This is a genomic window from Flavobacterium sp. ALD4, from assembly GCF_002836475.1.
Taxonomy (GTDB): Bacteria; Bacteroidota; Bacteroidia; order Flavobacteriales; family Flavobacteriaceae; genus Flavobacterium.
Map to the genome: position 1 here is coordinate 403,699 of NZ_PJBJ01000030.1, position 230,686 is coordinate 634,384.

Annotated in this window: 197 protein-coding genes, 1 tRNA gene and 2 pseudogenes (2 of these 200 running past the window's edge); 88 read left to right on the forward strand and 112 right to left on the reverse strand. The window is 35.6% G+C overall.

Annotated features, from left to right (window positions below; genetic code table 11):
* The 12 genes from CXF59_RS10430 to CXF59_RS10485 form a co-directional block, all read right to left on the reverse strand.
* Positions 1–2,180, reverse strand: the 5' portion of a protein-coding gene (locus tag CXF59_RS10430; RefSeq protein WP_101137725.1) for a heavy metal translocating P-type ATPase. It extends 310 nt beyond the left edge of the window; only the first 2,180 of its 2,490 coding nucleotides appear in the window; its start codon is at positions 2,178–2,180; the stop codon falls past the left edge of the window.
* 86 nt (positions 2,181–2,266) lie between these two features.
* The gene (locus CXF59_RS10435; RefSeq protein WP_101137726.1) at positions 2,267–2,827 is read right to left on the reverse strand and encodes an AraC family transcriptional regulator; all 561 of its coding nucleotides are present in this window, start codon (positions 2,825–2,827) and stop codon (positions 2,267–2,269) included.
* Positions 2,828–2,942: 115 nt separating this feature from the next.
* A complete protein-coding gene (locus CXF59_RS10440; protein WP_101137727.1) occupies positions 2,943–4,157 on the reverse strand; it encodes an efflux RND transporter periplasmic adaptor subunit in 1,215 nt (404 codons plus the stop codon).
* Between the two features lie 2 nt (positions 4,158–4,159).
* The gene (locus CXF59_RS10445) at positions 4,160–5,404 is read right to left on the reverse strand and encodes an efflux RND transporter periplasmic adaptor subunit (RefSeq protein WP_101137728.1); all 1,245 of its coding nucleotides are present in this window, start codon (positions 5,402–5,404) and stop codon (positions 4,160–4,162) included.
* Between the two features lie 2 nt (positions 5,405–5,406).
* Complete coding sequence (locus tag CXF59_RS10450; protein WP_101137729.1) at positions 5,407–6,636, reverse strand: TolC family protein; 1,230 nt, start codon at positions 6,634–6,636, stop codon at positions 5,407–5,409.
* Positions 6,623–8,560, reverse strand: coding sequence for an efflux RND transporter permease subunit (locus tag CXF59_RS15575; protein WP_101137730.1), 1,938 nt, complete (start codon positions 8,558–8,560; stop codon positions 6,623–6,625). The genes CXF59_RS10450 and CXF59_RS15575 overlap by 14 nt, the downstream gene beginning before the upstream one ends.
* Before the next feature lie 7 nt (positions 8,561–8,567).
* The gene (locus CXF59_RS15580) at positions 8,568–9,848 is read right to left on the reverse strand and encodes an efflux RND transporter permease subunit (protein ID WP_101137731.1); all 1,281 of its coding nucleotides are present in this window, start codon (positions 9,846–9,848) and stop codon (positions 8,568–8,570) included.
* 162 nt (positions 9,849–10,010) lie between these two features.
* Positions 10,011–10,712: a DUF3347 domain-containing protein gene (locus tag CXF59_RS10465; protein WP_101137732.1), complete on the reverse strand. Its 702-nt coding sequence runs from the start codon at positions 10,710–10,712 to the stop codon at positions 10,011–10,013.
* 19 nt (positions 10,713–10,731) lie between these two features.
* A complete protein-coding gene (locus CXF59_RS10470) occupies positions 10,732–11,154 on the reverse strand; it encodes a heavy-metal-associated domain-containing protein (RefSeq protein ID WP_101137733.1) in 423 nt (140 codons plus the stop codon).
* 151 nt (positions 11,155–11,305) lie between these two features.
* Entirely contained in the window at positions 11,306–11,671 is a 366-nt protein-coding gene (locus CXF59_RS10475; protein WP_101137734.1) for a hypothetical protein, read from the reverse strand.
* A 100-nt stretch (positions 11,672–11,771) separates the two neighbouring features.
* The gene (locus CXF59_RS10480; protein WP_101137735.1) at positions 11,772–12,116 is read right to left on the reverse strand and encodes a phage holin family protein; all 345 of its coding nucleotides are present in this window, start codon (positions 12,114–12,116) and stop codon (positions 11,772–11,774) included.
* Between the two features lie 45 nt (positions 12,117–12,161).
* A complete protein-coding gene (locus CXF59_RS10485) occupies positions 12,162–12,923 on the reverse strand; it encodes an alpha/beta fold hydrolase (protein ID WP_101137736.1) in 762 nt (253 codons plus the stop codon).
* A 206-nt stretch (positions 12,924–13,129) separates the two neighbouring features.
* On the opposite strand from CXF59_RS10485, the gene CXF59_RS10490 reads away from it, so the two are divergent.
* On the forward strand, positions 13,130–14,485 hold the full coding sequence (locus tag CXF59_RS10490) for a hypothetical protein (RefSeq protein ID WP_101137737.1): 1,356 nt from the start codon (positions 13,130–13,132) through the stop codon (positions 14,483–14,485).
* Positions 14,486–14,534: 49 nt separating this feature from the next.
* Here CXF59_RS10490 and CXF59_RS10495 read toward each other — a convergent pair whose 3' ends face one another.
* The 3 genes from CXF59_RS10495 to CXF59_RS10505 form a co-directional block, all read right to left on the reverse strand.
* Entirely contained in the window at positions 14,535–15,389 is an 855-nt protein-coding gene (locus tag CXF59_RS10495) for a DUF4249 domain-containing protein (protein ID WP_101137738.1), read from the reverse strand.
* A gap of 6 nt (positions 15,390–15,395) precedes the next feature.
* A complete protein-coding gene (locus CXF59_RS10500; RefSeq protein WP_232758822.1) occupies positions 15,396–17,687 on the reverse strand; it encodes a TonB-dependent receptor in 2,292 nt (763 codons plus the stop codon).
* A 308-nt stretch (positions 17,688–17,995) separates the two neighbouring features.
* Positions 17,996–18,712 (reverse strand): pyridoxine 5'-phosphate synthase, encoded by a 717-nt coding sequence (locus CXF59_RS10505; protein WP_101137739.1) that lies wholly within the window; start codon positions 18,710–18,712, stop codon positions 17,996–17,998.
* A gap of 116 nt (positions 18,713–18,828) precedes the next feature.
* Here CXF59_RS10505 and CXF59_RS10510 point away from each other — a divergent pair, with 116 nt between their 5' ends.
* The 8 genes from CXF59_RS10510 to murI all read left to right on the forward strand — a co-directional run bounded on the left by CXF59_RS10510 (position 18,829) and on the right by murI (position 27,159).
* Complete coding sequence (locus CXF59_RS10510) at positions 18,829–19,485, forward strand: CBS domain-containing protein (protein WP_101137740.1); 657 nt, start codon at positions 18,829–18,831, stop codon at positions 19,483–19,485.
* Positions 19,486–19,557: 72 nt separating this feature from the next.
* Positions 19,558–20,442 (forward strand): NAD kinase, encoded by an 885-nt coding sequence (locus tag CXF59_RS10515; RefSeq protein WP_101137741.1) that lies wholly within the window; start codon positions 19,558–19,560, stop codon positions 20,440–20,442.
* A gap of 172 nt (positions 20,443–20,614) precedes the next feature.
* A complete protein-coding gene (locus CXF59_RS10520; RefSeq protein ID WP_101137742.1) occupies positions 20,615–21,298 on the forward strand; it encodes a DUF6089 family protein in 684 nt (227 codons plus the stop codon).
* A gap of 4 nt (positions 21,299–21,302) precedes the next feature.
* Positions 21,303–22,043 (forward strand): isoprenyl transferase, encoded by a 741-nt coding sequence (locus CXF59_RS10525; RefSeq protein WP_101137743.1) that lies wholly within the window; start codon positions 21,303–21,305, stop codon positions 22,041–22,043.
* Positions 21,976–24,705 carry an outer membrane protein assembly factor gene (locus CXF59_RS10530; RefSeq protein WP_101137744.1) on the forward strand — a complete coding sequence of 910 codons (2,730 nt, stop codon included), beginning with the start codon at positions 21,976–21,978 and terminating at the stop codon, positions 24,703–24,705. The genes CXF59_RS10525 and CXF59_RS10530 overlap by 68 nt, the downstream gene beginning before the upstream one ends.
* A 37-nt stretch (positions 24,706–24,742) precedes the next feature.
* Positions 24,743–25,744 carry an OmpH family outer membrane protein gene (locus tag CXF59_RS10535; protein WP_101137745.1) on the forward strand — a complete coding sequence of 334 codons (1,002 nt, stop codon included), beginning with the start codon at positions 24,743–24,745 and terminating at the stop codon, positions 25,742–25,744.
* Between the two features lie 25 nt (positions 25,745–25,769).
* Positions 25,770–26,270: an OmpH family outer membrane protein gene (locus CXF59_RS10540; RefSeq protein WP_101137746.1), complete on the forward strand. Its 501-nt coding sequence runs from the start codon at positions 25,770–25,772 to the stop codon at positions 26,268–26,270.
* A 112-nt stretch (positions 26,271–26,382) separates the two neighbouring features.
* The gene (gene murI / locus CXF59_RS10545; protein WP_101137747.1) at positions 26,383–27,159 is read left to right on the forward strand and encodes a glutamate racemase; all 777 of its coding nucleotides are present in this window, start codon (positions 26,383–26,385) and stop codon (positions 27,157–27,159) included.
* Between the two features lie 10 nt (positions 27,160–27,169).
* Here murI and CXF59_RS10550 read toward each other — a convergent pair whose 3' ends face one another.
* On the reverse strand, positions 27,170–27,685 hold the full coding sequence (locus CXF59_RS10550; protein WP_101137748.1) for a gamma carbonic anhydrase family protein: 516 nt from the start codon (positions 27,683–27,685) through the stop codon (positions 27,170–27,172).
* A 13-nt stretch (positions 27,686–27,698) separates the two neighbouring features.
* Complete coding sequence (locus CXF59_RS10555; RefSeq protein ID WP_101137749.1) at positions 27,699–28,697, reverse strand: type IX secretion system membrane protein PorP/SprF; 999 nt, start codon at positions 28,695–28,697, stop codon at positions 27,699–27,701.
* 157 nt (positions 28,698–28,854) lie between these two features.
* On the opposite strand from CXF59_RS10555, the gene CXF59_RS10560 reads away from it, so the two are divergent.
* From CXF59_RS10560 to CXF59_RS10570, 3 genes are all read left to right on the forward strand, one after another.
* Positions 28,855–29,754 (forward strand): NifU family protein, encoded by a 900-nt coding sequence (locus CXF59_RS10560; RefSeq protein WP_101137750.1) that lies wholly within the window; start codon positions 28,855–28,857, stop codon positions 29,752–29,754.
* Between the two features lie 128 nt (positions 29,755–29,882).
* On the forward strand, positions 29,883–30,083 hold the full coding sequence (locus CXF59_RS10565; RefSeq protein ID WP_101137751.1) for a dodecin family protein: 201 nt from the start codon (positions 29,883–29,885) through the stop codon (positions 30,081–30,083).
* Positions 30,084–30,807: 724 nt separating this feature from the next.
* Positions 30,808–31,635 carry a mechanosensitive ion channel family protein gene (locus CXF59_RS10570; RefSeq protein WP_101137752.1) on the forward strand — a complete coding sequence of 276 codons (828 nt, stop codon included), beginning with the start codon at positions 30,808–30,810 and terminating at the stop codon, positions 31,633–31,635.
* A 3-nt stretch (positions 31,636–31,638) separates the two neighbouring features.
* On the opposite strand, the gene tsaB is transcribed toward CXF59_RS10570, so the two are convergent.
* Genes tsaB through CXF59_RS10585 form a run of 3 tightly spaced genes read right to left on the reverse strand, consistent with a single transcriptional unit; the run spans position 31,639 to position 35,050 of the window.
* Entirely contained in the window at positions 31,639–32,313 is a 675-nt protein-coding gene (tsaB, locus tag CXF59_RS10575) for a tRNA (adenosine(37)-N6)-threonylcarbamoyltransferase complex dimerization subunit type 1 TsaB (protein WP_101137753.1), read from the reverse strand.
* Between the two features lie 58 nt (positions 32,314–32,371).
* Positions 32,372–33,673, reverse strand: a complete 1,302-nt coding sequence (locus tag CXF59_RS10580) for an efflux RND transporter periplasmic adaptor subunit (RefSeq protein ID WP_101137754.1) — start codon at positions 33,671–33,673, stop codon at positions 32,372–32,374.
* 6 nt (positions 33,674–33,679) lie between these two features.
* Positions 33,680–35,050 carry a TolC family protein gene (locus CXF59_RS10585; protein ID WP_101137755.1) on the reverse strand — a complete coding sequence of 457 codons (1,371 nt, stop codon included), beginning with the start codon at positions 35,048–35,050 and terminating at the stop codon, positions 33,680–33,682.
* Between the two features lie 197 nt (positions 35,051–35,247).
* Here CXF59_RS10585 and CXF59_RS10590 point away from each other — a divergent pair, with 197 nt between their 5' ends.
* Positions 35,248–36,657, forward strand: a complete 1,410-nt coding sequence (locus CXF59_RS10590) for a DUF4403 family protein (RefSeq protein ID WP_101137756.1) — start codon at positions 35,248–35,250, stop codon at positions 36,655–36,657.
* A gap of 12 nt (positions 36,658–36,669) precedes the next feature.
* Here the strand turns inward: CXF59_RS10590 and CXF59_RS10595 are convergent, their stop codons facing one another.
* The 29 genes from CXF59_RS10595 to CXF59_RS10730 form a co-directional block, all read right to left on the reverse strand.
* Entirely contained in the window at positions 36,670–36,897 is a 228-nt protein-coding gene (locus CXF59_RS10595) for a hypothetical protein (protein ID WP_369828556.1), read from the reverse strand.
* A 22-nt stretch (positions 36,898–36,919) separates the two neighbouring features.
* A complete protein-coding gene (locus CXF59_RS10600) occupies positions 36,920–37,462 on the reverse strand; it encodes a DUF420 domain-containing protein (protein WP_101137758.1) in 543 nt (180 codons plus the stop codon).
* A 5-nt stretch (positions 37,463–37,467) separates the two neighbouring features.
* A complete protein-coding gene (locus CXF59_RS10605; protein ID WP_101137759.1) occupies positions 37,468–38,154 on the reverse strand; it encodes an SCO family protein in 687 nt (228 codons plus the stop codon).
* A gap of 11 nt (positions 38,155–38,165) precedes the next feature.
* A complete protein-coding gene (locus CXF59_RS10610) occupies positions 38,166–38,807 on the reverse strand; it encodes a hypothetical protein (protein WP_101137760.1) in 642 nt (213 codons plus the stop codon).
* 77 nt (positions 38,808–38,884) lie between these two features.
* Positions 38,885–39,241 (reverse strand): cytochrome C oxidase subunit IV family protein, encoded by a 357-nt coding sequence (locus CXF59_RS10615; protein WP_101137761.1) that lies wholly within the window; start codon positions 39,239–39,241, stop codon positions 38,885–38,887.
* 18 nt (positions 39,242–39,259) lie between these two features.
* The gene (locus CXF59_RS10620) at positions 39,260–40,237 is read right to left on the reverse strand and encodes a cytochrome c oxidase subunit 3 (protein WP_101137762.1); all 978 of its coding nucleotides are present in this window, start codon (positions 40,235–40,237) and stop codon (positions 39,260–39,262) included.
* Positions 40,238–40,279: 42 nt separating this feature from the next.
* Positions 40,280–40,867, reverse strand: a complete 588-nt coding sequence (locus tag CXF59_RS10625) for a cytochrome c oxidase subunit 3 (RefSeq protein ID WP_101137763.1) — start codon at positions 40,865–40,867, stop codon at positions 40,280–40,282.
* 2 nt (positions 40,868–40,869) lie between these two features.
* Positions 40,870–41,772, reverse strand: a complete 903-nt coding sequence (cyoE, locus tag CXF59_RS10630; RefSeq protein WP_198554711.1) for a heme o synthase — start codon at positions 41,770–41,772, stop codon at positions 40,870–40,872.
* Between the two features lie 176 nt (positions 41,773–41,948).
* Positions 41,949–44,114 (reverse strand): gliding motility protein RemB, encoded by a 2,166-nt coding sequence (locus CXF59_RS10635; protein ID WP_232758824.1) that lies wholly within the window; start codon positions 44,112–44,114, stop codon positions 41,949–41,951.
* Positions 44,086–44,829: a deoxyribose-phosphate aldolase gene (gene deoC / locus CXF59_RS10640; protein ID WP_101137765.1), complete on the reverse strand. Its 744-nt coding sequence runs from the start codon at positions 44,827–44,829 to the stop codon at positions 44,086–44,088. Before deoC ends, CXF59_RS10635 begins: the two co-directional genes overlap by 29 nt.
* Positions 44,830–45,072: 243 nt before the next feature.
* Positions 45,073–45,456 (reverse strand): VanZ family protein, encoded by a 384-nt coding sequence (locus CXF59_RS10645; RefSeq protein ID WP_101137766.1) that lies wholly within the window; start codon positions 45,454–45,456, stop codon positions 45,073–45,075.
* Complete coding sequence (gcvH, locus tag CXF59_RS10650; protein ID WP_101138524.1) at positions 45,449–45,829, reverse strand: glycine cleavage system protein GcvH; 381 nt, start codon at positions 45,827–45,829, stop codon at positions 45,449–45,451. The genes CXF59_RS10645 and gcvH overlap by 8 nt, the downstream gene beginning before the upstream one ends.
* Before the next feature lie 88 nt (positions 45,830–45,917).
* Positions 45,918–53,063, reverse strand: coding sequence for a cell surface protein SprA (sprA, locus tag CXF59_RS10655; protein WP_101137767.1), 7,146 nt, complete (start codon positions 53,061–53,063; stop codon positions 45,918–45,920).
* A gap of 25 nt (positions 53,064–53,088) precedes the next feature.
* On the reverse strand, positions 53,089–53,670 hold the full coding sequence (gene ruvA, locus CXF59_RS10660; RefSeq protein ID WP_101137768.1) for a Holliday junction branch migration protein RuvA: 582 nt from the start codon (positions 53,668–53,670) through the stop codon (positions 53,089–53,091).
* Positions 53,671–53,764: 94 nt separating this feature from the next.
* The gene (locus tag CXF59_RS10665; protein ID WP_101137769.1) at positions 53,765–56,047 is read right to left on the reverse strand and encodes an NADP-dependent malic enzyme; all 2,283 of its coding nucleotides are present in this window, start codon (positions 56,045–56,047) and stop codon (positions 53,765–53,767) included.
* A 269-nt stretch (positions 56,048–56,316) separates the two neighbouring features.
* On the reverse strand, positions 56,317–56,415 hold the full coding sequence (locus CXF59_RS15415; RefSeq protein WP_232758916.1) for a CBS domain-containing protein: 99 nt from the start codon (positions 56,413–56,415) through the stop codon (positions 56,317–56,319).
* 81 nt (positions 56,416–56,496) lie between these two features.
* Complete coding sequence (locus CXF59_RS15420; protein WP_232758826.1) at positions 56,497–56,637, reverse strand: hypothetical protein; 141 nt, start codon at positions 56,635–56,637, stop codon at positions 56,497–56,499.
* A 678-nt stretch (positions 56,638–57,315) separates the two neighbouring features.
* Complete coding sequence (locus CXF59_RS10675; RefSeq protein ID WP_101137770.1) at positions 57,316–58,848, reverse strand: RagB/SusD family nutrient uptake outer membrane protein; 1,533 nt, start codon at positions 58,846–58,848, stop codon at positions 57,316–57,318.
* 23 nt (positions 58,849–58,871) lie between these two features.
* A complete protein-coding gene (locus CXF59_RS10680) occupies positions 58,872–61,880 on the reverse strand; it encodes a SusC/RagA family TonB-linked outer membrane protein (protein WP_232758828.1) in 3,009 nt (1,002 codons plus the stop codon).
* Between the two features lie 1,145 nt (positions 61,881–63,025).
* On the reverse strand, positions 63,026–63,946 hold the full coding sequence (gene queG, locus CXF59_RS10685) for a tRNA epoxyqueuosine(34) reductase QueG (protein ID WP_232758918.1): 921 nt from the start codon (positions 63,944–63,946) through the stop codon (positions 63,026–63,028).
* 36 nt (positions 63,947–63,982) lie between these two features.
* Positions 63,983–65,005, reverse strand: a complete 1,023-nt coding sequence (gene ruvB, locus CXF59_RS10690; RefSeq protein WP_101137773.1) for a Holliday junction branch migration DNA helicase RuvB — start codon at positions 65,003–65,005, stop codon at positions 63,983–63,985.
* Positions 65,006–65,159: 154 nt separating this feature from the next.
* The gene (locus CXF59_RS10695; protein WP_101137774.1) at positions 65,160–66,944 is read right to left on the reverse strand and encodes a cbb3-type cytochrome c oxidase subunit I; all 1,785 of its coding nucleotides are present in this window, start codon (positions 66,942–66,944) and stop codon (positions 65,160–65,162) included.
* A gap of 28 nt (positions 66,945–66,972) precedes the next feature.
* Positions 66,973–68,130, reverse strand: a complete 1,158-nt coding sequence (locus CXF59_RS10700) for a cytochrome c oxidase subunit II (protein WP_101137775.1) — start codon at positions 68,128–68,130, stop codon at positions 66,973–66,975.
* Between the two features lie 19 nt (positions 68,131–68,149).
* Positions 68,150–69,607 carry a quinol:cytochrome C oxidoreductase gene (locus CXF59_RS10705; protein WP_101138525.1) on the reverse strand — a complete coding sequence of 486 codons (1,458 nt, stop codon included), beginning with the start codon at positions 69,605–69,607 and terminating at the stop codon, positions 68,150–68,152.
* Between the two features lie 27 nt (positions 69,608–69,634).
* Complete coding sequence (locus tag CXF59_RS10710) at positions 69,635–70,180, reverse strand: cytochrome c (RefSeq protein WP_101137776.1); 546 nt, start codon at positions 70,178–70,180, stop codon at positions 69,635–69,637.
* Positions 70,181–70,187: 7 nt separating this feature from the next.
* The gene (locus CXF59_RS10715) at positions 70,188–70,712 is read right to left on the reverse strand and encodes a DUF3341 domain-containing protein (protein WP_101137777.1); all 525 of its coding nucleotides are present in this window, start codon (positions 70,710–70,712) and stop codon (positions 70,188–70,190) included.
* Positions 70,705–72,108, reverse strand: a complete 1,404-nt coding sequence (gene nrfD / locus CXF59_RS10720; RefSeq protein WP_101137778.1) for an NrfD/PsrC family molybdoenzyme membrane anchor subunit — start codon at positions 72,106–72,108, stop codon at positions 70,705–70,707. Before nrfD ends, CXF59_RS10715 begins: the two co-directional genes overlap by 8 nt.
* Before the next feature lie 39 nt (positions 72,109–72,147).
* Positions 72,148–75,198: a TAT-variant-translocated molybdopterin oxidoreductase gene (locus tag CXF59_RS10725; protein ID WP_101137779.1), complete on the reverse strand. Its 3,051-nt coding sequence runs from the start codon at positions 75,196–75,198 to the stop codon at positions 72,148–72,150.
* 32 nt (positions 75,199–75,230) lie between these two features.
* Positions 75,231–76,550, reverse strand: coding sequence for a c-type cytochrome (locus CXF59_RS10730; protein WP_101137780.1), 1,320 nt, complete (start codon positions 76,548–76,550; stop codon positions 75,231–75,233).
* Between the two features lie 217 nt (positions 76,551–76,767).
* On the opposite strand from CXF59_RS10730, the gene CXF59_RS10735 reads away from it, so the two are divergent.
* Positions 76,768–77,157, forward strand: a complete 390-nt coding sequence (locus CXF59_RS10735; protein ID WP_101137781.1) for a sporulation protein — start codon at positions 76,768–76,770, stop codon at positions 77,155–77,157.
* A 1,506-nt stretch (positions 77,158–78,663) separates the two neighbouring features.
* Here CXF59_RS10735 and infB read toward each other — a convergent pair.
* The 3 genes from infB to rimP form a co-directional block, all read right to left on the reverse strand.
* Entirely contained in the window at positions 78,664–81,573 is a 2,910-nt protein-coding gene (infB, locus tag CXF59_RS10745; RefSeq protein WP_101137783.1) for a translation initiation factor IF-2, read from the reverse strand.
* 112 nt (positions 81,574–81,685) lie between these two features.
* Entirely contained in the window at positions 81,686–82,933 is a 1,248-nt protein-coding gene (nusA, locus tag CXF59_RS10750) for a transcription termination factor NusA (RefSeq protein WP_101137784.1), read from the reverse strand.
* Between the two features lie 13 nt (positions 82,934–82,946).
* Positions 82,947–83,411, reverse strand: a complete 465-nt coding sequence (gene rimP / locus CXF59_RS10755; protein ID WP_101137785.1) for a ribosome assembly cofactor RimP — start codon at positions 83,409–83,411, stop codon at positions 82,947–82,949.
* A gap of 175 nt (positions 83,412–83,586) precedes the next feature.
* On the opposite strand from rimP, the gene CXF59_RS15425 reads away from it, so the two are divergent.
* Both CXF59_RS15425 and CXF59_RS15430 read left to right on the forward strand, forming a co-directional pair.
* Positions 83,587–83,757, forward strand: coding sequence for a universal stress protein (locus tag CXF59_RS15425; protein WP_232758830.1), 171 nt, complete (start codon positions 83,587–83,589; stop codon positions 83,755–83,757).
* A 429-nt stretch (positions 83,758–84,186) separates the two neighbouring features.
* Positions 84,187–84,333 (forward strand): hypothetical protein, encoded by a 147-nt coding sequence (locus CXF59_RS15430; protein ID WP_232758832.1) that lies wholly within the window; start codon positions 84,187–84,189, stop codon positions 84,331–84,333.
* A 196-nt stretch (positions 84,334–84,529) separates the two neighbouring features.
* Here the strand turns inward: CXF59_RS15430 and CXF59_RS10765 are convergent.
* Positions 84,530–84,600, reverse strand: a tRNA-Gln gene (locus CXF59_RS10765).
* A gap of 237 nt (positions 84,601–84,837) precedes the next feature.
* Between CXF59_RS10765 and CXF59_RS10770 the strand changes: the two genes are divergently transcribed.
* Both CXF59_RS10770 and CXF59_RS10775 read left to right on the forward strand, forming a co-directional pair.
* Positions 84,838–88,149: a DUF2723 domain-containing protein gene (locus tag CXF59_RS10770; protein WP_101137786.1), complete on the forward strand. Its 3,312-nt coding sequence runs from the start codon at positions 84,838–84,840 to the stop codon at positions 88,147–88,149.
* Positions 88,150–88,238: 89 nt separating this feature from the next.
* The gene (locus CXF59_RS10775) at positions 88,239–88,886 is read left to right on the forward strand and encodes a polysaccharide deacetylase family protein (RefSeq protein ID WP_101137787.1); all 648 of its coding nucleotides are present in this window, start codon (positions 88,239–88,241) and stop codon (positions 88,884–88,886) included.
* Positions 88,887–88,908: 22 nt separating this feature from the next.
* Here the strand turns inward: CXF59_RS10775 and CXF59_RS10780 are convergent, their stop codons facing one another.
* Both CXF59_RS10780 and CXF59_RS10785 read right to left on the reverse strand, forming a co-directional pair.
* Positions 88,909–89,205 carry a co-chaperone YbbN gene (locus tag CXF59_RS10780; RefSeq protein WP_101137788.1) on the reverse strand — a complete coding sequence of 99 codons (297 nt, stop codon included), beginning with the start codon at positions 89,203–89,205 and terminating at the stop codon, positions 88,909–88,911.
* Positions 89,206–89,280: 75 nt separating this feature from the next.
* A complete protein-coding gene (locus CXF59_RS10785) occupies positions 89,281–90,516 on the reverse strand; it encodes a metallophosphoesterase (protein ID WP_101137789.1) in 1,236 nt (411 codons plus the stop codon).
* A 455-nt stretch (positions 90,517–90,971) separates the two neighbouring features.
* On the opposite strand from CXF59_RS10785, the gene polA reads away from it, so the two are divergent.
* Positions 90,972–93,812 carry a DNA polymerase I gene (polA, locus tag CXF59_RS10795; protein WP_101137791.1) on the forward strand — a complete coding sequence of 947 codons (2,841 nt, stop codon included), beginning with the start codon at positions 90,972–90,974 and terminating at the stop codon, positions 93,810–93,812.
* A 245-nt stretch (positions 93,813–94,057) separates the two neighbouring features.
* On the opposite strand, the gene CXF59_RS10800 is transcribed toward polA, so the two are convergent.
* Positions 94,058–95,083: a LacI family DNA-binding transcriptional regulator gene (locus tag CXF59_RS10800; RefSeq protein WP_101137792.1), complete on the reverse strand. Its 1,026-nt coding sequence runs from the start codon at positions 95,081–95,083 to the stop codon at positions 94,058–94,060.
* Between the two features lie 347 nt (positions 95,084–95,430).
* Between CXF59_RS10800 and rplM the strand changes: the two genes are divergently transcribed.
* From rplM to tsf, 4 genes are all read left to right on the forward strand, one after another.
* The gene (rplM, locus tag CXF59_RS10805) at positions 95,431–95,886 is read left to right on the forward strand and encodes a 50S ribosomal protein L13 (RefSeq protein WP_016988568.1); all 456 of its coding nucleotides are present in this window, start codon (positions 95,431–95,433) and stop codon (positions 95,884–95,886) included.
* Positions 95,886–96,272 carry a 30S ribosomal protein S9 gene (gene rpsI / locus CXF59_RS10810; RefSeq protein WP_016988569.1) on the forward strand — a complete coding sequence of 129 codons (387 nt, stop codon included), beginning with the start codon at positions 95,886–95,888 and terminating at the stop codon, positions 96,270–96,272. Before rplM ends, rpsI begins: the two co-directional genes overlap by 1 nt.
* Positions 96,273–96,445: 173 nt before the next feature.
* Complete coding sequence (rpsB, locus tag CXF59_RS10815) at positions 96,446–97,282, forward strand: 30S ribosomal protein S2 (RefSeq protein ID WP_101137793.1); 837 nt, start codon at positions 96,446–96,448, stop codon at positions 97,280–97,282.
* 138 nt (positions 97,283–97,420) lie between these two features.
* Positions 97,421–98,245 carry a translation elongation factor Ts gene (gene tsf, locus CXF59_RS10820; RefSeq protein ID WP_101137794.1) on the forward strand — a complete coding sequence of 275 codons (825 nt, stop codon included), beginning with the start codon at positions 97,421–97,423 and terminating at the stop codon, positions 98,243–98,245.
* Between the two features lie 79 nt (positions 98,246–98,324).
* Here the strand turns inward: tsf and CXF59_RS10825 are convergent, their stop codons facing one another.
* Positions 98,325–100,454 (reverse strand): M3 family metallopeptidase, encoded by a 2,130-nt coding sequence (locus CXF59_RS10825; protein ID WP_101137795.1) that lies wholly within the window; start codon positions 100,452–100,454, stop codon positions 98,325–98,327.
* Positions 100,455–100,576: 122 nt separating this feature from the next.
* Between CXF59_RS10825 and CXF59_RS10830 the strand changes: the two genes are divergently transcribed.
* Positions 100,577–101,134 (forward strand): DNA-3-methyladenine glycosylase I, encoded by a 558-nt coding sequence (locus CXF59_RS10830; protein ID WP_101137796.1) that lies wholly within the window; start codon positions 100,577–100,579, stop codon positions 101,132–101,134.
* A 2-nt stretch (positions 101,135–101,136) separates the two neighbouring features.
* On the opposite strand, the gene aat is transcribed toward CXF59_RS10830, so the two are convergent.
* Positions 101,137–101,775, reverse strand: coding sequence for a leucyl/phenylalanyl-tRNA--protein transferase (gene aat, locus CXF59_RS10835; RefSeq protein WP_101137797.1), 639 nt, complete (start codon positions 101,773–101,775; stop codon positions 101,137–101,139).
* Positions 101,776–101,844: 69 nt separating this feature from the next.
* On the opposite strand from aat, the gene CXF59_RS10840 reads away from it, so the two are divergent.
* Entirely contained in the window at positions 101,845–102,576 is a 732-nt protein-coding gene (locus tag CXF59_RS10840) for a phosphatase PAP2 family protein (protein ID WP_198554682.1), read from the forward strand.
* A 60-nt stretch (positions 102,577–102,636) separates the two neighbouring features.
* Here the strand turns inward: CXF59_RS10840 and CXF59_RS10845 are convergent, their stop codons facing one another.
* Together CXF59_RS10845 and CXF59_RS10850 are read right to left on the reverse strand one after the other, a co-directional pair.
* Positions 102,637–103,008, reverse strand: a complete 372-nt coding sequence (locus CXF59_RS10845) for a DUF3127 domain-containing protein (protein ID WP_101137798.1) — start codon at positions 103,006–103,008, stop codon at positions 102,637–102,639.
* A gap of 27 nt (positions 103,009–103,035) precedes the next feature.
* The gene (locus tag CXF59_RS10850; protein WP_101137799.1) at positions 103,036–103,911 is read right to left on the reverse strand and encodes a flavin reductase family protein; all 876 of its coding nucleotides are present in this window, start codon (positions 103,909–103,911) and stop codon (positions 103,036–103,038) included.
* Positions 103,912–104,097: 186 nt separating this feature from the next.
* Here CXF59_RS10850 and CXF59_RS10855 point away from each other — a divergent pair, with 186 nt between their 5' ends.
* Positions 104,098–105,246 (forward strand): PAS domain-containing sensor histidine kinase, encoded by a 1,149-nt coding sequence (locus CXF59_RS10855; RefSeq protein ID WP_101137800.1) that lies wholly within the window; start codon positions 104,098–104,100, stop codon positions 105,244–105,246.
* A 12-nt stretch (positions 105,247–105,258) separates the two neighbouring features.
* Here the strand turns inward: CXF59_RS10855 and CXF59_RS10860 are convergent, their stop codons facing one another.
* The 3 genes from CXF59_RS10860 to greA form a co-directional block, all read right to left on the reverse strand.
* Positions 105,259–106,416 carry a transglutaminase domain-containing protein gene (locus CXF59_RS10860; protein ID WP_101137801.1) on the reverse strand — a complete coding sequence of 386 codons (1,158 nt, stop codon included), beginning with the start codon at positions 106,414–106,416 and terminating at the stop codon, positions 105,259–105,261.
* Between the two features lie 86 nt (positions 106,417–106,502).
* Positions 106,503–106,892: an HIT family protein gene (locus CXF59_RS10865; RefSeq protein WP_101137802.1), complete on the reverse strand. Its 390-nt coding sequence runs from the start codon at positions 106,890–106,892 to the stop codon at positions 106,503–106,505.
* Between the two features lie 61 nt (positions 106,893–106,953).
* Positions 106,954–107,439: a transcription elongation factor GreA gene (gene greA / locus CXF59_RS10870; RefSeq protein ID WP_101137803.1), complete on the reverse strand. Its 486-nt coding sequence runs from the start codon at positions 107,437–107,439 to the stop codon at positions 106,954–106,956.
* Positions 107,440–107,602: 163 nt separating this feature from the next.
* On the opposite strand from greA, the gene CXF59_RS10875 reads away from it, so the two are divergent.
* On the forward strand, positions 107,603–108,028 hold the full coding sequence (locus CXF59_RS10875) for a hypothetical protein (protein ID WP_101137804.1): 426 nt from the start codon (positions 107,603–107,605) through the stop codon (positions 108,026–108,028).
* A gap of 60 nt (positions 108,029–108,088) precedes the next feature.
* Here the strand turns inward: CXF59_RS10875 and CXF59_RS10880 are convergent, their stop codons facing one another.
* The 8 genes from CXF59_RS10880 to CXF59_RS10915 all read right to left on the reverse strand — a co-directional run bounded on the left by CXF59_RS10880 (position 108,089) and on the right by CXF59_RS10915 (position 117,532).
* Positions 108,089–110,284, reverse strand: a complete 2,196-nt coding sequence (locus CXF59_RS10880; protein ID WP_101137805.1) for a TonB-dependent receptor — start codon at positions 110,282–110,284, stop codon at positions 108,089–108,091.
* Positions 110,285–110,571: 287 nt separating this feature from the next.
* Positions 110,572–110,949, reverse strand: a complete 378-nt coding sequence (locus CXF59_RS10885; protein ID WP_101137806.1) for a response regulator — start codon at positions 110,947–110,949, stop codon at positions 110,572–110,574.
* Positions 110,950–110,951: 2 nt separating this feature from the next.
* The gene (locus CXF59_RS10890) at positions 110,952–112,802 is read right to left on the reverse strand and encodes an ATP-binding protein (protein WP_198554683.1); all 1,851 of its coding nucleotides are present in this window, start codon (positions 112,800–112,802) and stop codon (positions 110,952–110,954) included.
* 174 nt (positions 112,803–112,976) lie between these two features.
* The gene (arfB, locus tag CXF59_RS10895; protein ID WP_101137808.1) at positions 112,977–113,381 is read right to left on the reverse strand and encodes an alternative ribosome rescue aminoacyl-tRNA hydrolase ArfB; all 405 of its coding nucleotides are present in this window, start codon (positions 113,379–113,381) and stop codon (positions 112,977–112,979) included.
* 23 nt (positions 113,382–113,404) lie between these two features.
* Positions 113,405–115,519 (reverse strand): DUF4301 family protein, encoded by a 2,115-nt coding sequence (locus CXF59_RS10900; protein WP_101137809.1) that lies wholly within the window; start codon positions 115,517–115,519, stop codon positions 113,405–113,407.
* A complete protein-coding gene (pnuC, locus tag CXF59_RS10905; RefSeq protein ID WP_101137810.1) occupies positions 115,480–116,103 on the reverse strand; it encodes a nicotinamide riboside transporter PnuC in 624 nt (207 codons plus the stop codon). The genes CXF59_RS10900 and pnuC overlap by 40 nt, the downstream gene beginning before the upstream one ends.
* Before the next feature lie 29 nt (positions 116,104–116,132).
* Positions 116,133–116,846: a geranylgeranylglyceryl/heptaprenylglyceryl phosphate synthase gene (locus CXF59_RS10910; protein ID WP_101137811.1), complete on the reverse strand. Its 714-nt coding sequence runs from the start codon at positions 116,844–116,846 to the stop codon at positions 116,133–116,135.
* A 50-nt stretch (positions 116,847–116,896) separates the two neighbouring features.
* A complete protein-coding gene (locus CXF59_RS10915) occupies positions 116,897–117,532 on the reverse strand; it encodes a 4'-phosphopantetheinyl transferase superfamily protein (RefSeq protein WP_101137812.1) in 636 nt (211 codons plus the stop codon).
* A gap of 270 nt (positions 117,533–117,802) precedes the next feature.
* Here CXF59_RS10915 and ahcY point away from each other — a divergent pair, with 270 nt between their 5' ends.
* Positions 117,803–119,119 (forward strand): adenosylhomocysteinase, encoded by a 1,317-nt coding sequence (gene ahcY, locus CXF59_RS10920; protein WP_101137813.1) that lies wholly within the window; start codon positions 117,803–117,805, stop codon positions 119,117–119,119.
* A gap of 1,167 nt (positions 119,120–120,286) precedes the next feature.
* Here the strand turns inward: ahcY and CXF59_RS10925 are convergent.
* Positions 120,287–120,394, reverse strand: a pseudogene (locus CXF59_RS10925) (50S ribosomal protein L27); the annotation flags it as partial.
* A gap of 194 nt (positions 120,395–120,588) precedes the next feature.
* Between CXF59_RS10925 and CXF59_RS10930 the strand changes: the two are divergent.
* Positions 120,589–122,535 carry an aconitate hydratase gene (locus CXF59_RS10930; protein ID WP_101137814.1) on the forward strand — a complete coding sequence of 649 codons (1,947 nt, stop codon included), beginning with the start codon at positions 120,589–120,591 and terminating at the stop codon, positions 122,533–122,535.
* A gap of 131 nt (positions 122,536–122,666) precedes the next feature.
* Here the strand turns inward: CXF59_RS10930 and rpmA are convergent, their stop codons facing one another.
* Positions 122,667–122,933: a 50S ribosomal protein L27 gene (gene rpmA / locus CXF59_RS10935; RefSeq protein ID WP_091082981.1), complete on the reverse strand. Its 267-nt coding sequence runs from the start codon at positions 122,931–122,933 to the stop codon at positions 122,667–122,669.
* A gap of 23 nt (positions 122,934–122,956) precedes the next feature.
* Entirely contained in the window at positions 122,957–123,400 is a 444-nt protein-coding gene (gene rplU, locus CXF59_RS10940) for a 50S ribosomal protein L21 (RefSeq protein ID WP_101137815.1), read from the reverse strand.
* 243 nt (positions 123,401–123,643) lie between these two features.
* Between rplU and CXF59_RS10945 the strand changes: the two genes are divergently transcribed.
* The 4 genes from CXF59_RS10945 (at position 123,644) to CXF59_RS10960 (ending at position 130,000) form a co-directional block, all read left to right on the forward strand.
* Positions 123,644–124,969, forward strand: coding sequence for a pitrilysin family protein (locus CXF59_RS10945; protein WP_101137816.1), 1,326 nt, complete (start codon positions 123,644–123,646; stop codon positions 124,967–124,969).
* A gap of 60 nt (positions 124,970–125,029) precedes the next feature.
* Positions 125,030–126,397: a pitrilysin family protein gene (locus CXF59_RS10950; RefSeq protein ID WP_101137817.1), complete on the forward strand. Its 1,368-nt coding sequence runs from the start codon at positions 125,030–125,032 to the stop codon at positions 126,395–126,397.
* Positions 126,398–126,613: 216 nt separating this feature from the next.
* A complete protein-coding gene (locus CXF59_RS10955; protein ID WP_101137818.1) occupies positions 126,614–127,939 on the forward strand; it encodes a pitrilysin family protein in 1,326 nt (441 codons plus the stop codon).
* Between the two features lie 12 nt (positions 127,940–127,951).
* The gene (locus CXF59_RS10960) at positions 127,952–130,000 is read left to right on the forward strand and encodes a pitrilysin family protein (RefSeq protein WP_198554684.1); all 2,049 of its coding nucleotides are present in this window, start codon (positions 127,952–127,954) and stop codon (positions 129,998–130,000) included.
* Positions 130,001–130,086: 86 nt separating this feature from the next.
* Here CXF59_RS10960 and CXF59_RS10965 read toward each other — a convergent pair whose 3' ends face one another.
* Positions 130,087–130,971, reverse strand: a complete 885-nt coding sequence (locus CXF59_RS10965; protein WP_101137819.1) for a DMT family transporter — start codon at positions 130,969–130,971, stop codon at positions 130,087–130,089.
* Positions 130,972–131,270: 299 nt separating this feature from the next.
* Between CXF59_RS10965 and CXF59_RS15770 the strand changes: the two genes are divergently transcribed.
* Complete coding sequence (locus tag CXF59_RS15770) at positions 131,271–131,462, forward strand: cation transporter (protein WP_369828577.1); 192 nt, start codon at positions 131,271–131,273, stop codon at positions 131,460–131,462.
* A gap of 78 nt (positions 131,463–131,540) precedes the next feature.
* On the opposite strand, the gene gldD is transcribed toward CXF59_RS15770, so the two are convergent.
* The 4 genes from gldD to mutY are packed head-to-tail and all read right to left on the reverse strand — an operon-like array spanning position 131,541 to position 134,974.
* On the reverse strand, positions 131,541–132,077 hold the full coding sequence (gene gldD / locus CXF59_RS10970) for a gliding motility lipoprotein GldD (RefSeq protein ID WP_101138528.1): 537 nt from the start codon (positions 132,075–132,077) through the stop codon (positions 131,541–131,543).
* Between the two features lie 46 nt (positions 132,078–132,123).
* Positions 132,124–133,425 (reverse strand): gliding motility-associated protein GldE, encoded by a 1,302-nt coding sequence (locus CXF59_RS10975; RefSeq protein WP_101137820.1) that lies wholly within the window; start codon positions 133,423–133,425, stop codon positions 132,124–132,126.
* A 23-nt stretch (positions 133,426–133,448) separates the two neighbouring features.
* Positions 133,449–133,889, reverse strand: coding sequence for a single-stranded DNA-binding protein (locus tag CXF59_RS10980; RefSeq protein WP_101137821.1), 441 nt, complete (start codon positions 133,887–133,889; stop codon positions 133,449–133,451).
* Positions 133,890–133,939: 50 nt separating this feature from the next.
* Entirely contained in the window at positions 133,940–134,974 is a 1,035-nt protein-coding gene (gene mutY, locus CXF59_RS10985) for an A/G-specific adenine glycosylase (protein ID WP_101137822.1), read from the reverse strand.
* A 134-nt stretch (positions 134,975–135,108) separates the two neighbouring features.
* On the opposite strand from mutY, the gene CXF59_RS10990 reads away from it, so the two are divergent.
* From CXF59_RS10990 to CXF59_RS11005, 4 genes are all read left to right on the forward strand, one after another.
* Positions 135,109–135,399 carry an HU family DNA-binding protein gene (locus tag CXF59_RS10990; RefSeq protein WP_016989051.1) on the forward strand — a complete coding sequence of 97 codons (291 nt, stop codon included), beginning with the start codon at positions 135,109–135,111 and terminating at the stop codon, positions 135,397–135,399.
* Between the two features lie 457 nt (positions 135,400–135,856).
* Positions 135,857–137,401, forward strand: a complete 1,545-nt coding sequence (locus CXF59_RS10995) for a ribonuclease E/G (protein ID WP_016989050.1) — start codon at positions 135,857–135,859, stop codon at positions 137,399–137,401.
* 328 nt (positions 137,402–137,729) lie between these two features.
* Positions 137,730–137,852, forward strand: a complete 123-nt coding sequence (locus tag CXF59_RS15585) for a hypothetical protein (protein ID WP_255416310.1) — start codon at positions 137,730–137,732, stop codon at positions 137,850–137,852.
* A gap of 882 nt (positions 137,853–138,734) precedes the next feature.
* Entirely contained in the window at positions 138,735–139,775 is a 1,041-nt protein-coding gene (locus tag CXF59_RS11005) for a potassium channel family protein (protein WP_101137824.1), read from the forward strand.
* Positions 139,776–139,827: 52 nt separating this feature from the next.
* Here CXF59_RS11005 and CXF59_RS11010 read toward each other — a convergent pair whose 3' ends face one another.
* Positions 139,828–140,271: a nucleoside deaminase gene (locus CXF59_RS11010; RefSeq protein WP_101137825.1), complete on the reverse strand. Its 444-nt coding sequence runs from the start codon at positions 140,269–140,271 to the stop codon at positions 139,828–139,830.
* 103 nt (positions 140,272–140,374) lie between these two features.
* On the opposite strand from CXF59_RS11010, the gene CXF59_RS11015 reads away from it, so the two are divergent.
* Together CXF59_RS11015 and CXF59_RS11020 are read left to right on the forward strand one after the other, a co-directional pair.
* Positions 140,375–142,162: a 1-deoxy-D-xylulose-5-phosphate synthase gene (locus tag CXF59_RS11015; RefSeq protein WP_101137826.1), complete on the forward strand. Its 1,788-nt coding sequence runs from the start codon at positions 140,375–140,377 to the stop codon at positions 142,160–142,162.
* A gap of 34 nt (positions 142,163–142,196) precedes the next feature.
* Positions 142,197–143,165, forward strand: coding sequence for a DUF3078 domain-containing protein (locus CXF59_RS11020; RefSeq protein WP_101137827.1), 969 nt, complete (start codon positions 142,197–142,199; stop codon positions 143,163–143,165).
* Here CXF59_RS11020 and CXF59_RS11025 read toward each other — a convergent pair whose 3' ends face one another.
* On the reverse strand, positions 143,166–144,512 hold the full coding sequence (locus CXF59_RS11025; protein WP_101138529.1) for a deoxyguanosinetriphosphate triphosphohydrolase: 1,347 nt from the start codon (positions 144,510–144,512) through the stop codon (positions 143,166–143,168).
* Between the two features lie 214 nt (positions 144,513–144,726).
* On the opposite strand from CXF59_RS11025, the gene CXF59_RS11030 reads away from it, so the two are divergent.
* The 10 genes from CXF59_RS11030 (at position 144,727) to CXF59_RS11075 (ending at position 152,678) form a co-directional block, all read left to right on the forward strand.
* Positions 144,727–145,599, forward strand: coding sequence for an AraC family transcriptional regulator (locus CXF59_RS11030; protein WP_101137828.1), 873 nt, complete (start codon positions 144,727–144,729; stop codon positions 145,597–145,599).
* Between the two features lie 84 nt (positions 145,600–145,683).
* Positions 145,684–146,436: an SDR family oxidoreductase gene (locus tag CXF59_RS11035; RefSeq protein ID WP_198554686.1), complete on the forward strand. Its 753-nt coding sequence runs from the start codon at positions 145,684–145,686 to the stop codon at positions 146,434–146,436.
* Between the two features lie 523 nt (positions 146,437–146,959).
* Positions 146,960–147,781: an AraC family transcriptional regulator gene (locus CXF59_RS11040; protein ID WP_101137830.1), complete on the forward strand. Its 822-nt coding sequence runs from the start codon at positions 146,960–146,962 to the stop codon at positions 147,779–147,781.
* A 570-nt stretch (positions 147,782–148,351) separates the two neighbouring features.
* Positions 148,352–148,510 carry a hypothetical protein gene (locus CXF59_RS15120; protein WP_198554687.1) on the forward strand — a complete coding sequence of 53 codons (159 nt, stop codon included), beginning with the start codon at positions 148,352–148,354 and terminating at the stop codon, positions 148,508–148,510.
* A gap of 27 nt (positions 148,511–148,537) precedes the next feature.
* Positions 148,538–149,071, forward strand: coding sequence for a carboxymuconolactone decarboxylase family protein (locus CXF59_RS11050; protein WP_101137832.1), 534 nt, complete (start codon positions 148,538–148,540; stop codon positions 149,069–149,071).
* Between the two features lie 59 nt (positions 149,072–149,130).
* Positions 149,131–149,451, forward strand: coding sequence for a thioredoxin (gene trxA / locus CXF59_RS11055; RefSeq protein ID WP_101137833.1), 321 nt, complete (start codon positions 149,131–149,133; stop codon positions 149,449–149,451).
* Between the two features lie 434 nt (positions 149,452–149,885).
* Entirely contained in the window at positions 149,886–150,419 is a 534-nt protein-coding gene (locus CXF59_RS11060; protein WP_101137834.1) for a carboxymuconolactone decarboxylase family protein, read from the forward strand.
* 196 nt (positions 150,420–150,615) lie between these two features.
* A complete protein-coding gene (locus tag CXF59_RS11065; protein WP_101137835.1) occupies positions 150,616–151,347 on the forward strand; it encodes a cysteine hydrolase in 732 nt (243 codons plus the stop codon).
* Between the two features lie 3 nt (positions 151,348–151,350).
* A complete protein-coding gene (locus tag CXF59_RS11070) occupies positions 151,351–151,785 on the forward strand; it encodes an OsmC family protein (RefSeq protein ID WP_101137836.1) in 435 nt (144 codons plus the stop codon).
* Positions 151,786–151,943: 158 nt separating this feature from the next.
* Positions 151,944–152,678 carry a hypothetical protein gene (locus CXF59_RS11075; RefSeq protein ID WP_101138530.1) on the forward strand — a complete coding sequence of 245 codons (735 nt, stop codon included), beginning with the start codon at positions 151,944–151,946 and terminating at the stop codon, positions 152,676–152,678.
* Between the two features lie 139 nt (positions 152,679–152,817).
* On the opposite strand, the gene CXF59_RS11080 is transcribed toward CXF59_RS11075, so the two are convergent.
* The 4 genes from CXF59_RS11080 to CXF59_RS11095 form a co-directional block, all read right to left on the reverse strand.
* The gene (locus CXF59_RS11080) at positions 152,818–153,318 is read right to left on the reverse strand and encodes an RDD family protein (protein WP_101137837.1); all 501 of its coding nucleotides are present in this window, start codon (positions 153,316–153,318) and stop codon (positions 152,818–152,820) included.
* A gap of 358 nt (positions 153,319–153,676) precedes the next feature.
* Complete coding sequence (locus CXF59_RS11085) at positions 153,677–156,100, reverse strand: ribonucleoside-diphosphate reductase subunit alpha (protein WP_101137838.1); 2,424 nt, start codon at positions 156,098–156,100, stop codon at positions 153,677–153,679.
* 220 nt (positions 156,101–156,320) lie between these two features.
* On the reverse strand, positions 156,321–157,298 hold the full coding sequence (locus CXF59_RS11090; protein ID WP_101137839.1) for a ribonucleotide-diphosphate reductase subunit beta: 978 nt from the start codon (positions 157,296–157,298) through the stop codon (positions 156,321–156,323).
* 262 nt (positions 157,299–157,560) lie between these two features.
* Entirely contained in the window at positions 157,561–158,127 is a 567-nt protein-coding gene (locus CXF59_RS11095) for a DUF3109 family protein (protein WP_101137840.1), read from the reverse strand.
* A gap of 954 nt (positions 158,128–159,081) precedes the next feature.
* Between CXF59_RS11095 and CXF59_RS11105 the strand changes: the two genes are divergently transcribed.
* Genes CXF59_RS11105 through CXF59_RS11115 form a run of 3 tightly spaced genes read left to right on the forward strand, consistent with a single transcriptional unit; the run spans position 159,082 to position 160,699 of the window.
* A complete protein-coding gene (locus CXF59_RS11105) occupies positions 159,082–159,285 on the forward strand; it encodes a hypothetical protein (protein WP_101137841.1) in 204 nt (67 codons plus the stop codon).
* A gap of 2 nt (positions 159,286–159,287) precedes the next feature.
* Positions 159,288–159,893: an FAD-dependent oxidoreductase gene (locus CXF59_RS11110; protein ID WP_101137842.1), complete on the forward strand. Its 606-nt coding sequence runs from the start codon at positions 159,288–159,290 to the stop codon at positions 159,891–159,893.
* A gap of 56 nt (positions 159,894–159,949) precedes the next feature.
* Positions 159,950–160,699, forward strand: coding sequence for a 1-acyl-sn-glycerol-3-phosphate acyltransferase (locus CXF59_RS11115; protein WP_101137843.1), 750 nt, complete (start codon positions 159,950–159,952; stop codon positions 160,697–160,699).
* 110 nt (positions 160,700–160,809) lie between these two features.
* On the opposite strand, the gene CXF59_RS11120 is transcribed toward CXF59_RS11115, so the two are convergent.
* Genes CXF59_RS11120 through CXF59_RS11130 form a run of 3 tightly spaced genes read right to left on the reverse strand, consistent with a single transcriptional unit; the run spans position 160,810 to position 163,405 of the window.
* The gene (locus tag CXF59_RS11120) at positions 160,810–162,378 is read right to left on the reverse strand and encodes a S41 family peptidase (protein WP_101137844.1); all 1,569 of its coding nucleotides are present in this window, start codon (positions 162,376–162,378) and stop codon (positions 160,810–160,812) included.
* Positions 162,379–162,810: a dCMP deaminase family protein gene (locus CXF59_RS11125; RefSeq protein WP_101138531.1), complete on the reverse strand. Its 432-nt coding sequence runs from the start codon at positions 162,808–162,810 to the stop codon at positions 162,379–162,381.
* Position 162,811: 1 nt separating this feature from the next.
* Complete coding sequence (locus CXF59_RS11130) at positions 162,812–163,405, reverse strand: HupE/UreJ family protein (protein WP_101137845.1); 594 nt, start codon at positions 163,403–163,405, stop codon at positions 162,812–162,814.
* A gap of 195 nt (positions 163,406–163,600) precedes the next feature.
* Here CXF59_RS11130 and CXF59_RS11135 point away from each other — a divergent pair, with 195 nt between their 5' ends.
* Positions 163,601–164,029, forward strand: coding sequence for a fructose 1,6-bisphosphatase (locus CXF59_RS11135; protein ID WP_101137846.1), 429 nt, complete (start codon positions 163,601–163,603; stop codon positions 164,027–164,029).
* A 41-nt stretch (positions 164,030–164,070) separates the two neighbouring features.
* Here the strand turns inward: CXF59_RS11135 and fbp are convergent, their stop codons facing one another.
* A complete protein-coding gene (fbp, locus tag CXF59_RS11140; RefSeq protein WP_101137847.1) occupies positions 164,071–165,090 on the reverse strand; it encodes a class 1 fructose-bisphosphatase in 1,020 nt (339 codons plus the stop codon).
* Between the two features lie 168 nt (positions 165,091–165,258).
* Between fbp and CXF59_RS11145 the strand changes: the two genes are divergently transcribed.
* From CXF59_RS11145 to CXF59_RS11160, 4 genes and pseudogenes are all read left to right on the forward strand, one after another.
* Positions 165,259–165,741 carry a GNAT family N-acetyltransferase gene (locus CXF59_RS11145; RefSeq protein ID WP_101137848.1) on the forward strand — a complete coding sequence of 161 codons (483 nt, stop codon included), beginning with the start codon at positions 165,259–165,261 and terminating at the stop codon, positions 165,739–165,741.
* Positions 165,742–165,788: 47 nt separating this feature from the next.
* Complete coding sequence (locus tag CXF59_RS11150) at positions 165,789–167,045, forward strand: aspartate kinase (protein WP_101137849.1); 1,257 nt, start codon at positions 165,789–165,791, stop codon at positions 167,043–167,045.
* An 85-nt stretch (positions 167,046–167,130) separates the two neighbouring features.
* A pseudogene (locus tag CXF59_RS11155) lies at positions 167,131–170,433 on the forward strand (hypothetical protein).
* 92 nt (positions 170,434–170,525) lie between these two features.
* The gene (locus tag CXF59_RS11160; protein WP_101137850.1) at positions 170,526–171,605 is read left to right on the forward strand and encodes a glycosyltransferase; all 1,080 of its coding nucleotides are present in this window, start codon (positions 170,526–170,528) and stop codon (positions 171,603–171,605) included.
* A gap of 87 nt (positions 171,606–171,692) precedes the next feature.
* Here CXF59_RS11160 and phoU read toward each other — a convergent pair whose 3' ends face one another.
* The 8 genes from phoU to CXF59_RS11205 form a co-directional block, all read right to left on the reverse strand.
* Positions 171,693–172,361 carry a phosphate signaling complex protein PhoU gene (gene phoU, locus CXF59_RS11165; RefSeq protein ID WP_101137851.1) on the reverse strand — a complete coding sequence of 223 codons (669 nt, stop codon included), beginning with the start codon at positions 172,359–172,361 and terminating at the stop codon, positions 171,693–171,695.
* A 61-nt stretch (positions 172,362–172,422) separates the two neighbouring features.
* On the reverse strand, positions 172,423–173,175 hold the full coding sequence (gene pstB, locus CXF59_RS11170) for a phosphate ABC transporter ATP-binding protein PstB (RefSeq protein ID WP_101137852.1): 753 nt from the start codon (positions 173,173–173,175) through the stop codon (positions 172,423–172,425).
* A gap of 102 nt (positions 173,176–173,277) precedes the next feature.
* Positions 173,278–174,156 (reverse strand): phosphate ABC transporter permease PstA, encoded by an 879-nt coding sequence (pstA, locus tag CXF59_RS11175; RefSeq protein WP_101137853.1) that lies wholly within the window; start codon positions 174,154–174,156, stop codon positions 173,278–173,280.
* A gap of 1 nt (position 174,157) precedes the next feature.
* A complete protein-coding gene (gene pstC, locus CXF59_RS11180; RefSeq protein ID WP_232758835.1) occupies positions 174,158–175,366 on the reverse strand; it encodes a phosphate ABC transporter permease subunit PstC in 1,209 nt (402 codons plus the stop codon).
* Between the two features lie 183 nt (positions 175,367–175,549).
* Positions 175,550–176,413: a PstS family phosphate ABC transporter substrate-binding protein gene (locus CXF59_RS11185; RefSeq protein ID WP_101137854.1), complete on the reverse strand. Its 864-nt coding sequence runs from the start codon at positions 176,411–176,413 to the stop codon at positions 175,550–175,552.
* 99 nt (positions 176,414–176,512) lie between these two features.
* Positions 176,513–177,724, reverse strand: coding sequence for a porin (locus CXF59_RS11190; protein ID WP_101137855.1), 1,212 nt, complete (start codon positions 177,722–177,724; stop codon positions 176,513–176,515).
* Between the two features lie 606 nt (positions 177,725–178,330).
* Positions 178,331–178,477, reverse strand: a complete 147-nt coding sequence (locus CXF59_RS15775; protein ID WP_198554688.1) for a hypothetical protein — start codon at positions 178,475–178,477, stop codon at positions 178,331–178,333.
* Between the two features lie 495 nt (positions 178,478–178,972).
* Entirely contained in the window at positions 178,973–179,914 is a 942-nt protein-coding gene (locus tag CXF59_RS11205; RefSeq protein WP_101137856.1) for a LysR family transcriptional regulator, read from the reverse strand.
* An 81-nt stretch (positions 179,915–179,995) separates the two neighbouring features.
* On the opposite strand from CXF59_RS11205, the gene CXF59_RS11210 reads away from it, so the two are divergent.
* The 3 genes from CXF59_RS11210 to CXF59_RS11220 are packed head-to-tail and all read left to right on the forward strand — an operon-like array spanning position 179,996 to position 182,260.
* Positions 179,996–180,304, forward strand: coding sequence for a hypothetical protein (locus CXF59_RS11210; protein WP_101137857.1), 309 nt, complete (start codon positions 179,996–179,998; stop codon positions 180,302–180,304).
* 14 nt (positions 180,305–180,318) lie between these two features.
* On the forward strand, positions 180,319–181,278 hold the full coding sequence (locus CXF59_RS11215; RefSeq protein ID WP_101137858.1) for an L-threonylcarbamoyladenylate synthase: 960 nt from the start codon (positions 180,319–180,321) through the stop codon (positions 181,276–181,278).
* Between the two features lie 19 nt (positions 181,279–181,297).
* Positions 181,298–182,260 (forward strand): sodium-dependent bicarbonate transport family permease, encoded by a 963-nt coding sequence (locus CXF59_RS11220; RefSeq protein ID WP_101137859.1) that lies wholly within the window; start codon positions 181,298–181,300, stop codon positions 182,258–182,260.
* A 200-nt stretch (positions 182,261–182,460) separates the two neighbouring features.
* Here CXF59_RS11220 and CXF59_RS11225 read toward each other — a convergent pair whose 3' ends face one another.
* On the reverse strand, positions 182,461–183,516 hold the full coding sequence (locus tag CXF59_RS11225) for a cell wall metabolism sensor histidine kinase WalK (RefSeq protein WP_101137860.1): 1,056 nt from the start codon (positions 183,514–183,516) through the stop codon (positions 182,461–182,463).
* 86 nt (positions 183,517–183,602) lie between these two features.
* Complete coding sequence (locus tag CXF59_RS11230; protein WP_101137861.1) at positions 183,603–184,286, reverse strand: response regulator transcription factor; 684 nt, start codon at positions 184,284–184,286, stop codon at positions 183,603–183,605.
* 177 nt (positions 184,287–184,463) lie between these two features.
* Between CXF59_RS11230 and CXF59_RS11235 the strand changes: the two genes are divergently transcribed.
* The 4 genes from CXF59_RS11235 to CXF59_RS11250 all read left to right on the forward strand — a co-directional run bounded on the left by CXF59_RS11235 (position 184,464) and on the right by CXF59_RS11250 (position 190,099).
* The gene (locus CXF59_RS11235; protein WP_101137862.1) at positions 184,464–187,223 is read left to right on the forward strand and encodes a TonB-dependent receptor; all 2,760 of its coding nucleotides are present in this window, start codon (positions 184,464–184,466) and stop codon (positions 187,221–187,223) included.
* Positions 187,224–187,432: 209 nt separating this feature from the next.
* Positions 187,433–188,551 (forward strand): hypothetical protein, encoded by a 1,119-nt coding sequence (locus tag CXF59_RS11240; protein WP_101137863.1) that lies wholly within the window; start codon positions 187,433–187,435, stop codon positions 188,549–188,551.
* 104 nt (positions 188,552–188,655) lie between these two features.
* Positions 188,656–188,994, forward strand: a complete 339-nt coding sequence (locus CXF59_RS11245) for a T9SS type A sorting domain-containing protein (RefSeq protein ID WP_101137864.1) — start codon at positions 188,656–188,658, stop codon at positions 188,992–188,994.
* A gap of 124 nt (positions 188,995–189,118) precedes the next feature.
* Positions 189,119–190,099, forward strand: a complete 981-nt coding sequence (locus CXF59_RS11250) for an acyl transferase (RefSeq protein ID WP_101137865.1) — start codon at positions 189,119–189,121, stop codon at positions 190,097–190,099.
* Between the two features lie 44 nt (positions 190,100–190,143).
* On the opposite strand, the gene tyrS is transcribed toward CXF59_RS11250, so the two are convergent.
* Entirely contained in the window at positions 190,144–191,442 is a 1,299-nt protein-coding gene (tyrS, locus tag CXF59_RS11255; protein ID WP_101137866.1) for a tyrosine--tRNA ligase, read from the reverse strand.
* Between the two features lie 93 nt (positions 191,443–191,535).
* Between tyrS and CXF59_RS11260 the strand changes: the two genes are divergently transcribed.
* Positions 191,536–192,537 carry an NAD-dependent epimerase/dehydratase family protein gene (locus CXF59_RS11260; RefSeq protein ID WP_101137867.1) on the forward strand — a complete coding sequence of 334 codons (1,002 nt, stop codon included), beginning with the start codon at positions 191,536–191,538 and terminating at the stop codon, positions 192,535–192,537.
* Between the two features lie 10 nt (positions 192,538–192,547).
* On the opposite strand, the gene CXF59_RS11265 is transcribed toward CXF59_RS11260, so the two are convergent.
* Genes CXF59_RS11265 through CXF59_RS11275 form a run of 3 tightly spaced genes read right to left on the reverse strand, consistent with a single transcriptional unit; the run spans position 192,548 to position 195,117 of the window.
* Positions 192,548–193,027: a DUF4296 domain-containing protein gene (locus tag CXF59_RS11265; RefSeq protein WP_101137868.1), complete on the reverse strand. Its 480-nt coding sequence runs from the start codon at positions 193,025–193,027 to the stop codon at positions 192,548–192,550.
* Positions 193,028–193,036: 9 nt separating this feature from the next.
* Positions 193,037–194,380: a dihydroorotase gene (locus CXF59_RS11270; RefSeq protein WP_101137869.1), complete on the reverse strand. Its 1,344-nt coding sequence runs from the start codon at positions 194,378–194,380 to the stop codon at positions 193,037–193,039.
* Between the two features lie 11 nt (positions 194,381–194,391).
* Entirely contained in the window at positions 194,392–195,117 is a 726-nt protein-coding gene (locus tag CXF59_RS11275) for a polyprenol monophosphomannose synthase (protein ID WP_101137870.1), read from the reverse strand.
* Positions 195,118–195,221: 104 nt separating this feature from the next.
* On the opposite strand from CXF59_RS11275, the gene CXF59_RS11280 reads away from it, so the two are divergent.
* The 3 genes from CXF59_RS11280 to CXF59_RS11290 all read left to right on the forward strand — a co-directional run bounded on the left by CXF59_RS11280 (position 195,222) and on the right by CXF59_RS11290 (position 197,388).
* Positions 195,222–195,893, forward strand: coding sequence for a DUF4271 domain-containing protein (locus CXF59_RS11280; protein ID WP_101137871.1), 672 nt, complete (start codon positions 195,222–195,224; stop codon positions 195,891–195,893).
* Between the two features lie 13 nt (positions 195,894–195,906).
* A complete protein-coding gene (locus CXF59_RS11285) occupies positions 195,907–196,656 on the forward strand; it encodes a uroporphyrinogen-III synthase (RefSeq protein WP_101137872.1) in 750 nt (249 codons plus the stop codon).
* Positions 196,657–196,917: 261 nt separating this feature from the next.
* Positions 196,918–197,388 (forward strand): Lrp/AsnC family transcriptional regulator, encoded by a 471-nt coding sequence (locus CXF59_RS11290; protein WP_101137873.1) that lies wholly within the window; start codon positions 196,918–196,920, stop codon positions 197,386–197,388.
* 108 nt (positions 197,389–197,496) lie between these two features.
* On the opposite strand, the gene CXF59_RS11295 is transcribed toward CXF59_RS11290, so the two are convergent.
* Both CXF59_RS11295 and leuS read right to left on the reverse strand, forming a co-directional pair.
* Positions 197,497–198,189, reverse strand: a complete 693-nt coding sequence (locus CXF59_RS11295) for a zinc metallopeptidase (RefSeq protein ID WP_101137874.1) — start codon at positions 198,187–198,189, stop codon at positions 197,497–197,499.
* 208 nt (positions 198,190–198,397) lie between these two features.
* Positions 198,398–201,274 carry a leucine--tRNA ligase gene (gene leuS / locus CXF59_RS11300; protein WP_101137875.1) on the reverse strand — a complete coding sequence of 959 codons (2,877 nt, stop codon included), beginning with the start codon at positions 201,272–201,274 and terminating at the stop codon, positions 198,398–198,400.
* 255 nt (positions 201,275–201,529) lie between these two features.
* Here leuS and CXF59_RS11305 point away from each other — a divergent pair, with 255 nt between their 5' ends.
* The 4 genes from CXF59_RS11305 to truB are packed head-to-tail and all read left to right on the forward strand — an operon-like array spanning position 201,530 to position 204,165.
* Positions 201,530–202,405 carry an ABC transporter permease gene (locus CXF59_RS11305; RefSeq protein ID WP_101137876.1) on the forward strand — a complete coding sequence of 292 codons (876 nt, stop codon included), beginning with the start codon at positions 201,530–201,532 and terminating at the stop codon, positions 202,403–202,405.
* A gap of 36 nt (positions 202,406–202,441) precedes the next feature.
* Positions 202,442–202,684: a DUF3098 domain-containing protein gene (locus CXF59_RS11310; protein WP_101137877.1), complete on the forward strand. Its 243-nt coding sequence runs from the start codon at positions 202,442–202,444 to the stop codon at positions 202,682–202,684.
* Positions 202,685–203,470, forward strand: coding sequence for an undecaprenyl-diphosphate phosphatase (locus tag CXF59_RS11315; protein ID WP_101137878.1), 786 nt, complete (start codon positions 202,685–202,687; stop codon positions 203,468–203,470).
* Entirely contained in the window at positions 203,470–204,165 is a 696-nt protein-coding gene (gene truB, locus CXF59_RS11320; RefSeq protein WP_101137879.1) for a tRNA pseudouridine(55) synthase TruB, read from the forward strand. The genes CXF59_RS11315 and truB overlap by 1 nt, the downstream gene beginning before the upstream one ends.
* Positions 204,166–204,719: 554 nt before the next feature.
* Here the strand turns inward: truB and CXF59_RS11330 are convergent.
* Positions 204,720–205,337 (reverse strand): thioredoxin family protein, encoded by a 618-nt coding sequence (locus tag CXF59_RS11330; RefSeq protein WP_101137880.1) that lies wholly within the window; start codon positions 205,335–205,337, stop codon positions 204,720–204,722.
* A 108-nt stretch (positions 205,338–205,445) separates the two neighbouring features.
* Here CXF59_RS11330 and CXF59_RS11335 point away from each other — a divergent pair, with 108 nt between their 5' ends.
* The 4 genes from CXF59_RS11335 to CXF59_RS11350 all read left to right on the forward strand — a co-directional run bounded on the left by CXF59_RS11335 (position 205,446) and on the right by CXF59_RS11350 (position 210,217).
* Positions 205,446–206,225: a patatin-like phospholipase family protein gene (locus CXF59_RS11335; RefSeq protein ID WP_101137881.1), complete on the forward strand. Its 780-nt coding sequence runs from the start codon at positions 205,446–205,448 to the stop codon at positions 206,223–206,225.
* A gap of 67 nt (positions 206,226–206,292) precedes the next feature.
* Positions 206,293–207,000, forward strand: coding sequence for a UMP kinase (pyrH, locus tag CXF59_RS11340; RefSeq protein WP_101137882.1), 708 nt, complete (start codon positions 206,293–206,295; stop codon positions 206,998–207,000).
* Positions 207,001–207,039: 39 nt separating this feature from the next.
* Complete coding sequence (gene frr, locus CXF59_RS11345; RefSeq protein ID WP_101137883.1) at positions 207,040–207,603, forward strand: ribosome recycling factor; 564 nt, start codon at positions 207,040–207,042, stop codon at positions 207,601–207,603.
* A 115-nt stretch (positions 207,604–207,718) separates the two neighbouring features.
* On the forward strand, positions 207,719–210,217 hold the full coding sequence (locus CXF59_RS11350) for a DUF5686 family protein (RefSeq protein WP_101137884.1): 2,499 nt from the start codon (positions 207,719–207,721) through the stop codon (positions 210,215–210,217).
* Here the strand turns inward: CXF59_RS11350 and CXF59_RS11355 are convergent.
* Positions 210,214–210,543: a multidrug efflux SMR transporter gene (locus CXF59_RS11355; protein ID WP_101137885.1), complete on the reverse strand. Its 330-nt coding sequence runs from the start codon at positions 210,541–210,543 to the stop codon at positions 210,214–210,216. The genes CXF59_RS11350 and CXF59_RS11355 overlap by 4 nt on opposite strands.
* Positions 210,544–210,546: 3 nt before the next feature.
* Positions 210,547–212,823: a cation:proton antiporter gene (locus tag CXF59_RS11360; RefSeq protein ID WP_101137886.1), complete on the reverse strand. Its 2,277-nt coding sequence runs from the start codon at positions 212,821–212,823 to the stop codon at positions 210,547–210,549.
* Between the two features lie 203 nt (positions 212,824–213,026).
* On the opposite strand from CXF59_RS11360, the gene CXF59_RS11365 reads away from it, so the two are divergent.
* On the forward strand, positions 213,027–215,438 hold the full coding sequence (locus CXF59_RS11365) for an RND family transporter (RefSeq protein ID WP_101137887.1): 2,412 nt from the start codon (positions 213,027–213,029) through the stop codon (positions 215,436–215,438).
* A gap of 358 nt (positions 215,439–215,796) precedes the next feature.
* Positions 215,797–216,627 carry a mechanosensitive ion channel family protein gene (locus tag CXF59_RS11370; protein ID WP_101137888.1) on the forward strand — a complete coding sequence of 277 codons (831 nt, stop codon included), beginning with the start codon at positions 215,797–215,799 and terminating at the stop codon, positions 216,625–216,627.
* A 149-nt stretch (positions 216,628–216,776) separates the two neighbouring features.
* On the opposite strand, the gene CXF59_RS11375 is transcribed toward CXF59_RS11370, so the two are convergent.
* A complete protein-coding gene (locus tag CXF59_RS11375) occupies positions 216,777–217,553 on the reverse strand; it encodes a TlpA disulfide reductase family protein (protein WP_101137889.1) in 777 nt (258 codons plus the stop codon).
* Positions 217,554–218,375: 822 nt separating this feature from the next.
* Here CXF59_RS11375 and asnS point away from each other — a divergent pair.
* From asnS to rpoN, 3 genes are all read left to right on the forward strand, one after another.
* Positions 218,376–219,812: an asparagine--tRNA ligase gene (gene asnS / locus CXF59_RS11385; RefSeq protein WP_101137891.1), complete on the forward strand. Its 1,437-nt coding sequence runs from the start codon at positions 218,376–218,378 to the stop codon at positions 219,810–219,812.
* Positions 219,813–220,021: 209 nt separating this feature from the next.
* Positions 220,022–220,210 (forward strand): GxxExxY protein, encoded by a 189-nt coding sequence (locus CXF59_RS15780; RefSeq protein WP_369828578.1) that lies wholly within the window; start codon positions 220,022–220,024, stop codon positions 220,208–220,210.
* Between the two features lie 282 nt (positions 220,211–220,492).
* Positions 220,493–221,959 carry an RNA polymerase factor sigma-54 gene (rpoN, locus tag CXF59_RS11395; protein WP_101137892.1) on the forward strand — a complete coding sequence of 489 codons (1,467 nt, stop codon included), beginning with the start codon at positions 220,493–220,495 and terminating at the stop codon, positions 221,957–221,959.
* Between the two features lie 169 nt (positions 221,960–222,128).
* Here rpoN and CXF59_RS11400 read toward each other — a convergent pair whose 3' ends face one another.
* Positions 222,129–222,722, reverse strand: a complete 594-nt coding sequence (locus tag CXF59_RS11400) for a thymidine kinase (protein WP_101137893.1) — start codon at positions 222,720–222,722, stop codon at positions 222,129–222,131.
* Positions 222,723–222,962: 240 nt separating this feature from the next.
* Here CXF59_RS11400 and CXF59_RS11405 point away from each other — a divergent pair, with 240 nt between their 5' ends.
* The 6 genes from CXF59_RS11405 to CXF59_RS11430 all read left to right on the forward strand — a co-directional run bounded on the left by CXF59_RS11405 (position 222,963) and on the right by CXF59_RS11430 (position 229,415).
* The gene (locus CXF59_RS11405; protein ID WP_101137894.1) at positions 222,963–224,150 is read left to right on the forward strand and encodes a hypothetical protein; all 1,188 of its coding nucleotides are present in this window, start codon (positions 222,963–222,965) and stop codon (positions 224,148–224,150) included.
* A gap of 102 nt (positions 224,151–224,252) precedes the next feature.
* Complete coding sequence (gene rsmI, locus CXF59_RS11410; RefSeq protein WP_101137895.1) at positions 224,253–224,966, forward strand: 16S rRNA (cytidine(1402)-2'-O)-methyltransferase; 714 nt, start codon at positions 224,253–224,255, stop codon at positions 224,964–224,966.
* Between the two features lie 3 nt (positions 224,967–224,969).
* Positions 224,970–226,022, forward strand: coding sequence for an NAD(P)/FAD-dependent oxidoreductase (locus tag CXF59_RS11415; protein ID WP_101137896.1), 1,053 nt, complete (start codon positions 224,970–224,972; stop codon positions 226,020–226,022).
* 12 nt (positions 226,023–226,034) lie between these two features.
* Positions 226,035–226,388 carry a HopJ type III effector protein gene (locus CXF59_RS11420; protein WP_101137897.1) on the forward strand — a complete coding sequence of 118 codons (354 nt, stop codon included), beginning with the start codon at positions 226,035–226,037 and terminating at the stop codon, positions 226,386–226,388.
* A 57-nt stretch (positions 226,389–226,445) separates the two neighbouring features.
* On the forward strand, positions 226,446–228,134 hold the full coding sequence (recJ, locus tag CXF59_RS11425) for a single-stranded-DNA-specific exonuclease RecJ (RefSeq protein WP_101137898.1): 1,689 nt from the start codon (positions 226,446–226,448) through the stop codon (positions 228,132–228,134).
* Between the two features lie 12 nt (positions 228,135–228,146).
* Positions 228,147–229,415 (forward strand): MFS transporter, encoded by a 1,269-nt coding sequence (locus tag CXF59_RS11430; RefSeq protein ID WP_101137899.1) that lies wholly within the window; start codon positions 228,147–228,149, stop codon positions 229,413–229,415.
* Between the two features lie 176 nt (positions 229,416–229,591).
* Here CXF59_RS11430 and CXF59_RS11435 read toward each other — a convergent pair whose 3' ends face one another.
* Complete coding sequence (locus tag CXF59_RS11435) at positions 229,592–230,350, reverse strand: UDP-2,3-diacylglucosamine diphosphatase (RefSeq protein ID WP_101137900.1); 759 nt, start codon at positions 230,348–230,350, stop codon at positions 229,592–229,594.
* 23 nt (positions 230,351–230,373) lie between these two features.
* On the reverse strand, positions 230,374–230,686 hold the 3' portion of the coding sequence (locus CXF59_RS11440) for a 6-carboxytetrahydropterin synthase (RefSeq protein ID WP_016990127.1). 140 nt of this gene lie beyond the right edge of the window; the window shows 313 of its 453 coding nt (coding positions 141–453); its start codon lies beyond the right edge, outside the window; the stop codon is at positions 230,374–230,376.

Genomic DNA, 230,686 nt, shown 5'->3' on the forward strand with positions numbered 1-230,686 from the left:
TGCGCCAATGCCGGAGCATCATTAATTCCGTCTCCTGCCATAGCTACAATTTTACCTTGGTCTTGTAATCTTTTAATTTCCTTTAATTTATCCTCCGGCAGACAACCCGCTATAAACGAACTCAAATGCAATTCGTCAGCGACTGCTTTGGCGGTGTTCTCATTATCGCCCGTAAGCATAATCACTTCGATTCCTTGATTCATTAATTCCTTTATTGCAGCCACACTCGTACTTTTAATCGCATCTGTTATTGTTACATAACCCAAAACCTGAGTGTCTACAGAAATATAAGACACTGTTTTTCCTAGTTTCTGCTCAGCTACTATTTTAGCTGTTAAATCATCTGCAATTTTTGAATTATTTTGCTCCATCAATTTTGCATTTCCAAGTGCGACTTTTTTACCATTTACCGTTCCAACTACTCCTTTTCCTGTAATGGATTCAAAGTCTTTCGCTTCTAATAAGGTAACCTTTTTCGCTTTCGCAAAATTGACTACGGCTTCCGCCAAAGGATGCTCGCTATACTGATTCACCGAGGCAATCATTTGCAACAAATCTTCCTCTTCATTTTGAGTTGAAAATACTTTCTCTACAGATGGCTTACCTTCAGTAATTGTTCCCGTTTTATCAGTAATCAGAACATTTACCTTATTCATATTTTCTAAGGCTTCCGCATTTTTTATCAAAACCCCAGATTGCGCTCCTTTACCCACTCCCACCATCACTGACATGGGGGTTGCTAACCCTAAGGCACAAGGGCAAGCTATAATCAAAACAGCGATTGCATTTATAAATCCGTAAACGATTGCTGGCTCAGGGCCATATTTCACCCAAACAAAAAACGTTATAATGGAAACTAATACAACAATAGGCACAAAATACTTAGATATTCTGTCGGCCAGTTTTTGTATCGGTGCTCTGGAGCGACTGGCTGAATTAACCATTTGCACAATTTGCGAAAGCAAGGTTTCTGAACCAATTTTTTCGGCAATCATCACAAAGGATTTATTTCCGTTAATTGTACCTGCAATAACTGCATCGTCTGCTTTTTTATCCACAGGAATGGGTTCACCCGAAATCATAGATTCATCGATAGTAGTTTCCCCTTCGGAAATTTTTCCGTCAACAGGAATTTTTTCACCTGGTTTCACCCGAAGCAAATCGTCTTTTTTGATATCATGAACAGAAATAACTTTATCGCTTCCATCAATGACCAGAGTAGCCACCGTGGGCGCTAATTTCAATAATTCTTTTATGGCACCGCTGGTTCTGCTATGTGCTTTAGCCTCTAATAACTGACCTAACAAAACCAAGGTTAGTATCACCGTTGTTGCTTCAAAATATAAATGTACCGTTCCGCTTTCTGTTTTGAATTCATTTGGAAAAAGTTCTGGAAAGAACAAGCCAAACAAGCTAAATAGAAAAGCCACACCGGAACCAATTCCAATCAGGGTAAACATATTTAAGTTCCATGTAATAACCGACTTCCAGGCACGTAGAAAAAACATCCAGGTAGCATAAAAAACGACCGGAAGTGATAAGGCAAACTGCACCCAGTTCCAACTCGAGGTATCCATTATTTTTAGTAGCGGGTTATCGGGTATCATTTCTGACATCGCGATGATAAAAATAGGCAGCGTAAAGAGAATGGCTATTTTCATTTTACGCCATAAGTCAATATATGCTTTGTTATCTTCACTTTCAGTAGGCTCCATAGGTACTAAATCCATTCCGCAGGTGGGACAGGAGCCCGGCCCTTCCTGGATAATTTCAGGATGCATGGGGCAGGTGTACATTGTTTTCGCTGGTGTTAGGTCTGGTGCCTGTACTAGGTCCATACCACAAATGGGACAATCGCCCGCTTCATCATATACTTTATCGTCTTCGCAAAACATGGGGCAGTAGTATTTTCCTGCAGCATTCTTTGGAGGTGCTACAGCAACTTCGTCTGTTGGTAATAGAGCATCATTTGGATTGAAAACCTTTATCGAGTAATTACCCGCAGCTGAAAGCAATTCTTGAAAGTGAATAGTTTGGATGGGTTTCCCCATCGAGATAGTAGCTATTGGCGGATTTAAAGTCACGACAGCCTGAACGCCTTGCATAGCATTCAAGGTTTTTTCCACTTTGGTACGACACCCATCGCAGCTCATTCCGGTAATAGTATATTTATATGTCATTTTTTCAAAGCTTTAAATTAACAGTACAAATATCCGAATGATTCTAATTGATGTTGTTACATAATTGTGGGTAAACTTTGTAAGATTTATAATCCATCAATCTGTTTCCTCGTATTATCTTTTAATTGCTTGAATTGCGTAGGGGTATAACCCGTGATTTTTTTGAATTGACTACTTAAATGCGCGACGCTACTATAACTTAGTTGAATCGCAATCTCACTTAGCGTCATCTCATTATAAAGCAATAGTGCTTTTGCACGTTCAATTTTTTGAGCAATAAAATAATGGGCAATCGTTGCTCCTTCTTTTTCTGAAAACAGCTTGCTTAACATACTGTAATCCTGCCCCAAATCGTCTGCCAAATAGCTTGATAGATTTATTTTTAGTTGTTCCGTTTTATAATATACCAAGTCGATGACTCGGTTTTTAATCCTTTCAACAGTCTTGTTTTCCTTATCATCTAACAATTCGAAACCAATTGAAATCAGGTTTTTTGACAGCATTTGCTTTTGACTGTTGTCTAAATCAGTTGCAATTTCCACTTCCCCCAATTGAATAGAAAGAATAGAGAGCCCCATTTTTTCCAATTCAGACGTCACTACCATTTCACAACGACCACAAACCATATTTTTTATATAGAGCTTCATTTATATAATAATTTTATGAATTACAACACCTTTAAAGCTCCTCAAGGCAGAACTAAGTTAATCAATTTTTACACATTAAACAACTAATAAACAGAATGTTAAAAGTCCTATCCTATTACATTTTCATCCCTGCCATAGGATCACTTCCTTTACGGAATATGTATTCACTGTTAATGGCATAGGACCCCGTAACAACGACTTTTTTTGATCTATCCATTTCCGACGTGATTTCTACCATTCCATTGGATTCTACCCCAGTTTCAACCATCACGTTCTCAAATAGACCATGACTTTTTTCGACCCATACATACTTATGATTTTCTTCTCTAATGACAGCATCTATTGGAATAAATAAACCTTTCCTATTGGATTGAGTTAATTTTGCCACTGCCTGCATTCCTGGTTTTAACAACAAGTTTGGATTAGCGATTTCCATTCTAATCAACAGTAGTCTAGAATCTGGATTAATTTCCGGATTGATAAATGAAATTGTAGCCTCCACTTCTTTGGTAGGATAATCCGTGAAGGAAACCACAGCCTTTTGCCCAATTTTTAATGATTTTGCATTGCTCACGTTTACTTGAGACTCAAGCCAAAGGGTGCTTAAGGCAGCCAACTTAATTATTGCGGCCCCTTCCATCACATAACTGCCTTCGGTAGCTACTATCTCCGAAATATATCCGCTGTAGGTACTATAAAAAGTAGTGTATGGTGAGATTTGTGTTTTGCCTTTTATATTTTCAATTTGCACATTAGACAAACCATAGAAAAGTAACTTTTGCTTGGCAGCTTGAAGCATACTTTTGGCATTTTTGCCAAAATCGCCAGGCATCGCTAATTGCGTGTGTGCTAAAAAATAATCCTGTTTAGCAATGGCTATATCTTCACTATATAACTGATAAATAGCTTGATTTTTTGTAACATATTCACCCGTAGTTTTAAAATATAATTTCTCTATTCGCCCCATCGCTCTTGCTGAAACGGTTTGAATTTGTTCCTGATTAATTGTCAAAACACCTGTATAGTTTTCTTTCAAACTATTATTTGTTTCCTCTATATTTTGGGTAGTTATATTGCCCAATTTTATTTGCTGGTCGCTTAGGGCTATTTCATTAGAGGCCGAATTGTCTTTTTTAATTGGGGTCAAGTCCATATGACAAATAGGACACTTACCAGGATTGTCTTCCTTTATTTGGGGATCCATGGAACAGGTGTAAAAAATACTATCTCCATCCTGATGAGCGCTATGATCTTCCTTGTTTTTAGTATTGCATCCCATCACGAGAACAAATGCCAGGAACAGGAAACTGAATTTCTTTATCTTTTGCATAATTATTCTGTTTTAATAAAGCTTTCGCTATCCATTAAATATTGTGCATTATCAGCAATTGCCTCTTTTACATCCAGGCCTTCGAGGACCTGAATAAAATCATTGAGTTCAATTCCTGTTTTTATTTCTTTTGCTTTAAAACCATTTTCTTTTTTAATAAAAACTACTTTTTTACTACCGATGCTCACTAATGCTTGCCTATGAACCCAAATACCCTGAATAGGATTTGTTTCGATAACACCTTGCAGTCGCAATCCAATCGGAAATTTGAAATTACTATTATTCAAATACACTCTGATCCTGTTCGTCTTATCCGTTTCACTAAGTTGTGTTTCTATAAAATTCACTTTGGCATTTATAAAATCATTTTGATCAAATTCTGAAGAAAACCGAATCGGTTGGTTCATCTCTATCAAAGTGCTCTGCCCTTGCATCACATTAAAAACACCCCATACTTTATCCGTATTTACCAACTTAAAAACAACCTCATCTTTTTTAATATAATCTCCTTCCTTCAATGTTAAAGAGGTTGTTGTGGTAGAACTATTTTGCATGGATCCTGCTGCACTAGTCATACTTTCTGTTCCTTGAACAATTCCGTTAGTTGGACTATAAATAGTGATCACGGGATTTGTTCTTTTGGCTGCAGCCAATGAATTAATCTGATTTGTAGTCATTCCATAAAGCGCTAATTTTTGTTTTGAAGCTTTAATGATGGATGCATTCTCCGAATCATTGCTAACTAAATAAATAAAACTTTGCTGTTCTGTCAATAATTCCGGACTATACAAATCAAAGAGTCGTTGTCCTCGATTTACTTTCTGGTATTTATAATTCACATACATTTTTTCGATTCGGCCACTAATCCTCGCCGCAATATTCACTGATGAATTAGGATCATAAGCAACTATACCAGGCAGCTTTATTTCACTACTGATAGCCGTATCCTTTGCTGTTGTGGTTTGAAAGTCCCCCACCACAAACTTATCAGTGGGTCGTAAGAGATGGTCTATCGAATGGCTTTCCACCGATTGTCCTTCGGTCACTTTTTTTACCAAATTCATTCCACATATCGGACAATTTCCAGGTTCGTCCCGAATAATTTCAGGATGCATCGAACAGGTATATACTGCAGTCGCCTTTTCTACGCCAGGTTGTGTATAATAATTATTTATACCATAGTAGACCCCAAATCCAACTAGTAAAATGACAACTGCTACAAAGCTATATTTTATGTATTTGTTCATAATTATTTCGTTTCTAGTTGTTTTTCTATCGCTACTTGAGTGCTCAATATAGCCTGCAACTTATCTAACTTTTCTATTTGAGCCATATTCAAAGCTTCCCAAGCATCTAGTACTACAAACAGATCTCCATTATTATTTTGCCAGGCGATTATAGAAGTGTCATAATTTCTTCGCAAGGCTGGAATAATACTTTTATCGGCAATTTCATATTGCTTTTTTAAGTTGGTCAGCTCCGCTTGCATGCCAGAAATCATGCCTGTTGCTTCGTTCAAGATCATTTGTTTTTGCCAATCTAGACTTTCATTTTTTATTTTAAAACTACTGATATTGGCTTTGTTCATTTTTGATGACCAAGGCATGGGAATTGTAATCATTCCCATCAATGAGAATTGTTGTGGACCATTTCCAAAAGTCAACATGTGAACATAATTAACACCAAACTCAGGTAATAATTTAGCTTTTTCGATTTCAATCTTCAACTGATTTAAGACAATTGTTTTTTCAATCGCTTTAACGTCACTCCTATTTTCAGAAAGCGAAACCGCATCTGCATTCATGGGATCAAACTCCTTTAAAGCAAAATCAGATTCTATTTCAAAAACAGTGCTTTTGTCTCTTGCCATCAAAGTGTTAAGTGCAATTTTCTTTTGCGAAATCTCGTTTTGCAGCATTACTACCATACTTTCTAATGCACTATATTGTGATTTTGCCTTATAATAAGTGGGCAGTTTGTCCATATTATACTGATAGCGTATCTCCATGCTTTTGATCATATACTCTAAAAGCAATAGATTATCCTTAGCCACTTTTATTTTTTTATCGAGTACAATCCATTGGTAATAATTCGTTTTTACCAAAGCATTCAATTGATTAACAGTATAATTTTTATTTTCTACCTCTACCGAAGACATGGCATTCATGTAATCAGAATCAGCTTTTAGCCTTGAAGCATTCGGAACCATTTGTGTCACACCTATCATATAAGACCCCATATCTGGATTTATGTTATAAGGAGTCATAAACAAGCCTGTACTCACTTGAGGCGCCATCCAACTACGTGCTCCTTTGGCCGCTGCATCCATGCTCTGTATATCGGCATCGTACATTTTTAACTGCGGGTTATTCGTTTTGACGTTGGTCAAAATAGCATCCAACGAAAGTGTTTGCGCTACTGCAGCGTTTACGTTTAGCAGCAAACAACTGATAATGATATAATATTTAATGTGTCGCATCGATAAGATCTATTTTGCCTTTTGTTCTTAATTCATGTTGCTTTGTCATTTCAAAAACAATAGGGGTTACTAATAATACATATATAACAGAGGTAATTGTTCCTCCAATAAGCGGAACTGTAATGGGAATCATCACATCAGCTCCCGTCCCTGTCGACCAGAGAATGGGTATTAATCCAAATAGAGAAACCGAAACCGTCATTAATTTTGGTCTCAGCCTTTTTGCAGAGCCATCAATTATGTATTGTCGGAGGATGTCCGTGGTGATTGTTTTATTACTATTGCCATGTTTCTCAACCATCTTGTTCATGGCCTCGTTCAGGTAAATAGTCATTATCATAGCTGTTTCTATCGCCATCCCAAAAAGTGCGATAAACCCGACCGCAACGGCAACAGATAAATTAATCCCATAAAAATAAACCATAAAAATCCCTCCTATTAAGGCAAAAGGAACTGTTATCATCGTTATTAATGCTTCTTTCATGGATTTATATGTAAAATATAAAATCAGGAATATTATAAGTACGACGATAGGCAATATCAGAGATAGTGTTTTGTTGGCACGGATTTGATTCTCCCATTGACCGCTCCATTCCACATAATACCCTTTTGGAAGTTTAGTCATCATGGTATTGAGCTTATCCTGCGCTTCCTCTACCGTACTTCCTAAATCACGATCCCTAACATTAAACAAAACGCTCCCACGCAGCATGGCATTTTCGCTGTTTATCATCGGAGGTCCATCGCTTATTTTTATATCTGCGACGGCGTCTAAGGGTATTGGCCCGTATTCCATGGTTTGTACCTGCAGTTTTTTTAAGTCTTCAATACTATTTCTATACTCTTGTGCATATCTAGCATTTACAGAAAAACGCTGCCTCCCTTCAATAGTAGTCGTCAATGTCATTCCACCAATTGCCGCTTCTACCACATTATTCACATCGTCAATGCTGAGACCGTATCTTCCAATTGCCTCACGCTTTGCTTCAATATCGATGTACTTCCCACCAGTTATTGGCTCGGCATACAAATCTTTCACTCCTTCAGTTCCTTCCAGCGTCTTTTTAATTTTTTGTGCCAAAGCTTCGATGGTATCCAAACTTGCCCCATAAATTTTTACGCCCACGTCTGTTCTAATTCCCGTCGAAAGCATGTTTATTCGATTAATAATAGGTTGCGTAAAACCATTAGTAACACCCGGTATTTGCAGTTTATTATTTATTTCATCTATGATATCACTTTTGGTTTTACCGGCTCTCCATTCGTTATGGGGTTTAAGCAAAATAATTGTTTCAATCATACTTATAGGACTATTGTCCGTTGCCGTATTGGCTCTGCCCGCTTTTCCTAAAACATGGGTTACCTCAGGAATTGATTTTATTATCTTATCCTGAACCTGCAATATTCTTTTTACTTCAGAATTAGAAACATCTGGTAAAGTTACAGGCATAAACAAAATAGACCCCTCATCTAAAGGAGGCATAAACTCTGAACCGAGACGCGTATACATCAATCCCCCTATCAGTAAAGCAATACAGTTTACCAATAAAATGCTTTTTCTCCATTTTAAACAAAAAATTAGAATTGGCGTATACCAACTTTCCATTTTTCTGTTGATTGGATTCTTATTCTCTGGACGCAATTTTCCTTTCAGTAAGTAACTGATTAGAACTGGGGTCAATGTAATAGCTAAAAACGCATCCACTATCAGTATAAATGATTTTGTCCACGCTAATGGACTAAATAATTTTCCTTCCATCCCCGTTAGTAGAAAAACGGGCAAAAAAGAAGCAATTACAATAAGTGTTGAATAAAAAACTCCAGGGCCTACGAGCTTAGATGAAGATTCAATTAACTTCATTCTTTCATCAGCTGACAATGGATCATGTTCTTTTTTAAATATCTTTTTAAATAACTTTTTCATCGGTTGATTATTGATTGTTATCTATTTCTTCTTGTTTCTCAGAGATGGTCCTATAGGCATTTTCGACCATGACTATCCCATCATCAACCACAACACCAATCGCTAAAGCAATTCCGGTAAGCGACATAATATTGGATGAAATCCCAAAAGCCTCGAGCAAAATAAAACCTATAGCAACAGATATTGGCAACTGTATTAGAATGATTAAGGCACTTCTCCAATGGAAAAGAAAAAAAAGAATCACTATCGAGACCGCAATCATTTCTTCGATTAAAGTTCCTTTAACGGATTCAATTGCTTTTTTAATTAGCTCGCTTCTATCATAAGACGTTTTGAAGGTCACCCCTTCAGGCAATCCTTTTTCGACTTCTTTCATTTTCAGCTTCACTGCATCTATAACCTTATCAGCATTTTCACCGTAACGCATCACGACAATTCCGCCGACCACTTCGCCTTCTCCATTTGCATCAAAAATCCCCAGACGTAAATCCCCACCCATTTGAACAGAACCGATATCTTTAACTCTTACTGGAACCGAATTATAATTTTTGATGGCAATTTCTTCCACATCTTTGATGTTTTTTATATAGCCAAGCCCTCGCACGATATAGGCCATGTTGCTCATTTCAAATTTACGCCCACCAACATCGTTATTACTCGTCTTTACGGCTTTCATCACTTCCATCATACTAACATTATAGTACTGCATTTTCAAAGGATCTAAAACCAATTGATATTGTTTTTCAAAACCTCCAAAGGAAGCTACCTCAGCAACACCTGGAACTGTCTGCAAAGCAAATTTCACATACCAATCTTGCAGTGCTCTTTGCTCGCCTAAATCCATTCCATTCGTTTCCAAATGGTACCAAAATATATGCCCTACACCTGTACCATCCGGTCCTAAGGTGGGAACTACATTTTGAGGCAACAGTCGCTGTGCATAATTTAAACGTTCCAGTACTCGAGTTCTTGCCCAATAAGGATCTACATTATCTTCAAAAATGATGTAGATAAAACTCATCCCAAACATGGAAGAAGCCCGGATATTTTTGACTTTAGGAACGCCCTGTAAATTAGAAACTAAAGGGTAAGTTACCTGATCTTCTATCACCTGTGGGCTTCTACCCATCCACTCCGTAAAAACAATAACCTGATTTTCTGATAAATCAGGAATCGCATCAATGGGATTTTCTTGCACGCTATAGATTCCCCAACCAAACAAGCAGGCGGAAACGAGCAAAACAATAGCTCGATTTTTTAATGAGAACGATATTAATTTTTCTACCATAATAGGTCATTTTTGTACTAAAAGACTCGCCTGCTCTTTCTCAATTGAGTTAACAAATACTCGCTTTAGAATCATCATAATTACTGAAATCCCACTAGCTTGCATCGCTTAAAAGCAAACGCCTTCTTTTAGCTCTTAATCGTAACTTTAGGCTGTTTACTACTATAATTCTTTTACAATTCCTCCACAAGTCAACATTTCTGACCCGTAATACGGGTTTTGAATACCTTTGATTTCGCTTATCCAGAATCCACTTTTACCTTGGTCGTACATTGGACAATAGTCTTGATACAATTTCTTATCTGTTTTAAACATTTTAATCAAATTATGCATCTCCGCACTCAAGAGGGCAAAATCTTTCCTCTGGCTATCAATTTTACCTCCATTTTCACTAATTAGCGCTGCATGTTGCTTTGCTGCATCAGCAATACTTACATATTGTTTTTGTAATTCGACTTCAATTTTATCAGTTTTCACTTTTTGTAAAGTGGCTTGCAAGTCTTTCCCCGCTTCTGATGCTAACTTTGAATCATCATTTGTTAAAGCATTTTTTAATTTTAGATAATCATCTAAAATTAAGTCTATTGAGAACGATGACTCGCTTTTTATAATTTCTACTTCCATTATTTTCTCAACCTCTTTATTAGTTACTAGTTCGGTTAATTTCATACCGCACTTAGAACATTCCTCTCCTTGTTTCCCAGTAACTTCAGGGTGCATTGGACAGGAATACAATTGACCTTCAGCAGTATTATCACTATTTTCAATTGCGGTTGTCTCGCTAGTAGCTTCTGTTTTTGCATCCTTACAAGAAGCAAATACAAGCATTAAAACAAGGATACTTAATTTTGATATATTTTTCATTTCGATTTATTTTTATTGTTTAATTATTTTTCTTTTTCGTTTGTTGTAGTTGTGCTGCCTGACTTTTAGCAACACTATTTCCTTTTACTTCTTTTACATCAGCTGCTCTGTCATACTGGCAACAACCAGGAAGCGCGCTGTAAGCAGCCTCTTCCGCATGGAATTCTTCACTATCATACCCCACTAAAGCAATGCGCTTCAAGATTTCATCTTTGTTAGTTATTTTCGAATCATAAATAAGGGTAGCCATTTTAGTGTCTTTATCCCAATCTACTGCGGCGATGTTCTTTTGTGTTCCCGCTTTTTCTATTTTACTTTCGCACATGCCACAGTTTCCGAATATTTTTACGGTATCTGTTTTAGCATTTTTAATTTGCGCTGTAGAGACTACAGCCGATAACAACAGAGTTATTGCCATCAATCCTTTTGTAATTGAGTTCATTTTATAAATAATTTAAAAGTAAATATGCCAAACCAATATCTAAAATAATAGCATTACAGCTACGATTAACAATTAGTTTTAGCCGATAAATAAATGATTTAAAGCAAGATTTGCTTCGAATTTGACACACTAATGGCTGTCAATAAATAATTTAGCCTATTTTAGGAATAAGCCAAAGTGAAGAATATCCTGCAGAAGTAAAGGATATCGTTTGATAAAATTTTTGCTTTTCAGCTGAAAAATTAAAATTAGCACTCTGCATTTCAAATTGAAAAGCTGAGGGTATTGCTGTATTTACAGAAGGAGTACTACATAAAGCCTTTCCACATTTTCCATTGCAACCGTTATGCTTGTTGTTTTTAGATTGAGAATCCTTACTGCAACAATCTTTGGTCTTCTTCTTAGAAGACATTTCCATGGTACAAGAACCACTATCTGAATTTCCACACGCAAAAGTCGTATTTGGCATCATAACGAAGCCAAACAAAACGATTAGTAAAATGTGGAATTTTTTCATTTTTTTGTGTAATAGATTTCAAAATTACTAAAAATATAGTAGCGTCTCATTAAAAATTTGTTAAAACAAGTAAAGTACTACTATATTTTCAATATTATTATTACTTATCATCTCCTAATATTTTATACATAATGGATTGCAATATGGATAATATAATACTAAAAAAAAGTGCCGTCCAGAATGAATCCACACTAAATCCCCCTACAATATTATCACATAATATGATGATTAAGGCATTGATAACTAACAAAAACAACCCTAAAGTCACTAAAGTAAATGGCAATGTCAATATAACCAAGATGGGTTTAATAAAAATATTAAGTAGTCCAAGAACAACTGCTACAATCAAAGCCGTGGTAAAACCTGCTACATGAACGCCTGTCATAAAATTAGCAATAAGTAAAACCAAAGCCGATGTAAGAAGAATTCTGATGATTAGTTTCATATATGCTAAGTTTTAATAAAAGTACTACTATTTTTTTATTTGGATTTATTTTAAAAAAGAAATTGCCATTTCATGAAACATTTCTGGGTTTTCGGCATGGAGCCAATGACCCGCATTAGGGATAGTTTCAATTTTTAAATCGGGAAAATGTTTTTTCATATTTTCAGCGTCACTGTCTAAAATATAATTGGAGTTTCCTCCACGGATAAAAAGGGTGGGGTTATTGAAAATAGCGGCTTCTGGAAGCGCCACTCCTATTTCATCCATCTTTTCATTAAAAACGGACAGATTGAATCGAAAAGCCAATTGCCCCGGCTCCTGCCAATACAAACTTTTCATCAGGAACTGTCTGGTGCCAAAGTCAGTTATGTATGGCGACAGAATACCCTCCACTTCAGAGCGACTTGGTTTCTTGGAAAAATCAACCGCATTCAAACCCGCCAAAATGGATTGGTGGTGCTGCGGATAAAATTTGGGACCAATGTCAGCGATAATCAATTTATCTACCATTTCAGGATAAGTGGCAGCAAATAGCATCGCAGTCTTCCCCCCCATCGAATGCCCTATAAGGTCAATATTGTTTAAATTATTGTCCTGGCAATATTCATAAATATCTTTAGCCATTATTTCGTAAGTGAATTCTTCCGACTGCATGCTCCTACCGTGATTGCGCAGGTCCAGCATATGCACTCGAAAACCTTCAGTGGAAAATTGAGCCCCAAGTGTTTTCCAATTGTCTGACATCCCAAGAAATCCGTGAAGAATTAAAAGTGGTCTTCCTGTACCTTCTATTTTTGAATAAAGCATTATCTAATTTTAATGAAATTTAAAATACAAAGGTAAGCAATGAAACTTCATTTCACCACTGCCAATTTTAAAGTAAATAATACAAATATCACTAAAAGTGGGTATTGCGAACAATATTAAAATGTATAATTTTGCGCTACTATTCTGTTTTTTAAGGAAGTATCCTTTTTATAATGGAATAATGCTAAATCTTTAAACAAAAAATCATGATTAAAAAACTCCTTTTATTAGCGCTAGTTGCTGCTCAATTAACAACTTCATGTAGCAGCGACAATTCAGAAATTGATGAAGTCACATCAGAAAACCTAAACGAGCAAATTGCAAATTTGGTTAAACAGCCATACTCCAAACTGACTCCTGGAGAACAAAAAATAAAACTAGAAGCAGAGGCGAATGAAATGTTACTAGAAATGGACAAATCAAAAACATCAGGCGCAGTTGAAGCAATCCAAAATCTAGGTAACCTATTAGACATTAGCTCTGTCGATATATTTAACGGTAAAAATGATAACCAAATTGAAGATATTTTAAATGTTTCTGGTGTGTATGGTATTTACACTTGGAACAGTACAAAGAAAATTTGGATTAAAACAACTTCAACTACTGAGTTAAAATTTGTTTTCCCAGCCAAAACAACTACTACAAACAATAATGCCACCTTTTCGTCTAAGGCAACATCTTCAGACATAAAAGTAAAACTTGAAGACACTTACGGAAACTGGGTATACAACCCTAAAACTGATATGTATACTCAAACTCCATCTATAAATGATGAGTTTTTCTTACCTACTTCTGTTGACGCCAACCTTACAATTGATAATGCTCCAGCGGCTACATTTGCAATCAAAGCTAAATATTCAAACGGAAAAGAAACTCCTGATGACTTTAGCTATAAAATGATTTTAAATGATGGTTATGCATATGGAATTAGTAGTAAAAAAGGGGATGTAAACTCAGTTGAATCTACTTTTACTTACAAGGAAAAAAATATTGTGAAATTTACAGTAGGAAGCAGTGCTAAAATTGATGCGTTAATTGATGATAATGATGCACTTGTAAGCTACAGAGGAACAGCAAATGGACTTGTTGAATTAATGGACAATTTTGTTATTGTAGCTGATATTGATATTGCAGGTTTAGGGAATGACGAAGCTGCTTTAGAAAAAAGTTTGGCTTATCCTGATTACAACACTAGTGCATATTATTCAAAAATAAATCAATATAACAAAGCTTATTCTGAAGCACAAGTTCTTTCAAGCAATAAAAACATCAAATTGATTTTAGTTTCTAAAAAGGACGGAACAAAGATTGCTGATGTAATTACAAGATCTGAAAAAGAATATAGCTATAACTCCTATGCTATGTGGGTTACTAGCAACAATAATTACGGTGGATATTGGGGCTATAATAGTAATGGAGGACCCGTGGTTCAATATTATGAAGAAGTCCTCTACATGAAATTTGGTGACGGAACCGAAGTTGAAATGAGCGCTTACTTCTCTACTGGGTTTGATGATTTAGAAAAGAAATTTGAAGATTTTTTAAAATCTTTTGAAAGATAATAAACCAAGAAACTGACTTAAAGTCGAACTGATTAAATTCAGTTCGGCTTTATTTTTTTGGAGGGGTTCGAACCACTAATGTGCTTTGTCCATAGCCTGTCCAAAGCCCTAAACCGCTAGATATATTTGATTTCAAACTTGTGTTTGAAGGATAAATAGGATTCCTTCCGTTTACAATTTCATTCTGCCAACTATTCCAGAAATCAAAAGCCTCTTTGTTTAAAGTTCTTAATTTGACATAAATTAAATCACCATCAGTGAAATAAGGCTTGAATTTTGTTTTAGGAAAAATCAACACTCCTCTATTAATTTGCATAGAAACTGACCCCGAAGTAAAATTATCATCATTAAGATTTCCATAAAAAGCAGGTACAAAAACAGGCTCCTCTTTATCTATTCTAGTCGTGACTTGGTAGTAATTCTTCTCTAAAACAGGATCATCAAATTCTATAAAAACATAGCCCGTGGTATCTTGCGGATTCTCCTTGATATAGGTCGCTTTTTTTAAAATAACTGTATTTGGAATTGTTGTAGTGGCCTGAATTACCCTATCCAAATACTCAATTTTCAAAGAATAATTTTTCCCGGATTGGCCAAGAATTTCACTGCTGTAGTAAATAAATGGCGGGATCCTGTCACTATTTCTTTTCAACCTTAACACTTCTACCTTTTCCCCATCAGAAACTGTTACCTTAGCTGATCTAATCACATTATTCAATATGGTTGTGGAATCAATAACTGCTGTTGTAGGAATACTAGTAGACAAAATTACTTGAGCATAATCATCGTTTTCAATCCAACCCTCAACAACAATCTTAGAATCTGAATCACTGCTACTGCTGAAATCATCTTGATTGCAACTTAAAAAAAGCATACAAATAAACAATACTATAAACTGTTTCATATTTATTTAAAATTTAAACCTCCAGCTTATTGAAGGCAAGATAGAATACAATATTTTTCTCTCTGGCTTTACCTCTATTTTTTGCTTGTCTTCATCAATAGCAACATTCAAAACCGTATATATTGGATTTTCTACATTAAAAGCATTGAAGATAGAGAAATTAATAGCACTTTCTTTCTCTCTCATTTTAATGAAATAATAGTTTACTGACAAATCGGTGCGTATGTAATTTGGCATTTGTGCATTATTGTACTTCCCATACTCTTTAACTGGATTATTATTTATAAAATACCAAGAGCTAGGAGTCGTGAATCGATTTCCAGAACTAAAAATTTGGGTGACCCCGAAATCCCATTTTGAATTTAAATCATAAGTGCCGACCACGGCTAAATTATGGCGCCTATCATATTTAGCATAATAGCGCTCTCCATTATTTAATTTATCAAATTGACGGTCAGCCCAACTTAAAGTATAACTCAACCATCCTTTAAATTTCCCAAAATCTTTTTTAAGCATCCACTCTAGTCCGTAGCTCTCTCCTTTTCCTACTATAAAATCATTCTTGAAAGATGTGATTTCGTTAAACTGAGTCACACCGAATGGATATTCAATTAAATTATTCATACTTCGATAAAACGCATTCAGAGAAACATCAAATTGCCTTTTTATTTTTTGGTTGTAACCAATAGAAAACTCATTGGACAATTGTGCTGGAACACCCTCTGCACTCGCAACCCAAAAATCAGTGGGAATACCGACACTTGAGGTTGTAATCAGATTTAAATATTGATTTTTACGAGTATAAGAAGCAAAAAACGAACTGTTTTCTTTTAAATTATAATTCAATAAGATTCTTGGTTCTAAATGTAAATAAGTCGTTTTCCCCTTATCAGATTTGTAATAATTCAAGCGTAAACCTAGCTCAGCAATTAGCTTATCAAATAATTTGGGTTTAGCGCTAGTGTATATTGCTAGTGTATTAGCATTATTAATTACAACTTGCTGATTGACAGGGTTAGTACTTAAATTGCTAACTTCAATTTTTTGTGGTTGTAACTCATGAATTGCATACTGTAAACCTGTTTCAAATGGAATTTTGTTGACAGAATATTTAATTGCACTTGAAAAACCAAAGTCTTTTACATACGATGCAATATCCATTTGTACTGTTGCTTGTTCTAAATGAAGGTTATTTTCATACCGTGTAAAATAGATTGAATTTGTCAAAACTGTTTTTTCGGAAATATGGTACTGCCATGACGGAGAAATTGCTATGTTACTCCATTTTAAATTTGCATTGAGCGCTAAATTGGAGTCTGTTATTTTTAAAACGTCACCGCTTACAAAGGCATCAACTGTAAATAAATGCATGTTAGTAAGTGCCGCTACAAAAGTCAAATTACCATCTCCAAAATTATATTTTAAATCTTTTACATCACTATTTTTATTGTTTTTAGGAGAATCAAATAACGGCGCAACAATCTCGTCAATGTAAGTTTTTCTGCCTGAAAGATACAAACCCGTCGTATTTGAAATAGGTATTGCAACTGTAGCCTGAGAGGCTAGTAATCCTAAATTTCCTTTGACAGAAAATTTACTAGGCACCTTCTTATTAGGAATTACTAAAACCGTAGCACTTAATCGCCCACCGTTTCTAGCATCTGAATTTGATTTATCAAATTGAACTTCTTTTATATGATCGCCATTATAAAAAGGAAAAACACCTAGTAAATGTGCCATTCCATATATAGGAGTATCGGCATAAAGCATCAAATTATGCCCTGGATCGCTGCCTCTTACATATAAGTAACCATTTGCATCACCTGAGTTCTGTACTCCTGGGGTAAGCTGCAGGATTTTTATAATATCAGGAACACCCAATAAAGAAGGGATTGACTTTAGTTTTTCTGGATTGAAAGACAATCGATTTCCTGAGGAAACAGCTACAGCTTTATTGGAATTTGCAATTACAACAACTTCGTTCAATGAGCTGTCTTCTTTTTGCATAAAAACATCAAGCGACCGATAGTTTAAAATAGTATCGTTTAAATTCTTCGGAACAAATCCTAGGTAACGAACTTCAATATTGTAGAAATCAGCTGGAATAGCAATCGTATATTTACCTGATGAATTTGTGGTAGTTCTAAAAGTGTTGCTACGCGAAAAAAAAGTTAGGTTTGCACCTATAACAACTTGTTTGTCTTGATTTTTCACAAATCCTTCAACAGTAACATTTGTCTGTGCTATTGATTTTAAGCCAACAAAAAATAGAAATATAGAGAGTATAATTGCCTTCAATAGCTCATTTTTAATAAAGAGCTAAAGTAAACATTTCGAAGCTACATTAATCGAAATATTCATATAAAAATCAAAGGCTTTAAATCAATTTATACCTTTTGAAATGCGTTGCAAATGGAAGTTGTTCTTATGCAACAAAAACACTGGTTTTGCTTGAGGGATAGCAGCTAGAATCCTTTTATAGTATTCCGCTATCGCTACAAACTATAAAAAATCACTTCATTGAATATTTATTTTCATAGGTATTCAGTGAACTTCGATTGAAGCGCATAGCCCGACCTGCTTTTCAGCAGGTCACGCTCTTATTCTTATAATTTTAATTTTTGCAAATACATATTGACCACATTCTCCAGTCCAAGGTACAATGATTCCGCGATTAAAGCATGACCAATGGAGACCTCTAGTAAACCCGGAATATTTTGTTTAAAAAACTGAATGTTGTCTAAGCTTAAATCATGTCCTGCATTGATTCCCAATCCCAGTTCGTTAGCCATAATCGCCGCTTTTACATACGGATCAATTCCGCTTTTGTTCCCTAAACCATATTCATACGCGAAGGCTTCTGTATAAAGTTCGATGCGGTCTGTCCCAGTTTGCTTAGCCCCTTCTATCATATCGAGATGCGGATCTACAAAAATAGAGGTGCGAATACCGTTGCGCTGAAACTCTTGAATCATCTCCGTTAAATAGGCTTGGTTTTTTACCGTATCCCAACCTGCGGAAGAGGTTATGGCCCCAATAGCATCAGGAACTAAAGTTACTTGCTCGGGTTTGCATTCTAAAACCAAATCAATAAAATTATGTTGTGGGTTTCCTTCAATATTGAATTCGGTATAAACGATTGCTTTTAGATCCCGAGCATCTTGATAACGGATGTGGCGCTCATCTGGGCGTGGGTGTATGGTGATCCCTTGGGCACCAAATTTTTGAATGTCAGTGGCCACTTTTAGTAAGTCAGGTACATTTCCTCCACGTGCATTACGTAAAGTAGCTATTTTGTTGATATTTACACTTAACTTTGTCATTAGAATACTATTTGATTATGAAATAACTATATAATTGGCACAAAAATACAAAGTAAAAGGTAGGCGTTTTTGCCTTTTTTTGATTATTTTGCATAAAAATTGATGATTTATTTAAGATGGAAATTACAAACTACATAACCACTGATTTTAAAGCCATTGACAGCCAAGAGACTATTGCGACTGTTAAAGACTTTTTTGATGATTTGACTTTTTCACACTTCCCGGTTGTTGAAGAAGGTATTTACATTGGTAGTATATCATCCGAAGATATCGAAAATTTTGATAATGACAAAAAAGTAATTGATTACAAATATACTCTTGCTGGTTTTTTCACACGAACAGATTCCATCTGGCTCGAAGTATTAGAAGTTTTCGCAAAAAACCATACGAACTTGGTTCCTGTTTTGGACGAAAAAAACAGCTATATTGGCTATTATGAATTAGACGATATTATGAGCTTTTTTCACCAAACCCCCTTCTTGAAAGAACAGGGAAGAATTTTAAAGGTAAAAAAAGGAGTGTTAGATTATTCCATGAGCCAAATCACGCAAATCGTCGAGAGTAATAACGGGAAACTCTTAGGCTTATTTATTTCTGAATCCGATGTGGATAGCATCGAAGTGACAATGAAAATCAGCCTAGGTGCTATCAATGAAATAATCCAATCTTTCAGAAGATATAATTATGAAATAATATCAGAACACCAAGAAGATAATTATATCAATAGTTTAAAAGAACGCTCAGACTACTTAGACAAATACCTAAATATGTAATTATTCATCAAGTTACTAATCTAAGCTTTCCATTAACTCAACAATTTTACAAACAAACGATTCAACAAAATAATGAAAGTAGCCATATACGGTCAATATTATCAAAATAGTACAGAACCAATTATAAAAGATATCTTCATTTTTTTTAATAAAAACAATGTAGAATTAGTTATCGAAGCTGCTTTTTTGGAGTTGCTTTATGAAAAAGAAATTGTAAAAAAAGAATACACTACTTTTTCTTCCCATATAGAGTTAGATCAAAGTTTTGACATGCTAATAAGCATAGGTGGTGACGGAACCATACTAAGAGCAGCCACGCTGATCAGAGATTCCGGAATCCCTATTTTAGGCATTAACGCCGGTAGATTAGGTTTTTTGGCAACGGTTCAAAAAGAAAACATCGATGAATTTCTACAAATTGTCATTGAAAAAAAATACACACTGTCAAAAAGAACACTACTAAGTCTATCCTGTACCCCAACAAATGAGGCACTTCAAGACATTAATTTTGCCATGAATGAAATTTCGGTTAGCCGCAAGGACACTACCTCGATGATAACAATTGACACCTATCTTAATGGTGAATTTTTAAATTCCTATTGGGCTGACGGTTTAATCGTATCAACACCGACAGGATCAACAGGGTATTCGTTAAGTTGCGGAGGACCTATATTGACTCCAGACGTAAAAAGTCTGGTAATAACACCAATTGCCCCTCATAACCTAAATGCACGACCGCTGGTCATTCCCGATGAAACTGAAATCAGATTAAAAGTTTCAGGAAGGGAAGAGCATTATCTCGTTTCATTAGATTCTAGAATTACTTCGGTAAAAAACGAATCCATATTGAGTATTAAGAAAACTCCCTTTGAAATAAACATGGTAGAAATCCCTGAAGAAACATTTCTAAAAACATTACGTACCAAATTATTGTGGGGTGAGGACAAAAGAAATTAAATCTTTTTTATTCTCCAAGTATACTATTATATCTCATTTTTTCGTTTCGCTTTTAACAAATACCAATTTGGTATCGATTATAGCGCCTATTATTTAAATAAAGGGCAGATTTAACTTAATCGCTATTGATTAGAAACGATAATTATTATATTTGCAAGCAATTTTAATCAAAATGAATAGAATTTTTGTCTTATTTATATGCTTATTCCTAAGTATGACCATGTATTCACAGATACATGAAGTTGGGGTTTTTCTGGGTGGGAGTAACTATATAAGCGATACTGGACCGACCACTTATATAGCGCCAAATGAACCCGCTTTTGGAATACTATATAAATGGAACAAAAGCCCACGCCATGCCTACCGTTTTTCTTACACCCAATCAAAAATTACATCAAATGATCTTGATTCAAAAGAACCCAGCAGAAGTCAAAGAGGCTATCGTTTTGAAAATAGTATAAAAGAAGTATCTTTAGGCCTTGAATTTAACTTTTTTGATTTTAATCTTCATGAATTAGAGCGTAAAATCAGCCCTTATGTGTATTCTGGAATCAGTTATTTCAGATACGATGAGTTGTATGTATTATCGGGAGAAACAAGAAAAGATGAGAGTGCAAATTCATTTGCGATACCAATGATTTTAGGAATAAAATCAAACATTACACCTAGTTTAATACTGGCATTGGAAATGGGTGCGCGCTACACTCTAACTGACAATCTGGACGGAAGCAACCCAAAGAACGAAAGATTTAAGCCATTACAATTTGGAAATATAAATAATAATGATTGGTATGTTTTTTCAGGGTTAACATTAACCTATACCTTTGGAGAAAAACCATGTTACTGTGCAGAATAAGAAAATGGATTTACTAGAAAATATAGATACAAATAATTTGCCCAAGCATTTAGCAATCATAATGGACGGTAATGGACGATGGGCAAAACAGCAGGGCCTGCTCAGAGCTTTCGGGCATGAGAGCGGAACAAAATCTGTAAAAACCATAATAAAAACATGTGCTAAATTAGGAATAGACAACTTAACGCTCTACGCCTTTTCTACGGAGAATTGGAACCGACCGAAACTGGAAGTCGATACCTTAATGAAGATCTTGATAAAATCATTAAAAAAAGAACTCCCAACACTTCTGGAAAGCAACATCAAATTAAACACTATTGGTAATATCGAAAAATTACCTCAGTCTGCTCAAAAGGAGCTTCTTGAAGTAATAGATAAAACCAAGAATAACGACCACATGACATTGACATTGGCTTTGAGTTATGGTTCGAGAGAAGAAATCGTAAATGCCGTAAAAAACATCTGTAATAAAGTTAAAAATAATACAATTTCAATAGACTCTATTGACGATTCAATTATAAATGAGCATCTTTACACGCAAAATTTACCGGATGTAGATTTATTAATAAGAACAAGCGGAGAACATAGGATAAGTAATTTTCTGTTATGGCAAATTGCCTATGCAGAATTATATTTTACTGATGTATTGTGGCCAGACTTTAAAGAACAAGATTTATATGAGGCTATTATTAGTTATCAAAAAAGAGAACGTAGATTTGGAAAAACAAGTGAACAAATTAAATAATTTTTTAGTGTTAAATAAAAGTATAAAAGCAGTCCTTACCCTCTTAATTTTAGGGAGTTTTTCACAAGTTAAAGCGCAAGAAAGAGTTCCTTTCGATCAAGGTAAAAAATACATATTAGCCGATGTAGTCCTTACTAATAAAATCAGTTTCAACGACCAGACAGTTGTCACCTTTGCCGGTCTTGAAAAAGGTCAGGAAGTTACAATTCCTGGAGAAGAAATCAGCAGCGCAATCAAAAAGTTAGGAAAACTAGGCCTTTTTGATCAAATCTCATTTTACATCAATAGAGTCCAAAATGATAGTATCTATCTTGATTTAGAAATCAAGGAATTACCGAAATTAAACAACGTTAAGTTTGTTGGAATTAAGAAAAACAAAACTGAAGCTTTAATTAAAGATAACGGACTTACAAAAAGCAAAGTAGTAAACGAAAACTTAATCACCACTACAAAGAACTACATAGAAAGCAAATACAAGAAAGACGGATATTATAACACCAAAGTAAACATAAACGTTGTACCAGACACATCTACAGTGAACCAAGTAAATATGGTTGTAAACATTGATAAAGGTGACAAAATAAAAATTGCTGAAATTGATTTTATAGGTAACGAAAAGTTATCAGATAAAACCCTGCGCAAAGCGATGAAAGACACCAAGCAAAAAAACTTCTTTCGTGTACTAAAAGCTTCAAAATTCATAAAAGCAAAATACAAAACCGATTTAGATAAAGTAATCGCTTCCTATAAAGAAAGAGGATATCGAGATGCGAGAATACTTTCTGATTCGATTACTTATCTTAAAGATAAAAATGCATTGTCTATAAAAATCAATGTCGAAGAAGGAAACAAATATTATTTTGGAAATATTAAGTTTCTAGGAAACACAGTTTATTCAAATCAATTACTGAGTAGAGTAATTGGCGTAAAAAAAGGGGAGACTTATAATGGAGTCCTTCTTCAAAAAAGGATAGCTGACCAATCAAAACCCGACGGACAGGATATAACTAATCTTTATCAAGATAACGGGTATTTATTTTCAACCATAAATGCTGTGGAAGTAAAAACAGTTAATGATACAATCGATTTCGAAATAAGAGTTAACGAAGGTCCATTAGCCTACTTCAATAAAATTACGGTAGTAGGAAATGACAAAACGAATGACCGTGTCATCTATAGAGAATTAAGAACCAAACCAGGAGAAAAATACAGCAAAGCATTACTAGTTAGAACCATTCGTGAAATTGGACAATTAGGATTTTTTGACCCTGAAGCAATCGACCCTAAATTTAAAAATGTAGATGCAGGATCTGGAACTGTTGATATTGAATACAATCTTGTTGAAAAAGGATCTAGCCAGATTGAACTTCAAGGAGGTTATGGTGGCGGTGGATTTATCGGTACATTAGGACTGTCTTTCAATAATTTTTCTGCAAGAAACATGCTCAATAAAGACGCATACAAACCTTTACCTATGGGTGATGGTCAGAAGGTATCTTTAAGACTGCAGGCAAGTACGTTTTTCCAAACCTATAGCGTATCGTTTTCAGAGCCTTGGTTTGGACAAAAAAAACCAGTTCAATTTAGTTCTTCGATATCTTACAGTAAACAATTTCTAAACGACTTCCGTACTCAAAGAGTAGACAAAACTAAAAGTTTCAATATACTGACACTATCGGTTGGATTGGCAAAAAGATTAACTGTACCAGATGATTTCTTTGTATTATCACAATCTGTAAGTTACCAACACTATGATTTGAACAATTACAATACAGGACTATTTACTTTTGGTAATGGTGCCTCAAGAAATTTAGCCTATACCATTGGATTATCTAGAAGTAATAAAGGTGTAAATCCAATATTCCCAACTTACGGTTCAGAGTTCAGTATTTCAGCAAAATTTACAGCTCCTTATTCTCTTATAAACGGAATAGATTATGCGACATTAGGTGATAAAAAAGAATATAAATTAAAAAACACTGTCGATAGAACAAACCAAGTGGATGCAAATGGGAATACAGTTGCAATAGGAGATTATATAGATGCTGCCGGAAATAAAGTATTTAACTTTACAGATGCTGCTCCAGATCCCGCCTTAGTGGATCAAAAGAAATTTAATTGGTTAGAATATTATAAAATAAAGTTCAAAGCGGATTGGTACACAAAAATTTATGGTAAATTAGTCCTACGAACGTTAACTGAATTTGGATTCTTAGGCGCATACAATCAAGATCGTGGCGTTGTGCCATTTGAAAGATTTTATGTTGGTGGGGATGGACTAGCTAATTACTCGATGGATGGTAGAGAAACAATTCAATTGAGAGGTTACCCTAACAATTCCCTGACACCAATAAACAGCAGAGGGGAACAGCTTGGAGCTACCGTTTACAATAAATTCTCTATGGAGCTACGTTATCCTATAACTTTAAAATCATCTGCTTCTATATATGCTTTAGGATTTTTGGAAGCAGGTTCGTCTTATCCAGATTTTAAAACCTATAACCCATTTGACTTAAGCCGCTCTGCAGGAATTGGATTACGAGTATTTATGCCAGCATTTGGATTACTAGGCATCGATTTCGGACATGGTTTTGATGCTCTTCCGGGGCAAACTAAACCGAATGGATGGGAAACCCATTTCATTATTGGGCAACAATTTTAAAAAAAATTGAATCACGATTTTCTAATACTATAAAGTTATGAGAAAACATTTTTTAATACTATTTTTAGCCTTGATTGTAGCAAATACAATTCATTCGCAAACCAGAGGAACCAAAGTAGGTTACATCGATATGGAGTATATCCTACAGAATGTACCCAATTATGCAGAAGCAACTGTCCAACTGGAGCAAAAAGCACAAAAATGGAAACAAGAAATTGAGACCAAGAAAATCGAAATTAATAAGATAAAAGAAGCTCTCTCCGCGGAAAAACCTTTACTGACAAAAGGACTAATAGAAGAGAGAGAGTTAGAAATTAAGTTCCTTGAAAATGAGATGCTGGATTTTCAGCAAAAAAGATTTGGTGCTAATGGCGATTTGATAATGCAAAAATCTGTTTTGGTTAAACCAATACAAGACCAAGTATTCACGGCGGTTCAAGACATCGCAGAAGCAAAAAAATACGATTTTATTTTCGACAAATCTTCTGATTTAACAATGCTGTTTGCCGCAAAAAGGTTTGATATAAGTGACCAAGTGTTACGTGTACTGAACAGAGCCGAAAAAAGAGAACAGTTAACAAAAAAACAAGTTGCGGCTGGAGAAGCAAAAGAAAATAGAGAAGACGCTATTGAAGACAATCCTTTATTATCTGAAAGACAAAAGATACTAGACGAGAAAAAAGCCGCAAGAGATTCAATTATCGCGGATCGAAAGTTAGCTCAAGAAAAAAAGAAAGCAGATTTTGAGGAAAGACGTCAAAAAATGCTTTCCGATAGAAAAGAAAAGAAAAATGGCACGGTTTCTGCCTCTACTAAAAAAGAAGAAACAAAAGAAAGTACAAGTAATGTAGAAGCTGCAAAATCAGCAGCCGACGAAGCGAAACAAGAACAACTTGACGTAAGAGCAAAAGCACTGGAAGATCGCAAAAAAGTGATAGAAGACCGCAAGAAAGCTTTAGAAGAAAGAAGAACAAAAGCTCTTCAAGAACGAGATTCAATTAAAAAAGCAAGAGAAGAACAATTAAAACTAAAACAATAATTAATTACTTAATATTTTAAAAACGATGAAACAGATTAAAACTTTATTAATTGCTGCAATATTTATTTTCGGAGCAAATCAAACAATTAGTGCACAAGCAAAAACGGCTCACGTAGACGTTAGTGAAATCATGGCTAAAATGCCAGCTATGTTAGATGCTCAAAAACAATTAGAAAAATTAAGCGGCACTTATGATACCGATTACAAAAAAATGGTTGAAGAATACCAAGCAAAATTAAAAAGATACGAAGCTGAGTCTGCTACTGTTACTGACGCGATAAACGGAGAGCGTTCTAAAGAAGTTCAGGACATGCAAAAAAGAATTGTTGATTTTAGAGATAATGCTCAAAAAGAATTACAACAAAAAGAATCTGACATTGTAAATCCATTAATGGTAAAAGTAAGAGCTTCAATCCAAAAAGTAGCTAAAGCAAAAGGATTCCAATATGTATTAGACGGATCAACTCTTTTACTTGCTGACGGCCCAAACTTGACTGCTGACGTAAAAAAAGATTTAGGTTTCTAGGAAATCATAAACTTAATATCAAAAACTGCTCACCCTCTTTTGGGTAGAGCGGTTTTTTTTTGCTCCATTAATTCTTTAGGATTATTAATCGATACCGCTTAACTTTGTTTTGATGGACAACAACCAACCAATAGGCATTTTTGATTCAGGCATTGGAGGAACTTCAATATGGAAAGAAATTCACAATCTGCTTCCCAATGAAAAAACCATATATCTTGCAGATAGCAAGAACGCTCCTTATGGCCAAAAATCAAAAGAAGAGATCACAGCCTTGAGTATGAAAAACACCGACCTACTGCTTGAAATGAACTGCAAACTCATTGTAGTTGCCTGCAATACCGCTACAACAAATGCTATTCGAGAATTAAGGGCAAAATACGACATTCCTTTTATCGGAATAGAACCTGCCATAAAACCTGCTGCCACGAATTCAAAAACACAAAAGATTGGCATTCTAGCCACACAGGGAACCCTTGTAAGCGAACTTTTCAATAAAACCGCACAACAGTTTAAAAACACTAAAATTATAGACCAGGTAGGTCATGGATTAGTGCCGCTTATAGAAAGTGGAAAAATGTATTCGCAAGAAATGACCGAATTACTTCAATCATATTTGAACCCTATGATTGATGCGGATATCGATTATCTGGTATTGGGCTGTAGTCACTATCCCTATCTGATTCCGCAAATAAAGGAAATCCTTCCAAACCATATCCAAATTATTGATTCGGGCGAAGCTGTCGCGAAACAAACGCAAATTCTGCTAAAAGAAACAGTGGGATTTACGACAGGAAAAAATAGCACACCTACTTTTTATACCAATTCAAATCCAAAGGTATTAAAAGAGATTTTAGAAAATAAATATGATGTTATAGAGAAAGATTTTTAATCGGAAGGACCTACTCTTCTTTGAACCAACTAGAATACATTACATAATTATTGGAAATGCGTTCTATCTCGCCCGCAAAATCTGATTGATCAATATCTTTTACTTTTCTGGCAGGAACCCCAGCCCAAATTGATCCAGATTCGACAATTGTATTTTGGGTTATAACAGCACCGGCAGCTACAATGGAATTACTCTCAATTACGCAATTATCCATTACTATCGCGCCCATTCCAATCAATACATTGTCATTAACGATACAACCATGCACTATTGCATTATGTCCAATTGAGACGTTATTACCTATGATTGTAGGATGTTTTTTATACGTGCAATGAATCACCGCTCCATCCTGAATGTTAACCTTATTCCCTATTTTAATGAAATTTACGTCTCCCCTAATGACGGCATTAAACCACACACTACAGGATTCTCCAAAACTTACATCACCAACAATAGTGGCGTTTTCAGCTACATAACAATCCTCAGGTATAACAGGTGACTTTCCGTTGACAGATTTTATTAACATTAAGGATCTAAATTTAATTAATCGCTGGACAGTAGCATTCGTATTTTACGGGTTTACAAAATAAATTAACACCCAAAGTAATTTGGTGATACCCTCCTTCATCAAATTTAACATTTCCGGCCACATGTGAATACGTATATGCAAACATAAAATTATTGAAATTCACTCCTATAATCGGTGTAACGTATTGTAATTTTTGTTTAGATATACCATTCCCATCAGTATATTCAGCTCCATCAAAACTTCTTCGATAAGACAAGCCTCCCCAAAGCGTTCCGAAATTCATATTTTTGTAGGCCTTCATGTTTACATCAATCGATTTCTCTTGCGTTTTTTCAACAAGCTGAAACAGAAGGGAAGGTTCGAATAATATTCTATCCCTATCGCCAAAAACATAACCGGCACTCAATAAATACTTTCGTAAATTATCGCTTTCATACTCGGTATAAATATCTCGTCTAGTTTCAATAGCATTCTTTACGGTTCCGTGAGCATAAAAATCTAAATAATTATATGAAGCACCAATATCTAGATTGAAATAAGAGTCCTTTTGCACTACAGTTCCGTCAATAATGGGATCAAATCCTCCAGACTGTAAAAAACTGGTTTCATCTAACTGACTCTGAATCAAACCCCCACTGATACCAAACGACAACTGATTCAAATCAATTTCGTCCCTAGAAAACATAAGATGATAAGCATAAGTAAGCTTAACCCCTTTTTGAGAATGATATCCATTTTTATCATTAAAGAGAATAATTCCCGCTCCTGCTTTTTCGCTAACCCTTCCATTAAAACTAATTGTTTGAAGTTCTGGCGCATCCTCTTGCCCAAACCATTGTTTTCGAGCCGTTAATCTTATTTTTGCACAATTTGCCGCACCAGCCATAGACGGATGGATTAAATAATAATTATCCGATAAATAATCAGAATAAACAGCTATTCCTTCTTGCGAAAAAGCGTAAGGTGACACAAAGAAAAGAAAGAGTAATAATTTGATTTTTATATACATTGCAATACTATTAAATAGGAAATGAACATTAATGACCTTGAAAACTAAACGAAACTAACCTCAAAAACTAAAATTAAGTTAATTTAATCATTATTAAATCAAATATAGTTAATCGTAGAAAATAACTTTAGTAAATTTGTAGAAATTTATAAATATCATGACAAAAGTTACCATAAAAGAAACACAAAATCCAACTATACTTAAATTTGAATTTGAAGATTTTATTACTCAAAATGAAAGCTTTGAATTCAAAAACATAGACGAGGCAAAATCATCTCCTCTTGCTCAGCAACTATTTTACTTACCCTTTGTAAAAACGATTTATATCTCGGGAAATTTCATCGCTATAGAAAAATATAACATTGTAGAATGGGAAGATGTTAAAGACGCCGTAGCAGAACAAATAAATACTTTTGTTGACAATGGAGGGACAATCATAACAATTGAAGAAAACAAAACAAAAAAACAGCCTGTAACAGTCTACGGAGAAACAACTCCAAACCCGGCTGCACTAAAATTTGTTGTAAGCCGAATGTTGACTAAAAACGCAATAGAATTTAAGAACATCGATGACACTGCCGCCTCTCCTTTAGCAAAAGAATTGTTCAAGTTTTCTTATGTAAAAGAAGTTTTCATTGATGAAAACTATATTTCTGTTACCAAATACGAAGTCAACAACTGGGAAGAAATAACATTAGAAATAAGAAGTTTCATTAAACAATTCATTGAAAACGGAGGCATAGTCCTTGATGAAACCATGATTGTCGCTGCTGACAAACAAGAAAATAACAAAACACAAGAATTTGACAATCTAGATGTCACATCACAGCAAATCATCAATATATTGGAAGAATATGTAAAACCTGCTGTTGCAGCTGATGGCGGAAATATTGTTTTTGATTCCTATAACGAACAAGATAAAATTGTAAAAGTAATACTTCAAGGAGCTTGCAGTGGTTGTCCGTCTTCAACGTTTACGCTAAAATCCGGTATTGAAAATATGTTAAAAAGCATGTTGAACGATGAAAAAATACAAGTGGAAGCGGTAAACGCATAAATAACGAAAGTGTAACACAATAACACAACATACTGACAACGTTCAACTCACACGATATTAATGCGTTTTTTAATGTGTTATTTCGAAAATAATTGCTAAATTTAAGTTCAACTTAAAAAATAGAAATTATGTCAGTATTAAAAGTTATTGAATTACTCGCCAGTTCAACTATTAGTTGGGAAGATGCGGCACAAAAAGCGATTACTAAAGCCTCAAAATCATTGAAGAACGTGAAGTCGGTTTATATTAAAGATCAAAGTGCAGCTATATCTGAAGGTAAAATTTCCGAATACAGAACTACTGTAAAAGTGACATTTGAACTTGAATAGTTCAAATTGAAAAAGTAAATTAAGCGTTTCGTCAGAGACGCTTTTTTTATCTATCCTATTTTTTTTTTAGAACGCACTGCACACATGCGACACCCTCTGTATATTTATCAAACACTTAACTTAAGGCACTCTTTATCTGTAAATTGTTACTTATTTTTTATATTTTCGATTAAAAAGATGATTCCTGCTTTAGTCTAATCTAACAATAAGAGTTATTGAAGTAAATTGTTTTAAAAAAAAATTAATTGCCCCTGCCAAAGAAATCACAAATATATTGGCTGATAAAGCGGAATAAACATTGGAACACACCAAAGAAAACGCAGCGCCTATATACAGTAAGCGGATGCCTTTATAAATAAATTAATAGAAAAAACTACAGAAGCCGCGGCTCCAATTCTTGATTAAGTTAATGATGATACACACCATACAAAAGAAGTAGTTGGTGAATATTCCGACGACGCAGTTGAAACCCTACTAAACATAGTTAAAACGGCAAGGAAAAGTATAGCAGAAGCTTTAAAAAATACAGAAGCCGTAATTGAAGAAACTAAAGAATAGCGCATTAATACAACGGAAAATAAGCAGTCTTTAAACAACGAAAGCCCTTCTAAAGAATTCAGATATAGAATTGAAAAAAAGCTGATTAGTTTTTTAATAATAATCCGTATTTTTGAAACATAAACTTAAACCTTCTCTTCCGAGCGGGTTTTTTATTACCTTAAAAATGTATTTAGACCCAAAATATGTTACTGATTACGCCAGTAACTTCGTGAAAATTTTTGTTGAATACTCGCCAAAACTGATTTCTGCATTTCTAATATTATTTGTAGGCCTTTATGCTATACGAATCATAAATAGGCTAATCAAAAAAGTAATGATCAAGAGAGAATTAGACCCTACTCTGACTAACTTTTTAAGTGATATTCTACTTTGGGTTTTAAGAGTATTATTATTTGTGACATTCATATCAAAATTAGGAATAGAGACTTCCTCTTTTGTAGCACTACTTGGTGCAATGGGACTGGCAATAGGCTTGTCGCTTCAAGGTTCGCTTTCTAATTTTGCAGGCGGGATGCTAATCATTGTTTTTAAACCATTTAAAGTAGGACATACCATCGAAGCCCAGGGTGTTTTTGCTACAGTTAGTGAAATTCAAATTTTTGTAACCAAATTGATTACGCCGAATAACCAAACAGTATTTATTCCAAACGGAATTTTGTCTAACGGTAACATCACTAATTATTCTCTGGAAAAATTCAGAAGAGCCGATTTAACCTTTGCAATATCTTATGATTCGGATATTAAAAAAGCGAAAGATTTGATTCTGTCAATTTTAAACGACAACCCTAAGGTACTTAAAACACCACAACCAGAAGTTTTTGTAAAAAACCTGACCGATAGCGCTATTGAAATGGCAGTGCGCCCGTGGGCAACCAAGGAAGATTTTGGTTCTGTTTTCACTGAAACTTTAGAAAATTGCAAAACAGCTTTTGATGCGGCAGGAATAGTTATACAGCCTTATGTAAAAGAAATGTCCACAATTGCAAATTAACTGCTATACTTGCTTTTTTGAAGTGGTCACCATAAAATCTTTCAGGTAAAACGGTTCAAAATAAGCGACATCAACAGTGTCGCTTTTTTTATACTTTTCGAAACTAAGCGCGCTCATTTCGTTTGCGGAAGGGTATTTAATTTCTTCCAGGAAAGTGAAATTTTCTTTTGTTAAAACAGTTTGCCCCTTCTCAGCGCAATCCCCAACAAAATAAACGGCCCCCTCTAACTCCTCAAATGAATTTTCAGTAATAATTTCAGCACGAGTCTCCCTTTTGTTTTTTAATTCCGGTGTAAATATCGCGCTATACACTTCCATTCTTCTGGCATCAATCATCGGAATGATTAATCCGTCGAAAACAGACGCCTGAGCCGCCAATATTTGCAAAGTATCTACGGCTATTAAAGGGATGCCTAAAGCATAGCAAAGACCTTTAGCGGCCGAAACACCGATACGAAGACCAGTATAAGATCCAGGACCCTGGCTTACCGCAATAGCAGATAAATCCTTATATGCGATTCCCGCTTCTTTTAAAATTGCTTCAATAAACACATGCAATCGTTCTGCATGAGAGTATCCCTCTTCTGCGATTTCATTACAGATAACAGTTACTCCATTTTTAGCAATTGTTACCGAACAATTTTTAGTTGAAGTTTCGATGTTAAGAATATAGGTCAATACTTATCTATTTAAAATCCAAATTATTTAATCACAAAAGTACAACTCTAAAATAAAACTACTTGCTTTTTTCTTTATCGTTTTCTGATTTGACAAATACCATATCACCCGAATTCAATTCTTTAGAAACAGTTGTATACGGACCTGTAATTACAACATCTCCTTTTTTAAGACCACTCTTCACTTCGATATTTGTATCATCTTGAATTCCGGTTTTGATAACGCGTATTTTAGCTTTACCTCCCACTTTCACAAAAACACATTCGAATTTCTTGTCGCTTTTAGGCGCTTCCTTTTGATCATCCGAAGGCTCCTCCAGTACTTTTACATCACTAACCGCCGATGTATCCGATTTTATGACTACAGAACTTATTGGTACTGCCAATACATTCTTCTTTGTTTTAGTGATAATATCAACCGTCGCAGTCATCCCCGGTCTAAAAGGAGAATAAGCAGCAGGTTTCCCTTCCAATAAATCCAGATATGACTCTTTAACTATTCTTACTTTCACTTTAAAATTAGTTACTTGATCTGCTGTTAAAGAGGAACTGGCCGAATTAGAAATACTGGTCACTATACCTTTAAATTGTTTTTTCAAATAAGCATCGACTTCAACCTTAGCGGCATCTCCTACTTTTATTTTTACGATATCATTTTCATTTACATCTACTTCAACTTCCATGTTGTTCAAGTTCGCAACTCTCAAAATCTCAGTCCCTGTCATTTGCTGCGTCCCCAATACTCTTTCACCTAACTCTACATTAAGCATCGAAATAGTCCCATCTGCAGGAGCATAGATAACGGTTCTCCCTAAATTATCTCGCGCCTCATTTACAGACGCTGAAGCACTTTTTACACTAAAATAAGCGGACTCTTTCGTAGCTTTTGCCACTTCAAAAGAGGCAATTGATTTATCCCAGTCTGATTTAGAAATAATACCTTTTTGAAATAATGTTTTATTTCTTTCATAACTGGCTTTAGCTTCTCTAAACTGAGCTTCAGCTTGAGACAATCCTGCTTTTGAACCTGATAAACCTGCAATTGTTCTATTTAAACTTGAGGTATATAAATCTGGATTTATCTTAACCAACAAATCTCCTTTTTTAACCACTTGCCCCTCTACAACAGACAATGATATAATTTCCCCGGAAACCTCCGATGAAATCTTCACTTCAATTTCGGGTTGAATTTTACCGGTAGCAGATACAGTTTCAATTATAGTTGTAGCATTAACTACAGCTGTTTCAACTTCCTTACCTTCATCTTTATTTCCAATAACTCCTGTTTTTGAAAGTATAATTAATAAAGCAATAACAACAACGGCACCGCCTATTAAGAGATAAATTGATTTCTTTGACATAATGTATTAATTTTTAATGATAGGAATTCCAAAATAGAATTCTAATATTTTGATTTTGAAGATATAATCGTATTTAGTCCTAAGCACGTCAGATTGTGCATTGGACAGTAAGGTTTGAGACTGGTTTAAATCGAAAGAATTCATCAAGCCAACATCAAATTTTTCTTTTGCATAATTGTAAGCTTCCTGTCTAGATTTTAAAGCCGTTATAGATGATTCATGAGCATTTAACGCCCCTTTAGCATCAGTAAATGCTACATAAACATTTCTTTGCAAATCCAAGTCTTGTTGTTCTACTGCAATTTTAGATTTTTCCAAACTCACTTTTGAACGCTCTACATTATTTCTGACTGAGAACCCATTAAAAATAGGAATCGATAGTTGTGCCCCAAACGATTGTCCTTTATTATCACTGAATTGTGTGAAAAACGGAGGAGCCGAATAAGTTCCAATTACATTTCCGGTATTATCTCGCAAAGCAATATCAGCATAAGAAATCCTGGTATTGAAGTTGTAGAACCCCCGTAAGGTCGGTTGAAAAGCCCCTTTTGCGATTGCCACATTTTTTTCGGCTATTTCCAGATTAGTCTGAGCTATTTTCAACTCTGTTCTTTGCCCTTTCGCTTTATCGTAAATTGCTGTTGGAGTTTGCAACAAGATACTATTTTCATCTTTTGCCTCCGTATCATCCACAATGTCAAAATCCTGAAAACTATCCAATTGTAATAATTGCGCTAAACTTAGCTTAGAAATCAACAAAGAATTCTCAGCAGTAATCACTTTTTGATTATCGGAAGCCAAAGTAGCTTTAACATCTAACAAATCGCCCTTAGGTATTGTCCCAGCGTTAACTAATTCCTGAGAACGAACTAACTGCTTTTCATTAATACTCATTTGCACTGTTTGAACCTTTAAATTTTCCTTATTAAAAAGTACTTGCAAAAAAGCATTAGCAACATTAAGCGCAATATCCTCTTGCATTTTCAACAATTGATATTTAGCAGCCACTATAGAAAGATTTGCTCTTCTAAGTGTGTTTTGATTTTGCAAGCCTTTGTAAATATCAATTCCTACATTAGCTCCGGCTGAAGTAAACTGGTTCGTTTGATTTTGCAAAAGCCCCGTTGTTATATCTTGGTTTAAACCAATATTCCACGAATGAGATGCATTAGCATTTAATGACGGAAGAAAATTACCTACTGCTCCCCTTTTATCAATGGTAGAAGTTTTAATATCTAGCTCAGTTTGCTTAACCGATATATTATTTTCTATCGCATAATTTACACACTCTCTTAATGTCCACTTTTTAGATTGAGCATTGGAAGACAAACTATACAGTAATAATAGAAATAGACTAAAATAAATTTTATTTGACATAATTTTTTAAATAGATTGTAATGAAAGGGCTACACAAAACTAACTTTTCCTTTTCCATAATTTTGAATAAAAATACAAAATGCAAACGGATTTAGCCTATCATGTAAAATTAATTAGACATTTAAAATATGCTTTTGTTACAAAAAAACAAAAAAATATATTTGTTTCACTAATTTTGTAGCCTCAAATCAGAACAAATGTCAAAACCTGCTTCATTCCTACTTTTTGCGTTTACCTTCATGCTTTTTTCTAGCTGCTCTCCATCTCAAAAAATAACCTCCTTAAAACCAGAACCAGACGACGCCAGCCCCTTGGTTTACGAAAACACACCTTCCTTCATCACTTTACCAATTACCGTAAAACTAAAAGACATCGAGAACCAAACTAACGCACTTTTAAATGGATTAATCTACGAAGACGATAACATTGAGGATGACGATATCGAAATACGGGTATGGAAACTGGCTCCAATCGTTATCGAAAACACCAATGAAAAATTAGGGGATAGAATTAACACCACTTTACCCCTCAAAGTTTTAGTGAAATACAGAATAGGAACAAAAACATTAGGAACCGAATTCTACAGAAATCAGGAGTTTAACCTTAACGGAGTAGTGAAATTAACAAGTGATGTCAGTTTGACTAATTGGAAATTAAACAGCAAAACCGAACTGAGCTCTTTAGAATGGAATGAAAGTCCGACCGCAACTATTTTTGGAAAAAACATTCCAGTTACCTACCTAATAAATCCAGCGCTAAAACTATTCAAATTAAAAATAGAACGAAAAATTGATGAAGCTGTGGGGAAATCAATGGACTTTAAACCGAAGGTGTTGACCGCCTTAGAAAAAATCTGCGTGCCTTTAAAAATGAATGAGGATTATGAAAGTTGGTTAAGAATCGTTCCCTTAGAAATCTATACTACTACCTCGAAACTAAAGAAGGATCAATTTTCACTACAAATGGGCATGAAATGCAATATAGAAACACTGATAGGTCAACAACCCGAATCCAAATTTGACTTGAATAAAATCATTTTGAAACCTGTAACTAAGATTCCAAATCAGATTACAGCAAATATCGTTGCCGTTTCAACCTACAATGATGCTTCTAAGATAATTAAGAAAAATTTCGCCGGACAAGAGTTTGAGTCAGCGGGCAAAAAAGTAAAAGTACAGGATGTCGCGATTTGGCACAAAAACGGTAAAATGGTTATTGCTTTAGATTTATCGGGATCTGTAAACGGTAAAATATATTTATCTGGTTTTCCCCAATACAGTGCTAAGTCCAAAGAAATATATTTTGACGAATTAGATTATGTTTTAGACACTAAAAATAAATTAATGCGAACTGCCAACTGGCTCGCTCAAGGGTTAGTGCTCCGAAAAATCAAAGAGAATTGTCGTTATTCAATACAAACTAATTTAGATGAAGGCAAAAAGACAATGATGGGTTACCTAAAAAATTACTCCCCTATGAAGGGTGTTTTTGTAAATGGAAAGATGGAAGACATACAGTTCCAAAAAGTTCAATTAACAAACAATGCCATTATCGCTTTCATTAAAGTAAACGGAGAGATTGATATTTCTATTAATGGATTAAATTAAGATTGAGCTGCCTTAGTTTGTTTTATTGTTTTTTCTCATGCGATACACGGCATAACCGATTCCAGCGACTAACACGTAAGGAACTGCCATCAGGTAAACGATACCGTCGTTCACTGCCTGCGCTTGAACACTATTACTCTCACCTCCTAATGCTGCTCTACACATAGCACATTGCGCTCCCACATTTAGAGAGAAAAAGAAAGCCAGAATAAAAAATAAAATTGTAATTCTCTTTTGCATAACTCTTTTATCTAGCTTTATATTATCTAACATAATAAGGAGAAATCATTAAATAAACGACAACACCAGTAACAGCCACATACAACCAGATTGGAAAAGTAATGCGGGCTATTTTTTTATGCTTATCAAACACTTGAGCCCAGGCACGAACATAGGTTACAAGAACCAATGGAATAATTATTATCGATAAAACGATGTGCGTGAATAATATAAAATAATATACATACTTTATAACGCCTTCTCCACCAAACTTGGTCGAATCAGCAGTCATATGATAAGCAACATACATTACAAGAAAAGCAACAGACAGGGCAATAGCACTAGTCATCAACGTTTGGTGGAGTCTTCTCTTACCGTTCTTAATTGCAATAACAGCAGCAATTAATAAAACAGCTGTAATACCATTTGTAGTAGCATAAATAGCAGGTAAAAACGAAAGAGGTTCCACATTGTAACCAAAATCTTTTAGCTTTACTCCAAAAAGGAAAGCAACTGCAACCGGTATTATGATAGATACCGCTATAATCCATCTATTATATTTCTGCTCTAAACTTTGTTCATTCATCGTATTTACTCTTCTAATAAAACATTAATATCTTGTTGAATATCTCTAACTCCTTTTTTATCTAAACCGTCATAATACAAAATAGGGTTCCCAAAATCATCTTTTCTGCAGCGGATATTTCCCTTTTTATCAATCAAAGCGAATAAACCAGAATGTTCGAAACCTCCATTTACTTTGCTGTTCTCTCCTGCATAAAGATTAAAACCCTTATTAGCCAACTCGTAAATATAATCACGATCACCCGTCAAAAAGTTCCAATTTGATGACCTAACACCCAAAAATTCAACGTGTTCTTTCAAAACCTTGGAAGTGTCATGTTTGGGATCAATAGTTATCGATACAATTCCAAAGTTTGGATTCCCAAAAAATTTCTTCTCAATCAACAACATGCTTTGATTCATTTTTGGACAAATGGAAGGACAAGTAGTGAAGAAAAACTCTAAAACATATACTTTTCCAATATAAGTTTCATTTGTAATCTTCAAATTATCTTGATTTACCAATTCAAATTTTGGCGCCGGTCCTATTTTAGTCAGCTTATCATCCCCTATGTTAGTGTTTACTACGTTGTCCAAACGATCTCCCTTTACAACTTCATTGTTCTGTATTCGAGATATTATTTTTGGCAAAGCATATATTCCAAAAACCAAAATAATAAAAGAAATTCCAATGTATGATTTATTTTTAAACATATAACGTCAATTTATAGCTGCTTTGTAGCATTATGATTTTTCTTAAGTGCCGCTCGATATTCATAAAGAATAACTTTAAAATCATCTAACATCTCATTACTTAATTCGGCAGGACTAAAAGTACTATATCCCTCCTTATAATCTTTTACCTTCTTTCTCCCCCTGAGGTTTCTCTCTTTGTCAAGAATGTACACATCAGGAGTACCAGAATTAGTATCTAGTTTTCCAACTAATTTCAATTGAGCGTGGTAGGAATTAATCTGTTGCGGTGTAGCAAACACAAAACTCCATTGTGCCAAATCTGTAAATTCGTCTAGAGCGTCCATGATACTTTTAACATCATTTTCTGTACCCAAAGGACAAATCATCACAAATTGAACGTCCTTAAAAGTATGATAACGTTGGTAGATTTTTTGATTAAGGTTAAAAAGATTACCACGGTTTTCCAATATATCCGAACCACCAAAACCTAAAACAGTAATTTTATTATTTAAAGTGACTTTTTTCCCATCTAAAGACTTCCAATCTCCAAAGTCATTCACCTTAGGGGTAATTACAGGCAACTTTGTAAAACCATTTACTCCAGTAGCAAAAAAAAGATATGCTACTATTGGTAAAACAAAAAGCACGAAAAGAACTATATTTTTTTTCATTATACTTAAAATACTATTTAAAGTGCAAAAATAAAAAAAGGCACGCAAAGCGCACCTTTTTGTGAATTAATATATTGTTAAAAATTCCATTTAATCGTCGAATTTTTAAAAACCCCATAGATATAATTACCTTCAGTCAATAAAATGAATAATAAATATAAAACTAAAAATATAACCGGCAATACAACTGCATACCTAAGAGCCGTTTTTTCGCCCTCCATGTGCATAAATGAGTAAACAATGTAATATGCCTTATAAACTGTTAGAGCATAGAATATCCAATTAAGCAAATTCATCCCCATAAAATTAGTGAAGTGCAGTGATTCAGGTTTTAGAATACCTAAAATTACTTCTATGATAGTAACTAGAGATAATATTCCAAAAACTTTCCAGATTTTACTGGTATTTGATACATATTCGTGTTCGTGTGACATAATAAAAACTTTTGAAAATTAAACTAGATAGAAAACTGTAAAAACAAATACCCAAACTAAATCGACAAAGTGCCAATACAATCCCACTTTCTCGACCATTTCGTAACTTCCTCTTTTCTCATACGTGCCAACAAGAACGTTGAAGAAGATAATGATATTTATAATTACACCCGAAAGAACGTGAAATCCGTGAAACCCTGTGATAAAGAAAAAGAAATCCGCAAACAACTTACTACCGTATTCATTTCTTTTAAGATTAGCTCCTTCTACAACATAACGAGCATCACTCAATCGTAATTCAGATTCTTTTCTTGAAAGGACTGTTTTTTGCTTTTCAGCAGTTAAAACCTCAGTTCGGATTAATATATTTGGATGCGATTTAAACCCCGCTTGAACTTCGGCCACAGAAAAACTAGGTAAAGAACCTTCGCCCATAAACCACTTTGCTTTATCTGGAGTCAACTGTTCTCTTTCTTCATGCAAATTTGCAGCAAAATCTGCTAGAGCCACACGATGACCTTCCTTATCAACAAACTGAAGTAAACTACCTCCTTTTGTTTCAATAGCGCCATACTCGCCTTTAATGAAATTTTTCCATTCCCAAGCTTGTGAACCTACAAAGATCCCCCCACCAACGATAGTTAAAAACATATAAAGCACAACCTTATCTTTTTTCATTTGATGACCCGCATCAACGGCCAAGACCATTGTTACAGATGAAAAAATTAAAATAAAAGTCATTAATGCAACATAATACATCGGCGCAGATACACCATGCATAAATGGAAAGTGAGTAAACACCTCATCGGCAAGTGGCCACGTCTCAATAAATTTAAATCTAGAAAACCCATAAGCAGCTAAAAATCCACAGAACGTTAAGGCATCTGACACGATAAAAAACCACATCATTAATTTACCATAACTTGCTCCCATTGGCTCATTTCCGCCTCCCCAAGTTTTTTCTTCGCTATTCCCAGCAGTAACTGTCGATCCCATAAAAGTTATTCGTTAAAAAGTTCCCAAATTTACGTTTTTTTCTTATTTAAAGAAATATAAAAATACAAATAAATAAATCCACAAGAAATCGAGAAAGTGCCAATACATTGCACCTAGTTCTATTCCAAGAGTTTGACTCGAATTGTATTTTTGTTTAAAATGATTATAAATTATAATCAGCAATGAAATTACACCCCCAGCAAGGTGAATTAAGTGCACAACAGCTACGACGTAAAGAAACGTAGTTGTGATCGAACTCTCACTTCCTGTAAAATAGTAGCCCTGCTTCACTATCTGATCAAAGCCTACAAACTGTAAAATCACAAATAATATACCCAATGCTAAAGTAGCGAAAAGAAATGTAGTAGTCGCATTTTTATTGTCTTTTTGAATAGCCTTTTTAGCCAGATGAAATGTTACACTGCAACCCATTATCACGATGGTACTGAAATAAAAAGCAGCTGGCAGTTCAAAATCTTTCAACCAATCCACTCTTGATTTACTTACCACAAATGCACTAGTAAGCCCCGCAAACATCATAGTCATGCTGACCATGGAAAACAACAATATCAATTTATATGATCTTGCCGTTCTTGATTTATATTCGTCTCTTGTCATTGTAACTTCCATAACTATCTCAAAAATTTATCAATTATATACACTAACTGTAACAAAGTAATATACGCAACACTAACTAGCATCAACGTTTTAGCTGCTTTTGCGGTTCTTAACTTATAAAGTTTCACTGCGTAAAACAACATCCAAGCACCCAACAAAAAAATTATTACTGCAGCCATAGGGGATATAAACAATTTACCTGTAAACCCTAAAGAAGGCAACAATGACGCTATAACGAGCCATACCGTATATAGAATAACCTGCAAAGCAGTACCCTTATCCTTTTTACCTGTTGGCAACATAAAAAACCCTGCCTTTTCGTAATCTTCATACAATAACCAACCAATTGCCCAAAAATGAGGGAATTGCCAAAAAAACTGAATTAAGAATAACGTCCCTGCTTCTATCCCGAAGTCGCCTGTCGCTGCTACCCATCCTAACATAAACGGAATAGCTCCAGGAAAAGCCCCAACAAAAACAGATAAAGACGTCATCGTCTTTAACGGCGTATAAACACTTGTATATAAAAATATAGAAATCGCACCAAACATTGCTGTTTTAGGATTGATCATATATAGTAATGTAAGACCTATTATTGTAAGTGTGCTTGCAATAACTAAAGCTGAAAGAGTAGACATTCTTCCTGAAGGAACAGGACGATTTTTAGTTCTGTCCATCAAAGCATCTAAATCTTTTTCAATTACCTGATTAAATGCATTTGAAGCACCTACCATACAATATCCTCCGATGGCAAGCATTATCAATACAGTCCACTGAAAAGGCTGTTCACTACTAAAACCAAGAAAATACCCCGCAATAGAGGAAAACAGAACACTTAGAGCCAATCCCGCTTTCGTGATTTCTTTAAAATCCAAAAAAATGGATTTAATGGAAAATGTATTTGACGTACTATTCAATGCGGTTTTCATTAGGCTTCTTAAAACTGTCGCAAAGGTACAACTTACTGATAGAAATCGGAATGAAGAATTTAGATTTTTTTAAAGTAATCTTCACATAAAAAAGACACCGTCTATTATTCACGAAAAAAGCAATTATATTTTGAATTTAAAATACAGTTATCATAAAAACATTATTAGTAATCAAAATACCAATTAAAAACGTCTGCGCGCAGTCCCAATGCGAACCAACTGGTACTCTCATTGAATGTAGTTGCCGTACTCTTTGTAGGATCAAAACTCCGATAAATATAACTCCCGAAAATTTTCAAATTAGTGGTTGGATTTACTAAATATCCTCCTTGAATATCTGCTATAAAAAGAGATATTTTATTCCCCTGCCCCACTTTAACCCCACTGTCAAATGGTCGGTTTTCATCATAATCTTTATAAATATTCCCACCATAATTAAAGCGATCATCAGGAGTGTCAAAATCCAATCCACGGGTACCCGCGGTGATTTTTGCATCAGCAAAATACCTTCCTTTATGGTAACGGGCTATCGCAATAAACTCTTTGAAGTTCCCACCCCATTGGTGTCCGATGCTTTGATTATTGTGTCCGTAATTTGTGATGGGCATACTATGAGAATACATATAGGGGCGCACATGATTATATTCTAACTGTAACAATAAATTATCAACATGGAATGCGTTATAGTATTTGACACCTAACTGGTACCCATATTTATTTTTCCAACTATTATCTCCGCTTTTAATATCTCCCAGAGAAAATTCGTCTAAGAGAAATTGACCATACACATTAATTTGATCGCTCCATTTATACTTATAGGTCAGGCCCAATAGCGCATTACCTGTTCTTGCTGAAGATGCAAACTCAACTGATCTATAAAATATAATAGGATTGACGAAACTGGCATCAAAACCCCTGTCATTTGTATTTGTCCAAATAACCGACTCAAAGAAACCAAGATTAAGTCTGTTTGATATATTCCAACTCAAATAGTGGTTTGCCATAAACTTTGTCGCATAAGTTCTCTCCAGAGTAACTTCCGGACGAACGTCTTTTAGCCACATGTAAGTATTCGTATATTTTATTTTCCAAAAATTAGTGTTTATTTTAAAATAAGGATATGGGCTAGCACCATCGCTTTCCATCAACGAGCGATACCCATCACCAATAAAATTCCTTCCATACCCCAATTGTAAATCAATATGCTTGCTTGCTGAGAATGTTAGATTAGCTTCCGCCAAAGGAAAATCATAGGAACCAGTTTTAAAATCTTTAGCAATTCCTATTCCAGGAATAATTGCCGGATTACCACCTGCCGGTTTTATCGATTCGGCATACCTATTAAAATAATCTGCAAAACGTCCCTGACTTTCAAAGACAGTTGTCGTAAAATTAAGTTTATCTCCAAGACCACCTCTAAAATTAATTGCGCGGGTATTGACATACGTATAGGCTACGTCGCTGTGAGAAGCTTTACCAACTTGTAAATCTAATATTGGGTTTAATGACAACCAATAGCCGTCTCCCTGAATTTCAACTGTATTTTCATTCCATAATTTTCTGGCCCACCAACCAGAAACGTTTTTTTTAAGTTTTTCATTTGCCGCTTTAATATCATAATACTTTGACACTTCAGCGTAAGTGTACGGTTTTGAGGCCGTGTGATTATTGCTCCCTACACGATTTAACGCCCCATCAAATTGCGCATAATAACTATGAGAAAAAGGAATATTTAAATGGCTATCATACTCCGGGTTATTGTATTTCTTATAAATAATACTATCTAATTCCGTTAGCTGTCTTGTGTTGCTTTGTATTATTTCGGCACGAGCCAATGTCTCGAAGCCTCTTGCTTCAGCGCTTTTCAATGGAATTGAAATGGTGATATTATATTTCGAATAGACTGACCTACCGTTATACGTCGATGGAGTGATTTTAGGGAATTTGGCAAATACCCTTTTCGCTTCTTTTAATAACTCCTCATCAATTGCATTTACGTAGATTACTTTGAAAACACCATTTGCATCTACCTCAAAAAGGACTTTTACATTTCCTTTGAAATTGTTTTCAACTAGGTCTTCAGGCACGACGAAATTTTGAAAAACAAAATCTTGAACTTCATTATAAAAACAACTTTCCAACTCCTTATTCTCCATATTTTCACAACGCGAGAAAACAGGAAAACGCTCAGGAGAACGACTTAACTCCAATAAGTCTCGATCTTGCGAATACATAAAAAAAGAAAAAAATGATAAAAATAAAGCGAACGAAGCCTTTTTCATATTGATTTTGATTGTAAAATTAGTATCCAATGTTTGTATTTTCTCCATTCGCAATTGCTTTTGCCCCAGAAGTACCTATTCGCTTCACTCCTAAGTTAATCATTTCGACCGCCTCCTCATAAGTCCTAACACCTCCAGCAGCTTTCACGAGAAGTGGCGTAGCATTTTCTAACATCAAAATAATCGACGGAATTGTCGCTCCATTGGGTAAATTATTTTCAGTCTTATAAAACCCAGTTGAAGATTTCACAAATACAGAAGCAAAACTCTCTTCCTTGAAATTTGAAATCACAACATTTTTTATCAAAGACGTCAATTGTATAATTTGTTTGTCATTTAGAGCAGCAACCTCAATAATCCATTTTACAACTTTATTGTTTTCGATACCAATTTGAGTTCCTTTCAAAATCTCTTCTTTAACTAAATCTATATCACCCTTTTTAAAAGCCTCATAATTGCAAACAAAATCCAAGTCATCCGCTCCGTCGTGAATTGCTTTTTTAGCTTCGACTAATTTATCATCAATAGTTGACTTCCCTTCCGGAAAATCTACAACAGTGCCAATTTCCAAATCAGAACCCGCATCCGTAATCATTTGCCTGGCTAATGAAACCATATTAGGGCGAATCATAATCAGTTGAAAATGCTCATCGATGGCCTCTTGAACAAACCCTTTGACCACTTTAGCATTGCCCTCCTCATCAAGTCCTACCTGATTTGCAGTTTTCAAATACGTCGAATCTAAATATTTATTGATGTTCATTATTCTAGTAGTTTACCTATAAATGATAGCTTTATAAGTTACAAAAATACATATTAAATTAGCATTAATTTTACAGAAACAGTTCCTTTTGAAAGCAAAATCTGCAACTATGAATCTGAATTTTAGACCTCCAAAATAGAGATAGAATAAAACTAATCAAATCTGATGAAAATTAAATTATAAAACAAAAAGAATTACTGCTTTAAAACAAAAAATCCCACCGAGGTGGGATTACTATTTCTATTAAATTTTATTTAAGCGCTTATTTTTAAAATATAAAATAAATGAAAAGACCGCTAAAGTCGCTCCTACCAAATTTGCCAATACATCCAATGCATCCTCTTTTCTGGTTGTGGTATATTGCCCTTGCAACATTTCCACTGTAATTCCAAAAAGGACAGAAAACAAAAAAGAAATAACATAAGGCTTATAACTATCAGGATCTTTTATCTGTGTTTTAAAAAACAAAATCCAAAGCGATGTGAATACAAAATGAAAAAAAGCATGAACCACTTTATCTAGATTTTGAATATTTACTGCTGGAATCTTGTCCGCTTGAACTAAGCTCAGAAAAAGAACCACACCTGTCCAAAGTAGTGCAATCCAAAAGACTATTTGTTTAAGCACCTATAAGTTCTTTGTATGCATCACTTGAAAGCAAAGAATCGTAATCCGCAACATTAGAAACTTTAATTTTTATCATCCAACCAGCACCATAAGGATCAGCGTTTACAGCTTCAGGAGTACTTTCTAAAGCATCATTGAATTCTACAATTTCTCCAGCTAATGGCAAAAACAAATCAGATACTGTTTTAACAGCCTCCACAGTACCAAAAACCTCATCTTTTTCCAAAGTTTGGTCTAAAGTTTCCACTTCAACATAAACGATATCTCCTAATTCTTTTTGAGCAAAATGCGTGATTCCTACAGTTGCAACATCACCTTCTAAACTAACCCATTCGTGATCTTTAGTATACTTTAAATTTGCCGGTATATTCATAATAAATACGTATTGATAATTGATAATTGAATTATTGTTCCGCAAATGTAACAATCTTCTATTCAAATATAGTTTAGATTTCAATAAATTAATTCCCAAAATTATATCGAAGCGTAAATCCGGAACGAACGTTTGTAAGAGGAAACGAGGTCGATATTACTGCTTTTGAAAAAGAGTGGTCATAATAGAAAATAGCGGTCAGGTTTTTACTGAAGGCATAATCTGCCGTCAATTTCAAAGACCAAATATTTTGCCCCCCAGCTAATTGATTATTATCATAATCCAAATACCTGACTATAGTTTGGTTATTACGATAGGAGAAGTCCGCTTTCATATTGATATCCCCTTTAATTATACCTGAAGGATTATCTGCCAACCTAGAACTAAAAATCACATCCTTAAATCGATACCCTAAACCGACAACATATTCTATCCCTTTTACTTCTGTTAATAAATTATTGTCAAAACTCATTGACAAGGCTCTGTCTTTCTTGATTTCAGTAAGGATTTTTAATGAACTTTTTAGTTCAAAATCCATTCGTATAAGCGGACTAAACTGCTCTACTAAATTGACATTAGACATGATTGTTTTGTTAAAAAAGTTACCGCTCGCATCAACTCCGTCCGGTGTTTTATCATAATCAAAATTAGAACGATACTGATTAATCGTGTAGGACGCTCTGTAATTGTGTTGCAAAGAGAACCTTTTAAAATTCCTTTTGAACAAGTCATAACGCATCAGTCCACTATATTTTACCGCCCAGTTCGGAATAGGTATGCTTCTAAAAATCCCCGTAGAAACGCCTGACGCATCACTTCCTGAATAAGCGGCCATAAAAGCGGGCAACAATACGGCTTGATTGTTTTTACCAAGTCCTAATGGATATCCATCCGAATCAAGGTTACTCGGGTTATTAATATCTATACCCCGCTCAGAAGCCAATCGGTTTGCAATTACGAGTCTGTTAGTCCTGAAGTTATCAAATGCTGCAGAAGAATTTTCATCGCTTGTCGAAAACGATGTTTTTATCAGAACAGTAGATATAGAAAAAAGACCATAGGTATAAGGGGAAAGTGAATAATACTGACCGTCTAAAACATTATATTGTTCCGAAAAATTCTTAGAATAAGACCTGTCAGCAGCTAAATCAATTTTTAAATCTGGAAACAAATCTACATTTGCCGTTGCCTTAAACATCTTATTGGTTACCTGAGTAAAATTTTGGTTAAACTCTTGATAATTGGTAAGCCAACCATTTTTTGCAGCTTCATATCGAACATCATCTTGACTCCCAAAAGTAAACCCCAGTGATGGCCTTGACGAACCTAAGAACCCAACACTTGGCGTATAACCCGGTAAAACGGTACCACTATTCTCTGTATAGTTAACTTGAATGTTTTTTACACTTGTCAAAACTCCCATTAAACCATTAATAAATTCATTGTTCTGAGCTTGTGATTTTGTACTAGTATTCGACACTTTCTCTCCTGGTTTTGGAGCTGGAGCTTTCTGTCTATTTGTTGGCTTACCAGAATTTTTTGTCAGTCCTAAATACTTATAAAGCATTTCCATATTAAAACTCGTATTCAGGTTGTTAGAACGTGCGTTCTGAACCGTATTCCCTAAATCCGGGATCCCAATATCCTTTAGTTGAGAAAATGCATTTGACGATTTTCGCCAATTGTAGTCCCCCGTGTAGGAATAATTAGCCTTCACAAAGCTAAATAATGGAATTTTGTTAATTGGAATCTCATAATTTAAAACCAATTGTTGCATGTGCTGGTTTGGACTTCCAATATCCCAATAACTATCCCAAATCGTAAAACTATCGATAGGCTCATTGTCCTCATTCAAATAGTTTTTCACAATATTATTTGATGAGGCTGTATAGCTTAATTTCAAAGATTTTGTCAGGTTATAATTAAATCCATACTGATAGTTGAATGCAAAATTTCTTCTATACAAAGGATCAAGACCTATTCCCTGCACATCAACCTGTCTAAATTGCTGACGGTTGTATTGCCTGTTAATGTTCGTGTTAAATGATATGTTAGAAGGCAGATAATTAAAATTAAAATCACTGAGCAATTTCCAATAGCTACTTTTCTTCATGAATTCCGTCTTTTTAAACGGCTCAATTGGTTTTGGCTGAAAACTGAAGGCGTAGTCAACTGATGAATTAACTTGCTGGTCTACATAATCTTCAATCTCAAAATCATGTCGCTCCACTTTGTTATACGATTGAGAAAAAGTAAAGTTTTCCGGATCGTAAACGTGTTGCTTTTGTTCAGGGCTTCTTTGTTTTCTGACTCCAATAAAATTGATACTCATCCGTTTAGTATAATCAATGGCTCTACTTGAAATATTGTCTTTTTCAGCAGAATCGGTAGTGTTATCCAATAACTGTTTTAGTTTTATATCCTGATTAAAAGGATCGTATTCCGGAGTAATTGTTTCTTCGCCAATGGCATAATTAAAAGGTAAATTAACACCCCATTTTGGAGGTAGTAATTTCCCTAAATTAATATTTGTAACGATATTATATTGTTGAATATCTTCACGGCTTCTTTCATTTGGCCCTTGTTCCAATGCCCCGAAACCAATAGTGCTTTTCTTTCCTGTAGCAGAAATTGTGGCAAAATCAGCAAGATTAGAGTCAACGCTTAACACGGCAGCCATCCCTCCTTGATTATCCATATCCGCTAAGCGAAGTTCATTGAACCAAACCTCCCCTTTAAGATCCTGACGCGTTTCATTACTTTTCACACCCACCATCAAAGTTCGAACTAATCCAAAATTAGGATTTCCCTTGATCCCCAATCTTAGCTTATTTGGTTTATTTCCTAAAGCAGAATTTAGCTCATCCTCATTTTGATAATAAATCCCATCCAAAGGCAAAGTACTTAAATCGACACTCATCGCCATTATTTTCAATTGGGTCAATAATGCCAAAGACAAATCTATTTCGTTTTCTTCGGGCCATACTTCCTCGGCACTCAAAGGGGAACAATCTGAAGTCCCTGATGCCGGGGGCACAGTCACTTTCAAAGGAATTTCGATTTGGTAAAAATTCTGAGTAAAATCATTTCCAAAACGAATAAACCCTACCATTTGGTCATCTCTAAGCGTAGTTTCATTTGGTAATGACTCAGCATGCAAAAACATTTTAAGTTTTTTAAACTGACGCATGTCAATGCTTACATTTTTGAAAACTGCTCGGGAATCTCCAAGTTCCAATCCGTCACCAGAAACCCTTAACGACAATGATTGTTCGTTTTGATTGATAATTGTATTATTATTAAACAATTGTTCTCGCTGTACTCCCGGAGGCGTTATGTAATTAATAGGACATCTTTGATTGTTTTCCTGAACATTTACGGCTGCCACGTCTAACTCTGTTCTATCATCGGCTACATTTGTATCATTGAAGTCAAGCGTATTGGTATACCTTCTCCATTCCCCTCTCACTAAATCCAAAGCTCCAAAACGTACCGTTACTTCTTGATCAAAACCGGTCATAAACATCCTCATAAAACGAATCGACCTAAAATCTGAAATATTTCCTATCGTGTTCTCCGGTTGCGTAACAGGTATTTTAAACTGAATCCATCTTGAATCAGTAACTTCACCATTGGGCAATGTGACCTGAGTATCTCTAATATCCGTTATATAATTCTTCCCAATAGTAGGGTTCGGCTTGACATCGATGCTATATTCATAATAGGCATTGATAGTATTCATCGTATTATCTCTGTTGATATCCTCAACATCAGGAACCGTGGATGATCCTCTATTTGCATTGGTGATATCTACCACAGAATTCCCATCAACTCCATTGTAATTTTTATATCGTTCCAATATATTCCCGGAAGTATTCAAGTAAAAGGTGTAATCATCCGCCGCAGGATCCGCTTCGGAAGCAAAGTTAGTATACACAGCTCCTTCGTTAGCATCAGACAATCCGTCTAACCCTACATCCTGATTGGATCGATTATTAGCATTAGCATCAAATGCATAGATTAAAGATTGTGAAGCAGGAACATCTCCCCATATTGGTCTTGGATTCACCAGTATTTGATCTGGCCCAAGACCATTTTCATATTGTTTCCTTCCGTCTTTTAAAACATCTTCTGATATCTCTCCTAAATTAAAATATAGTTTTCCTGAATTATTTTGAGGAATAGCTCCTTTTCCAACATAAGGATCCATTACCCAAAATTGAATGTATTCCACATTCCCTTGCTCAAAATTAGTAGAATTTAAAGATCGCATGATTCCTCCAAAATTTTCTGTAGGATTTGCCGCAAAATTTAGGTTATTACTATACGCACCTCTTTCAGAAGGATAATAACTTAAATCCAACGTATTTATTACTTGTGATTGTCCTTGCGCAATGTCCGTTAAAGGATAAAGCTCTTCACTGTAGACTCTTCTCGTAGTGTTAAATGACAAGTCGTCATTTGAAATTCCAGAAGGTTTTTGAGTATAGAACACAGGGTCAATTGAATACCAAGCCAGTCTGGATCTTTTAAAACCATAACTCAAATCATTAGCACTTGCATTAAAATCGTAACTACTTCGCGTATTTCTGTCCGGAGTGGAAGACAAACTCCACGAATATGCAGAACGCATGTCGATGGTAGTTTGAGACCCTTCGAAATCATCGACATAGATAGTAGACTCCCCTTCAAACTGGTCTGCTTTTGGCGAATCCGGTTTTAAAAATGCTATTTCTCCCCTTACAGATAAGTTTGACGGCACATCTGTATCGACGTTTGGTAACTTATTCACTAATCTAGTCAAAAAAGGAACTTCTGTAGAAAAATTAGTATTGAATCCAAAAATAGTATTGTTGACCGATTCCTGACCAAAACTTGATTTCTGAGTGAACGGTCGTTCAGACATTTTTAAAAAAGTACCACCAACCAAAAAGTTATCTGAAATTTTATGCTCTACATTTACGCCCATAAAACGTCTGGTTTGCTGACCAAAAACCGAATTGTTTTCTAAAGAAACATTAATTGGCGTATTTGAAGCCTGTAGTGCGGGATCTAAAATTTGAACCCTCCCCAATTGATAATTCACGCTGTAATCGACTCCTTCCACTAAAATTCTTCCGCCTGCAGTAACAACAACAGAACCCCTTGGCACATTAAATGCCCCAATTGGTATTCCATCACCGCCCGTCGATTTATACTTCCCTCTTAAAAGAAATTTGTTTTTTTCACTGTCTTGCAGCGCGCCTGATTGTGTGTTGCGATACATGTTTCTAAAAACATATTTCTTTTGATTTGGATTATAAGTGCTGGCATCGTTATAATTTTCTCCTGAACCCGTATTAGATAGTTTAGAAAACAGTAATTCCCCAAATGGTTCTTTGGTTGTAAATATTAGTCGCCCATTTTGAGAATCAACCGTAATACCTTGCAAAAAGTCAAAAAAACCATCACCTCCGGTTTGCGGGTCATTATTATAATTCAATTTATCTAAATTGAACACTTTCAATAATGGTGTTTCTGCAACTCGATTACCAGGTGTTGGGCTAGGGGGAAAAGGGCTTCCAGGTACTTCAGTTATGTAATTTAACGGAGACGGGTCTGTATAAAGGATATTGAACCTGAAGTCTTCTTGCTTCACCTGATAGGCTCCGGGAATTTGATAGATGTTTTTCATCATCAAATTCCAAACCGGGTTTTTAACATTGGTTAAATTGCTTTTCAGCATTTTCAATATTAAGCTTTGCGTGATAATTGCCTGATTTGAGGGGGTGTTACCAGTAACAATGGTTGCATCTACACCGTCATTCCCAAACTCTCCCACCTGGTATGCTTTGTCACCAATAGTATATTGATAGGCTACTGCTAGAACCTCGTCATTAGCCAGTCTTTGTTGTAGCGAAATATAACCTAATTGGGCATTATACGTATATTCATTAGGGTTCAGTTTTCTGGCATTTTCTAATTTTGAATAATCTTGCCCTTCACTTACAGTGACATTAAACCCTGAACTTGAAGTTACGATTTCGCGAATGTTTTTGTTAAGCAAACCTGTTCCAGCTAAAATTTGCGCAGGATCATAATCGTTATTTGCGTTATTGGAAGGGGTGTCAAAAGGGCTATTGAACATCCCTGTTGAAGGATCCAAAACTACCACTTCATTGTCGGGAATCCCTGATAGTTGCCCTTCTCCTAAATCTTGAAGCGCAATGATATTCCTTAAATTATTAGAAGTGGTATTTACTCGAGTTTGTCTATTAGTGACCCAAATTTCTAATCTTGAAATTTGAACCCTGCTGTCAATAAACGGATAGTTTTTTAATGAAGCATCGTATTTGTTTCTAAAATACTGGGATAAGAAAAAGTGTCTGTCACTATCATAATCGAGTGCAAAAATATCAAAATCCTGTATTGTACCGCCACCCTGAGATACCACACTTTTTGTCTGTGATTTTTGTTCTGAAAAAACACCAGTAACGGTTGTTTTTCCAAACTGCAATTGGGTCTTCACCCCAAACAAACTTTGTGCCCCTCTAATTAATGAGCTATTCAAAGGCATACTTACATTTCCGACTTCAATTTTTTGAATAATATCATCTTCTGAAGGAGCATATTCTAATTTAAATAAATTTTGAAATGCAAAAGTGGATTGTGTATCATAGTTGGCGTTTACATTAAGTCTTGTACCTACTTTCCCCATTAAACTCATGCTTATCCTTTGGTTGAAGTCAAAAGACAAATTGGATCTGTTTCTTGGAGAAAAAGACGGATTGTCCTGCTTTGTGTAGCGCACCCCCAAGTCCATTTCTACGGAACCGGTAGGCTTAACATCGATCGTATTACTACCAAAAATTGATTCAAAAAGACTTGAATTTACATAATATTTTGGCAACAGATCTTTTTTGGCAGCTTCACTACCTTCTTTTTTACCGTCGATAGCATCAGTCTTTTGCTTGAAATAATCTCTCATTGATTCTTTCAGCACTAAACTCTCATACTCTTTTGGAGTTAATATGATTGGATAATTAATGGAAAAACCATCAACTGAATTGGTGTAAATATACCTATTGGTAGCCGGGTCGTACGTATAAGCAGACAGGACACTCTGAGGATCTTTTATTTGGACTTTTCCTAAAGCAAAACCAGTTTTTGTGGTATCTTGAGTTTGTTCATTTACCTGAGCCAGCGATACCGAACCACAAAATAAAACAATCAAAAAAGTACAAATTTTACGCATACAATTCGTGTTTTTAAGTTTGGTTTTATAAGTTTTTTAAAGCTTTCTTAATAATAGATTCCACAGAAGCATCTGGGTCTTCTTTCACTATTTTCTCGATAATTTTTTCTGATGTTTTTCTCACAAAACCTAAAACCTCCAAAGCTGATAACGCCTCATCTCGGTTTGTATTGCTTTGCGACATTGAAACTTCATCTAAATCATATAATTTCAATACTTTGTCTTTCAAATCAAGTATCACCCTTTGAGCGGTTTTACTGCCAATTCCTTTAATCGACTGTATCGTAACAACATCACCTGATGCAATTGCATTTGTAATCTGTTTTGGATCTAATGAAGACAACATTGTTCTGGCTATGCTGGCTCCAATACCTGAAACTGAAAGTAACATTTTAAAAATCTCTCTTTCTGACTTTTCAATAAATCCAAATAAAGTATGTGCATCTTCTTTTATTTGAAGATGAGTAAACAGTTTTATAAAATCAGCATCTGGGAGCAAAGAATAGGTATGTAGCGAGATGTTTACGTGATACCCTATACCAGCACAATCAATGATTACATGTGTTGGTGTTTTTTCTACTAATTTACCTTGTAAATGTGCTATCATTTAATTGTTTTGTATTTAATATAAATTAAGAATTTTTAGAATTAAAAAAAGCACTCCGTGATGCATACGGAGTGCTTTTTTTTAAAAAAAAATTCTACTTATTTTTTTTCTTCTGTTTTTCCTGAGCATCAATAACGGCAATGGCCGCCATATTAACCATTTCTTCTACGCTTGCTCCCAATTGAAAGATATGCACTGGTTTCCCCATACCTAACATAATTGGCCCAATCGAATCCACCTGGTTTAATTCTTTCAATAATTTATAAGTAATATTAGCAGAATCAAGGTTTGGAAAAATCAAAGTATTCACTTTTTTACCGGCCAGTTTAGAAAATGGAAACTTTTCTTTCAACATCTCAGGATTCAAAGCGAAATCCGCCTGAACCTCTCCGTCAATAACCATTTCTGGGTGATTTTTATGTAAATAAGCTACAGCCTCTCGTACTTTTGCTGCACTTGGATCTGTAGAAGACCCAAAGTTTGAAAATGAAACCATGGCAATAACTGGTTCAACACCAAACATTCTGGCGGTTTTCGCAGTCATAATAGCAATTTTGGCAAGATCATCGGCAGTGGGGTCAATATTTATGGCAGTATCTGACAAAAACATCGGCCCACGCTTTGTCATCATCATATTTGTAGTGGCAACAATAGATGCTCCCGGTGCTTTATCGATAAGTTGCAACATCGGTTTAACCACTGATGAATAACTTCGGGTATATCCTGTAACTAAACCATCTGCTTCACCTTCATTCACCATCATTGCTGCAAAATAGTTTCTTTCGCGCATTAATTTTTGAGCATCCAACAAAGAGATTCCTCTTCTTTTTCTGGCTTCCCAGTACTTAATTGCAAATCTATTTCTTCGCTCGTCTTCTTCAAAAATTTTAGTGTCTATAATCTCGACTTCGGTTTCAAAACCTAATTCTTTTTTCAACTCTATTATTATTTCCATATTACCCAATAAAATGGGCTGGCCTATGCCTTCGTCTAAAACAATTTGGGCTGCTTTTAGAACATCTAAATGATCGGCTTCTGCAAATACGATTTTTTTAGGATCGATTTTAGCTCTATTGGTAATTAATCGAACCATTTTATTATCATTACCCAATCGGTCTAAAAGCTCCTCCTCGTATTTATCCCAATCCGTAATAGGATTTAGGGCAACTCCAGAATCCATTGCTGCTTTTGCTACTGCTGGTGCAACAACACTAATCAGTCTTGGATCAAATGGAGAAGGTATAATATAATCACGTCCAAAAATCAATTTGGTCGCACCGTAAGCAATATTTACTTGTTCAGGAACATATTCTTTTGCTAAAGCGGCAAGCGCTCTGACAGCCGCCATTTTCATAGCTTCATTAATTTTTGTAGCACGAACATCTAATGCACCACGGAATATATAGGGAAACCCGAGGACATTATTAACCTGATTAGGATAATCTGATCTTCCCGTAGCCATAATAATATCTGTCCGAGTAGCTTTCGCTAAATGATAATCTATTTCAGGAACCGGATTTGCCATTGCAAAAACAATAGGATTGTCTGCCATTGATAGCAACATCTCAGCAGAAAGAACATTTCCTGCAGAAAGTCCTAAAAAAACATCTGCTCCTTTTATCGCCTCCGCTAATGTCAAGCCTTTTGTTTCAATTACGTACTGTTTTTGTATTAATGACAAATCTGTTCTGTCTTTAGACAAAACTCCGTCTTTATCAAACATGATAATATTTGCCGCACTAACTCCCAGCTGTACATATAAATTTGCACAAGCTAAAGCTGCAGAACCTGCGCCAGAAACTATTATTTTCGCATTCTCAATTTTCTTATCTGCTAATTCGAGTGCATTTAACAAGGCGGCAGATGAAATGATTGCCGTCCCATGCTGATCATCATGCATTACGGGTATGTCAAGTTCTTCGACCAATCGCCTTTCAATTTCGAATGACTCAGGAGCTTTAATGTCTTCTAAATTTATTCCTCCAAAAGTAGGGGCAATCGCTTTAACTGTCTCAATGAATTTGTCGATATCCTTAACATCTACTTCAATATCAAAAACATCGATATCAGCAAAGATTTTAAACAATAGCGCTTTGCCTTCCATCACCGGCTTTGAAGCTTCAGGACCAATATCTCCGAGCCCTAAAACTGCCGTTCCATTTGTAATAACTGCAACTAAATTACCTTTAGCTGTATATTTGTATACATTATTGACATCTTTTGCAATTTCTAAGCAAGGCTCTGCCACGCCTGGTGTGTAGGCTAAAGACAAATCTCTTTGTGTTGCGTATTTCTTTGTTGGAACTACCTGTATTTTACCGGGAGTTGGCTTCGCGTGATATAATAGTGCCTCTCTTCTCTTGCTGTTCTGATTCATTTTTTTAGATTTTATTCTAGCTCACAAAGATATAAGAGTAACTTTAATAAGTAGGCAATTCTCCTATTCTTTTATAAAAAAACAACCGTTCTCTGATATAAAAAAAAATAGCCAGACTAATTTTCAGCTATTTACGATACTATTTCTATTCTTAATTATGTTTTTTTTTCATTAATATAATAATCCAAATACTAAATTGTTTCTTTTTGAATTTCTATGATAGATTTCACTACATCTCCTATCGAAATCACACCCAAAACCGCATTGTTTTAAAGAACTGGTAAATGTCTGATTCTTTTTGTACTCATCAATTCCACACAATAATCAAGATTATCTGTTGATTTAACCGTAATAAAATCTCGCGCCATGATTTCATGTACAAGACTATCTTTGAAAGCTTTGTTTTTCAATACAATTTTTCTGGCGTAATCTCTTTCAGAAAGCACTCCTTAAAGTACATTATCCTCAATTACTAAAACAGCTCCTATTTTTTTCTCTCCCATTACTTTTAAGGCTTCATAAACCGTAATGCTTGAAACGATAGAGTAAACAACATTTCCCTTTGCGCTAAATATTTGACTTACAGTCACCTTAAAAATTTTAGTTGATTATAAAGTTAAAAAAAACAGGCCATAAATAGTTGCTTTTTTATAAAAAAATTAGTCAACAAAAAATCTTCCGATAAAGCACAGTATTCAATTTCGCATAAAATCCATTATTCAAAATTCGCAAACTATCTTACTAAGATGCATTTACTATCCAAGGCCTCCTTCCTGATATATTCGGATTAAGTACCAACCCAATCGAGAAGTATCGTACTTATCCAAAATAAAATGGCGAAAGAAATACAGAAAGAGTATTAGGCTGTAAACTAAAAGTTAAATTGGCTTATTGTCAAAAGAAGGTAATCAAAAAAGAGGAAAACCACATTGAGAAAAAATTCACAAAAGAAAAAGCAAAATACAAACTCCAATAATTCAAAGTAGAAATTGACAATACTCCCAGTCATAATTATGTATAATACTTCCTTGATGGATGTCTTACAATAATCTGATTCAGAATTTCTAATAGCAGTTCCGTTTTTCTGGAGAACTAGTCTATAAGGTATCAAATAACCAAATAATTATTCATTCTTGATATTCCTTAAAAGTGATACTATTAAACGCTTACTTGTGATTCTTAATAACGAATTTGAAAAACTCTTTTAACTGCAAAAAAAATCAACGCCTTACGACGTTGATTTTTTTTTATAGTATTTAATCTAATTATTAGTACCCTGGGTTCTGATCTGCGTTAGTTAGCGCATCATTCAAGTTAATTTCGTTAACCGGAATAGGAAACAGATTATTTTTTGCAGTATAACCAGTTCCTGCTAATTCAGTACTGGCCTTACCCCATCTTACTAGATCCCAAAAGCGTTGACCTTCAAAGGCAAGTTCTAAAAACTTTTCGTTAGCAATGGCATCAAATAAAGCTGTCCCACTAAGTGTTGGTGACACATCTGCCAGGCCAGCTCTTTTTCTAACTTTGTTTAATTCGATTCTTGCTTGGGCATCTAGATTTGGAGTCGCTTTGTTATAAGCCTCAGCAGCTAATAATAGCACTTCTGAATATCTTAACAACCTCCAGTTTGTTGTGTAATTCAACTCTTGAATTCCAGCTTCATTTGTGTCAGAAGTACGAGTAGCATATTTTGTTCTAATCGCACCTTGATAATCCCAAGGGGAACCGGCTCTACCTCCTCCTTTAGCAACAAGTTCAGCTTCAGTCATAACAGTGGCTGCTTTTCTGTTTACATCACCTGCCGCCTGAAAGGCATTAACAATTTTAGCTGTAGGTAGATTAAATCCCCATCCATTTATAAGTCCTGTCCCTGCAAGATTAAAAACTCCATCTCCTCGAGGTCCCATTAATTGAACGTGTAAATTACTTTCCATTCTACCACCCCAAACAACATTACCCCAGTCATATCCTTTAGTAGAAATATAACCTAACTCAAATAAAGACTCTTTACCAAACTCTGATTTTACTGACCATACATCTGCAGGAGTTGCCTCTAATCCGTACGCTGGATTTGAAATAACTGCAGCCAGGTAAGGAATAGCCTCAGAATATTTTCCTTCAAAAACTAATACTTTACCTAATAAGGCTTGAGCAGTAGCATTTGAAACTCTAAAATTCTGCTTAACGGCTCCTCTAGATGGTAAACCAGCGATAGCATCTATTAAATCTTTCTTTACTTGGACATAAATAGCAGCTCTTGGGCTTTTTGCTAATCCAAAGGCTTTAGCATTCAACTCTGTTGGGTTTGTTAAACGTAAAGGAACATCACCCCACATAGTGGTTAATTCGAAGTAGCAATATGCTCTAATAAATTTAGCCTCGGCTAAAACAAATTGTTTATTAGTTAGAGATCCTGCTTCAGCCTTATTAATAATTGCATTAGACAACGCAATTGTTCTATAATATAAATTCCAAACACTCAATATACTTGCGTTTGATACAGATACATTTGTGTAATCATCAATATCCTGTAGTTGTGGTTGATCGGTAGAACTACCTCCTCCTGCATTAGCCTCATCTCCTGGTAGTACCTTTAAAAAATAAGCACTTGACCAGTCTTTAGCATAATTGTATTGCATTAAGTCATACAAACCTATAAGGGCTTGTTCTGCATTTTCTTCCTTGTTAAGAAAGGTATCGCTTTCTAAAACACCCACGGGGGCGATTTCCACAAAATCATTACTACACCCTACACTTATAAAAAGCATAACTATAGTACCGTACATTAATTTTTTCATAATTTATTGTTGTTTTTTTAAAATTAAAACTCTAGTGATAAACCTAATAATGCTTTTGCAGGAATAGGATAAAATCCTCTATCAACTCCTATGCTATTGTCAGCAAAACTTCCGGATTCTGGATCTAAACCTCTATATTTAGTAAACGTAAAGTAGTCATCTAATGACAAGTAGAGTCTTAATTTTCTCAATTTCAATGTTTGAACTACATCTTTAGAGAAATTATATCCAACTTGAATTTGTTTGATTCTCAAGTAAGAACCGTCTTGCACCATTAAATCAGTATCATACGATTCTATTACATTTGCTGCACCTGGATATTTTGCATCAGTTTTTCCTGGCACCCATCTATCGTTGAAAAATTCGACAGATTTATTAGTAATAGGTCTTGATGGTTGGTGGTAAGCTGCAAAAATATCATTACCCTCTGTTCCTTGAAACATAAGATTGAAATCGAAACCTTTGTAAGACATATTAAAACTTCCGCCAAAAAGTAAGTTTGGTTGAGGAGAGCCAATTATTGTTTTATCATTAGAAGTAATTCCTGGAACGCCATCCGTGTCAACCTTTATAACTTTCCCTGTTGCAGGATCAATTCCATCAGTTTTATATCCGTAAAAATACCATAGAGGACGTCCTTGTTCAAAACGAGTAACACCGTCATTATTTTGTGGTGCACCAGCACCAACTAAAGCAGCAGGAACTATTATTTCTGTAACTTTATTTTTTAAAGTCGAAAGATTTAAGTTGATACCATATTGTAAACCACCTTGCGTTCTGTCAGAATAACCCACTTCAAATTCTAATCCTTTATTTTCAACTGTTCCGCCATTTATAGCTCCAACCGTTTGTCCTAAAGAAGGAGGAGCAATAATATTCCCATTAGGAATAATTAAGTCTCTTGTGGTTTTTTTGTAATAGTCTGCAGTGAAATTTAATCTACCGTTAAAAGCAGTTAAATCAACTCCTAAATCTATTTGTTCTGAACGTTCCCATGTTAATTTCGGATTAGCAAGATCACCAGGTGTTACTCCACTAACTCCTTCATAAACCACTGACGCAGCACCATCTACTGTTTTGTAAACTTGAATGTCTCCATTTCCTGCTAAATTGGCGTCACTACCATTTTGTCCCCAACTTCCTCTTAGCTTTAAGTAACTGATTTTTGAATCATTGTTCCAAAAGCCCTCTTTTGAAACAACCCATCCTGTAGATACAGCAGGAAAGTAACCCCCTTTTTGCGATTTTGGAAATACACTAGATTCGTCATATCTTAAAGACCCTTCTAGAAGGTACTTTCCATTATAATCATATGATAATCTTCCGAAAACAGAATTCATATTTTTTTGATATATATTTCCACCGATAACATCATTATCTCTGTTTGTGAAATCGAAATAAGCGAATTGTTCTGACTGCAATGGAACTTCTGAACCTTTTAAAGAATAATATGGATTCTTTCTTTTTTCAGCTGAGTATCCCACTAAACCTGTAAAGTTATGTTTTCCAATTTCTTTTGTATAACTAGCAAAATTTTCCCATAACCATCTTGAATTTCTAGAAATATTGTTTCGTAAAGTTACAGATGAGTTTTGAGCCTCAGATGTTATATAGTAAATTGGATTCCATCTACTATCAATTGAGTTTGATCTTTCGTATCCTAATCTTGAAGTCACTGACAATCCTTCAGCTAAAGTAAGTTTAGCATATACTGTTGATAACATCCTGTCAGTATCAATATTACCTCTAAACCTATAGTTTGTTTCTGCAACTGGATTCATCACTTCTCCATTTGAATAGGTAGGATATCCATAAACTTTTCCGTTAGAGTCTACCATTGCCGTTCCGGCAGCAACTCCATCTATTGCTCTTTGTGGCAAAGCGCCATCATAAAACACAGGAGTTAATGGGTCTATTATTAATAAGTGGTTCACAACACCTCCAGTTGAATCATCTTCAGAAATTGGAGAAGAACCTGTATTTGAGTAGGAAATATTTGCACCAACTTCTAACCAGTCCTTAACTTGACTTTTAATGTTGGTTCTCAATGTGTATCTTTTGTATGCAGAATCAGCGCCACCAATTATACCTTCTTGATTTAAAAAAGTTCCAGACAAATAATAATTTGTTCTTTCTGAAGCCCCAGAAATGCTAAGATCATGACGTTGAGCAAAAGCATTTTGAAAAGTTTCGTCGATCCAGTTAGTATTTATTCCATTGTCAACTATTGCAGTATTACCTGCTTCATTAAAATAAGTAACGAACTGCGACGCATCCATTAGCTCCATTTTGGTCCTAACTGATTGCGTAGTAAATTGAGAGTTGTAACTCACAACGATGTCACCCACTTTACCTTGTTTAGTGGTAATGATAACGACTCCATTTGCTCCTTCAGTACCGTAAATTGCTGCCGATGCAGCATCTTTTAATACTTCTACATTAGCAATGTCGCTAGGAGCAAGGTTTTCAATAGTACTCACTTTCATTCCATCAACTATATATAATGGATCTGAATTTCCGTTAGATCCAGCACCCCTAATTCTCACTTTTGCACCAGAACCCGGCGATCCTGAAGAGGATACTACAGTTACACCTGATGTTCTACCTTGAAGAACTTGTTCTACCCTTGCATTTGAGCTACTTTCAATTTGTTTTGAACTAATGCTAGAGATTGAACCTGTAACTAGACTTTTCTTTTTAACTCCGTAACCAACGACTACTACTTCTTGTAGCTCGGCAGAATCACTTTTCAATGTTACATTTATAACACTTTTTCCTGCGGCATTCACTTCTTGGGTTTCAAGGCCAATATAAGTGAAAATTAAAACGGCATTTGAACCCGTAATTTTGATAGTAAATTTACCATCTGGATCAGTTTGTGCTCCATTTGTTGTTCCCTTTACTAAAACAGATGCTCCTGGGAGCGGTCCGTTCGAATCTGATACCGTACCAGTCACCTGTTGAGAGTAGGTCAAACTTGTACAAAGTATTGTTAGAAACATCATCAAGCCTTTGGTTAGACTATTTTTCATACGTAATAAATAAGTTAATTAATAATTTAGTTTGGTTTTTAACAGGATCAAACTTAGTAAAAATTTTAACACAACTTTAAGAAGTTATTAACTACAACGTTTTCGTAGATTAAATATTTTTTTTAAATTAAAATCAATACCATAAAAAATTACTTTTTAATTTATACAAACTATAAAAAATATACTAAAATAGCACTATTATGCTATTTAATTAAGATTTACTTGAAACCCAATACTTACTCCAACAAGAGTGCTCACTACTGAATTTTTGTAGCTGTTTCGATAAAGATTTATAAACGAACTTCCAGCATTTAAATTTTATTTTTAAAATACTATTAAAAACAAAATGTCCTCAATTGCATTGACTACGAACGCAATTAAGGAGATGAATGAACAGCAATAAAGACCACTTCTATATGGCAAATGTGCTATTAAATACCGAAACTCACATTATGCTTTGTTACTTTTGCTTTTGTGGCGAAAGCGACCTACTATATTGCTAACCACTATCGGCATGCTTTAAAATTCAAAACCCATCAATAAACGTCTACATTATTCCCCTCCTTTTAAAAATGGGATTAGTACTGTTAGAAGAATATGATGTAAAAAGGAAAAACAAAATGAAGTTTGATAATCAAAATACAGGCTGTACATCAATCAAATAGACAAAATGCCATTGACGCTACATTCGTTATAAGAAGAAATAAAAGATCCCAATATACTCGTTGACCCTCGTATGGTGGATACTTTAGAACATATAACCTTTCAAGAAAAAATCGAGTTTACTCGACAAACTATTTAGAACGCCAAAACTAAAACATAAATTAGTTTAATATTATTCGTGAACAATCTAATGTAGATAGCATCTTTGTAATTACAGATCTTGTAGCTGTAGAAGTACTTTCGTATTTTAACGATATTGAAATTAACATTCCCAAACAAGTAGAGTAATTGGTTTATGCCTAAAGTACTCAAACCGATACTAAGTACGGTAGACCAACCCACTCATCAAATGGCTATAAAACCATCTAATCTATTATTGGTGCAAATGAATTTTCACAAGCTAAACGAACCACTTGTACCTATAACAATTTCAATAGAGACAATTGTTATTACAAGAGCATCATCTCTAAAAAAAATGCCAATCACTTCAGAAAATCCATATTTCGTTTCAGACCTAAAAATTTGGTTCTCTCAAGAGGAGAGTCTTTAAATACTACCTTAAAAGTTTCTTCGGTGATTTCGTCCCAATCTTTCCTAGTCATCGACAATAAATCCGGATTAGGGCTAAATAAAGGCTCATTATGTTGTTTCGAAAATTTATTCCAAGGACAAACGTCTTGACAAATGTCACAACCAAACGCCCAGTCCGCAAACTTACCTTTCATCTCTTGCGGAATATTTTCTTTTAATTCAATAGTAAAGTAAGAAATACATTTACTACCATCGACTATATAAGGATCCACGATTGCTTGAGTGGGACAAGCATCTATGCAAGCTGTACAAGTGCCACAGTGATCCGTCGCAGCGTAATCATAGTCTAATTCTAAATCAATGATGAGTTCTGCAATAAAATAAAATGAACCAACTTTTTGAGTTAGCAAATTACTATTTTTACCAATCCATCCCAAGCCACTTTTGGCTGCCCAAGCTTTATCTAACACCGGAGCAGAATCGACAAAAGCACGGCCAGAAACTTCACCAATCGTTTCCTGAATGGAAAACAACAACTCTTTGAGCTTATCTTTGATTACGTAATGATAGTCGGCACCATAAGCATATTTAGAAATCTTATACGCATCCTCATTTTGTTTTTGCCCCGGATAATAATTCAACAACAAAGAAACTACACTTTTAGCACCTTCAACCAATAAAGTGGGATTTAAACGCTTGTCAAAATGATTCTCCATATAAGACATTTGCCCATTCTGATTCTTCTTTAACCATTTCTCTAATCGGGGCGCTTCTTCCTCAAGAAATCCGGCTTTAGAAACACCACAAGACAAGAATCCAAGACGTATAGCTTCGGATTTAATAAATTGCGTGTATTTTGATTTTGACTGAATATTAATCTCTTTAGTAACGGAAAGTTTATTTTCACCTTAAAACAATCCTCCTTGAATATTTGAATTTACTTTACCTAAATGTTTGTATGCCTTCTCAGTAACTTCTCTACCTCGAGGTGTCCTCATAATAAATCCTTCCTGAATCAGAAAAGGTTCATATACCTCTTCAATTGTTTCACTACTTTCAGAAACAGCAGTAGCTAACGTAGACAAACCAACTGGACCTCCTTTGAATTTATCAATAATAGTGTTCAAAATCTTATTGTCCATTTCATCTAAACCATGAGCATCTACATTAAGTGCTTTTAATGCATATCTCGCTATTTCGATATCGATTGTTCCATTTCCTTTTATTTGCGCAAAATCGCGTACACGCCGTAGCAGCGCATTTGCTATACGCGGCGTTCCCCTACTTCTACCTGCAATTTCAATAGCAGCTTCCATCGAAATTGGCATTTTCAGTATCGATGCACTTCTTTCAACGATTGTAGTCAATAGTTCCGCAGTATAGTATTGTAGTCTAGACGAAATACCGAAACGCGCTCGCATAGGAGCTGTGAGAAGTCCGGAACGTGTGGTAGCACCGATCAAAGTGAATGGGTTAAGATTAAGCTGCACAGTTCTCGCATTTGGCCCCGACTCAATCATAATATCAATCTTAAAATCTTCCATTGCAGAGTACAAATACTCCTCAACAATAGGACTTAATCGATGTATCTCGTCAATAAACAAAACATCCCTTTCTTCTAGGTTGGTTAACAGCCCTGCTAAATCTCCTGGTTTATCTAAAACAGGACCTGAAGTAATTTTAATACCCACCTGCAGTTCATTAGCCAATATATTAGCCAACGTAGTCTTTCCCAAACCAGGAGGACCATGGAAGAGGGTATGATCTAAAGCTTCATTTCGTTGATTTGCAGCTTCGACAAAAACTTTTAGGTTCTCTAATATCTGATCTTGCCCAGCAAAATCATCGAACGATAATGGCCTCAATTTTTTTTCGAGATCAAATTCTTCCGAATTGTACCCACTTGTTGTTGGATCTAAATTTTCATTCATACAACAAAGATAAAATAAAGTAGCCAGTATAATACAGCGCAAATAAAAGAGTTCAAAAATAAACCCAATAATCTAAGCAGTGGATCAAGAGACCCTATGATTCTTAAACTAAAAATAAAAAAAGCCCTTACAAAGTAAAGGCCTTTTTATTTATTTAGTGATGTAAAACTTCTTCACCTTCTTTCATTGGAACATTTTGCGGAACAAAATCCTCCTCATAATTAGGATTGCTATAATCATATGGCCAACGATAAACCACAGGAAGGGCTCCAGGCCAGTTACCATGGATATGCTCTACAGGCGCAGTCCATTCGAGAGTATTAGAATTCCATGGATTTTGAACAGATTTCTTACCATAGAATATACTACTAAAAAAGTTATATAAAAATATTAATTGGAATGCCCCACCTATCAATGCAAATGTAGTTATCAGCACATTAACATTTTGTAAGTCATCAAATAATGGAAAATTTGTATTAGTGTAATAACGTCTAGGTAAACCAGCTAAACCGATAAAATGCATTGGAAAAAACACACCATAAGCACATATAGCAGTAATCCAGAAATGAATATAACCTAAATTCTTATTAAGCATTCTCCCAAACATACGTGGGAACCAGTGGTATATTCCTGCAAACATCCCGTACAACGCAGATATCCCCATAACCAAATGAAAATGCGCAACAACGAAATAAGTATCATGAACATTTATGTCAAGCGTACTATCACCTAAAATAATACCGGTCAAACCACCTGTGATAAAGGTAGAGACTAACCCAATAGCAAATAACATGGCGGGATTAAATTGCAAATTACCTTTCCATAGCGTAGTTATAAAATTAAAAGCTTTCACCGCGGAAGGAATAGCGATCAATAAAGTTGTAAAAGTAAATACTGAACCCAGAAATGGATTCATACCTGATACAAACATGTGATGCCCCCAAACAATAGTCGATAGAAAACCAATGGCAATAATCGACATGATCATCGCTCTATAACCAAAGATTGGCTTACGCGAATTAGTTGCAATCACTTCTGATGCGATACCTAAGGCCGGCAACAGTACAATGTAAACCTCTGGATGACCCAAAAACCAGAATAAGTGCTCAAACAAAACCGGTGAACCACCTTGGTAATGTAATACTTCACCAGCAATATAAATATCAGAAAGGAAAAAAGAAGTACCGAAGCTTCTATCAAAAATCAATAACAGCGCAGCAGACAACAATACAGGAAAGGAAACCACACCAATGATAGCTGTTACAAAGAAAGCCCAGATAGTCAAAGGCAACCTAGTCATGGACATACCCTCTGTCCTCAAATTGATAACGGTAACAATATAATTCAACGATCCCATTAAGGACGAAGCAATGAAGATAGCCATCGAAATCAACCATAACGTCATACCCAATCCAGACCCACCAATTGCCTGCGGTAAAGCACTTAAAGGAGGATAAATCGTCCAACCCGAATTTGCTGGACCAGATTCAGCAAATAATGACGAAATCATTATTAAACTGGATAAAAAGAACAACCAATAAGAGAGCATATTCATAAAACCGGAAGCCATATCACGTGCCCCAATTTGGAGGGGTATCAATAAATTACTAAAGGTACCGCTCAACGCTGCTGTTAATACAAAAAAGACCATTATGGTACCGTGTATAGTAACTAACGATAAATAAATATCATTGGTCATAACGCCGTTTGGCGCCCACTTATCACCAAGTAGTACGTTAAAAATCCTAAAAGATTCCTCTGGCCACGCCAATTGCATTCTAAAAAGCAATGACATTCCTACACCGATAATACCCATTATAATACCTGTGATCAAATATTGCTTAGCAATCATTTTATGATCAAGACTGAATATATACTTAGAAATAAAAGTTTGCTTGTGATGGTGTTCGTGTTCGTGATCGTGAACTTCTGCTGACATATATGTATACTTTAAATATTCTTAATAATTACTTCATCGCAATTTTAGCAACAGATGCTGTATCCTTTGCCTTTAAACTATCAACCCCCATAATAGCATCCTCAACTGGTGCCGGTGTTAATGAAGCCTTCACTTGCGCTGCTAAGACAGTTTGTTCTTTCAACCAAATTTTATAATCTTCTGGTGTATCTACAATGATTTTCATTTGCATGTTATAATGGGATGCCCCACATATTTTGTTACAAAGAAGCAAATAATCAAAACTATAACGATCCAATGCAACTTTGCCATCAGCAACTAACGCAATACTCTTCTTAGCTCGTATTGCATTAATATTAGCTACTTTCTCAACCATATACGGCAACTCTCTATATTCAGCAGTAGTATAAATTGGCTCAAAAGCAAATTCGGTAACCATTCCTGGAACACAATTCATTTGCGCTCTAAAATAGGGCATGTATGCAGAATGAAGAACATCTTGAGATCTCATCTTAAAATGTATTTTCTTTCCTTTTGGAATATGTAATTCCTTAACTACTATATCATCCTGAGCATAAGGGTCAGATAAATCGACACCCAAAATATTTACACCTTCGATATACCTCACATTCGCTTTTCCTAATACATTGTCGTCTCCTGAAACTCTAGCAGTCCAATTAAACTGTTGAGCATACAATTCAATTACAATAGCATCATCATCCTCATCGATAAACATAATGTTTGTCCAAGCATACAGACCATAAAGGATCAATCCTGCTAATACAACCGCCGGAATTATACTCCATAGGGCTTCCAACTTATTATTGTCAGCAAAATATAACGCCTTTCTATCTTTCTTCCCTCTATACTTAAAAGCAAAATAATATAACAGCACTTGCGTTATAGCCTGAACTATAAAAATTAAAACCCACGTTATATTCATAAGGTTATCAACTTCAGCACCATGAGCAGACGCAGGCGTATGAAGCACAAGCGGACCCCATGTATACAGACCGTAAATTGTAAAAATGTATATAAAGGCTAAAAAGCCAAACATTAAATAACCCTGAACATTATTATCATTATCAGAAGCTACTTGAGAGCTGTCTGTTTCCGAACCTACTTGAGTAAGGTCAAATATTTTAGTCAATTGCCATAAAGCAACAGCTAATAAAACTAAAACTATAATTACCAACAAACTTGTCATCTGTTTCTTTCTTTAAATATTAATAATGAAAATGTTTACTCTCTTCGATGTAAGGATTTCTTCTTGGTAATAAAGGAGATTTTGCCAATGCTGTAAAAACAACAAATATAAATAACCCCAAGAAGAAAAGAACAGAAGCAATTTCTGATATTCCAATAAACCATCTGTCTCCAACCGTACCTGGCATAATCATATTAAAGAAATCAATATAATGTCCAGCTAATATTACTACACCTGCCATAACGAGTATCCAAGTGATTCTTTTGAAATCTGTATTTATTAAAATCAATATAGGAAAAACAAAATTCATTACAACCGCACCAAAAAATGGGAGATTATACAATTCTATTCTCGTTATGAAATAAGTAATCTCTTCGGGTATATTTGCATACCATATCAACATAAATTGCGAAAACCAAAGGTAAGTCCAGAAAATACTAAAACCAAACATAAATTTTGCTAAATCATGAATATGACTTGTATTTACATGTTCTAAATACCCTCTTGATTTTAAGTATACAGTAACCATTGCTATCATAGTAATACCACTTACAAAGAAACTCGCCAATACATACCATCCAAACAATGTACTAAACCAGTGAGGATCTATAGACATAATCCAATCCCACGACATAATTGACTCTGTTACAATAAAGAATACCAAAAATCCTGCAGAAATATTAAAATTCTTCTTATAGAAACTATCATCATTAGATTCATCTTGCGCTAAACAGTTTTTAGCAGAATAATATCTATATAAGTTCCAACCAATCAAAAATATAGCTGCTCTGGCAATCCAAAAGGGAAAATTTAAATACCCTGATTTGGTCGCTATAAGCTCATCATGAGCCACAACTTCAGGATCTAACCAGATAAACAAATGATTAAAGTGAAGACCACATAAAATTAAAATTATGAAGAAAATTACAGAACCATATGGCAAATAAGCCGTAATCCCCTGCATCACTCTAAACAAAACAGGAGACCAACCTGCTTGTGCAACTTGTTGTATAGCGTAAAACGCTAAAACTCCCATAGTAATCAGCATAAAGAAAATACAAGCCACATATAAAGCCGCCCATGGTTTGTTTTGCAATTGATGCAGCACATGAGTCAAATGCTCTTCATGCTCAGCTGCTTCTTTAACTTGATCATGACTAACAACCCCTTCATGGGTTTCAGTAGCCGCAACAGCCCCTTTAACTTCATCATGACTCTCTTCTACCATATTAGGTTCAGTAGTCTCCGCAGACTCTTTCACACCTTTATGACTAGCTACTAATTCATGCGCCTCGGCACCATCAGTAGTAACTTCATGCTTAACCTCACCATGTTCTCCATGGCTTTCAGAAGCAAGAATTTTTTCAACTTCTTGAATATTTTTAGGTGCAGTAAAAAAGCCATACCCAATTCCTAAAAGACCCAAGGCCATTAAGATTATAGAGAAACTTTTTAATTTACTTGAAAATGTATACATATCTATTACGATCAGTTTGTTCAACAATTATAATTTGCTCTTCAGTTTAAGAACATAGTCAGCAATTAACCAGCGCTCGTGAGCATCAACTTGATTAGCATGAGATCCCATTGAGTTAATACCATAAGTAACAATATGAAAAATACTACCTTCAGTGATAATTCTGTCCTTATAACTTGGAACACCAAGAAACTTTTCTCTTTCTACTAATTTACCTTTACCGTTACCGGAGGCCCCATGACAACTTATACAATAAATTTCAAAAAGTGCCTGTCCTTCGCCAGAGTTTCTATCTAAAGAATCTAGTGGAGATTTGCTATTAGCTTTCGCCAACTCATACCCATCCGTTGAATTTTCATACTCATACGGTTCAAATCCCCTTTTTATAGTCCCAACTGCAGGAAGCTGACCTTCCTTACCATTTTTGAACGCTTTCGACTCTGAATAGGTTTCATAGCCAATTGATTCATACATATTAGGAAAGTACTGATAGTTCGGTGCTAAATTATTATGGCAAGATGCTACTAACATAGTAATGCCAAATAGTAGTGTTATTTTGTATACCCTTTTCATATCTAAATTAATGCTTTTCTATTACTTTAACTTCAACAGCTCCCGTACTTTTAAAGAAAGAAACTAATTCTTCTTCATTATTATGAACGGCTACTTCCATTAAGAAGTGATCATCTGTTGTTCTTACATCAGGATTCTCAGCTTGCTTAAACGGCCATAACCTACTTCTCATATAAAAAGTAATAACCATTAAATGCGCAGCAAAAAACACAGTCATCTCAAACATAATAGGCACAAATGCCGGCATGTTTTCAATATAACTAAAACTTGGTTTACCACCGATATCTTGTGGCCAATCTTGGATCATAATATAATTCATCATCCAAGTGGCAAATGAAATACCAATACACCCGTATATGAATGAACATATAGCTAGTCTAGTTGGCGCAAGCCCCATTGCCTTATCCAAACCGTGAACCGGAAATGGAGTAAAAACTTCTTCAATATGATGATGAGCTGCTCTGGTTTGTTTAACCGCATCCATCAATATATCATCGTCATTGTAAATGGCGTATATTACTTTGTTACTCATGGTGTAAATCTTTATTAGCTGCTCTTTCTCTTATGTAATTATCTCCCGTTCCTTTCAATATGGTTTTGATCTCTGCTTGTGCAATTACAGGAAAAGTTCTAGAGTACAATAAAAATAATACAAAGAAGAAACCAATTGTTCCTATAAAAATCCCTATGTCAACAAACGTTGGTGAAAACATTGTCCATGATGAAGGTAAATAATCTCTATGTAGAGAAGTAACAATAATTACAAATCTTTCGAACCACATCCCTATGTTTACTACAATAGACAAAACAAAAGAAAACATGATACTTGTTCTTAATTTTTTAAACCACATGAATTGTGGCGACAATACATTACAGGACATCATCATTAAATATGCCCACCAGTAAGGTCCGGTAGCTCTATTCAAGAAAGCATATTGCTCATATTCAACACCAGAATACCATGCGATAAAAAGTTCTGTTATGTAAGCTACCCCAACAATAGAACCCGTAATCATAATTACAATATTCATCAATTCAATATGCTGAATCGTAATATATGCCTCAAGTTTAGATACTTTTCTCATAATAATAAGTAGAGTGTTTACCATCGCAAATCCTGAGAATACCGCACCCGCCACAAAATAAGGAGGGAAAATAGTAGTATGCCATCCTGGAATTACAGAAGTAGCAAAATCCATAGATACGATAGTATGCACGGAAAGTACCAAAGGTGTAGCTAATCCGGCAAGCACTAAAGATACTTCTTCAAAACGTTGCCAATCTTTTGCTCTACCGCTCCATCCAAAACTTAGTATAGAATAAACTCTTTTATTAAAAGGAGTTATCGCTCTGTCTCTAAGCATTGCAAAATCAGGCAACAATCCAGTCCACCAGAATACTAATGAAACAGATAAGTATGTAGAAATTGCAAATACATCCCATAGTAATGGTGAATTAAAATTTACCCATAAGGACCCAAATTGATTCGGTATAGGTAAAACCCAATACGCCAACCACGGACGCCCCATATGTATAATTGGAAATAAACCCGCTTGGATAACGGAGAAAATAGTCATTGCTTCTGCAGAACGGTTAATCGCCATTCTCCATCGTTGACGGAATAATAATAATACCGCGGAAATTAATGTTCCTGCATGACCGATACCAACCCACCAAACGAAGTTTGTGATATCCCATGCCCAACCAACTGTTTTGTTTAATCCCCATGTTCCAATTCCTGTTGATACGGTGTAAATTATACAGGCTATTCCCCAAAGGAAAGCTGTTAATGCGATTGAAAATACAATCCACCAATGTTTGTTCGCTTTACCTTCAACAGGTGCAGCTACATCAACTGTTACGTCGTGATAAGATTTATCACCTATAACTAAAGGTTTTCTAATGGTTGCTTCGTAGTGAGACGACATAATCCTTTATCTTGTTTCTTAATTAATAATTTTTTTGTACTAAGTATTTCTAACTTTTACGTGATAAATCACATTTGGTTTTGTTCCAACGTGCTCTAGCAAATGATACATTCTTTCATCTTCTGCTAATTTCGTAATCTTACTTTCCTTATCATTAACATCCCCAAAAGACATTGCTCCGTTAGAACAAGCATTTGAACATGCAGTTTGAAATTCTCCATCAACTACTTCTCTTCCTTCTCTTTTAGCATTTAAAATAGTCGCCTGTGTCATTTGAATACACATAGAACATTTTTCCATAACTCCACGAGAACGAACATTCACATCAGGATTTAAAACCATACGACCTAAATCATCATTCATATGATAATCAAACTCACTGTTTTTGTTATACAAGAACCAGTTAAAACGACGTACTTTATACGGACAGTTGTTAGCGCAATAACGCGTACCAACACATCTGTTGTATGCCATATGATTTTGACCTTGACGGCTATGTGATGTTGCCGCTACCGGACAAACTGTCTCACATGGTGCATGATTACAATGTTGACACATTACAGGTTGGAATGAAACCTGAGGATTATCCCCTGCTTTCTCCATTTCGTTAAACGTAGACAATGAACTTGATAAACCAGAAATATTCTCTTTTCTTTCGTTATCACCTTCAAAAGTACTTTCAGAAGAATAATATCTGTCAATACGCAACCAGTGCATATCACGACTTCTTCTTATTTCAGATTTCCCTACTACAGGAACATTGTTTTCTGCATGACAAGCAATTACACAAGCCCCACAACCAGTACAAGCATTCAAGTCAATAGAAAGATTAAAGTGATGTCCGACAGAACGATCAAATGAAGTCCATAAATCCACTTTAGTAGCTTCTACTTCCTCATGGTTCAAAGATACCATCGGAACTTCATTCCAAAACTTAGCATCTTTAGTATTGAATATCTCCAAAGAAGTTTCTTTGATAATATCACCTCGACCCATTAATGTTTTTTGACCTTGAACACAAGCAAACTCATGATCTCCGTCCGCTTTAACTAATGTAACAGATTGTACATCATTAAAACCTTTATATAAAGAGTAAGCATTTATACCTACTTGCATTTCTTCTTTCAAAGCCGCTTTACGACCATAACCCAAAGCCAATCCAATCGTACCAACTGCCTGACCTGGTTGAACAATTACCGGAACATTATCTAGCTTTAAACCATCAGCCGTAGTAATTGTAGCATAACTTCCGTTTAGACCACCATTAGCAACGATTTCATTAGACATTGACAATGCTTTCGCATCTGCATTTGAAACAGTAACATAATTATCCCAAGATACTCTTGTGATAGGGTCAGGAAACTCTTGCAACCAAGGATTATTAGCCTGTTGACCATCACCCATCCCTGTTTTGGTATATAATACCAATTCAAAACCTGCAACAGCTTTCGATTTGCCTAATGCACTTGCAGCAGCATTAAAATCAGTAGAACTACTAGATAAAGACTGAGTAACCCCAACATAAACACCATCATGAACTATTTTATTCCAAGTAGCACCTGAAATAATAGAAGATGAATTTGCTTTTAAATAATCATAATAAGCACCAGACAAACCATTTAAAGACATTAAAACATCTTGAAATTGCTTTGTATCAAACAATGGACGAATGGTAGGCTGTGTTAAACTATAAGTTCCTTTAGTAAGACTCAAATCACCCCATGCTTCTAAGTAATGAGGCACCGGAGCAGCTATTGTACTAACCAAAGCCGTTTCATGTTCTTTTAAAGTTAAAGAAACAGAAGTAGTCACTTTTTTAAGTCCTTCAACGAAAGACGCTGTATCTGCTAATGTATAAACTGGATTAACGCCACTCATTATCAAAGTATGAACGCTTCCCGCTTTCATATCCTTAACCAACTGAGCTACTTTTTCGTCTGATCCTTTTCTTATTTGTCTTGTCCCAGAAGTACTAAAAGCTTCACTGGCCAAAACTTGATTAATAGCCAAAACTAATAACTGAGCATTTTTATCTTGAATACCCGAAACCAAAAGTCCTTTTGAACCAGCAGATCTTAATTGCTGCGCCGCTTTTGTTACTTCAGACTTAAACTTATCTTCTAAATTAACAGCAACAGAAGAACCAGTAACTATATTATATATGTGTACTAATGCTTGTTTTTGATTTGCAGTTGACATTGGCAAACGCTTATCAGCAGCAGCACCAGACAAAGTCATGTTTGCTTCTAACTGAAAATGACGCGACATCTTTCCATTTTTAGGAACTCTACCTTTAGTATAACCTGAATCATACCCCCCACCTTGCCAATCACCAAGAAAATCTGCACCTACAGAAACTATAAGTGATGCTTTTGAAAAATCATAATCCACTAAAGCTCTTTCACCGTAAACAGCTTCAAAAGCATCTAAAGTTTCAGATGAAGAAACTGCATCATAAATGACATGTTTCGAGTTTGGATTCGCAGCAATAAATTGCCCGATTAATTTTTCAGTAGATGGACTAGCCAAAGTATTAGTCAACAATACTACTTGTCCACCTTTAGCCTTAGCATCAAGTATACTTGATTTAATTTTTGAATCTACAGCAGACCAAGTTGAATCTTTCCCTCCAATTTTTGGCTCTTTCAAACGCATATTATCATACAAGGACAGTATCGACGCATGAATTCTTGCATTAGCTGTGAAATTAGCTCCTGAAATAGTGTTATTGTCTATTTTAATAGGACGCCCTTCACGAGTTTTAACAAGTAGGTTTGCAAAATCAAAACCATCAAAAACAGAAGTAGCATAGTAATCCGCTACTCCAGGTATGATTTGTTCCGGCTGCAATACATAAGGAATCGACTTGTTAACTGGACCCTCACAAGCAGCTAGCGTAGCCGCTGCAGTACTGAATCCAACGTACTTTAAAAAGTCACGACGTGATGTTGAAGAAGACATCGCCTCTTTACTTCCTAAAAATTCTTCTGTAGGAATTGCTTCAACAAATTCGTTATTTCTAAGCGCCTCAACAATAGAACCATTTTCTAGTTCTTCAACACTTTTCCAGTATTTTTTGTTTGATGACATTTTATATAAATATTAAAATCTTAATAATTTGATTAATAGTGACATTTACCACACTCTAATCCACCCATTTGTGCTGCCGTTAACTTGTCAACACCGTATTTTTTAGAAAGTTCATCATGAATTTTGGTATAATATTCATTCCCTTCCATTTTAACATTCGTCACTCTGTGACAATTAATACACCAACCCATTGTTAACGGAGCGAATTGTTTTTGAATCTCATACGTTTCAACAGGACCGTGACATGTCTGACATTCAATTCCAGCAACAGTTACGTGCTGCGAGTGATTGAAATAAACAAAATCAGGTAAATTGTGAATACGGACCCATTTCACAGGTTCCGTTTTACCAGTATAAGACTGAGATGTTTGATCCCATCCTACTGCCTTATATAGCTTCTGGATTTGTTCATCGTAGAATGCTTTGCTGTATTCCGGCGTAGCAGTACTTTCAGCAACTTCAGCAATATTTTTATGACAGTTCATACAAACATTCAAAGAAGGAATTCCTGAGTGCTTACTTACTCTGGCCGAAGAGTGACAATACTTACAATTAATCTCATTGTCACCAGCATGAATTCTGTGAGAATAATGAATCGGTTGAATTGGCTCATAGCCTTGATCAACACCTATTTGCATTAAAAAGCCGTATACAAAATACGCACTTGCCAACAGTAAAAATATCGCAGTTACCAATACCAAGAATTGATTTTTAGCAAACGCAACCCATATAGGAGTAGTAGGCGTTTTCGGCGCCACTTCTATACCGTTTACTTTCGCCACTTTTCGCAAAACATTGTTTACCAAAACCAACATAACAACTAAAATCGCCATAACAAGAGCTAGAGCACCTAAAATTATATTATTAGATATTCCACTTTGATCAGAAGACCCGGCGACAGCAGCGCCTGGAACAGGAGCCGGAGCAACAGCTTTCTCTTCAGAAGTATAAGCAATGATGTCATCAATATCACCTTCCGATAGCGTAGGAAAGGCAGTCATAGCGACCTTATTATTCTCCTCATAGACCTTTACAGCAGCTGCATCTCCTGATTTTATCAGTTCAGCGCTGTTATGAATCCACTTGTAAAGCCATGGCATATCATGTTTATTAGCAATACCTCTAAGCATTGGACCCGTCGCTTTAGCATCAAGCTTATGACATGCGGCACAATTTGCATTAAAAAGTTCTTTACCCTTAACCGGGTCACCACCTTGAGTAGCTGCTGGAGCCTCAGTTGCGGCTGCTGGAGTAGCATCTTGCGCAACAGAAGTTAAGGAAACAGCCAGCATTACAGCTAAGCTTAAAAATAGTTTCCTTGAGTTCGAATTATGGTTACCCACCTTTTTCATAAAATATAATGATTATCTACTAAAAATTGGCACAGTTTTCTCTATAAACATAGAGAGAGAAACTGATCCGTTATTTTAAACTTCGACAAAAATACGACTTAGAAACTATTCTAAAAACCTTAAAATAATCTTAATTCCAATTTATAACTATTCTAAATAATAATCATACTTCACATTCATTCATTAAACACTATTTTTGTCTAAAAACCACTACGTTATGAGAATTAAAACAATAAAACCCTTCGTTTACTACTCCTTCATACTGAGTATACTATCCACAAATTCACAAGCACAGGACCGTAATATTACAATTACTCAAGATGCGAAATTTGAACAATTATTAAATGAAAAACGAAAAACAAATGCCTCAATCTCCGTAAGTGAGCGCTACAAAATTCAAGTCTTTAGCGGTGACAGTGATAAAGCAAAAAAGATACTAAACGATTGCAAACAAGATTTTGAAGATCTTGACGGCACTATTGTATTTAACACTCCTAACTATAAAGTTTGGGTCGGTAATTTCAGAACAAGGATAGAGGCGGAACGTAATTTAATTGGAATCAGAACAAAGTACGAAAATGCTTATTTACTGAAACCGGCGAAATAAAAAACAAGGCAGGACGATTTCTTTAGCTATAATTCAGCTCTACTTTAAAACAAGAAAACCACTCTAAATAGCAAGGTTTTCTTGTTTTAAATATGTCTAGTTTACTCAACACCGTAAGCGTCTATTTAAAAACTACTGCAAAGCCTCTGGTCAATTAAGCAACAATTTGTTTAGCACGAATTTTATGTACTCTCTATCAATAATTCCGAAACCGACTTGCAAACAATCAATCAATAATTACAATTTTCCGTTAAAACCATCTTGTCCTTATTCCTACCAATTCCTCCACGTCCAAAAATCTATAGTATCCAACTACTAAACAGAACCAACTGCAAAATACTTTACAAAACTGGCTAGCTTAAAAAATCTCCTTAAGATCAAAATAATTTTTCTATCTAAACGTATTTTATCAACGACTATTCTTCCCCTTCCCTTATACCCCTTCCACAACTCGGTATCAAAAGAAAATATGTAATTCGTGCGTTTATTAGTCAAAAAAATTGGAACACCTAAAACCCTGTCAAGAAGTACCGTAACGAACAATTCGATCAATCGGCGTAAACAGCATTCCTAACAACACAAAGGAGCTCCTTATTGCGGAAAATCAATTGTATTACCAATTACATCATTAACGAAATAATAGCGCACCATTACCTCCGTTTTGAAACAATATCTCACCGTTGAATATCATGATGACTTTCTATGACTACTCAGCCGTCACTAAAACCAAAGAGTTTAGCTTCGACTTTTCTTATATGGCTATTCCAAAAACAATTCCACTCCTGAAATTTAGTTTTGGTATAATCATCAAAATCTAAAACCCTCAAATAACTAAGGTTCATCTAGTTTAAATAAACTCCTTTTCCACTCACAAACAAAACTGCTGTTACACCAAATGCTATATTTGAATTCCATAAAAAGGCTATACTCTCGATTTCATTAGACTTTTTCTATTAACGAATACAGTTTTCGACTTCTAAAATTAGTCGGTAATCATGTTTTGCAGTAACATCAACGCCTACGCCTAAAATTGTAGAAGTATAAGTCCAGACAATTTAATACTTACCTTCTTTTCCTTCAATTATATATCAAACCACAGTTGTGCATCCTGTCTATTTATCTTATGAAGCTCACTCAGCAACAAACAATTAATTAACTCGAATTGATATTAACTTCTTAACCTCTTTTTTTTCAACCTATCCTAAAAAAACTACCCAATTATTCCACAAAAGAGCCCTTAGAACTAGTAGTGGATTTTTGAACAATTCCAACATCATAATTGCATTGCCTGCCATCACAATTCTATTAATATAAAAATCACTTTCAATCTACCTGTCACCTTCATTATGAAGAGACATTAAATAGTACCTAACATTTTGCAAGTTTGCCCTACAAAAAATAGACAAAATGATATAACAAGTGCTTTCATAAGTAAAATAATTTATTTCTAAAATGCAAAAAATCCCGACGAATCGGGATTTTTAAATTTATATCTAAATTAAAATACTATTTCAATTTTTTCTTGATTGCTACTTCATGGTATGCTTCAATAACATCTCTTTCTTCAATGTCATTATAACCTTTAATTTGGATACCACAATCATATCCTTTGGCTACTTCTTTCACATCGTCTTTAAAACGTTTCAAAGCACTAAGCTCACCTGCATGAACCACAACACCGTCACGAATAATTCTGATTTTCGCATTTCTGGATATTTTACCGTCCATAACCATACAACCTGCAATAGATCCTACTTTAGAGATTTTAAATATCTCTCTAATTTCAGCAGTACCAAGAATCTCTTCTTTCATCTCAGGAGCTAACATTCCCTCCATTGCATCTTTCAAGTCATCGATTGCTGCATAGATAATAGAATAGTAACGGATGTCTATTTCTTCTTTATCAGCTAACTGTCTTGCATTACCTGCAGGACGTACGTTAAATCCAATAATGATTGCATCTGAAGCAGAAGCCAACATAACGTCAGTTTCAGTAATCGCTCCAACACCTTTGTGTATAATATTAATTTGAATTTCTTCAGTAGATAATTTAGAGAATGAATCAGATAGCGCTTCAACAGAACCATCAACATCTCCCTTAAGGATCACGTTTAATTCTTTAAACTGACCTAATGCTATTCTACGTCCAATTTCATCTAATGTAATATGACGTTGCGTACGAACAGATTGTTCACGCATCAATTGAGAACGTTTAGATGCAATTTGTTTAGCTTCTTTTTCGTCTTCGAACACATTAAACTTATCCCCAGCTGTTGCTGCACCGTCAAGACCTAACACCGATACCGGCGTAGAAGGACCTGCTACAGTAACCGTATTTCCTCTTTCATCATGCATGGCTTTAATTTTACCGTGATGCTTACCAGCCAACATATAATCTCCAACTTTAAGAGTACCATGTTGAACTAATATAGTAGAAACATATCCTTTACCTTTATCTAAAAAGGCTTCAACTACTGTTCCTTGTGCTTCTTTATTAGGATTCGATTTTAAATCTAAAACTTCCGCTTCTAATAAAACCTTTTCCAATAATTCTTTTACACCTGTACCTACTTTTGCAGATATATCATGAGATTGGAATTTACCACCCCAGTCTTCCACAAGTAAATTCATACCTGCTAATTTCTCTTTAATTTTTTCAGGATTTGAATTTGGCTTATCTATCTTGTTGATAGCAAATATAATCGGCACACCCGCTGCCTGAGCATGACTTATTGCTTCTTTAGTTTGTGGCATGATATCATCATCCGCAGCAATTACAATAATCGCAATATCTGTTACTTGAGCACCACGTGCACGCATGGCGGTAAACGCCTCGTGACCCGGTGTATCTAAGAAAGCAATTTTTTGACCATTATCTAAAGTTACTCCATATGCACCAATGTGCTGGGTAATACCTCCTGACTCACCAGCGATCACATTTTCCTTACGGACATAATCCAGTAACGATGTTTTACCGTGATCGACGTGCCCCATTACAGTAACAATAGGCGCTCTGAAAACTAAATCTTCTTCTCTGTCTTCAACAACAGCGATAGAATCCTCAATATCAACAGTGATAAATTCAACTTCATAGCCAAACTCATCCGCTACAATTGTTAATGTTTCTGCATCAAGACGTTGGTTCATGGTCACCATGATTCCAAGAGACATACAAGTACCGATAACCTTAGTAATTGGCACATCCATCATAATGGCAATTTCACCAACAGTTACGAACTCAGTAACCTTAATAGTTTTACTTCCTTCGTCTAAAGCTCTTTGTTCATCATCAGATTTCTGACGGTGTGTATCCCTTTTGTCTCTTCTGTACTTAGCCGCTTTAGATTTCCCTCCTTTTTTACCTTGAAGTTTCTCTAAAGTTTCACGAATTTGGTTTTTTACTTCTTCTTCCGTAGGCTCAACTTTTGCTACAATTGCAGGTCTGTTTCCTCTTACGAATCCAGGTCTTGAACTTCTATTCGCATTAAAACCACCACCGCCAACATTTGGCGTAATCTTATTAGGATTTGGTGCACCAGGAACTCCGGGAGGTCTAGGTGTGCCGGGTTTAGGGGCAATTCTTTTTCGTTTATTTTTATTAGCCGCTCCAGCAGCACCGGCAGCGCCTGGCTTATTTGGAGTGATTTTAGGCTCTTCTTTTTTCTTTTTCGGTTTATTAAACTGAGACAAGTCAATAGTTTGCCCTGTTAATTTTGTCCCCGATAATTTCTGATATTGAGTTGCGATAGCTTCCTCAGCTGCAGCTTCCTCCGTTTTTGCGGCCGGCTTTTCTTCCGACACAACCACTTTTTTATCTTCTCTTACTGGTTCCTTCGCAGGCTCCTTTACCGATTCCTTTACAGGTTCCTTTGTTTCGACAACGGCTTTCACCTCTTTTTTGTCAGCAACAACTTTTTCATGAACCTTTTCTTTAACACCTGGTTTTTCTGTCGAAGTTTTAGCTTTAGGTGCTTCAGTTTTTTCGGCTACAACAGGAGGGACCTCAGGAGCTGGCTCCACTGGCGCTGTAACAGCAGCAGTTTTTTTAGGATTAAGATCAATTTTTCCTACTTGAACAGGTCCCGCTATAACAGCTCTCGCTTTTACAACTTCTTGCTGTTTTTTAAGGATCTCTTCGTCGTGCTTACGTTTGTCTTCGATTTCTTTCTCTCTCTCAACACGTAAAGCCTCTTTCTCTTTCCTTTTCTCTTCCCCTACTTCTTTTGAAGCCTCTTTTTTACCTCTGTCACCCGCAAATTGACCGCACAAGACATCGTATACATCATTAGAAATTTTTGTGTTTGGATTTGCTTCAATAGCAATCCCTTTATCTTTTAGATAATCCACAGCTCTTTCCAAAGAAATATTCAATTCCCTTAAAACTTTGTTTATTCTAATAATTCTCTCTTCAGACATAAAACCTTTTTATTATTACCTTTTTTGTTATTCCTCGCTTTACTTCCAACTCGATATCTACCGAGTAAGAATCAATTGTAAAGCGGCATGTTTATCGTTGAAGATTTATTGACTAACTATCAAACTCTTCTTTCAATATTCTCATTACATCTAGAATTGTTTCCTCTTCTAGGTCAGTTCTTCTTACTAAATCGTCCACCTCTTGTTTTAAGATACTTTTTGCCGTATCCAAACCAATTTTCGCAAATTCTTCAATAACCCAGCTTTCGATTTCATCTGAAAATTCAGTCAATTCGACATCATCATCTTCACCGGTAGCAATATCACCTTCTCTAATAACATCAAGCTCATACCCTGTTAATAGACCAGCTAATTTAATATTGTGACCTCCTCTTCCAATTGCTTTCGAAACTTCTTCTAATTTTAAAAACACCTCTGCTCTTTTAGTCTCTTCATTAATCTTGATTGAAGATACTTTTGCAGGACTTAGTGCTCTTGTAATATATAATTGAATGTTACTTGTGTAATTTATAACATCTATATTTTCATTTCCTAATTCACGAACAATACCATGAATACGTGATCCTTTCATTCCCACACAGGCTCCTACAGGATCAATTCTATCGTCATAAGAATCTACCGCTACTTTCGCTTTTTCACCTGGTATTCTTACCACATTTTTAACCATTATCAATCCGTCAAATACTTCAGGAATTTCTTGTTCAAACAACTTTTCCAAAAACACATCTGCTGTTCTGGACATAATGATTTGAGGCTTGTTCCCCTTTAATTCAACGCTTTCAATAATTCCACGAACATTATCTCCTTTACGGAAAAAGTCAGTTGGTATTTGTTTCTCTTTTGGCAAAATAATTTCATTCCCCTCATCATCCACTAGAATAACAACTCTAGGTCTTACATGATGCACTTCAGCAGTGTAAATCTCACCGATTATATCTTTAAATTGTTTGTAAAGATTCGTGTTATCGTGTTCGTGGATTTTAGAAATTAGATTCTGACGCAAAGCCAAAATTGCTCTTCTACCCAAATCTATCAACTTTACCTCTTCAGAAACGTCTTCACCGATTTCAAAATCAGGTTCGATCTTTCTTGCCTCTGTTAAAGTAATTTCTTCGTTTTCAAAATCTAAATCTTCGTCCGCAACAATAACTCTTCGTCTCCAAATTTCCATATCTCCTTTATCAGGATTTATAATGATATCGAAATTATCATCTGAACCGTATTTTTTCTTCAATGCATTTCTAAATACATCTTCCAAAATTGCCATAAGCGTTACACGATCAATAAGTTTATCATCTTTAAACTCTGAGAATGAATCGATTAATGCTAAATTTTCCATGCGAATCCTTTAATTAAAATGTTACTGTAACAATTGCTTCTTTTATATCTGCGTAAAGGATCTGTAATGTCTTTTCAACGGTCTCTTTTCCTTTACCTATCTTTTTAGGTTCTCTTGCTTTCCACGACAAAATTACAAAATCATCATTAGCTTCCACTAATTCCGCTTCGATATTTTCTGTATTAGTTTTCACTATCAAGGTTCTACCTACATTTTTCTTGTACTGTCGGATCTTCTTCAATGGCGAAGAAACACCCGCTGAGGCTACTTCTAAAGAATAATCCTGCTCTTCCCTGTCTAAACTGGCATCTATTGAGCGACTGATATCGATACAGTCCTGCAACACCACACCATTATCGTCATCCAAAGTTACAATAACTTTAAAAGCATCAGTGATAACAAGGTCTATTAAGAAAAGCGACGGCTTTTCTACAAGAGCTTCAGTCAACAATAAATTTATTCTTTCTTTAAATGTCATATTTTTTATAAAAAGAGGCACGCAATGCGTGCCTCATTATCTAGATTTTAATAAATAACGGTGCAAATATAGTGTTTTTTTTATAAATCGAATTGATAGAATGATGTTAAAATATTTCTAATCTTTATAGAAACGACAAAAAAACGATTTTTCCCATAATTTAACCCCTCTAATTATGAAACGAATTCTAGCTTCAACCGACTTTTCGGCAGATGCAGAAAACGCTTTAAGCGTAGCCGAACAAATTGCAAAAAGAAACAATATCGAAATAGCACTGCTTCATATGATGAAAATCCCAACCCAAATGAACAACACCATAACTGAACCGCAGGTATTCTGGAAGTGATGCTATTTAGTAAGAAACCCACTTAAACACTTCTACAACTTAAAGGAAAAGACCACCTAAAAAGAACACAAGTTATTGAAATAGTGTATTTTATAATAGCCTTTGACGGAAACTTATCCTTCAACAACAAAAACAAGATCGACTCATTAGTTGTGGGCACTCATGGAGTCTCTGCCTCCAAAGAGATATTGGCTAGCTCTAATACCTAAAAAGTAGTTCGACTATCAGGAGTTGCGGTTTTGGTAATTAAAAAAGACACTAATGAACTGAAATCGACTAATTTTATTTTCGCATCAGGTTTTTAGAAAGAAATAAAAAAAACCGTTCAAAAAAGATAATTGAGTTTAGTAAAATATTTTACGCAAAATTGAACTTAGTGACGATTTTCGTCACTAACAGCTTTAGATCAACTGCCCTTCAGAAAAAATAATGACAGATTTTATAGTTGATTTTAAAATCACCAACTACTCCAGTCCTATTTACAAGGATATAAATATCGAAAAAGGAATTATTAACTTTTTCAATTCCATAAATACGGATTTCACAGGACTATGCACCCACGGAAAACGGGCTTAGCTCATTTCTTCACAGGAAGTATCGGTGAAGACTCGGCAAACAATTCGGCACGAATAGTTCTAAGCTTTAAAATATAAAAAGGCTATTCTATTAATCCCACTACTATGATAAAGCATATTTAAAACAGAACCTAATCAGGCTACTTGTGTTATAAAATTAGTCCAAAAAAAAAGCCTCTCAAATTGAGAGGCTTTAGTTGGTCTACAAGGACTCGAACCTTGAACGACTGCACCAAAAACAGTTGTGTTACCATTACACCATAGACCATCGTTGCTGCTAAGCGAGTGCAAATTTATAATAAAATTCAGTTTGCGCAAACTTTTTTTCACTTTTTATTGAAAAAATTTTTACTTAAAATCAATCCATGCCAAATAAATTTTGAAAATTACTAAAAACCAAGCTATTACCCCTGAAATTAGTTTGACAGAAAATTTCGCTAATGTTTCCTACCTTAAGTAAAAAAACATTTTCTTTGCAACTTAAAATATAACTAAATTTCAACACATGAATAAGGCGCCATTCAATTTCAATAAATGGAATACGATTATAGGTTGGTTTACATTCGTAATCGCATTAATAACATATACCCTTACAGTTGAACCCACAATGAGTTTTTGGGATTGTGGAGAATATATCGCCACCGCAGCAAAACTTCAAGTTGGCCACCCACCCGGAGCACCTTTATTTCAAATGATTGGCGCATTTTTCGCCATGTTTGCTTCAGATAACGAACATATTGCCTTAATGGTTAATATGACCTCTGTTGTTTCGAGTGCCTTTACTATACTATTCCTGTTTTGGTCTTCGTCGATGATTTTGAGAAAATTAATTTCGAGAATAGCTGAACCAAATCAAAAAGAGAATGAGGCTGTTCAATTGAGTACAAGCAACGCTATTGTAATTCTGGGCAGTTCCTTTGTTGGTGCTTTAGCTTTTACCTACTCTGATAGCTTTTGGTTCAATGCCGTAGAGGCAGAAGTTTATGCTATGGCCTCTTTATTTATTTCCTTGCTTTTTTGGCTGGGTTTACGCTGGGAACAAGACATGGACTCACCGAGGGGAAATCGATGGTTACTAATTATTTCACTGGTTATCGGACTGTCATTTGGAGTTCACTTTATGGCTCTTTTAACGATTCCTTCAATCGGGCTGTTGTACTTTTTTAAGCATTACAAAACAGTTACCGTCAAAAATTTCATCATTGCCAATGTCGTTGTTGTTTCGATATTATTGTTTATTTTCAAATTACTACTACCATTAACTATGTCTTTCTTTGCCGGAACAGAGGTTTTCACTGTTAATGACTTAGGAATGCCTTTTGACTCTGGAACCATTCTGGTTACTATACTTCTTTCTGCTGCCTTTTATTTTGGTTTAAAATATACTAACAACAAAGGTCTTGTAACGTTCAACACATTAATCCTTTGTGTTCTATTCGTTTTAATTGGGTTTTCGACCTGGACAATGTTGCCTGTTCGTGCCAATGCCAATGTAAATATCAACGAAAATAAACCTTCAGATGCACGCGAAGTTCTAGCTTACTATAATAGAGAACAATATGGCTCTAACCCTCTATTTTACGGCCCTCAGTATACTGAAGTTTTTGCCGGTTTAGACAAAGACAAACCGTATCTTGACAAAGCTCCCAACTACGAAAGAAACTATAAAACCGGAAAATATGAGATTGTAAATAATTTCAAAAATGCCGTGCAAAATAGCGATGACAATCATAAAACTATTTTACCCCGTATGTGGAGTACAGACCATATAGCCAATTACATGAACTTCACGAATGCTCCGGATTTTCAACTAAATCCTGCCTATCCTTATGAAGAGGATTTAGCCAAATACGGAATTGACGCCAGTAAATTATCCGAAGAAGACTATAGCAGGGCTATTGGACAGTTAAAGAGCGAAATTCGAAAAACGGTAGCTGAATTTAGAACTGCCTACGCTCAAAAACAAATCGACAATGATGGTTATGTAAAGTTCCTGAAAAGTTACGGTGATTATTTAATCATAGATAAACCAACGACGGTCGATAACTTAAGTTTTATGTTCGAATACCAGTTTGGCTACATGTACGTGAGGTACTTGATGTGGAACTTTGTCGGACGTCAAAATGACGTACAGGGAAGATACGACAGTCAAGACGGAAACTGGCTTAGCGGAATAAAATTCATGGATGAATTGCATTTGGGTTCGCAAGACAATTTACCAGAAGATGTACTAAAAAATAAGGGACGCAATACCTATTATTTCCTTCCATTCCTTCTGGGACTTATAGGATTGATGTATCATGCCAATAAAGACCGAAAAAGTTTTTATGTGCTGTCGACTTTGTTCTTATTCACCGGTATTGCGTTGAAAATTTATCTGAATGAAAGACCTTTTGAACCGAGAGAGCGAGATTATGCTTTAGTGGGTTCTTTTTATGTTTTTGCCATATGGATTGGGTTTGGAGTATATGCACTGTACGAAAGTGCTCAAAAATATTTAGCACCAAAAATAGCAGGACCCATAATTATTGCGACGAGCATATTAGTCGCTCCGGTACTTATGGCATCTCAAAACTGGGACGACCATGACCGTTCCGGGAAGTATACCGCAACAGCAATGGCAAAAGCATACCTTAACTCCTGTGCCCCTAATGCCATTCTATTCACAATAGGCGACAACGATACGTTCCCACTATGGTATGCACAAGAAATAGAACACGTAAGGACTGACGTTAAAATTGTAAATACGAGTCTTTTTATGACTGATTGGTATATCGACCAGATGAAAACAAAAACATATGAAGCGGATCCACTGCCGATCTCTTTTACCCACGATCAATATGTGGGAGACAAATTAGATTATGTAGTGCATATTCCCAAAACAGAAAGCAGATGGGAAATAAAAGATTTTATGGACTTCATTAAAAATCCAAAATCTACGGTTGGCATGCAGAACGGACAGACCATTCATTTTTATCCAACCAATAAAGTCAGAATCCCTGTTGACAAGAATGCCATTATAAAAAACAAAGTAGTTTCGCCTCAATACTATGATTCTATTGTACCCTATATAGATATCGACATCAAAGGAAACGCCTTGTATAAAAACAGGCTAATGATGCTGGACCTAGTAGCCAACAACAACTGGAAAAGACCCATATTCTTTAGCCCTGGTGCTTTTGATGACGAAGACTACCTTTGGATGAAAGACTACCTACAACTTGACGGAATGGTCTATAAATTAGTCCCCGTAAAAACTGCAATCCCTAAAGATGGTAGCCCACTAGACATGGGACAAATTGATTCTGAAAAAATGTACACCAATGTCATGAAATGGGACTGGGGCAATAGTGACAGCGACAAAATATACCATGACATTGAAACCAGACGTGAGAGCATAACGTACAGAACAAATCTTGCCCGATTAATGGATCAATTGATTGCCGAAAGAAAGTTTGAGAAGGCAAAAACGATTATTAATTTAGCTGTGACAAAAATGCCATTGGATAAATTTGGTTATTACTCTTTAGTGGAACCTTTTACAAAAGGATACTACCAAGTGGGAGAAAAAGCCAAAGCACAAAAACTCTTGGAGCAATTGATGGCAAAATACAAAGACAATCTTAATTACTACAGCCATTTAAAGTCTTCAGAACAATCGAGTTTAGCTGTTGATATTATCACAGACCTTGAACGCTACAGAAGCTTACTGCAAGTGATGAAAGAAAACGGGGATTTGAACTTCTATGCTAAGAACAGAACTGTATTTAATACCTATATTCAAATGTTCGAACGATTCGGAAGAGAAAAAGAATAAAGAAGCACCCTAAATATCTTTTAAAAAATGCAGCAAAATTTATATTTTTTGCTGCATTTTTTTTTAATTTTATAGAAACAACTAACAAAATGAGCTTTTACTGGATTAAAACACATTCACTAATAAAGAAGCTTTTCTCTCGATATGTATGGGACTTCCCAAATACGAAAAATAAAGTGTACCTGACATTTGACGATGGGCCTACTCCTGAAATTACAGAATGGGTTTTGGAACAGTTAGACCTGCACAACGCCAAAGCCACTTTTTTTTGCATTGGGAAAAATATAGAAGCATATCCTTCCATTTTTGAAAAATTAATACAGAAGAAGCATTCGATAGGAAATCACACTTTCAATCACTTAAACGGCTGGGAAACCACAACCGATGACTACAACGCTAATGTTTCGCTTTGCGAGAATTCGATTAAAAAGCATAAAAATGAAGGCGGTAATTCAGACTCTAGAATCTTCCGTCCTCCTTATGGGAAAATTAAACCCACGCAAGCAAAAAATTTAAAGAATCTAGGATACGAAATCATAATGTGGGATGTTCTAAGTGCTGATTTTGATCAAACAATCACAAAAGAAAGATGTTTGAAAAATGTGGTTTCAAATATAAAACCTGGAAGTATAATTGTATTTCACGACAGCGTGAAAGCATTCAAAAATCTAGAATACGCACTACCAAAGGCCTTGGATTATTTAGATAAAAACGGATTCCAATGTGAAGCTATTTAACAACAGAGTAGAGTTAAAAGTATTACAATTGCTCTTGTACTATACCGATAAGAGTATTGGCATCCAACTCACCAGACTGTCTCCAAATCATTTGACCTCCTTTATAAATCATTAAGGTAGGAAGCCCTTTAATTCTTAAAGCATCAGCTAATTCTTGATTTTTATCCACATCAATCTTAATGACCTTTGCTTTGTCCCCAAGTGCAGCTGCCACATCTCTAATTACAGGATGCATAGTAACAGATGACTCATTCCAATCTGTGTAAAAATCTATCAACACAGGCACTTGTGCACTTATAAGTTCTCCAAATTTTGACATAAAACCATCGAATTTAATTTTTAAATCTACTAGAAAAAACAGACATTAATCTACAAATGTACTATTTTTAACTAATCATGCTACATTCTTGCCTTTTTTTAGTTCAATGACTGTGATCTCAGGCATAATTCCAACTCGACCAGGGTATGCATGAAAACCAAATCCCCTATTTACATAAACATATCTTCCTAAATTTTCGTATAAACCAGCCCATTGCGCATAAACATACTGAGCTAAACTCCACTTAAAATAACCAGGGATTTCAATTCCAAATTGCATCCCATGAGTATGGCCTGACAATGTCAAGTGAAAATTCTTTTCATGGCTTTTGATTTCATAATCCCAGTGACTTGGATCGTGGCTCATCAAAATTTTAAAATCCTCTTGACGAACTCCTTCTGAAGCTTTGTTGATGTCCCCTGCTTTTTTGAAATTTTGCCCCCAATTCTCCACTCCTATTAATGCAAATTTATCGCCTCCTTTTTCTATATAAGTATGCTCATTCAATAATAGCTTGAAATCAATTTCTCCGTAAAGGTTTTTTATGGCCTGAAAGTTATCTTTTTTATCTTGTTCTGTAGGCCAAGTGACATACTCTCCATAATCATGATTCCCAAGAACAGAATACTTCCCGTACTCGTGTTTCTTAATTCTATTGAACGTTTCTATCCAAGGATGCATTTCCTTAGCATCAGTATTAACAATATCACCGGTAAACAGAATCATATCCGAGTTTTGCTCATTTACCAAATCGATGGCATAATTAATCTTTTCTGGATTATCAAAACTACCGCTGTGAACATCTGATATTTGGGTAATAGTAAAACCGTCAAAGGCATCCGGTAAATCCGGAAAAAAGATGCGTTGTTTTATTACTTTATAATTGTACCTGCCAATGGTTATTCCATAAATCAAAGACATAAATGGAATTGCCGCTAACCCCAATCCTACCTGACTTACGAATTTTCTTCTCGAGGCAAAAAAGGTTGTATTATCATCATAATCTATAAAATATTTTATTGACCCAGCTCCAATTCTAAACACATCTTCTCCCAGTAATACAAGAGTCAACACCAATTTAGGAACATAAACTAAAAGCACTAAACCCATTGTAAAGAGCGTCTGCTTCGTTTGCCCCACAGAACTGTCAAATTGCATAAAGGAATAAACAATAAATATAAAAACCAACACACTGATGATCTGATAAGCGACCAAAACCCATTTTAACTTTATTAATGTTTTTAATGCTTGAAATGCATACAGTTCCACCATAATAAGGATAAAACTTAAAAACAGGATACGAAAAATCATTGTAATTATTTTTATTGGCAAAATAACAAATTAAGAAAACATTAAGTGTAGTTATTAATCAATATTTAACTAAAATCGCACCATTTTTTTGCTGTCGTGTTTTTCAAAACAGTACAAGTGTCGTCAAATAAATAGCTAACTTTATCTATTGTGAAAATTATCGCTTGTTGAAAACAGTCAGATAACACCCAAAAGCCAACCCAAACTTATTATTTCAATCATATATGACTATAGCATTTGTAGAATCACCGGATAAACTCACTCCAACTTTTAACCTATCCCCATCCCTTTTAAAGCGTTCAGCCCAAACGCAGACAAACCATTTATAACTACCCTTATGATACGTGACCACGCTTAAAACAATAATTATGTCTCCGATTTTTAGAAATATTAAATTCAGTTCCATCTTTATCTCTTAAGTTTTGTACTTTTGAAATCTTTACAAAATCACAATTATGTCAGAACAAAAACGTCTCTTTCTACTCGATGCTTATGCTTTAATTTTCCGCGGGTACTACGCTTTTATAAAAAATCCACGAATCAATTCTAAAGGAATGGACACTTCGGCCGTTATGGGATTTATGAACTCCTTGATGGATGTCATCAAAAGAGAGAAACCAGATCATCTGGCGGTTGCCTTTGATAATGGCGGGAGCCAATTGAGAAATGAAATTTTTCCTGAATATAAAGCGCACCGTGACGCCACCCCGGAGGCTATTAAAATAGCCGTTCCATACATACAAGAATTATTGCGTGCCATGCACATCCCAATCATAGAAGTGAAAGGGTACGAGGCTGACGACCTGATAGGGACGATTGCAAAACAGGCCGAAAAAGAAAATTACAAAGTCTTTATGGTTACTCCTGACAAAGATTTTGCGCAATTGGTATCTGAAAATATTTTTATGTATAAACCTGCCCGAATGGGTAATGGTATCGAAATTTGGGGAGTTCCTGAAGTGCTGGCAAAATTCGAAATAGAGAGACCGGAACAAGTGATTGACTTTCTGGGTATGATGGGCGACGCGGCTGACAACATTCCGGGATTGCCTGGTGTGGGCGAGGTTACCGCCAAGAAATTCCTAAAAGAATACGGATCGATGGAAAACCTTTTAGCAAATACAGACAAGCTAAAGGGAAAGATGAAAGAAAACATCGAAGCCAACAAAGAGAAAGGTATTTTATCAAAAACTTTGGCAACCATACTCTTGGATTGCCCTGTTGTTTTTAATGAAACTGATTATGAGTTGTCAACTCCGGATATCGAAAAAACAGATGCTCTTTTTAATGAGTTAGAATTTAGAAGAATGGCAGAACAGTTTGACTCCATATTTAAAAAAGGAGGGACCGCAACTGCAAGCAAGGCATCTGATAATAGCGACTCACCAAAAAAGGCACAACAAAAAAGCGAAGAACAGTTTGATCTTTTTGGAAGTGGAATTTCAGATGAGTCTTCTGAAGAGACCCCCCATAAATATTACAATACATTAGAAGATACTGAACATTCCTATCAGATAATTCAAGGAGATTTAGGACTAAAATTATTATTACAAAATTTATTAAAACAAACTTCTGTTTGTTTCGACACAGAGACTACTGGATTAGATGCCTTGCATGCTGAATTAGTGGGGATTTCTTTTTCCTACGAAAAAGGCAAAGGATTTTATGTGCCGTTTCCAGAAAATCAGGCTGAAGCCAAAGCGCTCGCTGAAAAGTTTATGCCTTTTTTCGAAAATGAGAAAATTGAGAAAATTGGACAAAATTTGAAATATGATTTAAAAATACTTTCCAACTATGACATTACTGTAGAAGGAAAATTATTCGACACCATGATTGCCCATTATCTGATTAATCCAGATATGCGACATAATATGGATATCCTGGCCGAAACTTATTTAAAATATTCCCCGAAATCCATCGAGACACTGATTGGCAAAAAAGGCAAGAACCAGAAATCGATGCGCGATGTTGATTTAGAGGAAGTCAAAGAATACGCAGCAGAAGATGCCGATGTCACCTTTCAGTTAAAGCAACTGTTTTCTGCCGAATTGGAAAAAACCGAGACAAAGAAACTTTTTGAAGAGATTGAAATTCCCTTGGTAAAAGTCTTGGCAGACATGGAAAAAGAAGGCATCAGGTTGGACACTGATTTCCTAAAGTCGTTATCACACGATTTAGACAATGATATTAAAAGACATGAAGCCGCTATTTACGAAGTAGCAGGAGAAAATTTTAATTTAGCTTCACCGAAGCAACTCGGCGATGTTCTATTTGACAAATTGAAAATTGGCGGAGCCAAACAAAAGAAAACAAAAACAGGGCAATATGCCACGGGCGAAGAAGTATTAAGTTACTTGGCTGATGAACATCAAATTGTAAAGGACATTCTTGACTGGCGCCAATTAGTAAAACTAAAAAACACTTACGTTGACGCGCTGCCCAATCAAGTGGACCCTGTGACCTTAAGAGTACATACTGATTATATGCAAACCGTGGCTGCGACGGGTCGTTTGAGTTCCAATAATCCAAATTTACAGAACATCCCAATTCGTACGGAACGAGGGAGACAAATAAGAAAAGCATTTGTGGCAAGAGACCAGAACTACACTTTAGTGTCTGCCGATTACTCTCAAATAGAACTGCGCATCATTGCTGCATTGAGCGGTGAGGAAAACATGATAAAAGCCTTTTTGAACAACGAAGATATTCATAAATCTACCGCTTCAAAAGTGTTTGATGTTTCTCTGGAAGAAGTTACCAGAGAACAACGTAGCCATGCCAAAACGGTAAACTTTGGAATCATATACGGTGTTTCCGCATTTGGACTAAGCAATCAAACGGATTTATCCCGTTCTGAAAGTGCTGCTTTAATTGAAGCTTATTACAAAACCTATCCAAGATTGAAATCATACATTTCAGAGCAGGTTGATTTTGCGCGTGAAAACGGCTATGTACAAACTGTTTTGGGAAGACGTCGTTATTTAAAAGACATTAATTCCCAAAATGCCATGGTACGTGGCGGAGCAGAACGGAACGCGGTTAACGCGCCGATTCAGGGAAGTGCCGCCGACATCATCAAAATTGCGATGATTAACATCCACAAAAAACTGATATCAGAAAACTATAAAAGCAAAATGCTGCTTCAGGTACATGATGAGCTTGTGTTTGACATTCACAATTCAGAACTGGAACAAATGAAGGAGATGATCAAATACGAAATGGAAAATGCGTTCAAACTAGATGTACCTCTAACTGTTGAGCTAGGCATGGGTAAAGATTGGCTCGAAGCACACTAGGAAGTATTTCCCGATTAGTAGTAATAATTAGCCCCATAATTATCTCATTTAGGTTTTTGACTTTACATCGCCGAAAATCAATCCATGCTTCACTATTTTACACTAGCTACAAAAACTAGAAAATCGTGGAAATAATTAGGCGCTACAGGAACTCCTAAAAAAAGAAGTCTAGAAAATAAAAAAAATCCATTTACAATTTAAAATTGCAAATGGATTTTTTTATGCTGTATCTACCCCGATAGTGATCACCCTTTTCTTGTGGACCCTCTTTCCTTTAATTTTGTTTTAATAACAACTGTTTGATAAGGAAGGTTTTCTTCTTTAGATTCTAATCTATCAATAAGTAATTTAGCTGACACTTCGCCTATTTCAACACCATGCTGACTTATAGTAGTTAAACTAGGAGTCAATCTTCTTGAAGCGAGAACCCCATCGGCAAATCCAATTACCGAAAGCTCTTCAGGAATTTTATATCCTTTTGATATTCCTATTTTTAAAGCTGCAACGGAGTCGTTTTCATCCAAAGCAAAAACACCGTCAATGGTGTTATTATCAAATATCGCTTCAATTTTACTATTCAAATCTTCTTCAGAGTCCGTACGAAGAATTATATCTTCATTTATTGGAATGTTATTGTCATTTAAAGCTTTTAAATAACCTTCCACTCTTAATTTACCAACACTCAAATTATCTACGGAAGACAACAAAGCAATATTTGTACATCCCAAATCGATTAACCGCTGCGTAGAATTTAAGGCAGAATCAAAATCATCAACAATTACCTTATCGCACTCAATACCATCTGCAGTCCTATCAAACATGACTATAGGAGTGCCATCATTAATAATCGCCGAAAAATGACTGTATTCAACTAATTTTTGCGCTTCTTCAGACACTGATAAGATAAACCCATCTATAGTACCATTACTCAACATTTCTAAAGTATGCGCTTCCTTGTCCATAGATTCATTTGAAATACACATAATAACGTTGTACCCTTTTTCATCCGCTACTTTTTCGATACCGCTAAAAACTTTGGCAAAAAAAGAATTCAGAATATTCGGTATAATAACGCCTATCGTTTTTGTCTTTCTGTTTTTAAGGTTTAAACCTATGACGTTTGGCTTATAGTTTTTAAGCTTTGCATATTCCTTAATTTTAATTTTCGTCTGATCACTAATTTCAGGACTATCATTAAGTGCTTTTGAAACTGTAGAAACAGAAACGTTAAGTTCTTTTGCTATTTGTTTAAGAGTTGCTTTGACTTTCATAATTTAGGTATGTGTTGACTTTATTAACAATTTATTAGACATCCATCTTACTCTGCTAAATGTATGGTTTTCTTTGATTGCAAATAGCCATTTTTACGATAATGGCTTTTTATTGCTATTTCGCAATATAAAAAATTTATTTTGATAACAAAAGTAATATAAAAATAGAAAGTCGCCACAATGTATAATTGTAAAAGATAACTAATCCGCGGCACATCAAATATCCATTTGATAATCAGGGATAAGGCGAGATAAAATTATTCTTTTAAGCTATTTGTATTTAAAATAATTAATTGTACTTTTGCATCCCCTTTAATGGGGATGGAATGTTTAATTAAAATAATATTATGGACGCATTAAGCTACAAAACAAAATCAGCAAGCAAAGCCACCGTTACAAAGGAGTGGATTGTTGTAGACGCTGATGGGCATAACTTAGGTCGTCTTGCATCAAAGGTCGCAATGATTCTTAGAGGTAAGTACAAACCAAGTTACACACCGCACGTTGACTGTGGGGATAACGTAATCGTTATCAACTCAGAAAAAATCAACCTTACAGGTAACAAAATGGACGAGAAAATCTACATGCGTCACACAGGTTACCCAGGAGGGCAAAGAACTTTAACTGCTAAAGTATTGCAATCAAAAAACCCTGCATTACTAGTAGAAAAAGCTGTAAAAGGAATGTTACCAAAAAACAAAATTGGTGCTGAACTTTTTAGAAATTTAAATGTTGTTGTAGGTTCAGAGCACAAACAAGGTGCACAAAAACCGAAAACAGTTAACCTAAACGATCTTAAGTAATGGGAGTTATTCACAAAATCGGTAGAAGAAAAACCGCTGTTGCACGTGTTTATGTTTCGGAAGGAACAGGAGTAATCACTGTAAACAAAAAAGAATTCGCAACTTACTTCCCAACGGCTACTTTACAGTACAAAGTAATGCAACCAATGTCTATGACAGAAAATGCAACTAACTTTGATGTAAAAGTAAATGTTTACGGAGGTGGTTCAACTGGACAAGCAGAAGCTGTAAGAATGGCCTTAGCACGCGTTATGTGTGAAGTAAATCCTGAATACAGACTAATCTTGAAACCAGAAGGTTTATTGACAAGAGATCCAAGAATGGTTGAACGTAAGAAATTCGGTCAGAAGAAAGCTCGTAAGAAATTTCAATTCTCGAAACGTTAATATTGCCTGTCTTGAATATATGTATTCAAGACTAATTGAGTTTATTATTGAATTTAAAACAATGTTGTTGTTGTCCCGTTGAGGCGGGAAATTAGTTTAGCATCTAAATGTACATAGCCGAGCAATCGCCATTTATACATTGCTAATCAACAGAACGTAAACTAGTACAAAAAATGTCAAACAAAGTAGAAGTAAAAGAATTACTAGAAGCAGGTGTCCACTTCGGTCACATGACTAGAAAATGGGATCCAAACATGGCTCCTTACATTTATATGGAACGTAATGGTATTCACATTATCAATCTATATAAAACTGCAGCAAAAATCGAAGAGGCTAATGAAGCCTTGAAGAAAATCGCTGCATCAGGTAGAAAAATACTATTCGTAGCTACCAAAAAGCAAGCAAAAGACATCGTTGCTGAAAAAGCAAAAGCTGCAAACATGCCTTACATTACTGAAAGATGGCCTGGTGGAATGCTAACTAACTTCGTGACTATCCGTAAAGCCGTTAAAAAAATGGCTACTATTGATAAAATGAAGAAAGATGGCACATTCATGACCCTTTCTAAAAAAGAGCGTTTACAAGTTGATCGTCAGCGTGCTAAATTAGAGAAAAATTTAGGTTCAATTTCTGATATGTCAAGATTACCAGCTGCATTATTTGTAGTGGATATCAAAGCTGAACACATCGCAATAAAAGAAGCTCAAAAATTAAACATTCCAGTTTTTGCAATGGTTGATACTAACTCTGATCCTCGTGAAGTAGAGTTTGTAATTCCATCAAATGATGATGCTTCTAAATCAATCGATAAAATTTTAACTTTAGTAACAGCTGCAATTGTTGAAGGACTTTCTGATAGAGGTTCTGACAAAGAAACTGATGCAACTGAAAAAGTAGCTCCAGTAACAGCTGAAAAAGCGGCTCCAGTAGCGACTGAAACAGCAGCTCCAGCAGCAACTGAAACAGCAGCTCCGGCTGCCGATACAGCGGCTCCAGCAACTGAAGAATAAAACAATATTTAAATTCCAAATTTTAAATTCCAAATTCCCGAAAAAAAATTAGAAACAATAAGTTGATAATTTAATAAAATTGGGATTTGGAATTTAGGAATTGGAATTTTTACTTTTAACCTTATAAACAAACACAACATGGCAACAATAACTGCTGCAGACGTAAATAAATTAAGAACAGCTACAGGTGCTGGAATGATGGATTGTAAAAAAGCATTAGTAGAAGCTGATGGTGATTTCGATTTAGCGATTGAAAACCTACGTAAAAAAGGACAAAAAGTAGCTGCAAACCGTTCAGATAGAGAATCTACTGAAGGTGCTGCAATTGCTGTTGTAAATGCTGACAAAACTGCTGGTGTTGTTATCACATTAAACTGTGAGACTGACTTCGTAGGTATGAATGAAAGCTTTGTGAAAATGGCAACTGAAATGGCTAATCAAGCATTGAATTTTGATACTAAAGAAGCATTTTTAGCTTCAGATTTCAACGGAATCACTATTGCCGATAAATTGATCGAGCAAACTGGAGTTATCGGTGAAAAATTAGAAATCAGAACTTTCGAAAAATTAGAAGGTGCTTTTGTAGGGTCTTACATCCACTCTGGAAACAAGATCGCTACTTTAGTTGCATTGTCTAAAAATGTAGAAGGTGCTGAAGAGGTAGCTAGAAACGTATCTATGCAAGCTGCAGCTATGTCTCCAATTGCTTTAAACGAAGCTGGAGTTGATGCTGCAACTATCGAAAAAGAAATCGAAATCGCAAAAGACCTTTTGCGTCAAGAAGGTAAACCAGAAGCAATGTTAGACAATATCGCTAAAGGTAAACTGGCTCGTTTCTTTAAAGATAACACCTTGGTAAACCAAGATTATATTAAAGACAACAAATTGAGCGTTGCTAACTACGTAAAATCTTTAGATAAAGATCTTATCGTTACAGGTTTCAAAAGAGCTGCTTTAGGATAATCCTAAACCAACTTATTATATATAAAAAGAGCGATTTGAAATTCAAATCGCTCTTTTTATTAAACTGAATACCGTTCTATTATTTTTTATTCTCCGCTTTAAAGGAATCGAAACCTCTTGCTCTCATCAAAGCATCACTCTTGGGGTCACGTCCCCTAAAACTTCTGTAAGCATCTTCTTGATCCGTAGTATTTCCCACGCTAAAAACGCTTTCGTAAAGCCTCTTCGCAACTTCCTTGTCATAAGGTCCGTTTCCTTCGGTAAAAGCCTCGTACGCATCCGTGCTAATCACATCAGCCCATAAATAGCTGTAATACCCTGCAGCATACCCATCGCTTGAAAAAATATGTCCGAATTGCGGAATCCTATGACGCATTACGATTTCTTCAGGCATATTAAGTTTATTTAATGTTTCACGCTCAAATGCTGTCGGGTCAATTAAGGTATCACCGGCCAAATGAAGTTTCATATCTATCAATGAGCTTGCGATTGTTTCTACCGTTGAAAATCCCTCATTAAAAGTAGATGCTTTGTCGATACGCTCCACCAACGCCATCGGAATTGGCTCATTGGTTTTATAATGCAATGCAAACTTGTTTAACACTTCTGGAGTTTCAAGCCAGCGCTCCAAAATTTGAGACGGAAATTCCACATAATCCCTTGCAACTGCAGTTCCGGCTAGAGTTGGGTAAGTGACATTTGAACACAGTCCATGAAGCGCATGGCCAAATTCGTGAAACAATGTCGTAGCATCAGTCCACGAAATCAAAACGGGCGCATTGTCTGCTCCCTTAATAAAATTACTGTTATTGGAGACGATTGTCAAGACCTCACCATCCATCCTTTGTTGGTTTCTATAGGCGTTCATCCAGGCACCAGAACGTTTCCCTTTGCGGGCATACGGGTCAAAATACCAAAGACCTACTAATTTCCCCGTCGTTTTATTTGAAACTTCCCAAACTCTTACGTCAGCATGGTATACAGGAACATTTGTAATCTGCTTGAATTGCAAATCAAACAGCTCACCAGCAACCCAAAACATGCCTTCTCTGAGGTTTTCCAATTGCAGGTATTCCTTGACCACATTCTGGTCCAGATCGTATTTTTCTTTTCGTACTTTCTCCGAATAATAACGATAATCCCAAGGAGAAATTTTAAAATTTCCTCCCTCAGCATCTACAATTTTCTGCATGGCTGCAACATCTTTATGCACTTGCGCAACCGCAGGCTCCCATACTGACATCATCAACTCCATTGTGCGCTCGGGTGTTTTAGCCATTTTATTGCTCAGGTTCCAGTGTGCGAAAGTAGGGAAACCAAGTAATTTTGCTTTTTTTGCCCTTAGCTGCAAAATCTGCACAAGGGTGGCTTTGTTGTCAAATTCATTTTCATTGTCACCCCTTTTGACATACATGCTCCAAACTTTGGCCCTTAGTTCCCTGTCATTGCTAAAAGTCAGAAACGGTTCCACAAATGAACGCGTATTGCCTATCACTCCGAGTACATTCAAATTCCTCTCTTTGGCCTGAGCCATCGCTGCTTTCCTCAAGCCTTCCGGCAAACCGTCAAAATCACCTTGATTGCTTAAAGCCACGTATTCATTGTTTTCCTCGGCCAATAAATTCTGACTGAACGTAGAAAAATAGCTTGCTAATTCACCATTGATTTCAGCCACTTTCTCCTTTGCTTCAGGATTTAAATTCGCTCCTTCCTTGACAAAATTAGTATAGTTCAACCAAATTAACCGCTGTTGCTCTTTGGTCAACTTCCCTTTATCGCGACCGTTGTAAAGGCTTTCAATTCTTTTGAATAATTTCTTGTTTTGATAAATCCTACTCGACAAAAAAGCCAATATCGGCCCCATTTCCCTTTCGATAGGTTCAAATTCAGGACTGTTTAGATTCGAAGAATAAATCCCGTATACCGTCATAACGCGCTTAAAATCCTTACCGGCGCGTTCCATTTGAGCAATCGTGTTTTCAAAAGTGGGCGCCTTCGGATTGTTGGCGATCGCCTCAATCTCGCTTAAACGTTCCTTGATGACTACATCAAAAGCAGGTTTGATTTGGGAAATATTGTATTCATTAAAAGCAGGAACCCCGCCGTATGGGCCTGTCCATTTTTTGAGCAATGGGTTGTCCGGATTCTCCTGCGCATTAACACTTAACATTGTTGATCCGATCATTAGAGCAGTTATTATTTTTTTCATATTAACATATTATAGCACTTGTTTTTTCAGCTGCTAAATCTACTTAAAAAATTTAAGCAACAACAGAATTTAACAAAATACTGCTTGGTTCTACTATCTTTGAAAATACAAAACAATTTACAATGGACAATCCAATTAGATGCGGCTGGTGCTTGTCCAGCGACTTATACAAAGAATACCACGACCAGGAATGGGGAACTCCCGTTTATGATGATGCCACTTTGTTTGAATTCCTTATTCTGGAAACATTCCAAGCCGGGCTCAGCTGGATTACGATCCTTAACAAAAGGGAGAATTTCAGGAAAGCATTCGACAATTTCGACTATAAAAAAATAGCCCTTTATTCAGAAGACAAGGTCCAAGCCCTTTTATTGGACGCAGGAATCATTCGCAACAAACTCAAAGTACGTTCTGCAGTTTCAAACGCGCAGGCTTTTATGATGATACAGGAAGAATTTGGCAGTTTTTCAAAATACATTTGGAATTTTACTGATGGGAAACCAATTATCAACAACCCAAAAACACTAAAAGAGGTTCCCGCCACCACTCCACTTTCGGACGAGATCAGCAAAGACTTAAAAAAACGCGGTTTCAAATTTGTGGGATCCACTGTTATCTATGCGCATATGCAGGCAACAGGAATGGTGAATGACCATATTGCCGATTGTTGGAAAAAATAGAACTATTGCTGTTTTAAAATCTTTATGAAAGCATCACGGTCAATTTCTCTACAACCCAAACTTTCTAAATGAGGATTATAGACTTGACAATCAACCAAGCTATAATTTTCTTTTTTTAATTGGTTTACCAAAGCAATAAAAGCCACTTTGGAAGCATTTGACACCTTAGAAAACATACTTTCCCCACAGAAAACAAGACCTAAATCGATACCGTATAATCCTCCGACTAATTCATCATCTTGCCAAACTTCGATTGATTTTGCAATACCTAATTCGTTGAGTTTACAATACGCCTCAATCATGTCATTTGTGATCCATGTTCCATCTTGCCCATCCCGTTTAATGTTCTGGCAATTTGAAATCACGTCTCTAAAATTTTGATTGAAAGTAACCGTGAAAATATTCCTGTTCAGTATATTTCGCATACTTTTAGAAACAACCAACTCATCCAGAAATAAAACCATTCTAGGATCAGGCGACCACCAAGTAATAGGTTCTCCGTCTTCAAACCAAGGAAAAATTCCGCTTTTATAAGCTAATTGTAGACGCTCTGGAGACAAGTCTCCTCCAAGTGCAACAATACCATGTGACTTAGTTTCAGAAACAGGAGGAAAAAACAACTCTTGAGATAAATAAAACATGGATAATCAATTAAAATATAAAACTAACTATTAAATTTGAAACAACTTATTTATTTGACTACTTTAAAAATGAAAAAATTATCAATCCTTTTCCTTTTAGTCCTGTTTATTTCACAAATGAATGGGCAAAAAATTGATAGTTTAGCAATCAATAAAAAACTATCTTATAAGAATTTTATTGTACCAACAGCTCTTTTAACTGGCGGTATCTTTCTATTAAATTCCACTCCAAATAATGCCATCCAAGAAAAGTCAAATGCCTTTTTTGGAAACGAATTTAGTTCTAAAATAGACGACTTTACCCCTTTGGTACCAATTGCTCAAATATACGCTGGACGATACATTGGATTCAAACCTAAAAACACAGTTTTCCATCAAACAGTAGATGTTGTTATTGCTAATTCATTAACGTTAGCAGTTGTACAAATTACTAAAAATCTGGTAAAAGAAGAAAGACCGGATGGATCAAATAATCTTAGTTTCCCATCAGGTCATACTGCCATTGCCTTTACCAATGCAACCTTGCTATTTCAAGAATATAAAGATTCCAATTTTTGGTACGCCAGTAGTGGGTTTATATTCGCAACAGCGACTGGTATCTTACGAATGGCTAATAACCGGCATTATTCATCGGATGTATTAGCAGGAGCAGGAATTGGATTACTTTCCGGAATTTTAGTCACTAATTACAATCCTTTTCAGACAATTAAATTTGGCAGAAAGAATAGAACCTCTGCGTTTGTTTATCCTCAATTTGGGAAAACTAACGGATTGGGAATCCTGATAAAACCTGATTTCTAAACTTTTTTAAAACAAAAAAAGCCTTGACTATATCAAGGCTTTTATTTGCTATACTCTTAATTAAAAAGGCAAATCGTCTGGTTCGTCTTCATTTAAGTTTGTTGCCGGAGCAAAAGTCTGAGCAGTAGGCATAGGTGCTGAAGGCGCTTGAGGCTCAACTCCTGCTTTCTCAATTCTCCACCCTTGGACACTATTGAAATATTTAGTTTCTCCTTGTGGGCTAACCCATTCTCTACCTCTTAAATTGATAGAAACCTTTACTGGCTCACCAACTGCATAATTGTTTAACAAGTCACATTTGTCTTGAGTAAACTCAATCATAATATGTTGAGGATATTGTTCTTCTGTTGTAACAACTAACTCTCTCTTTTTAAACGCGGCACTTATTTGTTGTTCTGGGTTAACAACTTTAATTTTTCCTGTAACTTCCATCTTCGTTATTTTAATTGTTATTTAATCTTATTTTTCTGCCAGAAGTACTTTCCATGCGGAAAGAACATCGTTTTCATCTAAGTATTTTTTTGCCTCTAAATGCAGCTTATCCTGGTCATCAGAGGTTAAAACACCTTTCACAGAAAAATTCTGTTTTACAAATATACTAACTTCTTCTGGGGTAGGCAAGGCTTCTATGTTTCCTAATTTCCCTAAATCATTTCCATCAAAAATGAGGCTTTTTTTAATACGATCCGGAATAACATCTACCCCTATTCCTAGGGTCGATAAAGGCTTAGGCACCTCAAATAAACCTTGATTTGAGCGTGAATACCAACTCCCTCCTAACCTGGAAACCAAATCAATTTTATATTGATCAATCGCCCCGTTTGCATCTAAAACGGCTTCGTTAATATGAATTCGTACTACTTCACAAAGGATTAAATTTCCGGCTCCGCCTTCGCTTCCTAATGGAATTATCTGGTTCACTTTACATTCAAATTGTACGGGCGACTCTTTAACTCGGAATGGCTTTACAACATCAGAAGGAACTGCCGTAAACCCTGCTTTTAAAAACTCATTTACACCATCGGCATATTCTGTGCTGGCAAGAGACGTTTGTTGTACCATATCAAAATTCACAACATTAATAACCACTTCTCCCGTTGCCTCACAATTAATTAAAGTGTGTTTAACCGAATTGTCGCGAACACGTCTTGCCGGAGAAAAAACGAGAATAGGTGGATTTGCACTAAAAACATTAAAAAAGCTGAAAGGCGATAAATTTGGAGTTCCATTTTTATCTACAGTGCTGGCAAAAGCAATGGGTCTAGGCCCTACAGAACCTTGAAGATATCCTTGTAACTTAGACGTTTCTATACTTTTTGGATCAATAGTAATCATACTTTTTTGTTTTCAGTTATTTAGTTCCTTGATATACAAAAGTAAGTAAATGGTTTAAGTTTTTAAAGAGAGCGTCCGCTTATTTAATCTAAAAAACATTCCCATAACCTAAAAATTTTCCTTTGTATTAAGAACTAAAATAATAGTGTTTATATTTCGTTATATTTATACCTCAAAATCTCGTTTATGCAGTTTTCTGAAAGAAAAAATACGACTCGTTGGATTATTATTTTCGCTTCATTTTTAATAATTTCACTGATACTTTGGAACACCTATACCTTTTTTCAAATATTCAAAAATGAAGAACGTTTAAAAATGAATCTTTGGGCAAAAGCTCAAAAAACACTCATTAACGCGGGTGAAAATACTGATGTTGAACTACCTCTTCAAATCTTCAGCAACAACACTTCAATACCCATTATTCTTACCGAGAATGACAGCATCATCAACACCGTTAATATCGACGATGCCATTGTAAATGAAAACGCCAGAGCTGTCGCATTTTTATCGGATTTAAAAAATGAAAATGACCCTATTGTAATTGAGTATGATCCAGGGAAATTTCAAAAATTATATTACGGCAATTCGGCACTACTGAATAAACTAAAATATTATCCCGTCGCCTTATTACTCATTATCGTATTGTTTTCTGCCTTGGTCTATTATTTTTACCGAAGCACGAAAATAGCGACTCAAAACAAACTTTGGGCAGGAATGGCAAAAGAAACAGCCCATCAAATAGGTACTCCACTTTCTTCGTTAATAGGGTGGGTCGAAATCTTGAAGTCCGAAAATATTGATGAATCAACAACGATTGAAATTGAAAAAGATATTGAGCGATTACAAACTATTACAGATCGTTTCTCAAAAATTGGCTCGGAACCCATATTAGAAAAGAAAGATATTGTAGAGGAGACCCTGCAATCCTATAACTATCTTCAATCCCGATTTTCGAAACAGATTGAATTCACATTCGAAGGTCCAAAATCACCTATCTTCGTTATGCTTAACCCCACCTTACACAGCTGGACGATTGAAAACCTGGTTAAGAATGCTATTGACGCCATGAAAGGACGAGGAAAACTGGCTTTAAAAATAGAACAGGATCATGATTACATAAAAATAAGTGTGACTGATAGCGGGAATGGAATTCAGAAAAAACAGTTCAAGAGGGTCTTTGAGCCCGGTTTCACCACTAAAAAAAGAGGCTGGGGATTAGGATTATCTTTGACAAAAAGAATTGTGGAAGAATACCACAAAGGATCTATAAAAGTGTCCCATTCTGAAATAGGAAAAGGAACCACTATGCAAATCAGCCTAAGAAAAGTGTCTTGATTTTAATGCTTGTTAAAGCCTATTTATTTTGTAAAACATCGTTTCCCTAACTACTTTGGATCTGCTTAAATATGCGTTTACAAAAGCCGTGTGCTCTTCTGTCTGACCAATAGATTCTTCCAAAGATTGTTTAATGGCTTTTATACTTGAAACATTTCTTTCATCAATAGATCCAAAATTATTCAACATTTCCTGACAACGGCGTAATTTGTTTCTTGGTCCATCTATCATGGCTTTCAATTCTTTGTCTGACGTTATAGGTTTAAACTGCTTGTTTCTATACTTAAGGAATTTGTTTAAGTCATTTACCCCCTCATTATAAAGCGACACGACGGTATTGAAATAATCAGATGTCTTCACTTGTTTGTAATATTCTATCTTACTTTTTTCATAGGTAAGCTGATTCAATATCATCGTATTTACAACTCCATTTTTTTTTATTCGTGCTGACGACCCAATTAATTGCTCCATTTCAGATGATTTATAATATTTTGAAATTTCAGCTTCAAAATCAAATCGCTTTTTTGATTTATCAACACCAGTACTTCCATTGTAAAACTCTTGATTTGAAATAGGATAATTAAGGAATTGCCACATATAATCGTACGGCATATGCGAAGCAATTATATCGCTGGGGTTAACTTTAAAATATTGATTGTCAAACGTATTGACAAACTTTCCATTATTCACATATCCCGAACCCCAGGTTGGATCGAAGACATACCAATGGTTATCAATCTTAGAAGCACTCCAGGCATGCGACATCGTGTCTACCGCCCCATTTTGCTTTGTATAGCCGCTTATAGTCTCCGTCTCAATACCCACTTTATTTGCTATTTCCTTAAATATTTTGGTATAGTCACTGCACACACCTTTTTTACTCTTGAGTATTCTTGTGCTATTATTTTCTAAGGCTTCTTTGTTATTTAACGCTACCATTTTATCTACATCATAATTGATATTTGACGCTGTCCAATAAAAAACAGCACGTATCTTCTCATCATCAGTTTGAAAATGAGCATTGATATAATCGGCAATTGCATCTGTTGAATAGGTTGATCGAATGGGTATTTGAGAAATTTGCTGATCAACTAAAGTATATTGAGTCTGCTTTTGAGCAAAACTTAAAATTGAAAAAAGCAAAGAGAGCATTAAATATATATTTTTCATTTGATCTAAGTTCCGTATAAATAAAAAGGGATTAAGTTTTCACCTATTCCCTTGTAAACGAAAACTGTACCAATTTATTTGAAAAGCTACATTTTTGCTTTAATATTTTCTGCCAATGCTTCAAATTCTGCTGTAGATAAAGATACTTTGTTTTGAAAACGCATTTCATCCATCTCATTCAATGGAATAAGATGAACATGTGCATGAGGAACTTCCAGTCCTACGACTGCCATACCTACCCTTTTGCAAGGAACTGCTTTTTCTAAGGCAATAGCCACTTTTCTTGAAAAATGCATCAGCCCTAAATAATGTGCTTCATCCATATCAAAAATCTTATCGACTTCAAATTTTGGAATACACAGAGTATGTCCTTTTGCATTTGGGTTTACATCCAAAAAAGCCAAATAATTATCGTCTTCGGCTATTTTATAACAAGGAATTTCTCCGTTTACTATTTTAGTGAATATTGAACTCATATGCTAAGTATTAAATTGTATTTGTAAACCGTATTATAATGTAGTTTCCTGAAAACAGAAATTAAACGCTTTGGTCACGGGTAATTTCTAAAATCTCGAATTTTAACACTCCGCTTGGAACCGTAATTTCAGCAACATCGCCTACCTTTTTACCAAGTAATCCTTTCCCTATAGGTGAGGTAACTGATATTTTTCCGGTTTTTAAATCCGCTTCGCTTTCAGCAACAAGCTTATAATTCATTTCCATTCCGTTAGATTGGTTCTTTATTTTCACATTAGACAAAACCAAAACCTTAGAAATATCAAGATTTGTTTCATCAATCAGTCTCGCATTAGAATGTACTTCTTCGAGTTTCGCAATTCTCATTTCAAGCATTCCTTGTGCTTCTTTTGCAGCATCATACTCCGCATTTTCAGATAAATCTCCTTTATCTCTTGCCTCAGCTATATCTGCAGATGCTTTTGGACGCATTACGCTTTTTAAATAGTCTAATTCCTCTCTCAGTTTCTTTAATCCTTCTGCCGTGTAATAAGATATTGCGCTCATAATTTCATCGTTTATGTAAATAGAAAAAATCCCATCAGGACGGGATTTCTTTCCACAAAGATACTTTTATTTTTTCTAGTGAATAATTATATGTTATTCATATATAATTCAAATGTAAATAAATTAAATTTGTTTCACTAATACTTTCAATTTATTTTAAACAATGAAAAAACACTTCATCCTACTCGCAATATTACCCTTCTTTTTTGGCTGCAGCGACAGTGGTTTTAACAATAACAACCCCTACCTTCCTAACTACACGTTTACCATAGATATCAAAATGAACTTGCCTGCTTATTCTGATCTTCAATTTCCAAGTAATGCAGTCTATTATTCAGCTGTGGGCATCAAAGGAATTTATATTTTCAATACTGGAAGTGGCTACAATGCATTTGATGCTGCATGCCCAAATCAGGCACCGAGCAGTTGTGGCATTATGACCCTGAAAGGCATTAATATAGTCTGTCCCTGTGACAATGTCGAATACAGTTTATTTACTGGTCAGGTTACAGGTCAGAGTGGATTACAATATCCTTTAAAACAGTATCGTGTGGAGGTTAATGGAAATATATTGCGAGTTTATAATTAACACAAAAGCCCGAAAGAAGAACTTTCGGGCTTTTTAAACATATAGCAGTATATTTTTTATCTAAAACTTCAATGTCAAACCAACTAAGAAGTTGATTCCCGCTTGGGGATAATACCCTGCTCCTTCAATTGTTGCTATCTGGTTTGGATCACTGTAGTTGTCATCATAAGTAAAGAAATATCCGTTTGAAACATACTTGTAATCAAAAATATTATTGACTAATCCCGTTAATAGTATGGATTTGAAAACCGACTTAGGTTTGAACTCGTAAGAAACATTCAAATCGTTGACAAAATAGGATTTCAATTTAGACCCTTCTGAATCTATATTTCCCATATATTGCTCTCCCACTATTTTGGACAAAAACGAAACCTGAAAATTGCTGACCGGTAAAAAGGTCAGTATGTTACCCGCTATGAATTCTGGTGAATAGGCGATATTGGTGTTACCCAAAGCGGTCAAGACGCCGTCTCTTTCAAAACGAAAATCTCTGTTTTTGTTACTGCTTATGGTAAAGTTTGGTCGGATGATCAAGTTATCCAATAACGCTATAGTGGCGTCAACCTCAAGACCTAGACGGTAGCTGTCCCCGCTGTTTTTCCGAATGGGGCTTCCCACGTCATCTAACTCTCCGGTTAAGATCAACTGGTCTTTGTAGGCCATGTAATAAACATTCGCATTCAACTTCACTTTTGCAGTATTATGACGCAATCCGAATTCAAAATCATTCAGTTTTTCGGGTCTTGGACTTCCGTTTTCATAGTCGGTTCTGTTAGGCTCGCGGTTCGCTCTCGCATACGAAGCATACAATTGATTGTTGCTGTTAATCTCAAAACTCAACCCAGTTTTTGGGTTGAAGAAATTAAAGTTATCATTTACCAAACCCGTTTCAGGGCTATTGGCTTTGTAATGCACATTTCTCAATTGCAAATCTCCGAAGAGGCTTAACTTGTCCGCTATCTGATAATTGGCTTTCGCAAAAACATTGCCGTCTGTTTTGGTCGCCGCATCATCATAGTAGCGATCGCCCAATTCGCTTTGCGAAGCAAAACGCGCCCAAATCACTTTTCCAAAATGGCTTCCTTCGTATTTGTTGTAACCTCCACCAAGTATGACATCCAGCTTTTCGGTTTTGTAATTGGCAGAGAACGTGGTTCCGTAAAAATCATTGTCCAACCACTTTTGGCGAACGAGGTCCGCAGTCGTTACGGCACCAACGGCAAGCAAGCCATAATCCGCCATATCGGCATCTTCCTTGTAATTTTCATAATAGCCTTTCCCTTTTGAATAGAAAAAAGCAAGATTAGTATTCCAGTGCTCTGATACTTTTTCACTCCAATGCAATTGGAAATGATCTTGTTGGTAATTATCCGTTTCGTTATCATAAAAACGCATGTTACCAGCCTCATCCGTGAATATTCCGGCCGTATTAAACGTTCTGTCGCTGATTACCGTTTCAGCATCGATACCATTCCAGGATTGGTAGGTTTTTTCTTTTCCGCCAAAGGCTAACGCTTTAATCAAGGTCGTCTTGCCCACATAAGTCCCTTGCAGGAAATACGATTTCAAGTCAGAACTTGCACGATCAATGTACCCGTCAGATTTCAACGCGGACAATCGTCCGGCCAATTCAAAATGATCATCCATCAAACCCGTACTGAATTTCACCGTATGTTTTCGGGTATTGAAACTCCCGAAAGAATTCGAAATTTCCCCGTTGCTTTCTTTGGCATAACTATCCGTAAGCATGTTCAGACTTGCGCCAAAAGCTCCGGACCCATTAGTAGAAGTACCCACGCCGCGTTGCAGCTGCACACTTTCTAGCGAGGAAGCGAAATCAGGCATGTTAACCCAATAGGTACCGTGACTTTCTGAATCGTTATAGGGAATCCCGTTGATGGTTACATTCACACGAGTAGCATCGCTACCACGGACACGAATACCGGTATAACCTACTCCATTTCCGGCATCAGAAGTAGTTACAACTGAGGGTAAGTAATTCATTAAAATAGGAATATCTTGTCCTAAGTTTCTAAACTTGACATCCTTTTTGTCTAAATTACTAAAGCTAACCGGCGTTTTTGTAGTAACTCGAATAGCAGAAACCAATACCTCATCCAATGTATTAACTGTGGTAGTGTCTTTGACTTGTGCAAAAGAGAGAAAAGAAAATAGAGAAAAGAAAACAGACAGCAAAAAAGTTAGACTTTGTGTCTTTGCGCCAGTGTGGCGAGAAAAATTAAAAATAGTATTCATCCGTAAATAAGATTACGAATAAAAGGGGGAATTATTCCTTTTGTTAAATTAATAAATGATTGTTTTCTATGACAAATAGATAGTGTGCACGCTATTTTTTTGTCATTTTTTCCCTTAGCGACATTACTCGCTCAGGTTCGTTGGGTATGATCTCAGCTCGTTATTTAGAGCACCCCTTTGAGACGCTGCAAATGTAATCTTAAAAAAAACAAAAATCAAACAAGAAATTATAATTTAATATCGTTTCCTTTAAAAGTCACTTTTTTATTAAAACCTATCACTTCTTTTTAGCTGTTTTCAAGTATGCCTTTTAATTCTAAACCTTTAAGCGGTTTATTAATATGACCACAAACAAAGGGATAAGCCATTGTTTTTTCCCTATCTTCATCAGAAATTGAACTTGTAACAATAACCACTTTCAAATTATGCGAAATTGTATTTAAATTCTCCAATACCTGAAAACCATCCATAACGGGCATATTTAAGTCTAATAAAACTACCGTTTCTGCTAACCCGTGGAAGTTCCCTTGAATAAAATCATAAGCAACATCCGATTTAACGTAACTTACTATAGAGCTATTTTCAAAATGCTTTTTAATTTCAAACTCAATTAAAAACAACATGATTTTATCGTCATCAACCAATATAAAATTTGGCTTTCCCATATTTACAGATCTATTTTAACGGTTGTACCTTTGCTTACTTCACTTTCAATTTGGATTATACCATTATAATTTTCAACAATTAGTTTAGTCAAATACAACCCTATTCCGCTCCCTGTCCTCTCATGATGAAAACGTTTAAAAGGTTTAAAAAGCTTCTCTTTTTGAAAATTAGAGTCAAACCCAATACCATTATCTTTTATTATAATTGACCTAGTTTCATTCTCTATTTTAGTGGTGACTTCAATAAATTTTGCTGTTTCAGGATTCTCCGAAGCGTACTTGACAGCATTGCTTAGTATGTTCAGCAAAACACTGTTTAAATGAATATCCGATATTAAAAAAGCAGGACACTCAGAAAAATCTGATTTTATAGCTATTTGCTTTTCATCAATAAGATATTTAATTTGCAAAATCACATTATTGAATATAGGTTCAATATTGCGTTCCTTTAAATCCTCCTTTGAAAAACTTTCCTTTTGTTTAATAATAGTTGTTAAACTATCTATTGTATTTTTCATCAATTCAACACTAGAGATGGCATTATCAATTAATACAGAATTAAACTCTGGATCGGCACCCTCGTTTTGTAAAAGGTCCAGTAACCCCTCCAAATTGGTCAAAGGGCTCCTAAGATCATGAGAAGCAATCAAAGTCATTTGTTTTAATTCATTATTGTTGTCAAATAACTTTTTATCAAGACTCCTTCTTTTTTTTAACTCTAACCTCAATTTTTGATTTTTATCAAATAAGTTTTTCACCACTTTATTTAGAATACCATTAAAAATTAATGACAGAAAAGTTATCATCAAAACTGAAATTAAAATTAAATAGGCAATGCTTTTCTTCAAATCACTCATGTGAATTGAATTGTCATGTAAAACAAACACATCCCCAAATTCTGTATCATCAAAATTAGTCAAAGCGAATGATTTTGACAGATAATCAATGCCATTCAACTTTACGGTTGATATTGAATCTGAATTTATTTTCTCTTCAATTACGCTTCTTGTAATTTTAGTTTCTGCTGGAAGCGTTGACCATTCTAAAAACAAACTGTCGTTCCCTTTCTTAAATAGCCCGAACTTCTCAATTTTATCTTTATTTAATTTTAAATTGAGTACATTTCTTTCAGCAAAAAAAAGAAAATCCATATGTGACTGCTTGGCGGTTTCCTCTAATACTTTATTAAATTCTTTTCCAACAATGACGTAACCCACCACTTTTTGAGTAGTATCGCGTACTGGTACAATTACTTTTAAACAAACATCTGAATAAGTTCCCGAATCAATATGAAAAAAGCCCGCTCCCGTCTTGAATGCTCTTTTAAATATAACCCGTTGAGCTATACTTTCTCCAAATTCATTAGGACGATGACTTCTATACCTAACAATCCCATCAACTGAAATAAAATTTAACAAATCGGGATTTACCTCCAAACCCTCTTTTTTGTAATAAGACTTTGAAATTTTTCGTAACTCCTTACGGTCATTCATTTTTAAAGCTTGCACCAAAGAATCATTTGTAGTTAACCGATCAATAAACAACCGGAGATTTATGGCTTCAGATTTTATTTTTTCTTCAAGCATCGTGTCAATATTTCTATATTCAAACGAAACCTCTTTTTGTATCGAAGTCTTCTGCAACAAGTAAACGGTTGTAAGAGATACTGCTATAAATATAATGGCAAACAAAAAAAAAGGGATAAAAATAGACTTTTTAAGTCCCCTAATCGTAAGTAATTTGTTTAATATTTGCTTCAGCTTTCCCTTCATTTGTTTTTTTAATCCTATATGTGTAACTAAACTATTGTGCTCTAAATCATTACTTGCTCTTTCTCTAATGGAAAGAGTCATTGCTTTAATTTGAAAAAATTTCATCTACAGAAAACCGCATCACACTACTTGACCATCTGCACTGCGCCAAATATACGACAATGCTTACAGTGAAAGACGCTCAAAATTAATTAAAAGACACCCAATCTGACTAAAAGTATCATTAAACACTTTTTGACTATTATCAGATCCTATTTAATCCACATCTGGATTCCGCCGACTTTGCTTCAATTGGGATGTGTTTTTTTTGTTCTTTATCCGTTTTCTAATAGCTGATTTTGGCACCCTGGTTACTTTCCTAGCTTTTTGCACAATTAATCCCTTCTTGACAAGTTCTAAAAAGCGTTTAGTGACAATATCCTTGTTCCTTAATTGGCTTCGATCTTCATCACAATTCAGGATTAGTATTGAATCTGCGGTTAATCGCGAAGACAGATTCGTTTCCAGTAATGTTTTTTCTTCCTCAGTTAACGCCTGAGAAATTTTCAAATCAAAGGACAACACCACTTTTGACGAAACTTTGTTAACATTCTGGCCGCCCGCCCCGCTACTGCGAACCGCTTTATAATTTAATTCTGATATTAGTTTTTGAATTTCCATTTATGCTTAAATTATTTCAGAAATTATTTTGGTTGATGTGCCGCTTTCAGTAAATCATTTACTGTTTTCACCGGATTGAAAGTGACTAATGGAACCTCAACAAAAACAGTTAACCAGTTCGCCATGGCACCATTCCATAAACCCGGCAATTCATAGGTCCTGATTTGTTTTCCTGCGTTGTTCCTTTCTACAATAAAACCACTGTTCTGGTCAACAAACCGAGTAAGATCGAATTTTTCGTTTTTATAATTCTTAATTCCACAAACTAAATCCACGGGATTAAAATGTGTAGATGCGGACATAATACTGAATTGGCTCTCATCATCCAAATCTACTTGCGATGATTCGACTATTTGCAATGAAATGATTCTGCTTTCGTTCCATACCCAAAAAGGCCCCCCTCCGGGTTCCCCTTCGTTTTTCACCATTCCGCATATGCGAATCGGTCGATTTAAAGCCTCCTTAATGCCCTCCAATTTATTTTCAAAAGGTAATTCATGGAAGTCAGTTTCCATTCCTACATTCAATTTTTCTTTCAAAAAACTGCTGATCTCCTCAATTTGTTCTTCTCCTATTGAATTAGAGTCAATCAGCCTCAAGTAACTAAAAACCTGCTGTTGCAATTCGACAAGCAATCCAGCCAAGGCCTTCTTGTACAGAGCAATAGTTTCATTACTATGAAGAATTACGTTGTCAATGTTTTTTATAAAGACGATATCCACTTCCAAGTCGTTCAGGTTTTCAATTAAAGCTCCATGACCGCCGGGTCTGAATAACAATTCTCCGTTTGCATCTCTAAACGGGCTATTTGAAGCGTCAACAGCGATCGTGTCCGTACTTTTATTTTGAAAAGAGTAACTAACGTTTATTGTAGTGTCCGCCTCTTTCTCAACTTTACTTTTTATTAAACTGACTATGTTTTCAAATTGATCTTGATGTTCTTCGGATACCGTAAAATGCAAATAAGAATTACCGTTCGAACTCGAATAGTAGCCACATTCATACAAATGTTCTTCAATGGGAGTCGCAATATTCGCAAGGTATTTATGGAAAGGTAAAATTCCTTTAGGTTTGCTGGCAAAATCAAAATAATCAGAAGCCAAAAGCGCTTTTATGAAATAATAGTTTTTATAATCGCGACCGAGTGAATCAAAATCACTAAATTCCTTCTTTAATTTAGCGTCAATCGTATCGAAAAATGCAAACTTATCCATCCCAACAATGAAAATCGCGAGCGCATTGTCTTTTTTTCTATTAATATAAGCATTGATACTTTCGTTCAATATATCGTATTCATTCAAGAATTCACTCAGGAATTTGAACATTCTACTTGCGGCACCGGAAGCAGGAACGAATTTCATTAATTTCAAATCAGATTTGTGTGCGTCAAAAAAAGCGGCTTTATGCAAAAAATCAGTGTCAGACAATTTTAAAATCCCGTTAAACAAAACGGCGGGTTCAATCAAAACCATTTTTGAATTGCCGTTTTTAAAAATGTCCAACTGTTTTTCAAAATTCTCCAATGGAATTCCACGCTCATAGATTTGAACAAAATCGCGGGAATATAATCCCATTTCTTGCGCTTTTGTCAAATCATCTATAATTGCAATCGCTTTTTCAAGGCGTAAATCCGTGTCACCCGAAAGAGTTATAAATGGTTTCCTATTATCTATTAATGTTTTCTTAAAAACCTCAAAAACTGATTTCCTGCCCTCGGGTTTGTCTCTCAGATCGTCTTTTTCCCATGGCACATCAATATCAGTAAGAAAGAACAAATCGTATTCATGCTTTTGGGCGGCCTCATCCAGCTGCGGATCACAATATCGATAATACACTTCCGAAAATACTTTTGTGACCATTAGATTAGTGTCGCAAAATAGATATTTATTAGCTATTGCAAGCTTTTCATTTTCTAATTTAGTCTGACCATAAGCTATTGGCAGCATATCATCAACATCGCAAATAAGCTGATTTTTATCCCATTTTTCCTGTAAATAATCCCTTGCAAATTCGGAAACCCAGGCCGTTTTATAGTATTCGGCCAATTGAATTGCCAAAGTTGTTTTGCCAGTACTTTCTGGACCAAACATTGCGATTTTTATAATTGCAGATTGCTCTTGCGTAAGATTTTCCTCCATTCTAAATAGGCGTATATAGCTAAAATTGTAAAAATTAAATATTGTAACGACAGCATCCCCAATCCGCGATAAGCATACAATGGGGTAACGATCAGATCGCCGATAATCCAAAGCGTCCAGTTCTCGATTTTTTTGTTGGCCATATACCACATGGCTGTGAAAAATATTCCCGAAGCGAAAATATCAACGTAATTATCTATGTTTATCGTATAATCAAAGAATTTATATATCCCGAAAACTACAAAAACTGTGACAAAAAACAGCAGGAACCCTATTGTTTTTTCTTTGTTATTCGTTCTTGTGATTGGCAGGTTATCAGCACCTTTAACTTTCTTGGTCCATTTGTACCATCCGTAAAAACTCATGATTGTAAAGTAGCCGTTAATCATCATGTCACCAAGATAGCCCGCGATAAAAAGCAAATAAACCGAAATTATCGTCGCTATCAATCCTGTGGGGTAAACCCAAATGTTCTCTTTTTTAGCGAACAAAACGCTCAAAATTCCGAAAACAAAAACAATGAACTCCAATACTATATGGGTGGTGGAAACATCTTTGTAGGCATTTAGAAAAAATTCTATCATTGTATGGTATTAAGTCTTAACCGGTCTATTTAACAAAAAAAATCGAGGTCATTTTCAAAAGCGGTTCCTATCACGACCAAATCAGCGCCTGCGTCATAAGCTTTTTGAATATCGGGTAAATCTACGATTCCGCCTCCAACAATTAATGGTATTTTAATATTTTGGGCTATTAATTCAATCATTTCGACAGGCACAGCAAGTCTAGCTCCGCTTCCAGCTTCCAGATAAATTAATTTACTGCCTAGCATCTCTCCCGCTTGTGCTGTCGCCAATGCCAAATCAAGATTGTTTCTATCCAAAGGTGTTGTTTTACTCACACGTTCCACGGCAGTTTCCGTTCCGCTTTCGATGAGCATATATCCTGTAGAAATCACTTCAAGTTGGGTGGCCTTTAAAACAGCTGCCGCTTTCACCTGATGTTCAATAAGATAATCTGGATTTCTACCGGAAATCAACGAAAGGAATAAAATAGCATCGGCCTCATTAGAAATCTGCGATGGATTTCCCGGGAAAAGCACCATAGGCAAATTGACTTTTTGCTTCAGGCTAGAAATTAATTCGTCAATTCTGTTTGTTACAACCTGGCTTCCGCCAATAAATATATGTGTTGCGGGGGATTGGTTGATTTTTGCAGTCAACAATTCGAGATCTTTCCAAATCACTTTGTCGGGATCGATAAGAATGGCAAGGAGTTTTTTTGCCTCCTTTTTAGATACTACGATTTGCTTATATATGTCTGTCATTTTTGGCACGCAGATAACGTGTTTTTAAGTGATTTTTTTCTGAATACTGATTACTGCTTCTCACAAGCATGAACCAAAATAAAATTTTCTATTTCTTCAAAATAAATCGTAAAATCCCTGATTATGGTGTCATAGTGAAGTTCGGCTGCGGCCACTGTATCCTCCATTTCAAAAGCACTCACTTTGATATGCTCTTTGAAACTGATTCCTTTTTCGTTTCTAATTTTAAAAATAGCTTCTTTGGCTCCCCAAATTATAGTCAACTTTTTGATGTAGCTGCTTAAATCACTTTGATTTAAATAGCTAGATTCGACATCGACAAACTTATCAGCGATACGGATTATTTTGTCCCGCTGCAATTCAACATCGATTCCAACGGTTTTGTTGCTAACGATAATAGCCGAAAAATTATGAGAATGCGTTATCGAAATGTATTTATCATCTTTTAGATGCGGTTTCCCCAATTCATCATAGTACAAATCAAAATCAGTATAACCGGCTGTTTGCAATAGTTTGCGAACACTTAAAAAACCCCGTTGATGTATTTCAGACTTCATTCCCTCAAGACGAATGCAGTTTTTCTCGTTTAGTTGTACTTCATTGTTTAATTGCTCAAAGGATTCGGTGATTTTCCAAACGAAAATTTGTGTTGTAGAACTAAAGCGTATCGTTTTGTATAAAGGCATGATATATAATTGATTTTCATAGCCCCGATGGAAACGGCATCCTTTTTATCTTGCAAATAGCTTCTGGTTACCAAAACAAGTTCCAGATAAAAAGATATAGTGAACAGCGGGATTAGCTCCTGCAAATAAAGCTAAAGGGCATTTAAATTATTATTTTACTGATTTTTAAAAGATTACACTATTAAACAATTCATAAATATAAGCGAATCCTTTTTAAATCATAAGTTATTCCGTAAATTTGCAAAAAAATACAATACAAATATACTATAAATGAGTACGACAACTATGCCTTTTGTGGCTTTCAAAGTAAAAGACATTTCTCTAGCAGCCTGGGGAAGAAAAGAAATTGAATTGGCAGAAGCTGAAATGCCAGGTTTAATGGCACTTCGTTCTGAATATAAAGACGAACAACCACTTGCTGGTTCTCGTATCGCTGGATGTCTTCACATGACAATTCAAACTGCTGTTTTAATCGAGACTTTAATCGCTCTTGGTGCTGAAGTTACTTGGTCTTCTTGCAATATTTTCTCTACTCAAGATCAAGCTGCTGCTGCTATGGCTGCTGCTGGAATTCAAGTTTACGCTTGGAAAGGGTTGAACGAAGTTGATTTTGACTGGTGTATCGAGCAAACATTATTCTTTGGTGAAGACAGAAAACCATTGAACATGATTCTTGACGACGGTGGAGATTTAACTAACATGGTTATTGACCGTTACCCAGAATTAGTTGCTGGAATCAAAGGTTTATCGGAAGAGACTACAACTGGTGTTCACAGATTGTACGAAAGAGTAAAGGCTGGAACTTTACCAATGCCCGCAATCAACGTTAATGACTCGGTTACTAAATCGAAATTTGACAACAAATATGGTTGTAAAGAATCTGCAGTAGATGCAGTTCGTCGTGCAACTGATATAATGCTTGCTGGAAAAAGAGTTGTGGTATGTGGATACGGTGACGTAGGAAAAGGTACTGCTGCTTCTTTTAGAGGTGCTGGTTCTATCGTTACGGTTACTGAAATCGATCCTATCTGTGCTTTACAAGCTGCAATGGACGGTTTTGAAGTGAAAAAATTAAACACTGTTGTTGGAAATGCTGATATAGTAATTACTACAACCGGAAATAAGGATATCGTTCTTGGAAGTCATTTCGAACAAATGAAAGATAAAACTATCGTTTGTAATATTGGACATTTTGACAACGAAATCGCTGTTACTTGGTTAAATACAAACCATGGTGCTTCTAAAGTAGAAATCAAACCACAAGTAGACAAATACACTATCGATGGTAAAGATATCATCCTTTTGGCTGAAGGTCGTTTAGTTAACCTTGGTTGTGCTACAGGTCACCCAAGTTTTGTAATGAGTAACTCATTTACAAACCAAACTTTAGCTCAAATTGAATTGTGGAAAAACAGTGCAGCATACAACAATGATGTATACATGTTACCAAAACACTTAGATGAGAAAGTAGCAATGTTACACCTTGCTAAATTAGGAGTTGAATTAGAGACTTTACGTGATGATCAAGCGGCTTACATAGGCGTTGAAGTTACAGGTCCATTCAAACCAGAATATTACAGATACTAGTCTGAAACTAAATTTTTAGATTATTGAATTTTCAAAACCCTTGCAGAAATGTAAGGGTTTTTTTGTTTTTGGGCGTGACTCTTCAGATTGCTTCGTCGTTCCTCCTCGCAATTTCGGGCCCGGCTATACGTTTCAATACTTACTCCACTACGTTCCCGTAAAGTATTCCCACTACTATCCCTCACGAAGCCTCATTTAAACAACATTATAATTTCTTACTAGGAAATTATCCTCACAATGGCTTTTCGAATAGAGAGACACCTTATAAAATAGTTTTATAAATATGTGTATTTGATAAAAAGACCAACTTAAAGCTACGTAGAAAGATTATCCGAAATTAAATAAAAATGAAAACTCCTATATTTTTTTCTATTTATGACTGCTCAGATTTGGGCTCAAGATAATATGAACTATGAGGACCAAAAGGAAACATTTAAATTAGCAAGAAAAACTTAGCATATCCAGGCTATTTAAATGTCGTACGATTACCCACATATGTTTATTCAGCAAATGCAAACACTCAAATTATCCAAATTACTATCAAAAAAACAGATTCTTTAAAACTATTTTTCGAAAAGACAAAATAAATAGTTTACGAGGGAATTGCGAATGGATTTCTAAAAAAGCAAATTAGGCAATACGAGTTGATGGCTTAATTGGTAAAAGGATAACAATCACCAACGATAAAATTCTATTTTATGAATTATACCCTAATTCAAAAAAATGGGAATTAGCAAAAACAGAAAAGATTGATTCTTCTGAAAACCCAGATTCGTATTCTTTTACCGAGTTCTTATATTCAAAGAACGAAGTGTGGGAATATACCATAAACAACGATACAGGTCAATTAATAGTATTTTATATCGGAGAAAATAAAAACAATACTCAATTAATGAGTGCATTCCAGTGTTTTATTATTTTAAATTACATTAAGTATTTGACAAGTTGAGAACAATGCTCCGACCTATAATATAAACCGCGATACACAAATCGCAACTATCATAAAATCTATATAGATGTTTACCCCCCAGTGCTACTAAACATCTGCATACAGCTATAATCACCTGTCGTCTCAATAAACAACCAAACAGTCAACATAATCCATTTCACACTTAGACCCCCTCTCTTTTGAAGAGACTGGGTTAAAGAAATCAATTCAACTTCAACTTCAAATGGAAGTATTGAAACATACGACTTATCATCGCCTTCCTTTTTGAAGTCTACAACACTATCTACTCTTGCGCGTAGTGAGTGATCTTTACTGATGTAACCATTTTTAGGCAGACAGCCATTCACCTATTATCTCGATTAAGATTCCCTTTTTTTGTCATTTAAACCGATTACTTTAACTAACTTACATACTGATTTTCAGTATTATAACACATCTGATTAAATAAAATCGAGTCAAGTATTTTTCTGAGAATTAAAAATATCGCCATTGCCTCTAACTGTTTCTAATACTTACTATCATGAAAGCACAAAATGTCAGCCAAAAATTAATCAGTTCCCATCTTCTTTCGGGTGAGATGATTCCCGGAACTGAAATCGGATTAAAAATTGATCAAATACTACTTCAAGACGCCACTGGTACGCTGGTCATGCTAGAGTTAGAAGCTTTTAACCTAAAAAAAGCCAAACCGGAAATCGCCGTCCAGTACGTCGATCACAACTTACTCCAAACGGATTACAAGAACATGGACGATCATCTATTTTTGCAATCGGCGGCAGCACGTTTTGGCTTCTGGTTTAGCAGACCTGGAAACGGAATTAGCCACGTGGTGCACATGGAACGTTTTGGCAGACCTGGCAAAACGCTCTTAGGATCTGACAGCCATACGCCAGCAGGAGGAGGGATTGGCATGCTTGCTATCGGAACGGGTGGCTTAGATGTCGCTCTTGCAGCTGCAGGTGAGCCTTATTATGTAAAAATGCCAAAAATAATGGGCGTCAAATTAATCGGAAAATTACCTGACTGGGTGAGTGCTAAAGACATCGTTCTAGAAATGCTTCGCAGATATGATGTGACTGGCGGACGCGGATATATCTTGGAATATTATGGTCCCGGTTTGAAAACGCTTAGCGCCTGGGATCGTCATGTCATCGCCAATATGGGTACGGAGCTAGGAGCGACAACTTCCGTTTTTCCATCCGATGGGATCACTCGTGAATTCCTAAAACAAGAAGAAAGAGAAGATGAATGGGTACTACTTGAAGCAGACGAGGGGGCTACCTACGATAAAGAAATTGAAATTGATTTGGCCACCATAGAACCTTTGATTGCACTTCCCGGCAGCCCTGGTGATGTAGTTTCGGTTAGAGAAGTGAGTGGATTAGCTGTAAACCAAGTGGTCTTAGGCTCCTCTGCTAATCCAGGATTACGCGATTTTTGGATTGTCTCCGAAATTATAAAAGGGCAAGCTATTTCCCCTGAAATTTCTTTTGATGTCAATCCTTCTTCCCGCCAAGTGTTAGAAAATTTAATGGAAATGGGGGCTTTGGGTCCATTAATAGCTGCCGGTGGACGTCTTCACCAATCCGGTTGTATGGGATGCATCGGCATGGGACAAGCTCCTGCCACCAACACTATTAGCCTTAGAACCATGCCCCGAAATTTCCCGGGACGTTCCGGTACATTAGACGATAAAATATATTTGTGTAGCCCGGAAACAGCCGCCGCCGCCGCATTGACGGGAAAAATAACCGATCCAAGAGATCTCGAATCACTACTGAACATCTCCTATCCGCAATGGAAAGAACCCGTTAAAATAAAGATCGTAAAAGAGATGCTAATCGCCACAAATGGCCACACCACAGAATTGATAAAAGGGCCAAACATCAAAACACTTCCTTTATTTGAAGCACTCCCCGATACGCTGGAAGTTCCTATTCTATTGAAAATGGGAGATGATATTTCTACCGATGGTATTCTAAAAGCGGGAGCTGAAGTATTGCCACTACGTTCCAATATTCCGGAAATAAGCAAGTACTCCTATTACGCCATCGATCCAACTTTCTATGATCGCGCCATTGAAAACCAAAAAGAACACGAGGGGTATTGTGTTATAGCGGGTGATAATTTTGCACAAGGATCAAGCAGGGAACATGCCGCTATAGCGCCCAAATATCTCGGTCAAAAGTTTGCTATCGCCAAATCATACGCCCGCATTGGTTGGCAGAACTTGATTAACTTTGGTATTGTTCCGTTCGAATTTAAGAATGCGGCCGACTGGGACAAACTGGAACAAGGTGATGTTTTAATTATAAAAGAACTAAGGTCAGCAATCAAAAATAACGATTTGGTAACCGCTACAGTAAAGGGAAAAGACCTTCAAATCATGCTCACTTATACTATCAGCAATAGGCAAGCTGAAATTATCTTAAAAGGCGGGGTCATTAATTTAGTAAAACATAAGTAATATGTCGAACAGGCATTTTCTTGCCCTTTTTTGAGTATTAGAGCAGTATTCTTTATAGAGATTAATTCTAAAACAAAAAACCCGTCCCGAAATAAATCGGAACGGGTTGTTTAATCAACTGAGTAAATCAATTATGCTTCAACTTCAAATGGAAGTATTGAAACGTATGATTTGTTATCTCTTTTCTTTTGGAAGTGTACAACTCCATCTACTCTTGCGTGTAGGGTGTGATCTTTACTGATGTAAACATTTGCACCTGGATTGTGTTTTGAACCTCTTTGTCTTACGATGATGTTCCCTGCAATAGCAGCTTGTCCTCCAAAAATCTTAACACCTAAACGTTTTGATTCTGATTCTCTACCATTCTTGGAACTACCGACACCTTTCTTGTGAGCCATGACGTATTAGTTTAATATTATTATTATTCTTTAGTATCTTCTTTTTTAGCTTTAGGAGCTTTTTTTACTTTCGAAGCCGGAGCTTCTTCAGTACTTGCTTCTACCGCCGCTTTCTTAGGAGCTGCTTCTTTCTTAGGAGTAGCTTTTTTAGCACCTGCTGCAGTAATACCTTCGATTACAATTTGAGTAAGAAATTGTCTATGACCATTTCTCTTTTTGTACCCTTTTCTTCTTTTCTTTTTGAAAACGATAACTTTATCTCCTTTTAAGTGTTGTAACACTTTAGCTTCTACTGAAGCACCTTCTATAGCGGGGGCGCCTATTGTGATTACGCCATTGTCGTCTAACAAATAAACTTTGTCGAAAGAAACTGTAGTTCCTTCTTCATTTGTCAAACGGTGAACGTAAACCTTTAGGTCTTTGCTTACTTTGAATTGTTGCCCTGCTATCTCTACGATTGCATACATACCAAATTGATTTATTGATTTTTAAGGTTGCAAATATACAATTTAATTTTTATTGTGCAAACCCTTAAAACTAAAAATATAATATCTTTGCTTTTCAACCTGTTTTCAAGGATTTACCTTCCCAAAATCACTATCCTTTCCTTAAAAAAGCGGAATACTAGACACACCTCATTAAAAAAAGGTATTTTTGAACTAGCAATAACTTTAGTTTTTATCTATTGTAAACGCATTTTATAACTCTTTATGGAAAAATCAATAATGGGATTAACTAATGCGCTCCCCCTTGGCGGAGTCGCTTCTGCCCAAAAAATAGCTTTTGAAGAATACAATCTGGACAATGGCCTGCATGTTATATTGCACCATGATCCTTCAGCACCCGTTGTAATAACTTCGGTGATGTATCATGTAGGATCCAAAGATGAAAATCCAGAAAAAACAGGTTTTGCCCATTTTTTCGAACATCTGTTATTTGAAGGAACTAAAAACATCAAAAGAGGCGAATGGTTTAAAATTGTAACTTCTAACGGAGGAGTAAATAATGCCAATACTTCCGATGATCGCACATACTACTATGAGGTATTCCCTTCCAATAATTTAGAACTGGCCCTTTGGATGGAATCCGAAAGACTAATGCATCCTATCATTAATCAAATTGGGGTCGACACCCAAAACGGGGTTATCAAGGAAGAAAAGAACTCTCGTTACGACAACCAACCTTACGGCAAAATCTTGCCCATCGTAAAGGAAAACATGTTCGAAAGTCATCCATATCGCTGGTCAACTATTGGCTCCATGGAGCATTTAGACACAGCTACTTTAGAGGATTTTAAAGATTTTCATAAAAAATTCTATATCCCTAACAATGCTGTTTTAGTAGTGGCTGGAGATTTCGAAAGAAATCAGGCAAAAGAATGGATTGAAAAATACTTTGGTCCTATCGAAAAAGGCGAAGTACTAAAAAAACAAACATTTGTCGAGAAACCGATAACACAAACGATTAAAGCGACGTACCAAGACCCCAATATACAAATACCGATGGTTGTCGCTTCCTACAGAACACCCTCAATGAAAACGAGAGACGCTCGCGTTTTGGATTTTATATCATCGTATTTAAGCGACGGGAGGAGTTCGAAATTATACAAGAAAGTCGTTGACGAAAAGAAGATAGCCCTTCAAATAGGCGCCGTAGGTTTCAGTCAGGAAGATTACGGAATGTATATTATCTATGGCCTACCGATGGGAACACACACCGCTGCCGATTTATTGAATGAAATCGATGAGGAAATCGTAAAAATCCAAACGAATTTGATCTCTGAAAAAGATTATCAAAAATTACAAAATCAGTTTGAAAACCAATATGTGGACAACAACTCTAATGTGGAGGGAATTGCCGAGAATTTAGCAAAATATCATTTGCTTTATGGAGACATCAATTTGATTAATACTGAGATTGACCTTTATCACTCCATCAGTAGGGAAGAAATTAGGGAAGTAGCAAAAAAATATCTGAATCCGAATCAGAGATTGGTCCTGGATTACATCCCTAGCATAGAAACAGTTCAGAATTAAGCCCTTCAGAACTACGAAAAAACAATCATTATATTCATCCTATTATTTATAACAGGAATTATGCAAACACAAGATCGCACCCAACCACAACCTGGAAAACCACCAGTTGTCAACATTAATAAACCACAGACATTTTTCTTAGCTAATGGACTGAAAGTAATGATTGTAGAGGATCATAAATTACCCAAAGTCACTTTTAAGCTGACCATAGACAATCCTCCTTTTGCAGAAGACAGTAAAAAGGGAGTAGATGAACTATGCAGTAACTTAATAGGAGGCGGAAACATCAAAATCACCAAAGACGATTTTAATGAAGAAGTCGATTTTCTGGGAGCTACCATTGGTTTTAATTCACATGGCGCTTACGCAAGTGCCCTTTCTAAATATTCTGGTCGCGTACTGCAACTTTTAACTTACGGCGCGTTGTATCCTAATTTTACTCAGGAAGAATTCGACAAAGAAAAAGCAAAGTTACTGGAAGGTATAAAAGCGCAAGAGAAAAGCGTTCCCGCAATTGCTAACAGAGTTGTTAATGCTCTAGCCTTCGGAATGAACCATCCCGCGGGAGAATACACGACGCAAGAAACACTTAACAACGTTACTCTTGCCGATGTAAAAGCAAACTACTCGGCCTATTTCGCACCAGAAAACGCGTATTTAGTAATTATTGGAGATATAAAATACAAGGAGGTAAAACCTGTTGTTGAGAAACTTTTCGGCTCGTGGAAACGAACAAACACCGCCAAAATAACCTATACCACCCCAGAAAACGTTCCTTTTACACAAATCAATTTTGTAGATGTTCCCAATGCCGTTCAGTCCGAAATATCGTTGGTCAACACTTTAGATTTAAAAATGGCAGATAAAGACTTTTTCCCAGCAGTTATCGCTACGTATATACTTGGAGGGGACTTTAACAGCTACTTAAACATGAACTTAAGAGAAGAACACGGCTGGACGTATGGCGCCAGTACCATCATAGGGGCAGGAAAATATGTTTCGAAATTAAAATCGGCCTCTTCAGTAAAAAATAGCGTAACCGATAGCGCAGTGGTCGAATTCGTCAAAGAAATCAACAGAATAAGAACTGAAAAAGTATCTGAAGAAGTGTTAAAGAATGTGAAAGCGGGATATATTGGGCGTTTTGTAATGCAGGTGGAAAAACCAACTGCCATTGCACGATATGCCTTAAATATTGAAACAGAAGAGCTAACTCCTGACTTTTATGAAAATTATATCAAAACAATAAATGCAGTAACAGCAGACGATGTTTTGAAAGCAGCGAATAAATATTTCCTGATTGACAATACCCGAATTATAATTGCAGGAAAGGGCTCGGATGTTATTCCGGGATTGGAGAAACTAAATATACCCTTATTTTACTTCGATAAATTTGGCCATCCAACGGAGAAACCTATCGTAAAATAAAGACAGCTGTTCCAGTCTCTAAGAATACAAAGGTTCTCCATCAAGCTCAATGATGGAGAACCTTTTTTATTTTGTGCTAAATAAATATACCCCAATAAATACTTAATCAATTTTTTTAACGCTAAAAAAAGACGTAAACTCTTATAAAAAAAATGTTTTTGATGTAACAATACAATTAACAATGCGACTTATCCATTAATTAACCTATTACTAACTATGAAAAAATCAATAATGGCGTTAAGCGCCACACTTTTACTTGGAGGTGCAATTTCTGCACAAAAAGTAGCTTTCGAAGAATACAATTTAGACAATGGTCTACATGTTATTTTACAAAACGACCCTTCGGCCCCAGTTGTGATAACATCAGTTATGTATCACGTAGGTGCCAAAAACGAAAATCCGGAAAGAACTGGTTTTGCCCATTTTTTCGAACATCTTTTATTTGAAGGTACTGAGAACATCAAGCGTGGAGAATGGTTTAAAATTGTCACTGGAAATGGAGGAACGAATAACGCCAACACCACCGAAGACCGTACTTATTATTACGAAGTATTCCCATCTAACAATCTTGAATTAGGTTTATGGATGGAATCCGAAAGAATGCTACATCCTGTTATCAACCAAATTGGTGTTGATACCCAGAATGAGGTTGTTAAAGAAGAAAAAAGATTGCGTTATGACAACAGTCCTTATGGACAAATGATTCCGGAAGTAAAGAAAAAAATGTTCACAAAACATCCTTATCGCTGGACGACTATTGGTTCAATGGATCATTTAGACGCTGCAAAATTAGAGGAATTCAAGGACTTCAACAAGAAATTTTACGTACCGAACAACGCTGTTCTTGTCGTAGCGGGAGACTTTAACGCAGCTCAAACTAAAGAATGGATCCAAAAATACTTTGGTGCGATAAAAAAAGGAGCCACTATTGAAAGAGAAACTTTCGTAGAGGAACCAATCACAGAAACTATCAAAGCACAATTTGAGGATACAAACATTCAAATCCCAATGCTTGTAGCTGCTTATAGAACTCCTTCGATGAAAACTCGTGATGCTAGAGTATTGGATTTTATTTCTACAATCTTAAGTGACGGTAAGAGCTCAAGATTATACAAAAAAATAGTTGACGACAAAAAAATGGCCTTGCAAATTGGTGCGTTTAGTTATAGTCAAGAAGATTACGGAACGTATATCCTCTATGGTTTACCTCAAGCACCAAGTACGTCTGAAAATCTACTTACTGAAATTGATGCCGAAATAGTAAACTTACAGACAGAATTAATTTCTGATAAGGAATTGCAAAAACTTCAGAACAAGTACGAGAATCAATACGTAAACAGTAATGCATCTATTGAAGGAGTAGCTGATAATCTTGCAACCTACTATATGCTCTACAAGGACGTAAACTTAATCAATACAGAAATTGATATGTACCGTACTATTACACCGGAAGAGATTAGAACTGTTGCAAAAAAATATCTAAATCCAAACCAACGATTAGTATTAGATTATGTTCCATCATCAGACAAAGCCAAAAAATAATACATAACAATCATGAAAAAAACAATATATATACTATCAAGTCTATTTTTGACTTTAGTTTTGCAAGCACAAGTAATCCCGCAACCAAAACCTGCAGCTCCTCCGACAATTAAGATTGGTAAATCCAGTAATTTTGAGCTTAAGAACGGACTGAAAGTAATGGTAGTGGAAAATCACAAACTGCCTCGAGTAGCCTATAGCCTTAGCTTAGACAACATGCCTTATGCCGAAGGAGACAAAAAAGGAGTAGCTAACATTACCAGTCAACTTATCGGAAGCGGAACCACAAAAACATCAAAAGATGCCTTTAATGAAGAAGTTGATTTCTTAGGTGCAAATATAAATTTTAATTCAAATGGCGCTTATGCCAGCGGACTGTCTAAATATTCTGAGAGAATATTACAGTTAATGGCTGACGGCGCGCTTAATACCGTCTTTACCCAAGAAGAGTTTGATAAAATAAAAGCAAAGCTTCTAGAAGGACTAAAAACACAAGAAAAGAGTGTCGCTGCAGTTGCCGGACGAGTTGAAGATGTTTTAGCCTTTGGAGTAAGTCATCCTTCAGGAGAGTTTTTAAGCGCCGAAACCATTAACAAAGTCGCTTTAAAAGATGCCGTTACAAACTACAAAACTAATTTCGTTCCAGGAAATGCCTACTTGGTTATTGTAGGAGATGTCAATACGAAAGAGGTAAAAAAAATGGTAGAGAAACTTTTTGGCTCATGGGCCAAAGGCATTGCCCCTCAGATCACATATCCTGATCCTAAAAACGTGCAACAATCACAAATTAATTTTGTAGATATGCCGAACGCAGTTCAGTCTGAAATCTCAGTAGTAAATACAATCAATTTAAAACTTACCGACAAACAATATTTTGCTGCAATTTTAGCAAATCAGATTCTTGGCGGCGGCGGAGAAGGAAGATTATTTTTAAACTTACGTGAAAAACACGGATGGACATACGGCGCTTATTCTAATGTAGGATTTGGTAAATATGTAGAAAAATTTCGTTCTTCAACATCAGTAAGAAATGCAGTAACAGACAGCTCTGTAGTTGAAATTTTAAGCGAATTAAAAAAAATCAGAACAGAATTAGTATCTGCTGATGACCTAAAAAACGCAAAAGCAAAATACATAGGCAACTTTGTAATGCAAATCCAAAAGCCAACTACGGTTGCACGTTATGCCTTAAATACAGAAATCTATAATTTGCCTTCTGATTTTTACGAAAACTACATTAAAAGCATAAATGCAGTAACTGTAGACGATATTAAAGATGTAGCTAATAAATATTTTCTGGCTGACAATATAAGAGTATTGGTTGTGGGTAAAGGATCTGAAGTAGCTCCCGCATTGGAGAAACTAAAAATGCCAATGTTTTATTTTGATAAATACGGAACACCAATTGAAAAACCAGTTTTCAAAAAAGACATGCCAGCAGGCATAACTATTAAAAGTGTCTTAGACAACTACATAATTGCCATCGGTGGAGAAAAAGCTGTGAAAGCCGTAAAAACAATCTCTATGGTAGGTTCAACAGTAATACCTCAAGCGCCATCGCCTTTAACTTTTACTTCAAAAGCGGATGCAAAAGGAAAATTAAATGTAGAACTGGCAATGGGAACTATGAGCATGATGAAACAAGTAGTCAATGAAACTAGTGCTTATGTACTACAACAAGGACAACGAAAAGACTTTGAAGGGGATGAGTTAGCTGAAATGAAAAATAGTGCAGTCCTATTCGATGAATTACTACTTGCTAAAAAAGACGGCGTAACTCTTGCTGGTATCGAGACCATAAACGGCAAGGACACTTATGCTATTAAAGATGGTAAAACCACGCTCTATTATGATGTGACTACCGGTTTAAAACTCGCAGACGCGAAAACAATGGATCAAGGAGGCAAATCTATTACTCAAGTAACTAATTTCGCTGACTATAGAGAAGTTAAAGGCGTTAAAATCCCTTTTAACATCATCCAGAACGTAGGCTTCGAATTGGATATCAAAATGTCTGAGGTGAAAATAAACGAAGGAGTAACCGATGCTGATTTTAAATAATTAAATCCTAGAATAATAAACAAAGGCTGTCTTTTAAGGCAGCCTTTGTTGTTACATAAAGAGTCTATATAGCAAAGTCACTGCATTTAATTAGTAACTATTTTATTTTTCTTAGCAGATAGATATACTCCGATCAAAATTATAAAAGCACCTACAAATTGTACCGGCGTTAGCATTTCATTATCCAACAATCCCCAGAAGAAGGCGACTACCGGAATCAAATAAGTCACCGAGGTTGCAAAAACCGGCGAAGACATCTGTATCAGTTTAAAGAAAACAATATTGGCAATTCCCGTTCCCAGAACCCCTAAAATCATAATAAACACAACTGCATGTTGTACTTTTTCAACATGTATCACTTCAGAAAAACCACTGAAGTATAATATCGCTAAAGAAGGAAAAAGCAATACCAGAAAATTACCGGTTGTGATACTAACCGGACTCAAATCTGATAAGAATTTTTTGATTAAGTTGACATTTATCGCATAACAAATCGAAGCGATAATGACTAAAATAGCGTAATAGTAATTCTGATTCGGATGATTCATTGCTCCATTGAAAACTAAAAGTAAGCTTCCCACAAGCCCGATAAAAACACCCCAAACCTGTCTTCTTTCAAAACCAACACCAAAAACTAACGCACCCAAAATTAAGGTATTTAAGGGCGTCAAAGAGTTTAATATGGACGTTACGGAACTGTCAATTTCAGTTTGCGCTATGGCAAAAAGAAATGCTGGAACGAAAGTCCCAAACATCGAAGTCATCGCAATGAATTTCCATTTTTCTTTTGGAATCTTTGACAAACTTTTGAAACCAATCAGCAATAAAAAAATAGCAGCAAAAATGATTCGTAAGGAACCGACTTGTAAAGCCGATAATCCAATCAATCCTTTTTTAATTAAAATAAAGGAACTTCCCCAAATCAAGGCAAGTCCTACTAAATAAATCCATTTCAATTGCTTCGATTCCATACTTGCTAGTTTGCCCCAAAATTGTAATAATTTTATGAATTAGCTCTGTTTTTTTTTAAGTAATTTTATTTCTAATCAAAAAATTGGCTAAAACACTTAAAATCAAATAATACGGATTTTCTAAAACAAATCGCTACCATAGCTTTCAGCTAATCGTTTATTGGCAATCAAAAAAAAGTAAGGAGAAAATCTCAAAAGCAAAAACAAAAATGGGAATACAAGCCCCACAGACAAAAAAACAATCTACTGCCGAACACCTATAAACGGGTACTTTTTCAGTCGAAAGAATTATTTATACTATAGGTAGCGCTAAAACAATCCACGAAGAGTTAACGGATCTTGACGAGGTACAAAGTGCTACGCTGGATTCAAATACGAAATCAGCAACGGTTACTGCGGACAAAACGGTACAAACACCCGAAAGATTAACTAAAATGGTTCAAGCAACCGGAGACTGTAAAACCTGGACGGTTTACAATATTGAATCATAAGTAACCAACGTTAATCCAAAACAAAAGGATCCGCCAGTGGCGGATCCTTTTGTTTTTATATACATTTAAATTTTCAACTTACTTCCACTTCAAAGTTTCCATCAAACGCTGCATATCATTTTTAATATAACTCGCGGCAGGCATAATAGAATCAAAGTTGGGTTTAGCATAAAAATAAACGGAGCCGGTAACGAAATGCTTCGTACTATCAGTCGCATAGAATTGCGAATTAGTTGCTGCATTCCCATCTACTTGATAAAACATACCGTACACTTTTTTGGAAGGATTCAAAAAAGGCTGTTCTAATATATCATCGGCCTTTATAACGTGCTCATATGTCAATTTTTGAGCATCCCGCAATAAGGCATTGATATTATTATTAACGGGCTTGTAAGTCAAATAAATAGTCGCTTTCATTTTTGGATACGTAATCGTAAATCCGCACTCTTTTTCTCCTGTTATAACCGCTTCTGAATTCATCTCAAAACTAAAGGGACATTCATTTTCAAAAGCAGCGTATTTCGCAATCGGATAATCCAAGCGCAAGTAACTGGACGGTTTTGGAAAAACATCTTCCTTGCAACTTGAAAACAGGAACAACCCCATAAACACCATCACAAGTACCGCTATGGAAAAATATTTTTTGTTATCCCGTTTCAAATTAAACATCAACCGTTACTTTTATCTGTTTTATACGTTTTTTATCAACCGTCTCAATTGTGAACAAGCAATTTGCATAAGAGATTTTCTGACCTTTCATTGGGAAATTTCCTGATATTTCAAGAATAAATCCCGCTAGGGTTTCGGCTTCGCCTTTTCTTATCTCAAAAACTTCCTCGTTAACTTCCATAATTCTATAGAAATCCTTCAGATTTATTTTACCCTCAAAAAGATAATTTTTTTCGTCAATTTTCGTAAAATTGACATTGTCATCATCAAACTCATCACTAATATCCCCAACAATTTCTTCAATGACATCTTCCAAAGAAACCAAACCAGAGGTCCCCCCGTATTCATCCACCACAATAGCAAGATGGCTTTTCATTCTTTGAAAGTCTTTTAGCAGATTATCTAATTTTTTATTCTCAGGAATAAAAAACGGCTCCCGTATTAAGGTGTTCCAAGCAAAATCTTCCTCATCATCAAGATGACGCAATAAATCCTTAACAAACAAAACGCCTTCTATCTGGTCAATATTGTCCCGATAGACCGGAATTCTAGAATATCCTTTTTCGATGATTTTCGAATAGATATCAGCAAAAGATTCCGTTATTTCTAAGGCAAAAATATCAATCCTCGGACTCATAACTTGCTTCGTATCCGTATTACCGAAAGTTACAATTCCCATCAATATTTTTTGTTCTTCTAAAGAAGTTTCATCTGATGAAGTAAGCTCTAATGCTTGTGACAACTGATCAACTGAGAAATTTGTTTTTTGCTTCCCCAGTTTATTATGCAAATAGACTGTTGATTCCCGCATAGGAACGCTAATAGGTGAAAGCAATTTATCTAGTACTGCAACAGGGTAAGCAATCAATTTTGCAAACTTAATGTTGTTTCGGCTGGCGTATACTTTCGGTAGCACTTCGCCAAATAACAAAAGTAAAAAGGTAACCACTATTACTTCGACCGTGAACTTTAAAACAGGTGAGCTGATCGCAGAAAATATATCTTTCCCAATAAATGAAAATAAAATTACTACTCCGATATTGATAAAATTATTGGCCACAAGAAGGGTCGCTAAAAGTTTTTTAGGCCTATCGATTAGATCCGCGATAATTTTTCCTTTTGAAACATTTCCTTGTATTGTTTCGTCAATGTCTTGTTGCGACAAGGAAAACAAGGCCACTTCGGCACCAGAAACTAATGCAGAGCAAAGAAGCAATACAAATATTCCAATAAAACCAAACACTAGATCCGTATCTAATGTATATGCGAAACTCAAACTGGGCTCTGGGTCCAAATTAAAAAAGATTAGTTAAACAATCAGAATGGCAAATCATTGATAGGCAAGACATTATTTTGTGGGTCAAAGTTAGTATTTTTTGTGGATTCCGAACTGTCAATTTGTTTGTTGTTTTCACCAGCTTTCTTCGTTGACAAAAAGGTAAACTCCGTGACTTGAATTTCAGAGGTGTGCTTTGTCGTCCCATCCTCTGTCTGCCATTGACGGGATTTAATACGTCCCTCTACATATATTTTATCACCTTTTGATAAATGTTTTTCACAGATTTCGGCCGCTTTATTGCGCACAACCAGATTGTGCCACTCCGTAGAAGTGATTTTTTCGTTCGTCGTTTTGTTAATATAGACTTCGTTTGTGGCTAATTGGAATCTGCCGATACAATTTCCCCCATCAAAATAATGCATTTTTATTTCATCCCCAAGGTGCCCGATCAGCATAACCTTATTTAACGTTCCATTCATGATATTAGGTGTCTATTTCAATCAAAGGTACATTTTTTTACATCTTGTTTTTATTCCTGTTCAATAAAGTTATGAATCACTATCGGGAATGGAAAAGTTTTCAAAACTTCGTTACTTATTCCGTTTTCCACCGCTCCTTTAAGACTTACTTTCCAAAATTTAATATATAGGTGTTGATGCGATAACTTATGGATAATACTTTTCTCATTGCATGACATTATACTGACCACCTCATTCTCGGCAAAATAATCCATTTGTATCTGTTCGGCAACATGATCAAACCCTTCTTCTTTGGCCGTTTCTATTAAAGGGAACTCATATAGGTTCTGCCAAATCCCCTTGGCTATTCTCTTTTGAATTAGAGTATCTTCATTTTCGTCAGCAACAACCAAGTAATTAAAATAGCGCTTGCGCACTTTCAACTTCTTAGACTTCACCGGCAACTGACTCACTTTATTTTTCTGCAGTGCCGCACAACTACCGTTAAAGACACAAATACTACAATTTGGACTTTTAGGAACACATTGCAAAGCCCCAAACTCCATGATCGCCTGATTGAAAATAGCAGGATTGTCTTTTGGCATTAATTCAAAAGCCAGCGCCGAGAATTCCTTTTTGGCGGAAGCCAAAGCAATATCGGTTTCTACGTCAAAATAACGGGACAACACTCGAAACACATTACCGTCCACAACAGGAACCACCTCATCATAGGAAAAAGATGCAATCGCGGCAGCGGTATATTCCCCTACTCCTTTCAACTTCAACAATTCATTATAGGTAGCGGGAAAAATCCCTGACAATTCCCAAGCAACGTATTGAGCTGTTTTGTGCAGATTTCTAGCACGAGAGTAATAGCCTAGTCCCTGCCACAATTTTAACACCTCTTCCTCATTGGCTTCAGCCAAATCAAAAACAGTGGGAAATGCAGCTGAAAAAGCTAAAAAATAAGGCGTACCTTGAACAACACGGGTTTGTTGAAGCATGATTTCGGAGAGCCAAATGTGGTAAGGATTGGTAGTACTTCGCCAAGGTAAATCCCTCTTGTTTCGTAAGTACCATTGTATAAGTGTATTAGAAAATCTCATTATTAATTATTTGTTTACAAAAGTAAAAGTTTATGTGATTAAATTTTAATGAATTAGCTTGAATAATTGTTTTTTAAATTCATATATTTGCACACTCAAAAAAATGATTACAATATAATAAATAAGGAAAGAAAATGACGAAAGCAGATATCGTAGCAAAAATTTCAGAAAAATTAGGTCTAGAAAAAGGTGATGTACAAGCAACAGTAGAGACTTTTATGAATGAAGTTAAAAATTCATTAGAAACTGGAGACAATGTTTATTTAAGAGGTTTCGGAAGTTTCATTGTGAAAACTAGAGCTGAAAAAACTGGAAGAAATATTTCCAAAAATACAACAATCAAAATTCCTGCACACAATATTCCTGCATTCAAACCAGCAAAAGTTTTTGTTGAAGGAGTAAAGATAAATAACGAAGCAAAGTAAAATATTAATTAATCATAAAATCGACACGATATGCCAAGTGGTAAAAAAAGAAAGAGACATAAGGTAGCAACTCACAAACGTAAAAAAAGAGCGAGAGCTAACCGTCACAAAAAGAAAAAGTAGTTTTTAACTACTTTTTCTTTTTTAAAAGTTCATTGAAATCGAAAATTAGTATTCAGTCCTCAGTAATAAGTGTTCAGTTTACTGACCACCTAAAATGGCGCACTGCCAGCTAGTTTTCTCCGGGTTCAATACCTGTTAAAATTATTGTTTAATCCATCCTAGCTTTAAGTTTGAGCTCAGAAAGTAGATTTTAGAAAATAGCAGGCAGAAAAAAGATTGTAGAAAATAGAGAATAAAAATTCTAACTCTAGTTGTCACATTCTATACTCTTGCTATATATTCTCTATTCGATATTCTTTACTCTTTATTAAAAGTTTGGATAAAAATTTACAACGTGAATAAAGAATTAATCATTAGATCTAGTTCTGATTTTGTAGATTTTGCCTTATTAAAAGATGGAAAACTAATTGAATTACACAAGGAAGAAGAAAAAAGCAACTTTCAAGTAGGTGATATTTTTATCGCCAAAATACGAAAACCAGTTGCAGGTCTTAATGCTGCTTTTGTAAATGTAGGCTTCGAAAAAGACGCCTTTTTACACTATCATGACTTAGGTCCTAATTTAACTTCCCAACTGAAATTCATAAAACTTGTAAGCGCAGGTAAAATAAAAGATTTCTCCCTAAAAAACTTTCAGTTTGATAAAGAGATAGACAAAGACGGCACTATTACTGATGTAATCAATGCCAATCAATCCATCTTAGTACAAGTTGTAAAAGAACCAATATCTACCAAGGGCCCAAGAATTAGCGCTGAGCTTTCTCTTGCCGGAAGATTTATTGTTTTAGTTCCGTTTTCTGACCGTGTTTCTATTTCTCAAAAAATAGAAGATAAGAAAGAAAAAGACAGACTAAAAAAACTTGTACAATCCATCAAGCCAAAAGGATTTGGTGTTATTGTTCGCACAGTAGCAGAAGGCAAAAATACAGCCGAATTAGAAAAAGACATGCAAAACCTGCTTAGCAGATGGGATGCAATGTGTAAAAAATTACCGACCGCTCATCATCCGTCAAAAATTTTAGGAGAACTCAATAGAGCTTCCTCTATCTTAAGAGACGTTTTTAATGATACTTTTACTAGTATCCAAATTGATGATGAAGAGTTGTACAACCAAACGAAGGATTATTTGCAAGAAATTGCACCTTCAAAACAATCAATTGTTAAGTTTTATCAATCAAATGATACGCCCATTTTTGAGAAATACAACATTGAGAGACAGATCAAGACTTCATTCGGAAAAACAGTTTCCATGAGTAAAGGTGCTTATCTTATTATCGAACATACTGAAGCCTTACACGTCATTGACGTAAACAGCGGAAACCGTTCTAATAAGGCATCTAACCAGGAAGATACCGCAATGGAAGTCAACATGATTGCCGCTGCCGAAATCGCAAGACAATTGCGTCTACGTGATATGGGTGGTATTATCGTAATTGATTTTATCGACTTGTCTAATCCTGAAAACCGTAAAATCCTGTTCGACTTCTTGAGAGAAGAAATGAACGATGATAAAGCGAAACACAAGATCTTACCCCCTAGTAAATTTGGATTAGTCCAGATTACAAGACAAAGAGTAAGACCAGAAGTAAACATTAAAACTAGAGAAGAAGATCCAAACGATGTGAATGGCGAAATTGAAGCGCCAATTTTAATCATTGACAGAATCAATTCTGATTTAGAAAGAGTTTTAAAAACTCACAAAGACGTTGTGCTTAACACACACCCCTTTGTAGCAGCATACCTTACCAAAGGTTTTCCATCATTACGTTCAAAATGGTATTTTGAACATAAAAAGTGGGTAAAAATCATACCGCGTGACGCTTACACGTATTTAGAATATCATTTCTACGACAAAACGGGAAATGTTATAAAAGACTAAATCAGAAACTCCTCAAGAAATTGAGGAGTTTTTTTTTGCCTTTTTTTAAGCAAATAATTAGATTTTTTAGGAGCTAATCCGGCTATACGTTGCAATCTTTTTATCCCAAAAAATGGAAAAAAAAGGATTTTCACTGCTATCCAGGCTAGGGTCTATAATAATTAAAGTATCCGGTTGTTAACAACTTAATTATTTATTTGTAATAAAAACAACATACATTAGTGTTGCATAATGCATAGTCTCTGCGTCATAGAAAGAGCAAGTATGAATCATTACTGACTTTATAGAAAACATAAATAGGAATAAATCAACTACCACCGTAAAAACCATGCAAAAGAACAACCACAAAACTTTGAAAACCATAGCAATTGTTTTCTCCATTATTATTGTATTGTTTTTTGTTCATTTTGCTTTAGGACATTTTTTAGCGGGATGGAATAGCGTCAATTAAAAAATATTACCTAAAACGTTAAACCTATAAGAGCAACTATTTATGCAAAATAAAAGACGAGTCATCATCGCGGTCACAACAGCAATTCTATTACTAGTACCATTAATAGCGATGCAGTTTACCGCTGAAGTAAACTGGACTCTGTTTGATTTTGTCATAGCAGGAGCACTATTACTCGTCACTGGTCTTTTGTGTGAGTTAGTATTAAGAAAGGTCTGTAAAACCAAGTACCGTGTAGCCATCTGCGCGGCGCTTCTGTTACTCCTCCTACTCATTTGGGCAGAACTTGCCGTTGGCATTTTCGGGTCACCAATTAGCGGCACGTAAAATTAAAATAATATAACAAAATACATAAAATTTTATTCAACTATCCCGAAGCACCAGTGATACAGGGCAATAAACTAAATCTCTGCAAAGTACGCTCTGCTCTATGTCAGAACAAATTATCCTCCCTATTTACTACCCCCACAAAGGAGGGCACGAGGGAGCCACCCAAACTACCGAAGCAATCTTTATACTATTGAAAAACAACAATCCCTACCACCAAATTCTATTACCTAAAAAGCTAATTTAACGAAGGTTCCTCCTTCGCCGGAAAGACAAATTGCTTCACAATATGTTAAGAGAAAACAATCCAGCTAACGTGTCCAAATCAACAACCAATATTACGAATATAGGAATGCAACGAGAACACATAAGTTTCTCCATCCCCAGAAATTTAAAAAAACACTTCTCAAATCTAACAGCTGGCGCAAGTATCATTTTACATAGCCATTTATTTATTATATTAGCCACCTGCCAAGACGACAAAAGCCTTAGCGCGACTGCGTATAATACCCCAATACTAAAGTTGTTTTATTGCAACAGATTAAAATCAACACCATGAACTATTTTGTGTTTTTTATAGGAATCATTGTTCTTCTTGTTACTGCCGCTGACTTAATCAATACTTCCTTATCCGTACGCGGGGCAGGTTTTATTACGAAACGGCTATCCAAGTCTATCTGGAGCGTACTGCTGACGATTAATAAAAAAATGGGGCGCAGAAAAGTGTTGGAAATTGGCGGGGCTGTTATATTGGTTTCTATTTTGATTAACTGGTTGCTGCTTATCTGGATTTCTGCCAGCCTATTGTTCATTAGCCAGCCAGATTCGCTGATGAATGTTGAAACCAACTCTCCTACAACGGTAGTGAATAAGATATTTTACACTGGCTATACTTTATCCACTTTGGGATTGGGAGACATAGAACCTGAAGGTAATTTCTGGGACATACTTACCGCAATACTCTCATTTACTGGACTGATTCTGATTTCCATCGCTATTACGTATTTAATTCCAGTTGTTTCAGCTGAGATAACAAAGAGAAAAATAAGTGTTACTATTAATACGATTGGCGGCTCTGTAGAGGAGATGCTATTGAATTATTGGGATGGAAAAGATTTTAAGGAGTTGGAACGGCCCTTTTTCCCCCTTATTAATTCTATCATTTTACACGCCCAAAATCACAAAGCATACTCTGTATTGCATTTTTTCCATTCATCGGACAAGAGAGAAGCTTTTGTACTCAATATCACAAACCTCGACGAGTTGCTTACCGTACTGCTTCATAACATCCCAGAGGAACAACGACCTGCCTACAATGTACTTATCAGGCTCAGAAAAGCTATTTCAAGCTACCTTATAACACTGCCGGCAACATACATAACTCCAGGCAAAAAAACGCCTCCTATTCTACTTCTTACCGCACTTGAAAATAAGGGAATCAAAATCATATCTGGTGAAATGGTAGATTTGGAATATGAAAAACTGAGAACCAGGCGCCGATTATTATTGTCACTAATTAAGGATGACGGGTGGGAGTGGACCGACCTTAAATGTGGGAGCTACAATCATGAAATAACAATGGATAAAACTAATTAAACCGCGTGGCTAAATTCAAACAGGACCAATACTGGGGCATATCATAAAAATATTATTTCCTTTTCCCAGAAAAAAAGCGCTTCATTAAGTCTGAAGCTTCCTCTGCTAAAACACCTCTTTTTACGACGGTTTTTGGATGCAGTTGCGTACCCATTTTTGAAAAGCCACGGTGCTCATCGCTTGCCCCAAAAACAATTTTTGATATTTGACTCCAATACAAGGCGCCAGCACACATCTGGCAAGGTTCTAGGGTCACGTAAAGCGTACAACCTACTAAATATTTCCCTCCTAAATAATTTGCCGCGGCGGTAATAGCCTGCATTTCGGCATGGGCAGTGACGTCGTTTAGTAACTCAGTTAAATTATGACTTCGCGCGATTACTATATCATTGACAACAATAATGGCCCCAACGGGAATTTCGCCTTTATCAAAAGCCATTTCGGCTTCCTGCAAAGCTTTTTTCATGAAGTACTCATCAGTAAAAGGATTTATCATAGTATTAACTGCGAATGCGCAAATTTTAAATTTTTGTGAATCTTTGTGGAACAACTTTTTTTATCGAATGTAAAAATACAATTTCAAATCGTACATTTGCTTTATGCCAAAGAATTTACTTTTACATATCGATTCTCCCGCTGATTTGCGTCAGCTCGACGAAGCCCAGCTTCCACATATAGCACAAGAATTACGTGATTTTATCATCGATGTTGTTTCCGTAAAAGAAGGACATCTCGGCGCCAGTCTAGGTGTTATCGAACTCACAATCGCCTTGCACTATGTGTTTAACACCCCCGATGATTTATTGATCTGGGACGTGGGGCATCAGGCGTACGGACATAAAATACTGACCGGAAGAAGAGACAGTTTTCATACAAACAGACAATTGGGTGGCCTATCCGGTTTCCCAAAAAGAAGTGAGAGTATCTATGATGCTTTTGGCGTAGGCCACTCCTCCACTTCTATTTCTGCCGCTTTGGGAATGGCAATTGCTTCCAACCTAAAGGGAGACTTCAACAAACAACACATCGCGGTGATTGGAGACGCCTCTATAGCTTCAGGGATGGCTTTTGAGGGATTAAATCATGCCGGAGTCACTGATGCAAATTTATTGGTAATCCTGAACGACAACGCTATCGGAATTGATCCAAGCGTAGGTGCCTTAAAAAATTACCTCACTGCGGTAAAAAACGGAAAAAATCCGAGGCAAAATAACATGATTAAATCCTTAAATATTGACTATTCCGGTCCTATTGACGGGCATGATATTTTTGCCGTTGTTAAAGAACTGAAACGTTTACAAAAAATAAAAGGACCTAAATTCCTTCATGTTATCACCACAAAAGGCAAAGGATTAAAACAAGCCGAAGAAGACCAGGTAAAATACCATGCCCCTGGGAAATTTGATGCCACTACAGGAGAAATCTATAAAAAACTAGAAGAAAACCTTCCTCCGAAATACCAGGATGTTTTTGGTTTAACGGTATTGGATCTAGCTCAAAAAAATGAAAAAATAGTCGGGATTACACCCGCTATGCCTTCAGGAAGCTCCCTGAAGTTCATGATGGATGCTTTGCCGGAACGTGCCTTTGACGTGGGCATTGCCGAGCAGCATGCCGTTACCCTGTCTGCAGGAATGGCGACTCAAGGAATGGTAGTTTTTTGCAACATCTACTCCACTTTTTTACAAAGGGCTTATGACCAAGTAATTCACGACGTAGCGATACAAAATTTACCCGTGATTTTTTGCTTGGACCGATCAGGACTCGTGGGGGAAGACGGAGCAACCCATCACGGAATATTTGATTTGGCTTATTTGCGTTGTATTCCCAATATGATTATCTACTCTCCGCTAAATGAAATAGGACTGCAAAACATGCTTTATACCGCCCAACTTGGTTTAGACCATCCTATAGCCATCCGTTATCCTCGCGGTCGTGGCGTTATCTCAGACTGGCAAACCAAGAACTTCGGCAACTATGAAAAAACTGAAATCGGTCGTGCCAATTGCTTAAAACACGGAACTGAAACGGCTGTTTTATCGAATGGCCCAATAGGCAAAAACGTTACTTTGGCCTTAACCAATTTAAACAATCCAAAAACAATTGCTCATTACGATTTCGCATTCGTTAAGCCCTTGGACGAAAAAGAATTGCATTCTATTTTTACAATCTTTAAAACGATTATAACACTCGAAGATGGAGTTACAAAAGGCGGATTTGGAAGCGAAATCCTAGAGTTTGCCGCAAAAAACAACTATAGTGCAAAAATACAATTACTGGGAATCCCCGATGAATTCATAGAACATGGAACTGTAGAAGAACTACAAAAATACTGCAAGATTGACGTTAAAAGTTTAGAAAAACTTTTTTCTATTGAGTCAAAGTAATTATTTTGCAACCATTAAACACTATGAGCTTATAATGAAATTACTGCCTTTGCCCCTCCTGTTTTTTGTATTGCTGTTTACAGCAAACATGTTCTCCCAGAAAATTATCACTACCTTAGATAGCCCAAAAAAAATCGAACCAGACACTCTTTCTCCTTGGGTTAAAAAAAATAAAATCGGATTTGATATCTCTGAAATTGCTTTTATCAATTGGAATGCCGGTGGAACCAGCTCCATTTCCGGATTATTAAAAGGGAAATTTAATCGCACATACAGCAAAAATAATTATAATTGGACAAATGAATTGATTGTACGTTATGGATTGAATAAACAAGATGGAATCGAATTGCGAAAAACGGAAGATGTACTTCAGTTTAATTCTGCTTTAGGTTACCGTCAAGACACACTATCTAACTGGTACCATACCGCAAAATTAAATTTCAACACCCAATTTACAGATGGATATGCTTATCCAAATAAGGAAATCTCCATATCTAGACCATTTGCACCCGCTTATATTTTCTTGGGACTTGGAGCGGAATATGCAACAAAAGACAAAAACAAATTGCTTTATTTATCCCCTTTCACTTCCAAAATCACAATGGTACTAGACCAAATATTAGCCAATCAAGGTGCTTTTGGGGTTAAAAAAGCGCTATATGATTTGGATGAAAATTTAATCGCTGAAGGAGAAAAATCAAAAGTGGAACTTGGTTTTCTGTTAACTGGTTTTTATAAACAAGAAATATTCAAAAACATTACTCTTGAAAACAGATTGAGTTTATATTCTGATTATATAAATAAATTTGGAAACGTTGATCTCGATTATGACCTGACAGTAGAGTTAGTGGTCAACGAATATGTCAAAACTAATATAGGCCTTCATATTATCTATGATGATGACATTAAAGCCAAAGAAGACATCAACGGAGAGCAGGTTACCGTAGGTCCAAAAACACAGTTAAAACAAGTTTTAGGAGTCGGAATCGTTTATAGTTTCTAATTAATCCTTTTTCTTTCCTTTGATTGTTTCAAATAATTCCAAAGCATTACCATCCGTAAGTAATGAAACAAAATGACAGATATGCAGTAGTCTTTCATACAAGTCTGACTTTTCATGATGGTGTTTCTCCGGCAATAATTTTAAAATTAACGCATCATAATTAGATGCATTTCCATTATACTTATTATCGTAGGCAGTAATGAATTTGTCCAACAACGTTTGTATGATTTGGTAGCCCACAATCTCCTTCTCGATCACTCCCCTACTCTGATAAATGTTATTCACACTAATACTGATGATGTCATCCATTTGTGCTTTATACTTACTTTTATCCATTAAAGCGAAAGGGAATTTTCCGTTTAAAATTGCTTCTTCGTTATCTATAAAAACTTTTACTGCATCATTAATCAAACTACCGATTGCCAAAGCACGCAAATAACTTATGCGATCCTCTTTGGTAGTAAGCGTTTTATATTTTGAGGTGTCAATGCTGTCTTTTACCAATTTAATTAAATACTCTAAAGCAAAATCTTCAGAAACCAATCCAAGATTGATTCCGTCTTCAAAGTCTATGATAGTATAGCAAATATCATCTGCCGCTTCCACTAAATAAGCAAGTGGATGTCTTTCAAAACCGATATCATCTCCAGATTTATTTGGTATTAACCCCATATCTTTTGCCGCTTCTTCAAAGAACTTTTTGTCTGTTTGGAAGAAACCATATTTTTTGTCTGATATATTTTTGGTTGGTTTTTTTGGCAAACTCTCTTTCGGGTATTTCATAAAAGCTCCAAGAGTAGCATAGGAGATTCTAAGACCACCTTCAATTCCGGGACGGCTGGCAGTAAGAACTGAAAAACCATTGGCATTCCCTTCAAAATCAATCAAATCCTGCCATTGTTTCTTGGACAATTGGTCTTTGTATTGTTTCCCTTTTCCAATAGAAAAATACTCTCCAATTGCTTTCTCGCCAGAATGTCCGAACGGCGGATTCCCGATGTCATGGGCCAATGAAGCCGCAGCGACGATGGCGCCAAAATCATTCATATGAAAACCGTGAACTTCTTTTAAATGCGGGTATTTCTCAATAATTTTCTTCCCTACCAATCTTCCTAACGAACGTCCAACAACAGAGACTTCTAGACTATGTGTCAAACGCGTATGTACAAAATCAGTTTTTGACAAAGGAATCACTTGTGTTTTATCTTGTAAACTTCTAAAAGCAGCAGAGAAAATAATACGATCATAATCTACTTCAAAACCCAATCTGGTGTCGTCCTGTTCAATACGCAATCTTTTGCTTGTGTCGCCTTGGCGTTTTAGTGATAAAAGTTGTTCCCAGTTCATCTTGTGTTTTTCGGATTTGAATAATTTCATTGTTTTTCAAAGATAAAAAAATAGCGATAACTTAAAATATCTTTAATCAATAGTTTTCATAGCAATTGATTAGTACCATACGTACGATAAAAAAAGGACAACTTCGTACAGTATACAAAATATTGTAACTTGCTTATTATTATTTACAACCAACGCCTTTATTGTATTTCATTAAAAACAGCACTTGGAAAATCCAGAAAACATAAAAAAATACTACCTGCATAAAGATGATTTCTCTAAGCTTCATTTTGAAGTCCAGGACCTCAAATCCTATTTTGACCGTCATAAAGAATCAGCCTCTAAAGCACATACGCATGGGTTCTATCAATTAATATGGTTCACCTCTGCGGGAATTCATTATATTGACTACGAAGCCATTGACCATCCAAAAAACAGTTTTATATTCATCAACACCAACCAGGTTCATTATTTCTATCCCAATGCTGACAACGAAGGAGTCCTTATTCATTTTAATGATTTTTTCATCAACCAATTCAATCAAGAACTAGCACAACGATTTTCCCTTTCGATCTTCAACGAAATTGGGCAACCCTATATTACCGCGCAAAATTATGAGGTTGACCGCATCAATGCCCTTCTTCAATTCCTTGAAGAAGAAAATCAACAAACGGATCCTGTGCAAAAAGAGCAGTTGTTTTTCTTGCTGAGCAGTCTTTTACTAAGCATCGAACGCATCAAAAATCAAAATACAACAGATGTGATTTTTAAAAACATGGACTTTGAGCTTGCCTACGCGTTCAAAAAAAGAGTCTATAACCATCGGGATAGTTTTCCTTCATTAGGACACTATACCCAACAACTTCATACTAACACCAAAAAACTCACTGCTGTAACCAAACAATATTTAGGAGGCACACCCGCGCAAATCATAAAGAATGTGAAAATTCTGGAGGCCAAGCGCAAGCTAGGAAACAAACAACTCTCTATTCAAGCCATCGCCTTTGATTTAGGCTTTGATCAACCTACTTATTTTACCAAGTATTTCAAAAAAGCAACTGGAGTTACTCCCAAACAATTCCAAGCTATCATTCCCTAATTTACCATTATCCCTCTCTGCATTACCATTTTATAAAATACTATTATTTTACCTTCGTAACTATAAAAATTAAAAATTACGATCATGAAAACAGCATTAATTATAGGAGGAAATAGTGGTATAGGAAAAGCAACTGCACTGCAATTAGCAGAACAAGGTATTGAAGTGCATATTGTAGGTGTAACCGAAAACAAGCTAAATGAAGCAAAAACCGAAATCGGAAAAGTAGGTAAAGTAACTGCACATCAAGTAAACATCAGTAACACTGCCGAAGTAAACGCTTTTATCACAGCGCTAGATTCAATAGCAAAAATTGACTATTTAGTCAATGCCTCTGGTATTTTTGGCCCAAAACCATTTTTAGATCATACTCTTGAAGATTACGATTCTTACCTAGATTTAAACCGTGGTTTCTTTTTTATCACGCAAGCGGTAGCAAGGAAAATGAAAGAAAATGGTGGTGGAAGTATTGTAAATGTAGGTTCTATGTGGGCAAAACAAGCTGTTAAGGCGACCCCTTCTTCGGCTTATTCAATGCAAAAAGCAGGTTTACATTCCTTCACACAGCACTTAGCTATGGAATTAGCCGATTACAATATTCGTGTGAATGCCGTTTCTCCTGCAGTAGTAAATACTACTTTGTATCACGGCGTTTTTGGCGGAAAAGAAGAAGCCGAAAAAGCACTTGAAGGATTTAATGACTTTCATCCAATAGGTAAATTTGGATCTGCTGATGAAGTAGCTAACGCCATTGTATTCTTATTATCAGACAAATCAAGCTGGACAACTGGCGCTATCATAGATGTTGATGGTGGTGTTATGGCTGGAAGAAATTAATTTATTAGAACAATTCTTATTTAACACAAAACTGATAGTGCTTTTACACTGTCAGTTTTTATTTATAAAAATATTTAGATAAATAAAATATTAGCCCTTAGGCGAGGCGTTAAGCGAAATATTAACCGCTTTCCGTTTACAAAATAAAAGTTTTTATATCGAAATTATTGAAGCTAGAAACCGTATTGGTGGCTGAATTCATACTATTAATTACTATACCGCTAAGGTAGAAAGGGGCACGACTGAGTTTAATGATATTCATCTGAATTTAGCAATTTGCGCCCTAATAACTAAATCTTATAATTAACCGTATAACGCATTAGATAAATCTATACTTAATACTTTTATCGGTTCCTGAATGGAGATATAACCGCAAGAGCAGTGGTCCCAAAAAATTAAAAATACAATTAGGACCTTTTTCGGTCAGGAATCACTACCCGTTGCGTCTTATCATCAGACCGTTTGGGCCAAACTGAAAGAGACCAACAACGTCACACAAATAAATTTTAATTAAAAGACAATTATGCTGTATACAGGACAACTCAATGAATTCATACGATTAGCAGAAATTGACGCTAGCAATTCTGATTTACTTAAAGAGAAAATTACTGATGGTTTAAGTGTAATTTGGTCTTTAGACGAATTAAAAATTAATGTTGACGGAAGCGAGCACCTGTTTCCAGCAAATTCAGTTTTATTTTTAACAGAGTACCACAAAGTAGCGGTTTTAAAAGTAACCAGTGCCCGTTTAATTCATTTTAATAGGGCTTTTTACTGCATTGCAGATCACGATAGCGAAGTAGGCTGTAAAGGGATTTTATTTTTTGGTGCTTCTCAATTCCCAAAAATAGCAATCCCTGATGAAGAGTTAGAGAAATTTGAGATACTCTGGAAAATGTTTGCTATCGAAATGGAGTCCAAAGACGATTTGCAAAATGATATGCTACTAATGATGCTCAAACGCTTACTAATCTTGTGTACCCGCGTGTACAAAGAGCAAACGGAGCTGACTACATTTGACAAAAAACAATTGGATATTGTAAGGGAATATAATTACTTAGTTGAAAGCAATTTCAAAACCAAACATCAAGTAGCTGATTATGCTGAAATGCTGAATAAAAGTCCGAAAACACTCTCTAATCTATTCAAAAAGTACAACGAAAAGTCTCCTTTGCAAGTTATTCAAAATCGCACCATTCTTGAAGCGCGCAGACTATTACGCTATTCTGACAAAAGCATCAAAGAGATTGCTTATGAAATAGGTTATGAAGACATTCAGTCTTTCAGTCGGTTTTTTAAAAAAATAGAAGGCGTCTCCCCTTCTGATTTTAAAAAAACAGTTTAATTCCTTTTTTAAGAGCTACTCCAGCGATCTACTCTATCTTTTATGCTCAACCCCAGCAGAAGAGGATCTCGCTCCTATCTTGGCTAAAGCGATTATGCATTTCCGATTGCCTCAATTTTTTATTGTAAATTTCTTCAGTCCGAGTATTCCTCAATTGACAATTATATCCATAACGCTTTTCGATACTTTTTTTCATCGCATTCCACAAAAAAACACTTGAACTGACGATTTTAATAGCTACGCTGCGCAACTAAAGTGCATCCTGTCATTAATTTGAGTAGTTGCACTCTTCCGTATGCCCTTTCTTAAGATTCATAAACGTTATCACCTAGCCCCGATTGCAGTGGAAATCCTTTTTATTTTTCCTTTAAAAATAGAAAGATTGCAACGGAAAGCGGGACCTGCTTTTTTAAAACCACTCCATTTTGCGCTCCTAAAACTAAAAAAAATGCTTTTTTACCCCAAAAAAGACGTCACGGGAAGAATGGGTAACTCTGAGGGAAAAGCAACCTAACTTCAAGGCTTCCTTTCGTCGCACCTTTGTACCATCAAACTGAAACAATAGGAATTATGAAAACAATACGCGCCATTGTCGAAGGCTTTAAAAGTGTTTTAGGCCTTAGCTCTACAAAAGAAACACCGCAATTAATAGCAGTAACACAAGAGAATTTTTGCCAGAATATGACAATCACAGATTACTACTGTGACGAAAGCAACTTATTTGTATAATTATTAATTCAAACAAAAAATAAAATCATGTCAAATTTCAACGTACCAACAAGAGAAGAAGTTTCTGAAAACAATCAAGCCATTTTTGATAACCTTGAAAAAGGTGTGGGCTTTGTTCCTAATATTTATGCCGCAATGGGGCATTCAAAAAATGCTTTAGGTAGCTATTTACAATTTTCGGGAGCAGCAACTTCATTAAGCAAAAAAGAAAAAGAAGTAGTTGACCTAGCCGTTAGTCAATTGAACGGATGTAGGTATTGCCAGTCAGCACATACTGCTGGAGCTAAAATGAATGGATTTACAGACGAACAAGTTATTGAACTAAGAAAAGGAACTGCTAGCTGGGATAACAAAATTAACATTTTGGTAAAAACTGCGGTAAGTATTACAGCCAACAATGGGAAAATAGGAACAGTAGCTTTGGAAGAATTTTATGCTGCTGGTTATACTAAAGAAAACGTAGTTGATTTAGTTGTCGCTATTGGGATTATTACTATTACCAACCTATTTCATAATGTTACTGATGTAGCAATTGACTTTCCCGTAGCAGTAGAATTGTAATTAACAAACTTGCAAAAAGGAATACTAAAATCTCTTTTGCAATTTAAAACATAGAAAAAATGATACAACATTTAGATAAATTAAATTTTGATACAACTATAAATACGAATGATGTAGTGCTAGTAGACTTTTTTGCTGACTGGTGTGGGCCTTGTAAGGCTTTGCACCCTACTCTTGAAGAATTAGCGAAAGACTTTGAAGGTACAGCGGTGATTTCAAAAATCAATGTAGATAAAAGCCCAGAGCTGGCAGCACAATTTAAAGTGCGAAGTATTCCTGCACTGTTCTATTTTAAAAACGGAGAAGTTGTAGGCACTCAAAACGGAGTGCAAAACAAGTCAACGATGGCAAGCTATTTAAAAAGTATTGTAAAAAGCTAATATCAGAGAATTTGATTCTCTACGGCATTTCTTGCGCTAACGAAAAGCAACACAAGAGATCGAATGAATTGAGGGACCAGCATGGTCAAAAGCATCAAAAACTGTCTACTTTAAAAAAACAGAAGGAATCCCCTTCTTTATCCTTAAAAAAGCGTTAAAAAAAGAACGATAACTATTCGGAAAACACAACTTAACTTAAAAGTATTTTTTTTTTCGTATATTGACTACAACTACCTAATAAACAGATATTTAATTAGAAAAATAGACAGTTATCGACAGGTTTAAATATTTATTAGGTCTTAAGACTCCAATAAGGTTAACTGAATTAATTGCAGTAGCACAAGAAATTTTTTAACGAATGCAGCAACTACAAAGTACTATTGTGACTAAAGCAGCTATTTTATATAATTATTAATACACAAAAAAATAAAATCATGTCAAATTTCAACGTACCAACAAGAGACCAAGTTTCTGAAAACAATCAAGCCATTTTTGATAACCTAGAAAAGGGTATTGGATTTGTTCCTAACATTTATGCCGCAATGGCACATTCTAAAAATGCCTTGGGTAGCTATATGCAATTTTTAGGTGCTGCGACCTCATTAAACAACAAAGAAAAAGAAGTGGTTAACTTGGCCGTTAGTCAGTTAAACGGATGTAAATACTGCCAAGCAGCACATACTGCGACGGGTAGAATGAACGGTTTTACGGACGATCAGATTATTGAACTAAGAAAAGGAGAAGCAAGCTGGAATAACAAAACCAATGTTTTAGCACAAACGGCACAACGCATTGCGGAATCCAACGGACAAATAGGAGCTGATTCTTTGAACGCTTTTCATGCTGCGGGTTACACTAAAGAGAACTTGGTTGACTTAATTGTTGCAATTGGAGTCATTACAGTCACCAATATTCTTCACAATGTGACCGATGTGCCTATTGATTTCCCTTTAGCTGTTGAATTGTGATTAATAACGATGTTACGGATTGAAACTAAAATCCTTTGAATTAATTAAAACCCAGCGCTGTCAGCAAAGTTTAAAGTGAGAAGTATTCTTGCCTCACTCTATTTTAAGAACGGAGAAATTATAAGTACTCAAAACGGAGTAAAAACCAAATCAAAGATGAATAGTGATTTAACAAATATTATAAAAAATTAAAATCATGAAAAAATTAACATTAGTATCAATAGTATTATTATTCGCGAATCAAATATTTGCCCAATTACCAGATCCTGGTTTTGAAGTAGATGCAAAAACCGCCATTGTTATTACTGATCCTCAAAATGATTTCCTCAGCCCAGAAGGAGCAACTTGGGGCGTCGTCGGAGAGAGTGTAATGAGTAACAATACAGTAGAAAACTTAGATCAGCTTTTTAAAATTGCCAAAGAAGAAAATATCACTGTTTTTGTATCTCCACACTACTATTTCAAACATGATCATAATTGGCAAATTGAGGGATCCCTAGAAGCCTTAATGCATAAAATCAATATGTTTAATAGAACAGGTGTACTAACAACTGTAGGGTTTGAAAACTCTGGTGCCGATTGGCTAAAGCAGTACAAAAAATATATTGGAGAAACAAACGTAATTGTGACTAGTCCCCATAAAGTATATGGTCCCGAATCAAATGATTTGGCTTTACAATTAAGAAAACATGGTTTTGATAACGTAATCTTAGCGGGGATGTCTGCCAATTTATGCACAGAATCTCATATGAGGGACTTAGTAGAATCCGGCTTTAAGGTTGCAGTAGTAAAAGATGCAACAGCTGCCGCTATTTTGCCAGGGTTAAATGGTTACGAAGCGGCTTTAGTAAATTTTCAAATGATTGCAAGCCATGTTTTTACTACAGAGGAAATTGTAACTGAGATTAAAAACTTCAAAAAACAATAAAAAATGGGAAAGAAAATAAGCATAAAAAACCTACCTACGGGATACCAATCCTTAATTACAAACGGTAGACATGCAATTGTAGGTGATGAGCCTACAGCAAGCGCAGGAACCGATTTAGGGTTTTCACCTGAGGATTTAATTCTCTCTAGTATTGCGATGTGTAAGGTAGCTACTGTGCGCTACATTGCCAGAAAAAATAAATGGGAAATTGGAGAAGTTGACGGCGAATTTGAACTAAACGTAAAACGCGGTGAAGCCGGAAAACTAAGTACTCATGTTACTGCTAAAATTAAAATTGAAGGCGACTTAAATGCAGAACAAAAAAGGGAATTACTTAAACAAGCCGATGCATGTTATGTTCACCGCATGATTGAAGGCGAGTGGAGTATAGAAAACGCAGTAGAACTTACTGAAGAGGCAGAAAAGGTTTTGGTTTAATAATAACTTCATATACCATCACAAATTTGGACACAAAGGGTTTGGCTTTAATAAGCTAAACCCTTTGTTGTATGCTAACAAACCCAGAAACATTTGGTACAGATACTCTTATTTTAGTACTTTTGAGATTATTAAAAAATAATACAATCTTAAAAATAATGAAAAAATTCCTCAAAATCATTGCCATTATTATTCTTGGCCTTACTATCTCGATTGCAGGGTTCTTGTATTTTATAAGCAAGACACTACCTGTAGGACAGCAAGGACTAAAAGCAGAACAACTTACTGACAAAATTCAGGAGGCTATTAATCAAAAAGCTTGGGATACTACAGCTGCAGTTTCTTTTAGCTTTAGAGGAAATCATCATTACCTCTGGGACAAAGAACGCAATTTAGTGCAAGTAGAGTGGGATAGTCAAAAAGTGCTTTATAATACTCAAACGTTAGAAGGCGTGGCTTATGAAAACGATAAAAAACTCACCGACTCTGAAAAAGCAGATGCTATAAAAAAAGCAAATGACCACTTTAATAATGATTCCTTCTGGCTTATTGCGCCTTTCAAATTACGAGACGCTGGTACTACCAGAAGTATCGTGATGCAGGATAATCAAGAAGCTCTAATGATTACTTATGCTTCTGGCGGAAGCACACCTGGAGATTCCTATGTATGGTTATTAGACAAAAATTATATGCCAAAAGCGTGGCGCATGTGGGTTAGCATTATTCCTGTGGGCGGACTGGAAACAACTTGGGAAGATTGGAAAATACTTCAAAACAATCTAAAGATTGCAACAAGCCATAAAGGCTTAATTGATTTAAAACTAGAAAATGTTAAGACAGGACAATCGATCGAAGAAATTAATAATGGGATAGATCCGTTTACTGAATTATAAATTTTAATATTTACAGAATACTACTCGTTACTGTTAATCCAAAAAGGAGACCATATGAGTCTCTCTTTTTTTAATTCAGAACACTATAATTGAATACGATAAGAAAACCCCAGTCCCACAGAGGTACTTGGGGTTTGTATTATTCTGCTTTTCCAAATTCTTCTGGGTTATTAAAAAACCGTTTGCTTTTTGCCAGTCTCTTTTTCTTAACCACGTAGGTACCCGAAAGACTATCATGCCAGCCTCTGGAAATCGAGCCTAAATAAGACAAGCCTTCAAAAACAATAAACCGACTTAAGGTTCTGATAAAAATCATTTTGATCGTGGGTTTTGAACCATCACTTGTAACAACAATAGTTCGCGTAACTAATTTCGCCAGTGTTCGGGAGAAATAAACTTCGGTTAAAAAGTAATACAAAAACAGTATTAGCAATCCGTATGCAATAATTTCTACTAAATTCATATTTTCAACCCAGCTAGAAACAGCAAAGTTATTTGTGGCTTCGGCTATTAAGACAATAGTAGTTCCTACACTCAAAATAAGGATGTAAATAAAGACTAAGTCGATTATTAGGTTCAGGAAACGTTGTCCTTGTGAAGCAAGTACATTCTCTGTAATTGTAAATTTTTTATTTTTCATATTACCAGTTTTTTAGACACCAAAAAGAACAAAACTCGTATTAACCTACTCAAATATAAGCAATTAATATTAAAATATTAATCAGAGTATTCATTATTACAAGTTTATTTTTGGTTCTTAGATACTGTATTTACATTACATCCATGGCCCTGATTGTCCCAAAGCGCAGGGATAAATCCTTTTTTACTTCCGTTGAAGTTCGCTTGAAAAGCGAGTGTGGACAACAAGTGAAAAAGATTGTAATCTCGTCTTAAGGACGAGACGGGAAATCGCTACAATGCTAAAAAAGTGTAACATAAAAAAACAGCTACCAAAAATTTGATAGCTGTTTCTCTTTATTCTATTTTCTATTTTCTAATTAAGACCCACACATTTCACAATCATCCGGGCCTGCATTTTTAGCCAGTTCGATCATCGCTCTGTACTCTTCAGAACTCATCTCTACTGCCGCTTCAACAGCTACTGGAGCTGCTGCCGGAGCCGGTTTAGACATCACTTCAATTGGTTCTGCTTTTTTATCGTTGTTCAATGTGAATTTTATCGCATCAACTGCCGCTTTAGTTCTCAAGTAATACATTCCGGTTTTCAATCCAGACTGCCACGCATAAAAGTGCATAGAAGTTAGTTTTGAATAATTGGCATTTTGCATAAACAAGTTCAATGATTGAGATTGATCTACAAAATAACCGCGATGACGTGACATATCGATAATGTCTTTCATCGACATTTCCCAAACTGTTTTATACAAGTCTTTCAAGTCTTGAGGAATATCTAAATCTTGAACAGAACCGTTATTTCTCATTAGTTCCTGTTTCATGGTTTCATTCCATAAACCAAGATCTACTAAATCATGCAATAAATGTTTGTTTACCACGATGAACTCACCAGACAATACACGACGGGTGTAAATGTTAGACGTATAAGGTTCGAATGCTTCGTTATTTCCTAAAATTTGAGAAGTCGAAGCAGTAGGCATTGGCGCAACCAATAATGAATTGCGAACTCCGTGCTCCATTACTTCTTTTCTTAATGATGCCCAGTCCCAACGGCCTGATAATTCCTCATCTTTAATATTCCAAAGATTGTGCTGGAATTCTCCCTGAGAGATTGGCGACCCTTTGAATGTTGAATAAGGACCTTCCACTTTTGCCATTTCCATAGAGGCGGTTACAGCAGCAAAATATAATGTTTCAAAGATTTCCTGATTCAATTTTTTAGCCTCATCAGATGTAAAAGGCAAACGCAACATGATAAAAGCATCCGCTAGGCCTTGTACTCCAAGACCAATTGGTCTGTGACGCAGGTTAGAATTCTCTGCTTCTTTTACCGGATAGTAATTTCTATCGATAACTTTATTCAAGTTTCTGGTTACACGTTTCGTTACGTTATAAAGTGCTTCGTGATCAAACTTACCGTTCTCTACAAACATAGGTAATGAGAGTGACGCTAGGTTACAAACAGCTACCTCATCAGGAGAAGTGTACTCCATAATTTCGGTACACAGGTTTGACGAACGTATTGTTCCTAAATTCTTTTGATTTGATTTGCGGTTAGCGGCATCTTTGTACAACATGTACGGTGTTCCAGTCTCAATTTGAGATTCTAGAATTTTCTCCCACAATTCCTGTGCTTTAATTGTTTTTCTTCCTTTGCCCGCTTCTTCATAGCCAATGTACATTTTCTCAAATTCCTCACCATATACATCGTACAACCCAGGACATTCGCTAGGACACATTAAAGTCCATTTCCCGTTTTCCTGAACTCTTTTCATAAACAAATCAGAAGTCCACATCGCAAAGAATAAATCTCGCGCACGCATCTCTTCTTTTCCTGTGTTTTTTTTCAAATCCAAGAAATCAAAAACATCTGCATGCCAAGTTTCGATATAAATAGCAAAACTCCCTTTACGCTTTCCGCCACCCTGATCTACATAACGTGCTGTATCGTTAAATACTCTCAACATAGGAACAATACCATTTGATGTTCCATTTGTACCGCGAATGTAAGAACCTGTTGCACGAACATTGTGAATAGAAAGTCCTACACCACCTGCTGATTGAGAGATTTTTGCCGTTTGTTTCAACGTATCATATATCCCGTCAATACTATCATCTTGCATAGCCAAAAGGAAACAAGAAGACATTTGAGGTTTTGGTGTTCCTGCATTAAATAATGTTGGTGTCGCATGTGTAAAGAATTTCTTAGACATTAAGTCATAGGTCTCTAAAACCGATTCTAAATCATCTAAGTGGATCCCAACAGAAACACGCATTAACATATGTTGTGGTCTCTCCACTATTTTCCCGTTTATCTTAAGCAAATAAGAACGTTCTAATGTTTTGAACCCAAAATAATCGTAGTTAAAATCTCTGTTGTAAATAATATGTGAGTCTAAAAACTCAGCATTTTCCTGAATTACTTTGTATACATCATCAGCAATTAACGGAGCGTATTGTCCATTTCTTGGGTTAACATATTCAAACATTTCGGTCATTGTTTCCGAAAATGATTTTGTTGTATTCGAATGCAGATTTGAAATCGCAATTCTCGCTGCCAATTGTGCATAATCTGGATGCGCAATAGTCATCGAAGCCGCGGTCTCCGCTGCTAAATTATCTAATTCTGACGTAGAAACTCCATCATAAAGTCCTTCTATCACTCGCATTGCCACTTTAACGGCATCCACCAAATCATTCAAACCATAACATAGCTTTTTAATTCTATCTGTGATTTTGTCGAACATTACCGGCTCTTTGTGGCCGTCTCTTTTTACTACGTACATACTTTTGTTTGTTTTTAAAACAGTAAATCCCTTCGCTGTTTCTTGTTATTTGTTATTTATTTTTTGCCACTAGGACGCTGAGGCATAATACGCTTATGCTTCAGTAATTCATCTCTGCTATCCATAAAGGTGCAAAAACTTAAAGTTTCTAATATTATAATTTTTTCGTCACAACTAAGCCTGCACTTTCTTCATGACCTGATTTCTTTGATTCTACCAATTAAAAGTCAGCGTCAAAAGATATTTTCTGAGCCTCACCATCGGTATTCATAACTCCTGACTTTTGATATTCGGCTACTTTCTTTTCAAAGAAATTTGTTTTCCCTTGAAGAGAAATCATATCCATAAAATCAAACGGATTCGTAGTATTGTATTCTCTGTCGCAACCTAGTTCAACTAATAATCGATCAGCAACAAATTCTAAATATTGTGTCATCAAGACAGCGTTCATACCTATCAAACTTACTGGAAGAGATTCTGTAATGAATTCTCTCTCTATGTTCAAGGCATCTACAATAATGCTTCTAATTCTGTCTTTAGGTACCTTATTAATCAAGTGATGGTTATGCAGATGCACTGCAAAATCACAATGTACTCCTTCATCACGAGAAATTAATTCATTAGAAAATGTCAATCCCGGCATCAAGCCACGTTTCTTCAACCAATAAATAGAACAAAATGCTCCTGAAAAGAAAATCCCTTCAACGGCCGCAAAAGCGATTAATCGCTCCGCAAACGAATCAGATTCTATCCACTGTAAAGCCCAGTCCGCTTTTTTCTTAATAGCTGGAAAAACTTCCAATGCATTGAACAATTTGTCCTTTTCAGCTTCGTCTCTTACATAGGTATCAATCAATAATGAATAGGTCTCACTATGAATATTCTCCATCATAATTTGAAAACCATAAAAGAATTTTGCTTCAGCATATTGCACTTCGTTCACAAAATTTTCTGCTAAGTTTTCATTTACAATTCCATCAGAAGCAGCAAAAAAGGCAAGAATGTGTTTCACGAAATACCTTTCATCATCATTCAACTTATTGTTCCAGTCATTCAAATCTTGCGATAAATCGATTTCTTCTGCAGTCCAAAAACTAGCCTCCATCTTCTTATACCATTCCCAGATATCATGATGTTTGATAGGAAAAATTACGAAACGATTTTTATTCTCTTGTAAAATTGGTTCAATTTGTGACATTGTTGTTGTTTGTTTTTTTTGATTTAAACGAATTCTTAAGTATTTCGTGCTTTACAAAGATTGTAAAATATTGCCATAATTAAAAGCCAAACTTATCCACAATCGGCTATAGTTTTTAACAAAGAGGGGAAAACGTAATGTTTTTCACAAAACTATAAATACTTTACAGTCAATAGCTTAAATTTCGCAATAGCAGCTAAAGCACCGTAAAACATAGGAGTTTAAAAACTGAGCACGATAAAAAGTTTGAGTTTTCCTAGAATTATTTTTTCATGCCTTCAGCCACTTTTTCAAGTTCCAGGTACCAATCTTCGCCAAACTTTCTAACCAAAGCTTCTTTGACGAATTTGTATACCGGAACCTCAAGCTCCTGGCCTAAAGAACAGGCTGGATCACAAATATCCCACTTATCGTAATTAACAGCGGCAAATTCAGTGAAATCTTTTACACGAATAGGATATAAATGACAGGATACAGGTTTTTTCCAGTCTATTACCCCTTGATTATAAGCTTGCTCAATACCGCAAAGTGCTGTTTTACCGTCATAAATTACATATGCGCAATCTTGGTCGTCAATCAGTGGCGTTTCAAGATCACTATCTGTACCTGTTATCGAAGTACCTTGAGCCTCGATAACGGCGATCCCCTGCTTACGAAGGAACGGCTTTACCTTTGGGTATATTTCTTCTAAGATTTTTGTTTCCTCCAGACTTAGCGGTGCTCCGGCATCGCCGTTAACACAACAAGCACCCTTACAGGCTGTTAAATTACAAACAAAATCTTTACTTAAAATATCTTCTGAAACGATGGTTTTTCCTAATTGAAACATTATTATGGGGTACTGAGATTATACCGTGCAAAGATAGTCAAACTAAGACAAAGCATATCTGTTAAATGTTGCTTTTTATATGAGGCGAGGAACAAATGCCTCTTCCAATTTATAATCTCATACTATCGATTAAATCCTATTATTAATTCCAAAAAAACTTTACCTGAACACCTAATAAAAGAAAATAATTACATTTAAATAAACTTTCACCTTTATCAAAATCTCGCTATTTAGTTTAAAATTGCAAATAAAAAATACGTTAGAGAACTAGACATAAGGGAAGTAATTACTGTTGCTATGGTGCTATTTGCCGTAATTATAAATATTAGGGCCATTCCCATGCTCTTGCCCTAGGATTCAAACTTACACCCACTGAATCCGAAAAAGATTTTTAAGCATCGGATTTTACTACGATTGCATTCCTCTTTGTGGGTGAAGAACTTTTAAAGCTGATTGGTATTGAGGTCAGCTCCTTTCAAGTCACCTAACCCTTTGTTTTTTTGGCATTAGAAATGATTCTGGTAATTTGCACCTAACGCGATTGAGCAAGTTGACCTACCTCCATAGTCTCTATTCTGTTTCCAATAACTGCTAGGCCAGAACGACGACTATTTAGCGCTCCCTAAACTCGCAGTTCTATACTATAAATAATATAATCGTGATCATTTCGAACATCCTTTTAACTTACATTGTAATAAAATCATCTTCTAAAACCGAAAGGATGTCAGGAAAAGACGGAATGACTGTTGCTAGTAAGGCTTTCGGGGTTATTCTTCTCGCTAGAGCTGTTAAATTATTCAAAACTAATGTTAAAGGTTTGTTTGTCTACTATTTTTTTTTATAAATTTACCCTCTAATGTAGCCTTTAAATATAATCTGATTTTTTTGAGATATGTTTCAATTTAGAATACTCCTCAAATATTTTTTTACGATTCAGGCAAAAAAAACCATATTATGAAAATCTTTACTAACATATTAGTGTTTCTGGCATTGGGGCTTGTTATTTTCAATATTACATTGCTAGATTTCAATCACCCGTTTCAAGGAGACAGTATGGTCGCAACTATTGGAATCGGAGCTTCATTCTGCGCTGTATTAATCCTTTTGATTTTTAGAATGTCTAAAAAAATTGAAGAAAAAATGAATGACAACCTGTAGTTATGTTTGATGTTTTAATTTTTGGTGGTGGCGTTTCCGGAATGTCATGTGCTCTTGTATTAGGATCTGCAAAAGATAAAGATTTTGCAGCCGAAAAAGAAATTGGAGTTTTCACCCATCAAAAATCATCATCACTCCAGGAAGCTGTTTTTAATAACGCATACGGAATTCCTGCAGGAGCATTGGGTTCAGATTTGTTAATGAAAAGCACAGGACACTTATCCCAACTCTACCCTCACATCACTCAAATACCAAATGAAAAAATATTGAGAGTTGAAGGGCAATCTCCAGATTTTACTGTTACGACAAACAAAAGCACGTATAAAACAAAAGCAATCGTAGTCGCTATTGGCGCTGCAAATACTTTTTCAATTGAAGGGCTGATGCAGTTTGTCGAGCCCCATCAAAAATCATTACCGGAAAAACAAAGAATCCAATTACACAACACCGACCATAAAGTTGCTGAAGGCATCTACGTAGCAGGAACTCTTGCAGGTTGGAGAAGTCAACTTGCCATTGCCGCCGGAAGCGGTGCTGCAGTAGCCACAGATATTCTCACTCGTTGGAATAACGGTGTTCAGACACATGTTCACGATAGTATTAGATAAAACCCACTTAATTATTCGAAAATAATGTTAGTTTTACCTTTTTTACAAAACACATTATGCTATCATTTTTATTAGGCCTAACGAGACTGATTCTTTTTATAATATATATTTCTTTCTTCTCTCTTCTTTTCTATTTAGCAAGCTTGTTTTGGAGCAAAGAAGCAACTTCACGAAATGCTCTTTTATTTCGTGATTTTTTAATTAGCCTACTAAACTCTCTGCTTGGCATCCGCCTCCATATTTACGGAGACCCTCCTACTGTACGAGGACTGATTGTTGCTAATCACCGTTCGTATTTTGACCCAATAGTGATGTTGAATCACAGGCAAACCTTTCCCGTAGGAAAAAAGGAAGTTGCATCATGGCCTCTTATAGGATACATCTGCAAAATATCAGGAGTTATTTTTGTTGATAGAAACGATTGTGAAAGCAGACAAAACACCTGCGAAAAGATCAAAGAAGCACTTAGCCAAGGACATTCGGTTATTAATTTTCCGGAAGGAACAACACATATTTTACCCACAACGACCGACTTTAATTACGGCTCATTTGCAATGGCAACAAAAATAAAAGCAGCTGTAATCCCTATTGCCATTGACTATAAAGAGAAAAAAGATGCATTTATTGACAACGATACATTTATTCCACATTTCATAAAATGCTTTGGAAAACGGACCACTGAGATCAAAATGACATATTTCCCTCCTCTATATTCTGATGATGTGGAATTTCTGTTAAAAACATCGAAAGACCTAATTGACAAAGAACTTATTCGTTTCCGGAAAGACTGGAATGACCTAATATAAGGAACGTAGAGGTTACAAGATAAAGGTGTTAGATTGCAATGAAGTATCCAATATTAAACCCCCTATTTATTTAAAATTGCAATAAATTTTTACATTTGACATTGAAAATTCTATTTCAGCACTGCTTTAACCATTGCATCCTCTTTTAAAACAATTTCGTAATAGTTGCTTTCCCCATACAATTGCCGGGCAAATTCAGCCGTGAGATAGCGCTTTACTATGACTTTGTTTTTCGATAAGTCTACATCTAACCTGTTTCTCAAAAGGTATTTTTGAAAAGCGTTAAAATACAAATCAGTTCTCTCCATTTTACTCTTAAACTGCACAAAAGACAACCCTTTGAAAGTCATTCTGTTTTTATCTAATTGCTCAAAAACAAAATTTACCACGATTCCGGATTTCATCAAGTAAACTGTATTTTCATTTCCATGCTCCACTTCGAGAGGAACAAAAATATCCGGAACAATACCGCCGCCGCCGTAAACAATTTTCCCTTTTGGTGTTTTGAATTTTAAACTATCCGCTACTTTAATACTGTCTTTTTCATATAGTTCGCCGTTCTCAAAACGCCTTTCCGACTCATTAAAATATTCTTCATTCCCTTTGAGGTAGGGCTTTTGTATAGAGCGCCCTGTAGGTGTATAATATCTTGCCACCGTCAAACGAACCGCCGAACCATCGTCAAAATCCATTTCCCGTTGTACCAATCCTTTCCCAAAAGAACGACGTCCCACAATGATACCCCTATCGTTATCTTGAATCGCCCCCGCCAGAATTTCACTCGCCGAAGCACTGTTTTCATTTAACAATACAAATACTTTACCCACTTCAAAAGCTCCCTTTTTAGTCGCGTATGTTTTTTGTATCCTGCCTTTTTTATTTTTAGTAAAAACGATTAATTGCTTGTCTTTTAATAATTCATCCGCAATGTCTATTGCCTCTTCCATATATCCGCCTCCATTATCTCGAAGATCGATTACAAGTGCTCTTGCTCCTTCTTTTTTTAATTTGACCAACCCATTTTGAAATTCTTCAAACGTTGTTTCTGCAAAACGATTGATTTTTATATAACCCATAGTATCATTCAAAAGCACTGCCGCATCGACACTTTTCAAAGGAACAACCCCTCGCTTTATCTTAATTTTCATTTTCTTATCAGCAGATTTTCTGTAAATAGTAAGCTCCACCACAGAACCCTGTTCTCCTTTTAACTTAGAAAAAAGGCTATCACTGGGTAATTTACGTCCAAATAATTTTGTTTTATCTGCATATAAAATCCTATCCCCTGCCTGTATTCCCGCTTTAGCCGAAGGACCATTCTCAACGGGTCTTATTATCGCCACAGAATCTTTGTACATATAAAAATTAACCCCAATACCAACAAAATCACCTTTCATGCTCTCAGCAACTTGGGTTTGTTCACTTGGAGAAATATAAACAGAATGTGGATCAAGATGACTTAGAATATTGTCAACCGTAATATTTACAATAGAATCGGTATTTACATTATCTACATATTCATTGTCGATAAAATCAATCAATTTATTGATTTTAGTCTTAGAACTATTTTCAACAAAAAAATGATTCCCATTAAAAGTATTTAACCACCCGCCAATAACAATCCCAAGCGCAAGGGTTGCGCCAATTAGTATTGGCAGGTATTTAACGTTAGTTTTCATCTATTCTTCTAAAATTGAGATATGCTCAACAATCACACCAGCTTTTATTAAAAACTGAATTCCTGAATCATCACGGTAGCCTTTGTGATACACCACTCTTTTTATTCCAGATTGATGTATCAACTTACTGCACTCTTTACATGGTGACAAGGTGATGTAGAGAGTAGATCCTTCACAGGACTGTGTGGATCTTGCCACTTTTAGGATGGCATTTGCTTCCGCATGTAAGACATCCCATCGAGTCAGCCCTTCACTATCCTCACAGCAGTTTTCAAAACCGCTTGGTGTTCCATTATAACCATCTGAGATTATCATTCGGTCACGAACGATGATTGCCCCTACTTGTTTGCGTTTACAATAAGACAAACTCCCCCATTCAGTAGCAATCCTCAGATAAGCCTTATCGTATTTATTTAATTTTTTTGCTTCCATTTTATCTCGACCAAATTTCATTTTCAATTATCATCGGCAATACTACCCCTATTATAAATGCTGACATCACCAAGGTCCAATCCCTTTTAGAGAATCTAAAAACCGTTTGTACAATATACGATATAATCAATACTATAAAAACCACAATAATTTGTGCGGCTTCAATTCCTACCGCAAATTCCGCCAAAGGCAGTAATTTTGATATGGCGCTTCCGCCAAGGATAGCCTTAAAATAATTAGAAAATCCTAATCCATGTATAATACCGAAGAAAAGAGTGACAAAAAAAACCAGATTTATACTTTCTTTTTTATTTGACTTACCGGCGGTAAACAGATTAAAGAAAGCGGTGATCAATATGGTAATTGGGATTAAAAGTTCGACTACATTTACTTTAACGGCAATAATACCGAATACAGAAAGTAATAAAGCCATTGTATGACCTATCGTAAAAAGCGTTATTAAGAGTATGATTTGTTTCCAATCTTTAAAAGAAAACGGGACAACTAAAGCTATGAGAAACAAAACATGATCGTAAGCATGAATATCCAAAACGTGTTTTAATCCTATTTGAAAATAAATTAAAAATTCTGACATAGGTACTATAATTACAGTTGATAAAGGGATTGTAAACTTACGATTTATTTTGAAAATGGTAGAACTGAAGACTCAAATCCTAAATTTATATTTGAATAAGCTACAGCTACAATTATAAAATAAAATTTAAAACCAAAATAAATTAATAATTTAAAAAATGATTTATATTTGCACCATAAAAAAATACACTTAATTATGTCATTTTCAGATTTATTTGATAGCGAATTCAAACAAAGAAACAAAGGTCACTTTTCTTCTATAGTTAGATTAGCATTAGCAGACGGGTTTTTTGCCCCTGAAGAAAAAGAGTTTTTAGATAAATTAGCCATTAGGCTTGAGATTTCTCCTGCAGAATATGTAGAGATTTTAGAAAACCCTTCAAAGTACCCGATCAACCCTCCTTACTTAAATTCAATGAGATTAGAGCGTTTGTACGATTTAGCCAGAATAGTCCGTGTTGATCACCTTTTGGGAGACAACCAAGAAGTTATGTTGAAAAAACTTTGTTTAGGAATCGGTTTCACTCTGCAAAATGTAGACATAGTTGTAGCTGAAGCCCTTTTGTTGGTAGATAACAAGACAGATATTGATGATTTTGTTTCAGAAATGGAAAAACATCTATAAAATAAAAAGAGCCCTGAATTTCAGGGCTCTTTTCTATTATTTTAGTATTTACTTAATTTTGCTTTGTGCATGAACTCTTCTGCTTTTTCAACCATATTGTAACTACCACAGAAAAACGGCACCCGTTCGTGTAATTCAGTTGGTTCAATTTCCATTATTCTTCCAAACCCATCTGATGCTTTTCCACCCGCCTGCTCTACAATAAAAGCCATTGGATTGCATTCATACAACAAACGTAATTTCCCTTTTGGAGCTTTAGTACTTGTTGGGTAAATGTAAATCCCACCCTTAATCATATTTCTATGGATATCAGAAACTAAACTTCCTATATAACGGGAAGTATAAGGCCTATCCTCTTCTTCTGACTGGCAGTACTTTATGTAATCTTTAACCCCCTGAGGAAAGTGTATATAATTTCCTTCATTGATTGAATAAATATGTCCATCTTCAGAAAACTGCATGTTAGGATGTGATAAGTAAAATGTTCCAATTGCAGGATTTAAAGTAAAGCCATTTACACCATACCCTGTTGTATAAACAATCATGGTCGATGTTCCGTAAATTACATATCCGGCAGCAACTTGACTCGTTCCAGGTTGTAAAAAATCATCTATAGTTACGGGAGTTCCTATTGGAGTTATTCTTGTATAGACCGAAAAAATAGTTCCCACAGAAACGTTTACGTCTATATTTGATGAACCATCGAGTGGATCCATTAATACAACATATTTATTATTGTGGCTATTATCACTTCCTTCAACAGTAATAAATTCGTCATTTTCTTCAGAAGCTATTCCGCATACAATTTCACGATTTATTAATGTTTGAATAAAAACTTCATTGGCATAAACATCTAGTTTCTGCTGGTCTTCCCCTTGAATATTTTGTTCACCAGCGGCGCCTACTATATCAACAAGCCCTGCTTTATTAACTTTGTAGTTAACTACCTTGGCTGCTAATCGAATCGAATTGATAATTCGGGATAATTCGCCAGATGAATATTGAAAGGCATTTTGGTTCTCAATAATAAATTCCCCTAAGGTTTTGTTGCGTTCTCTCATTACGAAATCGTTGTAGTTAATTTGAATTCACAAATATCGCTTTTTTTGTGAAAATGAATTGAATAAAATTTACTTAGTTTATCAGTATTGTATATTTGCTGATATAATGCCTAAATTACGGGTCTAGAAAACTTTAATTTAATTTTTTGACCTTTAAAACACGAATTTATGATTATTAGAAAAGGAACCCCCGAAGATATGACCGCTGTTCTCGAATTAATTCAAGAATTAGCCGATTTTGAAAAGGAACCAGATGCCGTCTTGATTAATGTAGATGATTTAATCCGCGACGGATTTGGGCCCACCCCTTTATTTCATGTTTTTGTAGCTGAAGTGGAGTCGGAGATTGTGGGAATTGCTTTGTACTACTATCGTTACTCTACCTGGAAAGGCAAAACTATACATTTAGAAGACCTCGTGGTAAAAGAAAAAATGCGCGGCACAGGAGCTGGCTATGCCTTGTATTCGGAAATCATCAAACAAGGTAAAAAAGATCAGGTACGCAGGGTGGAATGGAATGTCCTAGACTGGAACACTCCGGCAATTGATTTTTATGAAAAATCAGGCGCCAAAGTACTTAGAGATTGGTACGTAGTACAAATGGACGAAGAGGGAGTCAACCAATTCGTAGACAGTAAGCTAAAGAAATAGAATTCCATTTATTCAATGGAATTTAAAATATTGGAATTTTTATTATTATGAGAGTATTCAAATTTGGAGGTGCATCTGTAAAAGATGCTGAGGGAATTAAAAACGTTTATGATGTTTTACAAAAGGTAGGCTATGAGGATGTTTTATTGGTTGTCTCTGCAATGGGGAAAACCACGAACGCTCTTGAAGTAGTTATAAAAGATTATTTCGATAAGTCTTCAGCACTGCAATCTTCAGTTCAAGAAGTGAAAAAATACCACAATCAAATCTTATTGGATTTATTTGAAGATGATAGTAACGCTGTTTTTACTGCTGTAAAAGCGCAGTTTTCTGATCTTGATTATTTTTTGGCACATAACAAATCCCCCAACTATGATTTTGTTTATGACCAAGTGGTCAGCTATGGTGAATTGATATCGACCACTATACTTGCTCATTTCATGAACCATATGGATATAAAAACACAATGGATTGACGTTCGAAACTTCATAAAGACAGATTCTAATTATAGAGATGCCACAGTAGACTGGGATCTTACCCATAAGAATATTTCGAAAAATGTAAAAAGAAAAACATTGAACATTACCCAAGGATTCTTGGGTTCTGATGAAAATAATTTCACAACGACATTAGGCCGTGAAGGGTCTGATTATACCGCTGCAATTTTTGCTTATTGCTTGAATGCTGACAGCGTTACTATCTGGAAGGATGTTCCTGGAGTGATGAATGCCGATCCACGCTATTTTGAGAATGCTAGTTTATTAAATCAGATCTCTTACCGTGAAGCCATTGAATTAGCCTTTTATGGGGCAACAGTTATTCATCCAAAAACATTACAACCTTTACAAAGAAAGGAAATTCCTTTGTATGTAAAGTCCTTTATTAATCCTTTATTAAAAGGAACAAGTGTATCAAGAGGAGTTAACTTAGAGCCATATTTACCTTGCTTCATCGTTAAAAGAAACCAATTGCTTATTTCACTTTCATCTATTGATTTCTCCTTTATTATGGAAGAAAATATCAGTGAGATATTTTCTTTATTCCATGAGTTTAAATTGAAAGTAAATTTAATTCAGAATACCGCTATTAGCTTTTCAGTATGCGTCGAAGATAAATTTTACAACTTCAACGAGTTGAATGCTATTTTATCAAAAAAATTTAAAGTGGACTATAGCCAGAATGTGACTTTATATACTATTAGACATTTTAATGATTCCGCTGCTCAAACAGTAGAAAATGGCAAAAAAGTGATTTTAAAACAGATCAGTACAGAAACAATGCAAATTGTGACTAGCGAAAATTAAAATCTATTCTTTACCCGCTTTAGCATCCTGTTGCCCATAATTCTATAGAATACACTACTTTTGATTTATAGACGTTATTCTCTTTATGGTAAAAAAAGTATTTCTTTTGGCGATGATTATATGTTTTTCTGGGCTATATGCCCAGGAAAACAATTCATTATACGCTACCAAAAAAATTCCCGTTTCCAGTGACACCATACACCTCGAAAAAGTAAGCATCAACACAGCTTTTTTCAAATTGCTTGACGCCAATAACACTGCCATAGACAGCACTCATTATAAAGTTGATTTTCAAAAAGGAACTTTATTTTTAAAAAACAATCTTCTTTTTCAATCCGATTCCATAACGGTTCAGTACCTGAAATACCCTGATTTCTTAACGAAAGAATACCGTATTTATGACCCCAGTCGCGTGGTAAGCAACGATATTAATTCGGATAAATTATATCAAATAAACACGAACGCTCCTGAAAAAAACATCCCTTTTGATGGCCTCAGCACTTCAGGAAGTATTACCCGTGGAGTAACGATAGGTAACAATCAAAACACGGTTCTAAACTCCAATCTGGATTTGCAAATCACGGGTAAGTTATCAGAAAAAGTTAGTTTACGAGCCTCATTACAAGACAGTAATATTCCATTACAAGATGGTGGTTACTCACAGCGGCTAGACCAGTTTGATAATATTTTCATGGAGATTTTAAGCGAAAAATGGAATATACGAGCAGGGGATCTTTTTCTTGAAAATCACGCTAGCCAATTTCTAACCTTTAATAAAAAGGTACAAGGGCTTTCCGCTTATTTTCATTTTGGCACCCCTGAAAATAAAACTTCCGTTTTTGCATCCGCAGCCTTGGTAAGGGGACAATATGCTAAAAGTAATTTCACCGGAGTCGAAGGCAGTCAAGGCCCATATAAGTTAAAGGGTCAAAATGGCGAATTATACGTACTTGTCATATCGGGATCAGAGCGGGTATATGTAAACGGCATCCTTTTAAAAAGAGGGGAGAATAATGACTACACGATTGACTATAACGCAGGAGAAATAACATTTACACCCTTATTTACCATAACATCTGAAATGCGTATTGCGATTGAATACCAGTACTCCGACAGGAGTTATACTCGATTTGTGACTTATGCAGGCGCCACGCATCAAAATGCTAAATGGAGCTTTGGTAGTTATCTCTATTCTGAAAACGATATCAAAAACCAACCCTTGCAGCAAAACCTCACTAAAGAACAAGCGCAAATTCTGGTGAATGCCGGAGACAATCAGGAATTGATGACCGCACCATCTGCGTACCCAGACTCCTTCTCAGATAATAAAGTACTGTATCGGAAAACGTTGATAAATACGGTTGAAATTTTCGAATATTCAAATGACCCTCAAGAAGAGTTGTTCAATGTCCGATTTACTTTAGCGGGTCCTAATAAAGGAAATTACATATTGAAAAACGCAGCCAGCATCAGTAGAATCTACGAATATATTGCCCCAATAAACACCATTCCTCAAAGAGATTATGCCCCCATTATTCAATTAGTGGCTCCTACTAAAATTCAAGTGGCTACTTTTTTAGGTAAATACACTCCCTCCGAAGAAACAGCTGTTGATTTCGAAATAGCAGTGAGCAACAATGACGCTAATCTTTTCTCTACAACTGATGACTCGAACAATCAGGGAGTAAGCGCTAAAATAAATGCTAAACAACGGTTATTTTCAAAACAATGGATCGTCGCTGCCTTCGCCAATTATCAATTTACCCAAAAAGAATTCAGAACCGTCGAACGGCTTTACACCATTGAATTTGACAGGGATTGGAATCTCGGGACGACAGCAGTCGGGGATCAAAGTTTACTGGTATCGGGCTTGAACTTTAACTTAAGTCCCTCTACAAAACCTAATAACAGCGGGATGCTAAAATACCAATTTGAAAAACTAGACTTTTCTGAAAGCTTTTCCGGGAACAGACATAGTATAAACGGGCACTTTAATCTAAAAAAATGGAGCTTTCAAAACCAAGGAAGCTATTTAAAAAGCGACGGCACACTTACTACTTCGAATTTCGTTAGAAACCAATCCCAAATTCGGTATCATTTTGACAAAAACTGGATTGGTACAAGCCAACGTTTTGAGGACAATCAACAAAAAAATAAATCAACTCGCCAATTTTCGGATTTAAGTCAACGCTTTTCAGAATATGGAGTATTCGCAGGTCGAGGAGATAGCACAAAGGTATTTGTCGAATTGGGCTTGTTAAAAAGAACTAATGACAGTATCCAAAATGGCCTGTTACAAAGGGTAAACAATTCTCAAACGTACTATTTTAAATCAAAATTAATTCAAACAGAAAAAAGTGACTTATCCGTTTATGCAAATTATCGGGTATTGGATTTTGTAGATTCCAAGAAAGAGCCTTCACTGAATTCGCGAATAGTATACAATGACCGCTTTTTTGATCAATTGATTCAAGGAACAAGTGCTTATGAAACCAATTCAGGAACATTGCCACAGCGGGAGTTCACCTATCTTGAAGTCCCTGCCGGACAAGGTGTTTATACCTGGAATGATTATAATGCCAACAGGATTCAGGAATTACAGGAATTTGAAGTAGCTCCATTTATCGATCAGGCGAAATACATTAGGGTTTACCTGCCCAATCGCGTGTATATAAAAACACATCAAACCAAATTTTCACAATCTATTATTTTAAATCCAAATCAGTGGGAAAATGTATTAGGGCTGAGTTCCAGTTTTAGAAATAGTCTGTTTTACAATAGAGGAAAACAAAAGCACTCCGTCACCTACTCTTATTTAGAAAATAAAACAAAAAATCTACTCTCTATAGGATCGCAGGATTCCAAAAATAGTTCCCATCAAGTACAGTATTCGCATTTGTACAGGAAAAGTTGATTGTTTGGTACCTTTGCTAAAACAATACAAACTGCTACAGCATCGGAAAATTTTCCTGAAAACAATTATATGATTAGGGGCTATCAATTAGCACCAAAAATCAGTTATCTGTTTTCAAAAAACACTAGTTGAGATGTTTTTTATGAGTTACAAAACAAAGAAAACCAGATTGGTAATTTCGAGACTTTGACACAAAACCGTTTCGGCACCTCTTTCTCATATGCGAATGATAAAAAAATCACTATGAATGGTGAGATTTCCTTTTATCAAAATAAATTTAATGGCAATGAATTCTATTCTGTTGGTTTTCAGATGCTAGAAGGTTTACAGACGGGTCAAAATATAACTTGGAGATTGCTCTTGCAAAAAAAAATAACCCAATTTCTGGATATTAATTTCAATTATCAGGGAAGAAAAAGCGAATCAAGCCAAGCCATTCATACTGGAAATATACAATTAAGAGCCTATTTTTAATTCGAATAGAAATTAATAATTTAAAGGTTTGGTAATGCAAAGTGTTTCTTCACAAAACCTTTGTTTGTGTATCTTTCGCTAAAAAAGCAGCCATGTCAATAAAGAAGGAGATTAACAATGCCCCGAAAACTATTTTGATCGCACCTTTGAACTGGGGCCTGGGACATGCAACGCGCTGCATTCCTATAATAAAGGCATTACAAGAATACAATTACATTCCTATAGTTGCTTCTGACGGAATAGCCCTTGCCATGTTGCGCAAAGAATTCCCCTATCTAAAAATGCTCGAATTGCCTTCTTATCAGATAGAGTATGCGAAAAACGGCAAAAATTTTAAATGGAAATTGTTGCAAAATGCTCCAAAAATGATGAAAGCCATTTGGAATGAAAAAAAGTTGGTGGCTTCGTGGATGAAACAATACGATTTCGACGGAATAATATCAGACAACAGATTGGGGGTTTTTAATAAAAAAGTTCCCTGTGTGTATATAACGCACCAGCTCAACGTGATGACCGGACAAACGACTTGGTTAACGAGCAAACTACATCAAAATATCATTAAAAAATATACGAAATGCTGGGTACCTGATGTTGCAGGTCAACCAAACCTCGCAGGAGAATTGAGTCATTCGAACAATCTACCCTTTGTACCTACATACATAGGTCCGTTAAGCCGTATGCATCAAAAAGAAACCCAGCAAAAATACGATTTAATGGTTATTCTCTCCGGTCCTGAACCACAACGCGGCTTATTAGAATCCATCTTAAAAATAGAGTTAAAACGATATCGAGGTACTGTAGTATTCATTAAAGGAATTGTAGAAAAGGAACAAAAAAAGGAACAGCTGAAAAACATTACCTATTTTAACTTTATGACCAGCCGTCAACTGGAACAAACTTTTAATGAAAGTGATATTGTTCTGGCACGTTCAGGCTATACCACAATTATGGATTTAGTAAGACTGGGGAAAAAAGCATTTTTTATTCCCACCCCTGGTCAATATGAGCAATTGTACTTAGCTAAAAAGCTAAAAGAAGACGGTATGGCACCTTATGCAGAGCAGAATAATTTTAAAATAGACAACTTACCCGAAATAAAAATGTACACCGGCTTATCCTACTTTAACAACACTCCCAATTGGAAACAATTCTTTAGTGTTTTTGAAATTTAAAACCATCGTTCCATTAAAAAAGCTGGATTTTATATCGTTATTTGATATAAAATTCAGCTTTAAAATATAATTAAATAGTGAATTAAATTAATTCTTATCGGTAAATTTTTCGTGCTTTATAGTCTTCGCATTAATCATAAAGAAAACAGATTCGGCAATATTTGTACTGTGATCTGCGATTCTTTCAAAGTGTTTCAAGGCAATAACTAAGTTGGTTCCAGAAACTACTGTTTTAGAATTATGCTTCATTTCCCCAATGATATTATCGATTGCATCGCTGCTTTTACTTTTAATATCACTGTTTAATTTGAAAATTTCTTCAATGCTGGTTTCATCCATATTTTGGAAACACTCATTTGTCTTTATGGTAATATCTTCGACTTCTCTAACAATATCAGCAATATTAAATTTTGAGATAAGCTCATGTTTCTCTTTGATACTTTTAGTCAGTTTGATGATACTCATCGACAAGTCACCAACCCTTTCTATCTCCCTACTAATTTGCATTGCGGAGATGATAAATCGTAAATCAGAAGCAACAGGTTGTTGCAAAGCAAAAACACTCTGACAGATATCATCGATTTTAACATCGAGTTTATCAATCTTATTTTCTGTTTTCTTTACTTCTTTGCTTTCCAAAACAGGCTCTGAAAGCACTGCCTTAACAGCTTCAGCGACCTGATTTTCAGCAAGGCCTCCTATTTTTATAATTATACCTCTAAGCTTACCAAGTTCTGTTTCTAAGTGTGATGCCATTTTTATCTAAAGATTTTAATATTTAAATCTACAAAATTCTTAATAAATATCAAAGTAATTTTTATCCGAATCTTCCTGTTATATAGTCTTCCGTTTGCTTGATAGCCGGTTTTGTAAAAATCGTTTTTGTTTTATCGACCTCAATCAACTCACCCATATAGAAAAAGGCAGTAGTATCACTTACACGACCTGCTTGTTGCATATTATGTGTTACTATAACGATCGTATACTTATTTTTAAGCTCGTAAATAAGTTCTTCAATTTTTGAAGTGGAAATTGGATCTAATGCTGATGTTGGCTCATCCATCAATAAGATAGAAGGCTTTATTGCTAAAGCACGAGCGATACATAACCGTTGTTGTTGTCCTCCAGAAAGTTCAAAAGCTGATTTTTTTAGTTTGTCTTTTACCTCATCCCAAAGCGCCACTTGTTCAATAGTAGTAACAACGCGCTCTTCAATTTCATTTTTATCAGTAATCCCATTCACACGCAAACCATAGGCTACATTCTCATAAATAGTCTTTGGAAATGGATTTGGTTTTTGAAAAACCATCCCTACGTTTTTACGCAAAGCATCAACATTCGTGTTTTTTCCGTAAATATCTACACCATCAATAATAATACTTCCTGTCATTTTAGTACCATCTATGAGATCGTTCATTCTGTTCAATAAACGCAGATACGTTGATTTACCACATCCTGACGGTCCAATTAATGCTGTAACGGTATTTTCTTTCATCGATAAAGAAATGTCGCGCAAAGCATGGTTTTCTCCGTAATAAAAATTTACGTTGTTTGATTGTATTTTTTGCATGTTATCCCTTTAATTTTATTCTTTAATTCAGTTATTCTAATGTAATACCATTATCCCATTCATCCCTTATATAAAAAGACTACTTTGACGTAGCAAATGGTCTTAATTCATTTTTACTTTTTTCCCGTAATACTTACGAAGTGCATTCGCCAATAAATTGGAAATTAATACAATAATAATCAATATAAGTGCTGTACCATAGGCCATCGCTCTTGATTTTTCAATATCAGTACCGCTAGTCGCAATCACATATAAATGATAAGGTAACGCCATCGCCTGATCAAAAATAGAAGTTGGCAATTTAGGTAAAAAATAGGCAGCAACGGTAAATAAAATAGGAGCCGTCTCTCCGGAAACTCTTCCTACGGATAATATTAATCCGGTAATGATATTAGGAAATGCGATTGGGAATACAATTTTACTCGTCGTTTCCCACTTGCTGGCTCCCAGCCCAAAGCTAGCTTGTCTAAATGTATCGTCAACGGCTTTCAATGATTCCTCCGTTGTTCTGATGATAACCGGAAGCACTAATAAACCTAAAGTTAATCCACCCGCTAAAATTGAATCTCCAAATTCTAACTTATTCACAAATAATGACATTCCAAAAAGCCCAAACACAATGGATGGAACTCCAGCAAGATTATTTGTCATTTGCTTAATTATTTTTTTTGGCCAGCCGTCTTTCACATATTCACTCATGTAAATGGCGGCTAATACACCAACAGGGAAAGCAAATATCATACTCGCCAAAACCAAACAGAGTGTTCCAACAATAGCAGGAAAAATACCCCCTTCAGTCATTCCGTTTTTTGGCATAGCGCTGATGAATTCCCAGCTAATAACTCCAATACCCTTCGTTACTATAAAAGCTAATATTACAAATAAAAGTCCTACAATGGCATAACTTGTAGCGGTAAAAATCCCAAAGGCAATTTTTTGACTTCTCCTTTTTTTGTTGGCTAATTTATTTTCAGTACTCATTTTAATGTTTTTTATGGGAGTTTCTATTGGTCACTAATTCTACTAACATATTGATCCCAAAAGTAATTATGAATAGAATACAACCCAATGCAAATAGGGCTTCATAATGCAAACCTCCGTTTGGAGCCTCACCTAATTCCGCTGCAATAGTGGCAGGAATTGTTCGAACAGGCGCTAAAAAGGAATGAGGTATAACAGCAGCATTTCCAGTCACCATTAATACGGCCATGGTTTCACCAATGGCACGACCTATTCCTAAAATGGCACCGGCTGTTATACCAGATGCAGAATATGGAATTACCACCTTGTAAATCGTTTGCCAGTGGGATGCCCCTAAAGCCAAACTAGCTTCTTTCATGGCACGTGGCGTATTGCGCATTGCATCCTCTGAGATAGTAATAATCGTAGGCAAAGCCATGATTGCAAGCACCACACTTCCCGCTAAAGCAGTTTCACCAACCGGTAAACCAAAAAGACTTTGAATTAAAGGCACAATAACTACCAATCCAAAAAAACCATAAACAACGGACGGGATTCCAGCCAAAAGTTCGATAAGCGGTTTTAATAAATTACGGGTTCTTTTCTTTGCAATTTCACTTAAATAGATGGCTGCCGCCAAAGCGATAGGCAAAGCCAATAGAATAGCCCCAAAACTCACCCATAATGTACCATAAATTAAAGGCTTAACACCCATTTGAGCGACAGGTTCTGCGGTAGGAAACCATTCTTCACCGGATAAGAATTTATAAACAGTAATTTTGTTAATATCTAACTCTTTTCCTTTAAACTCTTTATTTACATACTTATCTGAGAAAAACGCAATAATCCCTGGCGTTTTAGCCATAAGATCATTTATTTTATCGGGAAAATTAACAAAATTTTCACCAAGCTCTTCTTCTGTATAGTAATCAGTTATATCTCCTGTTCTAAACAAAACGATAGGCTCGTCTTTCCCACCAAGTTCACTCCAATTTTTAATTTTTTGATCAAAAATATCTTTAATTTGTGACGGCTCTAATCTACTTACTGGATTTGACTCATTTACTGCCAATAAAAAACCCTTATCAATAGGTTTTTTGGTAAAAACCCCAGCACCTTCTATAAATAGAAAAAAGACAATTAAAATTACTGTGATACTAGTAGCGGCGCTACTTAACATCAAAATACCTTCAATCACCTTCTCTTTAATCTGTTTAAAATTTGTTTTCAAAAGAGTGTTTTTTATTTTTAGCAAAATTACACCAGCCAAAGGTCCTGAATGTATCCGCATCGTTAACCTTATGTTAACTTAATGTTAAGCGATCCGTGCGGCTCGAAATTATAACTCGATTATAAATAAAGAAAGGTTGCCTCTAATGAGGCAACCTTTCTCCGAATTAAAAATTAATCTTTATTAATTCAATGGAATGTAACCAACTTCTGCAACAATTTTTTGTCCCTCAGCAGAAAGTGCATAGTCCACAACTGTTTTTACTTTAGCAGCATTTTTCTTATCAAACATGTAGAACAATGGTCTAGATATTGGATATGACTTATCCTTAGCGCTAGCTACAGACGGCTCAATAAAAGTTTTTCCTTGGTCATAAGACACAGCCAATTGTTTTACTTCTTTAGTTTCGTATGCCAATCCGATATAACCTATAGCTCCTTTAGTTTGCCCTACTGCCTGAACAATTGCTCCAGTTGCAGGTAAGTTCAAGATATCTGTTGCATAGTTTTTCTTGTCCATAACCTCATCTTTAAAGAACTCATAAGTCCCAGATGAAGACTCTCTTGAATAAGCAACTATTTTTTCGTCAGCACCACCCACTTCTTTCCAGTTTTTGATTGCTCCAGTAAAGATTTGCTCTAACTGCTCACGAGTTAATTTAGAAACCTTGTTTGCTGGATTAACAATTACTGTTAATGCGTCATATGCAATTATAACTTGCTCAATTTCCACTTTTTCATCTGCAAATTTCATTTTTTCTTCCGTCTTCAAATCTCTTGAAGCCATCGCGATATCAGTAGTACCGTCAATCATTGCAGTTATACCTACACCTGAACCACCACCTACAACAGTAACACTTACGCCAGAGTTTGTTTTCATCAATTCTTCAGCTTCTTTTTGTGCCAGAGGCAAAACAGTATCGCTTCCTTTGATAGTTACAGACACTTCAGTAGTAGCAGCTTCTGTTCCTTTATCTTCAGTTTTTGCTTTACCACAACTCAACATACCTATTAAAGGTAAGATTAAAAATAATTTTGATGTTTTCATTTTATGTTTTTTTATTTGATTTAAAATTTTTACAAAAGTATAATCCCAATGTTAACTAAATGTTATGTGAGTGTTATACAATTTGCTATTGTCCAATAATTATATTCCGATTTCAACCTGCACTCGTGCATACCAATTCCCAGAAGTGTTTCCCGTATAAAATTTTTCTTCCTCATATGAAATTTCAGTCTGAACTTTCAATTTGTGATCAAAAATATATTTAGACAAACTGATCGCGTATTCATTCACATCAGGGCTGATTTTCTCTATATCAGCACCCACTCTCTGCACAGAATATCTTCCCGCTAATGAATATTTTGAAGGAAATACATAACTCAATTGAGTATCAATACCATGACCTACAAAAACCGCTTGTTTTTTAGTAATATCCAAAGGATTAACTGTAATTGCATTGTCAGTCGCTCTAGACATATATGATGACATAGCTGTCCATCCGTTGTATTTAAACATGGCATCCAAAAATACCGATTGTAATGTTCTGGTTTCAAAAAGGTCATTCCCTAATTGGCCTTGAGATCTTTTCGCATTGTTATTTTGACTAAAAGCACCGGAAATCATTAATTTCGGCGTTTTCTCCCTCAACAAATCTCCTTCAAAATGAGATCCATTTCTAGTGAATGCCCCCAAAGGAAACAATTCAACTTTTCCTGTTAAGGCGATACCATCATTTACGCTACTTGTGTAATTTCTTCCTTCACCTTTAGTGACAGCTCCCTTTAAAGCATAGGAAAAATGATCAGCATCTTGTCTCGAGTAATCCAAGAACAGTCCAAAATCACGATCGATATTAAATTTTGAGTTGTTTATCGTACGATCAGTAAACTCCAAAGATCCCGAAGAAATAACCCTTTGATTATTTCCAGGTAACTTAGTTTGTCCAAATCCGATTACCCAGTTTTTTGTAGGCTTATAAAAAAGAACTCCGTCAAGAATTACATTTCCGTTATTTCCAGACACTGCCATATCTCTCGCAGAAAAACCTAATTCCACTTTGTATCCAAATTTAGGATCGTAAACAAAACCATCCAACTTTAATCTCATTCTTCTGATTTCACCTTCTACAACTCCAGATTTATTTTCGTCTTTTTGAAACCCTGCTCTACTTTGAACCCTGAAACCTATATTCATTTGAAACAAGCTGTCTTTAGCCGTAAAGCCAAGTCCCTTTTTAGATATAAGATAAGCTGCATCCGATCCCTTATTTTCAGTCAATTTTTTCTCAACTGATGCTTCTTGAGCTGATACAATACAAGTAAGCATTAGCGCGATACTCAATAAAAATTTTTTCATTTTAATAATTTGTTGTTATTGTGTTATTCCGGTGCAAAATTAATGTTAAGAAAGCTTTTTACTGTTACGAAAAGGTTAACAAAACAATAAATTAAAGCAATCAAAATACCTAAACTACTAATTATTATAAGTTTATAAATAAATCCCATCTTTTTCATAAAATAAATAGAGGACATTTTAAATTAGATCTTTTAGAAATAAAAAAAACATCAAATACTCATCATGAGCCTCTGATGTTTTTTGTATTGTTGAGTTGTATATTTTCAAAAATTAAACTGAGCTTGTAACCTCAATAAATTTTCCTGTTGACTGTTGTTCTTAAGTGCACTATCCTCAAAAGTTACGTCAGCCATAACTCAAGTTGCAGTGAATTTATATGCTTTATAAGGCTGCCATTCTAAACCTACTTCATAATCTCTTACCGTGTAGCTTCTGTCGTCTTTTTAAAATTTCTTACCGCCATCATAGTACTGAAATTTAGCAAATGGATAGAGTAATTGATTTTTTGCCAAATCCCATTTATAGTTTAAGGTAAAATAACCTCCTTCTAATTTTCCGATTCAATTGCTTTTTCTTTTTACATAAGCATTTCATATCCGGTATAAATCAATATGCCCCGAAAACGTAAATCATCCAATGAAATTTTTTGAGTAAGGCAACGCCAGCGAAAATAAGGCCAGATTGCATCATCAATCCTCCAATGATTCCCCAAAACAAAATTTTATGCTGATGAATCTCTGGTATTTTAAACAAGCAAAAAATAAAACGAACACAAAAATATTATCTACACTTAGTGCTTTCTCTATAACATAACCCGCAAGAAACTCTACTGCTTTTACCTCTCCATGCCTATAATACATAGTTTTACTAAAACACATTGCCAACATTATCTACACTGCCGTCAAGATCAACGCTTCTATAATACTTATTTCATGTGCTTTTCGACTAAAAACCCCTAAATCCAATGCCAACATGAATAAAACAAACACATTAAATTAAATCCAATCCAGAAACTCAAATCAGTTTGCATATAATAGATTGCTTAATTTAAAAAACGCACTATAAGTATACAATTTTCGTGAAAAACACAAACATAACTACCTAATAATCAACAAAAATAAATCTAAAAAAAACCAAACCGTTTTACTTAAATACATGAAAAACATAAAGTGCTTTTTTCGATTCAAATTGCAAATAGGAGTTGAACAGAATAGTTTAGTGTTAGATCAACCTATATAATTTAAACCTCTAATTTCCGACACCCTTACTTTTATCCTTAATCCATTTAAATGACGTTTCAATAATTCTTTCTTTTTCGTTTTGAATAAAATTCAAATAAGCAGTTGCTACCGGCGAAAACTTCTTGCCTTTTAACCAAATTAAATTCCAATTTGATTTAATTGGCAACCCTTTTACTGGAACAATCTGCAAACTACCGTTGTTAAGCTCGTTCTTCACTCCGATTAAAGGCATAATAGAACAACCTAATCCAGCCAAAACAGCTTGTTTTACTGCTTCATTTCCTGTAAGCTCCACCTTTTTTGGGACAATCAGATTATTGTTTTCGATAAACTTTTCCATAACATAACGTGTTCCCGAACCTTCCTCACGATAAATAACCGCTAATTCTTCTAAAATAGAAACCTTATAAATATCTTTTTCGTAAGCTTGTTCTGCATTTACCATCATATATAGTTCATTGGGCAACAATTCTACTGTATTAATTTGCACGGATTCTGGCAATACCGAAACTAAAGAAAAGTCCACCTCGTTATGCTCTAAACTTTCTAAAACTTGTTTCTTATTGGTCACATCCAAAATTAAATCTACTCCGGGATTCTGTTTTAAAAAATCAGCGAGAAAATAAGGCATCACGTATTTACCAGTAGATACAATGGAAATCTTTAAGCGCCCACTTAGTTCTCCTTTGTAAGCCAAGGTCTTATAGTTAATCGCCTCGACTTCATTTAAAACTTTCTCGGCAGCGATGGCAATTTCCTCACCAAAATCTGTCACATATAGCTTTCTACCAATAACCTCCGTTAATGGAAATTCAAATTGATCCTGAAAATTCTTTAATTGTATAGAAACTGCCGGTTGAGTAAGATGTAACTCTACAGCTGCCTTAGTAATACTCTTATTCTGAGCTACTTTAAGAAAAACATACAATTGATGCAAAGTATAGTTCATAAATTATTTTTATGTATTCCATTACAAATATAAATAAAAACATATGAATTAGCAATTCTACATTTGCAAAAAAATAAAACAATGGAAAAAGAAAAAGACTACCAATTCAAATTAGTAGAAGGGCAATACTCGCCGCTAGAGGCAAAAAAAATTCTATTAGCTTTAATAAACAGTAAAATCAACTTTCATCAGTTAGAAAATTTTAGTAACGAGATCCGATTTAGCGAGAGCACCGCTCATTCCAAAAGCAGAGTTGAGTTGCTTACCATTGCTGCAAAAAACATAACAGACTTAATAGCTTACTCCATTCCAAACGATATGGAGTTTAAAATAGAAGGAACTATCCAGATATCCCTTGTCCCTGCAAAAAAATTAGAATCCATAGCTTAAAAATTTAAAAAAACATGGCTTTAATCAGCACTTCATCTCGCGATGCCGCAGCACTTTTGAATCAGAATGAAATTGTCGCCATTCCAACGGAAACGGTTTACGGATTAGCTGGAAATGCTTACAGCGAAAAGGCTCTTAAAAAGATTTTCGAACTAAAAAAAAGACCTTTTTACAACCCACTTATAGTTCATATCAAATCGGGCGCTGATCTGAATCAGATTGCATCTGAAATTCCCGAACAAGCAAAATTATTAGCGGATGTATTTTGGCCAGGTCCACTAACCTTAGTATTAAAAAGGCAACACACAATTCCGGATTTAGTTACTGCAGGAAAAGACACTGTTGCCGTTCGCGTTCCTAATCACCCAGTAACATTAGCTCTTTTGGAACAATTGAACTTTCCACTGGCTGCTCCAAGCGCAAATCCCTTTGGCTCCATCAGCCCAACGAAAGCGGAACATGTAGCTAACTATTTTGCAACATCTTCACTGACCGTTTTAGAGGGTGGCGAATGCCGCAGCGGAATAGAATCTACGATAATTGGTTTTGAGGATGAATCAGCTGTTTTATATCGATTAGGCTCCATAACCATTGAAGAAATTGAAGCTGTTATTGGCTCGCTAAAAATAAAAACACACAAAGGAGAAGCGCCATTAGCTCCTGGAATGCTCTCAAAACATTATGCGCCTAAAACGACAACCGTATTAACAGAAACCATTTCTCAAGCACTGGTATTATTTGCTACAAAAAGAATAGGACTGTTAACCTACCAAGATCATTTTGAGAATAAAAACATAGTAGCAAATGAGATTTTATCCCCTACCGGAGATTTAACGGAAGCCGCATCCCAGTTATACAATGCATTACATAAACTCGATCAATTAGAGCTTGATGTAATTATCGCCGAAAGATTTCCTGATCATGGTTTGGGAAGAACCATTAACGACAGACTTGAAAGGGCTACAAAAAAATAAATTATTCTAAAACCAAACAATGAACTTCGATTTACTACTTGAAAATATCACGAATCCAGCCTTACTATTCTTTTTACTCGGTATTATCGCTGTACGACTAAAAAGTGATTTAGAAATCCCAGAAAATTCATCTAAATTCATCTCACTTTATCTTCTTTTTTCAATTGGCTTTAAGGGAGGACAAGAATTGTCACACAGTCATTTTACACTTGACATCATCTGGTCAGTTGCATTCGGAGTTCTAATCGCAGTCATAATCCCACTTTATAGTTTTTTCATTCTTAAAAAACATTTTAGTATCGACAATTCAGGCGCCATTGCTGCAGCTTATGGCTCTGTTAGTGCTGTTACATTCGTAACCGCAATTACTTTCTTAGAAATGCAAAACTATACTTTTAGCGGTCACATGGTCGCCGTTATGGCACTAATGGAAGCTCCGGCAATTATAGTTGGAGTGATTTTAATTCGACTATTCAGTAAAAATGATGTTCAAAGCACCAAAATGAGTTCCCTTATCAAGCATTCATTTACCAATGGCAGTGTGTTGTTAATCACAGGAAGTTTAATTATTGGTTTTTTAGCCAGTGATCAACAAGCCTTAGGCATCAAGCCTTTTACAACAGATATGTTCAAAGGGTTTCTAGCGATATTTTTACTTGATATGGGAATTGTAAGCGGTCGAAAATTAAACGATTTTTTAAAAAGCGGATGGTTCAGCTTCCTATTTGCAATCATCATCCCATTGATAAACGGTATTGTCGTTGCATACCTAAGTCATTTTATAACAGATGATATCGGTAACCGATTTATTTTTGCGGTCTTGGCTTCGAGTGCGTCATACATTGCGGTCCCCGCCGCCATGAAAATCGCAGTTCCAAAGGCAAATCCTGGAATATTTCTGCCTATGGCATTGGCAATTACCTTTCCTTTTAATATAACATTTGGAATGCCTATTTATCTTTCCATAGTCTTATGTAGTTAGTACCGCTTATGTATTCAATATAGTCCAATAAAAAATTAGAGTATTTTCATACTATAGCGGCATTATACCAGAAAATTTAAAACTAAACAGTAAGTATAATTGTTATTGTTATTCCAAGTAGGAACATTAAAAAAACGAACAGTTCAACTAAAGATCAAAGGCTGTTTCTATAAAATTAGAAACAGCCCTTTCGTGCTTATTTATTGTTTTTTTGCAACCGTAAAAGAAAATTCTGAACCTACACCAAATTCGCTCTCAACGTATATTTTTTCTTTGTGAGCTTCGATGATATGTTTTACAATTGCTAATCCCAATCCCGAACCCCCTTCTGAACGGGAGCCACTTTTATTTACCCGATAAAAACGCTCAAAAAGTCTGTTGATATTTTGCTTCTCTATTCCTTCTCCATTATCACTAATACGGATTAGTACCTTCTCTTTTGTCAAATTAACCACGGCAACCTCAGTCGCCCCGCCAGTTTTCCCGTATTTTATTGAATTAACAAGAAGGTTTTCAATGATTTGCTGAATTCTGTCTCTGTCTCCTCTCACATAATTAGGTAAGAGATGGTAGTTCTCAAACGAAAGCGTAATTTTCTTTTTTTCTGCCTTCATTTCCAATAGGTCAAAAACGTTCTGAATTAATTCAACAATATCAAATTCTGAAATATCTAAATTCAAATCCCCTACTTCAAGTTTGGTTATCATGTCTAAATCGTTTACAATGTAGATCAACCGTTCCACTCCCTTTTCGGCACGTTTTAAGTATTTTTTTCTAATTACTTTATCTTCCATTGCCCCATCCAACAAAGTGGATATGTACCCTTGCACAGTAAATAATGGGGTCTTCAGTTCATGTGAAACATTTCCTAAGAATTCTCTCCTGTATTCTTCTCGAACTTGCAACATTTCAATTTCCAGTTTTTTATCAGTCGCAAATTTCTTTACCTCCCTAGTCAGGGTTTCCATATCTGTCGTAATCGGTTGATTTATGAATGTACTTGATTGTAACAGCGAAACATCATCATAGATTTTTTTTACACGTCTGTATATAAAACGCTCTACTCGATACTGTAAAACAATAAATGAAAAAAGATACACTATTAACATGAAAACAAAACCAAATAAATACAGACTACGGAAATGTAACTTGAACATATTAGATGCCAGCAGCATAACAAATCCCGTTGAAAAAAGACTGATATACAATGCTGATTTTACGGCAAACTTATAGGTTTTTTTAAAACTTATTTTCATTTTTTAGTGCGTACGTTGTCTATTTAATCTAGTCTTACAAAGAAGACCCTATCCCACTTTTACAAACAACTTTTATTATATTTAATTTAAACCTCAAATTTATAACCAACCCCTTTAATAGTTTTAAAAAAATCTTCGCCTATTTTTTCTCGGAGCTTTCTAATATGAACATCAATAGTTCTTCCCCCTACAACTACTTCGTTTCCCCAAACTTTATCAAGAATCTCATCACGCTTAAATACTTTTCCTGGTTTAGACGCTAACAAATAAAACAACTCAAATTCTTTTCTGGGTAGTCCAATTTCGATATTATCCTTTACTATTTTATATTCTTCGCGATTTATTTCTATCCCACCTACATTTAAAGTTCCATTGTCTTGCTCACTCTCTTTCAAGCGACGTAACAATGCTTTCACTTTACTGACCAATAGTTTTGGCTTTATCGGTTTTGTGATATAGTCATCAGCTCCGGCATCAAATCCCGCAACTTGCGAATAATCTTCGCTTCTTGCAGTCAAGAAAGTAATAATCACATTACTTAACTCCGCAATTTTCCTGATATTTTCACAAGCTTCCATTCCATCCATTTCAGGCATCATCACATCCATTATGATCAAATCTGGCAATTCCTTTTTAGCTTTAGCAACCGCTTCTTTTCCATTCGCCGCCGTGAAAATTTGATATCCTTCCTGGGTGAGGTTATAACCTACAATTTCTAAAATGTCCGGTTCGTCATCAACTAGTAAAATCTTGGTATGTTTCTTTTTCATATTTGGCAAATTTACGTTTGCATTGGTAAATGTAATAATAAATGAATAGCAAAAAGGCAGTATTAACTGTAATTTGATTTGGTAACCTTTTAGTAATGCTTAACACACATAATGGTAACCTCACAGTAACGCAGAGTTTACAAAGACGCCATTACTTTGCAAAAAATTAAACAAACTATGAAATTTAAACTATTCATTTTAACGCTTTTTATCAGCACCCTTGCTTTCTCTCAAAATAAAGGTACTGTTTCCGGGGTCATAACTGATAAAGATTATAACAACGAAACATTACCTTTTGCAAACGTATTATTAAAAGGAACACAAATAAATGGCACAACTGACATTGATGGTAAATACTCACTTAATGCTCCTGCAGGAAGCTATGTAATACAGTATAGTTTTATTGGTTACGAATCAGCAGAGGTTACTATTATAGTAAAGAGTGGAGAGACAATAACACTAAGCAAAGCATTAGGCGCGTCCAGTTACAAACTAGATGATGTAGTTATTACTACAATCGTAAACAAGCAAAAAGAAACCGCCTTGTTAATGGATCAGAAAAATGCGGTTGAAATAAAACAAAGCATTGGTTCACAAGAATTAGCTAGAAAAGGAGTTAGTGATGTTGCTACTGCAGTGACTAAAATAAGCGGTGTTTCTAAACAAGAAGGTTCAGGAAGTGTTTTTGTAAGAGGTTTAGGAGACCGTTATAATGTGACCACTTTAAACGGATTGCCTTTACCGTCTAACAACCCTAAAAACAAGAACATACTTTTGGATATTTTCTCTACAGATATTGTTGAATCTGTAGGAATCAGCAAAACATTTGAATCACAAAACTATGCTGATTTTGGAGGAGCAAACGTGGATATTGTATCAAAGAAAATGACAGGCTCTCCATTTATTCAAATTGGTGTAGGTGTAGGTACGAACACAAACGTAGCTAAACTTGATAATTTTTACTTGCAAGACGGCCCTTCTTACTTTGGTTTCAATAAAACAAATGCTCCAAGCAATCCTTTACTACCGTACAACTATAATAATAGCTGGGACAGACAAGAAAGAAAAAACACTTTAAATAATAATATTTCTTTATCTGCAGGAAAAAAATTCAATGTCGGCGCAAACAGCACTATTAGTGCTTTCATAACTGCTGGATTTGATGCTGAAAACAAATATAACGAAGGGATCTATAGAACAACCATCACTGCACAAGGTGCTGCCAATACTGATCTCTTTAGAAAATCGTATCAATTCAATACTAATTCTACCGTAATGGGTACCGCAGATTACAAAATCAATAGAAATAACTCTATTTTGTTTACTACTTTATTTTTAAACTCTACTTCACAAGATTACAGTGAGTACGAAGGGTTTGATATTGAGTTCTCAGGTTTAGACCAAATTGGTTTTATAAAACGCGGAACTTTCGATAAAACACAATTAATTGTAAACCAATTATTAGGTAAGCACAAATACAATGAAAGAACCACAGCAAATTGGAGTCTTGGATACAGTATACTGGACAACACTATTCCAGATCGTATGCAAAATACTTTTGTCCCCTCAAATGATGGATCTACAGATTATACTTTTTTCAAAAACTCAAGCATAAACAATCACCGTTATTACCAAGGTTTAACTGAAAAAGAATGGTCAGCAAATATTTCAGGTTCGTATAATTTTGCTAAAACAAATGAAGAGGAATTCAAAGGTAAAGCTACACTAGGATACTCTGGTAAGATGAAAACCGTTGACTTTAATTCTGAACAGTACTCCTTTTTTCCCGAAACTAATAAAACGCTTTTTCCAAAAGATGGATTTAACAATACTGATTTGTACTTAAATGATACCAATTTTGATTTAGCAAATGGCGACAGTTCTAGCAAACTTTCTCAACTATATAATGGCGATTTAAACATTCATGCCGTTTACGGAAATGCACAATACAATTTTACTGATAGATTATCAGTGATTTTAGGAGGTAGATTTGAACAAATAGAGCAATATGTTTATTACGTGAGTTTGGATGCACCAGACGGAACTGGAAATACTTACGCGCCAGTGAAGTTTTTGCCTAGCATAATCGCTAAATACAAATTAAATGACAAGCAAAACTTAAAATTTGCAGCTAGTAATACCTATACTCTACCGCAATTTAAAGAAAAAGTAAAAATCCTTTTTCAAGAAGTAGGACAAAGTTATGAAGGTAACAATAAACTTTACGCTTCAACAAACTACAATGCTGATTTAAGTTGGGAATTATATCCTAGTAACGACGAAATTCTTTCGGTAACTGCTTTCGGAAAATTAATCCAAAACCCAATCAATGAAATGTTTACCAATTCCTCTTCTGGAAACATTACTTGGGCAAACACAGGTGATAAAGCAGTAGTAGCTGGAATCGAGTTAGAATTTAGAAAAAATATTTTTGAAATTAGCGATGAAACCAATTTAAAAGAGAAATTAACTTTCGGCTTTAACGGATCCTATATGTATCAGGACATGGATTTAAGTAATGCTAAAGTTTTAAATGAAAACGGGTTCGGTGCTAATTTTACTTACAAAAACTCAAAATTATCAGGAGCTGCTGACTTTTTAGCAAATGCAGATATGTCTTATACAAAAGAATTTAAAAACGACAAAAACATTACTGCAACGGTAACTTATGCCTATGTTTCTGATAAATTAGCTGTAATAGGAACTTCAGAAAGAGGAAACTTAATAGACAAATCAATTGGTAGATTAGACTTTATTCTAAAATCTAACTTAACTAAAAAATTAAACATAGGATTGTCATATAAAAACATCTTAAATCCAGTTTATGAAAGATTCACTGATCAAAGCAGCGCACCATTAATTAAAACTGCTGATGTATTAGCAAGTTCTTATAAAATTGGATCTAACTTAAGTTTGTCTTTGAATTATAAGTTCTAGCACCAACTTTATATTACATTAAAAAGAGGTAGCTGATGATGATCAACTACCTCTTTTTTATTACTATATAAGACGTGTAAATTTAATGTTAATTGTATTGAAAGTCATAGAAGAATTCTTAACAGCATCGTAATAATCGCTTAACCTGATAAAAACAGTAAACCTGTTTCTTTGTAGTGTTAAAAAACATAAACAAAAATTAAACAAAAATGAAAAAATCAATTTTAGCAATTTTAACCGTAGTAACAATTGCATTTACAAGCTGTACAAGTGATAGTTCAGAAACAATCCCTGCAAATACTTTTGATTTAAAAGTAGACAATTTAAAAGGTGAAATAACAAACAAGGAGACTGTAACTTTAGATGCTACAAAAACGTATACATTAACTGGAGGATTAATCGTAAGATCTGGTTCTTCTTTAATTATTCCTGCTGGAACAACAATTAAATCTGATCCAACAGCTGATACAGAAATAGCTAAAACAATTTTCATCGCTGTAGAAAGAGGCGCTAAAATCTTTGTGAACGGTACTGCTGCTAAACCAGTAGTCATGACATCTGGCAAAGTAGCTCCTGCTGAAGGAAACTGGGGTGGTTTGATTATCTGTGGTGATGCAAAAGTAAACACAGGAGACAATGGAACATCTGAAGTAGGTGGATTATTATACGGAGGTAACAACAATGCGGATTCATCTGGAGAAATCAACTACTTGAAAATTTCTTACACAGGATCTAAATTTAGTGATAGCAAAGAATATAATGGCGTTTCTTTCTTTGGAGTAGGTAGTGGTACTAAAGTATCAAATATCTATACTTTTGAAAGTGGTGATGATGCTATTGAATTTTTTGGAGGTGCAGTAAATGCAAGTAACCTTGTATTAATTAACTCTTACGATGATTCATTAGATTTCGCAGATGGATACATTGGAACAATCACGAACCTTTACATCAGCGGTATTTCATTTGGTGGTGTTGAAGGATCAAACAATGGACAAAACGATATCGCTTTGCCAATGACAGATGCAAAAATCATAAATATTTCAATTGTAAAAGGAACAGCCACTAAATTTACAGCTTCTGAGAAAGCAATCAACTTCAAAGAAGGTGGTGGAAAACAAACTTATACAAACCTATTTGTTGATGGTATCGCTACGTTTGCTAAATTAGATTCAGGTACTGGTGCTACTGCAAGAATAGCAGCTGGAGACTTTAAAATAAACGGTGCAAATTTTGTAACTGCAAATAATACTACAGCAACATATGTAACAAATCAACTTGGTGCTGGTGCCGGTGCAACTCTACCTTCTTGGGCTGATTGGACTAAATAATTAATATACAGATACAACAGTATAACACCTCTCTTTTCAGGAGGTGTTTTTTTTCGGTATAGTACTTAATTTTTTTCGTATATTTACTTAACGAAATTAAGCTAATGGCAAAAAATTACTTTTATAGTGCAATCTTATTGGTTTTTTTCTTTTCCATGGGTCTTAGTGCTCAAGATATAAAGCAACAACCAAAACTACAAGAAACCTCCGTAATTGAAGGTTTAAACTTGTATCCGAATCCCGTGAGTAACGGGAAGGTATATATTTCCACAAAAAATGATTCAAATAAAGAAATAATTATTTTTGATCTTTTAGGAAAGAAAGTACTACAAACTTTAATTAGTTCAAAAGAACTAAATGTCTCAAGTCTAAATCCCGGCGTTTACATCATTAAGATTAATGAAGAGAATGCAACGGCTACCAGAAAACTTATTGTAAGGTAAGATTTACCTTCAAAAAATAACATAAAAAGCTCCAACTTCAATTGGGGCTTTTTTTATTTGAAATCGGAATGCCTTTTAATATCTGAAAGAGCTATTAAAATTTATACCTTTGCAAAAAAAATTCTTGATCACAGCCACTGATATATTTGCCATTTCTAGTCAAAAGCAATTTGAAAAAATAGCCTTAAAAGTATTTCGTTATCAACACGAAAGTAACTTGGTATACAGAGAATTTTGTGATCTCTTAAAAGTGGAACCCCAAAAAGTAAAAGCACTCGAACAGATTCCGTTTTTACCCATTCAATTTTTCAAAAGTCACGCTGTGGTTTCTAATACCAACGCGGTTCAAAAGACATTTACCAGCAGCGGAACAACCGGAACGATAACAAGCAAACACCTGGTAACAGACACTTCTATTTATGAAGAAAGTTACCAAAAAGGTTTTTCTCAGTTTTATGGCAATATAGAAGATTATGTAGTTTTGGCTTTACTACCGTCTTACTTGGAAAGAGAAGGGTCCTCCTTGATCTATATGGTCGAAGATTTGATTCAGCTGTCCAATCATGACGAAAGCGGTTTTTATTTGCACAATCACGACGAACTCATAAAGAAATTAACCGAATTAGACCAGTCCGGTCAAAACGTAATTCTGATTGGAGTTACTTTTGCCTTATTGGACCTAATCGAGAAACATCAGTTTCAATTGCAAAACACCATTATTATGGAAACCGGTGGTATGAAAGGCAGACGAAAAGAAATGATTCGAGAAGAACTGCATCAGCAACTTTGCAAAGGCTTTGGTGTGACAGCCATTCACTCTGAATACGGTATGACCGAATTGCTCTCACAAGCGTATTCCTTAGGAGACGGCGTATTTGAATGCCCTTCTTGGATCCAAATCCTCCTCCGCGACACCGAAGATGCACTAACCTATATTCCGCAAGGAAAAACAGGCGGAATCAATGTGATTGATCTAGCTAATATTAATTCCTGTTCTTTTATCGCCACGCAAGACCTAGGCAAAAAAAATCCCAACAACTCTTTCGAGGTATTGGGACGTTTTGATAATTCTGATATTCGCGGTTGTAATTTAATGATACTTTGAAGATTAACTGGTTATTTATTTAATTGATGATTCCAATTAACCAATTAAACCACTCTCACCACAAAATAATTTTTCTTACCACTTTGCAACAGCACAAACTGATCGTTAATTAAGTCTTTGGAAGAAAGAACAAAATCCTCTTTCACTTTTTCTTTATTAACCGAAATTGAATTCGCTGTAAGCGCACGTCTGGCTTCTCCATTCGATTTAAAAAACCCTGTCTTTTCATTCAAAAGGACTATAATATCAACTCCCGATTCCATTTCGTTTCTCGCAATTTCAGCTTGAGGCACACCATCAAAAACTTCCAAGAAAGTAGCTCCGTCCAATTGTTTCAGGTCTTCGGCTGTTGCATTTCCAAAGAGAATATTGGACGCTTTGATCGCTTTTTCTAGTTCTTCTTTCGAATGAACAAAAGTTGTTAACTCTTCAGCTAATATTTTTTGCAACGCCCTCATATGAGGAGCTGCCTTATGATCTTCGATCAAATTATCGATTGTTTGCTTGTCTAAAAACGTGAATATTTTAATGTATTTCTCTGCGTCCACATCAGTTGTGTTCATCCAAAACTGATAAAATTTATAAACCGAAGTTTTATCCGCCGTCAACCAAACATTTCCCCCTTCAGATTTCCCGAATTTTGTTCCGTCTGCTTTCGTGATCAAAGGACAAGTCATCGCGTAAGCTTTGGCTTCTTCGCCTACATTCATTCTTCGCACCAACTCAGTTCCGGTTGTGATATTTCCCCATTGGTCAGAACCTCCCATTTGCAACAAACAGTTGTATTCTTTATGCAAATGATAAAAATCGTACCCTTGAATTAATTGGTACGTAAACTCCGTAAAAGACATTCCTTCACCTTCACCTGCCAATCTCTTTTTGACAGAATCCTTGGCCATCATATAATTCACAGTAATGCGTTTACCCACGTCACGCGCAAAATTAATGAAGGATAAGTTTTTCATCCAGTCGTAATTATTAACAAGAATCGGAGCATTTATTTCCTTCGAATTAAAATCCAGAAAACGAGACAACACCGTTTTTATTCCCTCAACATTATGGTCCAATGTCGCTTCATCCAACAAGTTTCTCTCATCCGATTTTCCCGAAGGATCACCAATCATTCCAGTCGCTCCGCCAACTAATGCAATTGGTTTATGACCGAAATTTTTTAAATGAACCAAGAGTATGATGGGCACCAAACTCCCAATATGCAAAGAATCTGATGTTGGATCAAATCCTATATAGGTAGTGGTCATTTCTTTTTGAAGTTGTTCTTCGGTTCCAGGCATAATGTCATGCACCAATCCACGCCATTGTAATTCGGAAATAATATTTTTCATTTTCTAAAAATCAATTTTCACAAAGATAGTTTTAATTGCATAATTTGAAAATCAATCGGTCTAAAAATCCAACAATCTAATTATCTTTACAAAATGATTTTAGTAACAGGAGGAACCGGCTTAGTAGGCGCACATTTATTGCTGTATTTAATAGAATCCGAAAGTCTCGGAGTTGAGAAAATACGCGCGATTTATCGAAATTTAGAAACTATCGAAAAAACAAAAGCCCTGTTTCAACTTTACGACAAATCATCCTTATTTGATACAATAGAATGGATTCACGGTGATATTATTGATGTGCCTACATTGGAACATGCTTTTAAAGGGATTGATTACGTGTACCACAGTGCTGCCTTAATTTCATTTGACCCAAAGGACGAAGACATACTGCGCAAAACCAATATTGAAGGGACGGCCAACATCGTGAATTTTTGTCTAGCCAAAGGAGTGAAAAAATTATGTTACATCAGTTCGACGGCTGCATTGGGCGATTTAGCAGGAACTGAAACGATTATTACGGAAGAAACGGAATGGAATCCAGAAAAACCACATAGCGATTATGCTATTTCTAAATATGGCGCCGAAATGGAAATCTGGCGTGGTCAGCAAGAAGGGTTAGATGTCATAATTGTAAATCCGGGAATTATTATTGGCCCCGGTTTTCAAGACCAAGGAAGCGGCCTGCTATTTAAGAAAGTCGCCGACGGATTACGGTATTATACTCTTGGATTAGCAGCGTTCGTGACAGTTAGCGATGTAGCACGAATGGCGGTTCAATTGATGAAAAGCGATATTCGCAACGAACGTTTTATCCTAATTGCGCAGAACATAATGTTTCGAGATATACTGAACACTATCGCTGATACGTTGAAGGTAAAAAGACCTAGCCGTCACATAAAACCGTACGTAATGGAAATTGTATGGAGAGTGGATTGGGTTTTAGCGAACATTTTTCGTAAAAAAAGACAGTTAACTAGAGCTACGGCCAAAGCATCTTATTCTGAACATGAGTATTCAACTGAAAAAATAAAAACGGCATTAAAAACTGATTTCGTGGACATCCATCAGTACATCAAGGAAATTTTAAACTTATAAAATCCTTTACCTATTGAATCTGTAAAGTATCTTTCCTTTTTTTAAAAAGCTTCAGCTTTTTCAATAGTAAAGAATCTTTTTTTATGGGGGTAACCTTAATTCGTTTTATCGAATCAGCTTGTATCTTTGCTTGCTTTTTGTCCTCTCTTATCACCAATGAATCCAAGACTGTTTTTTTTTCGTCAATCCTTTGGATAAGCTTATCATACATGTCTTTATAGTCCGTATAATTAGAAGCGTAATAGATATTGCTTTGCGCAAATTGTGCACTGTCAACTTTATACTTTTTATAAATGTACTGAGATGGATTAATTTTATAAGTCTCTAATGATGTCGGATTTTGATACTTGATAGCATCTAAAATCGATAAATCATACATTACATCTATCATCTTATCTTTTGCTATAAGATCATCAGGCTTATCTACTGCCTCTTCTTTGCAGCTGATAAACCCGATTAAAAGAGTTAAAAGTAACAGTGTTTTTTTCATCTATTTTGTCTATTCTCGATCAAATAAGAGTCTTTTTCCTGGACGGATATTTTTTACTTTAAAAGCATTATAGACTAATTGCCCATTTACAAAAGTATGAGTGATTCTGGATTTGAAAGTAAACCCCTCAAATGGTGACCATCCGCATTTAGCAAATATATTCTCTTTCTTTACACTCCATGGCAAACCTGAATTCACAATCACTAAATCGGCATAATACCCTTCTCTAATAAAACCACGTTTTTCTATTTTGAAAATCTTGGCTGGATTATGGCACATTTTTTCCACAATTTTCTCAATACTGATTTTACCCTGATGAAAAGACTCAAACATCGCCACAACAGCATGTTGAACTAATGGCCCTCCAGCAGGCGCTTTTAGATAGGGTTGTTTTTTCTCTTCTAATGTATGTGGCGCATGATCCGTTGCAATCACATCGATTCTTCCATCTAATAAAGCTTCCCAAAGTACTTTTCGGTCATTTGCTGTTTTTACTGCCGGATTCCATTTTATCAGATTCCCTTTGGTGGCATAATCATCATTGGTAAACCATAAATGATGTATACAAACTTCGGCAGTTATTTTCTTTTGTTCCAACGGAATTTTGTTAGTGAACAAATCCATTTCTTTGGCAGTCGACAGATGAAAAACATGTAGACGTGCGCCTGTTTTTTTAGCAAGTGCGATTGCTCTTGAAGAGGAGATATAACAAGCCTCTTCACTTCGAATAAGGTGATGAACCGTAACGGGAACATCCTCTCCATATTCTGCCTTATATTTTTCTAAATTGCTTTTAATGGTGGCCTCATCTTCACAATGAACCGCAATAAGCATAGAGGTACTCGAAAATATTTTTTCTAAAGTAACTTCATTATCAACGAGCATATTACCTGTCGAAGAACCTAGAAATATTTTTATTCCGGCAACATTTTTAGGATTTGTTTTTAAAACTTCCTCCAAATTATCATTGGTCGCCCCCATCATAAACGAATAATTCGCATACGATTTCTCAGCGGCCAGCTGGTATTTTTCTTCTAAAATTTCTTGGGTAACCGCATTTGGAACCGTATTGGGCTGCTCGATAAAAGAAGTAATTCCCCCGGCAACTGCCGCTCTAGACTCTGATTCTATGTCCCCTTTATAAGTAAGACCCGGATCTCTAAAATGGACCTGGTCATCAATAACACCTGGCATTAAATAATTCCCCTCTGCATCTATAATCACACATTGAGATGACTTGGCGCTTATGCTTTCTGAAATCTCAACAATTAAGTCATTTTCAATTAAAACATCGCCTTCAAAAATCACCCCTTCATTTACTATTTTGGCATTCTTAATTAAAACCCTATTCATTGTACTTTTTATTATAAACTATTAAATATTTTTTTTAATCGTAGAGAAATCACCCCAAAAACAGCTTCAACAATTATTGAATTACTCATTTTTGATTCTCCCTTTGTTCTGTCTGTAAAAATTATTGGCACTTCGACAATATTGAATTTTTTACAAAAGGTTCTGTATTTCATTTCAATCTGAAACGCATAACCAACAAACCTTATTTTATTGAGGTCGACTCCTTCAAGCACCTCTCTTTTGTAACAGATAAAACCTGCTGTAGCATCATGAATTTTCATCCCCGTGATAATTCGAACATATACCGATGCAAAATACGACATCAACACCCGGTTTAATGGCCAATTGACCACATTAACTCCCGTAACATAACGTGAACCGATGGCTAAATCAGCATTCCCAAAATGACAGGCGTTGTATAATTTTTCCAAGTCATTCGGATTATGAGAAAAATCAGCATCCATTTCAAAAATGAACTCATACTTTTTTTCTAATGCCCACCTGAACCCATGAACATATGCTGTTCCCAGTCCCGATTTCTTTTTTCTATTTTCCAAGAATAAACGACCCTCAAATTGCGTTTGAAGTAACCTAACTTTATCTGCGGTTTGGTCTGGAGAATTATCGTCAACTATGAGGATATGAAATGTTTTATGCTGAGAAAGCACCGATCTGATTATGCTTTCGATATTTTCAATTTCGTTATAGGTAGGAATTATAACAATACAGTCACTCATATTTCTCGTAATTTCAACGCAAAAGTAACGTTTTTATGGCATTTGATTCATAATAAAATTATAATAAAAAGATTGATCTAAAAAATTAGTAATTTCGCCCAGCTATGATTGAACACCTACTTCACCCAAGAATAACAGAAAGCAAAGATTGGGCAACCATTTTATTTGTCTTGGCATTTGCTATTATTGCAATTACTAAATCCGTTTATGAAAATCGATTTGGCGATTTTATGAATTTGATCTTTTCAGATAAATATTCTAAGGTGTATCGTGATGGAAGTCATTTGAAAGGGAGTTTTACCATATCACTATTTTTTGTGCAAGTAATTTCCTTTGCGTTTTTTATCCAGCTTTCCCTAAGTTTTTTTGGCTTTGGCTCAAAGACGGACTTTATACTTTACATTCAGATTATTACTTTTTTGCTATTCTTTGTCTTATCTAAATATTTAATAGAAAAAATTATCGCTACCGCATTCCATATTGAGGAATTTGTAGAACAATTTAACCTTCAAAAGGTTACTTACAGAACCTACATTGGGTTATTTATCCTACCTATCAACATTATATTATTTTATTACGACACAATATCAAGAAATATTCCATTAATAATAATATATATAGTATTGTCAATCAACGTTTTAACTTATTTTATTTCAATAAAAAAATATCAACAACTAATATTCAGTAAGATGTTTTATTTTATTTTATATCTTTGCGCTCTCGAAATAGCCCCCTATTTTTTTATGTTTTTTATGTTTAAAAAAGGAGGCACTTAGAAAACGTTAAAATATGAAAGTGAAAACAATTTTGGTGTCACAACCCGAGCCTAAAGTAGAGAATTCTCCTTACTTTGAACTCCAACAGAAGCATAAAGTTAAAATTGATTTCAGGCCTTTTATTCATGTAGAAGGAGTTAATGCCAAAGAGATTAGACTTCAAAAAATCGATCTCAATCATTACACTGCAATTATTTTAACAAGTAGAAATTCCGTAGATCATTTTTTTAGAGTTGCCGAGGAAATGCGTTTCAAGGTACCTGAAGGAATGAAATATTTCTGTCAATCAGAAGCAGTATCCTTTTACTTGCAAAAATACGTTGTTTACAGAAAGCGTAAAATTTATGTAGGTCCCAAGGATTTTGCAGACTTATCTCCTTTGATAAAAAAATATAAAGACGAGAAATTTCTTTTGCCAGCATCAGATCAATTAAATGCAGATGCGACAACAACACTTAATGGATTAAAAGTAGACTGGACTCCAGCTATTTTTTACAAAACAGTGATGAGCGATCTAACTGATTTAGCAGATGTATATTATGATATTCTGGCCTTTTTTAGTCCAACTGGAATTAAGTCATTGTTTAGAAACTTTCCGGAGTTTAAACAAAACGATACCAGGATAGCAGTTTTTGGAAGCACCACTCACAAGGAAGCTTTGGACAATGGTTTAAGAATCGATATTCTGGCACCATCGCCAGATACCCCTTCTATGACAATGGCCTTAGAAAAATATATTCTTGAAGCTAATAAGGGAAAATAATTGTTGACTCGACTTCAAATAAAAATCACAAAAAACCATCTGTTCTACAGATGGTTTTTTTTTGTCTAGTTTCCACAAAATCAAGTTCCAGTTGCCTTTTAAAAAAAGCACCACAGTCTGCTGAATTTCTATTAATCCCGTCTTCTAAACTATAATTATCTCACTAAATAAGGCGTACATATCAAATTATTATTTGTTTTTGTTTAAATTTGGTTTTCAATTACAACTAAACATATTGGTTTTAGTTCTAAAATAAAAGCTATGAAAATAAACTCCATGGTAGTGGAAATAGATGGAATCGACAAAGAAATTTTAAGATTCTTGATGGAAGATGCCCGAAAACCAATCCTTCAGATCGCAAATAAAATAGGCATTTCAGGAGCTGCTATTCATCAGAGGCTGAGAAAGCTAGAGCAATCCGGGGTAATCTCAGGATCAAAATTTGTAGTAAACCAAAAAGTTCTTGGTTACAACACCATGGCTTTTGTAGGAGTCTATCTAGACAAAGCGGCACGAAACCTTGAAGCTGTAAAAGAACTAAAAAAAATACCCGAGGTACTGGAATGTCATTACACCACCGGAAACTGGTCCATCTTAATTAAAATCATATGTAGAGATAACCAGCATTTAATGAATTTACTAAACACCAAAATTCAAACAATAGAAGGCGTATCCAGAACGGAGACCTTCATTTCTTTAGACCAACAAATAGACAGACAAATACAGCTTTAAAGAGATAATAGAGCAATTAGAAAATGAGATAATTAAAAAAAGTCGGCTCATTCATAAAACGAGACGGCTTCTGTGCATATAGTAATGATTGCCTAATTACTACATCATCTAATCTCTTCGGCTACCGCCTCCCATATAAATGGAAACATAATACAGTAAAGTTGCAATAGAACCCAAAGCAGCTACCACATAAGTTCTCGCAGCCCATGTCAGAGCATCTTTGGCCCCGTCATGCTCTTGTTGCGTAAGCATCCTTTTATTCTCTAACCAAGCCAAAGCCCGATGACTAGCGTCATATTCAACTGGCAAAGTAACTAATGAAAAGATTGTTGTTGCCGCAAAAAGCACAATTCCGATAAGCAGTAACTGCGGAAAACTATTCATCAATAAAATTCCACCTATCAAAACCCATTGCATATACGAAGATGCTACATTTACAAAAGGAACCAATTTAGAACGCATAGTTAACCATTGATAGCCTACTGCGTGCTGTACCGCATGCCCACACTCATGTGCTGCCACAGCTGCCGAAGCGGCGTTCCTTTGATTGTATACTGCCTCGCTAAGATTCACTGTTTTGTTAACCGGGTTGTAGTGATCTGTCAATTGACCCGCTACCGAAATCACGCGCACATCACGAATTCCGTTATCAGCCAGCATTTTCTCCGCAATTTCAGCGCCACTCATTCCGTTTTGTAATTGCATCTTAGAATAGTGCTCAAATTTACTTTTCAATCTTGAACTTACTGCCCAGCTTGCCAGCATAATTGCACCGGCAAGAATTAAATAACTCATTCCCATATATTTTGTTTTTTTGTTTCTCTATAAAGTTATAAATGAAATATCAAATTACGAACCAAATTTATACAATGTCAATTTGACACTCGTTAAAATAAACACAAAAAAATCCAAACTCCACTAAATATGAAATTTGGATTTTAATATATAACTAGAGACGCACTGCTGTGCCTCTCTGCAGTAATCCTTTCCAAGCTTACACTATTAATGTTTACCCTACCAAATTAATAATTTTTCCAGGAACAATAATGACCTTATTTGGCATTCTTCCTTCTAATTGTTTTATCGTTCTTTCGTCTTTCATTATGATTTCCTCGATTTGATCTTTGGTTAAATCCAGAGGTAATTCGATAGTGAAACGCATTTTTCCGTTAAAAGAAACTGGGTATTCCTTACTGCTTTCTATTAAATGTTTGGGTTCGAAAACAGGGAAAAACACCGTTGAAACAGAACCTTTATTTCCTAATAACGACCATAATTCCTCTGCGATATGTGGTGCGTATGGAGAAATAACGATAGCCAACGGCTCCAGAACAGCACGAGAATGACAGCCTTGAGCAGTCAATTCATTGACACAAATCATAAACTGTGAAACCGAGGTATTGAAAGAGAAATTCTCAATGTCATCTGCCACTTTTTTAATGGTTTTGTGTAATGTTTTCAAGTTGTCTTTTGTTGGCATTTCATCAGTCACGATCAAATTATGTTCGTCAAAATACAAACGACACAGTTTTTTCAAGAAACCAAAAACTCCCGAAATCCCTGCCGTATTCCAAGGTTTCGCTTGTTCTAATGGCCCTAAGAACATTTCGTACAAACGCAAAGTGTCTGCTCCGTATTCATTACAAATATCATCTGGAGTGACTACATTGTATTTGGATTTTGACATTTTCTCTACTTCGCGACCAACGATATATTTACCATTTTCATCGCAAATAAATTCAGCATCAGCATAATCTTCTCTCCATTTCTTGAATTTTTCTATCTCTAATTCATCCGATGAATTGACCATTGAAACATCAACGTGAATTGGTTGTACATTTCGTCCGTCAATTTTATTTTTAGAAACAAATGTATTATCTCCTTCTAATCGATATACAAAAGCACTAGTCCCCAAGATCATTCCTTGATTGATCAGTTTCTTGAAAGGCTCTTCCGTTGGCGCAAAACCTTTGTCTTTTAGAAATTTATTCCAAAAACGAGAGTATAACAAGTGACCAGTCGCATGTTCGTTACCACCAATGTATAAATCAACGCTTTCCCAATACGCCAAAGCTTCTTTGCTAGCAAATTCGTTTTCATTCTTTGGATCCATATAGCGCATCCAGTAAAACGAACTTCCTGCCCAACCTGGCATCGTATTCAATTCTAAAGGGAAAATCGTTTTGTGATCTACTAAATCAGTGTTGACCACATCATTTTTAGTCGTGTCCCATGCCCAAACGGCAGCATTTCCTAAAGGTGGCAAACCATCTTCCGTAGGTAAATATTTTTCTACTTCTGGTAATACAATTGGTAAATGCGTTGCATCAATCATTTGCGGCAAGCCCTTGACATAATATACCGGGAATGGCTCTCCCCAATAACGCTGACGAGAAAAAACGGCATCACGCAAACGGTAATTCGTTTTTCCTTTTCCTTGATTTATTTCTTCTAATGCTTCAATTGCTTTGTATGTTCCTTCTTTATAGCCCAATCCGTTTAAGAAATTAGAATCTACTAATTTGAAACCGTCTTTAGATCCAAACGCAGCTTCTGAAATGTCTTTATCAAAAATATTTTTGATTGCTGGCATTCCGCTTTGTCCTTTGAAGAAATTAGCAAAAGCATAATCTCTTTCGTCTCCGCAGGGAACCGCCATAACGGCGCCTGTCCCGTAACCCGCCAATACATAATCCCCTATCCAAACCGGAATGGCTTCTTTAGTAAATGGATGCTCTGCAAATGCACCTGTAAACACTCCAGAAATAGTTTTAACATCAGCCATACGTTCTCTTTCAGAACGTTTTGACGACGCTAAAATATAAGCGTTTACTTTATCTAAACATTCAGCAGTAGTGATTTCTTTAACCAAAGGATGCTCAGGCGCCAAAGTCATAAAAGTCACGCCAAAAATAGTATCAGGACGCGTTGTAAAAACTTCGACCCCTCTTTCTTCTTGGCCCTTGTCTAACGCTATCGCTTTGAAAGTAACCATAGCACCAACTGATTTTCCAATCCAGTTTCTTTGGCTCTCTTTGATGCTTTCGCTCCAATCTATGTTGTTAAGCCCTTGCAACAAACGCTCTGCATAAGCAGATATGCGCATGCTCCATTGTGTCATTTTTTTACGAACCACGGTGAATCCACCACGTTCCGAAACACCGTTTACGATTTCGTCATTCGCCAAAACCGTCCCTAATCCGGGACACCAGTTGACTTCAGTCTCTGCCAAATACGTTAATCGGTATTGCAAAAGGATTTTTTCCTGTTGTTCTTTATCGAAAGTATTCCATTCACTTGACGTAAAAGGCGCTATTTTGTCATCACAAACCGCATTGACAGTAGCATTTCCAGCCTTTCCGAAAATTGAAATCAAAGTTGAAATATCCTCAGCTTTATCATTGGCTTTGTTGTACCACGAATTAAATAATTGTATAAAAATCCATTGCGTATGTTTGTAATAATCCGGATTAGAAGTGCGCACTTCCCTGCTCCAATCAAACGAAAATCCAATTTTATCCAATTGCTTTCTATATCCGGCAATTTCATTTCCTTCCTTATCATTTCCACCATCAATATTTACAGAAGTGGTATCTTCCGGACGTTGTCCTGTTTGAATGGCGTATTGTTCTGCAGGTAATCCAAAACTGTCATAACCCATAGGGTGCAATACATTAAACCCTTGGTGTCTTTTATATCTCGCATACACATCAGATGCAATATACCCCAGAGGATGTCCCACATGCAGTCCTGCCCCTGATGGATAAGGAAACATATCTAGCACATAATGTTTTGGTTTTTCAGAGTTATTTACAGCGGCAAAAGTTTGATTTTCTGCCCAATATTTTTGCCATTTGGCCTCTATCTCGTTCGGATTATATTTCATTCCCTCTTTCTATTTTTATTTTAACGGAGTCATGCTGTCGCTAAAGCTCAAGTCATTCCCTCTTTCTATTTTTATTTTAACGGAGTCATGCTGTCGCTACAGCTTAAGTCATTGTGCGTACGTTGCAAAGTTTATCACGATACCTATTTTTAGGTGGCAAATTTACGTTTATTGTACGAAAGTTGAAACTTTGGACGTTATTAACTTCAAATAAAGAAATTCTTTATTATTTTTACCCCATAATTTAAGTAAACTATGAGTTCTTCATTTGATAGGTTTCAAAAACGCAGGTTAATTTCCTCTTATTTTTCGGTCGTTCTAAGTGTATTCTTAGTTTTATTTTTATTAGGAGTGTTGGGCCTTTTTATTATAAACTCCAAAAAATTAGCCGACGACTTTAAGGAAAAAATTGCCATGACGGTGTTTTTCAAAAATGAAGCGAACGACACTATTTTAAGAACTTTTGGAGGAAAATTAAAAATTGCGCCCTACGCGAAGTCTACGGTTTATGTAACTAAAGAGCAGGCTGCAAAACAACATACCGATATAATCGGCGAAGATTTCATGACGTTTTTGGGGGAAAACCCATTACAAAACTCGTACGATATTCACTTAAAAGCGGATTACGTCGAAAAAGATTCCATCGCGAAAATTGAAAAACAATTGCGAACAAATCCTATGATATCAGATATTGTTTACGACAAGCAATTGGTAAATTTAGTGAACGACAATATTAAAAAAGTGAGTATGTGGATTTTAATAATCAGCGGATTCCTGGCTTTTATTGCTGTTTTATTAATTAACAGTTCGTTACGACTGTCAATTCACTCCAACCGATTTATCATTAAAACCATGCAAATGGTGGGCGCAACAAAATCATTTATCAGAAAACCATTTGTTATGCGTAGCATAAAACTTGGGATGTTAGGTGCTAGCTTAGCCATTATTGCATTAATTGCGGTGTTACTGTACGTCGAGACCAGCTTTCCTGATTTAGGAATTCTTGACAACAAAATTCTTATTGCAGGTGTTTTATTGTCCGTGTTCGGAATTGGTATTTTGATTACTTGGTTAAGTACTCACTTTGCGACACAAAAATTCTTGAATTTAAGAACTGACGATTTGTATTAATTTTAATTTCAGAATTTAAAAAGTAAAAAAGCATAAATGAAAGACCAAGGCCCACAACAAGATTTTCTTTTTGGAAAAATAAATTATATAATTCTACTGATTGGTATTGGAGTAATTGCACTCGGATTTATTCTAATGTCTGGCGGAGGAAGTGATGACCCTAATGTATATAGCGATGCTATTTTTGATTTTAGAAGAATTCGTCTCGCTCCAACAACCGTTTTAATTGGTTTCGGAATAACCGTATATGCCATATTAAAAAATCCAAAGAAAGCATAAATGAACACATTACAAGCTATCATCCTTGCTATCATTGAAGGGATTACTGAATTTTTACCTGTTTCTTCCACTGGACATATGATTATCGCTTCTTCCTTTTTTGGGATTGCCAGTGATGATTTTACCAAACTTTTTACTATTGTAATTCAACTCGGTGCTATTCTCTCGGTTGTAGTTTTATATTTCAAGCGTTTCTTTCAGACCTGGGACTTCTATTTTAAATTATTTGTTGCTTTTATTCCTGCTGTAGTTTTAGGATTATTATTCAGCGATCTGATAGATGAACTATTAGAAAGCCCTGTCACAGTGGCCGTTTCACTTTTACTTGGTGGTATCGTTTTATTAAAAGTAGACGAATGGTTTAGTCATTCTGAGGATACCAAAATCACTTATATCACAGCATTTAAAATTGGATTGTACCAATGCCTCGCAATGGTTCCCGGAGTTTCCCGAAGTGGCGCGAGCATAGTGGGTGGAATGTCCCAAAAGCTAAGTCGTACATCAGCAGCTGAATTTTCATTTTTTCTTGCTGTCCCTACCATGTTTGGCGCAACAGCAAAAAAATGTTTTGATTATTACAAAGATGGTTTTGTATTGACTCACGACCAAATCAATTTATTAGTTATTGGTAATGTAATCGCTTTTATCGTGGCGCTTTTAGCCATTAGAAGTTTTATCGGATTTTTGAGTAAAAAAGGTTTTAAAGTATTTGGTTATTACCGAATTGCTGCCGGAATCATTTTACTGATTATTCATTTTTTCATTCATCCCCTGACCATCATTTAATGACAGACGAAGACTACTTAAACGGACAAATTTTATTAATTGACAAGCCTTTGAATTGGACATCCTTTCAGGCTGTAAATAAATTAAAATATGCGCTGATTAACAAATTAGGGCTTCCTAAAAAGTTTAAAATTGGTCACGCGGGAACTTTAGATCCGCTAGCAACAGGGCTGCTTTTAGTCTGTACCGGAAAATTTACCAAACGGATTACCGAGCTTCAGGGTCAAGCCAAAGAATATACTGGAACTTTCTTTATTGGAGCTACTACGCCTTCTTACGATTTAGAAACTGAAATAGACGAGACATTCCCTACTTCACACATAGACGAAGCCTTAATACGGGAAACCCTAAAACAATTTTTAGGTGAAATAGATCAAAAACCACCTATTTTTTCTGCTATAAAAAAAGAAGGCGTTAGACTATATGAGCATGCACGTGCAGGGAAAACCGTAGAAATCGCTACTAGAAAAACTACAATTCACGAATTTGAAATCACCAGAATAGCGCTTCCTGAAATTGATTTCAGAGTAGTTTGCAGCAAGGGTACTTATATCCGTTCTTTAGCTTTTGATTTTGGACGTGCCATGCATTCAGGATCTCATTTAACAGCGCTGCGTCGTACAAAAATTGGAGATTATAATGTAAGAGAAGCTGTGGATGTTGTTGTATTCGAAGATAATTTAGAATCAAAATAACCCTGTTTTGAATTTTCAAAAAACACTATTAATCATACTCTTTTTTTTGCGGGAGTCTTTTTGCCCACGATAAAAAAATTACTTACGCTCAATTTGACGTCACCTTAGCCTTTACCGGGAATCCTTAACGTGGAGAAGTTGACTAGAGTACTAACATAAAAGAATCTTGGCTCATTCCGGATGGTATGGGAACAAAATTTGGTTATGGCCTCTACTATAAAAAATGGGTTGGATTAGCAATCCATCGCGGTTTCAACTGGGATTAGTCCAATAAATTAGTTATGGAATTTGTTTTTGCCAATTTTAGATTAAGCCCAAAAATAGGGAAGGAAAGTAGAATTACACTTCAACTAGGAATTGGAAAAGCAATCGCATTAGGTCGGGGTGTCGGGGTACCTTGACCGTAGACTATCAAAAAATTAGTCTAGGTATACAAAACGCCGATGATGTTTTACTTTTTATCGAACTAAACCATTATGCGTTTCCTATTAACAATCAAAGAGATTCAGGAAATATAAGTTTAGGAATTTCCTTGATCAGCCTCTAAAATACAGTTATTCTTCTTCCTTGTCCAAGTCAAGCATCATATCAATCACTTCACTTTGAGTAGACAATCCTTTGTCGTGAAAGAACCACAATTGTAAATCAGTTTTTGCCGTTTCATCAAGTGTACCATGTTCTTTTTTATAGTTATCAATTAAATCAGCGGCTCCCTTAGGTCTTGGTCCCCAATGTGCTAATGCGCCACCCGTTTCTTTATTAATAACGATAAGTTTTGGAATTGATTTGGCTTTATTGGTTAAAAATAAATTCATTAATTCTTTATTTTCATCACGCAAAACAATTTTTATATCTATTTTACCGTCAGCCTCGGAAACCATTTTATCAAAAACAGGAAGCAATTCTGCCGCATCAGTTGACCACCCTTCAGAAATAACCATCCAAATGTATTCGTTTTTTAAGGACTTCAACGACTGGGCATACTCTTGCGGTATTTTTAATGTCTTCTCTAAACGATCCATCCGCGTCTCATTCAAAAGACTATAATTAGTCAATGCAGAGGACTGCTCACTTCCTGTAGATTTTTCCTCTTTTAATAAGTCTACAACTAATTTCCTATATTCAGAATACGAATGACTCTTAAACAACGCCTTTGCAATCGACTTTTTCATGATTTTATTTTGTTTAAGTAAAGTTAGCAAAAATTAATTGTTTTAAAGAGGACAAAACCACTTTCAAACAAGCAAAAAGAGTAATTTAGGCACTAATAAAAAAGGAAAATGGATTTAAATTCAAAGTCAATTGGACTTGTCCTTTCCGGGGGAGGTTCAAAAGGTATAGCTCATGCAGGTGCCATTAAATTTTTAGAAGAGCAAAACATTCGCCCCACTCGGATCGCCGGAACAAGCGCAGGCGCAATCGTAGGCGCAATGTATTCCTGGGGAAAGAGCCCTGATGAGATTTTAGAGTTTTTTAAGTCGGTTTATCTTTTTCAGTGGAGGCATTTCACTTTTAAAAAAGCGGGCTTGGTCGATTCCGAATCCTTTAGGCTGTATTTTCAAGCTATCTTTCAAGACGCGCTGATTGGAGAATTGAAAATCCCTACACAGATTACAGCAACAGATATGGTTAGGGGGCGATTAAAAATATTTGAGGCAGAAACAAAAATCAGTGATGCGTTATTAGCTTCTTCTGCTTTTCCAGGAATTATATCTCCTTATGAAATCAATGGTGAGCCGTATAGCGATGGTGGAATTTTAAACCATTTCCCAACAGATATATTACAAGGTCAATGTGACAATATTATCGGTGTTTATGTCAGTCCTATCCAAAAAATAGAAGCCAAAGATTTAAATTCCATCAGAGCAGTTACTACGAGAGCTTTTGACATTCTTTCTGCCAATACCAATACGCAAAAGTTCAATATCTGCGAATGGATAATCGAACCTACAGAACTGAGTATATATAGTACCTTTGAGATGAACAAAGCAAAAATGGACATTATTTTTAAAATTGGCTACGAAGCTGCCAAGAGCTCCTTTGAAAAACTAAATCTATAAAAATTAAGCGATAGTATTTCAAAAAAAAGAATATCACTATATTTGCACGAAACAACTCAACATACACATGAAATATAAAAGAATTCTTCTCAAATTAAGCGGTGAAGCTTTAATGGGCGACAGACAGTACGGTATTGACCCAGTAAGATTAGCTGAATATGCCGAAGAAATCAAAAAAATTCACGATAAAGGGATCGAAATTGCCATTGTAATAGGCGGTGGAAATATTTTTAGGGGAGTTGCGGGAGCCAGCAATGGAATGGACCGTGTCCAAGGGGATTACATGGGAATGCTAGCCACAGTTATCAACGGAATGGCCTTACAAGGCGCATTAGAAGACAAAGGAATGCTCACCCGTCTACAAACCGCATTAAAAATTGAAGCAATAGCTGAACCTTATATTAAAAGAAGAGCAGTACGTCACCTTGAGAAAGGGAGAATCGTGATTTTTGGAGCCGGAACCGGAAACCCTTATTTCACAACTGACACGGCAGCTGTTTTGCGTGGTGTAGAAATACATGCCGACGTAATTTTGAAAGGAACACGCGTCGACGGCGTTTATGATTCAGATCCTGAAAAAAATGCAGATGCTACGAAATTTGATTTTATTTCTTTTGACGATGTAATTAAAAAAGGACTGAACGTAATGGATTCTACGGCATTTACATTAAGCCAAGAAAATAAATTGCCTATCGTAATTTTCGATATGAACAAACAAGGTAATTTATTGAAAATATGTGAAGGGGAAAACATAGGAACGGTAGTAAATATATAAGCCCTTAAATCCCTAAAGGGGACAAAAAAATTGGAAATTATGACTGAAGAAATTGAATTTATATTAGATAGCACCAAGGAATCAATGCTTGGCTCTATTGCCCACTTAGAGAAAGAGTTCCTAAACATTCGCGCAGGAAAAGCATCTCCAGCGATGTTAGGAAGTGTTTTTGTAGATTATTACGGTTCGGCCACACCGCTTTCGCAAGTGTCAAAAATCAGTGTTCCAGACGCAAGAACGATAACCTTACAGCCTTTTGAAAAAAACATGTTGCATCCTATCGAGAAAGCGATCATGATAGCAAACATCGGCTTCAACCCAATGAACAACGGTGACGTAATTATCATAAGTGTTCCCGCATTAACAGAGGAACGAAGACGCGATCTTGCCAAACAGGCTAAAGTAGAAGCAGAAGATGCTAAAGTTGGTATTAGAAACGCCCGTAAAGATGCGAATACAGAGATTAAAAAGTTAGAAAAAGACGGAACATCCGAAGACATTTGTAAAAGTGCCGAAGACGAAGTCCAAAACCTAACCAATAGTTACATCAGGAAAGTAGATGAACTTCTTGTTTACAAAGAAGCAGACATCATGAAGGTGTAAAATTAAATAAATCAATAGTATAATCCGTCCCGTTTAAATAGCGAGACGGATTTTCTTATTCTTGTTTCACTCATACCATAATATGATTGTAGCCGTTTTGTAATAAACCTTATTTATGAAGCATTTTTGTATATTGTTTTTCTTTTTTACTTTATCAATTCAAGCCCAATTTCAGGTAAACGGAATTGTAAAAGAATCAACCGCAAACAAGCCGCTTGCTTTTGCTACAATCACTTCTATTGATGGCGCCACTACAATTTCAGATGTAGACGGGAAATTTAGTCTTTCCTCAAAAAACAGCATCCCCTCCTTTGAGGTTTCCTACGTCGGATATTTTAAAACTACGGTTCCCATAGTAAAAGGACAAAATTATTACACCGTTCTCCTCCTGCCTAAAAGGGATGACTTAAAGGAAGTTTATATTTCAAATAAAAAACCTGCTTTAGCTATTATAAATAAGGTGATTGAAAATAAAAACAAAAACAATCCCCAAATAAAACTAAAAACTTTCGAATTCAAGTCCTATAACAAACTAATTGTTTCTGCTAATCCGGACTCGATAAAAGGAGCTATTGACTCGGTGTTTATTGAAAAATCCATTGGTAAGACATTCTCTAAAATCGATTCCTCCGCTTATAAGTTTAAAGAGATCATAAACAAGCAACATTTATTTCAAACAGAGAAAGTCTCGCAATATCAATTTGGAAACCAGAAGTTAAAAGAAACTATTTTAGGAACAAAGATGGCCGGTTTTAAACAACCTGTTTATGAGATTTTAGCTTTCAACCTACAATCTTTTTCAGTCTATGATTCCAGCTATGAACTTTTTGAAACAAAGTACAACAGTCCAATTGCCAATGATGCCCCGACAGATTATAATTATAAATTACTCGACACCATCGCTATAAATGGTAGAATGTCTTACATGATTTATTTTAAAAATAAAAAGAAAAGTAAGGCCTCAGGACTGGAAGGCGTACTGTGTATAGACCAAAATAATTTTGCCGTTTCAAAGGCTATTATGCGAATAAAAGGGGTTCTTGATATCAGCGGTATTCATGAGTTTGAATATATTCCTCAAGAAGAAATTTGGTTTCCCATCCGCAAAACTTTTAAAATCGTAAAAGGGAAAAATGACGATGATATAAAAATTCTTGGGGGAACGGTTCAGTTTGACGGTGACGTTGAAAAAGATTTCCAGACTAGAAAAAAAACACCCTCGGATATTACTTATCTGTTGTCTAAAACAGATAATTTCGATATCCAATATAACACCCCTATCAAAATAAAGCAAAACTATATTTCTGTCGAAATAAAAGAAGATGCCATTAATAAGTCAGAACGTTTTTGGGATTCCTACCGGAAAGACAGTTTGGACATTCGGAGCCAAAAGACCTATTTAGCGTTGGATAGTATCGCCATTAAAAGAAGAATTGCAAGCCGAATTCGTTTCGGCAGAAAAATCATCAACGGGTTTTTACCTTTGGGCTTTTTTGATATGGACTTAAGGAAAATTATAAGTTACAATAACTACGAAGGGTTTCGATTGGGTTTTGGAGGTATTACGAACGACCAGTTTTTAAAAAATTTCAGAATCGAAGGCTATACCGCTTACGGAACAAAAGACGGGAATTTCAAATATAATGCAGGGCTATCAACACGTGTGGGTAAACTTTCTGATTCGTGGATCGGCGTATCCTATACGGACGATGTTAGAGAGATAGCTAGCACCTTATATACTATCGAAAAAAGACCCTTTAAGCTTTACGACCCAAGACCTATAAACATTAGTACCTTTTATAACTATGTGAGTTGGAAAGCCTCTTTGAAAACCCAAATCATTCCTAAGACAGAAAGTATTTGGACGCTCAATCGCTCCGAAATTGAGCCCAAATTCAATTATGTCTATAATTTAAACAATAAATTATACTCTAATTACATCATGACAACGGCTATGGTTTCCCTGCAATGGAATCCTTTCAGTGATTATATGCAAACTCCAAACGGCAGAGTTGAAGTGGAAAAAGGGTATCCAAAATTCACTTTTCAGTTTACGCAATCCCTACCAAAAGTATTGGATAATGATTTTGAATTCAGTAAAATTGATTTTAAAACGGAATTTGAGAAAAACTATTTAAATGGTCAAAAAACAAATTTACTTTTTGAAGCAGGTTATGCCATAGGTGACATTCCATTAACCCATTTATACAACACCTCTCCAAATAACATTACGAAAGAAAGCATTATTCAAAGAATCACCTTTGCAGGAAAAAACAGTTTTGAAACGATGTTCTTCAACGAATTTTTCTCGACTGAATTCGTCTATTTCCAATTTAAACATGGCTTCAACAGGGTCACTATTCTCAAAAAAGTCAAACCTTCCTTAGTTTTAGTATCCAGAATGGCGTGGGGGAATTTGCAAAAACCAGAGCAGCATGTGGGATTAGATTACAAAACACTAAATGAAGGTTATTTTGAATCTGGAATAGAACTCAATCAAATTTTTAAAGGATTGGGTCTTACCGCTTTTTACCGTTATGGGCCAAATCAATTGTCTCAATTTGAAGACAACATTGCAGTGAAACTGAGTTACGTCCTTAACCTTGGGCTCTAGTAACTGGAGACAAACTTCAATCCAATAATAGAGGCTATTAAAGTCGTCAAAAAGAAGATTCTCCGAAAAGTAGCAGGCTCCTTAAATACAAGAATACCGACCAAAACGGCACCTACCGCTCCTGTACCTGTCCAAACAGCATACGAAGTACCAATAGGCAATTCCTGCGTTGCCTTATAGAGTAAAAGCATGCTTATACTTAGGCAAACTAAAAAACCCAACATCCAATAAGTAGATACAACACCTTTTGTTTCATTGGCTTTACCTAAACAGGAAGCAAAACCTACTTCGAATAACCCACCAATGATTAATAAAATCCAATTCATAAATTACGGCTTAATTATTAAAACAGAAGGAACACCAATCAACCAATCGCTATCTGAGTCAAGTACTGACTTCCAGCTTTCAAGGCTAATAAGCATTAAATCCTGCTTTTCCAGAAAAGGCAAACTTACTACCTTATCTGTAATTATCGATAAATTATCAGGATGTATTTGTTCTAAAGAAGTCACTGCACTTAGAATAACAAAGTTATTCTTCACATGTCCGTTTACATCCAAAATGGTAATCTTTGAATTGTTATTGTAAATTAATTTTTGGGCATAATCAATTAAAAAAGAATCATCTGATTTGAAAATCGGAATGAACACATGATCAATATCTTGAAATTCCTTATCGATCAAAATCCCCAAAGGCATTTTTGTTTTAGCAACAATTTGTCGAGTTCTTTCGTCAAAAGGAGAGTTTTCAAACAAACCTTCTTTACCAGTAAATTTGTCAATTAATCGGTCTGGGTTAATAATTCTAGTCGTAAACCCTATTACCTTACCAAGAATAGTTCCTTCAAAAATAGATTTCCCTAAACCTACAAGCAACAAGTCATAATCTCCTTGATTTGCTATATCTGCAATCTCAGATTCGATATCAATTGTTGCTTTAAAAATAGTGTCAATTTCTATATTCAACAACCCTGATTCTTCAAAAATAGCTAAGAAACTGTCCTTTTCTTTCTCTTCCATATTTAATGTATGCAGTTCATTACTAAGGGAGAGATGCATCGCTGTAACCATAGAGCTACTTTTTTGTTTTTTGGTCAGGCTATTCGCTAAACGCAATAGTGATTTTCCTTTCTCGTAGTTTCCAAATGAAAATAGTATTCTGTAATTGTTTTGACTCGATATTTCTTCGGCATCAGGCACGCTCTTGTCTTTAAATAGATAATTAATTAAGTCTAAAGCGGGTCCTGTCATAAAAGTGGTAACCAGCGCCATTATAACCATCATTGTAAATACTTCGGGAGTTAAAACCTTAAGCTCTAACCCTATATTTAGAACAATCAACTCCATTAACCCTCTGGTGTTCATTAATGCACCAATAGTTAAGCTGTCTTTCCAGTTTTGTCCCACAAATTTTGCTGCCAGAGCACTTCCTAGGAACTTACCCACCACAGCAACCATGATAATTGCTCCAGTAACTTTCCATAAATACGAATCATTTATAAGTCCAATTTCAGTTTTCAGTCCTGTGAACACAAAGAACAAGGGCAATAAAAGAATTACCGCGACATCTTCTACTTTATCAATAAATATCATTCGGAATTTAGTAACGTCAGGCATAATGGATCCCATCATAAAAGCTCCAAAAAGGGCATGAATACCAATTACTTCTGTAGCATATGAGGACAGAATCAGAAAAAGAAAGAAAATAGCTAAAACCGGTTTTCCTATACTGTCTTTAGAACCATACAAATCACCTATTCTTTTCAAAAACGGCTTAACAATAAAAATCATTGCCAGAACATAAATTGCGGCAAGCGAAATAACATATAGCGAACTAATAAAATCTCCCGCTTTTACTATTGCGATTACCACAGCCAAGAGACACCAGGCCGTAATATCATCAGCTGCCGCACAAGTAATTACTATAGCGCCAAGCTTCGTTTTATGAATTTCCCTTTCCTGAACGATCCTTGCCAAAACCGGAAAGGCGGTTATACTCATGGCAATTCCCATAAACAAACTGAAAGAAAGAAACTGAACGCCTTCAGGTGCAAACCTGTTAAATACAAAATAAGACAAACCAATACCCAACGCAAAAGGAATGACTATACTGGCATGACTTATTACAACTGCTTCACTGGCTTTGTTTTTAAGCACTTTAATATCAAGCTCCATACCGATAACAAACATGAAAAGAATGAGCCCTATCTGGCTAAGAAACTTTAAATTTCCCAAGGATTCAACAGGAAACAAAGCCGCAGAAAAACCAGGGAAATACATACCCAATAACGAGGGACCCAAAACAATTCCCGCTATAATTTCACCTATAACTGTTGGCTGTCCAATCTTCTTGAAAACCCAACCAAAAAGGCGGGCCACAAGGATAATCATAACAATTTGTGCCAAAAGTATTGCCAAAGGGTCATCAAAATTATGTTTCATGGAAGATATAAAGTCATTCCACGAACCATTTCCCGTTTCTGAAACCATCAAATTCTTTCTTCCTTCAAGCAGTTTTCCCTTTGTAATTATCCAATAGATTAATACCGTGAAACCACCCGTTACAGTGAAATAAAACAAGGTGTTTTTATATTTTTTTAAATCCATCGTACCGTGGTATATTAATTTTATAAATCACACAAAGATGTAAAATTCTATAATACGTTTTACAAGGCTAAAATTAATTTTTAAGTGAAATTAAAAAACTACAAAATAGCTGAAAAACAACTCTAAAACAGATAAAAAGATTTGCAAAAATCGTGTCTTTTGTGTTGGTATTCACTACATTTGCAGCCATTTTTAGCACACTTATGAAAAAGAAATTAAAAGTAGGGTTTTGGGAATTTATTGCCCGTATCGTACTTAAAAACAGAGTCGTTATCCTTGGTATTATCGTTCTGATAACGATTTTTTTGGCACTACAATGGAAAAACATACAGTTTTCTTTTACGGAAGCTAATCTACTGCCGGACAACCACATCGTCAATAAAGAATACAACGCCTTTTTAGACAAATTTGGAGAAGAAGGAAATTTAATTGTTGTAGGTGTGAAAAACGATGCTTTTTTTACGCCGAAAGCATTTGCTGCCTGGAATAAATTGATGAGCGAAATAAAGGCTCAAAAAGAAGTAGATCTAATCGTTTCAATAAGTGATTTGAAAAAATTGCAAAAAAACGATTCCCTCAAAACTTTTGAATTAGTACCGTTTGTTGACCAAAGCAAAACGGTCAGCAAAGCCTACCTTGACACTATCAAAAAAGATCTGTTTTTAAATATGCCTTTTTATGAAGGCTTACTTTTCAACAAAAAAAACGGAACCATCCGGTCAGCCATTTATTTAGATAAAGAAATTGTAAACACGGCGCAACGTAAAGACTATATCGTAAATGACTTTATCCCGAAAATTGAAGCTTTTGAAAAAGAGACTGGCATTGATTTACGTGTTTCAGGGATGCCTTACATCAGGACGCTCAATGCCATGAGCATCATGAATGAAATTAGTTTATTCATTGGAGTTTCACTATTGCTGACTTCGTTGATATTCTTTTTCTTTTTCCGTTCCTTTAGAGCTACATTAATAGCCATTTTGATTGTAATTATAGGAGTGATGTGGACCTTTGGGCTTCTTGGGTTATTCAATTATCAAATCACCGTACTTACCGCTATAGTCCCTACACTGGTTATTGTGATCGGAATTCCCAATTGTATTTTTCTGACCAATAAATACCAACAGGAATATATTGCTCATGGAAATAAAGCACGTGCATTGCAGCGCGTAATTACAAAGGTAGGAACCGCTACCTTGATGACGAACTTAACCACAGCTGCCGGTTTTGCGACTTTTATCATTACCAATAGTGAGTTATTGAAAGAGTTTGGTATCATATCTTCATTAAGTATTGTTGCTCTATTCTTTTTATGCCTTATCATCATCCCTATTTATTACAGTTATCAACCGGTTCCACAAGAAAAACACCTGAGACATTTGAGCCGCAATTACACGAAAGTGTTTATGGCTTGGATCGAAAAAATGGTAAAATACAATAGACGACATGTCTATCTTGTAGCTGTATTTTTATTTCTAATCAGTACCATTGGTGCTTTAAAAATTAAAACGTCAGGAAGTTTAATTGAAGACATGCCGCAAAACACTGGCTTTTACCAAGATATTCTTTTTTTCGAAAAAGAATTTGATGGAATTATGCCATTGGAAATTACAATTGATACTAAAAGAAAAAAAGGGGTTATGAAGCTCTCTACCTTGAGAAAGATGGATGAACTTCAAAAAACGATTGAAGAAGTACCTGAACTTTCAAAACCAATCTCCATTCTTAATTTAGTTAAATATTCTAAGCAGGCGTACTACAACGGTAATCCTGAATATTATTCCCTGCCTACGTCCCAGGAGCAAAGTTTCATTTTAGGCTACGCTAAAAACGCAACTAAAAGCACCCAAAACAATATCATGAAAAGTTATGTGGACAGCACCGGTCAGGTCGCTCGCATCACGACTTTCATGAGGGATATCGGAACCGGCAACATGGCGACAATTGAAAATACGCTTTGGACCAAAATCAATAAAATATTCCCGTCTGATCGCTACAAGGTGGTAATGACCGGAAAAGCATTGGTTTTTGAAAAAGGAACGAAATACTTACTCGACAATTTACTGATGTCCCTGTTATTTGCGGTCTTTCTGATTTCTTTGTTGATGGTTTTCATGTTCCGCTCCTTCAAAATGGTGGTCGTATCCTTAATTCCTAACTTGTTGCCGCTAATGATTACCGCCGGATTAATGGGTTATTTTGGAATTCCGCTAAAACCGTCTACAATATTGGTATTTAGTATTGCTTTCGGGCTTTCAGTCGATGATACTATACATTTCTTGGCACAATACCGCCAAGAATTAACTCGAAATAACTGGAAAATCAAACGTTCCGTTTTTGCCACTATAAGAGAATCCGGCCTCAGCATGTTCTATACCTCGGTAGTTTTATTTTCAGGCTTTTCCGTATTTATGCTTTCCGAATTTGGAGGAACCGTTGCCCTTGGTGGATTAATCGCCATTACATTGGCATTTGGAATGCTCTCCAACTTGATGTTATTGCCTTGTTTGGTATTAACCCTAAACAAGTCGTTAGCCAACAAACAGGAATTTATCGAACCCAAAATTGATATTTTGAACAAGCCTGACAAAGAGACTGAAAATTCAGATAAATAACTGGTACGCTTTTTTAAAAGCATACCTTATAAAACTCAAAAAGCTTCCCTCTTTTCAGACGGGAAGCTTTTTTTATACCGGAATTCCTGTTTATTATGCGTTCCTTTTTAAAATGGGTATATTTGAAAATAATGCTAATTCAAGTGGAGAAGATCTATCACAATAAGGAGATTGGACTACGTTCGACCAGAAAGTCGATACATCCAATCACGTGAACCACCAGTTTGAAAAACAGATCGGACAAATTGCAATACTTCCAACGAGGTGATGATAATCTAGAAGTGGAGTCCAGTGACCACAAATAAAACGGGGCGAATTCGAAAAGCCTAATGAGTAGAAAAACAAAAAAACAAAAGAAATGGAACTACAGGCGACAGTTGTAAACAACTACCTTGAAAAGATAACGGATTTCGGTTTTGAATACGCACCTAAATTAATCGGCGGTATATTAGTACTATTTATTGGTTTATGGGTTACCAATTTAATTACTAAAGGGGTTGGAAAATCATTAGAAAAATCAAAAATCGATCAGTCCCTCGTGCCATTTGTAAGAAGCATCACAAACATAATATTGAAAATTTTAGTAGCTATTACCGTGATGGGAATGATAGGTATCGAAATGACATCATTTGTAGCTATCATTGGTGCCGCTGGTTTAGCCGTTGGACTGGCACTATCCGGAACGCTTCAGAATTTTGCAGGTGGAGTAGTTATTTTAATATTAAAACCCTTTAAAATAGGAGATTTTATTGAAGCGCAAGGCTATACGGGAACCGTAAAGGAAATTAGCATTTTTTCTACCCTGTTGAACACACCAGATAAGAAATTAGTAATAATCCCTAATGGCCCGCTCTCTACGGGTGCACTTACCAATTTTTCCGCTGAAACTCTAAGAAGAGTTGATTGGACAATTGGAATAGCGTATGGAGATGATGTTGAGAATTTAAAAAAAGCAATTAATGATTTTATTGCTGAGGACGGTCGTATTTTAAAGGATCCCTCACCCTTTATTGGTCTTTCTGAACTTGCTGATAGTTCTGTTAATTTTGCTGTAAAGGTATGGGTTGACGGTGAAGATTACTGGGGCGTATTTTATGATATGAATGAGAAAGTGTATACCCGTTTTGGAGATTACAAACTCAATATCCCTTTCCCGCAAATGGATGTTCATGTTCAAAATAATAAATAGGAAAAAACAATAGCGCAATTTTAAATCTGTGGTATCTTTTTACATTTTTATAAAATAGCTTCCCGTTTGTAAAAAATGGAAGCTATTTTTTTTTAAAATAAAAAAACAAGTGCCTAGCTTCTGTTATCTCAAAACTCCAGTACTTGAAACTAATTTTTTTCGCTAACTTTATACAAAGCTACTTCCAGACTTTTATAATCTGACAAAACTTTAGCTATAGATCCGTCTTTATTAATGATAAAATGCGTGGGAAATGCGTTGAGCTGCAAGGTCAAATTCATATAGGTTTTCATATTAGGAACAACGGAATAGGAAAGCGGTTTTTTAGCTAAAAACGGCTTTAATTGTTCTGGAGTATCTTCGGCTAAACTTATAAAAACGATGTCTTTTCTATTTTTGTAATTGCTAACTAGATTATTAACTTTAGAGAATTCCTCAATGCACGCCGCACAATGAATGTACCAGCATTTTACTACCACAATTTTCCCCTTCATACTTTCATTTGTGATCAAATTACCGTTTAAATCTTTTGATGAAAATTCAGGAAATGGTGTGCCTTCTTTTTTAAGATTTTGAATCTCATTGAAAGCCGTTTCGGCAATTACAGCTTTAATACTTGTATCTGAAGTCGACTCAATCTTAAAAAGTTTATAATAAAAAAGCGCTTCGTCTGATTCTAAGCGAATCGGAATATAATTTCCTTCACTTAACATTTTCAGAAAAGCCTCTTTAGTAATTTCTTTCGAATTAGAATCTAATGCTACAAAATCTCTGGAAAGCATAATCTCATTATATTGATATGTCCACCAATCGATAAACTTTTTTTGAATTTCAACTGGATTTACTTCTGGGTTTCCTAATTTGTTTTGACATGAACATACTATAAATAACACTAAAAAAGGGAGGACCGAAAATATTTTTTTCATCACAAATAAATAAGCTCCTAAATTAAGGGTTTTTTGTTACAAACAAAAAAATTAGCATTATTATGATTAAATTGTCTGGTAAAATTACTAATTTTAGTAAGGAAGAAACCTCACATCCATGAGTAACCTGTTTTACTTCAATAAATTACGTAAATATGAATACTAAGAACTTAAAAAAGAATTTTCATTTTTTACTTTTGGGAATTGCATTTACGGTATTTTTATTTGGAGTTATACTACCACTATTCTATGATTATTTTATTATCAATAAATTTTTTGAATTATATATTTTAATTATCTACGTATTTTTTTTCGTGGCATCTAGTCTACCAATTGGAATAGTCTTTATTGTAAAAAAGGATTACTTAGCGCTCAAACATATTTCAATAATTTATTTACTTGTAGTTATAGTTTCCTATCTCGGTTTAACCATTTCCTTAATAATCTCACCTATACTTGTAGGATACGGAGTCTACTATAATTTTAGTAGCTTTATAAAAAGAAGTAAATCTACAAGCACTTCGATTTGAGGAATTGTTGCGCTTTTTAAAATCATTCTTAAAAATCCTTAATTCCACTCTTTCATAACCCAGATAGTCCCGACGCTTCGCAAGACATCCTTTTACTTTATTTCTTACAATGTGAACACATTTAAGATTAAAACGTAAAAGATATAGCGTCCCAAAGCTTCAGGAGCAAGAAAAAGTTCCATATTGACACATCCCTGTAATGACAATTAAAACAAATCAATTACATTTGCATGTACTATTCTTCGATACGCTTTGATATCATAAATGGTGTAGTTAAAAATCTAAAATTAAAATGAGACATACAAAAGTTAAAGACTTACTAAACAGTACCGCGACGCTTCACGAAGTAAATGCAAAAGGATGGGTGCGAACTTTTAGAAACAATCAATTTATCGCTTTAAATGATGGGTCAACCATCAACAATATACAATGTGTTGTCGATTTTGAGAACACTCCTGATGAAACTTTAAAAAGAATTACTACCGGCGCTGCTATTTCTGTAACCGGAACCTTAGTGGAAAGTAAAGGTGCCGGACAACAATTTGAGATTCAAGTTGCGAAACTAGAGATCCTAGGAGATTCAGATGCAGAAAAGTTCCCGATACAACCAAAGAACAAACCAAGTTTAGATTACTTGCGTGAAAATGCGCATTTAAGAGTCCGTACGAATATGTTTGGCGCCATTATGCGCGTGCGTTCGGTTTTGTCATTTGCCGTTCACAGTTATTTCCAGGAAAAAGGATTTGTTTATGTAAACACACCTATTATCACAGGATCTGACGCTGAAGGTGCTGGTGAAATGTTTAAAGTTACGGCTTTACCATTTGACGGAACGCCAAGAACCGAAGACGGAAAAGTAAATTATAAAGAAGATTTCTTTGGAAAAGAAACCAACTTAACAGTTTCTGGACAATTAGAAGGAGAGACTTTTGCGATGGCTTTAGGACAGATATATACTTTCGGACCTACATTTAGAGCAGAAAACTCGAATACATCACGCCATTTGGCCGAATTCTGGATGATCGAACCTGAAGTGGCGTTCAATGATTTGAATGACAACATGGATCTTGCTGAAGATTTTATTCAGTATGTGATTAAATATACATTGGACAAATGTCCAGACGATTTGAAATTTCTTGAAACTCGTTTATTAGACGAAGAAAAATCAAAACCACAAGCGGAAAGAAGCGAAATGCCATTATTGGAAAAATTAAACTTTGTGCTTGAAAACAATTTCAAACGGGTTTCTTATACCGAAGCAATTGACATCTTAAGAGATTGTACACCAAACAAAAAGAAAAAATTCAACTATATCATTAAAGAATGGGGTGCTGACTTACAATCAGAACACGAACGTTATTTAGTGGAGAAACATTTTAAATGCCCAGTAATCTTGTTTGACTACCCTGCCAATATAAAAGCATTTTACATGCGTTTGAATGAGGACGGAAAAACAGTTCGTGCCATGGACATCCTTTTCCCTGGAATTGGAGAAATCGTGGGAGGTTCCCAAAGAGAAGAGCGTTTTGATGTTTTGGTAGAAAAGATGAAAGCTCTAGGAATTGACGAAGAAGAATTATGGTGGTATTTAGATACACGACGATTCGGTTCAGCAGTTCATTCAGGTTTCGGACTCGGATTTGAAAGACTAGTGTTATTTGTTACTGGTATGACAAACATCCGCGACGTGATTCCTTTTCCAAGAACACCTTTAAATGCGGAGTTTTAATTTTTACCACGAAATTTTTCACTAAGAAGAGTTAATGGTTTTTTGCCATAAAGGCTCTAATCTTTTTAAAATATTTTGCCACTAAGAAGCAAAAACGGTAACAAAAAGTTAAAGATATTATATTAATAAAAGTAATTTATAACTTGGCGTCTTTGCTTCTCAGCGGTAATTAAACCATAATTACAGAGAGAACCGACCATATTGCTAGAATAGTTGTTAATTCGGCTTTCAAAGTTCATAAAGAGCTTGGACCAGTTTTATTGGAAAGAGTTTACGAAGTTTATTTGGCGCATGAAACAAGTAAAGCGAGTCTTGATGTAAAAAGACAAATCGACATTCCTATTGTTTACGATGGCATTGAATTTAGCAAAGGTTTACGACTGGATTTATTAGTTTAAAATTGTATTAATACTCAAGTAAAAGTAGTAGAACTGGGAAATCCTGTTTGAGATACCCAAATCATAAGCCATTTGAAATTGTTAAATAAAGATTTGGAATTTTTGATTAATTTTAATGTTCCATTAATAAAGAGTGGTATCCGAAGGTTTATAAACACAAAAAAGAACTATTAAAAAACTTTGAGCCTTACTGGCAAAAAACACGGTTTTCTAACAAAATAAATAATACCAAACTTTGCGCTTTTGCGTCTTAGTGGCTAAAAATAAATTCGTGTCTTAACTATGCTAAAGCAATTTCTAAATTTAAAGTTATCTCAGAAATTATCTCCTCAGCAAATTCAGCTGATGAAGTTAATTCAATTGCCTACGCAAGCATTCGAACAACGTTTGTTGGAGGAAATGAATGAAAATCCCGCTTTGGAAGCAGGTAAAGAGGAAGACGAGTACGAAAAAGATGAGTTTGAAAACGAAGATTATGATGACTATGATGATTCTGAATCCGATAGAGTTGAAGCAGAAGACATTAATATTGACGAGTATCTAAGCAGCGATGACACGCCTGATTATAAAACCCAAACGAACAATTACAGTGATGACGATGAGGAGCGTGAATCTCCATTGGCAGCACCCGTTAGTTTTCATCAGGATCTAATCAATCAGTTGAATACGTTTATCCTGAATGATGACGAACGGGATATTGCTGAATTTTTGGTAGGTAGCATCGACGACATGGGTTATATCCGTCGTAGTGTCCCTGATATTGTAGATGACATGGCATTTACACAAGGACTTTACACTGACGAAGCTACTGTGGAAAGAATGCTGAACGTAATCCATGAATTAGAACCTTCAGGAGTAGGCGCTCGAGATTTACAAGAATGTTTGTTGTTGCAATTGAAACATAAAACCCCTACGGAATACGTGGAACTGGCTACCGATATTATCGAAAATCAGTTTGACGCTTTCACGAAAAAACATTACGATAAGTTAATCCAGAAATACAACATTTCGAATGAGCAGTTAAAGAAAGCGATTCACGAAATAGAAAGACTCAACCCGAAACCAGGCGGCGCCTTTACCGGAAACAATAAAATCACGGAGAATGTAGTTCCCGATTTTGCCATTAGAATAGTTGATGGCGAGCTAGAATTGACTTTAAACGGGAGAAATGCCCCTTCTCTGCATGTTTCTAAAGATTATCAGGAAATGATGCAGACCTATAAAGAATCCAAGGACAAATCAGGCACACAGAAAGATGCCGTTCAGTTTATCAAACAAAAACTGGACTCGGCAAAATGGTTCATCGACGCCATTAGACAGCGTCAGGAAACACTTTTTGTAACGATGAACGCCATTATGCATTATCAGGAAGAATATTTCCTAGATGGCGACGAAACTAAGTTGAAACCGATGATACTGAAAGACATTGCTGATTTAGTAGGTCTTGATATTTCCACAATCTCCCGCGTAGCAAACAGCAAGTATGTTGAAACTCCTTATGGAACCAAACTGATTAAAGAATTCTTCTCAGAGGCCATGAAAAATGATCAGGGAGAAGATGTTTCAACTTTGGAAATTAAAAAAATACTTCAGAATATCATTGAGGAAGAAGACAAGAAAAAACCATTGCCTGACGATCAACTGGCGGAATTGTTAAAAGAAAAAGGCTACCCTATTGCGAGAAGAACTATTGCTAAATATAGAGAACAACTGGATATTCCTGTTGCTAGAATGAGGAAGAAGATATAAGATTGTTGATCTTATATTTTTGATTAACGATTTTAGATACATTAAGCATGTCTATAAATAATAAACCCTTTCAAAATTTCGATTTTGAAAGGGTTTATTATTTACTATATTTTCGATTAGCCTCCCTCTAATTCGGTAAGTCCCGAACCGTCGTGAACGAAGAGGGTTTTTATTTTCCCTCCTGATCCTTCCTCATTGCGTGATAATATGCAGCGCGGCTCAGCGGCTCGTATTCTTCTGTTTCCCCGAGCATCACCAATTTCTCATTGTCCGTTTTGCGAAAACTATAATTCGCCAAATTCCCGGTTCGTGTGCATACTGCATGAACTTTGGTTACGTATTCAGCAGTAGCCATTAGAGCCGGCATGGGGCCAAAAGGGTTTCCTTTAAAGTCCATGTCTAATCCTGCAACAATGACACGGATTCCCTGGTTAGCCAAATCATTACATACCCGTACGATTTCATCGTCAAAAAATTGTGCTTCATCAATACCGACAACATCACAGCCTTGTGCTAAAATCGCGATATTGGCAGCGGCAGGCACCGGCGTAGAACGAATTTCATTAGCATTATGAGATACCACCATTTCATCATGATACCTGGTATCAATGGCGGGTTTAAATATTTCCACCTTTTGTTTGGCGAATTGCGCTCTTTTCAGACGTCGAATCAGTTCTTCGGTTTTACCCGAAAACATCGAACCGCAAATAACTTCGATCCAACCAAATTGTTCTTTATGATTTACTGTATTTTCGAGAAACATTTTTGTATTTTTCTAACTTAAAAAATGAATAGTTTTTATTACTTTGTAATGTAATAAACCGCCTTAAGATTTTATACTTTTACGTAGTCTCAAAAGTAGAAAATTTTTATCAATTCGATGATTTGTGAACGCTTAATTAAAAATTAAATGTTCAATGCAAAAGAACCTTATTCCTTAAGTAGGATAAAAATTATAGATTAGCATAAACACATACGCCATATATACAATAATTCAAAAGTCATGAAAAAAAGATTGGAAGCCGATTTAGTCAGCATTGCTCACAGAATATTACAACTTAAGAACAAGTCTGACGTCAATCAATTGTTTTTGGAAACCCAAAAACTATATGAAAAACTGTCGGTTTTACGATTCGTTAATGAGCATTATGGCACTATCAGGCCTACATTAACCCATGCCGAAATTGAAAAAGAAATCGAAGCATTTTACGACAAAAGTAGCGATCTACCTCTTGAAACGATGATTGAAATGACTGGATTCGTTCCTGTAGAAAAGGTACCTTTAGAAGATACAATCGTACAATTTGCACCTATAGAAGAAGTCCCTGCTGAAGAAGTATACATACATCAACCAATCGCGACGGAAACGGAAGAACCAATCGATGAGAAAAGCGGTACTGAAGAAGATGAACTTACTGCAGAAGAAGTAGATCTATTAGGCGATTTTGCGGCTGATATAGCAGAACAGCCACTAGAGGACATCGAAGCAATCGAAGAAGAAGACTCGAGTACTGAAATTGACACCGCGGAAACATGGGAAGAAAAAGATAGTGAAGAAGCTCAAGAAAAAATAGCGAGCAAAGAAGTACATAAAGAAGAGGAACAAGAAGGTACTGCCGAAGACGTAAATGATTTAGGCGATTTTGCAGCAGATATAACAGAAAAGCCACTAGACGACATCGAAGCAACCGAAGAAGAGCTAGCACCTGAATTTAAGGCTACTTTTGAACTCACTGAAGTTGAAACCCCAAAGCACGCACAAACCATGCAAATCTCTTTTGAAGATTTACTTGGAGGCCATTATAGCGAACCTGATTTTGTAAAGGTCGATGAAATAGAAGCGTTACCGCCGGAAACAGTGTTTGAAGCTATAGAAAAAACAGAAAACAAAAAAACACCTCCAGCTATCGCGATCGAAAAAACTACCGAATTAAAAACGGTTTCACTGAATGACAAATTTTCGAAAGGAATCGACATTGATCTCAATGACAGAATTGCATTTGTAAAACACCTCTTTGGAAATAGCAACGAAGATTACAACCGTGTATTGAATCAATTAATCACTTTTGACAATTTCTATGAAACACGAAACTTCATTGAAGAAATGGTAAAACCAGACTATAACAATTGGGAAGGAAAAGATGATTATGCCGAACGATTCATGGATATCATCGAGAAAAAATTCCTTTAAATAAGTTTCTAAATACTGAAAATAAGACCCGTTCCCTTTATAGACAGCGCCGCTCTTATATCACTAGCATCTAATACTAATAAAATTCCCGCATAACCGCGTATGTCAAAATTATATATAGTTCCCACGCCAATAGGCAATCTTGAGGACATGACCTTTAGAGCCGTCCGGATTCTAAAAGAGGTCGACTTGATTCTTGCCGAAGACACCCGCACCAGCGGAAAACTCTTAAAGCATTTTGAGATTGGTACGCACATGTACAGTCATCACATGCACAATGAGCATAAAACAATCGAGAATTTAATCTCCCGATTAAAAGCTGGTGAAAACATTGCACTGATATCCGATGCAGGAACACCTGCGATTTCAGACCCAGGGTTCTTGTTGACTCGTGCTTGTGTAGAGAACGGCATAACCGTGGAATGCCTGCCGGGCGCCACCGCTTTTGTCCCCGCATTAGTCAACAGCGGACTGCCAAACGATAAATTTGTTTTCGAAGGTTTTTTGCCTGATAAAAAAGGAAAACAAACCCGTTATTTGGCTTTAGCCGAAGAAACGCGTACCATGATATTATATGTTTCTCCTCATAAATTACTAAAAACACTAACAGAATTTATTACTTATTTTGGCGAAGACCGACAGATCTGCGTTTCAAGAGAATTATCTAAACTACACGAAGAAAATGTTAGAGGAACAGTACAAGAAGTTCTAGCCCATTTTGAAAAAACAGCACCAAGAGGCGAAATTGTTGTGGTAGTAGGCGGAAAACCAATCGTTAAAGAAGTGAAGAAAAGTAAATTCCAGAAAGACGAATAACGCATGAATAATACAAAAATTATCATTGTCGGTGCCGGTCTATCGGGTTTAATGATCGCTTATTTATTACAAAAAAAAGGGCTTGAAGTTATTATATTTGAAGCCGACACTCGCATTGGTGGCCGCATAGAAACGATAACCGGTACAACTGGGGCAACAATGGAAATGGGAGCAACATGGTTCAGTAAACCGCATCAGCATCTTATTGCCTTGTTAAACGAACTCAAAATAGCTTATTTTAAGCAACACACCCAAGGCATCTCTTTTTTTGAAACCATGTCCTTTGTGCCTCCGCAAAAATTTGAAATTTCAGATGCCGAAGAGCCCTCTTATCGAATAGTCGGTGGAACGGCCACATTAATTCAAAAATTAGTTGCCGGAGTTGGTATTCAAAATATCCAACTACAAACTAAAGTAACTGCCATAAAAGAAGTTGATAACCACTTGGAGGTTACAGATTCTGACGGAATAGTATATATAGGCGCTACAGTCATCAGCACTTTACCTCCGCATTTGTTAATTCAAACTATAACATTCGAGCCAATTTTACCTGATTCTATTCAGCAATTAGCGCGGAAAACGCATACTTGGATGGGCGAATCCATAAAATTTGCAATGGAATATGCAAGCCCATTTTGGAGAGAACTCAATTATTCCGGAACGCTATTCAGTCAGGCCAGCATCATTCAGGAAATGTATGATCACAATACTTCCGACAACAAAGGATATGCATTAAAAGGTTTTCTGAACGGCGGTACCCATACCCTGTCAGAAGAAGAACGAAAAGCGAAAGTAATCCTTCAGCTAACAAAACTTTTCGGTACTGAAGCCGCAAATTACGTGGAATATCACGAAAAAGTATGGCGCGACGAACCACTCACCTTTTTCCCGTACGAGCAACTGCTCATGGGACATGAAAACAACGGACATCCCGACTATAAAAAACCATTATTAAACGGTAAATTATATATTTCAGGTTCAGAGACCGCCTCAGCAAATCCAGGATACATGGAGGGAGCGGTAGTTGCAGCTAAAAATATTGCCTCCCAATTTTAACAAACTAAGGATATGAATCTGAACTCTTTTTTAGAAAAATTAAAACAAACTCCACAAAACATCACATTCCTAGAAACCATCGCGGTGATTGAAGAAAATTATACTTTTTCTCCAACGGCATTTGAAAACGGAATACTCCACAATGCAGCGGGAGAAAACTCTGGTTCTTGTAAATTATTCGCTTTCGCCGAATTTCAAAACTTGTCTGAAACAGCAACATTATCTTGTTTTGGCGCTTATTATCAAGAAGACGTTTTAGGTGATCCGGAAGGAACGAGTCACCAAAACATTCGCAACTTCATGAAAACTGGTTGGGACGGAATTGCATTTTATGGTGAAGCTTTAGAATTGAAGAAGACTATTTAATAATTATGATAAACGATATTTAATTTTTGAACACGAAACCTCAAATCAAAAATCAACATGCGTTGGACTATTAAACCAAAACCTTCCGAAGATAAAATCAAGCATTTGGCGCAAGCCTTAAATGTGGAGGATTTTGTGGCTACCTTATTAGTACAGCGCGGGATTGAAACTTTCGAAGACGCTAAGAACTTCTTTCGTCCGTCATTAGACCACTTGCACGATCCGTACCTGATGAAAGATATGGAAAAAGCGGTGGCTCGCATTGAATTAGCCATCGAAAATCACGAAAACATTATGGTTTTTGGTGATTATGATGTCGATGGAACGACCGCTGTCTCGCTAGTGTCGTCCTACTTAAAAACCTATTATCCTAATGTTGCCACCTATATTCCAGATCGCTACGATGAGGGATATGGGATTTCTTTTAAAGGGATTGACTTTGCTGATAACAATGGCATGTCCCTGATAATTGCCTTAGATTGCGGTATAAAATCAATCGATCATGTGCGGTACGCCAAAGAACGAAATATCGATTTTATCATCTGTGATCACCACAGACCTGGAAAAGACCTACCCGAAGCTGTTGCCATTTTGGATCCCAAAAGAGACGACTGCAGCTATCCTTATGATGAATTGTGCGGATGTGGAATAGGGTTTAAATTAATTCAGGCATTAGGATTAAACCAAGGACAGACGGTAGCAGATTTAACCTCTTATCTCGATTTAGTTGCCGCTGCAATAGCCGCTGATATCGTTCCGATGACTGGAGAAAACCGCGTACTCGCCTACTTTGGTTTGCAAGTGATTAATAGCGATCCAAGACCGGGTATCAAAGCTTTAGTTCATCAAGTCAAAAAACAAACCTTAGATATTACCGATGTTGTTTTTATCATCGCACCAAGAATTAATGCCGCGGGACGCATCAAACATGGTAATCATGCCGTAGAATTATTAACGGAATTTGATTTTGAACAAGCACAGCAATTTGCTTCAGAAATAGAACAATATAATTCAGATCGCAAAGATTTAGACAAGCAAATTACTAAAGAAGCACTATTACAAATTGAAGTAAACGAAGAAAAAGACCGCTTTACCTCAGTTGTCTATCAGGAAAACTGGCACAAAGGCGTAATTGGAATTGTCGCTTCCCGATTGATTGAAACCCACTATCGCCCTACCCTAGTTTTTACAAAAAGTGGTGATAAATATGCAGCTTCCGCACGATCAGTCAAAGGTTTTGACATCTATAATGCACTCGAAGCCTGCTCGCAACATTTAGAGCAATTTGGAGGACATATGTATGCCGCCGGAATGACATTAAAAGAAGAGAATTATTCCATTTTTAAAGAAGCCTTTGAAAAACAAGTGCAGGAAACGATTCATCCGGATATGTTGATTCCTGAAATAGAGATTGATGCCGAAATAGATTTTGCGGACATCACCCCTAAACTTACCCGAATTTTAAAACAATTTGAACCTTTTGGACCGCAAAACATGACGCCGGTATTTTTGACGAAGAACGTAAAAGATACGGGATATGCAAAGAAACTGGGTGCCGAAGATGAGCATTTGAAACTGTTTGTAAAACAAAATAATTCCGAAGGAATTCCTGCCATAGGATTTGGATTAGGAAATAAAATTGATTTAACCACGAATCAAAAAGCATTTGAAGCCGTGTACTGCATCGACGAAAACGAATGGAATGGGAAAATTTCGATCCAATTAAGATTAAAAAATATCAGATAATTAGCCTAAAAAATGACAAAGAAAGATCCATACGCAGCTTTACGTTACAAAGAATTCAATACTTTTTTATTGTTGCGTTTTGCGATGGTTTTCGCCTGGTCTATGCAGTTTATCGTAATCGAATGGCAGGTGTACAGCATAACCAAAGACCCGCTTTCATTAGGTCTTATCGGCTTGATGGAAGTGATCCCCGCCGTATCGATGGCTTTGTTTGCTGGTCACATTGTAGACCAAAAGGAAAAGAAAGGGCTGTTGCTAAAATGCATTTTGGCTTTTTCGGTTGTTAGTTTCGGCCTTTTTCTATTGACTTGGCCTGCGGTCGTGCAGGATTACGCCACTAAAACGATTTTGTATTCCATTTATTTCTTAGTTTTTCTGGGAGGATTAGTGAGGGCTTTTTTAGGCCCCACTATTTTTTCTTTTTTAGCACTATTGGTTCCAAAGAAAGTATATCCTAATGCGGCTACCTGGAGTAGTTCCGTTTGGCAAATAGCTTCAGTGGCGGGACCTGCAGTGGCCGGTTTCTCCATTACGTTGATTGGAGTTCACTGGTCTATGTGTTCTGTTTTTGCCTGTTCCATTTTTGCGATGCTTTTTTTATCACAAATTGAAAAAAAACCGATTATGAATCCGAAAATAGGGGAACCTGTAATGCAAAGTTTGTCTGAAGGACTAAAGTTCGTGTTCAATAACAAAACCGTTTTAGGCGCCATTACATTAGATATGGTGGCGGTCCTTTTTGGAGGAGCGGTAGCGCTGTTACCCATTTTTGCTCAAGACATCCTGAAAGTGGGACCTGAAGGATTTGGCTTTCTCAGAGCTGCTCCGGCAGTTGGTGCTTTTATTACCATGCTGATTACGGCATACGTTCCCTTGAGCAAAAATGCAGGGATGAAATTATTATCCGCCATTTTTGCTTTTGGAATCTGTATCATCGTATTTGGTCTTTCCACCATTTTTTGGGTTTCCCTATTAGCCTTATTCCTTAGCGGTGTCTTTGATGGTATTTCGGTGGTGATACGTCAAACCATCTTGCAACTTAAAACGCCTGACCACATGCGCGGGAGGGTTTCGGCAGTAAACTCGATGTTTGTTGGTTCTTCAAACGAATTAGGTGCTTTTGAAAGCGGGCTTACAGCAAAACTAATGGGAACAGTTACGGCAGTTGTTTTTGGAGGAAGCATGACGCTCTTTGTTGTGTTAACAACCGGAATAATCTCCCCTACGTTCAGAAAACTTGATCTTACTAAAGATTTAGAGGAACATGAAAATCAGGAGTGAATTTTATTTGGTTTTGAGCAAATCATAAATATAGATATTATCAAAAACTAGATTTATAAAAAAGACATTGGCGAAACTAAAAAAGAAGAATCTTCATTAAGTTTAAAAAATCAATAAGTCGGTAATGAACCCTGACATTCGTTGCCGGCTTTTCTTATAGTATTTATCCCAATAAACTACTTCCCGTATTTTTTAATCTCGAAGTTTTCCCCATCAAAAACGCCATAAGTGAAATACGTAATCCAGTCGCCAAGATTTACATATTCAGAATTTTCACCAACAGAAACTTTCATAGGTAGATGACGGTGTCCAAAAACGAGGTAATTGTAGTGTTTGGTTTCCAATTTTCTCTTTGAATATAGAATTAGCCATTCCTTATCCTCTCCCAGAAAAGTGATGTCTTCATCACCAGAAATCAATTTATTTTTTACGGATAGGTATTGCGCCAGACGAACTCCAATATCGGGATGTAACCAACTAAAAAGCCATTTAGAAAACGGATTTGTAAATACTTTTTTCATGCGTTTATATCCCATATCTCCGGGACCTTTTCCGTCTCCGTGGCCTATCAAAAAAGTTTTATCTCCAAAAGTATATTCTTGATTGTCATAGTACACTGGAATGTTTAATTCTTTCTCAAAATAATCATCCATCCATAAATCATGATTTCCTACGAAAAAATAGATTGGGATTCCGCTGTCGCGAATTTCGGCTATTTTACCTAAAACGCGAACAAATCCTTTAGGTACAACGGTTTTATATTCGAACCAAAAATCAAACAAATCGCCCACTAGAAAAATAGCTTCAGCATCACCTTTTACCTCATCGAGCCATGCCACGAATCGCTTTTCTCTTGGCAAACTAAGTGCTGCTGTTGGCGCACCAAAATGCTGATCGGAGGCAAAATATATTTTTTTATTGTTGGCTAAATACATGAAACTAAAGTATGAATTTTGAATTACAAATTATCGCTGGCATACCATTCGGCAAAAGACGACTCTGTTTCTTGTAACTTTAAAGCGAAAAGCTTTATATCTGCAGGCAACCTAGCTATTATTCTTTGTGCAAAATCAATCACCATATTTTCACTTGTAGGCTGGTAATCTACCAAAATAACATGATGACCTCGGTTCTTTAATTCGTGTGCTAATTCTACATGAGGAGTGGTTTCATTAAAAACGGTAGCGTGATCAAACTGATCTACAATCTCTTCTTTTACAATTTTCTTCAAGTCGGTAAAATCGATAACCATTCCAAACTTTACATTGTCA

Bases quoted from the DNA above. Each gene is read 5' to 3' on its own strand.
- CXF59_RS11190 (WP_101137855.1), bottom strand. From the start codon at position 177,724: ATGAAAAAATTTTTATTGAGTATCGCGCTAATGCTTACTTGTATTGTA.
- CXF59_RS11005 (WP_101137824.1), top strand. From the start codon at position 138,735: ATGAACTATTTTGTGTTTTTTATAGGAATCATTGTTCTTCTTGTTACT.
- ruvA (WP_101137768.1), bottom strand. From the start codon at position 53,670: ATGATAGCACATTTACAAGGTAAATTAGTAGAAAAAACACCAACACAT.
- CXF59_RS15585 (WP_255416310.1), top strand. From the start codon at position 137,730: ATGCAAAAGAACAACCACAAAACTTTGAAAACCATAGCAATTGTTTTC.
- CXF59_RS11070 (WP_101137836.1), top strand. From the start codon at position 151,351: ATGGGAAAGAAAATAAGCATAAAAAACCTACCTACGGGATACCAATCC.
- CXF59_RS11035 (WP_198554686.1), top strand. From the start codon at position 145,684: ATGAAAACAGCATTAATTATAGGAGGAAATAGTGGTATAGGAAAAGCA.
- CXF59_RS10505 (WP_101137739.1), bottom strand. From the start codon at position 18,712: ATGACAAAGTTAAGTGTAAATATCAACAAAATAGCTACTTTACGTAAT.
- pyrH (WP_101137882.1), top strand. From the start codon at position 206,293: ATGAAATATAAAAGAATTCTTCTCAAATTAAGCGGTGAAGCTTTAATG.
- CXF59_RS11230 (WP_101137861.1), bottom strand. From the start codon at position 184,286: ATGAAAAAGAAACATACCAAGATTTTACTAGTTGATGACGAACCGGAC.
- rpoN (WP_101137892.1), top strand. From the start codon at position 220,493: ATGCTAAAGCAATTTCTAAATTTAAAGTTATCTCAGAAATTATCTCCT.
- CXF59_RS10710 (WP_101137776.1), bottom strand. From the start codon at position 70,180: ATGAAAAGGGTATACAAAATAACACTACTATTTGGCATTACTATGTTA.
- CXF59_RS10535 (WP_101137745.1), top strand. From the start codon at position 24,743: ATGAGAAAACATTTTTTAATACTATTTTTAGCCTTGATTGTAGCAAAT.
- CXF59_RS10775 (WP_101137787.1), top strand. From the start codon at position 88,239: ATGAGCTTTTACTGGATTAAAACACATTCACTAATAAAGAAGCTTTTC.
- mutY (WP_101137822.1), bottom strand. From the start codon at position 134,974: ATGAGATTTTCTAATACACTTATACAATGGTACTTACGAAACAAGAGG.
- CXF59_RS11085 (WP_101137838.1), bottom strand. From the start codon at position 156,100: ATGTACGTAGTAAAAAGAGACGGCCACAAAGAGCCGGTAATGTTCGAC.
- CXF59_RS10440 (WP_101137727.1), bottom strand. From the start codon at position 4,157: ATGCAAAAGATAAAGAAATTCAGTTTCCTGTTCCTGGCATTTGTTCTC.
- rpmA (WP_091082981.1), bottom strand. From the start codon at position 122,933: ATGGCTCACAAGAAAGGTGTCGGTAGTTCCAAGAATGGTAGAGAATCA.
- ruvB (WP_101137773.1), bottom strand. From the start codon at position 65,005: ATGAATGAAAATTTAGATCCAACAACAAGTGGGTACAATTCGGAAGAA.
- CXF59_RS11365 (WP_101137887.1), top strand. From the start codon at position 213,027: ATGAAAAAGAAATTAAAAGTAGGGTTTTGGGAATTTATTGCCCGTATC.
- CXF59_RS11370 (WP_101137888.1), top strand. From the start codon at position 215,797: ATGGAACTACAGGCGACAGTTGTAAACAACTACCTTGAAAAGATAACG.
- CXF59_RS11145 (WP_101137848.1), top strand. From the start codon at position 165,259: ATGATTATTAGAAAAGGAACCCCCGAAGATATGACCGCTGTTCTCGAA.
- CXF59_RS11275 (WP_101137870.1), bottom strand. From the start codon at position 195,117: ATGAGTGACTGTATTGTTATAATTCCTACCTATAACGAAATTGAAAAT.
- rimP (WP_101137785.1), bottom strand. From the start codon at position 83,411: ATGACATTTAAAGAAAGAATAAATTTATTGTTGACTGAAGCTCTTGTA.
- CXF59_RS11415 (WP_101137896.1), top strand. From the start codon at position 224,970: ATGAATAATACAAAAATTATCATTGTCGGTGCCGGTCTATCGGGTTTA.
- CXF59_RS10510 (WP_101137740.1), top strand. From the start codon at position 18,829: ATGGAAATTACAAACTACATAACCACTGATTTTAAAGCCATTGACAGC.
- CXF59_RS10580 (WP_101137754.1), bottom strand. From the start codon at position 33,673: ATGTCAAAGAAATCAATTTATCTCTTAATAGGCGGTGCCGTTGTTGTT.
- CXF59_RS10990 (WP_016989051.1), top strand. From the start codon at position 135,109: ATGACGAAAGCAGATATCGTAGCAAAAATTTCAGAAAAATTAGGTCTA.
- CXF59_RS10485 (WP_101137736.1), bottom strand. From the start codon at position 12,923: ATGCTTTATTCAAAAATAGAAGGTACAGGAAGACCACTTTTAATTCTT.
- CXF59_RS11310 (WP_101137877.1), top strand. From the start codon at position 202,442: ATGAAAGACCAAGGCCCACAACAAGATTTTCTTTTTGGAAAAATAAAT.
- rplU (WP_101137815.1), bottom strand. From the start codon at position 123,400: ATGTATGCAATCGTAGAGATAGCAGGGCAACAATTCAAAGTAAGCAAA.
- CXF59_RS11015 (WP_101137826.1), top strand. From the start codon at position 140,375: ATGCCAAAGAATTTACTTTTACATATCGATTCTCCCGCTGATTTGCGT.
- CXF59_RS10445 (WP_101137728.1), bottom strand. From the start codon at position 5,404: ATGAACAAATACATAAAATATAGCTTTGTAGCAGTTGTCATTTTACTA.
- trxA (WP_101137833.1), top strand. From the start codon at position 149,131: ATGATACAACATTTAGATAAATTAAATTTTGATACAACTATAAATACG.
- CXF59_RS10840 (WP_198554682.1), top strand. From the start codon at position 101,845: ATGAAAAAATTATCAATCCTTTTCCTTTTAGTCCTGTTTATTTCACAA.
- CXF59_RS10515 (WP_101137741.1), top strand. From the start codon at position 19,558: ATGAAAGTAGCCATATACGGTCAATATTATCAAAATAGTACAGAACCA.
- nusA (WP_101137784.1), bottom strand. From the start codon at position 82,933: ATGGAAAATTTAGCATTAATCGATTCATTCTCAGAGTTTAAAGATGAT.
- CXF59_RS10525 (WP_101137743.1), top strand. From the start codon at position 21,303: ATGGATTTACTAGAAAATATAGATACAAATAATTTGCCCAAGCATTTA.
- CXF59_RS10665 (WP_101137769.1), bottom strand. From the start codon at position 56,047: ATGAATCAGAACAGCAAGAGAAGAGAGGCACTATTATATCACGCGAAG.
- CXF59_RS11225 (WP_101137860.1), bottom strand. From the start codon at position 183,516: ATGAAAATAAGTTTTAAAAAAACCTATAAGTTTGCCGTAAAATCAGCA.
- infB (WP_101137783.1), bottom strand. From the start codon at position 81,573: ATGTCTGAAGAGAGAATTATTAGAATAAACAAAGTTTTAAGGGAATTG.
- CXF59_RS10910 (WP_101137811.1), bottom strand. From the start codon at position 116,846: ATGACAGACATATATAAGCAAATCGTAGTATCTAAAAAGGAGGCAAAA.
- CXF59_RS11105 (WP_101137841.1), top strand. From the start codon at position 159,082: ATGAAAATCTTTACTAACATATTAGTGTTTCTGGCATTGGGGCTTGTT.
- CXF59_RS10845 (WP_101137798.1), bottom strand. From the start codon at position 103,008: ATGGAAGTTACAGGAAAAATTAAAGTTGTTAACCCAGAACAACAAATA.
- CXF59_RS10635 (WP_232758824.1), bottom strand. From the start codon at position 44,114: ATGGAGAAAATACAAACATTGGATACTAATTTTACAATCAAAATCAAT.
- CXF59_RS10490 (WP_101137737.1), top strand. From the start codon at position 13,130: ATGATTAAAAAACTCCTTTTATTAGCGCTAGTTGCTGCTCAATTAACA.
- CXF59_RS11160 (WP_101137850.1), top strand. From the start codon at position 170,526: ATGTCAATAAAGAAGGAGATTAACAATGCCCCGAAAACTATTTTGATC.
- deoC (WP_101137765.1), bottom strand. From the start codon at position 44,829: ATGAACATCAATAAATATTTAGATTCGACGTATTTGAAAACTGCAAAT.
- CXF59_RS10780 (WP_101137788.1), bottom strand. From the start codon at position 89,205: ATGTCAAAATTTGGAGAACTTATAAGTGCACAAGTGCCTGTGTTGATA.
- frr (WP_101137883.1), top strand. From the start codon at position 207,040: ATGACTGAAGAAATTGAATTTATATTAGATAGCACCAAGGAATCAATG.
- sprA (WP_101137767.1), bottom strand. From the start codon at position 53,063: ATGCGTAAAATTTGTACTTTTTTGATTGTTTTATTTTGTGGTTCGGTA.
- CXF59_RS10885 (WP_101137806.1), bottom strand. From the start codon at position 110,949: ATGGGAAAGCCAAATTTTATATTGGTTGATGACGATAAAATCATGTTG.
- pnuC (WP_101137810.1), bottom strand. From the start codon at position 116,103: ATGATAGAATTTTTTCTAAATGCCTACAAAGATGTTTCCACCACCCAT.
- CXF59_RS11120 (WP_101137844.1), bottom strand. From the start codon at position 162,378: ATGAAAACTAACGTTAAATACCTGCCAATACTAATTGGCGCAACCCTT.
- CXF59_RS11235 (WP_101137862.1), top strand. From the start codon at position 184,464: ATGAAATTTAAACTATTCATTTTAACGCTTTTTATCAGCACCCTTGCT.
- CXF59_RS10570 (WP_101137752.1), top strand. From the start codon at position 30,808: ATGTATTTAGACCCAAAATATGTTACTGATTACGCCAGTAACTTCGTG.
- truB (WP_101137879.1), top strand. From the start codon at position 203,470: ATGACAGACGAAGACTACTTAAACGGACAAATTTTATTAATTGACAAG.
- CXF59_RS10470 (WP_101137733.1), bottom strand. From the start codon at position 11,154: ATGAACTCAATTACAAAAGGATTGATGGCAATAACTCTGTTGTTATCG.
- CXF59_RS11285 (WP_101137872.1), top strand. From the start codon at position 195,907: ATGAAAGTGAAAACAATTTTGGTGTCACAACCCGAGCCTAAAGTAGAG.
- CXF59_RS11260 (WP_101137867.1), top strand. From the start codon at position 191,536: ATGATTTTAGTAACAGGAGGAACCGGCTTAGTAGGCGCACATTTATTG.
- rplM (WP_016988568.1), top strand. From the start codon at position 95,431: ATGGACGCATTAAGCTACAAAACAAAATCAGCAAGCAAAGCCACCGTT.
- CXF59_RS11150 (WP_101137849.1), top strand. From the start codon at position 165,789: ATGAGAGTATTCAAATTTGGAGGTGCATCTGTAAAAGATGCTGAGGGA.
- CXF59_RS11125 (WP_101138531.1), bottom strand. From the start codon at position 162,810: ATGGAAGCAAAAAAATTAAATAAATACGATAAGGCTTATCTGAGGATT.
- CXF59_RS10865 (WP_101137802.1), bottom strand. From the start codon at position 106,892: ATGAGTTCAATATTCACTAAAATAGTAAACGGAGAAATTCCTTGTTAT.
- asnS (WP_101137891.1), top strand. From the start codon at position 218,376: ATGAGACATACAAAAGTTAAAGACTTACTAAACAGTACCGCGACGCTT.
- CXF59_RS15580 (WP_101137731.1), bottom strand. From the start codon at position 9,848: ATGGTAGAAAAATTAATATCGTTCTCATTAAAAAATCGAGCTATTGTT.
- CXF59_RS11080 (WP_101137837.1), bottom strand. From the start codon at position 153,318: ATGAAAAATAAAAAATTTACAATTACAGAGAATGTACTTGCTTCACAA.
- CXF59_RS11400 (WP_101137893.1), bottom strand. From the start codon at position 222,722: ATGTTTCTCGAAAATACAGTAAATCATAAAGAACAATTTGGTTGGATC.
- CXF59_RS11405 (WP_101137894.1), top strand. From the start codon at position 222,963: ATGAAAAAAAGATTGGAAGCCGATTTAGTCAGCATTGCTCACAGAATA.
- CXF59_RS10980 (WP_101137821.1), bottom strand. From the start codon at position 133,889: ATGAATGGAACGTTAAATAAGGTTATGCTGATCGGGCACCTTGGGGAT.
- CXF59_RS15575 (WP_101137730.1), bottom strand. From the start codon at position 8,560: ATGAAAAAGTTATTTAAAAAGATATTTAAAAAAGAACATGATCCATTG.
- CXF59_RS11060 (WP_101137834.1), top strand. From the start codon at position 149,886: ATGTCAAATTTCAACGTACCAACAAGAGACCAAGTTTCTGAAAACAAT.
- CXF59_RS10890 (WP_198554683.1), bottom strand. From the start codon at position 112,802: ATGACTCTTTCCATTAGAGAAAGAGCAAGTAATGATTTAGAGCACAAT.
- CXF59_RS10735 (WP_101137781.1), top strand. From the start codon at position 76,768: ATGAGAATTAAAACAATAAAACCCTTCGTTTACTACTCCTTCATACTG.
- CXF59_RS10625 (WP_101137763.1), bottom strand. From the start codon at position 40,867: ATGGAAGTTACAATGACAAGAGACGAATATAAATCAAGAACGGCAAGA.
- CXF59_RS11135 (WP_101137846.1), top strand. From the start codon at position 163,601: ATGTCATTTTCAGATTTATTTGATAGCGAATTCAAACAAAGAAACAAA.
- CXF59_RS11335 (WP_101137881.1), top strand. From the start codon at position 205,446: ATGGATTTAAATTCAAAGTCAATTGGACTTGTCCTTTCCGGGGGAGGT.
- CXF59_RS11315 (WP_101137878.1), top strand. From the start codon at position 202,685: ATGAACACATTACAAGCTATCATCCTTGCTATCATTGAAGGGATTACT.
- CXF59_RS11350 (WP_101137884.1), top strand. From the start codon at position 207,719: ATGAAGCATTTTTGTATATTGTTTTTCTTTTTTACTTTATCAATTCAA.
- CXF59_RS10520 (WP_101137742.1), top strand. From the start codon at position 20,615: ATGAATAGAATTTTTGTCTTATTTATATGCTTATTCCTAAGTATGACC.
- CXF59_RS10700 (WP_101137775.1), bottom strand. From the start codon at position 68,130: ATGACAAGTTTGTTGGTAATTATAGTTTTAGTTTTATTAGCTGTTGCT.
- gldD (WP_101138528.1), bottom strand. From the start codon at position 132,077: ATGGTGTTTATGGGGTTGTTCCTGTTTTCAAGTTGCAAGGAAGATGTT.
- CXF59_RS11295 (WP_101137874.1), bottom strand. From the start codon at position 198,189: ATGGGAATGAGTTATTTAATTCTTGCCGGTGCAATTATGCTGGCAAGC.
- CXF59_RS10915 (WP_101137812.1), bottom strand. From the start codon at position 117,532: ATGCCTTTATACAAAACGATACGCTTTAGTTCTACAACACAAATTTTC.
- CXF59_RS10680 (WP_232758828.1), bottom strand. From the start codon at position 61,880: ATGAAAAATAGTCTAACCAAAGGCTTGATGATGTTTCTAACAATACTT.
- CXF59_RS11215 (WP_101137858.1), top strand. From the start codon at position 180,319: ATGGCTTTAATCAGCACTTCATCTCGCGATGCCGCAGCACTTTTGAAT.
- CXF59_RS11420 (WP_101137897.1), top strand. From the start codon at position 226,035: ATGAATCTGAACTCTTTTTTAGAAAAATTAAAACAAACTCCACAAAAC.
- CXF59_RS11355 (WP_101137885.1), bottom strand. From the start codon at position 210,543: ATGAATTGGATTTTATTAATCATTGGTGGGTTATTCGAAGTAGGTTTT.
- CXF59_RS11020 (WP_101137827.1), top strand. From the start codon at position 142,197: ATGAAATTACTGCCTTTGCCCCTCCTGTTTTTTGTATTGCTGTTTACA.
- CXF59_RS10695 (WP_101137774.1), bottom strand. From the start codon at position 66,944: ATGTCAGCAGAAGTTCACGATCACGAACACGAACACCATCACAAGCAA.
- CXF59_RS10730 (WP_101137780.1), bottom strand. From the start codon at position 76,550: ATGAAAAAGGTGGGTAACCATAATTCGAACTCAAGGAAACTATTTTTA.
- CXF59_RS10615 (WP_101137761.1), bottom strand. From the start codon at position 39,241: ATGTCACACGAACACGAATATGTATCAAATACCAGTAAAATCTGGAAA.
- CXF59_RS11010 (WP_101137825.1), bottom strand. From the start codon at position 140,271: ATGATAAATCCTTTTACTGATGAGTACTTCATGAAAAAAGCTTTGCAG.
- CXF59_RS11430 (WP_101137899.1), top strand. From the start codon at position 228,147: ATGACAAAGAAAGATCCATACGCAGCTTTACGTTACAAAGAATTCAAT.
- ahcY (WP_101137813.1), top strand. From the start codon at position 117,803: ATGAGTACGACAACTATGCCTTTTGTGGCTTTCAAAGTAAAAGACATT.
- CXF59_RS11240 (WP_101137863.1), top strand. From the start codon at position 187,433: ATGAAAAAATCAATTTTAGCAATTTTAACCGTAGTAACAATTGCATTT.
- CXF59_RS10960 (WP_198554684.1), top strand. From the start codon at position 127,952: ATGAAAAAAACAATATATATACTATCAAGTCTATTTTTGACTTTAGTT.
- CXF59_RS10965 (WP_101137819.1), bottom strand. From the start codon at position 130,971: ATGGAATCGAAGCAATTGAAATGGATTTATTTAGTAGGACTTGCCTTG.
- CXF59_RS11375 (WP_101137889.1), bottom strand. From the start codon at position 217,553: ATGAAAAAAATATTTTCGGTCCTCCCTTTTTTAGTGTTATTTATAGTA.
- CXF59_RS10565 (WP_101137751.1), top strand. From the start codon at position 29,883: ATGTCAGTATTAAAAGTTATTGAATTACTCGCCAGTTCAACTATTAGT.
- pstB (WP_101137852.1), bottom strand. From the start codon at position 173,175: ATGCAAAAAATACAATCAAACAACGTAAATTTTTATTACGGAGAAAAC.
- murI (WP_101137747.1), top strand. From the start codon at position 26,383: ATGGACAACAACCAACCAATAGGCATTTTTGATTCAGGCATTGGAGGA.
- CXF59_RS11205 (WP_101137856.1), bottom strand. From the start codon at position 179,914: ATGAACTATACTTTGCATCAATTGTATGTTTTTCTTAAAGTAGCTCAG.
- CXF59_RS10830 (WP_101137796.1), top strand. From the start codon at position 100,577: ATGGACAATCCAATTAGATGCGGCTGGTGCTTGTCCAGCGACTTATAC.
- CXF59_RS10475 (WP_101137734.1), bottom strand. From the start codon at position 11,671: ATGAAAAAATTCCACATTTTACTAATCGTTTTGTTTGGCTTCGTTATG.
- CXF59_RS10825 (WP_101137795.1), bottom strand. From the start codon at position 100,454: ATGAAAAAAATAATAACTGCTCTAATGATCGGATCAACAATGTTAAGT.
- CXF59_RS11050 (WP_101137832.1), top strand. From the start codon at position 148,538: ATGTCAAATTTCAACGTACCAACAAGAGAAGAAGTTTCTGAAAACAAT.
- CXF59_RS11360 (WP_101137886.1), bottom strand. From the start codon at position 212,823: ATGGATTTAAAAAAATATAAAAACACCTTGTTTTATTTCACTGTAACG.
- CXF59_RS15415 (WP_232758916.1), bottom strand. From the start codon at position 56,415: ATGGCGCGAGATTTTATTACGGTTAAATCAACAGATAATCTTGATTAT.
- CXF59_RS11280 (WP_101137871.1), top strand. From the start codon at position 195,222: ATGATTGAACACCTACTTCACCCAAGAATAACAGAAAGCAAAGATTGG.
- CXF59_RS11305 (WP_101137876.1), top strand. From the start codon at position 201,530: ATGAGTTCTTCATTTGATAGGTTTCAAAAACGCAGGTTAATTTCCTCT.
- CXF59_RS11185 (WP_101137854.1), bottom strand. From the start codon at position 176,413: ATGAAAACATCAAAATTATTTTTAATCTTACCTTTAATAGGTATGTTG.
- rpsI (WP_016988569.1), top strand. From the start codon at position 95,886: ATGGGAGTTATTCACAAAATCGGTAGAAGAAAAACCGCTGTTGCACGT.
- rsmI (WP_101137895.1), top strand. From the start codon at position 224,253: ATGTCAAAATTATATATAGTTCCCACGCCAATAGGCAATCTTGAGGAC.
- CXF59_RS11210 (WP_101137857.1), top strand. From the start codon at position 179,996: ATGGAAAAAGAAAAAGACTACCAATTCAAATTAGTAGAAGGGCAATAC.
- CXF59_RS10705 (WP_101138525.1), bottom strand. From the start codon at position 69,607: ATGTATACATTTTCAAGTAAATTAAAAAGTTTCTCTATAATCTTAATG.
- rpsB (WP_101137793.1), top strand. From the start codon at position 96,446: ATGTCAAACAAAGTAGAAGTAAAAGAATTACTAGAAGCAGGTGTCCAC.
- CXF59_RS15120 (WP_198554687.1), top strand. From the start codon at position 148,352: ATGAAAACAATACGCGCCATTGTCGAAGGCTTTAAAAGTGTTTTAGGC.
- CXF59_RS10900 (WP_101137809.1), bottom strand. From the start codon at position 115,519: ATGGAGGAAAATCTTACGCAAGAGCAATCTGCAATTATAAAAATCGCA.
- CXF59_RS11075 (WP_101138530.1), top strand. From the start codon at position 151,944: ATGAAAAAATTCCTCAAAATCATTGCCATTATTATTCTTGGCCTTACT.
- tsf (WP_101137794.1), top strand. From the start codon at position 97,421: ATGGCAACAATAACTGCTGCAGACGTAAATAAATTAAGAACAGCTACA.
- CXF59_RS10595 (WP_369828556.1), bottom strand. From the start codon at position 36,897: ATGCAAAAGAGAATTACAATTTTATTTTTTATTCTGGCTTTCTTTTTC.
- CXF59_RS10495 (WP_101137738.1), bottom strand. From the start codon at position 15,389: ATGAAACAGTTTATAGTATTGTTTATTTGTATGCTTTTTTTAAGTTGC.
- CXF59_RS10930 (WP_101137814.1), top strand. From the start codon at position 120,589: ATGAAAGCACAAAATGTCAGCCAAAAATTAATCAGTTCCCATCTTCTT.
- CXF59_RS10550 (WP_101137748.1), bottom strand. From the start codon at position 27,685: ATGTTAATAAAATCTGTCAACGGAAAGTCACCTGTTATACCTGAGGAT.
- CXF59_RS11115 (WP_101137843.1), top strand. From the start codon at position 159,950: ATGCTATCATTTTTATTAGGCCTAACGAGACTGATTCTTTTTATAATA.
- greA (WP_101137803.1), bottom strand. From the start codon at position 107,439: ATGAGCGCAATATCTTATTACACGGCAGAAGGATTAAAGAAACTGAGA.
- CXF59_RS10950 (WP_101137817.1), top strand. From the start codon at position 125,030: ATGCAAACACAAGATCGCACCCAACCACAACCTGGAAAACCACCAGTT.
- CXF59_RS10605 (WP_101137759.1), bottom strand. From the start codon at position 38,154: ATGTTTAAAAATAAATCATACATTGGAATTTCTTTTATTATTTTGGTT.
- CXF59_RS10480 (WP_101137735.1), bottom strand. From the start codon at position 12,116: ATGAAACTAATCATCAGAATTCTTCTTACATCGGCTTTGGTTTTACTT.
- CXF59_RS11435 (WP_101137900.1), bottom strand. From the start codon at position 230,350: ATGTATTTAGCCAACAATAAAAAAATATATTTTGCCTCCGATCAGCAT.
- CXF59_RS10715 (WP_101137777.1), bottom strand. From the start codon at position 70,712: ATGAGTAACAAAGTAATATACGCCATTTACAATGACGATGATATATTG.
- recJ (WP_101137898.1), top strand. From the start codon at position 226,446: ATGCGTTGGACTATTAAACCAAAACCTTCCGAAGATAAAATCAAGCAT.
- CXF59_RS11040 (WP_101137830.1), top strand. From the start codon at position 146,960: ATGCTGTATACAGGACAACTCAATGAATTCATACGATTAGCAGAAATT.
- CXF59_RS10530 (WP_101137744.1), top strand. From the start codon at position 21,976: ATGAGGCTATTATTAGTTATCAAAAAAGAGAACGTAGATTTGGAAAAA.
- CXF59_RS11090 (WP_101137839.1), bottom strand. From the start codon at position 157,298: ATGTCACAAATTGAACCAATTTTACAAGAGAATAAAAATCGTTTCGTA.
- CXF59_RS10540 (WP_101137746.1), top strand. From the start codon at position 25,770: ATGAAACAGATTAAAACTTTATTAATTGCTGCAATATTTATTTTCGGA.
- CXF59_RS10875 (WP_101137804.1), top strand. From the start codon at position 107,603: ATGAAAAAACACTTCATCCTACTCGCAATATTACCCTTCTTTTTTGGC.
- CXF59_RS10585 (WP_101137755.1), bottom strand. From the start codon at position 35,050: ATGTCAAATAAAATTTATTTTAGTCTATTTCTATTATTACTGTATAGT.
- fbp (WP_101137847.1), bottom strand. From the start codon at position 165,090: ATGAGAGAACGCAACAAAACCTTAGGGGAATTTATTATTGAGAACCAA.
- CXF59_RS11065 (WP_101137835.1), top strand. From the start codon at position 150,616: ATGAAAAAATTAACATTAGTATCAATAGTATTATTATTCGCGAATCAA.
- CXF59_RS11290 (WP_101137873.1), top strand. From the start codon at position 196,918: ATGAAAATAAACTCCATGGTAGTGGAAATAGATGGAATCGACAAAGAA.
- CXF59_RS10560 (WP_101137750.1), top strand. From the start codon at position 28,855: ATGACAAAAGTTACCATAAAAGAAACACAAAATCCAACTATACTTAAA.
- CXF59_RS11265 (WP_101137868.1), bottom strand. From the start codon at position 193,027: ATGAAAAAAACACTGTTACTTTTAACTCTTTTAATCGGGTTTATCAGC.
- polA (WP_101137791.1), top strand. From the start codon at position 90,972: ATGTCAGAACAAAAACGTCTCTTTCTACTCGATGCTTATGCTTTAATT.
- leuS (WP_101137875.1), bottom strand. From the start codon at position 201,274: ATGAAATATAATCCGAACGAGATAGAGGCCAAATGGCAAAAATATTGG.
- CXF59_RS15425 (WP_232758830.1), top strand. From the start codon at position 83,587: ATGAAACGAATTCTAGCTTCAACCGACTTTTCGGCAGATGCAGAAAAC.
- CXF59_RS10675 (WP_101137770.1), bottom strand. From the start codon at position 58,848: ATGAAAAAATTAATGTACGGTACTATAGTTATGCTTTTTATAAGTGTA.
- CXF59_RS11220 (WP_101137859.1), top strand. From the start codon at position 181,298: ATGAACTTCGATTTACTACTTGAAAATATCACGAATCCAGCCTTACTA.
- nrfD (WP_101137778.1), bottom strand. From the start codon at position 72,108: ATGTCGTCTCACTACGAAGCAACCATTAGAAAACCTTTAGTTATAGGT.
- CXF59_RS10725 (WP_101137779.1), bottom strand. From the start codon at position 75,198: ATGTCATCAAACAAAAAATACTGGAAAAGTGTTGAAGAACTAGAAAAT.
- CXF59_RS10610 (WP_101137760.1), bottom strand. From the start codon at position 38,807: ATGAAAAAAAATATAGTTCTTTTCGTGCTTTTTGTTTTACCAATAGTA.
- phoU (WP_101137851.1), bottom strand. From the start codon at position 172,361: ATGGCATCACACTTAGAAACAGAACTTGGTAAGCTTAGAGGTATAATT.
- CXF59_RS10555 (WP_101137749.1), bottom strand. From the start codon at position 28,697: ATGTATATAAAAATCAAATTATTACTCTTTCTTTTCTTTGTGTCACCT.
- CXF59_RS10785 (WP_101137789.1), bottom strand. From the start codon at position 90,516: ATGATTTTTCGTATCCTGTTTTTAAGTTTTATCCTTATTATGGTGGAA.
- CXF59_RS10590 (WP_101137756.1), top strand. From the start codon at position 35,248: ATGTCAAAACCTGCTTCATTCCTACTTTTTGCGTTTACCTTCATGCTT.
- CXF59_RS11095 (WP_101137840.1), bottom strand. From the start codon at position 158,127: ATGTTTCAATTAGGAAAAACCATCGTTTCAGAAGATATTTTAAGTAAA.
- CXF59_RS15430 (WP_232758832.1), top strand. From the start codon at position 84,187: ATGACAGATTTTATAGTTGATTTTAAAATCACCAACTACTCCAGTCCT.
- CXF59_RS11270 (WP_101137869.1), bottom strand. From the start codon at position 194,380: ATGAATAGGGTTTTAATTAAGAATGCCAAAATAGTAAATGAAGGGGTG.
- CXF59_RS10850 (WP_101137799.1), bottom strand. From the start codon at position 103,911: ATGATTACTATTGATCCAAAAAGTATAGAAACGTCTAAGTTACAAGGA.
- tyrS (WP_101137866.1), bottom strand. From the start codon at position 191,442: ATGAAAAATATTATTTCCGAATTACAATGGCGTGGATTGGTGCATGAC.
- CXF59_RS10435 (WP_101137726.1), bottom strand. From the start codon at position 2,827: ATGAAGCTCTATATAAAAAATATGGTTTGTGGTCGTTGTGAAATGGTA.
- gcvH (WP_101138524.1), bottom strand. From the start codon at position 45,829: ATGAATATACCGGCAAATTTAAAGTATACTAAAGATCACGAATGGGTT.
- CXF59_RS10600 (WP_101137758.1), bottom strand. From the start codon at position 37,462: ATGAATGAACAAAGTTTAGAGCAGAAATATAATAGATGGATTATAGCG.
- CXF59_RS11330 (WP_101137880.1), bottom strand. From the start codon at position 205,337: ATGAAAAAGTCGATTGCAAAGGCGTTGTTTAAGAGTCATTCGTATTCT.
- CXF59_RS10955 (WP_101137818.1), top strand. From the start codon at position 126,614: ATGAAAAAATCAATAATGGCGTTAAGCGCCACACTTTTACTTGGAGGT.
- CXF59_RS10800 (WP_101137792.1), bottom strand. From the start codon at position 95,083: ATGAAAGTCAAAGCAACTCTTAAACAAATAGCAAAAGAACTTAACGTT.
- aat (WP_101137797.1), bottom strand. From the start codon at position 101,775: ATGTTTTATTTATCTCAAGAGTTGTTTTTTCCTCCTGTTTCTGAAACT.
- CXF59_RS10855 (WP_101137800.1), top strand. From the start codon at position 104,098: ATGCAGTTTTCTGAAAGAAAAAATACGACTCGTTGGATTATTATTTTC.
- CXF59_RS11130 (WP_101137845.1), bottom strand. From the start codon at position 163,405: ATGTCAGAATTTTTAATTTATTTTCAAATAGGATTAAAACACGTTTTG.
- CXF59_RS10945 (WP_101137816.1), top strand. From the start codon at position 123,644: ATGGAAAAATCAATAATGGGATTAACTAATGCGCTCCCCCTTGGCGGA.
- pstA (WP_101137853.1), bottom strand. From the start codon at position 174,156: ATGAGTACTGAAAATAAATTAGCCAACAAAAAAAGGAGAAGTCAAAAA.
- CXF59_RS10465 (WP_101137732.1), bottom strand. From the start codon at position 10,712: ATGAAAAATATATCAAAATTAAGTATCCTTGTTTTAATGCTTGTATTT.
- CXF59_RS11025 (WP_101138529.1), bottom strand. From the start codon at position 144,512: ATGAACTGGGAACAACTTTTATCACTAAAACGCCAAGGCGACACAAGC.
- CXF59_RS11110 (WP_101137842.1), top strand. From the start codon at position 159,288: ATGTTTGATGTTTTAATTTTTGGTGGTGGCGTTTCCGGAATGTCATGT.
- CXF59_RS10450 (WP_101137729.1), bottom strand. From the start codon at position 6,636: ATGCGACACATTAAATATTATATCATTATCAGTTGTTTGCTGCTAAAC.
- CXF59_RS10860 (WP_101137801.1), bottom strand. From the start codon at position 106,416: ATGAAAAATATATATTTAATGCTCTCTTTGCTTTTTTCAATTTTAAGT.
- CXF59_RS10770 (WP_101137786.1), top strand. From the start codon at position 84,838: ATGAATAAGGCGCCATTCAATTTCAATAAATGGAATACGATTATAGGT.
- CXF59_RS10620 (WP_101137762.1), bottom strand. From the start codon at position 40,237: ATGGGATCGACAGTTACTGCTGGGAATAGCGAAGAAAAAACTTGGGGA.
- CXF59_RS10880 (WP_101137805.1), bottom strand. From the start codon at position 110,284: ATGAATACTATTTTTAATTTTTCTCGCCACACTGGCGCAAAGACACAA.
- arfB (WP_101137808.1), bottom strand. From the start codon at position 113,381: ATGGAAATTCAAAAACTAATATCAGAATTAAATTATAAAGCGGTTCGC.
- CXF59_RS11245 (WP_101137864.1), top strand. From the start codon at position 188,656: ATGGCAAAAAATTACTTTTATAGTGCAATCTTATTGGTTTTTTTCTTT.